Genomic DNA, 230,686 nt, shown 5'->3' with positions numbered 1-230,686 from the left:
AAATCGCTTCAAGTTGTTCATCGGAAATCTCTTTATTTGGATCGAGTTTAAAGACATGCTTCCACTCGGTAACATCATACATGAAAAACGTTCCTCCATTCGTTTCATTCCATTTAAATATTATAACAAAATCAGACACCGCAAAAAATGGGTAACCTCCTTCAGCTAAAAGTTTCATTCTTTTGAAAATAGTCGATTTTCACTTTAGGCGAGGTGAATGATTCAAGAGGCGAGGGAGATAAATAGATCGATGCTGAACTGAAATGAGAGCTACTTCATCTCATCACATGATATTATACATGAAAGGAACATTTTACTATCGACCAAGCAGGTGAATGATTTGAAAAGAACCATCACATATGATCAAACGATCAACATCGGATACATCTATCTCATCCCGCCTCGAATCGGGACAATTAAAGAAACCATTGAATTAGACGTGAATGAATGTGTGAACGTAGACATCGACAAAGAGGACCGAGTGGCTGGGCTGGAGTTATTTGCAGAAGAAGCCAAGGTGTTGAAACACACACCCGTTTATGAGGACGAGCTTTCGTTACGTTTTACGGATCAGGAAGTTCTCTCAACCTATCATTTATCGGGCATTGAATTTCAATTCTCAACGCCTGATCACAATGGACTGATTGGTTTTACCATTGTCGATCCTCTTAAATATCATGTCAAAAGAAAGACAAAAAAAACCGTTTTGATTGATTCAAAACGGTTTTTTAAAGCTATTGTCTCACTTCATTAAAATAATGAACAGATGTCATGGCCCCTTCATCGACCATCTTGTTGTCTTGAATATCTAATGGATCAGGGTGTCCAGCTTTTTCAGGAACCTTTTCATCTGATCGGAACATGCTTGCCCATTTTTTGAGATGCTGTTTATTTTTCACTGCTAATAACACTGCACCACCAACCCCTAATCCTGCAAGTACATACGCATTCGGACGCTTATTCATGTATGTTCCCTCCCCTTATGATCTTATTTGTAAGTTACCCCGCCTTTTCATTTCTAAACGTCACAATCTGTTGAAGTGGTTTCTCTTTCAATGAAAAGTGGAATAACAACAGTAATGATAGAGAAAAGAGGGGATTTTCGTGACAACAACTTTCATTGTCATTGGCGCATTATTAGTGATTTTTTTCATCATACCAATCATTTTATTCATCTGGATTTGGATGCGAGATGAAAAACAAGAAGAACACTCTGTCCTGCGGAATTATCCGGTCATTGGAAAATTGCGGTTCATTTTTGAAAAAATAGGACCTGAGCTTCGCCAATATCTCTTTCTCAATGATCGAGAGGAACTTCCTTTTTCAAGAAGAGAATACGAGCAGGCCGTCATGTCTGGAAAATACAACAGCCGGACAATGGGATTTGGTTCAAAACGTGATTTTGACAAGCCAGGTTATTACATTCGAAACGTCCTCTTTCCAAAGCAGCGAGATGAATTGCGCATCGACCAATCAGAAAACATTCAAACAAAAGTGTATCAAATTGATCAAGATAATTTACTTAGAAGAAGTGAACATACGAAAGAAGTTGAAGCAAAACCTTATTATCTCCATGAAGAAGATGTACAAATCATTGGTGAACATACATGCCAAAAACCCTTCCGCGTCAAGGGATTGATTGGTCAATCAGCCATGAGCTACGGCTCCTTAGGCGACCGGGCGATTACGGCTCTATCCTCCGGCTTAAAAATGGCTGGCGGCACATGGATGAACACAGGTGAAGGCGGGCTTTCGCCTTACCATCTCAAAGGGGGCGCCGATATCATTTGCCAGATTGGGCCTGGTTTATTTGGGGTTCGAACAGAGGATGGCGCATTTTCATTTGAAGAGTTTAAGAAAAAAAGTGAGCATGATGAAGTAAAAGCCTTTGAACTTAAGCTAGCACAAGGAGCGAAAACACGCGGGGGACACATTGACGGTGAAAAAGTCACAGAAGAAATTGCCCAAATCCGCAAACTGCCGCCGCACCAATCCATTGACAGTCCGAACCGGTTCGAGATGTTTCACTCCATTCCTGACATGCTTGATTTTATTGAACAACTGCGAAACATCGGTGGAAAACCAGTTGGAATCAAGCTAGTTGTTGGACATAAAGAAGATATCGAGGAGCTTGCTCTCTATATGAAAAAAAGCGGAAAACATCCTGATTTCATTACAGTGGATGGCGGAGAAGGTGGCACAGGTGCTTCCTTTCATGAACTGGCTGATTCCGCAGGCCTGCCCATTTTCACCGCACTGCCGATGGTCCATCAAATTTTGAAGAAATATGGGGTTCGAGATCACCTCAAGCTGTTTGCGTCTGGTAAACTTCTCTCCCCTGATAAAATCGCAATTGCCCTTTCCATGGGAGCGGATTTTGTGAATATCGCACGAGGATTGATGTTCTCGGTTGGCTGTATTCGGGCGCAAGTATGTCACACGAATAAATGCCCAGTTGGGGTTGCCACCACAGATCCAAAGCTGCAAAAGGGTTTATCCATTGAGGAAAAGAAATACCGTGTCTGCAATTATATCCTGTCCCTTAGAGAAGGTTTGTTTAATTTATGCGCAGCAGCTGGAATCGAATCACCTATTCATTTTAACGAAAAACATATTATTTTTAGACAAGAAAACGGTCAGACAAGTGAAGTCCCTATGTTCTCAGGCACAGAGCAGTCTGTCTAGCTTAAAAAGGTGCGTTTCCGCACCTTTTTTCGTTGACATTCTTGCGCAATCACGTATAAAAGACTTAATAGATCTATGATAAGGAGAAAGAGTATGCGTGAAAAAAAGATCCGCGGTATGAAACGAAAGACTCAACAGATCATAAAAGAAATGAACGCACATACGCAGTCGTTTCCGGCGAATGTTACTGACTACTGGCACCTGCCTTTACCAGCGGCTTATGATTTTATGACGTCCAACAGAACACCGAAAAAGATCAAACGTCTATGCATTCAAACTCTATTGAATAGAGCTGAGCATCTCATTGATTTGAAACCAAACGACGGAGACATATATCGTGTCGTGGTCGCAGTCGATCTGCCTGGATTATGGCATTCACAAATCATTGTGTTTAAAGGGGATTCTTATGTGAAAGATTTCTTCAACAGACAAGATGAGTATCAGACATGGCTTCCCCTTTCTGATCAGAGAAATATTCAAAAAGAATGGGATTTATCTGTTGCACAAAATATGCGAACCATCGGTTTTAAGGAAGTAATCACTGATGACGATGAAGTGTCCTATGAAGGTGAACGATGGTTTATGGGGGAACTTGATGATATCTAATAGAGCCATTTCAAATGAAATGGCTCTACTTGTTCAACTTCAAAACGACAAATCATAAAGAATGTTTGCAGTGAAAGCTGCTTTATTTTGTTTCGTCCGTTGCTTGTTGCTCTGCTACGCGGTCAAGTGCCATCGTATAGGCATCATTTCCGTAGTTCAAGCAGCGTTTGACACGTGAGATAGTGGCTGTACTTGCACCTGTTTCCGTTTCAATTTTGTGATACGTATTTCCCTCGCGAAGCATACGCGCTACTTCAAGACGCTGTGATAAAGATTGGATTTCATTGATGGTGCACAAATCATCAAAAAATCGATAACATTCTTCCAGGTCTTTAAGGGATAAGATGGAGTTGAATAGCTGATCTAAGCTTTTGCCCCTTAATTTATCAATTTGCATCTTTATACATCTTCTCCTTTACTATTGGCACACCGCTCCGCACTGACTTTTCTGAGAAAGCGGTATCTTTCCTGACTCATTTTTTTCAACCTCAGCAATGAGCTTTGAACGAATCATGACAGGTTTGGTTCTACGCTGAAAATACCATCAGGTTCTTTCGTAAGCCGAAGCTTCTTTATCGTAAACAAATTCGACAAGTTTTGTCATATTCCTTGTGCGACAATCTGACAAACTTGTTTGCCTCCGATATCTAGAACACTTCTGCTCTGTTAAGTCTTTCCCTAAAAAACAGTATGTGTAGAAAGCTTGGCGAGACGACAAAACTGCGCCCCGCCTTGCTTAATTATTCAAAATATGTTGGTCGGCCAGCGTAACCGACAGATTCATTTTACAATTGGGCACTTCATTCGTCATGTCAAAGCCCTATGCTTTGTCACCATATCTAGCAGCGAAGAGATCCATTGCTCACTCCTGCCCTATAACAGCGGTCAGAAATCTAGCAAATATGATACAGCTCCACTCTGTTATATTTTAACGCATTATAGACGGAAAGAGTACAGTTTTTTTCATGACATCAAATATTCCTCTTGGTGTCACTCGAATATACGGCAAGTGTGTGCTTTGGAAAAAGACAAGTGTATCAATTGGGCAGTCAAATGGATACCCGCGCTCAATGAGTAGCTCGCGTAATGTTTGCTCCTGCTGAAGAACCGTTTCAAACGATTCAGCTGATGCACAGCCTGATAATTGCAACGGGATTTCATGCAAAATCTTTCCGTTTTCTGCGAGCACAATTCCCCCGCCAATTTCTTTCATTCGCTTATGAGCAAGCATCATATCATCTTTATTTTTCCCAATCACTAAAATGTCACCCGTGGTTGAAAATGAGCTGACAAATCCTTGCACCTTGTTTGCAAATCCTTTTAACACTGTGTTCACGCGCCACTCGCCTTTTCGATCAATCAGACTGAAGAAGCTTTGATCATGGTCACAGGACAGCTGGTTGACAGAGTTATCAATCTCCACTGTATAAGGCTCCATAATAACAGCATTTCGCATTTTGACACCAAGCGGCATTGAGAATTGCAAGTCACTCATCGTCAGGTCATAGCTTAAATCTAATGGTTCGAGCCCGCCATTTTCCCATTTTGTCTCTTGGAATTGATGCCGGTTCTCCCCCTCTAATTTAAGGATCACCCCTTTAGAAATCACCGTTTCTGGATTTGGATTCATCGGATCATCTAAAATATTCAAAGAAGCCAATCGGCCAGGACCGACCACGCCTAATAAGTCATCAATTTGATAGTATTTCGCAATGTTAAAGGTCGCCATATTGTACGCATCAATAGTAGGCACGCCTTCTTCAAGGGCAATGGAAATGAGACGATTGATCATGCCTTCTTCATAAAAGTGAGGCGCTGATCCATCTGTTGTATAGAAAAAGTGATCGTAGTGCCTAAAGTCACGCTCATGCAATTCCCTTAAAATGTTCACTAAATCTGGGCGGATGGAAGAATGACGCAACGACACATGATAGCCAAGAGACAAGCGTTTGAGCACATCGTCTGCATTCATTGCTTCATGATCACTGTCCGCTCCAAACAGCTTCATTTTTGTTAGCGTTTTCTCAGAAGCCCCAGGGAAATGCCCTTCAATTCGTTTTCTCTGCTTCTTCGTTTCTTGCATGCAATATAAAATGAGATCATCACCGTCCATTAATCTTGGCCAGCTCGTTAATTCGCCGCCTTGTAGGACGTCGGGATGATCAATCCATTCTTTCCGATAGTTAATAGGGAGCATCTCATCTTCATACCTGACCTCGGTTTGAAGATCGTATCTGGACCACCAGAAATACTGAAATGGCTGCTTTTTTAATTCGCATAGAGCGGAAAGCGCTTTCTTTTCATTGCTTTGCAAAAGAAGAAATAAGTTATCGCTGACCATCGTTGTTGTGCCAAATTGAGACACATATTCTGCAAGTGATTGGGGATTATAAATATGGAACGGATGCGCGTGAGGTTCAATATACCCCGGCACAATGTATTTACCTTCACAATCAATCACACGTTTAGCTGATTTATTTTGAGGAAGCTCTGCTCCGACATAAACAATTCGATCATCATGTATCCAAATATTTGCCTTCACCCATTGCTTCAAAAACGGGTTTAGCACGAGTCCATTCGTTAAAAGGAGTGTTGGAACTATTTTTGAGTCGACTACATCGATTTGTGTGCGGATGTCATTGTTTCTCCAATTAAAAGTACGTTCGGACATTCACATACTCTCCTTCATTTGTATTAGCCCTATCGTAACATAACGAACCACGTTACGCATTAATGAAACGTTACAATTTCTTGAAATCACACTTAAAATAATTTAAAAAAGGAGAATCACTTGCAATGAAACCTAATCTTGGCTTAATGGAAGCGCTCATGAGAATTGCCTGCGGAATGACGATATGTACTGTAGCTGGATCCTTATATGCTCGAAAACCATGGAGTAAAATGCTGCTTTTTGGCATCATGCTCGGCGGATTAAAATTGGGTTCTGGTATTCTTCGTTTTTGTCCAGTGACCTATATGTGTGAACAGCAGAATACACATAAAGAGAAGGCTGAGTAGACAGCCTTTTTCAGATTGTTGACAAAGAGCTAAAATGAATTTTATTTTAGCCCTTTGCCTTCCTTTCAGCGTGACATGAAAACCTTTGAAGTCTAGGAAGGGCGAGCACCGGAGCGGAGCGAATGTTACATTCGTGAGCACCGGCGCACAGACCAGCGGGCGAATGCGAGGGTTTATCTGCACGCTGGAGAAGGCTGAGTAGACAGCCTTCTTTTTTTGTGTGTGAATCACTCCGCTGCTTCGCACCATTTGACCAACGTACCAGCAATGATTTCTGCTGCTTCAATGACATGTTTGATCTCAATAGATTCATTCGGGAAATGGGCAAGCTCTGTCGTTCCAGGTCCAAACACAATGATTGGGATATCCGCTGCTTGTGACAGTAATCCGCCGTCTGTCCCCCAAGGGGCGGCTTCTACCTTTGGCGGGTGCTGCATGACCTCTTCATATTGTTCCTTCAATAGACCTAAAAGCGGGTGATCAGAGTCGATTGACCCTGGAAGCCATCTAGCACCAAACCACTCCACCTCCACAGGATGTTCTTGAAACCAATCATCCTTTTCCGCGAGTCCAGTCATCCAATTTTCTAATTCCTTCTCTGCCTGCTCAACTGTCTCACCTGGCATCACACCTAGCCTGCCTTCCATTGTGACAAGATCTGCAACAGAGGACGGCCAATCACCGCCTTGAATTTTCCCAATGTTGATTGGAATTGGAATCGGGATATGCTGAAACAGCGGCTCCGTCACTCGCTGATTTCTTTCTTTTTCTAGTGCCGCTATATGAGAAAGGACCACCGTGCTCTTTTCAATAGCAGAAACACCGTGATACCTTGTTCCGCCATGAGCTGCCCTTCCTTTAATATGCAGCCTGAACCACTTTGATCCTTGCTGAATCGGAAAAATGTTCATATGACTTGGCTCTGGAATGATAGCAGCATCCGCTGTGTACCCTTTCATTATTGCTGCAAGTGTGCCTGCTCCGCCGCTTTCCTCTTCGACGACACTATGAAACACCACATCTCCTTTAAGGGGAATCTGAAGCGCATGCAGTGCCTCAAGCGCAAAGAGTAAAGAAACGTTTCCACCTTTCATATCTGTTGCCCCGCGTCCATAAAGTCTCCCGTTTATGATATGCCCGCTGTAAGGCGGATATGTCCATTGATTCTTATCTCCTGCCGGAACCACATCTACGTGCCCGTTTAATAAAATTGATTTGCCGCCACCTTTTCCTTTCAATCGCCCAGCAACGTTGGGACTCCCTTGAAAAGATCGGCGCGGGGAATAAAAATAAGGATGCTCTAGTAATTCATCGCCGCCAATTTCCCAAACGTCTACATCAAAGCCAATGGCGGACAGTTTATTGGCCACGATCTGCTGAACCTCTTCTTCATTTCCTTGGGTGCTGTCACATTGCACCATTTGCTGAAGAAGCGTAATGGCTTCATCCTGATGCTCTTTCATCCAGTTTCTGATACGTGTCTTTGGCTGCAAGTCGTTCATCCTTTCTACACAACAGATTTGACATCAGGCGCTAAAATTAATGGCGCTTCAGTCGCCCTTATGACATCTTCCGGCTGAAATGGCGGCATGACTTCACGTAAAATGAGCAGCTGAGACTTGACCTCAATGACCGCCATATCCGTAATAATCAAATCGACACACGCTTTAGCGGTTAATGGCAATGTACAAGCCGTTTTCACTTTAGATCGACCGTGTTTATCAAGATGGCTCATCACCACCACCACTTTTTTCGCTTTTTGCGCCAGCTCAATCGCTCCGCCCATACCCGGTACTCTTTTCCCCGGTACAATCCAATTGGCAAGATCCCCTTTACTGCTTACTTCAAGTGCACCCAAAATCGTCATATCCAGCATGCCTTTTCGGATGATGCCAAAAGCAGTCGTACTGTCCATGTACGAGCCGCCCTTTGTCAACGTAATGGGAAAACCACCGGCATTGCACAAATTCGGATCTTCTTCCCCTTGCAGCGGCGAGGCTCCTGCCCCCATAATGCCGTTTTCTGCATGCAGCCACACCTCGTAATGTGATGGAATGTAATCTGCCGAAAGGGTCGGAATGCCGATCCCAAGATTCACAATCATGCCGTCTTCAATTTCTTGTGCTGCTCTTTTGGCAATGCGGTGTCTTAAATCGATGTCTCCCATGCCCATGTCCAGTTCACTCCTTTTGATTGCACGATTTGATTCACAAATACGCCTGGCGTCACGATTTCTTCTGGATCGAGCTGCCCTGCTGCCACAATTTCTTCTGCCTCCGCTATGGTCCAGTCTCCTGCCATCGCCACAATCGGGTTTGTATTCCGTGCGCTTTTATCAAAAATCAAGTTTCCCACTTCATCTGCTTTGTAGGCATTGACGATGGCAATATCCGCTGTGAGCGCAGGCTCTAACATATAATTCTTCCCATTCAGCTCAACCAATTGTTTCTCATCGAGATTCAGGCTATCCATCCCAACATCTGTCACAATGCCCGCCAGCCCCATTCCGCCTGCTCTGATTTTTTCTGCAAGAATGCCCTGCGGATAAAAATGAACGTCTAATGTACCAGCCTGCATTTTCTGTCCGGCAATGGGATTTGAGCCGATATGAGAGGCGATGATTTTTTTCACTCTTCCTTCTGTGATGAGCCTGCCCACACCAATTTGCGGGAAACCTGCATCATTTCCGATCAATGTCAGATCTTGAATATTTGCTTCCAAAATGGCATCAATCAACGATGGTGGTGAACCCACGCCGCCAAATCCGCCAAACATGATGGTCATGCCATCTTTTAATTGCGTCATCACTTCATCCAAACCCACAGTTTTGTTCATGTTCGTTCCTCCTTACATAGCAGATGGGAAAAACCCTCGATTGATTACTTCTTGTTCGACTTGTGTGATGGTCTGCCCGAATAAATCAATGAGTTCATCCATTTCCTGCTGTGTGATGGAAAGCGGCGGTGCGATCATAACCGCTGCGCCTCCGACTCCATCCTCTCCAGCGCTTGCTGGATACACCAGCAGTCCATTTTGTTTTGCCGTTTCAACGACGAGATTGGTTATCTGAGCATGTGCAGGAAATGGCGTTTTGGATAAACGATCTGCGACAAACTCAATGCCAATCAGCAATCCCTTCCCTCTCACATCTCCTATGATGGAATGATTGACTTGCAGATCTTTTAAAGCATTCATTAGATATCGCCCAGAAAGGTCAGCCCGATCGGGAAGCTGATGCTTTTTCATATATCGAATGACCGCTAATGAAACAGCTGCTGAAAGCGGATTGGCACTATATGTGTGCCCTGCCATGACAGAGCCGGACCCACTGATAATCGGTGCCATCACACGATCCGTTGAGACAACTGCTGCGATTGGAGAATAACCTGCGCTCATGCCCTTTCCAAGAACCATGATATCTGGTACCGTGCCCCAGTGTTCCATCGCAAACATTTTCCCAGTTCGTCCAAAGCCCGTCATGACTTCATCTGCGATCATTAAAATGTCGTTTTCTTCACAGACACGCTTCATCGCTTCGTAATATCCGTCTGGCGGCAGGAGCGCCGCTCCCGCTGCGCCAACAATCGGTTCAGCAATCAATGCGGCGATCCTCTCTTTTCCTATACGCTGGATGACGGTTTTAAATTCCTGGACATACCACTCGACCTGCTTGCTGTCTTCCTTTGGCAGCCATGACCTGTAGCTATAGGGCGGTGACAGCACTGGATGCTTTTCAAGCAGTGGTTCAAAACGCTCTCTCCTTGCAATATGACCTGACATTGACAACGCCCCTAATGTAATACCGTGGTAACTCATCCATCTTGAGATGATATGATTTTTTTCCGTCTTCCCCTGCTCTTGCCAATGCTGAATCGCCATTTTCATAGCGGTCTCCGTTGCCTCTGAACCGCTCCCTACAAAAAAAGACCAGTTCAGATCACCTGGGCAAAGTGTACTCAATTCATACGCTAGTTCTTCCGCTGGTTCATTCGTAAATTGTGACCTGTACGTAAAGCTCACCTTTTTCGCTTGCTCCGTCATCGCATCAATAATCTCTTGTATGCCATGTCCAATACTTGCCGTGACTGCCCCTGATGAGCCATCTATATATTTTTTTCCGTCCCGATCATATAAATAAATCCCCTCTCCTCTCACAGCCACAGGATATTGCTGATTTAACATCGGTTTGATTAAGTAATCCCGGGTCTCCACTTTGTCATTCCTCCCTCTCTTGTCAGCAGCTGCACTTTTCTTTTTACATGAATCGCAAGAAAATTTTGTATACTTGGTATAAGATTAGCTTAATCAAGAGGGCAGTCATCCTCCATTCGCCATACGCCCGAATTTCACACGTGTTTTTTATACATGGTGTATAAGAGTGTTCAAAAGGAGGTCATGAGTCTATGGCGATTCTCGTCAAAGATGCACTCTCGCTCGATATGATGAAAGAAACCAAACTGCTTGCTGGAGAAAATGGACTGGATCGTCTTATCCAGTGGGTGACCATTGTGGAAATTATTGAGGACACGTCTAGACTTTCCGAAGGAGAATTACTTGTTACAACTGGATTTGGACTGACAGAAAATAAAGAAAGACGCATCCGGCTTGAAAAATTGATTCAATCTCATCGTCTTTCAGCCATTGCCATTTATAAAGGCGTGTACTTAACGGAAATTCCCGCATCACTCATTGAAGCCGCCGAAAATAGCGGTATTCCGCTCATCGAGATTCCGCCCCACGTCAATTTTTCAGACATCACAAAAGCCGTTCTAGAACAAATCGTCAGCAGTCAGCTCCATCAGCTCAAATATTCTTCCGCGATTCATCAAAGACTGACCCATTTAAATGTGAGCAATAAAAATGTCACGCAAATTACAGATGAACTGGCACATCTCACAGCGGCAAATATCGTCGTACTGGATGTGTTTTTGCACCAAACAGCAGCTCATCTCGAAACAGACGAAGTGACCTATTCTCATGCTTTTGGCTTTCTAACAGATGACGAACCGATTGAAACCTCTTCTCTGCTCAAGCAGGCAGAGGAAAAAGGCCGGCTCGTCTATGACACATATGGTGCGTTTGTTCTAGCCGCATGCCCTGTGATTGCAATGGGGGATATTTTCGGGTTCATTGTGGCGTTAAAGAAAAAAGAGACGTGGCACCATCTCGATGCCATCGCCATTGAGCATGCTGGTGCGGTGTATGCGATTGAATGGTTGAAACAAAAAGCCATTCAAGATACAGAAAACCAAATGCAGGGGCATTTATTGGATGATATGTTGCAGCAGCAATACACAGAAGAAAGCTATGTCATCGAACAAGCAAGAAAGCTGCAATATGATATGAGCGAAGAACAAGTCGTCATCTACTTTCAATTTCAGCATCAGCACACACAGCTCGATCATCAAATGGTGCAGCGCCTATCCCAATTACTCACATCCATTTTTGAACGCAGACAAATTCCTTTTTTATTAAAGGCAAGGCTTGATTCCATTTTCGTCCTGACACCAGCGGGGAAAAGCACTTTCCAAGAAACAAATTGGTATCGCGCATCAGAAGAATGCCGCAGTACTTGGTCTTATTTTTTCCCCGTCCATCCCATTGTGATTGGCATTGGAAGAGCCTACGACCAGATCAGTCTCTTTGCCAAAAGTGCAAAAGAAGCCCAGTATGCAGCAAGGCTTCTTCCTCTTTTGAAAACAGATGACAGCATCATTCATTATCAGAAGCTCGGTCTATATGGTATGCTGCTTGAAATGAACGAAGCCGGAATGAATTTGCATGACTTTTACGTGGAGCTGTTAAGCCCGCTGCTTTATACAAAAAAACAAGGAGCTGACCTCATTCATACACTCGAAGTGTATTTGGCACACAATGAAAATATTCAAAAGTCAGCGGGGGAATTGTTTATTCACCGGCATACGTTAAGCTACCGGTTGAAACAAATTGAAACGAGAACAGGCTGCAGCCTCAAATCCACTGATGATCGGATGAAGCTGCAGCTAAGTATCATGGCGTACCGCCTATCTGGTCTTCTTGATCAGATGAGAACCATTTCATGATTCATTTGGCGTTTTGACCCATAGATTCATATCTTCAATTTTGTCAAAAATATAGCAGTTGTTTTGAAAGCGCCCAGTGTATGTATACCCGAGCTGATAAAATACTTGATTCATTCCATAGGACAGTGCACGGGCAAGAGAATAAAAGACATAAATGTGCATGGATTGAAGCTCTTGTTCGAGGGCTAGAATCAAATGATGCATGAATCCTAGTTTTCTGTATGTGGGAAGGGTTGCACAATCTGTTAGTTCTGCATGACCATACGGTACATTGATTTCAGCGGATGCGGCACTTACAAGTTGACCGTCATGTTCAACGGCATAAAAAACCGTCCCTTCCTCCATTACCTTTCGGATGTAATCTGGCTCATTCATTGGCGTGGGGTACGTTTCAAAGACCGTATCATAGAGCGCTGCCAGCTTGTGCACATCCTCTGGACCGGCTTTCCTCATCACATACTCATCCTGCCACACGCCTTGGTCTTTTTTAATCGGCTTTCCTTGAATAGACGCAACGATTTCATCTTCCTTCAACCAAAATGGGCTGTTCATTCGATCTTCGGTCAGAAAGAGCGACATGCCGTATGCATCACTTCCGAGAAAATAATGAGAAAACACCCCTTCAAGCCGAAAGCCTTTTGCTAAAAAAAGAAGCATATGCTCGCGCCTTACTTTTACAATAACCTTAGACGCCTTGCAGTCCGCCGCTTCCTGAAGCACGGACTGAATCACATCCTGCACCCTGCCGCTATAGTCATCCAAACGAATTCGCTCATTAAATGGATCCATACAGATCAAAGCAGAAAAACGCTCGTTTGCAAGTTTCTTCAATTGCACCATACACTCATTCCCCTCTTAGCTAATGAAAAACTTCCAAATTAAAAATGAAGAAATAGCAATGCCAGAAAAAATGGATAGGATCATATAACTAATGGCTGAAGCTTTTTTCATTTTATTGTGTTTAATGGCAAATAACATAATGTTATTTATATTTATGAGAAATGAAATGATCATGAATATTGCAAAGAGAATAATTGCCTTAAATTCCATGTTGCCTCCTCGTGAATGGGTCATCCAATAACACTTCTCCATATTCGGGCTATATCCCTTCTAATCATCAAAAGAAGAAAAAACACCTTTCCATCTCGTCAGATAGAAAGGTGTTTTGATTAAACGTTTTTTCCCGCAGCCTTCAGCGCACGGGCGCCAATGTCACGGCGATAAAATAAACCTGGCTGAATGATTTCTTCAACCGCTTCATACACTCTTGATCTTGCTGCTTCAAATGTGTCGTCAAATGCGGTCACATTTGCTACACGGCCGCCATTTGTGACGAATTGATCGTTTTCCTTTTTCGTTCCTGCATGGAAGGTGACGACATCAGAGACCGTTGTTTGCAAAGCACCGATTGGTGTGCCTTTTGCGTAGTCTTCCGGGTATCCTTCTGATGCAAGAACGACACTGACAGCAGCTGTGTCTTTCCACTGCAAGTCCACATCTTTTCCATCTAGAATGTCGAGGAATACTTGGACTAGATCTGATTCAAGACGAGGGAGCACTACTTGCGTTTCAGGGTCGCCAAAGCGTGCATTGAACTCAATGACTTTTGAGCCTTCTGGTGTCAGCATTAAGCCTGCATATAAAATGCCTGTAAACGAACGCTCTTCCTGCACCATCGCACGAGCTGCTGGTTTGACGACGTCTTCCACCGCTTTTTGTACCACTTCATCAGAAATTTGTGGAACCGGTGAATAAGCGCCCATCCCGCCGGTGTTTGGTCCTTTGTCATCTTCAAATGCCCGTTTATGATCCTGTGCGATCACCATCGGATACACCTTTTCTCCATTGACAAAGGCCATCAGAGAAAACTCTTCACCTGTTAAAAATTCTTCAATGACAACCGATGCACTCGCATCGCCAAACTTTTCATCCTCTAAAAAGTCATGCAGGCAGTTGATCGCCTCTTCAAGCGTCATTGCCACTGTCACGCCTTTTCCTGCGGCAAGCCCATCTGCTTTAATGACAATTGGGGCACCCTTTTCTTCCACATATGCCTTCGCTTCTTCAAACGATGTAAAAGTGGCGTAAGCGGCTGTCGGGATATCATAATTTTTCATTAAGTCTTTTGCAAATTCTTTTGAGCCTTCAATGATTGCGGCTTTTGCATTCGGTCCAAATACCTTGAGACCTGCTTCTTCAAATGCATCGACGACACCTGCAATTAAAGGAACCTCTGGACCGACAATTGTTAAACCGATGTTATTGTCTTTTGCAAAACGAATTAACGCCTCATGATCTCCCTCGTCGATCGGTACAAGCTTTGCTGCGTCTGTCATTCCATCATTGCCGGGTGCGACAAATACTTGGCTGACAAGTTCGCTTTGATTCACTTTCCATGCGATGGTATGCTCTCTTCCGCCTCTGCCGATAATTAATACGTTCACACTGTCATCCCCTTAATGTTTGAAATGTCTAACGCCAGTGAAGACCATGGCGATGCCGTATTCATCTGCTTTTTGGATCGATTCTTCATCACGAATGGAACCACCTGGCTGGATGATCGCTGTGACGCCTGCCTTTGCAGCAGCTTCCACTGTATCGCCCATTGGGAAAAATGCATCAGAACCTAGTGCACTGCCTTTTGCCTTTTCACCTGCTTGCTCAATCGCAATGTTAGCCGAGCCAACACGGTTCATTTGACCAGCACCAATACCTGCTGTCATTTGATCCTTCGCTAGAACGATGGCATTTGATTTCACATGCTTGACGACTTTCCAAGCGAGCTTTAAGTCTTTCCATTCGTCTTCAGTCGGTTCTCTTTTCGTTGGGATAGAGATCGTTGCTTCCTCTAAACCGTATGTGTCGATATCCTGAACGAGCAATCCACCATGAACACTTGTGAGCTGCTTTTCTTTTTTCCCAAGATCTGCTTCTACATCTAATGTTAGTAGACGAAGGTTCTTTTTCGCTGTTAGCACATCAAGTGCTTCTTGGCTGAACGATGGTGCGATGACGATTTCTAAGAAAATCGTATGGAGCACCTCAGCCGTTTGCTTGTCTACTTCACGATTAAGCGCCACAATGCCGCCGAAAATAGACGTTTCATCTGCTTTAAATGCACGATCAAATGCTTCTGCAATCGTTTCTCCTGTCCCAACACCACATGGGTTCATATGCTTTACAGCCACAGCCGCGGGCTCCGTAAATTCACGTACAATTTGAAGTGCTGCATCTGCATCTTTGATGTTGTTGTAGGAAAGTTCTTTTCCATGTAATTGCGTTGCAGTAGCTAAAGAGCCTTTGCTTGGAAGCGCATTTTCATAGAACGTCGCCGCTTGGTGCGGGTTTTCTCCATAACGAAGAGATTGTTTTTTCTCAAATGTGACTGTGAACTGTTCTGGCTCTGTTTCGCCAACAAAGTTCGTTAAATAATCCGCAATCAGGGCATCGTAAGCAGCTGTATGACGGAATACTTTTGCTGCAAGCTCACGTTTTTTCTCTAGTGAGACGCCGCCTTCTTTGATTTGTTGAACGACAGAATCATAATCACGCGGGTCCACAATCACAGTGACGTCCTGATGGTTTTTAGAAGCAGCACGAAGCATACCCGGTCCGCCAATATCAATGTTTTCAATCGCTTCTTCATACGTGACATCGTCTTTGGAAATGGTCTCTTTAAATGGATATAGATTCACAACGACAAGATCAATCGGCTGAATGCCGTGCTTTTCAATCTGTGCCATATGCTCATCGTTTTCTCTCACTGCTAATAGTCCACCGTGAATGTTCGGATGAAGCGTTTTGAGTCGTCCGTCCATGATTTCTGGGAAGCCAGTCACTTCAGAAATACCAATGACATCAATGCCGTTCTCTTGAAGAAGTTTGTGTGTACCACCAGTTGAAATCACTTCAACGCCAAGTTCTGTTAGTTCTTTCACAAAAGGTACAAGATTTGTTTTATCGGAAACACTGATTAATGCGCGTTTGATCGTCATGCCTTTGTCACCTCATTAAGATAATTCTAAAAGTGATTTGATCACTTTTGGATATAGTGTATGTTCTAATTCATGCATTCTTTTTTCAATGGATTCAAGGTCTTCCCCTTGTTCAATATGAATGGCTGCTTGGTCAATAATCGGGCCGGTATCCATGCCTTCGTCGACATAATGTACCGTGATGCCTGCCACTTTGACTCCTGCTTGATAGGCTTGTCCAATCGCATCGAGTCCAGGAAATGCTGGCAGTAAAGAAGGGTGGATATTCACGATTTTCCCTCTAAATGCATCAAGCAATGTCGGACCGATCAGTCGCATATACCCAGCGAGGAAAATCCATTCCACTTCATGCAGCTTCAGCTGTTCAATGATGGTTTGCTCAAAAGCGGCTTTACTCGGGAAAGCCTTCGGCGTAAAAGAAAAGGACGGAATGCCCTCTTTCTCTGCCCGCTCCAGCACCTTCGCACCCGGTTTATCACAGATCACAATGGCGGCTTTTGCCGGCCACTGTTCTTCTTTTAACGTATCAATAATGGCTTGAAAATTTGTCCCGCTTCCAGAGGCGAAGATCGCAAACTTTTTCATGAGAGACTTCCACCACCGAAAGTGACGCCTTCTCCTTTTTGAACTCGTCCGATAAGGAAGGCTTTCTCTCCGTCTTGTTCAAGTCCGCTGATCACATCCACAAGATCATCCTCTTTGACGGCTAGGACAAAGCCGATACCCATATTAAATACATTGAACATCTCTTCTGCTTTCAATTGCCCTTTTTCTTGGATAAAGGAGAAAATAGGCGGAACTGGCCATGAGCCGTTATCAATCTCCACACCAAGTCCTTCAGGTAGCATACGTGGTAAATTCTCAATAAAGCCGCCGCCTGTCACATGTGCCATACCGTCAACCTTGCCAGCTTTCACTTGTTTAAGAACAGGCTTGACATAAATCTTCGTCGGTTCAAGCAGCTCTTCTCCAAGTGGTCTTGTAAAAGGTTCATACGTTTGGTGAAGATCTAGACCCGCATCTTCAAGCAATACTTTTCGTACAAGAGAATAGCCATTGCTATGAATTCCGCTAGAGCTGAGTCCAATCAGCAAATGCCCTTCCTTGATGTTCTCTCCTGTGACGATTTCATCTTTTTCAACGACACCTACAGAAAATCCAGCAATATCATATTCTTCTTCTGTGTAAAGACCCGGCATTTCTGCTGTCTCTCCGCCGACAAGCGCTGAGCCAGACTGCTCGCATCCGTCAGCTACACCTTTGACGATGGATTCAATTTTCAAAGGATCTGCTTTTCCAACTGCTAAGTAATCTAAGAAAAAGAGCGGCTCTGCCCCTTGTGCAAGTACATCGTTCACACACATAGCAACAGCATCTACACCGATCGTATCGTGTTGATCCATTAAAAAAGCGAGCTTTAATTTCGTACCAACACCATCTGTTCCTGAGACAAGTACGGGCTTTTTATATGGCAGTTCAGATAAATCAAACATCCCGCCAAATCCGCCTAGAGCCCCCATGACACCTGCTCTTTTTGTACGTTCTACGTGTGTTTTCATTCGTTTAACGGCTTCGTATCCTGCTTCGATGTCGACACCGGCGTTTTTATATGCTTCTGACATCCCATTCACTCCTTTTATCTGCTTGTCTTCCATGTATTTTCGGCAGAATGAAAGAGCAGCATATCAAATCACGTTGACTGCTGCTCCATTATTCGATTATTTCGTCAGGACTGTTTCCTTCACATGAGGAAGGACAGTATCTTCATAAATTTCGGTCGGGTATTTTCCAGTAAAGCATGCTAAACACTGACCGCGCTGCGGATCATCATACTTTCTGCCAATCCCGTCCATTAAACCGTCTACAGATAAAAATGCAATGGTGTCTGCACCGATCTCCTGTCTAATTTCTTCCACTGAATGAGATGACGCAATCAGCTCTTCGTGTGTAGACGTATCAATTCCATAAAAACACGGATGAGCGATTGGCGGTGAACTAATGCGTACATGCACTTCCGTCGCACCTGCTTCTCTTAGCATCGTCACAATTCGGCGGCTTGTTGTTCCGCGTACGATGGAATCATCCACCATGACGACACGTTTGCCTTCGACCACCCCGCGCACAGCAGACAGCTTCATTCGCACGCCCTGCTCACGCAATGCTTGAGACGGCTGAATAAATGTCCGGCCGACATATCGGTTTTTAATTAAACCTAGCTCATATGGAATACCTGTTGCTTCGGCATAACCAATCGCTGCAGAAATACTGGAGTCTGGCACACCTGTCACGACATCTGCTTCGACATGTGCTTCTTCTGCAAGCTTCTTGCCAAGATTCTTTCTCGCACTATGCACGTTGATGCCATTGATATTGCTGTCCGGTCTTGAGAAATAAATGTATTCCATGCTGCACATGCTGCGGTTAATGTTCATTGAGAAGCGCTCAGATTTTAAGCCTTCATCATTAATGATCAGCATTTCGCCAGGCTCTACATCTCGTAAATAGGTAGCACCGACGACATCAAAAGCACATGTTTCAGAAGCGACAACATAAGCATCCCCAAGCATACCAAGTGAAAGTGGGCGTAATCCGTTCGGATCAAGCGCTACGATCATTTCTGTTTCCGTCATAATTAAGAAAGCATAAGCTCCTTTTAACATGGACAGAGCATTTTTGATTTGATCCTTCAAATCCATATATCCGCTACGCTTAATTAAGTGAGCGAGCACTTCGGTATCAGAAGACGTTTGAAAAATACTTCCTTGATTCTCTAGCTGCTGTTTTAATTGCGTTGCATTGACCAAGTTTCCATTATGAGCAAGGGCAAGACTACCATTGTTTTGTGAGCGGAAGAAGAGGGGCTGCACATTCTCAAAGCCGCCTCCGCCTGCTGTCGCATACCGAACGTGTCCGATCGCACCTTTTCCCTTTAAATCCTTAAGCTCACCGTTTTGGAACACTTCCGTAATCAGTCCAAGGCCTTTGTGTGACGTCAGGTTTTCACCGTCTGTTGCAATAATTCCCGCACCTTCTTGTCCTCGGTGCTGAAGGCTATGCAATCCGTAATATGTGATTTGCGGGGCTTCTTCGTGTCCCCAAACCCCAAAGACGCCACATTCTTCGTTTAAGCCTCTGATTTCAGCAAGCATGGGATCGCTCCTTTCCATGCGCGTTCAAGCTCGTTGACTGCCGCATGAATCCATTGTTGTCCTTCTTGATTTTTGACAGTGAATACACCATCATTTGTGACCGTTCCAACTTCTTTTGCATCTTGCACAGCCGCAGCAAATGCTTCGCGGTTTTCTGGTTTCACTGTGACGACAAAACGTGACTGTGATTCACTAAATAGTGATGCAGCGCTGTTTAGATCGATCTGGATATCAGCGCCAAGACCATCTGTTCCAAATGTACTTTCAGCTAGAGCTACACCAAGACCGCCTTCAGACACATCATGTGCTGACTGAACAAGTCCGTTTTGAATTGCTGCTAATAGGGCTTCTTGACGCGCCAGCTCTACATCCAAATCAATTTCTGGTGCTTTTCCGTAGATACGGCCTTCTGTCATTTTTTGAAGCTCACTGCCTGCGAATTCTTCCTTCGTTTCACCAATGACGAAAATCACATCACCTGCCTGCTGGAACGATTGAGTCGTAATATGAGCTGTATCTTCAATCAAACCAACCATGCCAATGACTGGCGTTGGGTAAATGGCTGTTCCATTTGACTCGTTATATAAAGAGACGTTACCGCCGATGACCGGTGTACTTAAAGTACGGCAAGCTTCGCTAATGCCGTCAGCAGATTTTTCAATCTGCCAGAAGATTTCTGGTTTCTCCGGGTTACCGAAGTTCAAGTTATCTGTTACTGCAAGCGGACGAGCGCCTGAGCAGACAATGTTACGTGCGGCTTCTGCAACGGCGATTTTCCCGCCGACCTCTGGATCAAGGTAGAGATAACGTGCGTTACAATCTGTTGTCATCGCAAGAGCTTTTTTCGTCCCACGGATTCTGAGCACACCCGCATCAGAGCCAGGTGCAACGACTGTGTTTGTACGAACCATATAGTCGTATTGATCGTAAACCCATTCTTTACTCGCAATCGTTGGCTGCTTTAACAGCTGTTTCAATGTATCTGCTGCATCTGTGATCGCTGGAGCTTCCACTTTTGTTTCTAAAAACTCGCGATAGTATGCAGGCTCACTTGACGGCTTGTGATAAACCGGTGCTTCTTCTGCAAGTGCATCAACTGGAAGCTCACACACTACTTCTCCTTGATGGAGTAAACGAAGCATTTTATCGTCTGTCACATGACCGACTGAGACTGCTTCAAGATCGTATTTTTCAAAAATATCAATGATTTCTTGCTCACGGCCTTTTTCAATGACCAACAGCATTCTCTCTTGGGATTCAGACAGCATCATTTCATACGCTGACATGCCTGTTTCACGCTGCGGGATCAGGTCTAGGTTCATTTCGATACCTGAACCAGCTTTACTTGCCATCTCTGCACTTGAGCTAGTTAAGCCAGCCGCTCCCATATCTTGAATGCCCACAAGCGCATCATTTTTGATGACTTCAAGACATGCTTCAAGCAAAAGCTTTTCCATGAACGGATCGCCGACTTGAACCGCTGAACGTTTTTCTTCTGATTCATCAGAAAATTCTTCAGACGCAAATGTTGCACCGTGAATCCCGTCACGTCCCGTTTTAGCACCAACGTACATGACCGTATTGCCAACACCTTTTGCCTGCCCTTTCTTGATGTCTTCGTGGTTGATTAACCCTACACACATCGCGTTAACGAGCGGGTTCCCTTCATAGCTTTGATCAAAATGAACTTCTCCGCCGACTGTTGGAATACCGATACAGTTTCCATAGCCTGCAATCCCTGCCACTACTTCTTCAAACAAGTACTTCACGCGCGGTGAAGTCAGTTCACCAAAACGAAGAGAGTTTAATACCGCAATTGGACGAGCACCCATGGAGAATACATCACGGATGATTCCGCCAACACCTGTTGCCGCTCCTTGATACGGTTCAATTGCAGATGGATGGTTATGTGATTCGATTTTAAATACAACCGCTTGGTTGTCTCCAATATCAACGATTCCAGCGCCTTCCCCAGGACCTTGAAGAACATGCTCTCCTTTTGTCGGGAATTTGCTTAAAACAGGCTTTGAGTTTTTATAACTGCAATGCTCTGACCACATGACAGAAAAGATACCCGTTTCTGTGTAGTTTGGCAGCCTGCCAATAATGGATTCGATTAAAGCGAATTCTTCATCACTCAATCCCATTTGCTGATACAATTTCTCTTCTTTAATTTGCTTGTGACTTGGTTCAAGCAGTAGTGACATGAGTGTCCCTCCAATTTTTCACGATAGATTGAAACAATTTAAGTCCGTCTGCGCTGCCTAGTAATGAATCAACTGCGCGCTCAGGGTGCGGCATCATGCCGAGTACATTGCCCTGTTCATTCGTTACACCTGCAATTCGATTCACACTGCCATTAATATCGTCACCGTAAGTGAAAGCGATTTGGCCTCGTTCAATCAGCTTCGCTAACGTGTCTTCGTCACAGTAGAAGTTGCCTTCTCCGTGTGCTACAGGAATCGTAATCGATTCACCTTTTTGATAACCGCTTGTAAATTGCGTTTCGTTGTTCTCTACAATGAGTTCAACTGGACGACAGATAAATTTTAGATCTTTATTCCGTCTCATTGCACCTGGCAAAATGCCAAGCTCCTGAAGAATTTGGAACCCGTTACAAACACCAAGAACAGGTTTTCCTTCCGCAGCTGCTTTTTTCACAGCCGGCATGATGTTAGAAAAACGAGCAATCGCACCGCATCTTAAGTAATCCCCATAAGAGAAACCGCCTGGTACGAGTACACCGTCAAAACCATCAAGACTCGTTTCGTCGTGCCATACATATTCAACTTGTTCACCTAACTCATCTTGAATCGCATGGTACATATCGATATCACAGTTAGAGCCAGGCAAGACGATCACTGCAAACTTCACTGTGCGACAACCTCCTCCACCTCATAGCGGTAATCTTCAATCACCGTGTTGGCAAGCAATTTTTCACACATTTCTTTGACCACTGTATCTAAGTCACGATCTGATTTCTCAATGACTAGCTCCATATATTTCCCGATACGGACATCCTTTACTTCCTGATAAGACATGCTGTGCAAAGCGTGCTGCACGGCACTTCCTTGTGGATCAAGAACGCTCTCTTTTAAGCTGACAAAAATTTTCACTTTATACATGTTTATGGCCTCCAAGTCTTTTGAAAATTTCTTCGTATGCATTTGTTAAGCCGCCCAGGTTTCGTCTGAACACGTCTTTATCAAGCTTTTCGTTTGTGTCTTTGTCCCAAAGCCTGCACGTATCAGGTGAAATCTCATCAGCTAGCAAAATACGATTCTCGTGATCTATTCCGAATTCAAGCTTGAAATCAATTAAATTCACATGGCAATCTGAGAAGATTTGCTTCAATTCTTCATTCACTTGTCTTGTGATTTGTTTCATTTCCTCGACCTGTTCAGGTGTCGCTGCATGTAAAATGCGAATATGATCTTCTGTAATGAGCGGATCGCCGAGTGCATCATCTTTGTAGTAAAACTCGATCAAAGGTGTGTCCAGTTTCGTTCCCTCTGGAATCCCAAGACGTTTTGACATACTGCCTGCCACCACGTTTCGCACAACGACTTCAAGCGGTACGATGTCTACCTTTTGAATGAGCTGTTCTGTTTCAGATAGGCGTTTCACAAAGTGATTGTTGATTCCTTTCTCATGTAGCATTTGAAAAATCAAGCTGGAAATTTCGTTATTCAGTCTGCCTTTGCCTTCAATTTCCGCTTTCTTTTCACCGTTAAATGCTGTAGCTGAGTCTTTATATTCAACATATAAAATATGCTCGTCATCGGTCTGATAGATTCTTTTCGCTTTGCCTTCGTAGAGAAGTTCTTGTTTCACAGTCATTCAGATTGGCCTCCTAATTTGAATGTTGGCAATTTTCAGGATTAGGCGCCTGACTAGCAGGCGGCCCATTTCTTACGCAAGACCTAGACGTTCGAAAATCATATCGACATTTTTCAAGTGATAGTTGTAATCGAAGCAGTCAGCGATTTGTTCAGGTGTTAAGCGTGAAGTGATTTTCTCTTCTGCTTCTACTAATGTACGGAATGGTACTTGTTTCTCCCAAGCTTCCATCGCCTTTGGCTGAACCGTGTCATATGCTTCTTCACGTGCCATACCTGTATCAATGAGTGCAAGCAGAACACGCTGAGAGTAGATCAAGCCAAGTGTGCGGTCCATGTTGCGTTTCATATTCTCAGGGAAGACCGTCAAGTTCTTCACAATATTAGAGAAACGGTTCAGCATATAGTTCAGTGCAATCGTTGCATCTGGTAAAATGATGCGTTCAGCAGATGAATGAGAAATATCACGCTCATGCCAAAGTGGTACATTTTCATAAGCAGTCAGCATATAACCACGGATGACGCGAGCAATTCCCGTCATATTTTCAGAACCGATTGGGTTTCGTTTATGCGGCATCGCTGATGATCCCTTTTGTCCTTTTGCAAAGAATTCTTCTACTTCACGCGTTTCACTCTTTTGAAGACCACGAATTTCAACAGCAAATTTCTCAATGCTTGTTGCAACTAAAGCAAGGGTTGCCATGTAATCTGCATGACGGTCACGCTGCAAGGTTTGGGTTGAAATTGGTGCAGCTTTGATGCCAAGTTTCTCACATACATATTGCTCAACAAACGGGTCGATGTTCGCATATGTGCCAACAGCACCAGAGATTTTGCCGTATTCGATGCCGGCTTTTGCTTGTTTAAAACGTTCTAAGTTACGCTTCATTTCCTCGTACCAAAGACCAAGCTTTAGGCCAAATGTTGTCGGTTCAGCGTGTACACCGTGTGTACGGCCCATCATGACGGTATATTTGTGCTCTTTTGCTTTTTCTTTTAGTATGTCAACAAATCTCTCAATGTCCTTGAGCAAAATATCGTTCGCCTGTTTTAATAGATATGAAAGCGCCGTATCCACTACGTCTGTAGATGTTAACCCGTAATGAACCCACTTTCTTTCTTCTCCTAGAGATTCAGATACAGCACGCGTAAAGGCAACCACGTCGTGGCGCGTGTCTTGTTCAATCTCTAGAATACGATCAATATCAAAGCTTGCATTCTTACGCATAGTCACAACGTCTTCTTTCGGAATGACGCCAAGTTCTGCCCAAGCTTCACAAGCGAGAATTTCTACTTCAAGCCATGCATTAAATTTGTTTTCCTCTGTCCAGATTGCTGACATTTCTGGTCGTGCGTAACGTTCGATCATTTCCCGTTTCCTCCATCTCTTTCAGTCCATATCTTTGTGATGTTTGCCATCCATTCATCATCAAGCTGTTTCATAAATGTCATATGCCCCATTTTGCGGCCGGCTTTTACTTCATGTTTGCCATATAGATAAAGCTTCGCTTCCTTTAAAAGCTCAGGATGTTCTTTTGGGATGTCCACTTCATCGCCCAGCAAATTCACCATCATACCCTCTGATAAAAGAGCTGTTCCGCCAAGCGGCAAACCGCATATGGCGCGAATGTGCTGTTCAAACTGACTCGTCTCACATAAATCCAATGTGTAATGTCCAGAGTTATGCGGGCGCGGTGCCAGTTCATTGACGAGCAGCTTCCCTTCATTTGTCAGGAACAGTTCAACAGCAAGCGTACCGACCAGCCCTAGCTTTTCAGCAAGCGTTGTTGCCAGCTCTTTTGCTTTCTCCTGAATGCTGCCATCTACCCGTGCAGGCACGATGCTTTGGAATAAAATATTGTGCTTATGAATGTTCTCAGCGACTGGGAATGTCGCAATTTCCCCATGAACAGACCGCGTCACAATCACGGACAGTTCCATTTGGAAAGGAACCCAGCTTTCTAAAATGCACGTTCCATGCGTAAGAAGTGCAGCCGCTTCATGAAGCTGATCCTTCTCTTTGATGACGTACTGTCCTTTACCGTCGTAACCGCCTCTGCATGTTTTCAGCACAGCTGGCAAACCAAGCGCATTTACTGCATCTTTCAGCTCCTTCTCATCATGAACGATGCGATAAGGGGCGACTTCACAGCCTGCATCTACAATCCCTTTTTTCTCCGTTTCACGGTTTTGGGTTAAAAGAAGGAGTTCGCTTCCTTGCGGTAAATACGCCTCTTCCTTCAGCTGATTGAGTGCATCATAATCAATATTTTCAAATTCATATGTGACCACATCGCTGATGTCCGCCAGCTGCCTGATCGCTTCAAGGTCACTGTATGCGGCTGTGATTTCTGTATCAGCAACCTGTCCACAAGGAGAAAGTGTGACAGGGTCAAGGACTGCTGCCCGGTAGCCCATTTGCTTTGCACTGACGGCCATGTATCTGCCAAGCTGTCCGCCGCCGATGATACCAATGGTTGCGTTTGGAAAAATGGTCTGCTTAGCCAAGCTGATCACTGCTTTCTAATACAGTTTGTTTTGTTTGCTCTCTTCTTTCTTCAAGGCGTGCTGCAACGGCTTCATCGAATGCTGAAATCATTTGTGCAGCTAGAAGCCCTGCATTTGTTGCACCGGCTTTGCCGATTGCCACTGTGGCAACAGGTACACCGCCTGGCATTTGAACGATGGATAATAAGGAATCCAGCCCGTTTAATGCTTTTGATTGTACGGGCACACCAATGACCGGCAGTGTCGTTTTTGCTGCGACCATCCCCGGTAAATGTGCTGCGCCTCCAGCACCGGCAATAATGACCTTGAGTCCTTTACCTCTTGCTTCAGTCGCATATTCAAACATCAAATCAGGTGTCCGATGTGCGGATACAACCTGTTTTTCATACGGAATGTTTAATTCCTCTAAGATATCGCACGCATGTTTCATTGTTTCCCAATCAGATGTACTTCCCATGATGACACCTACAAGCGGCTTCATTTTGTCCCCACCTTTAAGCTATTATTCGATTTTGTACCGTTTGACACGCTTCCCAAACCTAAGTAGCTTGTCAAACGCCGAACAAAAAGGCCCGGTTTGTATTGCATTGTTAGGAAGCAACACAAACCGGGCCATGGTAAGCGCTGTTCGCTTTTAAAACGCCATGTCAGTTTTGTTCACTATCCTGCATAGTCCAGTCATTTACGGTAACTGGGTAGAAACTTATGGGCCATATTCCCAAGATTATATGAGGCTCGTGTTTTGATTTCATGTTTATCTTAACAACGGATGTTCATGATGTCAACGGATTTATCGAACAATCTATGAAGTCGTCGTTTTAATGTTCGGATTTAGAGTATTTTTCCCTCAAATACGATTTTTTTCCCAATCGGAATGATCTGAATCGACCCATTTTCCTTCTTTTCCTGAAAGATGGGCTCCTCCATTCGTCGGACAGGTGAGTAGCCTTCCTCTGCCATCTGGGACAACACTTGTTCAATCGTCATGTTGTCTTCCACGTAGAATTTCTTTTTCTTTGGTTTTGCGGTCATTCTTTAATTCTCCTTTTCTTCACAGCCTTCACCCAGAAGCCGCCATGAATCGTTTTGGGCTCATACGAAATGATAAACGCCTTTGAATCAAGCGTTTTAATCGTTTCATATAATTGCAGTTCATATTTTCTCGGTGTTAAAATTTGCATCGCTGACCGGTCTCCTTCAAGACCTCCTACTACCCAGTTGGTGACGCCATATCCTTTTTCTCTCAATTGTTTTGGGAGATCTAGATCGATTTCTTTTGTAATCACGTTCACAGTAATGTAGCCAAGTGCCAGCTTCTCTTCAATTTTCATCCCGACAATGATTCCAATTCCATAACCTAGCGCATACGCAATGACATTTTGTACTTGATCTAAGTTATCTAATACGATACTCAAACCAATGACATAAATCAGCATCTCGACAGTACCAGCAAAAGCGGCTGCATACCTTCTGCCTTTCATTGTTAAAATTAAACGCATAGTGGAAAAAGAGACATAGACAATGTTAATCACTAAAATAATCAAAACCATGGTGAACGCATTGGATAAAAGTTGTTGAAGCACGATTCGAACCCCCTGCACTAAAAATCAAATAAAGCACCCCATATTCTACTAGAGAACAAACCTTGATACAATCAAATTTGCGCGAGAAAAACACATATATCTTTCGACAACAAGGGGTGGTCTTTGTTACCAAGAGTTTACCCGTTTTTTCCTCTTCTCAACATGAAAAACCTCCTTTTTCAAAAGGAGGCTTTAGATGGTTGATAAAGGGCTAAAATATACTTTATTTTAACCCTTTGTCTTCTTTTCAGCGTGATAGAAAACCTTTGAATTTTAAAAATACCGAGTACACGCTGAAACGTGTTTTATCCAAACCGAACTGGAACAAGTGATGGGATCAAATACTCTCCGACAATGCCCCATAAAAGGGCAATGATGACGAGCTCAATCAACAAAAAGACCCAGCCGGCATACATCAAGTCTCCCCGCACAGCTTCTTGATCTGATTGAATGGAGCGGAAGAGCACAATGGCAATCAGCTGAAGACCGAAAAACATCATGACGGATAAAATCACCGTTACATATGGAATATTCAGCATGGCAAATACAAGCCAAAGGATAGATAAAACCAAAACCGGCACAAGCACGGCACCGAACTTCATGATCACTTCTTTCAGCGATATGTTTCCTTTCAGCATGTACTTACCGAGCACCCAAACCGTCAGCATCATCAGTGTCAACAGAATGAGTGAAAAGACCGCTACCTTTAAAAAGGCGTCACCAAAGGAATAATGAATACCAAAACCTAATAAACGGGTCTTTGACGCCTTTAATTGAACGTAGTTGCCTAAAGCAAAAAACACACTGAACAACACAATTGAAATCCAGGCGTACTTCATGCGTAAAGTGTCCGCTTGATGGATCGCACGACTCGGTGATTTTAACATCGCAAACCCATATGAGCCATAGCGCTTAAACGCACCTCCTACACCTCTTGCAATGCGCTGAATTGCTGAACGCTCTTCATCAGCTGGCTTAGCCGTTCTTCCTCGTTTTGCAGCACTGCGGCTGAGGCGGGACTGCCTCGTTTCTTGATCTATTGATGGCTCTTCGTTTTCGTTTTTCGTTTCAGATGTGACCTGCTCTTGATCTTTCTCTAACATCCCATATCAACTCCTATCTCAGACAATCCGCACAGGCTCAAGTGACCTGTCCGAATGACTCCTATTAAAGTAGCGGAGTCTCTCTATTCAGTCAAGATTCCTTGACGTTCATACGAATAGACGGATAAAAGAATGAAGAGGTTTTAAATGGAGAGAAAATAAGACAAAACAAAAAAGCTGATGACTGGATCAGCTTTTCATCATCTTTCATCACTTTTCATGAACGATAGCGCCCCTGCTTTGCTTTCTGAATCCGAAGATTCTCCTGGTGTGCCGGGAAACGAGTCTTTTCTGTCGTATCGACTTGTGTAATTTGTCCATTATGAATGGTGATCACCACCGACCCGTATTCAATCCCTTTTAAGGCAGATAAAATAAAATTCAGCTTTTGTTCATCCATCGCTCATCCCCCATCCCACTAATTTTGCTTGCGCTCTTTTAAATAGAGAACCTCATTTTCCAGCTCATGAATCGTATAGTGCATGAGCGCTTCATGTTTTTCTTCATGCCCCCATAAAAGGAGCTGCTCAATCAATACCTGCTTTTTCCGCTCAATCACCTGCCTAAGCCAGCGTGACAAGTCATCCCCTCCCGTTATGATGAATGCAAGAAAAAAGGCACTCTGAACCCTTCTATAGAAAAAAGGAAATCAAAGCGCCTTTGGTGATCCAATCAGCGAATTATGTCTTTTTATCATAAACACATAATTCCTATAAGTCAACTATGTTTTTAAAATTTCCCTACAAAAAACAGCAGCCTCCATGAGCTGCTGTTCCAGACAAACCATTAATGATTTAAGAAAGCAAAATATAGAATAAAGATGACAAACAGGCCGTACATAATTGGATGCACTTCTTTTGCTTTTCCTTTAAAGATCATGGTGATCGGGTAGAAAATGAAACCAATTGCAATCCCTGTTGCAATACTATATGTGAGTGGCATCATAATCATGGTTAAGAAGGCCGGTACCGCAATTTCAAAACGATCCCATGCGATCTTTGCAAGAGGTGCTACCATCAGTGCACCGACAATGATTAAAGCAGGTGCCGTTACATTCGGTGTCACGACAGATAAAAGCGGCGAGAAGAACATCGCAAGTAAGAAGAAAATACCTGTCACGACAGCTGCAAAACCAGAACGGGCACCCGCAGCAACACCTGAACTAGATTCAACATAAGACGTCGTCGTTGATGTACCAAGAACAGAACCGACGACGATAGAAGAAGAATCCGCCAGAAGCGCTTTTCCTGCACGCGGCAGCTCATTATTTTTCATTAAACCAGCCTGCGTTGCCACAGCCACAAGTGTACCAGCTGTATCAAAGAACCCAACGAATAGGAACGTTAAAATAACCACAAGCATTTGAATGGAGAAGATGTCTGGCAAGTGAATCAAGGCTTGACCAAAAGTTGGAGACAAGCTTGGAATGCTATCTACAATTTGAGATGGAACTGGCACAAGACCAAGGATCATCCCAGCAATAGCTGTCACAAGCATCCCAATGAAGACACCTGCATTCACTCGAAGAACCATTAAAATGACAGTCACAACGATTCCAAATACCGTCAACAATACAGGACCACTATGAATGTTTCCAATCGAAACGAGCGTATTATCGTTATTGGCTATAATACCGGAGCCTTGAAGACCCACAAATGTAATGAACAAACCAATCCCTGCACCAACCGCCAGCTTCAGCTCAGATGGAATGGCATTAATGATTTTTTCACGAAAACCTGTTAAAGAAAGAGCAACGAAAATCAATCCTGACACAAACACCCCGGAAAGTGCTGCCTGCCATGAGATCCCCATACCAAGAACAACTGAGAAAGCGAAGAACGCATTCAGTCCCATACCTGGTGCAATTGCAATCGGGTACCTGGCGATCAATCCCATCAGGAAACAACCTGCCGCAGAAGCTAACGCCGTTGCTGTAAAGACAGCCCCCTGATCAATTCGTAATTTATCTGGAAAATCCGGTACTGCTACTAAAGCAAGTGTGATCGGATTGACAAACAAGATGTAAGCCATCGACAAAAATGTCGTTAAACCGCCGATGATCTCTCTGCGATAATTCGTACCTAACTCATCAAACTGAAAAAACTGTTTCAAAGCCAACTGACTCCCTTCATGTCCTTTTGCTTTAGTCTGTCCCATTCACAAGTCAAATAAAAAACGCCCCAACAGTTTTTGGGACGCTTGACTACAATGTGAATTCAGACCGTGACATCAAACAAGAACAATGCATGATTTATATCAAACGAGTGTGAATTGACGTAGTCAAGCCATTTACGGTAGCTTGGTAGAAACTTGCGGGCCATATCCCCGCCATTATACGACTTCTATCTATTTGATTTCTGTGTCTATTGTACCAACTTCATTTTTAAAACACAATACAAAAAGCGAACATTTTTCAAAGAAATGTCCGCTTCATTCGTCTTATTACACGAATTTGGAAAATCACATCTAGTTCTTTATACACCCATCACTGAATTCAGGCAAAAACCGTTTCTGCTACATCGAAAAATGCCTTCACAGCAGGAGACGCTTGCGTGAGCGATGGACAGGCAAGCGCCACCTCACGATGATGCGATACATTCAGATGACTGATCTGCACAAGTTGCTGCGTTTTTAGGAATAACTCAGGACCTATCGTCACACCAAGTCCTTCCCCAACCATGCGGGCAATGGTCGTACAATCATGCACTTCAAATAAAATAGACGGCTTGATTTGTGCCTCCGAAAAAATATCCTCTACATGGGATTGATACATGCCAGTTGGCATAATAAATGGTTCATCTGCTAATTCTTCCATGTCTACAATTGGCTGCTGCTTAAAACGATGATTTTCGTGATAGGCGACCACCATTTTATCTTTCATAAGTGGCAATAGATCAAACGCTTCATCCGCTTTACCTTTTACAACAAACCCAACATCAATAATGCCAGAATCGAGCCACTCCAATATTTCTTCATATGTCCCCTCATAGAATTTAAATTCAATCTTTGGATGCTTTTTCTGATAGCTCACAAGTAGCTTTGGCAATAAACAAGCGGATGCACTGGCAAAAGTTCCAATCCGAATCAAGCCAGATTCAATATTTTTGGTGAGCGCAATTTCCTGCTGAATTTTCTCTACTCGATTTAGCACTTCTCTTATATGCGGAAGAAGGGTTTCACCGGTATCTGTCAGCGTGATGCCCTTTTTTCGGTCACGCACGAATAAAGACACGCCCCACTCCGTCTCTAAACTTGCCACCGCATGACTCACGGCAGACTGTGTCATATTTAATGCTTCAGCTGCAGCAGTAAAACTGCCTAGCTCGACCACCTTAGCCATCGTCTCGAATCGAACAAAGCTCATGAGTATTCACTCATCCCTTTCATGAAAAACATCAATTTTACTTATGTTAGCACGGAATTTAAAATAAATACAACGTTTCAACATAAAGGAAGGGTTCAAAATGAAAAGTACATCTTATCCATTGCTCATATTTCTTTTAGCCGTCGGTTCTTTCGTCACAGGCACTTCAGAATTCGTCGTATCAGGCATACTGGACATCATTTCTGACGATCTGCGCATCTCCATCCCGGTTGCGGGACAGCTCATCACCATCTATTCTCTTTTTTATGCGGTGGGTGCCCTCTTTTTAGTCATGGCCACATCGAAATTGAATCGAAAAAAGGTTCTTTTATCGGCAATTTCCATGTTTATAGCGGGGAATGTGCTCGCCTTTTTTAGCCATCACTTTATGCTACTCATGCTCTCACGGGTCATCATGGCCATGAGTGGCGGCTTATATATTGTACTCGCAACAAATTATGCAGCGCAGCTCGCCCCGCCAGAAAAAAAGGGGAGTGCGATGGCAACAGTAATCACTGGATTTACAGTTTCACTAGTACTCGGTGTACCGATTGGAACATTTTTAGCAGGATATGTAGATTGGCATGCCATTTTTCTCATCATTGCAATAGGGACCGCTTGTCTCTTGTTTCTTCTGTATCGATTATTACCGCCTATGGAGGGACATTCCCATGTGCCATTCAAACAGCAAATTCAAATTCTTCAAGACCGTAGGGTGTTAAGCGGCTTAGCCACGACAGCCTTTTGGATTTTAGGTTACACGATGGTATTTGCTTACATTTCGCCATTATTGCGACAGACATCCGGATTTACGCTTGAACTGACAAGCATTGCCTTGCTTGTCTTAGGCATCTCCGCTTTTATTGGCTCGCGCTTTGGTGGATACGCTGTCGATCAATGGGGACCAAACCGAACCATTTCAATCAGCATCACGGTTCAGATGCTCATGCTCTTTGCATTATCCTTTACACAATTTTCGGTAGTTGGCGTCTTCATCACGCTCGCCATTTGGGGCACCGCCACATGGACAACAACACCAGCGAAGCAATTTTATCTCATCTCCCTAAAACCCGAAACATCAGAAACCGTGCTGAGCTTTAATACAGCGATTATGAATATCGGCATGATGCTTGGCTCGTCAATGGGTGGTCTGATTATTCAGTATACAAATGTAACGAATTTAAGTTGGATTGGCGGGCTAGCCAGTTTTGTTGCGTTGATGTTGATTCGGTACTCGTTCAGTCGTCATCGACTGGTGGAACAACAGATAAAAAGCGAACATGTGTAATCATGTTCGCTTTCTTATTTATTGACTAGCTTTTGATGTTTCTTTTTTGACTGGAATGGTTACCGTTATCGCCTTCTGTGGTGCCAACATATTCAGCTCTGACAAATCAATATAAAGCCCATATTCTTTAAATGAAAAATGGTTTAATGATAAAGTATCTAACTCCTTATCATCAAATTCAAAGGTGGATTGCATGGAAGCTGTCTTTAAATTCGTCATCTTCGCATGGTTCCCTTTCAAGTAATATCCGCTTTCATAGTCTGCTTGTGGATCGGGCCATGATTTCATCTTTTCAACATCGCCTAATCCAATGAATTCACCTATATTCTCCATTACATCCTGATCTAATTCTTTTTGATCTATTCCAGTAAATTGATAATCAACAATCACAGAACGGTCTTTTTGCTCTATCTTATTGATTTTGATTCCGATGCCATGGTGTTTTGTTTTGAACTGAACAGGCAGCTTTGTCTGAAGAGGAATGATTTTGCTTTCTTCCCGTTCGATATTCACATATGTGTCAAATGTCAATTCAGTCGCCTTTGGATTGATCGGCTGATTCAAAATCGTTAAATGATCTTTTCTAGTTTTGTCAGAAGACATTTGTTTTTTTCTTAAAACGGTCCCAATCTCAAGCTGATACTCATTCCCTAAATTATCCTTCATTCCATCTATACTGACTTTATCATCTTTGGCAAAACCATTGTAATCAATGGCATATTGAATTGCAGAGCCATTCACTCCATTTTCTACCTTTACATTTCTTATTTGATAACGTCCATTTAAAATAGACACGTCTTTTTGTCCCGCTAATAAAGTGGTTTTTTGCTTGACCACAGGTAACTTGAAGCGCCAATTCCCTACAATATCCCCAATCTTCGAAATAACAAGCGGTACTTGCTGACCTTGTTTGATCGTTTGTCCATTTGTATAGACTTCCGTCTGCCCAACATAGCGGCCATCTTTCATTTTTTTCAATCCCTGATTGTCGTAACTCGGTTGGAAAGTGTCATTTATACGATCGAAGTTGTTGACTATGAATGGTACAGAATCTTCCTTTGTATTCAAATTCTCCACAGTAAACGTATAAACAAGCCGCCCTGCATCATAATACACACTGTTTACTTTCACAGTAACCCCTCTTGATTCAGCCCCCTCATTGACATGCTTCACCAACTCACTCTGAAAAAGAGACATTCCTACTTTATCGTGAAACATCATATATAACTGTCCAACAAACGGCACTCGAGCCATCGCTGTATTAAGAGAAGGAAAAATGAAGCCTGATGAAAAGTAAAGGACAACAAGGGCGATAACTGAATAGATTGGCGTTCTCCAATTCCATGTGAACCAACGTCTTTTCTTTTCCGCTTTCACATCTCCCATTGCTTGACGAATTGCAGAGGTCAATTCAACTTTTGGTACATCAATCTCATCATAGAGCTTTTTCATTTCTTTTCGTTCCATCGACACTCTCCTCCTTCTCCAATGTTTGCTTTAATAACTTTCTTGCTCGATACAAATGAGTTTTGACGGTTCCTTCAGGCACACCCATCTGTTCAGAAATCATTGAAATCGAATAATCTTGAAAATAAAACAGCTGAATCACGAGCTGATATTGCTCATCTAACACATCTAGTGCATTTTTTAAATCGAGCTTGTCTTCCAAAAAATCATGCCGCTCAACGCTTTCATGATGCTGTTCAAACGGAACAACATCTTGCTGCTTTTTCTTCATCGCAAAAATCGTATGAATCAAAATCCTAGTCAGCCATGTAGAAAAATAAGCCGGTTCTTTTAATCCAGATAAATGCTTAAATGCTTTCATGACCGTCTCCTGAACAGCATCTAACGAATCCTCTTTATTTCTTGTGTAGAGGAAAGCCGTTTTATATAAACGCTCTTGATACATCAGCATTAATGTCTCAAATGCCGGGACATTCCCTTTTTGTGCTTTTTTAATTAGACGCACTTGCTTCATCTCATTCACACCTCCTACACCTGTTAGAGCAAGGTTTCTCTCAAACGGTTTCAACAATCGGAAATTTCTTTTACTTAGCATATGTCGGACAAAAATAGAGAAAGTGAAGAATGGAGTCGAAAGAACAAGTTGGATATTTGATATAATTGAAGAAATATCTACAAAAAGGAGTATGTCGATTGTTTCGATTCGAAGAACCCACGTGTGCTAGCTGTCAGAAAAAAATAGAAGGAAACGAAGAAGTGTACGTCAAGCTGGTCTATCCAAAGAGAAAAGGAATGACAGAGGTAAAGGCTTGGCTGAGGAATGAAGGCGTTTTTTATTGTAAGGCATGTTATGAAAAAACAACATAAAGACGAGCACTTCAATAGAATGCTCGTTTTTACTTTCTACTATTTCACTCCCGCTTACTACGAAGTTCAATGAGTGCTAGTTTATTGTCATTGAAAAAGAACTCTAGAATGATACCGTTTGATTGATCTTGATATTGTATACCTTTGCTATACCCTTCGACAAACCAGAGCTTCTTGAATTGCTCTCCATATGTTTGTATCACAGATGAATAATCTTCTCCTATTTTAACTCCCTTAGATGTTTGAAGATTTTTCTGTTTTGACTGATTGTAAATAGATGTTACTCGATGATGCTGATCAACTGATACGACAAAATCTTCATTTTCTTTTTCCATGTAGACCGTCTGTTTTTGATGAGAGAATTGAGAATTCTCAACAAACTGATGATCTCCCTTAAATGTTTGACCGATCTTAAAATGACCTATCGATTCATCTGTTAAAGTGATAGAGTGAAAATTAAAAAACATTGCTATCCAGACAACTAGTATGGCTCCACCTAAAACAGAACCTATTATCACTAACACCTTAGAACGAATGGCACCTTTTTTAAATAAATAAATCATTAAAGATACGGTGATCATCATGATACAAATCATGATCAGAAAAATGCCCATTTTTTTTATCCTCTTTTTTGTAAAATTCGAATGTACATGATTACCCCAATGATAAATTCATATTATATCAGAGCAGTCCACAAATTGTGCCAATACAGGTATAATTTAAATAAAATAAACTATAGGAGATACATATGACTAGACATAAACTGATATTTCCACAATCATTTCCAACGATACAGACCGAAAGACTGATCTTAAAACAAGCAACGATCGCAGATGCCGAGGATATGCACTTCTACTTATCCAATGAAACCGTGTGCCGCTATATGGGCATTGATGCACATGAAACCATCGAAGACACAAAAGGAGAAATCAAGTGGTATGACAATATCTACAAAAAACAAACAGGCATCCGCTGGGGAATTTCTTTAAAAGATAACCCTACCATCATCGGCAGCTGCGGCTTTCTCAATCTAGAAAAACAGCACCGCCGTACGGAAATTGGCTATGAATTACACCATGATCATTGGAGAAAAGGCATCATGAATGAAGCGATTACTGCGGTGTTGCGGTATGGATTTCAGGAGATGAACTTGAATCGGATTGAAGCGATCATTGATCCAGCTAATACGTCCTCTGTTCAATTATTGGAGAAGATACATTTTGTACAAGAGGGTTTATTAAGAGAGTATGAATTAGGTCAGAAGGGATTCGATGATGTGTATATGTATTCGATTTTGAAGAGAGATTACGAAAAATCCTATTAAACAGAGGAGAAACAAATGAAAACGGATATTCATTTCATCCAAAAGCCGCAACCAGAGTATGTTTCTTTTCACATTTATGAACTCAATCCAGCGATTGAAAAACTTGTCCAGCAAGTGGAGCAGTCAACTCCCTATTTCTTAGCACAAGAACCCACGAAAGAAAGAGTGAAAAAGGTCTATTATCACGACATTTTATATATAGAAAGCGTTGATAAAAGATCGTTCTTGTATACGTCAGATGGAGTGTTTCTCTTAAAGGAAAAGTTATTTGAACTTGAAAAACAGCTTGAAGCGCACGATTATGTCAGGATTTCAAAATCGATGATTCTAAATATAGATTCTATTGCCGCTATTTCTCCTAAAACGAGTGGCCGTTTTGAAGCAAGCCTTACAAATAAAGAAAAAGTAATGATCTCACGTTTTTATATCCAAGCATTAAAAGAGAAGCTTGGATTACGGAGGAAGTGAACAGGATGAAACGTTATATCACAAATCTTTTGATCACATTTTGTATGGTCTTTACTGCACTCGTATTGATTTACTGTTTCACGTTTGGAACGATGCCTATCTATATTTTACAAGCCATCATGTTCAATTCCTTTTTTTCAAGCGCCCTGACCTTCTTGCTATACCCAAAACAAACGTACAGCCATAAACGGATTCTTTTTCAACAAATTCTATATATCGTCCTTGTGATGTGTATGATTATAACAACCATCATTATTGTGAGCGGTGAAATCAGCCCCCTTTCGTTTATCGTGAATTTCCTTGTGGTTATGGCTTTATTCTTTGTGATCAAGTACCTATTGTATAAAAAAGATCAAGCAACCGCTGAGGAAATCAACGATCTTTTACAGCAGCGAAAGAAACGAACAACATCTTAATATGCATCTTAGGGCTAAAAATTGACATGTTAGGAAGATTTCATTGTGACTTCTGCTTGATTCCATTACTCTGACGTTAGAGGAGGAATCAACAATGAAACCAATGACAATCATTCGAAAAGCTGTACTTTTACTGCTGTTTTCTTTAATTATTCCAACAAGTGCAGGTGTCTATATATCCATAAAACAAGTGACCGATCCAATGACCATCTATATCATCAATGGCAGTGCCATGCTAGCTGGGTGTCTTTTACTTCTATTCATTATTCAAAAAAGTCGTTTTCACTTGAAAGAAATAGGTTTTCGAAAAGGCTCTCTCGGTATGTGGATATTTCCGATCCTGATCATCGAGGCCATTCCGTTTATTGCTGGATTCAACAAGGATTTAACTGTTTCTTCCTTTCTAGCACTTTGTTTCTTCATGGTGTGTGTCGGTCTTTTTGAAGAAGGAATCTTTCGAGGCATTCTGTTTCAATATTTAAAACAAATTAACTTGAGCACTGCCATATGGGGCTCCGCCGTACTATTCGGTCTCGGTCATGCTGCGAATCTACTAAGCGGAAAAAGCCTCACCTTAACAGTCGCACAAATCCTATTCGCCTTTTTATTTGGATTCGTTGCAGCTGAAATCGTTGCACTCACGAACAGCCTGCAATGGGTGATCTTATGGCACGCGGTTCATAATATCGTGGATCAAACCACAAATGGGCAAACGTCTGTGGGGATGCAAATGCTTTTGCTTTCGATTCAATGTGTCATTTTGCTTGTTCTTGCGGTGGTGTTGTGGAGAAGATTAAGAATGAAAAAAGTGTTCAATAGATAATGAAAAGAGGAGGAAAGAGATGAAGGGGAACACATGGATAGAAGGCTGGTTTCAAAAGTGTGAAGAACTTGAAATCAAGCCTTGGGAATGGGATTTTAAACAAAGTTATATCAAAGAGCCGATACCGAAAGATAAATCATCAATTGAGTTAATATTAGATTATAAAAGTCGTAAACTGACCGAAATCGGAATTTGCAATGTCACTAAAAGAAGAGGTCGTGATGCTGACTGTGATAAAGAACCTTTTTATATTTATCAATTACTTTGGAGTACTGATTATAAGCCAGAGCCTAAATCACAGCTTAATTTAGACCGTTACAACTTGATCCGTGGAGAAACAATGAATTCGTTTATAACGACTTTCAATCATTCTAAAACACTAACTTATGTTTCTCATATCAAACATAAGTTTGAAAAATTCGCTACTGCCACCCACTGCATTGGGAACTTCATCGTATTACCACATTGGATGAATACGGGCCGTTATAAATTTTCTCAAGATTATTGGGATGTTACGATGTATTCACTATTTGAATTCTTTCAACCATTAGGCTGTTGGAAACAGTTCGTCGAACGATATTTCCTTCAACCTTATGTGAACGATGATGAGGAACGGACAGTGAGTGAATTTTGGGAAGGTCATTTTGCAGGTATAGGAAATTACAATCAATTAAAACCTCAAAATGAACAAGAATTAAGTGAGTACCTACATAAAGTCAATATTAGGATTGAAGAACGGGGCAAATGGATGATCAAAAAAGTCTGTGAAGAATTGAAGTTACAACACTTCACATTTTATGACGAACTAAAAGATAGACAGATTCGATTTTCCAACGAATTGAAATAAACCATAATGAGCGAGCTCAGTGTTCGCTTTTTTATTTTCTAAAAGGGTTCCGATAAAAGAAAAATGAGATCATAAAAAGCTGATATCTTAAACGCTATATCAGCATCATGTTATCAAGCTTATTCACTCATGTAATCCTCTTTCAGCATGCTGTATATTTCTACATCAACAACTCCTTTGCCAGACCATAAAACAGCTTGTCTAAGCAGCCCTTCTTTGATAAAACCATTTTTCAATAGGACTTTTTTTGATACCTCATTTGCTGGCATGACTTCCGCTTGAATTCTATTGATATCAATCTCTTCAAACAGAAATTTCACTAGTGTAGAGACAGCTTCTGTTGCGATGCCTTTTCCCCAATGTTCCTCTGCAAAGAAATAACCAATCGTCACCGCATTCACTTTTTGATTGATGTCCATTGTTTCGATGATACCAACTAGCGTATGAGGATTATCCTTTTGAAAGATTCCCCATTTCACTCTGCTTTTCTTCGTATAATCTCGTTCAAAATGTCCAATCATTTTTTTTACCGTTTGGAGATTATGTTTGGGAATGATCCCACAATACTGAAAGACTGTGTCATTGTCGTAAATTGAAAATAACTCTGGCAAATGACGCTCTTCCACCCTTTTTAACAATAGATTCTTTGACGCAACTACAGGAAAAGTACCAAAAAGACTTTCTATTTTCATCTCTTAATCCCCCTTATTCCTCGATAGGAATATAGATTTTCATTTTGATATCGTTCGGGCCATTCGAATGTAAGACATCTGTTATTTCAAAATCTGGTCCACTCGTTCTTTCATAATTAGAATTTGGGAGCCAGCTACCATAGATATATCTTCTAGTGTTTTGCACCATTTCATGAGAGCCACTCACTTTAAATTCTGCATATCTCCCCTCAGGAATCACTATATTTACAAACCCTTCATTTAAATCTATATCGGATTCCTCCACTTCTTCCCCTACCACAAACGAAAAACGGCCATCATCCTGAAAGGAAGTAGATACACCATAAGCCATATGAGGTGCTTTTCTCTTTGGAATCTGTTGATAATACTCCTTTTTTCCAAAATCCATATAAAACAAAGGAATGTCCGTGAAATATTCCTCACTTTGAAGATTCGTTTGATACTCGTAACCAATAATATAAAATTTGTTTAATTGAGTCATGACAGGTTTATTCATATTGAATTCACTGTCTAACTTAGATTGATACGCTAAAAAATCCATTTTGTTTTGTTTCTTTAACACCATTTCCTCTTTTCGAAACCTGCCTGGTGTCACCCCAAAGAATTGTAAAAAAGCACGGGCAAACGCTTCTTGAGAACCATACTGGAACGCAATCGCTATGTGTAAAATATTCTGATTTGTTTCTTTCAGTAACCTAGCAGCTTCAGAGAGCCTTCTATTTCTGATATACTCTTGCACAGAAAAACCTGTAATGGCTTGAAACAGTCGCTGAAAATGAAACGCTGAAAAGCAGGATTTCGAGGAAATATCCTTTATACTTATATTGTTTTGAAGATTCTCCTCAATAAACTCAATCGAAAGCTGTATTCTCTCATAGTAATCCATTGTTTCTCCCTCCTCTACTTTTATTTTATTACTTCCCTCCTCTTACTTTTTGATCATTTGTGCTATTTTTAAATAACCTTCCACAAAATAATCATTCAATTTCCATAGCACAAAAAGTCAAGTTTCTTAAAAATGATTTCCGTTATATTAAACTCGTAAGGTAAAGATGTGCTCGATTGTCCTATCAAGAATATGAGAAAACGATTCAAGGACCATTAACATCTGAAAGATAAATTACCGCTTCAAACTCTAGCAAAAAACGCTAGTTATTCTACCATTAAAACAGAAGTAAAATAAAATTAAAAATGAATACAAGACACCCATAGGACAAAAAAAATCAATTAAAAAAGATATCCCTACCACTATCTCTTTTTTGTCATCTTGGTATAATAGAAAAAATCAGAAAAATGAGAATGCGATGATAAGGAATAGTACTTGCCGAAATGTTTTCAGAAAGTTGCTGGCTGATGAGAAGCAATAACAAAAAGGCAGGGAACTCACCTTAGAGTAGCCTTAGTGAAATGAAAAGTATTGATGTAGTTAAGGTCGGCACCCCACCGTTATATGGGAAGGATATAAGATCAAACAATCTATATCCGAATAAGGGCATGATAATGTTTGTTTATCATGAAACAGGGGTGGTACCGCGTAAGAAGAAGTCTTTCGTCTCCAAGTTAAATCTTGGGGATGAAAGGCTTTTTTTATATTCTATTTTCTAGGAGGAATCGATGATGTTTAACCACAAAAAATACGAAAAGAAATACTTTTTGCCACCGAACCTTACGTATGATTGGGTGAAGAAAGAAACATTAGAAAGTGCTCCGATATGGTGCAGTGTGGACTTACGGGATGGAAATCAAGCATTACCTATTCCTATGAACTTAGAAGAAAAATTGGAAATGTTTCAGTTACTAATAGAGATAGGTTTTAAAGAAATTGAAATCGCATTTCCAGCTGCTTCTGATACGGAGTTTAGGTTTTTACGGACACTGATTGATCATCATATGATTCCAGACGATGTCACGATTATGGTGATCACACAAGCGAGAGAGCATATTATCCGCCGAACCTTCGAAGCCATTAAGGGGGTACCGAAAGCGATTGTTCATTTATATAATTCGACTTCAGAAGCTCAGCGCAGACAAGTATTTAAGAAAACAAAAGATGAAATTAAACAAATTGCAATGGATGGAGCTATTTTAGTAAAAGAACTTGCCGAAAAAACAAATAGCGATATTTATTTTCAATATAGTCCTGAAAGCTTTCCAGGAACAGAAGTTGATTATGCGTTAGATATTTGTAATAGTGTTTTAGATATTTGGAAACCGACACCAACTCATAAAGCAATCATCAATATTCCGACAACAGTTGAATATTCAATGCCTCATATCTTTGCAAGTCAGATTGAGTATATACACAAAAATCTGTCTTACCGAGACAGTGTGACATTATCTGTTCATCCTCATAATGACCGCGGCTCTGGGGTGAGTGATGCAGAATTTGGTGTGCTAGCTGGCGCAGAAAGAGTCGAAGGTACATTATTTGGTATCGGTGAACGTACAGGGAATGTAGACTTAATTACCTTGGCGATGAATATGTATTCACAAGGTTATGATCCAAAATTAAATTTCAATAACCTAGAAGCTATTCGTAAAAAATATGAAAAACTAACAAAAATCACTGTTCCTGAGAGGCAGCCTTATTCTGGGGAGATGGTTTTCACCGCATTCTCTGGGTCACATCAAGATGCGATATCTAAAGGTATGAAATATAGAAAAGAAAATAAAGTTGATAAATGGGACGTTCCGTATATCCCAGTAGATCCCGTTGACTTGGGGAGGAATTATCAAACGGATATGATTCGCATCAACAGCCAGTCTGGAAAAGGCGGCATAGGCTATATACTAGAAACAAACTATGGCATTCAACTTCCTTATCAAATGAATGAAGCCATGGGATATGAAGCGAAGAAAGTATCTGATCAGACAAGTAAGGAATTGTCTGTCGAAGAAATATATCATGTTTTTAAAGAACAGTATGTTGATTTTCACCCTCATTTCCAGCTGCTTGATTATCAATTTCATAAAGGAGAGAAGCAGGAAGTCACCTTAACTTTGCTGAGAGATCAACAAATTGACATACAAGGAACTGGCACTGGAAGCTTAGATGCCATCAGTAATGCGTTAAAAGCATATTTTCATCTCGAGTATGTTTTGGAAGTCTATGAACAGAATTCTTTGGGCAAGGATTCCCAAGCAAAAGCCTGTGCACAGATTGGTATTTCATATCAAGGAAAAATGCATTGGGGTGCTGGAATCGATAAAGATATTATAGAAGCAACAGTGAAGGCCCTGGTGGTTGCAGTAAATAAACTAGAGGTTTGGATGTAGATGGAAACAGATACACTTGAAAAACATGAAGCGATGCAATATTTAAGAGAGTACAACGAACAAGAAATCTTTTATCAACAATACCAACAGAAAAAGCATGACAATCAATCATTGCAATTACTTTTGAAGGATTATGATCATAACAATTTCATGCAAAAGCAAATATATATAGAAGAATTTTTGCTAAGAGGGCAGAACGAATTTGAAAAAGAGGATACCATGTGGTTAGGTCAGGAAAAAGATATAGAAGTGAGAAAGTATAGCCGTTTTATGCCTCAATTGTCGGCTATCCATGATTTCTTTGAGATGATCTATGTTCTGGAAAATGAGATGTATGTAGAAGTGGAAGATAAAAAAATCGCTTTAAAATCAGGAGATATTGCCTTTATTCCACCTGACACAATACACAAGCCACTTGTAATGGAGAATACAATCGCAATCCAAATCATGATCCGCAAAAGTACTTTTCAAAAAGTGTTTTTTAAAATGTTAAAAGGAAATCATGTCATTTCTGAGTTCTTTTTGAATGCATTGTATATAAAAGAAAATAAACATATTCTTATTTTCCATAGTCACATGGATAAAAATTTGCTAGACTGCTCTCTTCAACTATTTATAGAAAATCACAATCGATTTCCTAGTTACCAGTTGATTATGAATAATTTGTTTGAGATATTATTATGTCTCTTATTAAGATTCAAACCAAATCATATGAACGTCATTCAGGTCAAACCATATAGTGATATACGTATGATTCAAATGCTTCAATATATTCAGCAATGTTGTGAGCATATAACACTCCAAAAGATGGCAGAGAAATTCAACCTTTCACAATCTTATCTGTCTAGATATATAGCTCGTACACTCGGCAAATCATTTCGTGAAATTCGACAAGAAATAAGATTGGAAAAAGCCTGCGAAATGCTAACCGGTAGTAATTTACAAGTGGATCATATTTCGGGAGCCGTTGGTTATCAAAATGTAGAGCATTTCATTCGTTTATTTAAGAAAAAGTATCGCCTAACACCACATCAATATCGTTTAAATAATAGATCATGTCAAATCAATACGAATAAAAAGGAGAAATCATCATGTCAATCAAGCAAGTAAAAGATTATTTTAAACAATATGAAATGGATACTCGAATTAAGGAATTTTCAGTATCTAGTGCAACCGTAGACTTGGCTGCTTCTGCATTGGGCTGCGAACCTGAAAGAATCGCAAAAACACTCTCCTTTCTAGTAAATGGACAAGCTATTTTAGTTGTGACCTCTGGCGATGCAAAGGTTGATAACAAAAAATTCAAGGAATATTTTAAAACAAAAGCGAAAATGCTGCCTCCTCATGAGGTCGTTGACTTGATCGGTCATGAAATTGGCGGAGTATGTCCTTTTGCTATAAAGAATGGCGTTTCTGTTTATTTAGATATGTCACTCAAACGTTTTGAGACAGTCTATCCAGCCTGCGGGAGCAGTAACAGTGCTATTGAACTAACAATCAAACAATTAGAAAAACACTCTGGTTATACACAATGGATTGATGTGTGTAAGGGATGGAATGATGAATTCACACATTAAAACGAAAGGAAAGAATTAAAAATAAAAAAGAGCTAGAAACCCTTGATACACAAGGTTTCTAGCTCTATTATAACTATTCCCACTCAATGATTTAACAAATTCATTTAAAGCTAATTGTAAGTCTTACAAGCTTTTGAGTTATTTGACAACATTTTATAAAACAATAATTTATACCGATTGTTTGCAAAACAAAAATTTTTATGATAAATTGTCTACATGAGTACGACATTATTGCGAGGTGTATAGATGAGTAGGGAGTATTTGAATATTCGTTTATCTTATGAAGCAAAGTATTGGATTGAAAAATTACAAGAATATAAGCAACAGAAATTAGACAAATACATTAATGATGGTCTTATTGCAGATATAGAAAATGAAGTGATTGAAAACCACTCAGAAATACTTGATGGAGTCTCGCTTACAATTATTTTAAAGGTTTCTACATCTAGTATTGTGGAGGTTGCATTTAATAAGACTAAGCATTATACCCTGGAAAAATGGCGACAGATAATTGAAAAATTAGAAAAACCCAATAATGAAATTGATTATCAAAAAGAAATTGGAACACTGACTCCCCGTCTATATTTAGATACACACATTATTCAAGGACTAGGACAATATCGTATAGATTTCAAATCCCAGAAAAATATCAGGAGTCTTAAGATGAGCTTTATCATAAAATGTGTCGTTTATGCTTATTATCTAGAAGTTTTTAATAACCAAAATCCTTGAAGACTTATTTTGAAGTCTTCAATTTTTCGACCTAAATGTCTATGTGAGTACGACATTTTTAAAGGAGGTGGTATTTATAATAATTAAAAATTTTCTAAGAAACCTATGAACGTTTAATTATCTTTGTCTTTAAGCTTTAGAAAACTATAGGGAGTGTTTGTTATGAAAACAGAAGAAATGTTAGCCACAATTAAATATGTGGAAGCGAAATTTCATGGAATTACCGACATGAATAAATCAAGGATTAAATACTTTCAAAGGAAGAATTGGGAGATTATGAAAGGAGTTGAATATGATAGCTCGTTTTATGCTTTTGTTAGGGAGCTTAAACAAGTAATGGGTAGTAATATAGCTGAAATTACAGCCAAAAAAATTCTTAACAATTGGTATCTATGGGCAGAGGATAATATCAAGTCACTCGAACAGATTCAACCATTTGAGTTTAGTGCAGATGCTATCGACTTTTTAATAAATAACAACTTTCGTGTAGATCATAAAACTTTTTCCGAGTTAACAAAAGATCCGATTGCTATAACATCTGTGAAAGACAAAATGCCTAAAGATTCTATCTTATTTCTTAAGTTAAAAACAGTAGCAGATCATGCTTATCCTAGTCCTCGTGGCTTCACATATGAATATTTAGTGAAAGTAGTGGCTGGATTCTCAACAAGTTGGAATCAGAACGCAGTAACAGAAAATGGAAATCAGAAAAGAGGACATTAAAATATGGCAATCAGACCCGTAATTAATAATATGGACACGTTAGGAACGAAACTATTACTTGTAGATGTTAAGCCTGCTTATGAACGTCTAAAAAAAGACAATGGGCAATATGAGAGAACAGATAGGATTACACATTATAACTATACAATCGTTTGCCTAGAACGAAAATTCGAAAAGATTTCTATTAAAGTTGAGGAAGCCCGCCCTCTTTTTGACACTGAAAAAACAGAAGTTCCAGACAATACATTAGTGCAATTTGAAAATCTTGAAATAACACCTTATGTTTCTAATAATTGGATACAACTTTCGGCTAAAGCAGAAAAATGCACTATCGTAAAGGATGGATAAAAAGTGAGAGGAAACGATTTTGTTCAAGTAAGTTATTTCTCAAAAATTCCCTTTCGGTATAGATTATCAAGCCTACTATTCTCTATTTGTTTATTAGTGTTGATTACAATATTTCTTGATAGTCTATTAACTGGTGGTTTACAAACACTTCTTCTACTTCTCTTCTTCTTTGCTTTAGTTCAGATAATCAAAAAGTGGATTGTATCTAAAAGAGAATTTAATCTTTCTCCTTTTAATAAACTAAAGCGATTTATATCAGCGAATAAATTATATGAAGAAGAAACTCGTGAAGTCGGTGCTAACCAAAATGGCAATCCAAGAAGAAAAAAAATAGTGGTTAACTCTGCTTATTTCTTGTACATGGTGACTGATGATGAATTAATTATTAGAGCGTGGAAAAAAGCTGACAAATTCTCTGATAAGGCTAATTCATATGACACGCTGCTTAGCGCGTTATTTGGATTAGAATTATATAAAAAATACGACGATATTCAATATTGTGATTATGTATTTGAACTCGTGAATGATCAACGAATTGTTTTGGGAAATGAATCGTTAACTCTTCTAAATAGTGACGTTATACAACTAACATCAAAAATTAAATGGGAGCTTGGAAAGCCACCACATGCACTAATTGTTGGAGGTACTGGTTCAGGGAAAACTTACTTAGTAAATACACTGATTTTGGATTACCTTCGTAAAGGTGCAGAGTTATTTGTTGCTGATCCAAAGTCTGCTGATCTTGCTTTGATTGGTAGGTTAGTTAATAAAGAACATACAGCTACTACCGAAAATGAGATTGCGAAATTATTGCGTGAAGCAAGCGATGAAATGGAAAAACGTTATAGAAAATTGTTTACGGATGAAAATTCATTCGGTAAGACATGGAAAGACTTTTCAGGTATGAAACCTTTAGTTGTAGTGATAGATGAGTATGCCGCCCTATCATCTGTAAGTTCACCTAAAACATTGAAGGAAATTAATAGTTATTTAACTTCTCTCATATTGAAAGGACGTCAAAGTGGAATCGAGATCTGTATGATTATGCAAAGGCCAGATGCCAATATACTAGCTGGTAACCTTAGAGATCAGTTCGGGGTACGCATTGGATTAGGGAATATGACTGATGAAGGAAGAAAAATGTTATTTGGTTCAGTTGATATGAAGTATAAGAGTGTAAATGAGATCGGTGGTGGTTTCGTCATGATAGACGGTCAACATAATGCGCCTGTCTACTTTGAATCGCCACTTGTTCCTAAAGACTTTGATTTTATAGGGGAACTACAAAAAATTCGTGACAAGAACCCTGACTCAACCCCTTGAATTGAATGAAATAGGGAGGTAGGCGCCTAGACGCCTAAACGGAGTGCCCGATTCTTTTCATTCACTTTGAGGGGTGTAGACGAGCGCTCTTTGCTCGGCTTATTTAACTTGATATATAGAACAACATCTAGAGAAAATAGGATTCTGAAAAGGTATGGCAGGAATTTGGAATGAGTGGTTCCTATCAAAAAAGCGATCAAAAGTTATAAGTACAAAATAGTTGAAACACCTACTACTGTTGAAGTTTGGGAATATATTGATGACCCTGTCTTTTATCACGTAAAGGATGATGTAGAAATTGTACATACTGATAAGGATTGGATAAAAGAAGACTTCACCTGCAAGGATACTCTTCAACAATACGACAGTTTGAAGCGTAAACAAAAACATTATGAACAGATGCGTTGGGAAATTGCTCGTATTGTTGATTGTAATTTTGATAACGCAACAAAATTTATGACATTAACATTCAAAGCGAATGAAAAAGATATATCTTTCACAAATTCAGAGTTCAACAAATTTATAAAAAGACTTAATTATCGTTTGTACAAAATAAAAAAACAGCAGCTGAAATATTTGGCTGTGTGGGAAAAACAAAAACGTGGTGCAATTCATTATCATGTTATCTTTTTTAACTTCCCTTTCATCAGAATAAGTGATTTGGAAAAGTTATGGGGTCATGGTTTTGTTAAATTAAACAAGATTGATGTAGATAGTCAAGAAAATCGTGGTCGGTATGTGAGTAAATATTTTTCTAAAGATTTAGAAAGAAAAGAGCATAAAAAAAAGGCATTTTTCAAATCCCAAAATTTAAAAACACCTTTAGTGCGACGAACTAATTCGTTGAAATTGGCTGATTTGTCAGATGGGCAAATTCTATACAGTAAAGAGTATACACGAAACATTCCTGACTTTCACTCAACAATTAATTCGTATAAGGAATCATCTGTTCGCTATACCAAATTTAGAAAGGAGTGTACTAATTGATTACAATCACTAAACAAGAATTAATTAGCTTAGGTTTTGGACCTAGTCAATCAGCAGACATTATTCGTCAGGCTAAACGATTAATGTTGAACAAAGGTTTTTCATATTATTCAAGTAAACGACTAGGAAGAGTACCTGTCGCCGCAGTTGAGGAAATTTTAGGATTCTCAATGGAAACAACAGGAGATAAATCTCATGCCTAAGATTTCAAATGTATATCAAGATAAGAATAATGGCAAATGGTATTTTGTTGCTAGCTTAGGCTATGATGAAAAAGGAAAACGGGTACAGCACTGGGAACGTGGTTTCTCTACACAAAAAGAAGCTAAACGAGCTTATGATGAATACATGAATAATCATTCCTCTACTTCTTTACAGAAAAACAGTACAATGTCATTTCAGGAGTTTTACGAAACATACTTTAAACCTGATTATAAACGATCTGTTAGTGATAGGACTTATGAAAACAGAGCCTCATCTATGGATCTTCACTTTAAATTTTTCTTTAACAGAAAATTGAAAGATATTAGTCCGCCTTTAATTAAGCAGTGGCATAATAAACTGTCCGAGAGATATTCAAGTTCCTATATACGAAACCTACATGGAATGTTACAAAGAACATTAGATTTGGCTGTCACATTAGGATTGTTGCAAAAAAATGTGGCAAAAACTGTCGGTAACATTAAGAAAGTAAAAAAGAAAGTAGACTTTTGGACAAAAGAAGAATTTGAGAAAGTTATCGCGACTTTCAAAATGGATGATTACTATGAACATTTTTCTTTTATCACAATATGGCTACTATTTATGACTGGATTACGCTTTGGTGAAGCACAAGCATTAGAATGGGAAACTGATATTGATTTAAAAAAACAAACATTAACTATTAGTAAATCAATGTATTATAAAAATGCAAATGAATATACAATTACTGAACCAAAGACAAAAGCTGGTAATCGTATTATTGCTTTAGATGATGATACAGTTGAATTTCTAAAAGAGTGGAGAGAAAGACAATTCTATGTTTTTCCCTCCAAGTATGTCTTATCTTATAACGGTTTGCCAACTAATAAGAGTGCTACCTTTCATATGATTGAACAGCACTCAAAATTAGCAAAGGTTCATAAAATTAAAACTCATGCTTTACGTCACTCCCATGCTTCCCTGCTAATTTCGTTAGGTGAAAATGCCCTAGTAATCCGAGATCGGTTAGGTCATGAAGATATTCAAACAACTTTAGGAACTTACGGACATCTGTATCCTAATATGAATCGTGAAGTAGCTAACAAACTTAAAAACATTATTAATTTGCAATATAATCAATTTAATAATAGAAAATTGACTTCAAATCAGTATATAAAAAGACATTAATTAATAAAGTTAGGGTTTCAATTAGAAGCTCTATCTTTATTTATATCTTTTCCTAGACAAAGACTTTTAAAGAATTTCTCTAAATTATCATCATCATATTTCCCTTTTTCATTTTTTTGATAGAGAAAATAAATTTCTTTTTCCGTTAAAACCTTTACTATAGCTCTTCTTGTATAATTTTCTAATTTCTCTGTATATAAAATTAATTTTTTCGTTGTTCTCGCATTTTTTGGAACTGTGCTATTATGAACATGATGAGAACGAATTCCATAAATCACTCCCATATCATTAAATATTTCTTCTCGTTCTTCATAACTTTCTCCTATTAACCAAGCTATTCGTTCTCTTAGTTTATGTGTAACATCAGTATTACTAGTTGAAAATAATGTTTCTAATAAAGAAATAAATATTGAAACTCTCTCTGGTAAGTAACGTTGACTTCTAGCAGTTTGTAAAAGATAAAAAGCTCTTTCTATTCTTGAAGCTTCATAAACTTGAAATTCTAAAACTGAAGTGTCTATCAAAGCCTCATTAAAGTTTTTACCTAAAGTGTCTACAGCTTGATAAAAATATCTTTTATAAAATAACTCAGGCATCTTTAATTCTTGCTTATCAAAAATTAATGATTCTCTAAAACCTGTCATGTTATTAAACATCATGCTTCTTCCATTTGAATGAAACTTTGTATTTATTCCCTTTTCTAGTTGCATATAACCACTCTCAATATGTACACTATTATCTTTAACTAGCCATAAGAGGTTATTAACAAGTTGGGTTTTTTTCATAAATTCATCTAAAAATTCTAACCCTAATTCATCCTCAAAAATAGTGTCATCATTAATTTCACCTTCTGCATAATAATATGAACCCGAAAGTAAATAATCATATTCTAGACTTCCAATTGCACTTTTGAATTGCGGATGAAACATTTGAGTTACCTTATTGGGATTATTTGAAATTCTAATATTCTCAAAAACCTTAATACCCTTATTCAGTGTGTCTTTAATTTCAAGATCATATGCATATGCTATAAACTTATATTTAATCATTTCGCACTTCTTTCCTGTTTATAGTTTTCAATTTAATTAATATTATCATTTTGGTTTGCAAATTGTTAGCGCACAATGTTAAAAAAGCCTAGAACCCCTTATAATAAGGATTCTAGGCTTTCTTTTTTATTACTCCCACTCAATCGTAGCAGGCGGCTTACTCGTAATATCATACACCACACGGTTAATATGCTTCACTTCATTCACGATACGAGTTGAGATCTTTTCAAGCACATCCCAAGGGATTCTTGCCCAGTCACTCGTCATACCGTCAATAGACGTAACAGCACGGATACCGATTGTGTAGTCGTATGTTCTTGCGTCACCCATGACACCTACGCTGCGGATGTCTGGGAGAACCGTGAAGTATTGCCAGATGTCGCGCTCAAGGCCGAAGTTGGCAATTTCTTCGCGTAGAATCGCATCCGATTCACGGACGATTTCTAGTTTTTCTTCAGAAATTTCACCTAGTACACGGATTCCTAGTCCTGGACCTGGGAATGGCTGTCTCCATACGATGTCGTCTGGAATACCTAGCTCTGATCCTAGAGCACGAACTTCATCCTTGAATAGTGTATTGAGTGGCTCAATCAATTCAAACTGCATGTCTTCTGGAAGACCGCCAACGTTGTGGTGAGATTTGATTGTTTGTGCCGTTGCTGTTCCACTCTCAATGATGTCAGTGTAAAGCGTTCCTTGTGCTAAGTAGTCGATTCCTTTTAGCTTGTCCGCCTCGTCATCGAATACATAGATGAATTCGTTACCGATGATTTTACGTTTTTGCTCAGGATCAGACACACCTTTTAGCTTGTTTAAGAAGCGATCTTTCGCATCTACTTTAATCACGTTCATGTTGAAACCTTCGCTAAATGTTTTCATAACCCCTTCTGCTTCGCCTTTGCGAAGAAGGCCGTGGTCAACGAAAATACATGTCAGCTGATCGCCGATGGCTTTGTGAATCAATACCGCTACAACAGATGAATCCACACCGCCGCTTAGTGCGCACAATACTTGCTTGTCGCCTACTGTTTGACGGATTTTCTGCATTTCGATTTCAATGAAGTTCTCCATTGACCATTTGCCATCGCAGTCACATACGCCGAAGACAAAGTTCTTCAATAGATCATTTCCGTACTCAGAGTGACGTACCTCTGGGTGGAACTGAACGCCATAGAAATTCTTCTCAGCTAAGCTCATCGCTGAGTTTGGACAATGTGCACTTGTTGCATCGACTGTAAAGCCATCTGGTACTTCAACAACGAGGTCACCATGGCTCATCCAAACGACTTGATCCGTTGGAAGGTCTTTGAATAAAGCTGGTGTTCCGTTAATATGGATGTCTGCTTTTCCATATTCACGCTGGCTAGCCGCTTCTACTTTCCCACCTAAATAGTGAGTCATCAGCTGCATGCCGTAGCAAATGCCTAGAACCGGAATGCCTAGATCAAAAATCTTTTCATCACAGCGGAAAGATCCTTCATCATATACACTGTTTGGTCCACCAGAAAGGATGATTCCTTTCGGCGCCATTTCTTTAATTTCTTCAGCAGTTAAAGTGTGCGGATGAAGCTCACTGTACACACCAAATTCACGAATACGGCGAGTGATCAGCTGATTGTACTGACTACCGAAATCGAGAACCAAAATCATTTCATTTACTAAATTTGTCATGGTGTCACCTCTATGTCCAATATAGTTTTTATAAACGCACAGAAAAAATGAGAGGAGAAAACCTCTCTCAGTGTAAATCACGCTTTTGAAGCGCCCAGACTCACATCCGAACGCTTCAATTTCATGTATTTTAGAAGGTTTTAATATTCACCTATTCTAACAACAGGAAGGTACGTGGTCAAGACTATCTCCTGTTTATTAAATTTTCCCATAACTTCACCGACTGCTGCCAAAGCGCCGACGCATCTTCTCGCCTGTAGAGCGCCCGCTCATAGAACTGCGTTAGTTCAGACATGTGATGATTCCTTTCCTTGTCATCGATCAAAGAAGCAAATTCTCTTAGCGTCATGCCTGGCTTTTTCTCGATCCCTCTGCGCCTTAGCTGCTTTAATAGAGCAGCATATGCGTAGAAAAAAGCTTCCTCATCTGGCAGACGTTTTACCTTTCTCACAATAAAGATTGGCAGCCATCTTGCTCTGAACCGGTAAAGCACCCAGCCAATGAAGCCAAGAAGGACAATCGCACCTGCTGCGTAGCCCAAGATTGAACCAACATGAACCATACTTGGCTTTGCTTTGGCTGCTTGTTCCTCTTGTTTTGCCGCCTGTTCTGTTTCTTGTTGCTGCGGCTGTTGTGTCTGTTCGTTTTCTTGTTGATCAGATGCGGGCTGATCTTTTTCATCCTGTTGATCATCTGTTTGGTCGTTGTTAGCCGTGGTTTCATTCGTAAATGTCTCTGGGTTCGTGAACCCTTTTGTCGGTTCAAAAGTCACCCAACCACGGTTTGGAAAATACACCTCTACCCATGAATGGGCATTGTTATTGGTCACTTCATACACATTGTTTCCATCCATCTGTGTTTCATATAACTGACCAGACGTATATCCTTTCACCCATCTCGCCGGAATTCCAATCGAGCGAAGCATGACAATCATCGAGGTTGAAAAGTTATCACAATAGCCAATCATTGTGTCAAATAAGAACTGATCCACATAGTCTTCGTTACGCCCAGGCACAGCGACATTTTGGGTTTCATATGAAAACTTCGCAGATCCTAAATAATCCTCAATCGCTTTTGCTTTATTATACATATTATCCTTCGTTTCCGTTAAGCTGTTCGCCAATGTTTTCACACGCTCTGGCAGCGAGGATGGGAGCTGCAAGTATTCACGTCCGACCTGCTGATTCACTTGCTTCTTGGTTGGCACTTTGATTCGCTGTAAGTCCTCTAGGATAAATGTAGGTGATAAGAAGCTGACTCGATAGTTCCCTAAATTTTTAGGCGGGTTTTGAGTAGACGGGACAATTTTCTCCGTTTTGCCCATCATTTGCAGTGGAATGTTTTCCATTGGCGTCAGCATAACCGTACCAATCGGATAAACAGCATGATTAAATCGATAATTTGATTCCATATCGACTCTTGTTTCATGCTCCTCTGTTTTTACGCGATTGGTAAACCACCGGTTCGGCACATCACTCCCTTTTAACCGAGTAGGTTTCGTATCATTTGAAGCATCCTCCCAGCCTTTCCCCGTGTAAATACTTTTTGTTTCTACACGAAAATAAGACGGCTCTTTTCCGCTCCATTTAAATACCGGTGTACGGTCCTCACTAAACGGTCCCCCAAGCGACGAATCATCCGCACTATATCCCACCTTATTCTGCCCGGCAGAACCATCTTGATTCGTGACCGCTTTAAAAAACGGGACAGGGTCAGGCCATTTTGGATCAGATTTTGGCAAAGAAGCACCGAGTGATGCTGATACAAGAACAAGCGCCAGCATGGGTAAGAACCAATTGAGACGCGCTTTCTGTGACACCCGCACACCTTCAGCCGAACGAAGCCGGTCGAAATAGAGCAGGCCAAGCAAACAAAAGCCAAATACCATAATTCGAACGATCGCAAAAGTCGCATCATAAGGCGTAAATGTATCAAGAATCGTGACATATACAATCGTCATCAGTAAAAAGAAGAAGATACGCTGCTGATACACAACCCAATAATGAAGTAAATAAACAAGTAGCCAAAGCAAAATATAAAACAACAATGTGCGGAAAGACGGATACATGTCACTCCACATGCCCATGCTCATCAAAGAAATATTATCTTGAATATCAGCAAACAGCGCAGGCAGATAACTTGGCTCTGATTGATAAAAAATCAAATATAATGCGAGCAAGATCAATCCAGCACAAATAGGAAACGTCACATACCACTTCAATCGAAAGAACGTAAACAAACACGTAAGCCCTATAAAAATGATGAAATAAGACGTATGACTCGTCTCTGTAAAATCTTGAAGCGGACGAAGCCACTCCCAAAGCAGCAGAAATGCGACAGCATAATAGATGAACAACTCAAAACGACTTTGCCGCTGATGCATATGCAGCATAAATGTTTGTCACCTCACAGTTCTTTCGTGCAGCCGGTCCTCAAATAAAAGGGTCGTGTGTATCCCAGAAGCTTTAAGCCGGTCCACAAGCTGTTTTTCTTTTGCCGTCAATCGATCAACGGCTCTCTTCACTAAAAGAACGGTGATGTTCTTTCTGTTTCGATTCCCAAGTAAAATGGCAGCAAGCTCTTCTTGCAGATGACCTGTCACCACATACTTTCCTGTCTGCTGGTGCTCACTCGCTGTTAATGATTGATAATCAGGTGCACGAGAAGGCTGATACTGCACCTTCGTTAAATAGTAGAGCATGTCCTGTAAATGCCACTCTCCTTGATCCACTCGAAATAAGTGCTGATCCCCAAGCGGGACAAGGCCTACCGGCACCCCTTTTTTCACAGCCGTTTGCAAAACCGATGCGGCCATAGACACAATCGTTTCAAAAGCGGCTTCATCTGTAAAATCAGCAAACACCACCAGATCCTTTGTCTGATTCTGTTCAAACTCCTTCGTCATAAGCTGACCTCTTCTAGCTGTTGTCTTCCAGTCCACCCAAGCGAAACGGTCTCCTTGCTGGTATTCACGCACACCTGTTGTCACATTTGTCGGTTCATTTAACCAAGAGTGCAACGCTTTGCCTCCATTTTCATTCACCGATGCAGCAGATTCAACAGGAATATCCAACATTTTCGGATACACAAGCAGTGTTTTCTCTAATGGAAGGATCACTTCTTTTTCCACAAACCCAAACATATCACCCGTTTTGATTCTAACCGCCGTCAATTGATGCTCTCCCCGCATGATGTCATTAAATTGATATGAAAATCGCCACGTTTTCCGAAACCAAGGAAAGATCATTCGCTTCATTTCAATTTGTTCCTGTAAATGAAAGGTTTCCGGCGGTTCATCCTCAAGTATGACGTACACGTACGGAAATAGATTCGTCCGCTTGATTTCAAGGTCAACAGACAGCACATCCCCTGCCTTTAACCGGGTATGCTGTAATGTCCTTTTGGCTGTTGCACGAAGTGGAACAAGGGCAAACAGCAAAGCATACAAAGCATATGGTGAAAATGCATAGAAAAGGAACCAGCTCACAAAGCCGCCCTGAAACATGGCATAGCAAAAGGCTGTTGCCGTGAGAAGAAGGAGCATAAACACCCGTAACCATAGTGAAAAAGCGAAACGGTCACGTGACTTCATTGAGTCATCGACTTTTGAACTGGTACGCCAATATGCTCAATCATCTGTCGCAACAGTGTCTCCGCCTTCTTCCCTTCATATGTTGCTTCTGATGTCAAAATCATGCGATGCGGCAATGTGTAAGGCGCCAAATACTGTACATCATCAGGAATCACATAATCCCGCCTGTTCAACAGCGCATACGCCTGAGCCGCTTTCATCAATGCAATTGAACCCCTTGGGCTCACGCCTAAATAGACAGACGGATGATTTCGCGTCGCTTGGGCGATTTCGACAATATATTCTTTAATCGATGCATCCACATGTACGGTCTGAACCGCTTGCTGCAAAGCATGGATATGATCTTTTGTCATGACTGCCTGAAGCGTGTCAATTGGCGATTGTTTCTCCTGCAAATTCAGCACCTCAAGCTCCTCCAGCATGGTTGGATACCCCATCTGCAGCTTAAATAAGAAACGGTCCATTTGCGCTTCTGGAAGTGGATAGGTTCCCTCATACTCCACTGGATTTTGCGTAGCCATCACAAAGAAAGGATCTGCCAGCGGCATCGTTTCTCCGTCCACTGTGACACTGCCTTCTTCCATCGCTTCAAGAAGGGCTGATTGTGTTTTAGGAGAGGTTCGGTTGATTTCATCAGCCAAAATAATCTGCCCCATAATCGGTCCTTGTCTAAATTCAAACTCGTTTGTCTTTTTATTATAAATCGACACACCTGTTACATCTGAAGGCAAAAGGTCAGGCGTAAATTGGATTCGCTTAAACTCACACCCAATGGATTTTGCCAGAGCACGAACCATCATGGTCTTCCCAACGCCAGGCACATCCTCTAATAGCACATGCCCCTTCGCCAAAATCGCAACAAGGCTTAATATCGCAATATCTTTTTTCCCCACCATCACTTTATTGATGTTATCTACGATTTTTTGTAAATCTGAATGCATCGGTTCATCAAATGCCATCCTGATCCTCCTATCACGTTTCCGTCAATTTTCATATAGTCTAACTTTACCATACAACACGCATTTGCATGAAACATCAACACGTAGAAAAAAGAAGCCTTCTCACGACGGAAAAGACTTCTGCTCCTCTTTAGGCTCACTTGCTGGTTCCATATGAACATGAGAGTGTAGAATATCATGTTCCTGCTTCATTCTGCGTTCAATTTCATCTGCAATATCATGGCTTTCTGCGATGTTTAAATGCGGTTCTACTTCAACGACCACATCCACATGGACGGTGCTTCCAAGATAACGAGCTTTAATGTCTTTCAAATCGCCCACTCCTGGTGTCGCTTCAATCGTCTCTTTATATTTAGACATATCTTTTATATGAAAACCGTCCGTTAACGAATGAGACGCATCTCGGAAAATCTCCCACGCCGTTTTACAGATAATTAAGCCAATCACAAACGCAGCAAGCGTATCAACCCACGCCAGCTGAAATTGAGAGGCGATAATTCCGACAAACGTCCCGATACTCACATAAGCATCTGATTTATTATCAGCCGCTGCCGCATATAGCGCCTGGCTATTAATTCGTTTAGACAGTTTACGATTATACATATACACGCCATACATCACAACAGCACTTCCTGCTGCCGTCCAAGCCGCAATCATATCAGGCGTTTGATGCTCTGATGAGAAAAGCGACTGGCCTGCACTCAGCAAAACCTGAAGCCCGACAAGCATCATAATAAAGGAAGCCACAAGTGACGCAATATTTTCAGCTCTAAAATGACCGTATGGATGATCCTCATCAGGTGGCTTCTGAGAAATACGCAACCCAATTAATACGGCAAGCGAAGCAATGATATCTGTCGTATTATTCAAGCCATCTGCGGAAAGGGCTTCTGAATGAAACACATACCCAATGATCAGTTTGACAGCAGATAAGATCACATAGGCTATAATGCTGACCCAAGCACCTGTTTCACCTTGTCTTAATTCGTTGTAGCGCTCCATATCGAACAGCGCCTCCTCACAAATTACTTTTCTATATTTATCTTACAAAGCCAAGCCCGTGTGGGTCTACAGCAACATGATTCGCTTGAATCAGCAAAATAGGATACATAGAAATGTGTTGACCTAAGCAAACTTATTTTTATAAGGTCAATTGACCTCAAGACCTACTCCCATCAACGTTTTTCAAAACCCCCCCGAAAAATGAAAAAGAACAAAATCACTCTGTTGCTAAATTATCAGAATAGTTTTATTTTAAAACACAACTTTTCTTTCTTCCTTCTTATGCTATTTTTAAGAATGGGCAGAGGAAAATGAGGGAACATAATCTCTCAAATCCTTTATACTTTTTAACATCATGTTAAGAGGTTTGAAATGTCAGTTTGATAACCTGTCCAATGCTGAATGACAATTCAGTATGATAAAATTTAAAATATTCTAAAAACAAACTCTCGAATAAAAGAGAAATGTTTGGAGGTAAAGAAATGTCCAACATGACAAACGGTCTTCAAAAAAACCTTAAGACAAGACATATTTCAATGATCTCCATTGCCGGGGTCATTGGGGCAGGGCTATTTGTTGGTAGTGGTGCTGTCATTCATTCTGCAGGGCCTGGATCGATTCTTTCCTATTCATTTGCCGGACTTCTGGTCATCTTTATTATGAGAATGCTTGGAGAAATGGCCTGTGCCTATCCGACAAGCGGCTCTTTCTCACAATATGCGAGCGACGCCATCGGCCCGTGGGCCGGATTTACAATCGGCTGGCTTTACTGGTTCTTCTGGGTCATCGTCATCGCCATTGAAGCCATTGCCGGTGCTGCCATTATTCAATATTGGTATGGAGATGCACCAGTTTGGCTCACAAGTCTTATCCTCACAATCCTCTTAACCTTGACAAATATCTTTTCTGTTAAATCTTTTGGCGAATTTGAATATTGGTTTTCATTGATTAAAGTCGTCAGCATTATTCTCTTCCTACTCATTGGTTTTGCATTTATCTTTGGTTTTGGCGGTCATCATACTGCAGGTCTTGCCAATTTAACGGGGAATGGCGGTTTCCTTCCAAACGGATTCGGCTCTGTGCTCCTCGGGATTGTCGTAGTCATCTTTTCATTCATGGGAACCGAGATTGTGGCAATTGCCGCAGGTGAATCAGCAGACCCTGTCAAATCTGTGACAACAGCTACCCGTTCAGTTGTATGGCGTATTATTGTGTTCTACGTCGGGTCGATCGCTGTCGTTGTCACGTTACTCCCATGGAATTCAGCGAATATTTTAACAAGTCCGTTCGTTGCAGTATTAGAATACATCGGTGTCCCATCAGCCGCTCAAGTCATGAACGTCATTGTTTTAACAGCCGTTCTTTCTTGTTTAAACTCCGGCCTATACACAACGTCCAGAATGCTTTATTCATTAGCAGAAAGAGGCGAAGCACCAAAACGTTTTATGAAAATCAGCAAACGCGGTGTCCCTGTAGCAGCGACAGTCGCAGGTACCTTCTTTTCCTATATTGCCGTCATGATGAACTATTTTTACCCTGAAACCATCTTTCTATTTCTAGTCAATGCCTCTGGTGCCATTGCACTTCTTGTCTACTTGGTCATTGCCGTTTCACAATTAAGAATGCGTCGTAAAATCGAAAAAGAAAATCCAGAACAACTCAAAATCAAAATGTGGCTGTTCCCATACCTTACGTACTTTACCATTTTGGTCATCTGCGCCATCTTGGCCTCTATGCTGTTTATCGAATCAATGAGACCTCAGCTCATACTGACAAGCATCATTACCATCAGTGTACTAGCCGCCTACTTCATCTTTAAACCGAACAAAAAAGTGCCTGCAAGTGCAGCGCTTGAAAATAAACACCCTTAATTCTCCCGCTGAAAAGCGGGTTTTTTTATTTTATTCACCTATTTGGATGTCCGCACTTATAATGTATCAAATTGATTTTAAGTGAGGATTAGTCAACATGAACCTAGAAAAGTTTGTTGACGAGCTGCCAATTCCAGAAGTCGCAGAGCCCGTCAAAAAAAACCCAAGACAAACGTATTATGAAATCGCTATGGAGGAGGTGTTCCTAAAAGTTCATAGAGATCTGCCCCCAACCAAGTTATGGACCTATAATGGCAGTTTGCCTGGTCCAACCATTAAAGCGAATCGAAATGAAAAGGTCAAAGTGAAATGGATGAACAAATTGCCGCTGAAACACTTCCTGCCTGTCGATCATACCATTCACGCTGGACACCATGATGAACCCGAAGTCAAAACAGTCGTTCACCTGCATGGGGGCGTGACACCTGCAAGCAGCGATGGTTATCCAGAGGCTTGGTTTTCGCGAGACTTTGAAGCAACCGGCCCCTTCTTTGAACGTGAGGTTTACGAATACCCTAATCACCAGCAAGCATGCACATTGTGGTATCACGATCATGCCATGGCATTAACACGATTAAATGTATACGCCGGATTAGCTGGCTTTTATTTGATCTCAGATGCATTTGAAAAATCGCTCGAATTACCGAAAGATGAATATGATATCCCTTTAATGATCATGGACCGGACGTTTCAGGAGGATGGCGCACTGTTTTACCCAAGTAGACCAAATAACACACCAGAAGATAGTGACCTTCCAGATCCCTCTATCGTGCCATTTTTTTGCGGGGAAACGATTTTAGTCAATGGAAAAGTATGGCCGTATTTAGAAGTAGAGCCGCGAAAATATCGTTTTCGTATCTTAAACGCATCCAATACAAGAACTTACGAGCTTCATCTAGATAATGACGCCACAATCTTACAAATTGGATCTGATGGCGGCTTTTTGCCAAGACCTGTTCATCACCAATCTTTTAGCATTGCACCTGCTGAACGTTTTGATGTCATCATCGACTTCTCAGCTTACGAAAACCAAACGATTGTTTTAAAAAATACGGCAGGCTGCGGTCAGGAAGTCAATCCAGAAACAGATGCGAACATTATGCAATTTAAAGTCACTCGACCGCTCAAAGGAAGAGCAGCTAAAACATTACGTCCGATCTTCAAACCACTTCCACCACTCCGGCCGAGCCGAGCTGATAACGAGCGAACGCTGACCCTTACTGGCACACAAGATAAATATGGGCGCCCTATTTTATTACTAGATAACCAGTTTTGGAATGATCCTGTTACGGAAAATCCTCGACTTGGCAGTGTAGAGGTATGGAACATCGTTAACCCAACAAGGGGCACACACCCTATTCATTTACATCTTGTTCAATTTCGGGTGATTGATAGAAGACCATTCGATACAGACATCTATCAATCAACAGGTGAAATCGTGTACACGGGACCAAATGAAGCGCCTCCTTTGCATGAACAAGGATACAAGGATACAATTCAGGCGCATGCCGGTGAAGTCATTCGCATCATCGCTCGGTTTGTCCCATATAGCGGACGATATGTGTGGCATTGTCACATATTAGAACACGAGGATTATGATATGATGCGGCCGATGGATATCATTTAGTAAATATGAAACCTCCTCTCTCTTAATTGCGTAATATGAAAAGGGCTAACAGCTTCTATATATTAGCCCTCTATTTTCTTTTCAATCTCCATGAGAAAAAACGAACAATGTATCGCATGAATGGCATTTTTTTGAACATTACACACTTAAAAAGTTGACGAAGTAAACCGATAATACTACTATATACCCATTACCTCTATCAAAAGGCACTTAAGAAACCATGCACAAACAAATAGAAAATCGTCATAAAAAACGGAGGAGTTCAATTTGAATGAAGAAAAAGAGACTTGCCAGGTCAAGCAAGAAACAGTGGCAGGTAACAGGGAGAAGCTTTCAATTCATGAAAACGAGAGCATTCGATCAAACATTGAACAACTAACAATTGAACTCGGTGAACAAAAAGAATTCAATCACTTCATATTAGATGAAAAACAGAAGGCCATCAGCACATTATCGGCTCTCATTGCAAAAGGTGATTGTGATGAAGAGTTAAAAGCTCATTTTGTACAAGCATTACATATCGGGCTCTCTGTTATAGAGATTATGGAGATCATTAAGCACTGTACAAAGGTTGCGGGATTCCCTCATTCCATTAATGCCTTGTTTATTTTTCAAAACTTACTAGATGAAAACAATAAATAAGAGAAAACGAGAAGTCTTCTGTCCTCTCGTTTTTTTATTTCCACTTACTTTACTCTCTTACGCTGATTCTGTCACAGTAGCAAAATATCAAAATACCACTCATTTCCTTGCTTAAAAAGTGATGTTGATTTCACAAATCCGCATTTTTCACCAACACATCCCATGACAAAATAAAAAAACGTCCAGTTATATGAAATAACTGAACGCGCACCTTTTACCGATTGACAGTGAAATTGTTAACAATCCCGCCTTCTTTCTCCCAAGCGGTTTCTACTGTTTTCTTCTTAATATCATATTCAAAAATGGTTCTGACCTTCGCCTTTCGTCCTGTGTCATCCTTTAATTCCTTTGCGTTCTTTGCAACACCTAAGAAATAAACAGATGTACCATCCGCAGAAAATTGCGGCTGGGCAGCACTTAAAATACGTACATCCTGACTGTTTTTAACAAGTGTCTTCGTTTTTCCTGTATCTACATCCATCACCTTAATAGATGATACTTCTTTTTCATTTCGAACCTTCACTTCTGTATAAATGAGTTTTTTATGATCTGGTGAAAAAGAAATATCATTGATGGTTTGAGAAATACGTGCAATTCGCTTTCCCTTCTCACCTGTTTGTAGGGTAATCTTCATGGTCGTTGGTTCAGGATCCATTCCTTTTTCATTTGCCTCATCCGTCTTTTTATAATCCTCTTTTAACGAATAATGCTGAATGGCCAACAGATTTGATGCTGGATCATAAGCAAAAGAACTCACCGTATCATCATCACTTTTTTCTGGATATAACACTTTCACTTTCTGTGTTTTCAAATCAAAAGACGCTACATAAAATTGCTCACCTGAATCCTTGTTATACCTTAAATATAACTGTTTTCCGTCACCAGAAAGTCTCATACTGTCGATTGAATCGTCACTCGTAAAGAGCGTTTTTTCTTTATCCGTTTTCACATTCAATTCCCGTATACTTACTTTTTGTGTGTCTTCATCTGTATACGTGTAGTATAAAAGCTGTTTTGCCTGATCATAAGCAATTGAAGGATATGCTGTCAGTTTCTCTGTATGAAGCGCCTTGTCATGCAAGTAATAAGTATTGTTTAACTTTTGATCCGTAAATGAAACAAGCAATTCGTCTTTTGCATCTTGATTTGTTTTCACTTTTCCTGCATGTTTTGCCTCTTGCCCCGGCTTCATCATGAAGAAGATGACGGCCGCAATTGCTGCGACTCCAATCACTGTGACGATCCACCATGTTGATTTTTTCATTGATTTTCAGACCCTCTCCACAAGAAAAGAAGCCAGAAAATGAACTTTTCCCGCTTCTTTGCATGCCTATGTATTAATAAGTGTAATGCCCTTTGACGACACCTTTACTTGTTTTATACCCAAGTGCTTTGAATGCTTTCGGACTTACGTCTAATACTGCGTTTGGCATTCTACCTACATCATATTTATATACTGTAATCACTTTATGTGGTTTCGCTTTTGTTGTCACTCTTAGTTTTGTACCTTTTTTCGGTACGTCAAATCCCATTTTCGTTGCTGCATCCCAATGACCGAGTTTTTTTCCATCTGCGCCTTTTTTACCGACACCATTATACCATGTAATATTGCCGCTTACTTTTTTTGCACTTGCTCCATGTGAGAAACTAAACGCTAAAAATAAACTAGCTACTGTTACGATTGTCGCGATAAGCTTTTTATTCATTAAAAAATCCTCCGTATTTGGTTTCTGACCCTATTATACATGAAGATGCACCCAGTTATTTTACAGTCACATTACAATTCGAATACAAGTTGACCACTTAATGACCGATTTTGTTCATAAATTTCACCAAAAACAGCCAGAACATCGTAAGTAGACCTCCCCTTTCGTTTTATATAATAGAAATGAATCAAAGATAAGGAGGAATTTCCATGAAAAAGTGGTTCATCGTTTTGAGTGTAAGTTTGACCTTCGTTTTGATGCTTTCAAGTATTCCCGCCTCTGCGGCTGGTCCTCGTCACGGCGCCATCGTGACACAAACGGATGAAGCCAAATGGTCAGGTATCTCGGCTGATATTGTGCTGCCAAAAACAGCCACTATTAAAAATGGCTATGCTGACTGGTATCTTGGTCTCGGTTCTGCCGTTGTTGAAAGCGGGATTTCAAAAACAGCTTCTGGCTATAAGGTATTCCTGGGCACCGGCTCCCAAGGCGGCAGTCAATATTGGAACAGTGAATACGATTCAAGTATTAAAGATGGTGCACGTGTCAACTTAAAGCTCATCAACAATGGTGATGGCACAGTGTCACTATACGTCAACGGGAAACTGCGCTATAAGCAGCCTGTTTACAACCCTAGCCGTCTGAAAGACCTCGATGTCGTCAAAATGGTACACGGCGTACAGGATAATGGAACAAACAGCTACTCGCAAGCAAGTTTCTCTAATGTACAGCTCCGTGCAAATACATCTGGAAGTGTCTACAAAAAATGGGACGGCACCGTCAAATCATCTCTTTTACGCAAAAATCTAGAATCTGGTGCTCCGGCTCCAAAATTCACGGTCATTTCGTCTATCCCACTTAGTACAACCCTTTCAGCACAATAAAACACGAGCACCCAACTTTGGGTGCTTCAACATTGCTGACAAAGAGCTAAAATGATTTTATTTTAGCTCTTTGTCTTCTTTTCAGCGTGCAAGAAAACCTTTGCAGTCTAGGAAGGGCGAGCACCGGCGCGGAGCGAATTTGACATTCGTGAGCACCGGCGCGCAGGCCTGACACCGAATGCGAGGGTTTGTCTACACGCTGGAGCACCCAACTTTGGGTGCTTTTGATTGTTCACAGCTTATCAACACTTCTCTTTTAATCAAAACATCAATTCGTGGTAACATAAGCATACATACTTTGAAGAACAAAGGAGAAAGAACGTGAGAAAAAGTCTACTTGTTTTCATGAGTCTTGTTGCAACCTTCTCTATCCTAGCAGCATGCTCAAATACGGCAAAAGAAGAAAAAACAGAATCTACGGCACTTCCAACGATTAATGAACGCATTCAAAATGAAACGAAAGAGGTTATGGAGCAGTCTAAGCTCGTAAAAGACACAGCGATCACCGTTGATCAAAAGAAAAAAGTCATTTCCTTAAACGTGACGGCTTCATCTGAGACCAATAGTGATTACGCTGAAGTCATTGGTTTGAACTTTGCCAAAACACTAGCTATTGGTGCATCCACTGAAAAGGAAAACAACCTGCATAAACCGGAAAATGACAGCCTCGGCGCCCTCTACTCCTTTTATGACCTAAACATTACCGTGAAACAGGAAAACGGAAAAGTACTGGCAAAAGGAAAGAAAACAACAAATGAAACAAAGATTACCTGGGAGAGAGCCCAGTAATTGGACAAGAAAATCCTTTATGGATTTTCTTGTTTTTTTTAACAAAACTATTAACATTGTGAAAAGAATGCCGATGAGTAAGATTGTGTTGGTTCTTAAGTACCAATAATTCTTATTTACATATCGGAGGAAAGTATCATGAAAAGAACAACGGAATTTGTTTTAGGCTTAATTGGAGGAATTTTTGGGTTTTTTGGTGCAATGTTTGCCATTGCCTTTGGAGGACTCGATGCCGCATTTAGTGAATCAGGTACGAGTCAAATCACAGGATTAGGCTGGGCAGCAATGCTTTTCTCTATTCTTGCGATTGTGGCATCTGTTATCGTGAAGAAAAAAGCAAAGCTTGGCGGGATTTTATTATTAGTATCTGCTGTTGGTGGTATTATTTCTATTTCTATGTTCTTTATCCTTCCAGCTGTATTAATCCTCATCGCAGGATGCATGGGTGTGTTTAGAAAAGAGCCTGTCAAAACAGTTCCAGCTGAATAAAGTTGATATAAAAAAGCTTGTAGAGGGTCGCTCTACAAGCTTCTTTTATTGTATATTTTCATTTAAATCTTCTCTTATGATATCAATCAGTGTGTCAATATCCGAGTGAGCTCTAGATGCTAATCGTACCAGCAAATGATCGATATCCTCATACAAATGACGATCTTTCAACATATACTTCCCATAATACGGAATGACAAAGAAATAGAGCAAATCTGCTACTTCTAGTGCAACGTCATCACCAACTTCATTCTTTAGCGCCTCCCCAACACATTGGATCAGCCAATTCAAATCTTCTTTCTTTTCAATCGGAACGTACATCAGCTGATGAATACGGTCCGTTTCTCCCGTTTGTAAAATCTGCTCCGCTGCTCCCTTTGATAGAGCACCAATCTCTTTAGAAGATATATTAAGAATCGCGAATTCATTCTCTGATCTGTCTTGATCCATTTGCAGCACGTTTTGGTCCATCTCGACTCACTCCCCGTTCTCAGATACTTTTATTATAAGGAATTCAACTGATTTTTTATGGAAATAGTGGATTTTTTTATGTAATTTTAAACAAAAAAAGAACCTAATGATATGATTCAATCTCAATTGGCATAAAAAAACCATTGCACTTTATTTCAATCTATCTCAATATATGTATGTTAGTAGATTGAAAGGGATGAGAGAAATGAAGATGAAACACCCGTGGATCAAAGGAATTATTGTCAGTGTGGTTCTCGTACTTGGGCTTGGAATCTTTCCTATCCAGCTGCCCTTTTTACACATGACTTATGCGACACCAGTCGCAAAAGCAGCTACACCGAAATACGTGACAACAGCGAATGTTCATCTTCGCAAGGGACCTAGAACAAAATATTCAGTGATATTGACCATTCCAAAAGGGAAAAGGATTCCTTATCTTAAAAAGAATGGTTCATGGATTCAAACAAAGTATAAAGGAAAAACGGGTTACGTCAGCTCTCAATATATCAAAAAAGCAGGCAAAAGCTCACCAGCTTCATATGCTGCTCCTTCCACTAAAACGCCAGGTATGTATGTAAAAGGGATATTGGTTGTGAATAAGAAACATAGACTCCCGTCTTCATACAATCCCGGAGAAAACAAACAAGCGAGAAAAGCAGTAAACGCTATGATCGCGAAAGCCAAAAAAGCAAACATCCGACTCACCGCTTTTAGCACCTTCCGTTCATACGACCGCCAGCGTGTCTTGTACAATAATTACGTCGCCTCTCATGGCAAAAAACAAGCAGATCGATTTAGCGCAAGACCAGGCTATTCCGAACATCAAACCGGCCTTGCTTTTGATATCGGCGGTGCCAATTCAAAACATTGGGCTGAAGATTCTTTTGCCAATACGAAAGAAGCGAAATGGCTGGCCAAACACGCCCATGAATTTGGCTTTATCATCCGCTATCCGAAAGGTAAAGAAAAAGTGACAGGCTATCAATATGAACCATGGCACCTCAGATACCTCGGATCAAAAAATGCGAAAAAAGTGAAAAAGAGCGGCAAAACCATCGAAGAATATTTGAACATAAAAGGATAACAACAAAAGCACTCTTTTTCTTCAGAGTGCTTTTTTCATATATTCTCTTCTCTCTTTTTCATCGCAGCCGCCATTTCCACTTCACCCTCTGCTTCCAGCTGTTCAATAATGCGAGCATAATCTCTTTCATGGCGATTTTGACTTAACTTAAAAGCAGCTTGAACTTCATCAATGATGATTTTGAAGCCCACAATCCCTTTCATTTGTTTCTCTAGCAGTTCCTCAGACAATGTATCCCACAGCACTGGCTGATCTCTATGACTTTCATATGTCTCCAGCATCGCTGTTAATTCCTTGACCAGTTCTAATTTTTCAAGCAGTGAAGCCTTTCCATATACATGTACAGCTTGATAATTCCACGTCGGTACGGCTTCTTTCTCATACCATGAAGAGGATATGTAGGCATGCGGCCCTTGAAAAATGACGAGCACCTTCTCGTTCTCTTCAAACGTTTTCCACTGAGGATTTCCAATCGCCATATGCCCTGAGATCACATACGAATCGCCAATTTGATGAAAACTCACTGGAATATGTGTCGCAATGGGCTTTTCATTCGTTGTCGTCACAACTGTAGCAAATGAATGTGATTGAATAAATGATTTGATTTTCTCCATATCTTTCACTTGAAAAAATGATGGTATATGCATGGACCCTTCCCCCCTTATTTAATTAGTAGCTTCTCTTTTTGCCTTTTTTCACATCTTCCCAATCTTTTTCGATATTCTTTCGCACCCTTAGAAGATACTCATAAATCTGTTCCGCTTCCTCTTCAGAAAATCCATCCAGCGCTACCCGATTTGAATGATCATGTTCTCGTTTGATCATTGGATAGACGGCTTTTCCTTTCTCAGTTGGAAACAGCTTCTTGATTTTCCTATTCACTGTGTCATCTTTTTTCTCAATAAAACCATGCAGCTCTAATTTTTGAATAGCCCGGGCCGCCGTTGTTCGGTCTACCTTGATCATCTCCGCTAGTTTTTCCTGAATGATGCCAGGCTCCTCACAAATACGCACAAGATACAAATACTGCCCCTTCGTTAAATCATATTCTTTAAATTCAATATTACTAATGGAATCAAGCGCGCGAGCAATCACGCCAATCTCCCGCAAAATTTCTCTCATTTATCACGCCTCTTTTTTATTGTATTTACATAAATTTTAAAAATTAGTATAGCTCATGAATATTGTATATGCAATAAAAAGCCCACTTCCTCTCTGGAAGTGGGTTCAACCTCTTATTTATCACGCCTCTTCGATCCAAACAATCCAAACACGACAGCCAGTGCAACAATAATCGCCACCCAAGTCGTAAAGCCCATATGATCACCGCTTTTCTTTTAAAATCATCTCATCTCTTTATGTTAGATAAAACCAAAAAAATCACTGTCTCTTTAGTTAACGGATGTAAAGCGGTGAAAGTTTCAATTCATTTAACACTCTTAACCAAAAAATAGACAAAACAAAAACCCCTATATTTCAAGGGGTTTTCGGGGGTGTTACATCATGCCGCCCATTCCGCCCATTCCGCCCATATCCGGCATTCCGCCGCCTGAGCCGCCTTCTTCTGGTTTGTCAGCTACGACTGCTTCAGTTGTAAGAAGCATAGCTGCTACAGAAGCTGCGTTTTGAAGTGCAGAGCGAGTTACTTTTGTTGGGTCAACGATTCCTTTTTCGATCATGTTTACCCATTCGTTTGTTGCTGCGTTGAAGCCTACGCCAATTTCTTCGTTTTTCAAGCGCTCAACGATGACTGATCCTTCAAGACCTGCGTTGTGAGCGATTTGACGAATTGGCTCTTCAAGAGAACGTAGAACGATGTTCACACCTGTTTGAACGTCACCATCAGCTTCGATGGAAGCGACTTTGTTGTATACATTCACAAGTGCTGTACCACCACCGGATACGATACCTTCTTCAACTGCTGCACGAGTTGAGTTCAGTGCATCCTCGATGCGTAGTTTACGTTCTTTTAGTTCTGTTTCAGTTGCAGCACCAACTTTGATGACAGCAACGCCGCCAGCTAATTTTGCAAGACGTTCTTGTAATTTTTCTTTATCGAATTCAGAAGTTGTTTCTTCTACTTGCGCACGGATTTGGTTCACGCGTGCTGCGATTTGAGCAGAATCTCCTGAGCCTTCTACGATCGTTGTGTTTTCTTTTGTAACAACCACTTTAGACGCACGGCCAAGCTGACCAATTTCAGTTGATTTCAGGTCAAGTCCTAGGTCTTCTGTGATTAATTCTCCGCCAGTTAGAACAGAGATGTCTTCAAGCATTGCTTTACGACGGTCACCGAATCCAGGTGCTTTTACTGCCACTGCGTTGAATGTTCCACGAAGTTTGTTCACAACAAGTGTTGCAAGTGCTTCGCCTTCTACATCTTCAGCAATGATCAATAATGGTTTTCCTTGTTGTACGACTTGCTCAAGTACAGGAAGGATTTCTTGAATGTTTGTGATCTTTTTATCAGTGATTAAGATGTAAGGATTTTCAAGAACCGCTTCCATCTTATCAGAATCAGTTACCATGTATGGTGAAGCGTATCCACGGTCAAACTGCATTCCTTCAACCACTTCAAGCTCAGTTGTGAAACCTTTAGATTCTTCAATTGTGATGACGCCGTCGTTTCCTACACGCTCCATCGCTTCCGCAATGAGGCTGCCGACTTCTTCATCTGCTGCAGAAATAGACGCAACTTGAGCAATTGATTCTTTTCCTTCGATTGGTTTAGAAATCTCATGCAAGCCTTCAAGTGCTACTTTCACTGCTTCTTCGATTCCTTTACGAACACCAACAGGGTTTGCACCAGCTGTTACGTTTTTAAGACCTTCACGGATCATCGCTTGAGCTAGAACCGTTGCAGTCGTAGTACCGTCACCAGCTACATCGTTTGTTTTGCTTGCAACTTCTGCCACAAGTTTTGCACCCATGTTTTCAAATGCATCTTCTAATTCGATTTCTTTTGCAATCGTTACACCATCATTTGTGATAAGTGGAGAACCGAATTTTTTCTCAAGAACCACGTTACGTCCTTTAGGTCCTAAAGTTACTTTTACAGCATCTGCAAGTGCATCTACACCACGTAACATCGCACGACGTGCTTCTTCACTGAACTTAATATCTTTTGCCATAATAACGAAACCTCCTCAGTCTTTTTAGAAATATATCTCAATCTTTGTTTATGTGATTAACCAATAACAGCTAAAATGTCGGCTTCACGAAGGATTAAATATTCTTTTCCTTCATATTTCACTTCAGTGCCTGCATATTTTGAGAAGATAATGCGGTCGCCTGTGTTTACTTCTAACGCAACGCGCTCACCACTTTCAAGTACACGACCTGAACCTGCTGCAACAATTTTACCTTCTTGCGGTTTTTCTTTTGCAGAATCCGGTAAGACAATACCGCTAGCGGTTTTTTCCTCAGATTCAACGAGTTCAATGATTACGCGATCGCCTAATGGCTTTAACATAAGAAACAACCTCCTCAATTTTTATATGTAGTCTTTTTTAGCACTCATCATCAACGAGTGCTAACACATTTATTATAATAAAGAATGTCTTCTGTAATTTCAAGTAAAAACCTTTAAAAATTTTTACGCTTTCATGATCTTTTTTTATCACCGATTCTTTCCTTTTCAACGAAAAAGAAGACTTGTGTTACAATAAATCTAGTTCTTTTAGTAAAGGGGTTTTCGTTACTTGAAAAAACAATATTGGTACATCATCTTAACGTATATATTGGTGCAGGTTTCTGCGTTTCCGTATGTGTTCATCATGAAGTGGTTAGGTTACATTCAGACACCGATGACACAAGCAGAGCTCTCCAAATTGTCAGGAACATGGACAATCATCAGCTTCTGTATTGGACTAATCATTATTCTGCTCATCCTTCGGACTGTGCCAAAAACATCACTTCGAAATGAAGCACCGGCATCAGTCGGCGTGGCAATCGCTTGGATCATTGGCGGTTTCTTTCTTTCCCTCTTTGCACAATCCATTGCGGGGGCGATTGAACAATATGCATTTGGCATTAGCCGAGAATCCGAAAATACTCAAAACATTTTAGCCATTATGGATGCAGTTCCATGGCTTGTCATCGTCATCGCTCTGATTGGACCGATATTAGAAGAAATCATTTTTCGAAAAATCATTTTTGGTGTCGTTTATGAAAAAACGAATTTTTTCATTGGCGCACTTGTCAGTTCAGTGGTTTTTGCTGCTGTACACAATGATTTCCCACATATCTTGCTCTATACCGCAATGGGCTTTACATTTGCCTTTTTATATGCGAAAACAAAACGAATCATTGTGCCAATCGGTGCTCATATGCTGATGAATTCGCTCGTTATCCTTGTGCAGATTGAGCCAGTAAGAAAAATGATTGAAGAACAATCTCAAACAATGCAAATGATTATTGGAGGCTTTTTCTCATGAGAAACCCTGTCGTATGGGGCATTATTTATTTTGCCGTAGGTGTGGCGTTCACCTATATGGCCATTCAAAATCCAGGTGACATGTGGTCATTTTACAGCATTTTGCTGATGGTGTTTGCGGCCTATAATATTAATATCGCGTTAAAAATGTTTGCTTTTTCTGTCAAAATGAAAAAACAACAGCAAAAATAAAGCAGAAACCATTTTCCGCCGTTTGGAAAATGGTTTTTTTATGGAGGTCATGTTTTGATGGAACACGAAAAACTGAACATCATGAACAATCAGCATGAAACGATTGGTACAGCCGCTCGATCTGATATCCATGCTGAGGGCCTTTGGCATGAAACCTTTCATTTCTGGCTTTTAAAAAAGGAAGATGACACAGTGTTTCTCTATTTTCAGCTGAGGAGTCCCTCCAAAAAGGATTTCCCTTCTCTATTTGATATCACAGCAGCAGGCCACCTTCTCGCAGATGAACAGCCTTCTGATGGCATCAGAGAAGTCGAAGAAGAGCTTGGTCTCTCCATCTCGTTTGAGAACCTTACCTTTGCTGGTGTCATTAAAGATGAAATCCATCTGCCATCGTTTACCGATCGTGAGTTTTGCCATGTGTATCTTTATATGGATCAAAAAGAGCACATGGATGTCCATCTACAGAAAGAAGAAGTTGCTGGACTTTATAGAGCAAGGCTGATGGATGCACAGCAGCTTTTAAGTAGAGAATGCAAAAAAATGAAAATCGAGGGCTTTGAAGTGGATGCAGACGGCAAGCGACGTGAGGAAAAGAGAGAGGTCCGTGTACATGATTTTGTCCCGCATGAACCTGCCTATTATGAGCATCTCTTTCAAGCAATCAATCAATTTCTTTCGCAATAGAAAAAGCATCGTGATCCCTATTTGGATCACGATGCTTTTTTATGAGACAACATCATTTTCTTTCTCCTCTGTCTCTGTTTGCTGCATTTTGCGATAGGTCACTCTTGAAATGACAATACTCACTTCATACAAAACGAGCATTGGCAAGGTAACCATGAGGTGAGAAACGAGCTCTGGCGGTGTAATAAGTGCGGCAATGACAAGGAGGACAAAATAGGCATACTTCCGTATTTTCGATAAAAACATCGGTGTAATGATGCCAAGTCTAGTGAGAAACATCAAAACGACAGGCATCTGAAACAAAAAGCCAAATGGAAGTGTTAACTGCATCAGAAATGTAAAATACTCATGAATCCCAATCACTTGCTCCACATGTAAATCATTTGACATCCGCATCATAAAGTCGACGACAAACGGAAACAAAATAAAATAAGAGAAAGCCACACCGCTCAAAAATAAAAGCAGTGCAATCGGAATATAAGCAAGTGTCACCTTTCTTTCTTTTTCATATAAGCCAGGACTCACAAACGCCCAAAGCTGATATAAAATCACGGGACACGTCAAAACAAGAGCAATGACAAAAGCGAACTGCATAAACACGTACAGTGGATCTGTGAGCTTAAATGCGTTCAATGTCAGTGTGGCCGCTTCATCGGTATTTTGTAAATACACAATGACCGGCTTAGCGAGAAAAAAACCTGCCACCATAAAGGTGACAAAAAACATCGCAATGATCACTAAACGTTTTCGCAGTTCCACAATATGCTCCATAAGCGGCATATCTTTGACATTCATGAAGCTCATCCTATTCTACTGATCTTCTTTTTTCTTTTTTTCTTCCTGATCATCAGCTAAACCTTTTGTGGCATTTTTGAATTCACGTAATGTATCTCCTGCTGCTCTTCCTAATTCAGGAAGCTTTTTCGGCCCAAAAATAATGAGCGCAACAACCGCAATCAGAACCAAACTTCCAGGACCGATCGGACCCATTTGCTCCACCCCCTTTACCCCTTTTCGTCAGTCCTCCTGTGTAACAGAGTAATGCTTTAAGAAATACACAAGAGACTGAAGTTCAACCGCCAAATCTATATGATGAATTCGAATGTGTTCCGGCACATTCAATCGAGCCGGCGTAAAGTTAAGGATTCCTTTGATGCCAAGGGCAATCAAACGATCTGTAATGGATTGAGCTGCTACGGCAGGCACTGTCAAAATCGCAACAGGAATATCTCCTACCTCTTGCACATGCTCTTCAAGCTTATCCAAATCATAGACAGGCACGCCGCCTATCTCACTTCCTATTTTACTCTCATTGACGTCAAAAGCCATTGAAATTTTTGTATTATTATTTTTAATGAAATTATAATGTAAAAAAGCAGTCCCTAAGTTCCCGACACCGATGAGCATAACATTCGTCATTTCATCTTGGTCAAGGGTCTTTCTAAAGAAGGTCAAGAGGTAATCGACGTTATAGCCATACCCTTTCTTCCCAAGTGCACCAAAGTAAGAAAAATCTCGGCGAATGGTGGCAGAATCCACTTTGACTGCATCACTAAGCTCTGCCGATGACACCCTTTGTTTTCCTGATGCATGCAGATTTTTTAAAAAACGGTAGTAAAGCGGCAAACGTTTGGCTGTCGCTTGTGGAATTTTTGACTGGTCTATATTCATATAAGATCCTCCAACTTAAATATCAGATGCTCTGTGAAAATCACCGTTTTTCCCGCCTGTTTTTTCTACTAGATAGGTCGGGCCGATGATCATCCCTTTGTCTATTGCTTTGCACATGTCATAAACGGTCAGTGCACATACTGAGGCAGAAGTGAGCGCTTCCATCTCCACACCCGTACTTCCTTTTGTTTTCACCTGTACTTGTATGTTCAGAATGTACGCATTTCCGTCTTCCTCCCAATCAAAGGAGATATCGACACCTTTTAATGCAAGCGGATGACACATTGGAATGATGCTGGACGTTTGCTTTGCTGCCATAATGCCAGCTACCTGTGCGACAGATAGTACATCCCCTTTTCCAATGTCATGCTTTTGTATTTGATGAAATACTTCTTTTATCATACGAACGCTTGAAACAGCAACGGCAGTTCTCACTGTAGACGATTTGTCACTAATGTCGACCATCTTTGCTCTTCCTTGTTCGTTAAAGTGGCTAAATTGACTCATCTTTCAACGCTCCCTCACTCAAATCATACACTATTTTTTCCTATCTGTCTTTCATTTGACCATCGCAGCCGTATGTAAGATTTGCCGGTTTACTGCTGATAAGCTACACTTAACATATTATAGCAGAGGTGAAGTTACATGATGATTCTACAAGTGAATCAGCTGTCCAAATCGTTTGGCGCTGATACCGTTTTAACGAATATAAAATTGGAAGTCAAAGCGAGGGATCGTATTGCCATTGTCGGTCGTAACGGTGCAGGAAAATCCACGCTTTTAAAAATCATTGCCGGTCAAATGTCTTACGAACAAGGTGAGATCATCAAACCGAAAGACCTATCCATTGGATATCTAGCACAGCATACAGATGTGACGTCTACACGTACGCTAAAAGACGAACTACTATCGGTTTTCGATCATTTAAAAGAAATGGAACAAGAGATGAGAACCATAGAAGAGAAAATGGCTTCTTCCACAGGAACAGAATTAGATTCTCTAATGAAAACCTATGACAGACTGCAGCAAGCATTTAAAGATCAAGGCGGCTACCAATATGAAGCGGATGTCCGCTCCATTTTACACGGACTCGGCTTTAGTCATTTTGAAGACCATACAACCGTCCAATCCTTAAGCGGCGGTCAGAAAACACGTCTAGCGCTTGGAAAGCTATTATTAATGAAACCAGAACTCTTGATTTTGGATGAGCCAACCAACCATCTAGATATTGATACCTTATCATGGCTTGAGCAGTATTTGCAAAATTATACAGGAGCCATCCTCATCGTTTCCCATGACCGATACTTCTTAGACAAAGTCGTGAACCATGTATATGAAGTGTCAAGAACAGCGATGAAAAAGTTCGCAGGGAACTATAGTAAGTATCTTGACCAAAAAGCTGAGCAGCTAGAGCGTGATATGAAGCTGTATGAAAAACAACAAGAAGAAATTTCGAAGCTTCAAGATTTCGTGGATCGCAACTTAGCAAGAGCCTCCACCACAAAGCGTGCTCAAAGCAGGCGGAAACAGCTGGAACGAATGGATCGTTTAGATAAGCCGTTAGGAGATGAAAAATCCGCAAACTTCCATTTCGATATTATGAGGCAAAGCGGAAATGACGTGCTGAAGGTGCATGATCTCGATATTAGTTACGATGAAAAAACGCCGCTCCTCTCCTCCCTATCTTTTCATATTAAACGTGAAGATAGCGTGGCACTCATCGGCCCTAACGGTATCGGGAAATCAACTCTTTTAAAAACCTTAACGGATACGTTAAAACCAGTAAAAGGCGAGATCAGCTTTGGTTCTCATGTGACGATTGGCTACTATGATCAGGAACAAGCCAAGCTGACATCCTCCAAGAAAGTGTTAAATGAACTTTGGGATGATTATCCCCATATGACTGAAAAAGACATTCGGACTTGTTTAGGAAACTTCCTTTTTTCAGGTGATGACGTCTTAAAGCCTGTACATGCATTAAGCGGTGGAGAAAAAGCACGACTTGCGCTGGCAAAGCTGATGCTCCAAAAAGCCAATTTCCTGATTCTTGATGAACCGACGAACCATCTTGATTTAGACAGTAAGGAAATTTTAGAGAATGCTCTGATTGATTATCCAGGCACCATCTTGTTTGTTTCGCATGACCGTTACTTTATCAATCGCTTGGCAACAAAAGTACTTGAGCTTTCACCAAATGAAACAAAAGAATACCTCGGTGACTACGACTATTATCTTGAAAAGAAAAACGAACAATTAGAGCTTGAAGCACTTCAAACTCAGGAGACGCATAAAAAACAAGCAGAAAAACCAGTAGAAACAGCAAAACTTTCCTATGCAGAAGAGAAAGAACTTAAAAAGAAAGAAAGACAAAAGCAGCGCCGAATTGAAGAAATTGAAGAGCGTATTGCTGTCATAGAAGACAAGCTCGGTGAAAACGAAGAGCTTCTATGTGATCCTGCTATTTTCCAAGATCACGAGAAAGTACAAGCCATTCAAACAGAAAATGATGCGCTCAATCAAGAGATGGAATCACTTTTTGCGGAATGGGAAGATCTATCAGATGCATAAAGAGTGCCCTAACGGGTGCTCTTTTTTTAAGGCGAGAATCTTTATCCACAATGATACCCACAATAACATCTTGATTATTCTTAAATATTTTAAAGTTATCCACTTTATCCACAGTATTTTAATCACATATCCACATAAAAGATCACATTTATACACATTCTCTTCATTTTAAAACGAATTTTCTAACAATTGTGGATATATAACGTTTACATGTGAATAAATCGCTTTCATTTTAATAGAAAAAACTCCTGTATATCCACAGGAGTTCTTATTCATAGGAGACAAGCGGCAGTCCAGGTTGACCGTTCATTGCCATGTCGCCTCTTATTCCCTTTTCAAATGCAATGGTTCCCGCAGCAGCAATCATGGCTGCATTGTCTGTACAAAGAGACAATGGCGGAATCATGACATTCACTTCAGGCAACTTCGCAAATGCTGAAGTAAGGGCTTCTCTAAGACCTTTATTGGCAGCAACCCCGCCAGCTAGAACGACTTGTTTCACACCATACGCTTCAGCCGCTTTTAATGTCTTTCCGACTAACACCTCAATCACGCTTTCTTGGAAACTTGCAGCCAAATCCTCTGGCGCAATGGTTTCACCCTTTTGAGACGCATTGTGTAGTGTGTTGATGACCGCTGATTTTAAACCGCTGAAGCTAAAATGATAGGACCCTTCTTCAAGCCATGCTCGAGGAAGCTTAATCGTTGGCTCCCCTTCATGTGCCAATCGATCAATGTGAGGTCCCCCTGGATATGGCAGACCCATTGTCCGAGCTACTTTGTCATACGCTTCTCCAGCCGCATCATCCAACGTTTCACCAATGACCTCAAAAGACCCATGCTCTTTCATCAAAACAAGCTCAGTATGCCCACCAGAGACGACTAGAGCTAAACAAGGAAACACCAGTTCACCAACGAGCTGGTTCGCATAAATGTGTCCAGCAATATGATGAACACCTACAAGCGGAATTTGATGTGCGAAACTCAGTGCTTTGGCTGCATTAACACCTATTAAAAGTGCACCAACTAAGCCTGGACCTTCTGTCACAGCAATGGCGTCTAAATCCTGAAAGGTCATATTGGCCTGCGTCATGACTTCTTCTAATACGATCGTCATTTGTTCCACATGATGCCTTGAAGCGATTTCTGGTACCACGCCGCCAAATCGTTTATGGCTTTCTATTTGTGAGGCGACAACATTCGCTACGATCTCTTTCCCATTTTTCACAATGGACGCAGCTGTTTCGTCACAGCTTGTTTCTATACCTAATATGAATCGATCTTTTTTTTCACTCATTTATCTTCACCCACATGACTAATGCATCTTCCCCGTTATCCGTATAATAATTCTTTCGAATAGAAGCTGGTTTAAAACCTAGCTTTTCATAAAGGGATTGTGCTGGCGTATTTGATACCCGCACTTCTAGTGAAAGATGATCTGTCTTTTTTTCTTTGCAAAATTCCATGACATATCGAAGCAGCGCTTCCCCGTATCCTTTTCCCCGGTGCTCAGGGAGAATCGCAATATTCGTAATTTGTGCATCATCCATGACAATCCAAACGCCGCAATATCCAACAGGCTGACCATCTTCTTCAATGAGGAAATAATGGCTGTATTGGTTATGGAGAATTTCATAGACAAACGACTCTTTCTTCCAAGGCGCTGTAAACGAATGCACTTCAATCGTATATACCTCTGGGATGTCCTCTACTGTCATTCTTCTCATCTCTACTGTGTTGAGATTATTTTTGTCCTTCAAGCCATTTCACTTCCGCTTCTGCCAAACGAATATAATTAGGAACAAGCTGATGGACATCTTCAGCAGGGCGGTCTGCCCCTAAAAATGCGAGCACTGATGGTCTTGGGTTGTGAAATGCCTCGTCTGCGATCACAGCAGTTTCTCCAAGTATGGAGAGAACATTCTCTTGATGAAGATGCACATCATGTCCAAGAAATAAAACAGGGTTCCCTTCCTTTTTCAGCTCTTGAAGCCAATCAGTGAGCAGGATATTTTGATCAGGTTTCACTTCTTTTATCTTTCCACCTTCAAATGTATATAACCCTGTATAAACTTGTCCTCTTCTTGCATCAAATATAGGAGAAATCATTCCATCAAAATATCGAGCATTTGCCGCCAGCGTTTCTAAACTTGAAACAGCAGCTATCGGAATAGACAGCGTCCAAGCAAGTGTTTTTGCAATGGTCACACCGATTCTAACGCCAGTGTAAGAGCCGGGTCCTTTGGCTACAACAATTTTGCTTAATTCGTTCGGTGCTACGCCGCATTCTTTCATCAGTGCTTCAACTGTCGGCATTGCACGTACTGAATGATTCTTCTTTAAGTACGTAATACTTTCCCCAACCACAGTGTCATCACGGACAAGAGCTATTCCGAGTGTATGGTTTGACGTATCAATTGCCAGTATGGTCAATGTCTTTCATCTCCTTACAAAGGGCCTCATAGCGCTCCCCTTTTGCATAAAACGTAAGATGACGTTCTTCTTCACGTTCTGTTCTCAGCATTTCAATTTTTAAATACGATGAAGGCAATTGAGGTTCAATGAGATGTGCCCATTCAACCAAACATACACCTTCCCCCTCAAAATATTCGCCCAGTCCAATATCTTCTTCCGCATCTTCCATACGATACACATCCATATGATAAAGTGGCAGTCTGCCATCCGTATATTCTTTAATAATTGTAAAAGTAGGGCTGTTGACGATACGGGTAATACCTAAGCCTTCTGCAAAACCTTTTGAAAAAGTCGTTTTACCTGCGCCTAAGTCTCCTTCTAATGTTAAGACATCGCCGGGCATCACAAGTGTAGCCAAGGCAGCAGCAATTCGTTTCGTCTCATCCGCACCTTTTGTTGTCCACGTTAACTTCATGGTGGAGTCACCTCATTTCTTAAAATGATTATATCCTTTTTTCATTAAAATTGTTTGTTGATCATGGTCTTTTAAAATAACGCTGGACGCTCGATCATCTTTGACTTGTCCAATACGCGTGATCTGAATGTGTTCTTTTTTACATTTCATCTCAAATCGCTTCCAATCCGTTTCAGGGATCGTACCAGTTAAGACAAAATCCTCTCCACCGAACAAGACCCATTCAAGCCACTCTTTATGTAACAACGGTAGATGTGGATGTTTTGGGAGCTGATCAGCTTCAATTTCAATCGTCACACGACTCGCTTCCGCTATTTCGTTTAACTCACTCGCTAATCCGTCACTCACATCATTCAAGGTCACCCGGGGGAAGCTTGAACAAATAAGGCCAGCAGCAATATGCGGCTGCGGCATTTTGTGTCGCTCTAGAAAAAAAGCAGTGTCAATCGAATGTGCAGCATTTACTTCATTCATTAAAAGGGATAGCCCAGCAGCTGATGAACCTAGTTCACCTGTGACAAAGACAACGTCTCCTGTCTGAGCACTATGACGGTAACAGGCTGATCCCTTTGGAATCTCACCAATGACCGTTACTGTGATGACAAAGTCACTGCGGGTGGCTACTGTATCTCCACCGATTAAATCCATATGATATCTGTCAGCCAATGCTTTCATTCCCTCGTAAAAAGCTGCAACAATTGCTTCATCCCCATGAGGCGGGATCGCGATTGATACAAGATAATACTTAGGGGTTCCTCCCATGGCTGCAATATCACTGATATTCACTGCCAGCGCTTTAAATCCAACCTCAAAGGGTGTGGAAAAATCAAATCGAAAATGGACATGCTCTACCATTGTATCAACACAAACGACCTCTTCACAATGTGAATGAGGTTGATAAACACTAGCATCATCACCGATGCCCATGACCAAAGAACGCTGATGCGTTTCTTTTGGTGTAATTCGGCGAATAAGATCAAATTCATCCATAAAAGACAGCCCCTTCATACAATCAACTGATTGAGCAAACATGATGTCAGACACAGTTAGTATTAGTGTAGCGAATATGAGCCTCGGTTCCAACTAAAAACGATATAAAGAAAGCCTGGTATAAAAAAACCAGGCATTGTTTATTGAAGTCATGATCTTTTCTTATCACATTTAGTGTAGCCAAACACAAGGAGTTTCATTGCATCTAGGATACTTATTGAAAGAAAAAGACATAAAAAAAAAACGAAACTATACGTTTTCGTTTACAAGTCATAAAAATGGCGGTCCGGACGGGACTCGAACCCGCGACCTCCTGCGTGACAGGCAGGCATTCTAACCAACTGAACTACCGGACCATTTTGGCTGTACTCAATGAGCACTCGCTACTTAATAGGTAAAATAATTTGGTTGCGGGGGCAGGATTTGAACCTGCGACCTTCGGGTTATGAGCCCGACGAGCTACCGAACTGCTCCACCCCGCGACGATATAAAATGACAAGCTTGGCGGCGTCCTACTCTCACAGGGGGAAACCCCCAACTACCATCGGCGCTGAAGAGCTTAACTTCCGTGTTCGGTATGGGAACGGGTGTGACCTCTTCGCTATCGCCACCAAACCTGATGGAGAGAATGTTCTCTCAAAACTAGATAACAATGTTCATTTTTCACATTAGAATATAGGTTAAGTCCTCGATCTATTAGTATCTGTCAGCTCCACGTGTCACCACGCTTCCACCTCAGACCTATCAACCTGATCATCTTTCAGGGATCTTACTTCCTTGCGGAATGGGAAATCTCATCTTGAGGGGGGCTTCATGCTTAGATGCTTTCAGCACTTATCCCGTCCGCACATAGCTACCCAGCGATGCCCTTGGCAGAACAACTGGTACACCAGCGGTGCGTCCATCCCGGTCCTCTCGTACTAAGGACAGCTCCTCTCAAATTTCCTGCGCCCGCGACGGATAGGGACCGAACTGTCTCACGACGTTCTGAACCCAGCTCGCGTACCGCTTTAATGGGCGAACAGCCCAACCCTTGGGACCGACTACAGCCCCAGGATGCGATGAGCCGACATCGAGGTGCCAAACCTCCCCGTCGATGTGGACTCTTGGGGGAGATAAGCCTGTTATCCCCGGGGTAGCTTTTATCCGTTGAGCGATGGCCCTTCCATGCGGAACCACCGGATCACTAAGCCCGACTTTCGTCCCTGCTCGACTTGTAGGTCTCGCAGTCAAGCTCCCTTGTGCCTTTACACTCTGCGAATGATTTCCAACCATTCTGAGGGAACCTTTGGGCGCCTCCGTTACATTTTAGGAGGCGACCGCCCCAGTCAAACTGCCCACCTGACACTGTCTCCCTGCCCGATAAGGGCAGCGGGTTAGAAGGTCAATACAGCCAGGGTAGTATCCCACCGATGCCTCCACCGAAGCTAGCGCTCCGGTTTCCAAGGCTCCTACCTATCCTGTACAAGCTGTACCAACATTCAATATCAGGCTGCAGTAAAGCTCCACGGGGTCTTTCCGTCCTGTCGCGGGTAACCTGCATCTTCACAGGTACTATAATTTCACCGAGTCTCTCGTTGAGACAGTGCCCAGATCGTTGCGCCTTTCGTGCGGGTCGGAACTTACCCGACAAGGAATTTCGCTACCTTAGGACCGTTATAGTTACGGCCGCCGTTTACTGGGGCTTCAATTCGCACCTTCGCTTACGCTAAGCGCTCCTCTTAACCTTCCAGCACCGGGCAGGCGTCAGCCCCTATACTTCGCCTTACGGCTTCGCAGAGACCTGTGTTTTTGCTAAACAGTCGCCTGGGCCTATTCACTGCGGCTTCTCGGGGCTTTAACACCCTAAGAAGCACCCCTTCTCCCGAAGTTACGGGGTCATTTTGCCGAGTTCCTTAACGAGAGTTCTCTCGATCACCTTAGGATTCTCTCCTCGCCTACCTGTGTCGGTTTGCGGTACGGGCACCTCTCACCTCGCTAGAGGCTTTTCTTGGCAGTGTGGAATCAGGAACTTCGCTACTAAATTTCGCTCGCCATCACAGCTCAGCCTTCACGGGAAACGGATTTGCCTATTTCCCAGCCTAACTGCTTGGACGCGGATATCCAATACCGCGCTTACCCTATCCTCCTGCGTCCCCCCATTGCTCAAATGGTGAGGAGGTGGTACAGGAATATCAACCTGTTGTCCATCGCCTACGCCTTTCGGCCTCGGCTTAGGTCCCGACTAACCCTGAGCGGACGAGCCTTCCTCAGGAAACCTTAGGCATTCGGTGGACGGGATTCTCACCCGTCTTTCGCTACTCATACCGGCATTCTCACTTCTAAGCGCTCCACCAGTCCTTCCGGTCTGACTTCACTGCACTTAGAACGCTCTCCTACCACTGTTCGTAAGAACAGTCCGCAGCTTCGGTGATACGTTTAGCCCCGGTACATTTTCGGCGCAGAGTCACTCGACCAGTGAGCTATTACGCACTCTTTAAATGGTGGCTGCTTCTAAGCCAACATCCTGGTTGTCTAAGCAACTCCACATCCTTTTCCACTTAACGTATACTTTGGGACCTTAGCTGGCGGTCTGGGCTGTTTCCCTTTCGACTACGGATCTTATCACTCGCAGTCTGACTCCCAAGGATAAGTCATCGGCATTCGGAGTTTGACTGAATTCGGTAACCCGGTAGGGGCCCCTAGTCCAATCAGTGCTCTACCTCCGAGACTCTTACCTTGAGGCTAGCCCTAAAGCTATTTCGGAGAGAACCAGCTATCTCCAGGTTCGATTGGCATTTCACCCCTACCCACACCTCATCCCCGCACTTTTCAACGTGCGTGGGTTCGGGCCTCCATTCAGTGTTACCTGAACTTCACCCTGGACATGGGTAGATCACCTGGTTTCGGGTCTACGACCACGTACTCATGCGCCCTATTCAGACTCGCTTTCGCTGCGGCTCCGCATCTTCTGCTTAACCTTGCACGGGATCGTAACTCGCCGGTTCATTCTACAAAAGGCACGCCATCACCCGTTAACGGGCTCTGACTACTTGTAGGCACACGGTTTCAGGATCTATTTCACTCCCCTTCCGGGGTGCTTTTCACCTTTCCCTCACGGTACTGGTTCACTATCGGTCACTAGGGAGTATTTAGCCTTGGGAGATGGTCCTCCCGGATTCCGACGGAATTTCACGTGTTCCGCCGTACTCAGGATCCACTCTGGAGAGAACAACATTTCAGTTACAGGGCTGTTACCTTCTTTGGCGGGCCTTTCCAGACCTCTTCGCTTATATCGTTCCTTTGTAACTCCGTATAGAGTGTCCTACAACCCCAAGAGGCAAGCCTCTTGGTTTGGGCTGTTCCCGTTTCGCTCGCCGCTACTCAGGGAATCGCATTTGCTTTCTCTTCCTCCGGGTACTTAGATGTTTCAGTTCCCCGGGTATGCCTTCTCATACTCTATGTATTCAAGTATGGATACTACTCCATTACGAGCAGTGGGTTTCCCCATTCGGAAATCTCCGGATCAAAGCTTGCTTACAGCTCCCCGAAGCATATCGGTGTTCGTCCCGTCCTTCATCGGCTCCTAGTGCCAAGGCATCCACCGTGCGCCCTTTCTAACTTAACCATTTCTTACTTTAGAAAGAATCACTATGTGTGATGAACTTTGCATTGCATTCAATGTGAATGTATTACTTATTGTTATCTAGTTTTCAAAGAACAATCCTGTCTCGCTAGAGACATGTTTGAAGGAATGATCCTTCAAAACTAAACAAGACGAAAACGCACGCTGCTCCATATATCCTTAGAAAGGAGGTGATCCAGCCGCACCTTCCGATACGGCTACCTTGTTACGACTTCACCCCAATCATCTGCCCCACCTTCGGCGGCTGGCTCCATAAAGGTTACCTCACCGACTTCGGGTGTTGCAAACTCTCGTGGTGTGACGGGCGGTGTGTACAAGGCCCGGGAACGTATTCACCGCGGCATGCTGATCCGCGATTACTAGCGATTCCAGCTTCACGCAGTCGAGTTGCAGACTGCGATCCGAACTGAGAACAGATTTGTGGGATTGGCTAAACCTTGCGGTCTCGCAGCCCTTTGTTCTGTCCATTGTAGCACGTGTGTAGCCCAGGTCATAAGGGGCATGATGATTTGACGTCATCCCCACCTTCCTCCGGTTTGTCACCGGCAGTCACCTTAGAGTGCCCAACTGAATGCTGGCAACTAAGATCAAGGGTTGCGCTCGTTGCGGGACTTAACCCAACATCTCACGACACGAGCTGACGACAACCATGCACCACCTGTCACTCTGTCCCCGAAGGGAAAGCCCTATCTCTAGGGTTGTCAGAGGATGTCAAGACCTGGTAAGGTTCTTCGCGTTGCTTCGAATTAAACCACATGCTCCACCGCTTGTGCGGGCCCCCGTCAATTCCTTTGAGTTTCAGTCTTGCGACCGTACTCCCCAGGCGGAGTGCTTAATGCGTTAGCTGCAGCACTAAGGGGCGGAAACCCCCTAACACTTAGCACTCATCGTTTACGGCGTGGACTACCAGGGTATCTAATCCTGTTCGCTCCCCACGCTTTCGCTCCTCAGCGTCAGTTACAGACCAGAGAGTCGCCTTCGCCACTGGTGTTCCTCCACATCTCTACGCATTTCACCGCTACACGTGGAATTCCACTCTCCTCTTCTGCACTCAAGTTTCCCAGTTTCCAATGACCCTCCCCGGTTGAGCCGGGGGCTTTCACATCAGACTTAAGAAACCGCCTGCGAGCCCTTTACGCCCAATAATTCCGGACAACGCTTGCCACCTACGTATTACCGCGGCTGCTGGCACGTAGTTAGCCGTGGCTTTCTGGTTAGGTACCGTCAAGGTGCAAGCAGTTACTCTTGCACTTGTTCTTCCCTAACAACAGAGCTTTACGATCCGAAAACCTTCATCACTCACGCGGCGTTGCTCCGTCAGACTTTCGTCCATTGCGGAAGATTCCCTACTGCTGCCTCCCGTAGGAGTCTGGGCCGTGTCTCAGTCCCAGTGTGGCCGATCACCCTCTCAGGTCGGCTACGCATCGTCGCCTTGGTGAGCCGTTACCTCACCAACTAGCTAATGCGCCGCGGGTCCATCTGTAAGTGACAGCCGAAACCGTCTTTCATCCTTGAACCATGCGGTTCAAGGAACTATCCGGTATTAGCTCCGGTTTCCCGGAGTTATCCCAGTCTTACAGGCAGGTTACCCACGTGTTACTCACCCGTCCGCCGCTAACATCCGGGAGCAAGCTCCCTTCTGTCCGCTCGACTTGCATGTATTAGGCACGCCGCCAGCGTTCGTCCTGAGCCAGGATCAAACTCTCCGAAAAAGTTCAAAACCGAAGTTTTGTTTTTCGCCAGTTTGACTGACTACCTATGATGTATCATAGGATTTTTTTATAAAAACTCGAATTAACAGGTACGTTTTGTCTTGTTTAGTTTTCAAAGATCATTTTTAAAAATGGAGCGGGTGATGAGAATCGAACTCACGACATCAGCTTGGAAGGCTGAGGTTTTACCACTAAACTACACCCGCGTGGTTAAATGTTATTGGCGCGCCCGAGAGGAGTCGAACCCCTAACCTTTTGATCCGTAGTCAAACGCTCTATCCAATTGAGCTACGGGCGCTTAATCAGGCGACTTAATTATCTTAACATATCGTTTTTATTAAGTCAACATCTTTTTGAAGTTTGTTTGTCGTATCTGTCTGAGCATCAGCGTTTCAGATGCGTCATCAGCGACGAATAAAAATATACCATGGATCATACAAAAGGGTCAATACATTTTTCTAAAAAAGTTTCATGTTTTTTAAGAAGTGCTCTTTTGTTAGATAAATAGAGTTTCAATCGCCCTAATTTCATTTCTTTCTTCATAATTCTAATGATTCTTAAATAAAATCTTTCTAAATCCAAAGGAGGACAAAACATGGTCACCTAGAATTTTTATTTATTGGAAAATTCTTAATTTTTTCCATGCATTTAAAGGAGGTAGGAGATGATGAAAAAGTTTGTCGCTTTTCAAATCATGATCGCTTTGGTGATAGGAGCTCTTATCGGCCACTTCTTCCCTGATTTCGGAATGGCACTGCGGCCCATTGGGGATGGCTTTATCCGATTGATTAAAATGATTGTAGTCCCTATTGTTTTCTCTACGATTGTCATCGGCGCAGCTGGCAGCGGTGGAATGAAGAAAATGGGCAGTCTCGGATTAAAGACAATCATTTGGTTTGAGGTCATTACGACCATCGTTCTTGGAATCGGACTTTTATTGGCCAACGTGTTAAAGCCAGGCGTTGGACTCGATTTCTCTCAATTAGCTAAGAAAGATATTGGGGAACTCGATGGTTATACTCAAAAGGTCGTCGATTTTAAACAGATGGTTTTAGACATCATTCCAACCAATATCATCGATGTCATGGCTCAAAATGATTTACTAGCAGTGATTTTCTTCGCTATTTTATTCGGTGTAGCCGCAAGCGGCATTGGGAAAGCTTCCGCTCCTGTCCTTACCTTCTTTGAATCAGTAGCACAAATTATGTTTAAGCTCACACAAATGGTCATGGTGACAGCTCCTATTGGAGTTTTAGCATTAATGGCAGCTTCTGTCGGACAATACGGCATTGTTTTACTCATTCCTATGATGAAACTTGTTGGCACTGTTTTCTTAGGATTGTTTATTATTCTATTTGTTTTGTTCCCTCTTGTCGCACTGATCTTCCGTTTTAACTACTTCGAAGTGTTGAAAATGATTTGGGATTTGTTTTTAGTGGCCTTTTCTACTACAAGTACAGAAACTGTTCTTCCCCAGCTCATGTCACGGATGGAGAAATACGGCTGCCCAAAAAGAATCGTTTCCTTCGTCATCCCGTCAGGTCTTTCTCTTAATTGTGATGGTTCAAGTTTATATTTATCGGTTTCCTGTGTGTTTCTTGCACAAGCGTTTGGTGTCGATATGAGTTTATCACAGCAGCTCCTCATGATGCTTGTCCTTGTTTTAACAAGTAAAGGCATTGCAGCTGTCCCGTCTGGGTCACTTGTCGTTCTTTTGGCAACAGCTCATGCAGTAGGTCTGCCAGCAGAAGGTGTCGCTATTATCGCCGGTGTTGATCGGATTATGGATATGGCTCGAACAGGCGTGAATGTTCCTGGACATGCGGTTGCCTGTATTGTCGTTTCTAAATGGGAAAAAGTATTCCGAGAGTCTGCATGGGAAGTTCCAAAAGCAGGTGAAGAAACAAAAGGAATGTAATGTTTTTTATGAAGGAAAGGGGTCGCCCTTTCCTTTTTTTATGGCAAAAATGTCTGCTTCAGCACGGCTTTACCTTCTTGTTGCAACTGCACCTCCGCGTATGCTCCGTTAATGAGGGTCATTTGCGGTGGTACGTGTCCACAATCAATATCGTAAACAATCGGTATGTGTAATTCCTTATGCAATTCTTCATATAGATCCGTATATTCATATCCTTCCACAGGAGTGTCCACTGCACTCCTGCCAAACATGATGCCAGAGCAATGATCAAACCAGCCTGCTAGTTTTAATTGAACAAGAGACCTCTTCATGCTCGCAGCATTTAATTCACAGTTTTCAAAATACCATAGAATGGGTTCACCTTTCAGGTATGTTTCTTGAAAAGCTTTGACATCTCCAAAAGGCGTGCCAGCTAAGTGCCGGATCACATCAATACAGCCACCCATCAGTCTTCCCTTCATCGTCGTCTCTAAGTGATCAACAGTACGCCATGCGGTTGGCTCGGTTAAATGAAAGACATGTATGCTTGGATGGTCATACTGCCATTCCTTTTGATACATATCAGAAGAAAATTGAGTAACATCCTTTTTCTCTGGAGTGGAAAGTATTTGTTCCCACATAGCCGTCACCTGATCAAGCTCTTCCCCCTGAAGATCCACAAGGTTCGGTCCATGCGCTGTCGCAATGCCTGTGTTTAATGTCAAAGCTAATAGAAGGAGACTTGTATCTGAGTAACCAAGAATCCACTTTTTTTGCATCACTGAGAAATCAAGATGCTCTAACACTTCAATAAGCAGCTGTCCGCCCCATGGCGGGATGATGTGGTCAATCTCATGACAAGTCATCATCCGCTGTAACTCATTTGCTCGCTTGATTGCAGGGGCTGATTTCGCTTTTTCCTGCTGCCATACTGTCTCTCCACATATGACTTCATAGCCTCTTTTTTTCATCCGATCGCAAGACAGTTGAAACATCTCATGCAAAGAGGGTTGCACACCTGAGGACGGTGCTGTCACCCCAATCGTTTGTCCTTTTTGCAAAAATGGATACTGGATCATCCTGCTCACCTCCACCTTCTATGAATCTCTCATCTATTCATTGTAAAGAAAATTCCCCTTCTCCAAGGGGAATCTCGTCTTACTCTCTCTGACGCAGGACAGTATATACACCTGCGAAAATACACAAAATCCCAACAAAGGAACGTAAGCCCATCTCTTCACCTAGAAGCAGCCATCCAAGGACCGTACCAACGATTGGTTGAAAGAAGAAAAACAGACCACCGCTTGAAGCGTCCATCAGTTGAAGCCCTCTATTCCACAAAAAGAAAGCAAGGGCCGTTGAGATGATACCTAGATACAGAATGCCACCCCATATTTCCGGTCTTGCCATTTGATGCACATCAAGATGAGGCAAACGAAACAAGACAGGTGGTGTTAATACGATAAAAGCCACAATGATCGCATATGTTGTCGTCACTACTTGAGGATACTTTCCTGGAACTCGTTTCAAAAGAACAGACATGAGCGCCCATGTTAATGCAGCAATAACCAGTGAAAGACCGCCAACAAACTCATCCGTTTGAACAGCGACAGGCCCAATCATCGTCAGCACACCTACTGTAGCAAGCAGAATGGAGACACACTTTCTCATTGTGAAAGATTCTTTTAATAGAAAGAAAGCGAAAAGCACCATAAAAGCAGGTGTGGCCGATGTAATGACGGCACCCATTTGTGCAGACGTATACATTGTGCCAATTTCTTGGGTCACGATCGATAGAAAGTTGCCAATCAATCCAATCGACACAATCAGCGGGATATCCTTTTTGTCTAACCGAAAAGAGTAGCCCAAACGCCAAATCGTGAACACAAGAACGACTCCAGCTACTGCATATCTCATCCAGACGAGCTCAAGTGGCGGGACCACCGCAACTGTGACTTTGACCACTACATACATACCGCCCCAAATACTAGCAGCTAACGCTAAGTAAAGGGCTCCTATATATTTTTCATTCATTTTTTCCCCTCCGTTACTGGATATATTCACTGCGATATCCACAAACGGAGATCACTCTCCGTTATGGACGGAGGTGATTTGGTACATCATGTTCAAATAAAGGCTTCCATTGCATATCAGTCACCCCAATTGTTTTTATTTTCTGATTACTTTATAACAAAATCTGGTTCACTTCAATCCTTTTTTATCGCCATGTTTCTTCATATAATAGAAGTTCGATAGGATTGACATGATGAATTCGTTTTCTTATAGTAAGTAAAACAATTGATGTACACAGAAAAGGAGTAGAGGTCTTTGGATGTTGAAGCTAGGAAACACATTCCCACTGCCGGAAACGAACCGTTTCTTGAGGGAATAAAAGATTGTGTGCCAACCTTGCTTGGTTATATGAGCATTGGGTTTGCCTTTGGAATTGTTGGCATTAGTTCGCAGTTAAGTATATGGGAAATCGCGCTGTTATCTATCTTTATATATGCTGGCGCTTCACAGTTTATCATCTGTGCATTACTTGTGACAGGAAGCCCCCTTTCCGCTATTATTTTCACCACGTTCATTGTCAATTTACGGCATTTGTTACTCAGTCTTACGCTTGCCCCTCATTTTACACGCTACTCTGTAAAGCAGAACATCGGGTTTGGCCTTCTGCTTACTGATGAATCCTTTGGCGTAGCGATGAATAAATTAGCACAGCAAGGAAAATTGAATAACAGATGGATGCATGGACTGAATATTACAGCTTATTTATGCTGGATTGCTGCGTGTACACTTGGCGGAATATTCGGACACTGGATTTCAAATCCAGAGGCGCTTGGTCTTGATTTTGCCCTATCCGCGATGTTTGCTGCGCTGCTCATTCTTTCTTTACAGACGGTGCCAAAAAATAAGCTAACCCATCGCTTGTCACTTGTTTTATATATGTTTGTTGCGATGTTTGTGCTGCTTCATTTTGTTCCTTCACACGTGGCTGTTTTGTTGGCAACTGTGCTTGTTGCCACTATTGGGGTGGTGACAGATAAATGATTAGCAGTTTTATGTTATGGCTCATTCTTGGCTGTATGATTGTGACCATCATCCCAAGAGTCGTTCCATTTTTATTTGTAAGGAGTATCCAGATGCCAGAAGTGGTGCTCAAATGGTTATCATTTATCCCCATTTGTATATTTACTGCTTTGATTGCAGAGCATCTATTCATACATACTACAGCAGGCGTCACCATTCACTGGATGTACCTTGCTGTCTTGGTTCCAACTGTGTTAATCGCTGTTTGGACAAAAAGCTTGTCCCTCACCGTTCTAGTAGGCGTCATGCTGATGGGCACAGCTAGATGGTTTTTCTAATAGAAAAAGCTTAACCGGATGCGGTTAAGCTTTTTTCATTTTACGATACCGTATATAAAGCCGTCATAGCCTTTTTCGCCAACAGTTTGAATAGCGGTTGCTTCAATTCTCGACTCTTGTTTGAGTAAATCGAAAAATTCACGCGTTCCCTTCACTCGCTCATCTTGATCAGAGGCATGGAGAACTGCCCCATTTCTGACCACATTGTCTGCAATAATGACTGTTCCCTTTTTTGAGAAATATAACGCCCACTTCAAATATTGCGGGTTGTTTGGTTTGTCTGCATCAATGAAAATCAAATCGAACGGGAGCGTATCCTGCTCTTTTAACTGAGATAAAGTATCTAACGCTTTTCCTTGTAAAATGGTGACACGTTCTGCTAGGCCTGCTCTGTCTATGTTCTGCTGTGCTGTTTCTGCATGATGACTGACAGCCTCTAATGTCATGAGTTCTCCATCCGATTCAAGTGCACGGGCAAGCCAAATGGTACTATAACCGCCAAGTGTACCGATTTCTAAAATGCGCTTTGCACCCTTGGTTTTTGCTAACAAATAAAGCAGTTTCCCTTGGGCCGGCGACACATCTATTTCTGGTAACCCGGCTTGCTTATTCTTGATAAGAGTTTGCTCCAATACGTCATCTTTAGCCATCAATTTGTCTTTGATATACTCGTCAACTTTCCCCCATACTTGCTCCAAGTCATCCATCTCCCTTGTTCATGTCTTCTATTTAAATTCTACATGACGGAAGCGAGAATTTATAATCAATTCTTTTCACACACCTATTCATTTTATTGATGAAAGGAATGGGATGATGGATACATGGGGCAAGTACCTGTAAGTATGTGCAAACTACTGATTCAGCTTATTTTTCACGTCACCTTTTTTATCTTGAAGCTTTCCTTTTACTTGATCTTTCTTTCCTTCTGCTTTCAGGTTTTCATGATCTGTAGCTTCGCCAAGTTTTTCTTTCACTTGACCTTTGACTTGATTTGTTTTTCCTTTCGCTTTATCCATATGTCCATTTTGTTCACTCATTTGTTCCACCTCCACGTTTGATACTGTTTATTTAGCCTTTTTGCACATGACAAAACATCTGAGTGTGCTGTGTGGACGTTTCAGTGATTAGACGAAAGGGTGGTCGTCAGATCGATGTATTCGTGAATACATGTTTACTGTTCGTATTTGAACTACCACGAATATTAATAAGTTGCTATGGAAATCTTATTAATAGAAATATAAGAAAGGATGAAAAGAATAATGACTGATACAAATGACAATGAGCAGAATATCATTTGGAAAGAATATGAAAATGAAAACGGAGGAATATATCGAGTTGGCTATGTGGAAGATGAGCCTTTAGATGATGAAACGCAAAATCGGGTTTCAAATAAGAAACCTTTTAGTATTTCTGTAAATTGGCCTGTAAAAAACTCAGCGGTTCAAAAAACTAGTAATGAAGTAAAGCAAACAGCAGCCATTACAGAATATGCTTTATATGATCGAAATCCATATCATAGCCCTCGTAAAATATTCAAATACCGCCTGATCATCACTAATACTGAGCATTATGATTACTATTTTAAAGACGAATCGGGCGATAACTATGAATTGAACACTTTTTGGAATTGCACACATTACCTCGATTACAATTCAGAGGCACCAAATATAATCCGGATTGAAGGTACATGAGATTTGATTTCGGACAACAATCTAAAAGGATTGTTTATCTAGAAATCTAAAAATGTGAAACTTTTTATTATTTACATTGAGATTGTAGAGAAACTCATGTTTTTCTACAATCTTTTTTATTATTAAATCATCTGAGAAGGGTAAGATCTACGCCATGACACCAAAAAGAACCAAACATCTGAGTGTGCTGTGTGCGCGTTTCAGGTATGATAGACATAATGGAATGAAAGGTTGGTGGTCTGTTCAATGATCATTTCTGAAAGTATGTTCACTGTACGTGGTGTGACCTATCGTATTCGCTCTGCTGCATTAGCAGATGCCAAACAGTTATCAGCTCTCAGACTGAAAATCGATGGTGAAACCGAATATTTAGATCGTGAACCGGGTGAAGCTTTTATTGATGAGAAAGGGTTCGAGGCGTTGATTCAAGAGGATTCCAAGGAATGCCGTCATCTCTTTTTAGTTGCAGATATTGAAGGAGACATTGTCGGTTTTTCAAGATGCGAAGGGCATTCTCTTAAGCGCTCTGCTCACAAAGTAATGTTTGGCGTCGCTGTACAGAAGGCCGCTTGGGGCTATCACATCGGGAAAGAACTTTTAGCTGCATCGATCGACTGGGCAGATCAGCAAGGCATTCAAAAGATGTCACTTCAAGTAATGGAAACCAATCAAAAAGCCATTCGTTTATATGAACACTATGGCTTTGAGATTGAAGGCTTGTTAAAAAAAGATAAACGGCTGGCGGACGGCATGTATTATGATACGGTTGTGATGGGCAGGCAGCGGCCAGTCTCCTGACCGCTTACATGACATAACTCCAGATCATCGAAATCGCACTATACATAAGTAGAAGTCCCATGACGAACTGGAACGGCCGCTGATAAAGAGTCAAAAAACGCTTGAATACAGAGCCAAATAAACTCCAGCTAAATGTGCCTAAAAAACCGATGATGGCGAGAATCAACGTCAACAACATGTATTGCATATTGGACTGTCCATACGGCAGAACAAAAGTGGAAATGACGGTTAACCCATACAAGATGGCTTTCGGATTAATAAATTGCAGCAGCATCCCCGGGATAAAATGATTATAGCGGTCTAGTGTTTCGTCATCTCCGCCTTTACTTCTCATGATTTTGACAGCTAAATAGATCATGTAACCGGCTCCAATGAAAGCCATGACCCAGCCGATTTTCGGCATGACTTGATAAAGAATCATATTGAAAAAACCGCTCAAACATAAAATGACCAAAAATCCGATCCCAACCCCTAAACAAAATCGAAATGTTTGCTTGACCCCATATTTATTCGTAAAGACCATCGCCATGATATTATTCGGCCCAGGGGTGAAGCTGGTAACAAAAGCATAAATCAACATGGAAACAATCAAATCGTTACCTCCTTTTCATACGTTATTTAGACTTAAAAGTCTTTATTGCGTATATATTACGTTTTATTGTACTATTCAGTCGTTATAAAGTAAATGAAGAAAGGAGTTTTTTTGATGGAGGATGTACAATCGATTATTGCTAGAAATGTCAAACTGCTAAGAGAGCAAAAGAAATTAAGCCTAGAAAAGATGGCTGAGGTAACAAGTGTGAGTAAAACGATGATTGGGCAAATCGAAAGAGGAGAATCCACACCGACCATCACCACTCTGTGGAAAATCGCCAATGGGTTGAAGGTGTCTTTTAGTGAACTCATATACGCACCGCAGCCTGAGATTAAGTTTGTGCGAAAAGAAGACGGACAAGTTTTAACCGAGGACGAGGGAAGGTATCGGGTATATACGACGTTCCCATTTGATGACCTGAGAAAATTTGAAGTCTATCAGGTAGAAATTGATCCTCATGGGTCGTTAAGTGCGGAAGAACATATCGGCGGTACAGAGGAATTGATTACCGTATTTGAGGGAGCACTTGATTTATCAATCGGTGATGAGCAATACACATTACAAGCTGGCGACTCGATTCGGTTTAAAGCTGACCGTGCCCATGAGTATAAACAATCAGGAGAACAGATGGTACGGATGCAAATGATTCTTTATTATCCCCATTAAAAAAAGCTGACAGGCTTGTCCACCTGTCAGCTTTATTTTATTTAATTAAATCCTGGATCGCGTACAACCGTTCCAGTAAAGGTAACTCTATATTTTCCTAAACCTAACTCTTCAATTGACGATTGATAGAGAATACCGACCCATCCATCCTTTGCATATGTAATACTTGATGGGATGTTTGACGTCGTATATGTTCTCGTTTCCGAGACGGTTCGACTTGCTTGTACCGTAACTTCACTGTTTACTTTCCCCTTCGCTTCTACCGGGACAGCAGTGACACCCGCACCCGTTAAAACAATTGCTCCAACCAAAACAGAAGTTATGACCTTTTTCATACAAAAATCCCTCCCTTTTTTTGTTGAACATATTAACCATACCATAATTTAGAACTTTCGTAAGTTATTTTTTCATTTTTTTGAAAATTATGATATGATTGTCTTATGCTGGATAGAGGGTGTTACATACTTCTATGCTTTTATCCTCACCTCGTTCTAGTGAAGCAATTGATAACGGAGGTGATTTCATGAAAAAATGGCTTATCTGTTTTCAACTTGTTTTCCTCTTCACCTTGACGGCCACACCATTTGCTTCTGCTGCTTCATGCCCTACAGTGAAACCATGTGTTATTGATCCTTAAGCATAAGAAAAAGTCGATCAAGCCTATTCACTTGATCGACTTTTTTGTTATGCTTGTTCAGCTTCCCAGCGGGCAACCTCTTCTCTTACTTTAGGAGCCACTTCTTTTCCAAATAACTCAATAGCTTTCAGCACTTGATCATGCGGCATCGAACCGACCGGTACGTGCAGCATGAAGCGCGTAATGCCTACATTTTTTCGCAGATGTATCACTTTCTCTGCCACGGCATCTGGATCTCCTACATACAATGCACCTTCTAATGTTCTTGCTGCATCGAATGTAGAACGGGTATAAGGTCCCCAGCCTCGTTCTCTTGCTAATGTATTCATGACATGCTGTGTAGAAGGGAAGAATTGATCTGCTGCCAATTCTGTTTCCTCCGCAACAAATCCATGTGAATGGGATGCCACCGTTAATTTCTCAGGGTCATGTCCAGCGTGAATCGCAGCTTGCTTGTAGAGCTGCACGAGCGGTGCGAACTGTCTAGGGCTGCCGCCAATAATGGCAAGGACAAGTGGTAATCCTAATAATCCAGCACGTACGACAGATTCTCTGTTTCCTCCACTGCCAATCCAGATCGGAAGCGGATCTTGAACAGGTCTTGGGTATACGCCGACATCCTGAATGGAAGGACGATGCTTACCGCTCCATGTCACACGCTCTGACTGCTGTAATTTCAATAGTAAATCTAGTTTTTCTTCAAATAATTCTTCATAATCATCTAAGTCATAGCCAAAAAGCGGGAACGATTCAATAAATGATCCACGGCCAGCCATGATCTCTGCACGCCCGTTAGAAAGGCCATCTAATGTCGCAAAATCTTGAAACACACGAACAGGATCTGCCGATGAAAGAACAGTTACGGCACTTGTCAGACGAATATTCTTTGTTTGCGTTGCCGCAGCTGCTAATACGACTGCTGGATTTGATGCGGCGAAATCTTCACGATGATGCTCTCCTACACCAAAAACGTCGAGACCCACTTGATCTGCTAAAATAATTTCTTCTACTACTTCACGAATGCGCTGTGCGTGGCTGACTGTTTTTCCTGTTTGAAAATCAGGTGTTGTTTCTACAAATGTACTAATTCCTAGTTCCATGAATGGAACCCCCTATCTTATAAATATGTCACAAATTCAGAGACCGGCTTGCGGTAGCCTCTCGCTTGTCTGCTCTCTACTTTTTCTTTTCCAAGTGTAATCATTAATACAGGAACCAAATCTGATTCGATGTTTAACACCTTTTTCATTGCTTCGGGGTCAAAGCCGATCATTGGGCAAGTATCCCATCCCTTGTTTTTGGCGGCAAGCATAAATAGCATGGCAGATAATGAAGCGTTTCGAATCGCCTCTTCTTTCTGAAAGTCTGATCCTCTCTGCACATAAAAACTCATCGTCTCTCTGACCATTTCCTCATATTGTTGCGCATTTAAGATGCCGAGCATTTTTAGGCCTTCATAAATGTTTCCTGCTTGCTCATAAGCTTTCGGATCGCCGAGCACAATGATCGCTGCTGAAGCGGAATGCACCTTATATTGTCCAAATGCAGCATCTCTTACTTGCTCTTTAAGCGCTTCTGATTGGACGACGACATATTGCGTATGCTGTAAATTAAAGGCTGAAGGTGCCAGCTTCACTTCTTCAAAGATACTATTAAGCTCTTCTCTCGAAATCGAGATATTTGGCAAAAAATTTGATGCTGATCGTCTTTCACGTACCAATGTATCAAAGCTGCGTGTCATCTTGTTTCCCCTTTTCGTGAAGTTGTTTTGCACCTAAACCGATTTTTTTCAACCATTCGATGAGCTGCTCTTTTTCCTCTGTTTCGATAAAGGACAGATTTTGTGAAATGACATCTGTATGTTTTGGGAAAATATCGTCAAATAGCTGCTTCCCTTTATCTGTCAGTAATACATGGAATACACGTTTATCAGAAGGTGCACATTGTCTTTTGACTAATTCTTGTTTTTCTAATTTGTTGACCACATAGGTGATGCTCCCACTTGGAATGGATAAGATCTCACTAATTTTTTGAACGGGATGTGGTCCCTTACTATACAGTAATTCAAGAATTTGAAAGTTTTCAAATCCGATATCATAACGTTCAATGTCTTTTTGGATATTTGCAAAAAGGGCATGATAGGCTTTCATCCACACTCGGAAAAGCCTTAAGTCTAATTCCTGTTCTTGCTGCACCATGGCAACTACTCCTTTTTCAATAAATCCTAAAACTAGGATAAATTTATCCTAACACTAGGATATTTTCTTGTCAACGTGTTTGTTTGATTAAAAAAAAGACCCCTGTGAATTAGTGGTCTTCTTTTAACACAAAATGCATTTCAGCAATTTGTTTGTATTGATTCACTTGTTGTAATGAAAATCTAGATTCCTGTTCAGTTGGAGGGAAAAGAGGGATTCCTTTTCCAATCATGACAGGTGCGATTTGGAGATACAGCTCATCGACTAATTTTTCTTTTAATAATGCTTGAAGCAGTTCCCCGCCTCCTACTATCCAGATATGCTGGCCTTTTTCATTTTTTAAATTTTTGATAAACGAGAGAACATCTTCACGAACGATGTGGGTTCCTGTATGACTGTCTTGTAAAGTGCGAGAAACGATATAACACGTCTTGTCTTCATAAGGAAACTCATCAGGTGAAAGTTTGAGAACCTGTTCGTATGTGTTCCGTCCCATGATCAGCGTATCGACTGTTGCATAAAATTCCTCATATCTCGTATCCTCTTCGCCCTCTGTGCCTATGAGCCAATCTAAACGGTGATCATCCCTTGCTAAATATCCATCAATGCTCATTGCCCCATAAAATAGTAATTTCCTTTTCAATCTCACCACTCCCCGCCTCAAATAAGAACGTATATTCCCATTTTAACAGAATGAATAGAAAAATGATATATGATCAATTCGTTTCTTACGATTCCTGTTCTACCTTCATAAGAAGCTTGTACAAGATGTGCGCAAGCTGCCCCGCTTCGACTGTCATCCCTTCATGAATCCATTCCTCCAGTACACCAACAACACCAGACACAACAAATGAAGCCTCAATCTGTTCACGTTCCGTAATCTGACGCTGATCAAGTTGCCACTCTTTCATGATTTTTTCTTTAAAAAACGCTTTAAATTGATTCGTCGTTGGGCTATTCGGTTTGACAAATAACGTCATCATGAATTGTTTTTCTTTTAAATACTCAGTTGTTTTGTTTAAAAAGGACAGCATATCAAGCGGGTCCTGGCTTGGAAACGATTCATCGTATAGTCCGCCAAGCTGATTAAATAGTTCCTTCTCAAGCTGTTCATGCAAATCAAATACATCTTGGTAGTGCAAATAAAAGGTCCCTCTTCCTAAATCCGCTCTTCTAGATAGCTCTGATACTGTAATTTGTTGAACATCTTTTTCCTTTAAAAGCTCAAGAAAGCTTTCCCGTATCGCCTTTTTGGTTTTGATTGTTCGTCTGTCCTTCATCAAACACCCTCCATTTTTGAACAATCTGGCTATACCTGTCTATTTATGAACAAGAGATCATTCATTGCCGATGTTCGGTTTATTTTCCTCTTATTATAATGGACACATGTTCAATAATCTATATCTGTTCAAAAAAAGGAGGACCATCATATGTTTCAATTCAGACTTGCTAGAGAGGATGAACTGCCTCAAGTGGCAGCGTTGTTAGATGATTCATTTCAGAACTATTCATTTTTTGATTTATTATGCGAAAAGGTGGCCAATCGTTCTGCTTTCGCCCGTCAGTTGCATTTGATCAATACAAAGGTATATTTTCAGCATCAAATCTGTTTGGTCGGGGTTGAGAACGAGAAAATTGTGTCTGCCGCCCTGTTAAAACATCCCCGTCTTCCTGAACCAGGACTCATGGATTATGTGTTATCTGGTGGGTTAAAGCTACTCTTTACTGGTGGCATATCGGCGATTCAGCATGTGTTCCGTATGTTAAAGGAGGCAAAAAAAGCGTGTTCTTCCTTAAAGAAACCTTACTGGTATTTAGAAGCTCTTGTCGTTGCAAAAGACCAACAAGGAAAAAAACTTGGAAGCCGTATGCTAAAGCAATGTCTTTTCCCCTTTATCGCCCGGCAAGGCGGCGGACTGTTCACACTGATTACACACAACGAGGCCAATCGTCATTTCTATCGAAAAAATGGGTGGACGGAGTTTGATGAGAGAGTACTGCACGGAGAAAACATGTCCCTAGAAAGCTGGAGTTATAAAACCGTGATCAAATAAGGTATCTTCTTCAAGGGATGATATAATAGAAGCAGTTCAAACAATGATCATACTTGGAGGAGAGACTGATGATACGACGACTTGATCATATCGTGTTGACTGTACAACATATGGAGGAAACCATTCGCTTTTATACAAACGTATTAGGAATGAAGGAAGAAACTTTTGGAGAAGGCCGTAAAGCCCTTCGTTTTGGCTTACAAAAGATCAACCTTCATGAAGCGGGTCATGAATTTGAACCAAAAGCTGCTCATCCCCAGCCTGGATCTGCTGACTTGTGTTTTATCACCGATTTAGATATAGACAGTTTATTGCTTCATCTTCGAAAGCAGGTTGTTCCAATTGAAGAAGGTCCGGTCAGACGTTCTGGTGCATTAGGTCCGATTGAATCCATTTATATCCGTGATCCTGATATGAACTTAATTGAAATCTCCCGATATATAGAGGAGGCTGATCCATCATGACTCGATTATTTTTGAGACCGATTGAAGAAAAAGATTATCCTGGTATTCATAGAGGATGCCAGCATGCAGAAACACTTTATATGACTGGCACACGCAAAACGTTCACACTAGAAGAAATTCGTTCAGCCTATACCCGTTTTCTGCAGGATGACAGTAGACGAGACTTTGCTATTTGTCTGCTAGACACGAAAGAAATGATCGGGGATGCGGCGATTGTGGATATTGATCCGATAAACCATACGGCAAGTTTCCGCATTGCGCTACATGGTCCAGAGCATTTTCACAAAGGATATGGCACTGAGGCTGTTCGGATGGTTCAAACATTTGCCTTTGAGACGTTAGAACTCAACCGGCTTGAGCTTGAAGTTTTTTCCCATAACCCACGAGCCTTTCGAAGCTATGAGAAAGCCGGATTTCAATATGAAGGAAAAAGACGTCAAGCGCTCTATTTCAACGGTGCTTATTCGGATGTCATCATGATGGGCATCCTTCGTGAGGAATACGATAGAATCAAATCATAAAGATGTCCCAGCCTACGAAGGGTCATCTTTTTTTAACAAATGAAGCCCTGTAACGATGATCAAACAAATGATAGAAGAGAGAACGATAGAGACGCTTGATATGCTGAGCGCCATCCCTTCCCATCTGCCAATGAAGAAACTGCCGATCAATAAGAGCAATCCAAACATAGTGATACATATCGGGACAATCAGCCTGGCATGGCGATGCCTACGTCTTTTTCCTGCCCACCACGAGAGACAGAGCACAATGACAGTAAAAATAGCGGTTTGCAGCCAGAACATATCGCATCCACTCCTTTTCTTTTTTATCCTATGACAACGGAGGTTTTTACAATGAATATTAGACCGATTCAAAAGCAGGACAATCCTTTTATCGCGGCCATTATCCGCCAGTCATTAGAATCAGCGAATCTTGCGATTGAAGGTACAGCCTACACAGACCCACACCTTGATCAGCTTTTCGAATACTATCAATCATTGACTCATGCAGCCTATTGGATTGCCGAAGAACATGGTGAAATTGTTGGTGGCGTTGGCATTGCCCCTTTCACAGATGGCATTTGTGAGCTACAAAAGCTTTATTTAAGCCCAAAAGCACAAGGCAAAGGTGCGGGCAAGAAACTGATGGATACGGCCCTCCAATATGCTGCTACATACTACGATGCTTGTTATTTAGAAACCCGCAGTGAATTAACAGCTGCTACTGGCCTTTATCAACGGTATGACTTTTCTCTTCTTCCTGCACCGATTGAAGGCTCAGAGCATTCTGCCATGGATGCTTGGTATCTCAAAACCTTTTCAGCGTGAGGCATAAAATAAGCGATACGTCTTTGTCCACTGAAAACCTAGCTTCTCTGCCAATTTGGCCGAGGTTGCATGATGGACATCGCAATCCCAATGCGGTGTCTTCCCTTTTTCAACACAGATGCTGATCATTTGCTGAGCTGCTAACAAAGCCAACCCTTTTCCACGGCAGGCTTCATCTGTCCAAATATCGATCTCCACACGTTTTTCACTTGAAAAAATAGAGATACATTCACTGACCACGTCTTCACCGTTTAAGATGGCAACTCCGACGCCATTAGATAAAAAGTGATCTACTCCTCCCCAATATGCTTCATAATAGCTGGATGGGAATACTTTGCTTGCGGCAATGACTTGTTCATTCGTGCGTTTAATCATTTCGTCTTGATCAGGCACAATCAGATCAGGAGAGGTCAAATCATAAGAATACGCATGTCTTTGCATTTCATTCAGTTGGGAAACGAAGCATTTTTTCATCATCTCATCTGATGCAGGATTTGCTGAAAACAAAGTGAACCGTCTGTTCTCTCTTTTCTGCTTTTTATAAACATCCACAATGAACGTTGAACATAATGAGAGTGCTGCTTCTGTCTTGCCTGCGACATAATAAATGCCGGTTGTTGTCCCTGCAAAATAGACACACGGGTGATCTCGGTGATCCACATATAAATCTCCTTGTATCACCCCATCGAGTATCGCATCTACGAACACTGGATAGGCAGGATCAATCCGCCGAATTTCCTCTTTTACCGCTCCTGTCCTTTGTTGATCTACAAGATACAACATCATTCCTCCATTCACGAACGAGTATCTTTTCATTATAAAGGAAAGCCGCAGACACGCGGTGAATCTTTGCAACAAAAAGAATTCTTCTGCATCAAAGTAACATTCCATCGCATTCGCTTTCATCTATTGCTATGCTCATTGTAAGAGGAGGTTTATGAATGAAATTTCGTTTTTTCTGGAATCAAGAAAAGGATGTGACGGAAGTAGACGTCATCAGCCATCCACATAATCAAGAACGTTTACAAAAAATTGTATCAATGCTGGAGACTAGTACATCTCTAACGGTCAAAGATCCAAAAAATGATCGGCAGTCTCTTTTACCATTAGAACAAATTGAAGCGATCTCTGCGCTTGGACATCTGTCAAAGGTGATCACGACTCAGGGAACGACGTATTTTCTCAGTAAACGGCTGAAGGATCTGAAGTCGTTAGAGCGTGAACATTTCTATCGTATCAACAATGCAGTCATTCTCAATTTAGCGCAAGTCGACAGCTTTGTCGCTGGTACGTACGCTCGCTTAGAGGTCGAAACCATCTCGAAAAACAGCTACACCGTCAGTCGTCATTACGCCAAATATATAAAGGAGCGATTCAAATGATCAAGGAACTAAAACATCAATTTATGCAAACAGCTTTTGTCTCTATCGTATGGCTGACACTCATCCTGTCCATCACTCAATGGTCATCCTCTATCCCTTTTCATTACGTGTGGCACATCATTGCCATCGGTACTTTGGCAGGCATCGTCTTTGGGGTCATGTATCCTTTACTATGGAACTACTTTACCTTTCCAGCACCCATCAACATTCTCATCTCCACTGTCGTCAATTTAGGGTTTCAAGTAGGAGCCGTCGCTTTATATTCGACTACACTGCTCGAATGGATCATGCCTTATTTTATCGGTATAGCCTTTCTCACATTAGTAGGCCATATCATCGCCTTTCTATTTTACAAAAAACAACAAAATCAAAAACTGGCGCAGGCACTGAATCACCTGAAGCCGCAGCCTTAAAAAAAGAGACCTTATTTGAAAGGTCTCTTCAGATTGTTGACAAAGGGCTAAAATGAACTTTATTTTAGCCCTTTGTCTTCTTTTCAGCGTGATAGAAAACCTTTGCAGTCTAGGAAGGACGAGCATCGGCGCGGAGCGAATTTGACATTCGTGAGCACCGAAGCGCAGGACTGACACCGAATGCGAGGGTTTGTCTACACGCTGAAGAGACCTTATTTGAAAGGTCTCTTTTCTATTATTCTGCTGCTAACTCATTCTCTCTAAAAATGAATCACCCCTAATTCCACTGCTACTTTAATTGCTTCCGCTCTTGAAGTGACCTCCAGCTTTTGATAAATATTTGTTAAATGAGCTTTGACAGTTCTCTCGGAAATCCCCATATCAAATGCAATTTCCTTACTTCGATATCCCCTAGCCACTGCTTGTAAGACTAGCATCTCTTTTTCAGTCAGCATGTTTATTTCTTTTTTCAAATGGGTCGGAGTCACTTGATGCTCTGTTGATTCAAATACTTTAGCAGCGACGTTTGCTTGAAGAAGAATATCCCCTCTGATAGCTGCTTCAATTGTATAAAATAAATTTTCTCTGCTGGCATCCTTTAAAAGATAGCCCTTTGCTCCAAGTTGCAGCCCTTCAATCATTAATTTCTCTTCGTTATAGGTAGTGAGAATCAGAACCGGTACTTTTAATTGAAGAGACTGCATCTCTTTTAACATCTCAAGCCCACTCATGTTAGGCATGTTGAGGTCAAGTAATACAAGGTCTGGAGCCTTCTCTTTCAAGATATCTAAACCCTTTGCTCCATCTTCTGCTTCACCAACAACATCAAATCGTTGATCTGTCTCAAGAATTAATTTTAATCCTTCTCTAACAACAAAATGATCATCGACAATCACAATTTGATAAGACATTGTTTTTACTCCTTTTTCAAAGGTATGGTTACCGTCACTTGTGTACCTTCATTTTTTTCACTTTTCAAGTGTAGCTGTGCATCAAGCAGTCGGGCACGTTCTGACATACCAATTAGACCGTAATGCCCGGAAGTGGATTCTTGTTTTTTCTCATCAAAACCCACTCCATTGTCTGTGATTTGCAAGGAGATGTGATCATCTTGTTGCTTCATCATCAATTCGACCTTACTTGCTTTGGCATGCTTGGCAATATTCGTCAAACATTCACTGACAATGTATACAGTATGTTCGATGAGGAAAGGGGACACTTGATAAGAGACAGCCACTTTTGTATGAACTGGAATATTCGTCGCCGTCATAAACCGATTCACTTCATCTTTCACAGAATCAGCTAAGTCATATTGATCCTGGCTGTATGTTCGAAGGTCGTCAATGACCAATCTCGCCTCACCTAACGTCGTCCGCGCATGGCTCATTGAACCTTTAATAATGCTTTGAGCACGCTCAACATTCTCATTCTCTAAATGGGCATGGACCGCTTCTAATTGCATAATAATACCTGCCAGCCCTTGTGCAAGGGTATCATGTAAATCTCTCGCCATTCTTTGACGCTCATTTGCAAGTGTCAGCTCTTCCACTTGTTGATGTGCCAATTCAAGTTCCTTTAAAAATGTTTGTGTACGAATTCTAGCTTTGACTTGTCTAAAAAATAAAATGGAGTATGCGATGACTACAATCAGAATCAAAAACAAAATTGGAATGTATACGGTCAAATCATCTGTATCATTGACCAAAATAAGGGCAAGAAAAAAAAGAACATAAAAACTAAGCCCTGTCAAAATCACCTTCAATGTATGATAATATACCCCAATACTTTGCGCTATTAGTACCGGTAACAGACCAATTAAGATCACAGGGGAAGCCGCCTGCATGACTGAAACACAAAGTAGAATCACTATTCCTTGAATCAGAAAATATACCCATGGATTCTGCTGAAACCAGTAAAATGACCACCAATGCAGAATCAGATGTATAGCAATAAGTGCAGAAAAAAACAGGCCAGAAAGTGCTAATGGGGTGGTTATAAACTGAAATATCATTGCTGCAATATAAACAAGAATGACCCATAATAAGGTTGGAATTCGCGAATAGATCATTTCATTAAAAGGGTCTACCCGTCGTTTCGCCATAAATATCACCATCCGAGCCTCATATTCACTCAAAAAATACCGCCCACCCTTTATCGAGGTAATGGCGGTATCATCAATCATACCATGTAAGACTATCAGTGACTAAATCACCTTCTCTTCTTTCTCATCCTTCTGAGAAATAGACTCACCTTCAATGTCTATACGTGGAAGCCAGCTTTCGAACCATTTAGGTAAGTACCAAGCAGCTCGTCCGATTAGCATCATACATGCTGGGATAAAAGTCATTCTTATGACAAATGCATCAAACAGAACGCCGAATGCCAACGTTAACCCCATTGTTTTGATAATCAAGTCATCTGCAAAGATAAAACTAGCAAAGACGAGGATCATGATTAAGCCTGCGGCAGTCACTACTCTTCCACTATGCTTCAAACCTGATACAACGGACTTTTTCGCATCACCTGATAGAAGGAAATCTTCTCTCATTCGACTGACTAAAAAGACCTCATAATCCATTGCAAGACCAAATAATATTCCTGTCACTAGTACAGGCATAAAGTTTAACAATGGGCCATTTGCTGGTATTCCAAACAATGGCGCAAGGTGTCCATCCTGTAAAACAAAGACTGAAAAACCTAGTGTGGCGGTCAATGTCATAAGGAATCCTAAAACCGCTTTTAATGGAACAAGGAATGACCTAAAAACAAGAATCATTAAAATCAAAGCAAATCCAATAATGACTCCTGCAAATTTCGGTAACGCTTCACTGAGTCTATCTGAAATATCTATATTAACTGCCGTAGACCCAGTAACAAGTAATTTCGTATCATACTTTGCAGCAGTCTGACTAGATTCATTTCGTATATCTTTGACTAATTGCTTTGTCGCCTTATCTTCTGGACCACTTTTCGGTAAAATGGTCAGCATGGCGTACTTACCCGATGGATTAGGAACAGGCGGTGCCATTTGTTTGATGCCATCCATCTTCTCTAGTACTGTTGTTGTTTTCTCAATAGATTTCATTGCGTTATTTGCATGGGAGGCATCAATGATAACAACCAGTGGCCCATTAAACCCTTTACCAAACCCTTCTGCTAACAGGTCATAGCCCTTACGTTCAGTTGTTTCCTTCCCCTTCATGCCGTTATCAGGAAGACCCAACTCCATATGAAGTGCTGGCCAACTGAGTAGACCAGTCAATACAATGACACCTAGGATGATCTTACCTGGATACTTCTTGATAAACCTTCCCCAAGCTGTGGCTTCTTCTTTTTGTTGAGATTGTAATTTAGAGAACCATTTATTCTTTCTTGAAGGGCTGACTTTATCACCAAGAATCCCTAGTATGGCAGGAACAATTGTGAGAGACACAAGCATAACTGATAGTACCATGAATGCAGCTACAAGACCCATAACGCCTAAAAATGGTATACCGACTAAAACAAGTCCGCATAGTGCAATTACGACGGTAACACCTGCAAACAATACAGCGCTGCCTGCTGTAGCAACAGCTCTAGCAGCTGCTTCTTTCAATTCGTAACCCTCTGCTAATAACTGTCGATAACGAGAAATGATAAATAATGCATAATCAATTCCTACTGCAAGTCCAATCATCACAGCTAATGTAAGACTAAATGCAGACATCTCAACAAAATTTGAGGTAATTAATATGACCATCACGCCGATTATTAACCCAATGACAGCCGTCAAGATCGGTAGTCCTGCAATCAATAGTGAAGCGAAGGTAAAGGCTAAAATAAAGAAGGCCATGACAATACCTATGACTTCCGAAATCCCGCCTACCTCAATTTCTGAGAATGTGACGGAGCCGCCTAATTCTGTTTGGATGCCAGCTTTTCTTGAAATCTTAATACTATCTAATACTTTCTCTTTTGAGGATGTTTTTACCTCATCCGCCTTTACCCGGTATGTAATATCCGCATACCCTATTTTCTTATCCTTACTAATAGCAAATGTCTGATATAAATCCGTCACTTGCTTGACTGCTTTATCCTTTTTGACTTCTTTGATCGTTTCGTTCAATTTGTTTCTTACTTTTTTTGTTTCTAATGTTTCACCCTTAGGTGCTTTAAAGATCAGACGAATCGTCCCGCCATCATCACCTGCTGGGAACTTTCTCTGCAAGAGATCCATTGCCTTTTCTGATTTTGTTCCTGGAATCGACATATCGCCATTAAATGAAACACCTGTCCCTATTGTTGCCGCCACAACAGCAACTAAAACAAGTAACCAACCGATAATCATCCGTTTCGGCTTAGAAAATGCACTTTTTCCTAAATGATATAAAAATTTTGCCATTCACTTACTCCTTTTTCTTCAACTTCGTGAACTTGATCTCTTTATTCTAAGCAATGAGATGGTCGATTGAAATTGTACTTTCGGGCAAGAAGTATTGTACTTTTAGGCAACAAAAAAAGGGCATCTTCTTAAGATCCCCTTTAAAACGTTTATGAAGCGACTGTTTTTCGCCTCGTTCTGTTGATTTTACCGACAAACATATAGCCATATTTATAATGATTTGCTATCCGTGACAATAGGATAGGTCCTGCAATTGCAAGTGCTGATATGATGATTGTCCCTACAAAGAATGGATAATCTTTTAATTGTCCCCATAGTAACACAGAAATACCTAGAAAATACCCGTGAAGCAAATAGATGGTGAATGAATATTGACTAATGACAGCTACGAAAGGTGGAACGCTTTTCACTTTAGAAAACAAGAGAAAACATAAGAAGACAATACTGACTGTATAAAGAACAATGTCTGGTCTCTTAGAAGAAGACTCGAAAAAACCTACATATGAATTGCTTAGAAGGGTCGCTGCTGAAATCAAAACAAGTCCATACACGGCATACTTAAAACGATGAAGTCTTGTGATAAACTGCTGATAATTCGCTCCACAATAATAGGCTAAACAAAAATAGAACAACCACCCTGGAAATGGAATCCATTCTAAGCCGAACATTGGATTAGGTAATTGAGGTTGTGGGATTTTGACGAGGTTCATGACACTTAAATAACCAACTGTGATGATAAAGGAGATCGGCAATACCCATTTGGCTGAGGTACGCTTAGCCATTTTGTGAAAAAACATGTGCAAAAAGTAAAATTGAAAAATAATCAGAACAAAATAACCAATATAATTTCCCAATAAGACATTTGCTGAAGCTCTTTTAAAAAAGTCAACTGCCCCTCCATTTAACGATGCCGAATGCAAAAAACCATCGACAATCCCAATAAAAGCAAATGGGAAAAAGATGGCTTTCACCCTCTTCCACATAAATCCTTTAGGGGTACCATTCGGATAAGCATGAGCCAATAAAAACTCAGAAATGAAAATAAAACTCGGGGTACTGAACATGAGTAGTGCTACAAGAATAGATGATGAATGGGGGCTAGATAAAATGGCTATTGCATGAATGAACACAACACTCAAACACGAGATACACCGAATATAAAAAATCTCTTTAATTTGCATTGAACATCCTCCTCCTGCATTTTGGTAAAACATGTATTAGATTAACATGTATAACACCTTATCAACAGGGACCTTGTGATTATTTTTCAATCATCTATCCAAAAGGAACAAAAAAAAGAGCCCTAGAGCCCTTTATCTAATCAGATTCAACCGTCGCCTTCCCCTTCCAAATAAGGGTTAAGCCCAATCCAAGAAATAAGACAACACCTGCAAACAGGAATGGGAAATGAATATTTTGATCGAATAAAATGCCGCCAAGTGCCGGGCCAAAAATCGTACCAAGGCTTGTGTAGGTAGAGTTCATCCCTGCGACAAATCCTTGCTGATTGCCAGCGATTTTTGATAAGAAGGTCGTGAGGGCAGGGCGCAATAAATCGAACGCAAGGAAAATCACACACGTCACGATCAGCACAACCATAAAGCCTGACACGACTGTGGAAACAAAAGCGAGAACTGCTCCAACAATCAAGCATAGTTGAATAACTCGTTTCTCCCCAAGCGCATTCACCATTTTACCAAACACGAGGACTTGGATGATGACGGCTACAATTGAACTGACGGTAATGATAATCGCAATATCCTTCGGACCAAATCCAAACTTGTGATTTGTAAACAAGCTAAAGACCGTTTCATATGCAGATAGTCCAAACGCCAGCACAAAGACAATGATGAAGGCGATGAGATAGCTTGGATGAATCGATTTTTTCAAGTCTTTAAAGAAGGTCGATTCCTTCACTTGATCCATTTGTTTCTCTCTCTCTTCTTTTGTTAATGGTTCCTTCAGCATAAACATAGACGAAATCACAGCAATAAATGCAATCCCTGCTGCAAAGAAAAACGGCAGGCGAACGCCATATTCTGCAATAAATCCGCCAATTCCCGGGCCGATGATAAATCCGGTACTAATAGCAGCGGATACATACCCCATTGCCTTGGATCTTTCTTGAACAGTCGTGATATCGGCGACATAAGCGGTGACAGCCGGCATGATAAATGCTGCACTAATACCGCCAAGAACCCTTGCAAAATACAGAACATATACGTGTGTTCCTAGGCCAAATACGAGTTCTGATAACGCAAATAGAAAAAGGCCTGACACGATCATGATCTTTCTTCCATAGCGGTCTACCCATCTCCCTGCAACAGGTGATGCGATGAGCTGCGCAACAGCAAACGCCGCCACAAGATATCCCATCGTACTGCCCGTTAAATGCATGACATTCATAAAGAGCGGCATGACAGGTATAATCAGACCGATACCTAAAAACGCAATAAATATATTACTTAATAAAATAACAAGTACGGCTTTTTGCTCACGAATCGGTTTTTGCATGATGTTTGTTTCCCCTTTACTGACTCACTTGTTACTCATGATGGTTGATTCCGTGAATAAACAATGAGATCGCCTCTTTTTGTAATTCCTTTTTCTGCTGCATCGTGTCATTTTTATATAACACGTCTAATCCATAGAATACAGAAAGTAATATTTTCACTTTTGATTCAACATGCTGAATCGACCAGCTGCCATCTTCGTTTCCTTCAAGCAGGATGTCTCTCATCACATCATCAAAGTCTACATCAATCTTGTTCAGCCGCTCCATGACTTCATCTGATGTAAATGCACTGGCACAAAATTCTTCACTTGCTCTCATTAAAGGATAGTTAATCCCCATTTGACTAAGCAGCTCTGCAAACCCTGCGAGCTTATCAATGGCCCGGTGCAGCGCTTGTTTCTCTTCATGCCACGTCTCCATCATGAATCGATGATCCTCTTCCATAATATGAAGGAACAAAAACTCTTTTCCTTTAAAATGATGATAAAGGTTGCCTTTACTTATCTCAGCCGCCTCTAGAATATCTCGCACGGATGTTTCGGAATATCCTTTTTTCGCAAATAAATCACGTGAAGCGGTGACAATTTTCTGCTTCGTCTTTTCACTTTTTCCAGCCCCGCTCTGTGCACTTGTCATCTATGAACAATCCCTTCTACCTTGCTTTTCTTCACACGGACAAATAAAACCGACCAGTTGGTTTATTTTTTTATTATAAATGGAGATTGCCCATAATACAATGAAAAAGTCATCGACTTCTTAAGGAGTGAATCTAAGTGAAAACAAACAAAACGATCATTTTTGCCCATCACCAAACAGGAAGTATTCTTTGTCCATTGTTGATGAAAAAAGTGGAGGTAGAGGTCATTTTCTCAGTAGTCTATCCTCCTTTTATTTAATTTTTCTTAACATTTAACTTCACTTAAATATTAAGATCGCATATAATATAGGAGAAAAGAGGTGATGTCATTGGATGAGGATATCATTCATTACAGCAAAAAAATCATTGAGTACTCAAATGCACTAGGTTCTATCTATGTAGAAGAGTATCAACGATTCTTAAAAAATGAGTATGCAGATTTAACAAGCAAACAAGAACTGACCCTTGAATTGCTGCGGTCGAAGACGAGAACAATCAATGAACTGGCTGATTATTTCTCCATTTCATCTAGTGCCGCTAGCCAGCTCATATCAAAGCTTGAGCAGCTTGGATATGTGAAAAGAGAGATTAATCCACATAACCGTAGAGAAATCATTGTTGATTTTGCTCAAAAGGGCCATGACTATCATAAAGATATTGAAAAAATTCAGCTGCATCTTATTCAAAAATACTATGCCCAGCTTTCAAAAGAAGATCTAAAAACATTATTATCGCTTTACGAAAAAATCTATCAAATTGCGAAAGAAACGCCTTAACCTGGCGTTTCATGCATGAATATGTAAGTTAGATAAACGATGAAAGGGATGATCAAATGGACAGGATTCATTTGCAAGATGGACGTCATATTGGTTTGTCTCAATACGGTGATCTTGAAGGATTCCCAGTATTCTTTTTTCATGGGACACCTGGATCGAGAGTGATGTTTTTAGATGATGATCCAATCTCAAAAGAGCTTGGCATTCGTCTTATTTCTTTAGACAGACCTGGTTTTGGTTTATCTGATCCGCAACCGAACCGCACTATTTTAGACTGGGCAAAAGACGTACAGGAAGTGGCCGATCATCTTGACATCTCCCATTTTTCAGTGATTGGTGTCTCTGGAGGCGGGGCATTCGCTGCTGGTTGTGCCTATCAATTGCCAGACCGCATTCTTTCAGCTGCTCTCGTCTCAAGTACCACCCCATTTCAGGATGGTAAACCGCCTAAAAGTATGCTAAAGGAGAACAAGATTGCCTTTTTCCTCAGTAAAAGAATGCCTTGGCTCTTAAAGGCAAGCTATCGCGCTCAGAAAAAACTAATTGAAAAGAAACCAGAGAAATTCAAGAAACTAACGAAAAAAGGGAACAAACATTTACATCCTTCGGATCGGCAATTTCTTCAAACCGATGAGCAACTGGAGCTGATGATGCGGCATTTATACGAAGCTACTCGTCAATCGGTTGATGAATGTATTCATGAACCAGATTTACTCTCACGGTCATGGGCATTCGATATGAAAGATATACAAATCCCTGTGGATGTCTGGCATGGAAAAGAGGATCAGATGGCCCCTTTTGCAGAGATAGAAAGCATTGCTCCCAACATTCCAAACGCCAAAACGCACTATATCGAGCAAGCAGGACATTTTCTGACTGATATAGATGATGTTTGGAGAGACATTTTACTCTCTTTAAAAAAACGGGCTGAACATCAGGTACACATATAAAAAAGACCCAATGATTCGTCGGGTCTTCTTTTTAATACTGCTCGTAATAGGATTGAATTTTATCTGGATCTTTTGTTTTCGTCAGAGCCAGCATGAGTAGAATGCGTGCTTTTTGTGGATTTAATGAATCCGATGAGACAAAATGATGTTCATCATCCATTTTTTCATGTGTGACAATGCCATTTCCTGCACGGCTTGACCTCACAATCACCACGTCTTTTTTCACAGCATCTGTTGCCCCATTGATCGCTTCTGTTGACATCGTTCCATTTCCTGCGGCGGCAACGACAATGCCCTTCGCTCCTTCTTTAACCGCAGCATCATACACATACTTTTGATCATTTTGATAGCCGTATAAGATATCCACTTGCGGCAGCTCTTTTAGCTTGGAAATATCGAATTCACTGTCAGCTGTATGTTTTCTTGTCGGTTCGTTATAGAAAGAGACAACTTCACCCGCCACTTCTCCAATGTACCCTTGCTCAAGAGACTTGAACGAATCGGTTGTGGTGGTATTTGTCTTCGTAATAAAACGAGCAGAGGCAATTCGGTCATTTAATGTCACCATTACACCTTTGCCTTTGGCTTCTTTTGTCGAAGCAATTTTCACTGCATGATACAGGTTAAGCGGGCCATCCGCACTAATGGCAGATGCTGGCCTCATGGAACCCACGACCACCACAGGCTTATCACTTTTTACAACCAAATGTAAAAAATAGGCCGTTTCTTCTAATGTATCTGTACCATGTGTCACCACAATGCCATCCACTTGATCATCATTTAAAAGCTGATTGACTCGTTTCGCTAATTTTAAAAGCAGAGCGTTATCCACATTTTCACTGCCGACGTTGGCTACTTGCTCACCCGTGACATTTGCAATATCCTTCAGCTGTGGTACAGAAGCAATGACTTTATCGATTCCAAGTGCACCAGATTTATAGCCAGTCGTATCTGTATTACTGTCTGAACTACCGGCAATCGTTCCGCCTGTTGCCAGCACCTTAATATTGGATAAAGATTTGTTCCCTGTCTCAACAGCCGTGTTTTTTTCTTTTGTTTCACTGGTAGTGCTTTCTTGATTACTTTGCTTATTCTCTTGAGTGCTATCGTTCGCACAAGCTGCGGTCACCAATAGTGAAACAGAAAGAAGGGCAGCACCAAACCATTTTGTTACGTTCATAAGATCATCTCTTTTCTTAAATGTGATGAATAATTATCTGTCTATAGGGTTTACTTTATACCATTCCTTCATTCATCAGCATGAGGTGAAAGTCACAGAACCAAATAAAGGAAAAAGGGTACTATTATCAAAATTTATTTATACCATAATACCTAAATTGACTTCAGAAATTGTTCTCAACCCATTTATGATAAAATATAGGAAATCTTACAAAAAAGGAGTACATACAGTGCGTTCCGTTCAACCATTTTACAAAATCCTACTCACACTATTCTTCAGTTCCATTTTACTCAGCTTGTTCGTATGTTTATATCCACCGATTCAGGGCGAGCCTGCGTTTATGATGCTTTACACTCCCATCTTTTTTGTTTATTATTTCATTTTTGCGGTACCTTTACAGTTGTTGTTTTCTTTAAAGCCTAAGGCTTTTCATCCTCTTTATTTAGCGGCTTACTTACTGATAGCAATGATTGTCATGCTTTTTGTTATGGATGGAATTGAGAGCTCCACATCCCTCCCGATCATAATTGTCAGCAGTCTCATCTACTGGACCTGCGATTCTTTCATTCATCAAAGAATGCATAAAAAAAACACCTAATGTGTAGGTGTTTTTATCTATTCTAGTATGTGTTGACAGCGCTCCACATTATCCAAGACATCTTTCGGCTCGGTGACCTGCTGATCACTAAGAGAATCTATCCTCAGTGATTGGAACTTTTTATTTCATGCTTGTGCCAGCGTGTGAAAAAATGGGGTCCTTCAATTCAAAATCAAATGTCTTCCCATCAACGATACCAACTGTTTTTGAACTGTCGTAAAGTTCAAGCAAGCACGCTGCCATTTCTTTTGATGTGTGATATTTCTTGATAGTGCCTTCATATTCGAATTGATCGACATCTAATGAACGCTTTGCAAATTCTGATTCTGTCGCAGCAGGCGCTAATACTTTTGCCTGTAATTTGGCTCCTTTTTCTTTCAATTCTAGGGCCAGACCTTCTGTAAAGGCGCTCACATAAAATTTCGTTGCTGAATAAGTGACAGCATTTCCGACGACGGTATAACCCGCTCTTGAAGAGATATTGATTAGCTGCGTCCCCTCTTTTTGCTCATAATCACGGACAAACAGAGTGGATAAAATTGTTAACGCTTCAATATTGAGATGAAGCATGTCCCCGATTTTTTTCACATCCTGCTCTCCTATTGAACCAAAATGGCCAAACCCAGCATTATTAATGAACGTATCCAGCTCATCACCAGCTAATGACTCATAGAAAGAATACACTTGCTCTCTGTCTGTTAAATCAACAGACTGGATTTTCACTTGAATATCGGGATATGTTTCTAGAATCTTTTCTTTCAGTTCTTGGAGTTTATCAAGCCGGCGTGCAGCTAAGATCAGATTTTTTCCTCTTGCTGCAAAGGCCAAAGCCGTTTCATATCCAATACCTGAACTTGCTCCTGTAATGACTGTATAGCCCATTGTATATCCCCCTATTCGTATCTTCTAGCTGTTTAAAGTATAGCGAGAGCATGTGACTCTAGTCAATTTTGAAGAGATTCAAAGAGACATGAACAACTGAACGTTCAGCATTTAATCGGTTTCTTTTGAATTATGTTGGAGGATAGCCTGCTGAGCTTTTTTTGTTAATTTGTGAAAAACCAGTTGATAGGAATGTTCAATTAGCTCTTCGACAAATGAAGATGGAATATCTGCATCAAGATAAATAGAATTCCAATGCGTCTTATTCATGTAATAGCCGGGAATAATTCCTTCATGCATTTCTCTTAATTCTTCAGCACGTTGCGGATCACATTTTAAAGTGATGACTGGCTTGCGATCGACGTCTCCCCCCATCATGGCAAACATCTTTCCACCTATATGATAACGATCTGCCTGCCACTCAGGTTGATAGTCGTGGGTTGCTCCTTGTAAAGAAAGACAAAATGCCTGTAGTGTCTCTTTTTTCATTCTATTAGCTCCTTTTTAGATGTCTTCTATCTTACTATTATATCGACTACTGCGATTGTTGTATCTACACTTCTTTTCAAGACGTCAGCAAGAACACAAAAAAAGCACAGAAAAAAAGTCTGTGCTTTTTACTGATATCCGAATATTTCTTATTCAAACGCCTTCTTAAGCTGATCGCTCATCAGATGCCAAGCCTCTTCAGCTATCTTTAAATCTCCGGCATGAGTGAACGCATGAGGGACTCCTTTAAATTGTTTGTATGTGACATCTACCCCTGCTTCTTTTAACTTGTCCGCATAATGCTCAGCTTCTTCAGCTAGTGAATCCTTCTCAGCTGTGATAACAAGAGCTGGGGGCATTTGTGCTAACACTTCTCTCTCTGCAAAGACTGGAGAAACGAGCGGATTGTGCGGATCTTGACCTTGCAAATAGAAGGCATTAAACAGTCTCGCCATTTCCACTGGAATTGCTTCTTCAAACGCTGGCTTTTGTGCTGGATCAGTAGCTAAATCAAGTGGCGGATAGTCAAGCACTTGATAGACAATCGGAAGTTCGTTCCCTTTTTGGATATCAAGCAAACAAACCGCTGTTGCCAAATTCCCACCTGCACTATGTCCGCCAATGGCTAATCGATTTGGGTCTATTTGTAGTTCATCAGGATGTTCATATAACCATTTCATCACATCGTAGCATTCATGAAGAGCGGCCGGAAAAGGGTGTTCCGGTGCCAGCTGATATTCCACATTGACGACGATACACTCCGCACGATCTGCTATGACCGGACACCAATGATTATCCATTTCAGCACTTCCAAGGATAAAACCGCCCCCATGCAAATTCACGAAAACAGGTAGGGGTTGTTTCAATGTTTTCACAGGTTTAAATACCCACACCTTTGTTTCACCAGCACCCGTTGGGATATCATATTCCATTTTGTTCACTTCAGGAGGGTGGACTGGCTTTAGTTCTGATTGACCAGCTAATGAATCTTCAGCTGGTTGACGTAATGACTCAGCCATTTTGATTTGTTCGTCTAAGTTCATGATCTCAGCTCCTATCTTATTCTTCTATCTCTATCCATTCGTTACGAATTTCGCCTTTTCCTTCAATGTCGTCAGAGAATCGTTGCTTTTTATCTATCTCCCCATTTTCAGCTCCTTTGAAACAAACATTCACTCCTATGAATAATTAAAAAAAGCACTGTGGCGCTAAGTCCTCAGTGCTTTTCATATATTATGATACTTGTTGTTCGACTTTCACTCGTTTAATAAAGAAAGCAATCACCAAGCCAATCACTGTCATAATGACAGCAAAGATAAAGGCATGCTGGACGCCATTTGTAAAGGCGAGCAGCTGATTGACTGGATTTGCGGGATCAGCCACATTTTCCATAAAGCTGCGAGCTCCTGATGAAAGGATCGAGATACCAACTGCAGTCCCAATCGCTCCTGATACTTGCTGCAATGTATTCATAATCGCTGTACCGTGCGGATATAGCTCTGGCGGCAGCTGATTCAATCCATTTGTTTGGGCAGGCATCATGATCATCGCAATTCCTATCATTAACGTAATATGAAGCGTCACGATATAACCGATGGACGTATTCACACTTAAGTTCGTGAAGCCAAACATGGTCGCTGCAACGATGACAAGGCCTGGGATGACAAGCCACTTCGGCCCAAATTTATCAAAAAGCCCACCCATGATTGGCGATAGCAGTCCATTGATAATTCCACCTGGTAATAGCATTAAACCTGCTGTAAATGTAGAAAGTGCCAAGGACGTTTGCAGATATAATGGCAAAATCATCATAGCAGACAGCATCACCATCATACACACTAAGATCAGAAGTAACCCGATCACAAACATTGGATATTTAAATGGGCTTAAATTCAACATCGGTTCTTTCATGTTTAACTGTCTTAGGGAGAACACAAGAATGCCAATGACACCTACAACAATCGCCACAATCACATGCATACTGCTCCAGCCGCCGCCTTCACCAGCACTGCTAAAGCCATACACAATTCCACCGAAACCGATGGTTGATAGCACAATCGATAAAATGTCGATTTTCGGTCTAGTGGGTTCCGTAATATTTTGCATAAAAATATACCCAAATACGAGTGCAGCAACTAATAACGGAAGCGAAATCCAAAAAATCCAATGCCATGTTAACGATTTAAGAATAAGACCAGAGACCGTTGGACCAACTGCTGGGGCAAACATAATGACAAGACCGATAATCCCCATTGATCTACCTCTTTTATGAGGCGGAATGATGACCAAAATCGTATTAAACATCAATGGAAGGAGCAAGGCTGTTCCTACTGCCTGCACCACACGTGCCACCATTAAAATACTGAAGACTGGTGCAACGGCCGCAATAAATGTACCGATGATCGAAAAGACCAGTGAGGTGATGAAAAGCTGTCTTGTTGTAAACCATTGAAGAATGAGGCCTGAAATTGGAACAAGAATCCCTAGTGTTAATAAATAGCCGGTTGTAAGCCACTGAGCAGTCGTTGCTTCAATACCAAAGTCTAATGTTAAACTTCTCAGCGCCATGTTGAGTGCCGTTTCACTAAACAGTCCAATAAATCCAGCTGTGATAAATGAAATAATAATGGGCAGCGTTCGAATGTCGGAAGCTGCTGTTTGCTGTTTGTTCATATTAAGTTGGCTCCTTTTCTTTTTCAATATTAAGCAATCTTAGGAAGTCAGGCTAGTCAGAAATGAGCCACTTCATTGTCGTTGAAAAACAGATAAAATTTGTTTTTCCGCAGCGAATTGTGCAATTTTTTCGATTGAGTAGCCGGATTCATGAATATAAAACATGAGTTCAGGCGTCATTGGAGAAGACATACATAATGTCGTCAACTCAATGTCTTGTATGTTCGCTTCTCCTTTTTCTTTCGCTTCCACGAGCAAATCACGAATGATTTGTTTGAGTGATTGACTGTAATGAGAATCATACACCTTACTTGTCTGCTCTAAATTTCCAGAGATCGTCAGCATCCGAATCCAGTCTAAGTGATGACCAACGATGAGATGGATCTCCTCGAGAACATATTGCAAACGATCTTGAACCGGCTGATCACTTATTTTATTTAAGTAAAGATGCAAAGCAGGGATCAGCTGTTCAAATCTCTCACCAAGAATAGAGAGACACAAATCACTTTTATTTGCATAGCGGCGGTAAAGGGTTCCTTGACCAACACCAGCTGTTTTTGCGATTTTATGCATACTGACATTCTCTACACCAAACTCTTGAAACAAAGAGAAAGCGACCTCTTCAATTTTCTTTCCAATATCCTTTTCCATGATGCTTCACCTTCATCCACCTTGCATATATCTCTATGTGTAAATCAAATTTCTTTCATTTTCATTAGGACAATTGTACCGGTATTATCTTACGGACAACTGTCCGCTTTGTCAATCATTATTTTTTACCTATCAATTTTCTTTTCATTCTATTAAAAAAACACACTGTTTATCATTATTTAGACCGATTTTCCATTTTGAGAGAATCATGTATGATCAAAAAGAAAACGCTTTCAAAAAAGAGAGGGGAATGCCTACATGTCTTACCGTGTAAAACGAATGTTGATGCTGCTTGTCACTGGATTATTCTTAAGTTTGTCCACATTTGCTGCAAGTGCCTCGGCACAAACGGGCGGGTCGTTTTATGAGCCGTTCAACAACTATAATACGGGGTTATGGCAAAAAGCCGATGGGTACTCGAACGGAAATATGTTTAACTGTACGTGGCGCGCAAACAATGTCTCCATGACGTCGTTAGGGGAAATGCGATTATCGCTCACTAGTCCTTCGTATAATAAGTTTGACTGTGGAGAAAACCGCTCCGTTCAAACATATGGCTATGGACTTTATGAAGTCAGCATGAAACCAGCCAAAAATGTTGGGATCGTATCTTCGTTCTTTACTTATACGGGACCGACTGATGGTACGCCTTGGGATGAAATTGACATCGAATTTCTAGGAAAAGATACGACAAAGGTTCAGTTTAACTATTATACCAATGGTGTCGGAAATCATGAAAAAATCGTCAACCTTGGTTTTGATGCAGCAAACTCTTATCACACATATGCGTTCGACTGGCAGCCTAACTCGATTAAATGGTATGTGGACGGTCAATTAAAACATACGGCTACTACTCAAATCCCTCAAACACCTGGAAAGATTATGATGAACTTATGGAATGGTGCAGGTGTCGATGAATGGCTCGGCTCCTACAACGGTGTTACTCCACTTTACGCTCATTACAATTGGGTGCGTTACACAAAAAGATAACCACATCACAAAACCTGTGACAAGTCACAGGTTTTTCTTCATTTAAATAGAGTTCGTTTTTAATTGATGAACTAGTTTTTGTTCATAACTGTGGATAATATCTTCATAACTTTCAATCTTGTAATCTAACCGTTTAATCGTTTCTTCGATTTCCTTTTGTTTGTCTACAAGTCTTTCTCTCTCATTGACCAAAATACGCTTCCTTGAGGACAATGTACGATCCTCTCCCTCGATAAATAAAGCCGTATATTCTCTAAGAGCATCAATTGACAGACCCGCATTTCTCATACATTTAATAAATTCTATCCACTGAATATCTTCTTCTGTATAATCACGAACACCATTTTCATCACGCCTGATCGGTCTAATTAAACCTATATTCTCATAATACCTGAGCGTAGCAGTAGATAAATCGAGCTGCTTGGCGGCTTGTGCTATTTTCATTGTTTTCACCCTTCTCTTCTTTCTCTTACTTGACGATCTCCCTTTTCCCATCATCTCCATTTTTATCGAGAAGACAAGATACTTTTGGCTCAAATCTTGATTCAAGGTTGATGCTAAAGCCTGAATTGAGGCGATCAGATGGTTCTATGTTGACTTAAAGTTCACTTTAAGACGTACAGTATAGAGGAAGGACCGAATCTTACTTTTGAAAGGATGATCCAGAATGTGTCAGACGCACCAATCAAACGTTTTAAGTGTTTCCCATGCAAAAGCAAACTTTGAACGGACAACCATTGAACGAAGAGCCCTTCGTCCACATGATATTTTAATTGATATTCAGTTTAGCGGGATCTGTCATTCAGATATCCACAGTGCCTTTGATGAATGGGGCGGCGGTATTTTCCCAATGGTTCCGGGTCATGAGATTACTGGAGTTGTTTCAGCTGTTGGGGATGCTGTCACGAAATTCAACATTGGTGATCGTGTAGGCGTCGGTTGTTTTGTCGATTCTTGCGGTACATGTGAATATTGCCAAAATGGAGATGAACAATATTGCAAGAAAGGAGTCGTTCAAACTTATAATAACCTGGATTATGATGGAGAACCAACTTACGGCGGCTACAGTCAGAAAATTGTTGTGACAGAACGATTTGTTGTCAATATTCCTGACCAGCTCTCCCTCGATGTCGCCAGCCCTCTTCTCTGTGCAGGCATCACAACGTATTCTCCATTAAAACACTGGAAGGCTGGGCCTGGCAAAAAAGTGGCGATTGTCGGAATGGGCGGTCTAGGTCATGTCGCCATTCAATTTGCACGCGCACTTGGCGCAGAGGTGACTGTATTAAGCCGCTCTATGAATAAAAAAGAAGAGGCGCTGTCATTTGGTGCAAAAGACTATTTTGCTACAAGTGACTCTGATACGTTTAAGACACTAGCCGGTCAATATGATCTCATTCTCAATACCGTCTCTGCCAATATCAACGTGGATGCCTATTTGTCCTTACTTCGTGTTGATGGAACATTAGTAAACGTCGGTGCACCACCAAAGCCAGACAACTTCCATGTGTTTTCATTAATTACTGGACGTCGCAGCATCGCCGGCTCACTCGTTGGCGGCATCCAAGAAACACAAGAAATGCTCGATTTCGCAGCTGCTCACAAGATCGCACCACAAATTGAAGTGATCAACGCAAACCAAGTCGATGAAGCATATGAACGTGTGCTCAATAGTGATGTGCGTTATCGATTTGTGATTGATATTTCAACATTATGATCGGATTCTATTTGGAAAGACCAGCTCAATGTCTGGTCTTTTTTTAATGATGGATATTCTGTTTTTCTTGTAGCAAGGATTCTTGAGGATATGATCAAAAACCACCCGAAATTTTCATGAAAAAATCTCACTTTTTTAGAACCAAATTTATTGACAGAAAATAAATAAACATGTTATTATTAAAAATTTGATTATTTTACCTCTAAATGTGGTACCCTTAAAGTAGATACATGATATGGAGGCGGATGATATGTTTCAAATTGGTGATAATATTGTTTATCCAATGCACGGAGCAGGTATAATTGAAGCCATAGAAGAAAAAGAATTCTCTGATGAAAAACAACAGTATTATGTGATTAAAATGTCAATCAGTCATATGAAAGTGATGATTCCAACACGAAAAATGTCAAGTTCACGTATTAGACCTGTTACAGATATACTGGCATTAAACAATGTGATGCACATTTTCCAGCATGGCGAATCAGCTCAATTACTGACATGGAAAGAACGCCATACAATTAATACAAACAAAATAAAAACGGGTGACATCCAAGATGGTGCTGAAGTTGTGCGTGATCTGATGCGGATGAAGAAAGAGAAAGCACTAAATGCAAGTGAAAAGAAAATGCTAGATGAGGCTCATGAATTTTTGTTAAGTGAATTAGAAGTTATCGAAGGGATTACAGAAAAACAAATTAAAAGTTTCTGTTAAGAACTATGCCGCTCTTTACGGTATCCCTCACCATTTTTGAATACATGTTCTCTAGAACGATCCATCCTTCAATTTTATTAAAGAAAAAAAGAATTTATTTAGGCAAATTCCGCATATTGTAAATCCAATATGCTATACTGTTGATAAACCTTTGAAGCATGAATTTTTTTACGATTACCTTGTAACATCTCCCTACTTGTACGTTGAGTAGGGTTTTTTATTGCAGAAATAAATGAAAGCACAAAAAAACAGGCTCTCTACAGAGAACCCGTTTTGATAGAATGAAGATTAAGCAATTTTTTGAACGTTAGCAGCTTGAGCTCCACGAGAACCTTGCTCTACGTCAAATGATACTTTTTGACCTTCGTCTAAAGATTTGAATCCGTCACCTTGGATAGCTGAGAAATGTACGAATACATCGTCGCCTTCTTCACGTTCGATAAATCCAAAACCTTTTTCTGCGTTAAACCATTTTACTGTACCTTGTTCCATGTTTGTTGCCTCCTCGTGCGTTTACCACACAATGTATTATACTATCCTTGCCCAAAGTATCCTCAAGACGAAAAGTCTTTCTTCATGCTATCCTTTACGCCGAACAAAAATAATTATTCTTATTGTAACATGAAGCGGAAATTATTGCAATTTCATCTTATAGATGAATTCTAAAATTTTTACTTCAAAGAATAAATTCAACTACAATCTCACTAGGACTCATATAGAACTAATGACTCAATACTCATATTCAAATTTATGATTTAATTGGAAAGTAATGATAATTCAAAGGAGATATAAAAATGAAAAGGTTTATTCTATTCACCCTTATTTTATCACTAATAATTTCTATTACTCCTAATTCGGTAGCTAGCGCTACGAATTATAATTATGCTCCAAAGGAGAAAAAAGAAGTTAATACTAGGGTAGATACCAATTCAAATAATAAAATTTTTGATGCTGAAGATGTGATGGCTTTAGAAAAATATATCAAAGTATTCAATGGGAAATTTTCCTTTAACAAAGAAGAAGCTTATTCTGATGGAGTTGACTTAACTCTGATTGAAGGCCAAATAACATTTTTAAATCAACTAAACTCAGAAATAGAGGCAGGTATATTAAAAGTTGAAGATGATTTGAGTATCATTCGTTTAAAGGATAAAGAACAAGTGTCACCTGATATGCAGACACTTGCTTGTAAAGGAAAAACAACTAAATCTAAAGATTATTGGTGGGGCTTTACACAGAAGTTGAATAGCTGTGATACGAATAAATTTGCAGCTGATTTGGGTAGTGCGGGTACTATTGCTGGTGGTGGCGCACTCCTTCTTACATGGTTTGGTTTTTGGCCAGCCTTACCTGCAGGTTTAGGTAGCGCTTATTTTCATTTAATGGGCTCTCGCGCTAGTGCTAACAATAACGGAAAAGGAATAAATATGAAAATATGGTGGACTTTAGCTTATAAATTTTCACCACAGTAATTTTAACTATACAATTGGAGTGATATTATGTGGAAAAATATAACTACATTTTCATTTCCCCTAGTTGTTCTCATTATTTTAGGAGTTACTTTTTTTCGAACTTATAAAGATAAAAGACCCGCAAACAAATTAAAGTTTATAAAACAAATATCTATTACTCTCGTTTGCACCTATGTATTAATAGTCGTCTTCACTTATTTAATAACCCACAACTATGGATAATGATTAATTATGTAACTCGTCCCTCTCAAAAAAAAGTCCACTTACTTAAAAGGTGAGTGGATTTTTTAGAAACTATAAAAAATAAAAATACCAAAGGTCTATAAATATTAATTTCATGGATACAGGCAACACAACTTGAATCTCCACAGGTTATTCACCTACTAGGACCTCAACATAGTGAATTAATATCATTAGTTATGAATTCTTCTTTTCTTTACCCTCATGCTTCATAATTACTGTTACAGGACTCCAACTTGCTCAAATTTGCACAGCATCTTATCTGTTTTCCAATAGCACGCATCTCTAATTCAGCGGAAATCACAAAAATCGCAACAGTTAACCCTATTTATAAACAGTTATACCACCGACTCCAGTCTATTTAACCAGTTATGTACTAATGAATGAAACACATCGGGTTGTTCAATCTTCAGGTTGTGACCAGCCATATCAAGCACTGCAAAAGTGGCCCTTGGATTTGGATAGTCTTCGATCAGCCGCCACGCATCGTGATATCCGACGACATGGTCTTGACGTCCTGTGATAATGAGCGTAGGATACTGAAATTCAGAAGAAATATCGAAGGTAAAGCCATATCCATTTTGAAGAATGTTATTGATGAATTCATGATTTGTTTGTTTAGAAGGAAGGTAAATTTCATCGCGGAATCTTTCCCATTCCATCTTTCCTTGCACAACGGCCATGGAGCAAAATTCATCCGCCTCTTCTGAAGACAGTTGTGAAATTAAGTGACTGTCACTTTTTAGAACGGTCTTCTCTGGCACGACTCTTTTATCGAATACAGGTATAGTCATTGGGGCCACAAGCAGTAATCCACGAACGGTTTCCCGGCGTGAATGAACAATACCTCTAGCTATGTACCCTCCATACGAATAACCGCAAACAATAAACTGTTCATCAGGGATCAGCTCATCCAAAAGACGCAATACCGCTTCTAACATATCATCAGAGTTCTGAATAGATGGATGCGCCTCGGAACGTCCCATCCCCGGTAAGTCTATGTATATTCTCTTCCAACCGCTGTGTTTTTCAAATACCGGTTCCAATGCATGGAACATCACTTGATGGTCAAGTGTCCAACCATGCAATATCACGATCGGAAATCCTTCTCCAATGACTTTATGGTAAATTGACATGTATTTGCATCCCCTTTTTTAGCGCTTCCCTAGTAATCTCAAGATTTTTTGTTGTTTTTCTTCATCATAGCTTAAAGTGAATAAAATCTTTGTTAGGAAGCTATGCTATGATTCCCCAACGAACTTCTCACGTAGATGGATTTTATTATGACTTTGATTTTTCTAATTGGGTTTCGCCCCATAAAAGAAGTTGTTCAAATATAGGGATCAGCTCTAGTCCTGCCCCAGTCAATGAATATTCTACTCTTGATGGAACTTCATTATACTGAACTCGTTGAACAATTCCGTTTTCAATCAGGTCCTTTAATGATTGATTGAGCATTGTTCCTGTAATTCCATACACTTTACGCTTTAACTCATTATATCGAATCTCCTTGTAACTACATAGTACAGCTAAGATTTTTAAATTCCATTTTCCCGCTAATATATTTAATGCATAACTCGCTGGAGCTATCGCTTTATTCAGCTCACTTTCAGTCATATTTTATCCACCCCTTAGTCAGTTTTTCCTTCCTTAAGCAGTTTATATTGCGTACTTGTTAAATCAATTCCATTTATTATAATCAAATATGTAAACCGTGTCATCCATGTATTAGAGAGCCAAATTGATTATATAAACCCTTCAAGTCATTACTTTTTAAGGAGATGGAGTGAGTAAATGAAAAATGAAAAGATGCGAGCTGCACAATACACTAGTTATGGATCACCGAATGTTCTTTTTGAAGATTTTATATCAAGACCAGTTATAGAATCTGGAGAAGTACTCATTCGTGTACATGGGTCGAGTGTAAACTCTATGGATACACTGTTTCGATCAGGTAAGTTAAAACGATTAACGGGTAATCAATTCCCTAAAGGGACAGGTGCAGATTTTTCTGGAGAGGTTGTTGAAGTAGGGTCGAACGTAAAAAGTTATCAATTAGGTGATAATGTGTGGGGGGTTCTCCCTATTAATTTAAGGAACCAAATTGGTAGTGCTGCTGAATATGTAGCTATATCACCTGAGAAAATATCTAAAGCTCCTATAAAGATTGATCTCATACAAGCAGCGGCATTGCCTGGCGTAGGTGCTACTGCAATTATTGCCTTAAAATACAAAGCGAACCTTAGAAAAGGAGAAAAGTTACTTGTACGTGGTGCAAGTGGTGGAGTCGGAAGCATTGCGATTCAAATTGGAAAAATGTTAGGTGCTCATGTAACTGCTCTTGCAAACGAAAAACATCTTACTTTTCTTCAAGAGCTAGGTGCAGACGAAGTATTTGATTATAAAGAAACATCTCCTACTGATCTTAAAAAGTTTGATGTAGTTATGGACACAGTAGGAACTGACCTTAAACATTATAGGCGCTTGCTTGCAAAGAACGGTAGAATGGTTACTATTGGATTTCCTAGTTTTTCGTCCTTCATATATATATTAACTTCAACTATTTTCGGTTCTCGTAGAGTTCGCACATTCAGCGCAAACCCCAAAAATGAAATTTTAAAAGAATTAGCATCTTATGTAGATTCCAACAAGGTCAGACCAGTTGTTGATAGCATTTATCTTTTATCTGATGTTGCCAAAGCTCATCATTCCTTAGAAACTGGAGGTGGACGAGGAAAACGTATCATAAATTTACTTGATAACAAATAAACCACCAAATGACATGACATTATTTAATTTTTCTGTTGCAAAAGGTGCATGCTTGGTAGCCATTTCAAATCTTCCAGCTCTTCTAAAGTATTCAGCTGCTTCTAATGCAAAGTCTTTAATATCACTATACATTTTCCTACTTTTTAAGAACCCAAAACATCGGTCTAACAAATGCTTATCTTCTTTTAAATACAGACCTTGAAGAATATGAAATTTCGAATATACTCGACACCCACACAATTCAAATATTTTACATTTTATGATGAATTTGTAACAAAACCAAACTTAGGGGAAGTATAATATTTTAACACAGATCTTATCATACTCTTACTCGAGAAATATAATATTATACAAATTTTTCTCTCCAAAATAAGTACATTGAAAATAAAACAAAAAAACCAAAGGTCTATAAACCTTTGGTTTCTTAGATGCGGCCGAGAGGACTTGAACCTCCACGGGTTATTCACCCACTAGGCCCTCAACCTAGCGCGTCTGCCATTCCGCCACGACCGCGTGTTTGATGTGCTCATATATTCATAAGTGCACTGTTTGAAAAAACAATGCGGGTGAAGGGACTTGAACCCCCACGTCATAAAGACACTAGATCCTAAGTCTAGCGCGTCTGCCAATTCCGCCACACCCGCGTGACAATGGTGAGCCATGAAGGACTCGAACCTTCGACCCTCTGATTAAAAGTCAGATGCTCTACCAACTGAGCTAATGGCTCATCTGCTATGCAGAAAAACATATAAAAAAATGGCTGGGCTAGCTGGATTCGAACCAACGCATGACGGAGTCAAAGTCCGTTGCCTTACCGCTTGGCTATAGCCCAACGAATCAAAATAACAAAACATGACCCGTACGGGATTCGAACCCGTGTTACCGCCGTGAAAGGGCGGTGTCTTAACCGCTTGACCAACGGGCCATATCATAATGGCGGAGAAGGAGGGATTTGAACCCTCGCGCCGCTTGCGCGACCTACACCCTTAGCAGGGGCGCCTCTTCAGCCACTTGAGTACTTCTCCATTATGGCTCCGCAGGTAGGACTCGAACCTACGACCGATCGGTTAACAGCCGATAGCTCTACCACTGAGCTACTGCGGAATAATAAGACATGTTTCATTATATCTATGCCAGAAAAATGTGTCAAGAATTTTTAAACGTTTCGTTCCTGCTCCATTTACGACGGCTTTTATAATTTAACATATACTAATATAACAGTCAAGCCTTTTCCCCTTCCTTTTTTAACTTACCATGACAAATCCCGCAGACATATCGCGTGGTGTCAAATCGGCGCTTCCTCGTATAATGTCTTCCACAACCTGTGCACACATAGTAATGAAGCGTCACCGCTCTTTTTTTCTTTTGAACGGTCTTCAGCGGGGTACAAAAGCGCGGGGCTCCTACTTGCTGCAAGAGTTCACGAAAATCCCTGTCCCGATGCTGATAGCCCTTCCCTTCAAGGTGCAGGTGATAATGACATAGTTCATGCTTAATGATACCGATCAATTCGTCTCTGCCATGCTCCTCAAGATATCGGCGATTTAGCTCAATATGGTGTGTTCCAAGTAAATATCGCCCGCCTGTCGTTTTAAGACGGTCATTAAAAACAGCCTGATGGCGAAACGCCTTACCAAAGAACTGCTCTGAAATGTCTTCTGTTAACTGCTGTAACTCTCTCTCGTTCAATCAAGATCGTTCCTTTCTATAAAAACCTCGAACGGGACAATTTCCCCTTTGCATACATTGAAGGTACACCCACTGTTTTGATCAAAGGAGGAATGGGCGATGCCCAACTGGCTGAAAAATCAGATGCAGAAAGCATTTTATGAGAAAAATCATTATCAAATCAAATTGCTCAATCAATGCTGGTACTTCTATAGAAAAAAGCACTCAGTCACATCAAGGCACACCCCGTCCTAAGGTGCGCCTCGTTTTTTATTTAATCTGGTTTTAGCATCGATAGAGCGACCCGACCTTTTGCCTGGTCAACGGAGTCTACCCAAACAGTCACAATATCACCGACTGACACGACGTCAAGTGGGTGCTTCACAAAGCGGTTGCTCAGCTTCGAAATGTGGACAAGTCCATCCTGTTTTACACCAATATCAACAAATGCGCCGAAGTCTACGACGTTTCTCACCGTTCCTTGCAGCTCCATTCCTTGCTTTAAATCCTCTAATTTCAACACATCCGTTTTCAAAAGAGGTTTTGGTACTTCATCGCGCGGATCACGCTCAGGTCTTGTGAGCTGATCAATGATATCTTGAAGGGTGATTGAACCAATTTCAAGCTGTTCTGCTGCTTCGTCCAGCTTCACCTCTGCAATTTTCTCTTTTAACTGTTCTGTTCCAAGATCGTCTGGCGTCATGTTGATCATGCGTAAGAACTGTTTTGTTTCTTTATAGCTTTCAGGGTGAATACCCGTGCGGTCAAGTGGATCTTGTCCATCTGTGATGCGCAGGAAGCCGATACACTGCTCATAAGTCTTTGCACCAAGCCTTGGGATATCCTTCAGCTCTTTTCTGCTTGTGAATCTCCCAATCTCTTCACGGCGCTTGACGATGTTTCCTGCGACGGCTTTTGAAAGACCTGACACATATTGCAGCAGCGCCTGTGAGGCTGTATTAACGTTCACACCGACTTGGTTAACAACCGTTTCTACCACAAAGGTTAACGAGCTGTTTAATTGCTTTTGACTCACATCGTGCTGGTATTGTCCTACACCGACAGATTTTGGATCTATTTTTACGAGCTCTGCTAATGGGTCCTGCAACCTTCTGGCGATGGAAATGGCACTTCTTTCTTCCACTTGCAAGTCTGGAAACTCTTCTCTTGCCAGCGCAGATGCAGAGTATACACTTGCCCCTGCTTCATTCACGATCAAATATGAAACTGGCTGGTCCAGCTCTTGGATCAAGTCTGCGATGAATTGTTCGGTCTCTCTTGAGGCTGTTCCGTTTCCGATCGCAATGACTTCAATGTTGGATGATTGAATGATTTCTTTCACTTTTTGTTTGGCTTCCGCTTTTTTCTGCACAGGCGGGTGCGGATAAATGACGCCAATATGATGGACTTTTCCTGTATCATCCACGACGGCTAATTTACAGCCTGTACGAAACGCAGGGTCTACCCCAAGTACACGTTTTCCTTTCATCGGCGGTTGAAGAAGGAGCTTTCTTAAGTTTTCAGCGAAAATATGAATGGCTTGTTCCTCTGCTTTTTCTGTCAGCTCTTTTCGTATTTCTCGTTCAATTGATGGCTGAATCAGGCGTTTATATGCATCATCAATGGCCGCTTCAATGTAAGGTCTCGCCGTCGTTTGCTTGCCTTTTAAAACTTGTTTATCGAGGTAGAAACGAATATTTTCAGCAGGTGGTTCGATGGCTGCTTTCAAAATCCCTTCTTTCTCGCCTCGGTTGACCGCGAGTACACGATGAGGCACAATTTTTTTAATCGGCTCTTGATAGTCGTAATACATTTCATAGACGTTTTTCTCGTCGTTTTCAACGTCTTTTCCTGATGTGACAAGACTTCCCTTTTGGTACGTCTCACTGCGAATCCATTTCCGCATATCTGGATCATCAGCCAGCTGTTCCGCAATGATGTGCTGGGCGCCCTCCAGTGCTTCTTCTGCAGTTGTGACTTCTTTTTCTTCATTGATAAAAGCCGATGCTTTCTTTTCAATATCATCGTTTGGCAACTGCAGTAAATACTCCGCCAGCGGCTCAAGTCCTTTTGCTTTGGCTACATTTGCCTTCGTTTTTCGTTTTTGTTTAAATGGTCGATATAAATCTTCGACCTCTTGCAGCTTATGCGCCTGTTCGATCTTCTGTTTTAATTCATCTGTTAATTTGTCTTGTTCAGCGATTAAGCGAATCACTTCTTCTTTTCGATTCGTCACATTTTGGATATATGTATAGCGTTCAGAAATGGTTTGAATTTGCACCTCGTCTAGTGAGCCTGTCTGCTCTTTCCGGTAACGTGCAATAAACGGTACGGTGTTGCCATCCTCTAATAGCTGGATCACACTTCCAATTTGTTTTGTTGAAAGCTTTAATTCTGTCGCAATTTGTTTCAATAAAAAGTCAGATGTCTTCATACTTTGCATCCCCTCACTGTGTCTTCTCTTTTAGTGTATCAAAAAAACCGGCAAAACAGAAAAAAGGTCAGCTATTTCATGTAAGCTGACCAAGTACATAGGTGAGATCGTCCTTCTTGTCTTGTGTGTATGTTTCAAGTTGTTTGGCGATGTCTGCAACTGAATGGCTATGCTTTAAACACATTCGCATGTTTGGCACATTCAGTCCGTCGGAATACATAATGAATGTCGATCCTTTTTCGTAGGAATAGGTGTATGTTTTGTATTTTCTAGGTTTACCTGATAGATATCCTGATGTCGGAAGTGGATAAATATAGTCGCCAGAAGGTGCATTCAAGATAAATCGAATATTGCCAACCGAACAATAGGTAAACTGCTGCTGGGAAAAATTCACCTTTAATATGGCTACAGTGGCCCCACGTTTATTTTTCATGGCCTGATTGCATCTATCAATGAGGGTTGTTACATCCTCATGTCCATATTCTTCGACAATTTCGCTGACTAAAGAAGATGATTCATTGGCGAACTGGCCGCTGCCTAATCCGTCTGCTACAGCACAAATTAGTTCTTCATCATCTGCTTTAATAAAAAAACTGTCCCCGCAGCATGATTTTCCTTCTTTGTTCGATTGATAGATAATGGCGTTTACATGCTCATGCTGTTCGATCTGCTTCATTACCCTAGCTCCATAGACGCATCTTCTGACAATGCATCTCGTAGCTTTTTAACTGCCTTCCGCTGCAGCCTTGATACATGCATTTGAGATATGCCGAGTAAATCGCCTGTTTCTTTCTGGCTTTTATTTTGCAAATACGTGAGATTGATAATTTCTTTTTCTCTATCTGTCAGAACGTGAAGCACACTTTCAAGCATCATTTTTTGGTTTACACGTTCGTACCCTTCTTCTTGTGAGCCGACGACGTCTAAAATCGTCACAGTGCTTCCTTCAGAATCAGCCTCTACGCCTTGGTCAACAGACAGCGCTTGATAGCTTTTGCCCATCTCCATTGTTTCAAGAACTTCTTCTTCTGTTACATCTAGATATTCTGCGATTTCTTGTACTTTAGGTGACTTTTGCGTTTCCGTTGTCAGGTGATCAACTGCCATCTTGATTCTTGGTCCAAGCTCTTTAATTCGTCTTGGTACATGGACACTCCATGTTTTATCACGTAAAAAGCGTTTGATTTCCCCGATAATGGTTGGAATGGCAAATGCCTCAAATGATTTACCGACAAGTGGATCATAACGCTTAATTGCGCCGAGTAGACCAATCATTCCAACTTGTCTTAAATCCTCATGAAAGCTTTTTCCTTTGGAGTATTTCTTCGCGAGCATATCCACAAGATTTGTATAACACTCAACTAGTGTTAGCTGCGCCTGCTCGTCATGGTTGGATTGATAGCTTTGAATGAGGCGATCCACTTCATCTTTAGTTAGTTTCATAGTTTTGGATGGTTGTGTCATGGTCAACTCGCTCCCTGTTTAAAAACTTTGTCATCGCCACGGTAACTCCGGAGTTTGCTTGCACCTCGACTTCATCCATCAATGTTTGCATTAAGTATAAACCAAGACCTCCTTCTGCCAATTGATCCACCGTATGAGCAGATGTGTACGGCCCTAGGTCTTCCTGCTTTTGCTTAAAGTCAAAGCTACCGCCTTTATCAGCGACAATGATTTCTAGACGATCTTCATAGACAAGAAAGCGAACCGCTACCTCTCCATCTTCGCCATCTGCACCTTTATAGGCATGCTGAACTGCATTAGTACATGCCTCACTGACGGCAATTTTCAAGTCCTCAATCTCTTCGTAGGCATAGCCCATTCGGCTTGCAACGCCTGAAAGAGTCAGACGAATGATGCCTACGTATTCTGGTTTCGCCGGTATTTTCATCTCGATTAGATCTACTGATTCGTTCATTGTACCCCACCCTCTGACTTTGCAGAAATGTCAATGATGTCCTTTAGTCCAGTGATTTCAAACAATCTGACAAGCCGATCCGACAAGTTCTCAAGCTTTAATGATCCTCCTGCTTTTTGAGCCGCTTTGAACAGCCCAACAAACACACCTAAACCTGTACTATCCATGTAAGTAACATCTTTCAGACAAATGTCAAGATGCTCTCCTTTCTCTGCTTTGGGCATAAGGGTTTCTCTCAGCTCAGGAGCAGAGTACACATCGATTTCTCCGCTGACACTAATTTTCGTCTTATGATCTATTTGATGCTCTTTTACAGACATATTCATTATGCATTCACCTCGAAATTCTTGTTTCCTAAAGTTTTATATACCCGCATATTCACTTTCTAAACCTTTCTTTTAAGGACAAGTAAAGTAAAGTCATCGTGAAGCTGAAAATCTTGTAATTTGAGTAAGCTTGCATAGATAGCGTCGACCATTTCCTGTGCTGAATAGGAAAGATGCTCTGCTATGAGCGCTTTGATATCTTCGCGCTCTAAGAAGCCGTCCTCTGACTTGGATTCGGTGACCCCATCTGAAAATAAGATCACCATATCTCCTACGTCCAAATGCTGCTCATACTCCCTGTAATCAAAGTCTGGTGCGATTCCAAGGACAAGACCTTTTGCATCTAAATCGTAAAATTGATTCTCTTTTTTGCAATAGAAAAAGCCCGGCTCATGTCCAGCCGATGCGTACTTAAATTCATGTGTTTCTTTATTATAGCTGCCATAAAACATGGTGATAAACATGCTTGGGTCTACGTTTTGCTCGACCACACGATTAAGGGTTTTGAGCACTTTCGTTGGACCGCTGCCTGACTCTGGCAAGGAATCCATCGCATACTTAATCATCGACATACAGAGCGCAGCTGGAATGCCTTTCCCAATGACGTCTGCAATCGCGATATTGATTGTATCGTGATCTGTTACGAAATGGTAATAATCCCCACTCATCTGTTTTGCCGGCACACTGATGGCTCCGATATCAAATGTGTCTCCTTCTGGAATTTTCGTTTCCAGAAGGGTTTGCTGAACATTTGCAGCAATTTCAATTTCCGACTTAATTTCTTGCTGGATGCCTCTTAGTGTTAAATGCTCCTGGTAGGCAAGTCCGTATCCAATCATGACTTCAATTAAGAAGTCTAGTGAATGAAAGACATCTTCCGGCAAATCAGGGTAAAGCTCCTGAATCACTTTTCGGTGAACACTCACTATTTCTTCAGGAGGTATTTGATGCTCAATGGTTTTACGGCTAAATTTTTGAGCTTGATAAAGCGATGTTTCAGTTAAATCACTGATATAACGACTGAGCAGCTGATGATACCGCTGCTCCATTACCTCCTTAAAATCCATGGTTTCCCTCCTAGCGAAGCCACTTGACAGCTTGTATCTCAGTTCCTTGTTCTGGTGCGGAATCTAATTTAAATTCATCCATCAGTCTTCTGACGCCCGGCAAGCCTGCTCCGAGTCCGCCTGATGTAGAAAATCCGTCTTCCATTACTTTACGTATATCCATGATGCCAGGCCCCTCATCGGCTGCGATGACTTTGAGTCCACGCTTTCCGCGCTCCATCACTTCTTCTATACAAATCTGACCTTTACCAGCGTATAAATAGATGTTACGAGCTAATTCTGAAATGGCCGTCGTAATTCTTGCTTGGTCAACTGTTCCAAAACCAAGTTCTTTTGCAACATTGCGCCCCAATTGTCTTGCTGCGACTATGTCCCATTCCGTCAATATTTTTACACAGGATTGGTCTTTCATATCTATTCCCCCAATTCCCGCTTCAGTGTCTCAAGCCCTTGTTCAAGATCTAGTGCTGTCTGAATTTCTTCCAGTGAAATGCCAAGTTCAATAAGCGTCACAGCGACTGCCGGCTGTATTCCTGTTAATACAACTTTTGCCCCCATGAGCTTGGACATGGTGATCACATCGCCTAATACCTTTGCGATAAATGAATCAATCATATCGACGGATGTTAAGTCAATGACCACACCGTTTGCTCCTGTTTCATGAATTTTATTCAGTAAGTCTTCTTGAAAGTGAAGAGCTGTTTGATCATCAAGCTCCCACTGTATTGAAATCAGAAGACAATTATATAATTTTAAGATTGGAATCTTCGGGTGATTTCTCAATTGGTTATCCCTCCAATGAAACAATTTTTCGATTTGTCATTTCCAAAGCAGTTTGAATTCCTTTTTGAAGGGTATTCTTTGTTGTAACCTGAGATAAATCAATTCCAAGGTTAACGATTGTTTGGGCTATTTCTGGGCGAATACCGACAAGTAAACACTTCGCTCCTACTAATCTCACAGCCTCTGACGCTTGAATGATATGGTGGGCCACCATTGTGTCCACGACAGGTACACCCGTGATATCAATTAAGACGACCTGTGAGCGATGTTTGACGACACCATTGAGCAGGTTCTCCATAATTTTTTTCGCACGATCTGTATCAATTGTTCCAACAAGTGGCATGACGGTGATGTGCTCAAATACTGGGATTAGCGGGGCAGATAGTTCCTGCAGCGCAATTTTTTGAAGGCTGACGGTTTTTTCCCATGAGATGGAATACTGGTTTAAGATCTCATTATGGATGGGTGTGATGAATCGATCGATTTGCCAGATGAGGTCATGACTTTCTTGTGTTGTATCTTTGTCATCGTTCATTTTTTCATATAAATGTGTACGGATTTCTGTTAGACCGTTTGCCAGTAACTTAAGTGATATACCCATTTGAACAATTTTTAAAGCAAAATTTTGCACTTTTTCTTCAAAATCCTCATGATCCCCCTCTGAAAGAGATGTAATGATGAGTTGAACATATTCCGAACAGATGGTTTCATACATTTTGTCGTTCAGCATCATGTCCGTTTCTTTTTCTCCGAGTCGTTTTAAAATGTCCGTCCACTCTTTTTCTAATTCCTTTTGGTGCTTTCTTGCAAAAGCTAACACGATATGATTCGACATGTTTTACCCCCTACTTACATTTAAAGCTCTTCTTTAGTCTTTCTTCATTATAACGTTAAAAAAAATTGAACACAAAAAAAGTTGCTCCCAATAGAGCAACCAAGTATCACCATATTAAAAATCAATAAGAGCCAAACTAACTTGTAAGGCTTCATCAACCTTCTCCATCATCTCATCATCAAGATGTGTGATTTTATCTGTCAATCTTTGTTTATCGATTGTACGAATTTGTTCCAAAAGAATGACAGAATCTCGTTCAAAGCCGTAGCGCTTTGCATTAATTTCGACGTGAGTCGGTAATTTCGCTTTTTGTATTTGGGCTGTTATGGCTGCAACGATAGCAGTCGGGCTGAAGCGATTTCCAATGTCATTTTGAATCACCAATACCGGGCGAACCCCGCCCTGCTCGGAGCCAACAACAGGAGATAAATCAGCAAAGTAAACATCACCGCGTTTAACAATCAAATGTTTAACCCCCGCTGACTAATCGCTCAACTGTATTCTCAGCCTCAAATTCTGCGTATTGTGCCTCTGAAGAGATATTCAGATTAATTTTCGCCATCTCCATGTAGCCGCGTCTCATCGATTCACGATTTTGTCGAATATTACGTTCACGAATATACGTTTTTGTCGCTCGGTAGATCAATTCATTTCTTGTTACCTTATCCTGCTCTGCTACTCGTTCGATCTCAGACATTAAAGCCTCCGGCAGTCGAATCTTCATTTCGTTTGTTGCGCTGGATTCAGACAAAAAACATACACCTCCACAAAACTTACGGATACCGTTTCGATCCATTCCAAGACTAATCATACCATTATTCAATGCACAAGCAAAGCTGTTTTTTCATGATTTCTTATTAGAACATGAAGCGGCTCGCCACCCGTAAATCAAGATGATAATGGAGTTCCTCTTTCCCATTATACGCTTTTTTCCGAAAATCATACGGTATTTCCAAAATCTCTAAAAAAGGGAGAATGTTTATGATGCCTTTGTAGAATAAAAGAGAACGATGTCAGTTTGAACATCGTTCCCGTGGATGCTGTTTATAAAAAGCTTGGCCCGCCTTGAAGCAGCGGATTACGTACATGAACCCTTTTGCCGTCCTCTATATAGACTCTTGGGACGCGGTAGCCAACAGAACATGTGACTTCGTAGTTAATGGTTTCAAGCCGCTTGGCTATTTCATCGACGGATATCTTGTCTTCGCCTTGTGTCCCGATGAGCACGACTGGCTCCCCTGCCGGAATGTCCTTTTTCAAATCAACCATGAATTGATCCATACACACCCTTCCAGCAATCTTTCGGCGTTTTCCGCCAACGAGCACTTCTGTTCCGGCAAGCTTCCTAATCCAGCCGTCTGCATACCCGATTGGAATCGTACCAATCCATGTATCTTGATTCGCTGTATAAGTTGCACCATAGCTCACGCTCTCACCCTTTTGAATGGGCTTTACATGTGCAAGTTTTGTATGAAGAGATAATGCTTCTTCCAGTTCAAACGGCAATTCATCCTTGATTTCTTCCGACGGCGACAGCCCGTACATACTGATGCCAAAACGAACCATATTAAATAAAGTGTCTTTAAACCTTAGACCTGCTGCACTGTTGGCGCAATGAATGAGCAGTTTGTCCGTATGAAGCGGTTGAAGCAATGTTTTAAACGTATCAACCTGCATACCGAAGTAGTTTTCATCTTTTTCATCCGCTGTGGCAAAGTGAGTAAATACGCCTTCCAGCTGTAAAAAAGAATGATCGTGGACAAGCTCTTTTACTTCGCTCACCTGCTCGATTGTTTTCACACCTAACCGATTCATGCCGCTGTCGATTTTCAAGTGGAAACGAATGGGTTGTCCCATCTGCCCTTTCATCACTTTGACGACTTCTCTCAGCCAATCGATCGAGTAAGCGGTCATGATAACGTTGTATCTAACGGCGACTTTGACATACTCTGACGGTACTGCGCCGAGCACAAGAATCGGGGCTTTGATGCCTTTATTTCTTAAAGAAATGGCTTCATCTAAAAAAGCGACGGCTAACAGGTCTGCTCCTGCTTCGAGGGCAGCTCTTGCCACTTCTATATCTCCATGTCCATATGCATTGGCTTTCACAACAGCCATTAGTTGGACGCTTTGACCAATATGGTCTTTCATATGTGAAACATTATGCTTGATTGCTGTTAAATCAATTTCTGCCCATGTGTCTCTATAAAAGGCATTTGTGTCCATTCATCACACTTCCCTATTGAATGATTCAATACTTCATTATGATACTAAAAATCCAGAATAATGTGAAACAACTCAAAGAAAATCAGCCCCTGCACAGGGCTGATTTGTTGTTATGTTAAGAATCTCGCCTATTTCGCTGACTGTCCTTCTACACTTTTGGCGACCATTAAGAGTTCTTCTTTCGATAAATCACTTGAAGAAATTAAGTAGTCAACTCCATCAGATGTCCAAGAAAGAGATTTGTCTGTCAGAACACCCACTGTCATGCCAAGATCGACTGGCTCGCCATTCATCGTCACAGGCGTAGACGCTTCTGCTACCCGCGCTTTTTCCTGAATGAGCGTGAAGGATTTCTTTCCGCCATACGTCATTACATACCGCTTCCCAGCATCTGTTGTCATTTCTTTCTCTTCCATTTTCTTCACGCCCTCTGGCATATCCACAGGCGTTTTCACAGCAAAGCTGTCAGATGGATCTGCACTTGTGGCAACATCCATTTGAGAAAGTGTCATATTTTTCTTCTCATCAAAGGCGTCTTTGTCAAAGGATTTGTTGAATTCAAAGTGAGAGAATTCTACTTTCACCATTGGCTTTTTGTCGCTGTCCAGTACTTTCACACTGGCAGGCGCCATTGTTTTTTTATGAAAGGTAATCTCTTGGGTCGGCAGCATTTGGTTGTGCTGATAGTTGGTTTTTGTTTCAAAAACGTACTTCGACTCTTTTGCTTTGAACTGAGCTGCACTGTCATTTTTAATGTCTTTCACAAGTGATTCAAATAAATACACCTGACTGCTGTTGTTCGGCCAATCACTATGGAAGCGGAAGCTTTTGTTTAATGAAGGTGTCAGCACAAATACACCATTGCCATTTCTTAAAATGACTTGACTCTGATCCTTCTTCGGATTTTCTAAATAGACACGGTAAAGCTCCGGCTTCTTGTACCAAATTTCCACGTGGTATTCCTGCGGATCATTTCCTGTCTCAATGGTCATTTTTGCTTTGGCTTTGTATGATGTCATTTCCTCTGCCTTTTTGTTTAAATCTCCAACGATATCTTGTTGAGATTTTTGACCGCATGCGGAGAGAATCAGTACAAAAAGGATCCCCGTTACAAGCAAAACAAAGCTTTTTCTCACCCTTTTCAACCCCTTCGTTAATTGTGTTAAAAGGAAGAAACCGCTTGTTTGACTTTAACAGTACGCCTCAAGAGTTAACTGCGTACCGCGAACCATCAAAGCCTGTTAGCAACTCGCCCTTCCTTATCGCACTACCCAATATATGAAGGGGGGACAAACAATATGCAGACTAGCTTGACAACCTTTCAATTAAAACTTGTGCTGCAGCATATTCTTTTGTGTGTGTAATGGATACATGAACGTAGTCTTCTTTTGTTTTCTCACTTTTGATGAGAGGTTTTCCGTTCGCATCTTTTTGTATCTCGATGTCGTGAAAGCTTACATACTGACCAATTCCCGTACCGTATGCTTTTGCGAATGCTTCCTTCGCCGCAAAACGCCCTGCCAGAAACTCCAGCTGTCTCTTTTCACTTAGTGTGTGAAAGACTTCCTGTTCACGTAAAGTCAAAATTCGTTCTGGTAAACGGGGCTGCCTGCTAAGAACTCGTGACAGCCGGCCGATCTCTACAATATCCATACCGATTCCTTTAATCATGAGGTACCTCCTATGATACTCGTACTAATTTGGATGTTCGCTTCATAAACGTGTTACTATAAACTTACCATTATCTAGTCAAAAGGGGTTTGTTATGTTTATTCGAACGGAGAGCTTTCAACAATTTATTAGATCGTATCCAATCGTAACAGCGATCCTTGCTTTGCAAATCGGCCTATGGCTTTTATTTGCGATCCCTATTCCAATGATCCAGCTTGGGCAGGACCATCTCGTTGGTTTTAATTATGGTGTTGCAGCAGGAGAATGGTGGCGGCTTTTAACGCCTATTTTTCTTCACGGAAGTCTGACACATATTCTGTTCAATTCCATGTCGCTCTTCCTATTCGCTCCAGCACTTGAGTATTTGCTTGGAAAGGTTCGATTTCTTGTGATTTATCTGGGTGCTGGATTCATTGGCAATCTCGGAACCTATTGGGTGGAGCCTTTAGAGTACGTACATGTCGGGGCTTCTGGTGCGATATTTGGTTTATTTGGCGTCTATCTTTATCTTGTCCTATTTAAACCGCATATGATGGACCGTGGTAATTCTCAGGTGATCTTAACGATTCTCGGCGTCTCTGTTATTATGACGTTCGTCAACTCGAACATCAACATCATGGCCCACTTATTTGGATTGATAGGCGGCATGATCCTAGCACCGATCACTCTATTCTTCCATTCAAAAAAACGACGCTATTAAGCTCATAAAAAATGTCGATCACTCCGTTTAACGGGAGCTGATCGACATTTTTTGTTTAAGTTGATTGATTCGTTTCATAGGAATACCAATCGCATACACGTTCAGCATCTTCCTCTTCAAGGTGATGCACACCAAAGGAATCAAGCAAGGCAGAGGACTTCACAAAGGTGTGAATACTTGCCACCCGCCCTTTCTTTTGAAAATAGGATTGGGTCATCGTATAGTTTTGCATTCGTTTTCTTAAAACAATTCCGGTGGTCTTGCCGATACCTCTTGTCGTTAATTGAATCAGTTGATCTTTGATCACATATCCTGATTGTTTATAGGCTAAATACCCAAAAAACAAGGCAAATGGTAATGGAATCAGCGCCAAATACCCCCATGGTGGAAAACGTACAGAAAGGATTATACCTACAAGTAATGGAACAAATCCGTAAGATATCAGATAACGTTTTAGTGAACGCTTCGGCACTTTTTTCAATTCACTTTCTGGTGCCAGCTGATATTGATCTGTAAATTGCGTTAACAATTCATTGATCTTTTTCTTCCGTATGAGTGGAAATAAGACAGAAGAGGTCTCTTTTTCTGTAATGGAACCTCCTGCGCTGACAAGCATGACCGTCGCAAAACCAAATGGTTCACGCAGAATATTTTCTTTGATTTTCACTGCTTGAATTCTCGCAAGCGGAATGGTCATTTGATGCCTTTCGATGAGTCCTCTTGTGATGATGATGTCTTTCCCTTTTCGTTTTGCGGTAAAATTCGCATATTGAAGGGCTGTTACCCCAACACTAAGAATCCACGCAATCAATACGGCAATAAATATGAGAATCGCATAAATCTCAACACTCGCATGACTTAAAAAAGAAAACCGTTTAAGGAATCCGTCCAAAGGTAGAATTTCATCTATTTGTGTGTAAATGGCGAGACACCCAGAAATAATGACGCCGATTCCGCTTGAAGTGGTCGCAGCCAAAAGCAGCTCTGGTATACCCATTCGGTAGGAAACACTGATTTCTTTTTCTACAGGCTGTTGCGCTGTCAGAGAATCAGGGAAATCTAAATTTTCATCAATCATTTCTTCTTGTTGCAAGCTTTTCTTCCGGTTGAAAATCGATTGCTTTAGTTGCTCAGCTTCTGCTTTTGTAATGGCCGTCAGGCTCACTTCAGGTCCATCCGTCCCGCCTGCCGTTTCGATTTGCACCCGAACCAAACCAAAGATCCGCTGGAAGATACCTTCACTTGTATTCACCGTTTGAATTCTTTCTAACGAGATATACTTTTTCTTTTTGGTGATGACACCTGATTCCACTCGAAATTCATCGTCTTCCATTCGGTAGGTGAATCGTCTCCATGCTAAAACGGTTGAAACAGCTTTCCATAAAAGAAGCACCCCAAGAATAATGAACGCATAAAAACGAATACTTGAATTCGAGTTCACAAAAATAAGCACGAAAAAAGGGATAATGAAGTTTTTGATCATGGATACGGCATCTGATATAAAATCAATGAACATCGAGATTGGATGTACACGTTTTGGTTCAGACATCATCTTCCGTCACCCTTGCTAATCGAGATATGTAATCGCGAAGCTCATCTGCCTCTTCTAATTCCAGTGCCGGAATATCATGCACTGTCGCAGCCGTAGAAATTTGAACAGATGCCAACCGGTAGCGCCTTAAAAGCGGCCCTTGAGATGTATCCACATGCTGAACACGTACCATTGGCACAATGACACGTGTGACACGAATCAATCCGTGCTGTATTTCAATTTCGTTCTCAAATACTTCATAGCGCCAGATGTGATGGCGGATTTTCGGGATGAGCCAGATTCCGAAGATGACCTGTAAAATCCACAAACCGATGAGGATGGCTCCAATCCAATATGGCCATTGAAAATAATAACTAGCTACAAATACCCCAATGATGATGAATAAGAAAATCAATGAGATAATTCCATTTTGAAGACGCCATACTTTTAATCCATTTAAGCTGATTTGACGTTGCGGCTGTTTTCTCACATTCTTCCCCCATTCTCTTACTTTTCTATCAATATATTACGAAAGAAAGCCTAAAAAGTTTCATTAGGCCTGTTAAAAAAAGCGAACCCTGCAAAGGATTCGCTTTTGAATTAGTTGTTATAAGATTTCTTTTGACGACGATCGTTAGAAGAACGATTGCGGTCATTTGAAGAACGCTTTTTATCACCGTAAGATGAACGGCTTTTTCCGCGATAGCCGCCACCACCGCCGCCGTCTCTGCGTTTAGAAGAGCTGCGGTTGTTACGATTGCGTTTTGAAATCATTGGTGCTTCATCTGTCAAACGAACAGGCGTTGCATCCGGCTCTTTTGTCATCATTTTGATGGCAGCCGCAACCACTGTAACAGAATCATGATCTTCTAATAATTCAGCAGCTGCTGTCATGTAGAAGTTTAAGTTGTTTTCACTGATGATTGTGCGCAGACGATCAATGGTTACTTGTTGTTGTCCTTCGATTGCCTCATCTAGTGTTGGTTCTTTCATACGATCCATTTTACGTTTAGTTGTTTGTTCGATCGCACGAAGCATATCTTTTTCACGTGGTGTGATGAATGTCATCGCCATACCTGTACGTCCAGCACGTCCAGTACGTCCAATACGGTGTACATAGCTTTCTGGATCTTGTGGTACGTCGAAGTTATACACATGTGTAACACCTGAGATATCAAGTCCACGTGCTGCAACGTCTGTTGCTACAAGCACATCGATTGAACCTTCTTTAAATTTACGAAGCGCAACCATACGTTTCGCTTGAGTCAAGTCACCATGAATTCCTTCAGCTGTATAACCTCTAAGGTTCAGTGCTTCAGTCAATTCGTCAACGCGGCGCTTTGTACGGCCGAAGACAATTGAAAGCTCAGGTGATTGAATGTCAAGAAGACGAGTCAATGTATCAAACTTTTTACGTTCATGGATATCCAAGTAGAACTGCTGGATGTTAGATACAGTCATTTCTTTCGCTTTTACTTTTACGTGTTCTGGGTTTGTCATGAAACGTTCTGCAATACGCTTAATTGGTGCAGGCATTGTCGCAGAGAATAAAAGTGTTTGGTGTTCACTTGGTACATTTGAAAGGATCGATTCAATGTCTTCGATGAAACCCATGTTGAGCATTTCGTCTGCTTCATCAAGCACGACTGTTTCAACATTTTGAAGACGCATTGTACGACGGTTAATGTGATCGAGTAAACGTCCTGGAGTCCCTACGATGATATGAGGATTTTTCTTGAGCGAACGGATTTGGCGACCGATATCTTGTCCACCGTAAATCGGAAGTACGCGCGCACGCTTGTCTTGGCCAATTTTGTATAGCTCTTCAGATACTTGAATCGCTAATTCTCTTGTTGGCGCAATGATAATCGCTTGGATATTTGGAGACGCTGGGTCGATTTTTTCTACAAGAGGAATACCAAACGCTGCAGTTTTTCCTGTTCCTGTTTGTGCTTGTCCAATGACATCTTTATTCTGAAGACCGAGAGGAATTGTTTCCGCTTGAATCGGTGTTGCTTCTTCAAATCCCATGCGGTTAATAGCTTTCATGAGACTTTCGCTTAATTGAAAATCTTGAAACGTTATAGTCAAATTATTCAAACTCCTTCTAATTGCTGTTTCAGTAATCTCGTGAATGATCATTAAAAACTGCCCTTTGTATGAAAGGACAGGTCCATTATATACAAAGCCCGAATTACCCTACCTTATATCTTACCATTACACTATTTGTTTTTCAACAAGACAGAAATGGATATATCTACTGCTCCACAATGACAGATTCACCTTCACTTTGATCTCCGTCCATCCATTTCCACTTTTCAAACAGTTGAATTTTTCCGTTATCCAGCTGCTTAGGAGTGGAATGACATGAACCGCTTCTCATGCTGCCATCCTTGCTTACATGGTGATATCTAAAATGAAGTGCTCCGTCTTTATACACAGTTCCTACAAGTACGCCAGATTGAATACTGCCGCCTTGATATGTGCCCGTTAAAATATTCCCGTCCTGACGATATTGAAATATGGTTCCTTCCGATACTTCCCCATTGCTCGAATTAGACTGCGGGACAAAGGTTTTTCCGTCATATTGAAACAACCGAATCGACCACCTTTTCTTACCTATTGTAACATAGGCCTGTCACTCATTCGACAAAAATGATGCAAATTTTAACAAGTGGGATTCAATTTATATTAGTTTAGCCACATTTTAGCTTTTCTATAGATTAAATTGTTTTTTTTAGAAATTGTTCGACTTTCTCAAACAATTGCTGTGCACAAGGCTCATGACAAACGTGATGTTTACAATCCGGTAAATAGAACATTTCTTTCTGACGGGATGGGATTTTATGATAAATGAATTCTGCACTAGAAGCGGGGACGATCCCATCACTTTCACCTTGAACGATCAAGACAGGTAGATGAAGCTTTTCAAGAGAACCTTTCGTTTGCTTCACCAATTTCATAAACTCTACAGCAGCTGATAGCGGTGTACTCTTCAGCTTATGACGATATCGATCATACAATGGGTTCGTATCAATCAAACCAGACAAGGATTCCTTCACCATCTGCCTTGTGTCTTGAATCATTTGTTTTGGGTTAACATATTTAGCAGCAGCACTTAACAGAACAAGACGAGCCACTGGATACTTCGCTGCTAAATATGAGGCAATCATCCCGCCCATAGAAAAGCCGACCAAATAAATGGTGTCACATGTTCGGTAAAGGGATAAGAGTTCTAATTCAGCGGTGGCAATCCACTCCTGATAGAGAATGCCTTTGAGCTGAAGTTCCTCCCCATGCCCCGGAAGCGTGACAGATTGTACCGTCCAATCTGTCGTCTGCTTTAAATATTCCGCAAGCGGCTCTACTTCATACGGGGCACCAGTAAAACCGTGTATACATAGACAGCCAATCACCCTGTCACCTTCTTTGCCGATCTGATTTATAGTGCAGTAATCACGTCTTCCAATCTCATGCCACGGGAAGCTTTGACAAGAACGACATCGTCAGGTCCTGCCACATCCGCTAGTTTTTTCTTCAGTTCTTCTTTGTCCATATAAGAAGACACGCGGTCGTCTCCAAATGCTTTCTTCGCTCCTTCAGCAATGAATGCACCAAGACGGCCAAACGTTAAAACATGATCAATAAACTCAGGCTTGATGTACTCCCCTACTTCAAAATGATAGGTCTCTTCTTCACTGCCCATCTCCAGCATATCTCCGAGTACGAGAATGCGGTTAGCAAAGCCGTCCATATCACCTACAAGATCAATCGCTGCTTTCATTGACGTAGGACTCGCATTATACGCATCGTTGATAACCGTGATGCCCTTATCTGTTTTAAACAGTTCTAGACGCATGCCTGTCAATTTCGTTTGCATCAGCCCTTGGGCAATTTGTCTTTCATTCAGACCGAAATGCTGGCCGATTGCAATAGCTGCAAGAGCATTCTTTACATTGTGTTTCCCTAATACAGGAATGAGAAACCCTTGAGCATATCCCTCCACTTGAAATTCAGTGCCTTCAGCGAGTTGGTGGATGTGAATCACCTTGATATCACAGTCCTCTGATTCTCCAAACGTTTTTACGCTGCGTGCAAGGGCATTTGCTCTTTGGCGGAGTAAAGGCTCGTCTCCTAAATAATAAAAAGTCCCATCCTCTTTTAACCCTTTTGTGATCTCACATTTTGCATCTGCAATGGCTTCTCTTGATCCTAGATCCTGCATATGAGATTCTCCAATATTGGTGATGACAGCTACATCAGGTTCAGCGAGATTAGATAAAAATTCGATTTCTCCTTTTGCACTCATGCCCATCTCTAATACAGCAATCTCGGTTCCTTCTGGCATCGCAAGGATGGTCAGCGGAAGTCCAATGTGATTATTAAAGTTGCCATCTGTTTTGTGGACTCTGTATGTCGTTTGTAGGACAGAATGGATCATATCTTTCGTCGTTGTTTTGCCATTACTTCCAGTAATACCAACAACTCGAGGATTTTCCTCTTTTAAGTATGATTTCGAAAGCTGTTGGAGTGCTGTCAAAGTATCCTCTACAAGAATGACAGGTACACCGAACGGTGGATTCGCTTCTGTTTCATTCCAAAGAACCGCTGCCGCTCCAAGCTCCACTGCTTTTGAAGCAAAAGTGTGACCGTTAAAATGTTCCCCGATAAGCGGGATAAATAGTGCGCCTTTTGATACTTTTCGTGTATCTGTTGTCACTCCGTGTATCTGTTCTTCGCCAAAAGCTTCATTCGATAATGTGCCACCAGCCATTTGGGCGACTTGTTTCACTGTACGTTTGATCATGTTTTTTCGCCTCTCTTTCTCATTTCACGTTTGAAGGAAAAGAGACACTACCTGTAGGATAGTGTCTGCTTGCTTCTTACATTAAAAAGTGGTTTTAATGGTTTGTTTTTCTTGATGGCGTTCAATTGCAAGTGACACCAGCTTCTCAATCAGCTCAGGATACTCTACACCAGTATGTTTCCAAAGCAGCGGGAACATACTAAAAGGTGTGAACCCTGGCATTGTATTCACTTCATTGATCAGCACTTCGCCTTCTTCTGTTAGGAAGAAATCTGCACGTACGAGGCCAGATCCATCAATGGCTTTAAATGCCTTAATCGCCATATCGTGAATCGTCTTGTACTCTTCCTCTGACACATTCGCAGGAATGATCAAATCTGTATCGCCATCTTCATATTTTGCTTTGTAGTCATAAAAATCTGTTTTAGGTGCAATTTCACCAACAACTGAGCATTTCGGCTCGTCATTTCCTAATACACCAATTTCAATTTCTCGTCCTACAACGCCTTCTTCCACAACAACACGACGATCATATTGGAAAGCCAAATCAAATGCTGTTTGCAGCTCTTCTTTGCTGCGGCATTTACTAATTCCGACACTTGATCCCATGTTGGCAGGTTTCACAAAACAAGGATACCCGAGAACTGCTTCTACCTGTTCTAGGCTGTCTGATATGGCTTTCTCATAATCCTTTTTATTGAAGGAAAGATGCTTTGCCTGCGCAAGCCCAGCTTGAGCAAACACATCTTTCATCATGACTTTATCCATACCCGCAGCAGACGCGAGAACGCCGTTACCGACATATGGGATATTCAATAGTTCAAGTAACCCTTGCATGGTCCCATCTTCACCATTTGGCCCATGCAGCAATGGAAAGACAACATCAATCTTTTCATCAGCTGATGCAGGCTGTGGAAACATGCTTTCATTTAAAGAAGTTGGTAAAAACGTCTTTGCATTTTGTTCAAATTGAAGCATTTTGACGTTTGATACTGGTTCAGTGAGTTTTTCTCCTCTTAGCCATTCGCCCTCTTCTGTAATATAAATTGGATGTATATCGAACTTCTCAGTGTTAAGTGCTTTTGTAACTGCAAGGGCTGTTTGCAGTGATACATTATGTTCGGCTGACTTTCCGCCGTAAACCAATCCTAAACTTATTTTCAATGGATACTCCCCCCACTAAAATTCATCTTTACTATCTTATCACTTTCAAGCAAAAATGCTCTAATTAATTTTTGTTGTTACGGAATTGAAATGATTTGTAAAGGTTGTAAGCGCCCCCCCGAGCATTTGTATGTCATTCGCCTTTATTTTATATTAAAATGACATTGAAAAGGAGTTGTGACAAATTGAAAAAAATTACAAGCACTGAACAATTCAACGAAATCATTCAATCAGACAAAGAGGTCATCGTTAAATTCTTTGCGACATGGTGCCCTGATTGCACTAGAATGGACATGTTCATTCCAGACATTTTAGAGACTTATGCTCAGAATGAATGGTTTGAAATAAACAAAGACGACTTTCCTGAATTAGCGGAAACGTATCAGGTCATGGGAATTCCTAGCCTGTTAATTTTCAAAAATGGCGAAAAAACAGGTCATTTACACAGTGCCAACGCTAAATCACCTGAAGAAGTAACGGAGTTTCTTCAAGAACACGTTTCATAACTCATTTGAATGGAGACATCAGCCAACTCATGCTGGTGTCTTTTTTTATATCCTTTTAAATCAAATCTCTTCATAAGACGAGATGTACGGCTAAAACGTTTCAACATCGGCAGGAATGTTTGATCTGATTTCATGACAAGGTTTGACAGCGGATTATTTCCTGGGAAAGAATTCATCGTCGATATGGATGGGAATATGTCGGTTACGTGAATTTTCTGAATTGAATCTTTACTTATGACATTCTGCTTTGTATAATGGAGTTGCTAATTGAAAATGATTATCAATTTCATCTATGTGAAATCCTATAGAGTCCATTCTACCAAAGGAGCGTTGAGTTACATGTCTAAGAAGAAAATCAAAACGTATCAGCAATTGATTGAAGAAAACAAGGAAGCGATCATGCAAGACCCTAAAATGATGGAAAGTATATACGAAACCATCGATAAAAAGCACCAAAAGCAGCTTGCCGCTGCTGGACGTGAATCATAAACACAAGAAGAGCAGTCAAACAGATGGCTGCTTTTTTATTTGCCTAAAGAAAAGAAAAAAGCCGATAAAATCTATTCTTCGATTTTATCGGCTTTTGTTTTAATGTGATTTCGCTACACGGTCTTGCTTCATTCCTAAATAGATGAGCATATATGTCAGATAACCCATTGTCATCGTTAAACCACCGAAGAAGAATTGTGAAAACACGGGTTCTTCAAATGTCGTAACGGCAGCAAGAACGATCCAGCTCGCATATAAATAGACCATGAACCATTTCATGTTTCTTTTAAATGTATACAGAAAGAAAAGACCCGCTAATGAAAAGATCCCTAGCGCTAGTCTGAAATAAACAAGATGATCAAACTGGAAGGCAAAAGACACAAACGAAAACGACAACAGCAACAAAATAGGTAAAGCCGTAATAAAATTTTTCACGATAGTGCCACCTCCATGACTCTGTCTTATTATAAGACAAAATCAGCCGGTTATCGTGAAATACAGACTCGTTTTCACAAAGATGTCACGAATTTTTCTTGTTATTTGACACAATTTTTACACATTTACATCACGCTTCCAAAAAAGGAGCCAAGCAGCACCAACAAAGAAAACGAAATGCGCCCCTACAATGAATAGCGAAAAAAGAGGGCTCATGCCCTGAAAGAGCGGCGGACCTTGAAAACTGTATTGTGTGAAGTCCGTATTAGCGAAAAGTAGAATCTTCCCCCACTGGTTTTCTAACAGAGACATGATCGACACTAATGATTTCGCCGCGTATAAGACGAAAAATGAAGTCACAAGTGCAATCAGACTGTTTCTAAACAAACTTGAGCACAGAAAAGCAAAGCTTGCCATCATGACCACTTCCACCCACTGTGATCCAATCACAGCAAATGTGTGCAGAAATAATCGCCCAGTGCTTTCATCAAAATCAGTACCAAAGAAAATAAGGCCAAAAAGAAAAGCGAACACATAATAAAAAACAAACAGGTAAAGGACCATCAGCACAAGAGTGATGTATTTTGACAAGAAAATATGAAGCCTTGTCTTCGGCCGAATCAACAAGAACTTGATGGTTCTTTTTTGAAACTCTGTTGAGATCAATGTGGCGCCAATCACGACAGCGAACACTTGTAAAATAAACACAACATTCGTAGAATAAGCAAAATAGTTCGCGACTGTATCTTGCCCGCCAAGCCCGGAAATGACTCGTTTCAATGCTAGAGCCATCGTCAATTGAAAGACAACAATCAGTCCAAGTGCAATGAATGTGATCTTTTGTCTCGTGATTTTTTTATGTTCATTCTTGATGAGTTGAAGCATCTGCCGTCCCGCCTTCCGTCCATTTCATAAAGGCCTCTTCAATTGATTGTTTTTGAGGCGTCATTTCAAGTACATCAAATTCTGCTAAGACAAGCTGTTTATTCAGCTCCGGCACACGGTCTTTATTCAGTTGAACCAGCACATGTTGATCCCTTTGTTCATATGTATATCCTTGCGTATCTAGCCATGAAACTGCCTTTTCTACTGGCTGAATATTCATCAGCACCTGCTCTTTTCCTTCCATGTCGCGAAGGTTTGTATTGGCTTTGATCTGTCCTTTTTGGATGATGATCATGCGGTCACAAAGCTCTTCTACTTCATGCAAAAGATGTGTAGCAAATAACACAGAGACACCTTCTTCTTGTACAAGCATTTGCAAGTGCTCTCGAAACTCCTTCATTCCTGCGGGATCAAGCCCATTTGTTGGTTCATCTAAAATGAGCAGATTGGGCTTATGCAAAATGGCTTGTGCAATTCCGAGCCTTTGTTTCATCCCTAGTGAATACGTTTTGACCTTCTGGTGAATGGCGTGCTCCAGACGAACTCTTTTTACCACTTCAAAAATGCGCTCTTCTGAAACTCCATCATGCATAGATGCATACAGCTCAAGGTTTTCAAAACCTGTTAAATATGAATAAAATTCCGGATTTTCTATGATCGCTCCAACAGATGACATCGCCTTTAGATGATCATCATCTTGAGAATATCCATTAATGATGATCCGGCCGTTGTTTTTTTTCAACAAGCCAACAATCAATCGAATCAAGGTCGTTTTTCCAGACCCATTCGGTCCAAGTAAACCAACAATTTCTCCTTGCCTAATGTCCATCGAAATATGTTGCAAAATTTGATGCCGGCCAATTTGTTTATCGACGTTCTCTATGTGTAGAACAGCAGACTGCAAAGTGTTTCCTCCTTCTGATGTAAAACCTATGGCGGCAGTTACGGCCGCTCATCCTGTAAAAAGTATATCACGCTAGACAAGCCGTTCCACGAAAAAAAGGGCTGATCCAGTCAGCCCTTTTTGTTGTTACAGTGATAAATTAGGTGTTGGTGCTTCCTTCTCATGTTTCTTCTCGGTTTCAGAAACAATCACCGCACATGCTGCGTCACCTGTAATATTGACCACGGTTCTTGCCATGTCTAATAAGCGGTCTATGCCAAGGATCAGCGCAATGCCCTCAACAGGAAGATTCACGGAATTTAAAACCATGGCTAGCATGATGAGCCCTACCCCTGGGACACCTGCTGTGCCAATACTTGCTAGTACTGCCGTTAAGACAACTGTCAGCATTTGAACAAGGGTCAATTCAACTCCATACACTTGTGCGATAAAAATAGTCGCAACCCCTTGCATGATCGCTGTACCATCCATATTAATGGTCGCACCTAGCGGCTGCACAAAGCTTGAAATAGGTTCTGGCACCTTCAAACGCTTTTGAGCTGTTTCCATTGATACTGGCAGTACTGCGTTACTGCTTGATGTACTAAATGCCACAACCATCGCTGGAGAAAATCCTTTGAAGAATGCCATTGGATTTCGTTTAGCTAATAGGGCAACGGTTGACCCATAGGTCAGGAAGAAATGCAAGATCAGCGCAATTAAGACGACTGAGAAGTAAAGTCCCATCGCTTTCATGGCATCGAGCCCCTGACTGCCAATTGCCGTTGCGATCAAACCGAATGTCCCGTACGGTGCGAATTTCATCACAACACCGACAAGATACATCATTAATTCATTTCCTTGTTCAAACAGCTTCAGCATACCTTCTGTTTTTTTACCGAGCAAGGCAATGCCAAGACCTAAAAATACACAGAAGACGATAATTTGAAGCATATTTCCTTCAACTAGAGATTGGACTGGATTGGTTGGAATAATATTGAGTAGTGTATCTGCCATTGATGGGGCTTCCTCAGCGGAATATTCTGCCGCTTTCGTATCAAAATTGCCAAATGCGCCTGGCTTAATAAGTAAGGCCAATGAAATGCCAATAATGATGGCAAAAGTTGTAGTGAGTAGAAAGTAAGTAATGGTTTTTACGCCGATTCTGCCAAGTTTTTTCGGATCGCCAAGGCCTGCCACACCAAGTGTGATCGAAAAGAAGACAATCGGCACAACTAACATTTTAATCAGGTTTAAGAAGATTTGACCTAGAGGTGTAAATAAATAAGGGTCTAACACTTTGAAAACATTTGGAGCAAAAATGTTGAGTAGTAGTCCTGTGATTGCACCTACAATTAAAGCAATAATAATTTTCGTCGCGAGCTTCAATAAAATCTCCCCTTCCTCGTCAAAAAGGCCCACGAGAGAGTCTTCTCGTGGGCCTGCGTGTCCATACGTGTACCACTGTCTACTCTCTTCACGCTGATGAGGTTAGCTGACGGGTTAGGACGAAGAGATGTCCTTTTTTCTTAAAATAAGAAAAATTCACCCCAAAAACTTGGGTCCCCCATTCCTTTAGAAGGATTAAGCGTGTGGTAATATGATATTTTCATACTATTTATACCTTATTTTTAGAAAATTGTAAACAGGGTCATATGAACTTTTTAATTACTTTCTTCCTTATTCGTGACCTCTAAGATATCTAAGATAAACACAAAGATTGGGATGCCGATAATCAGTCCCCAAATGCCAATATAGTGTTCAGAAAAGATCAGGACAATAAACGTGAAGAAAATAGGGAGCTCTGTTTTAGCTGACATGAGCTTCGGATTTAAGAAGTAGGCTTCAATGGCATGGATGATCACGATCACCAGCACAATATATAGGACGTACATTCCGCCTCCAAGTGTATACGCAATGATGCTAAGTGGAACGAGGGAGATGACCACACCCGCTACCGGAATTAAACCTAACAAGAAGACCATGACCGCTAATCCAAATAATTGCGGAAAGCCCATAATGCCAAGCGCAATTGTCGTTAAGACACAGTTAACTGTTGCAATGATGAACTGTGCTTCAAGTACCTTACCAAATGTTCTGGAAAACTTACGTCCAAAGAAGGCAATTTCATGATAGAACACGGAGATTTTACTCGTTTTGAACTTATTCATGAATTGAATGAGGCGTTCCTTTTCGAACAGGAAGAACATGCTTAATATTAAGGACATAATGACCTGGATACTGAACGTGCTGAAATCTGTTAAGTATGTATAGAGGAAATTAAACCCTTTCTCGAAGAAAGAAGATATTTTGAAATCTCCCAACACATTGGTGACGACGTCAAAGAAGGGTAAATCTTGTGGATGATCTGCAATCTTTTTCCCTAAATGAAATAACTGTTCCACCTGTTTCGCGATGATGGGCACAAACACAAAGCCGCCAAACGTCAATCCACCAGCTAGAAGGATGTACAAAATGGTGATGACTGATTTCTGTCCTATTTTCAGGAAGCGATTTAAAAAGCCTCTTATGACCTCTTCTAACCGGTTCATTAAAAAGGTGAAAATGAAGGTCAGGAGGATTAAATTCATCATTCCTCTTAATAGATATAATGCTGTGGCTAATACTACAAATACTGAAAACCTCTTGACACCAGGTTTTTCGAACAATTTAAAAAATGCCGCCATACGTTACACACCTGCCAGGACTAAAGTCTATTTTTCGTTGGATCTCATATTCATTATATCGGATCTTTCTGTAAATTATATAACAAAAGGTCAATGAGGTCTTACGATTCGTCCTAAATTAATCAAGCTTTTATGTTTTTTCTTTTTTTACACAAGAAAAAACCGAACCCCATGTAGAACATAAGGTTTCGGTTTTTGGTTGTTTTTATACTAAACAGCCTGCTTGATATTTCGCATTTCCTGTAGCGCTGTTTTACTCTTCGCTTCGTCAAATTCCCCTTCACTTTTCGCTACAACAATTGTAGCAATTCCATTTCCAATCAGGTTCGTAATCGCTCTTCCTTCACTCATGAAACGGTCGACCCCTAATAGCAGTGCAAGACCTTCTAGCGGGATAACCTGAAGTGCAGCAAGTGTAGAAGCTAGCACGATAAATCCGCTTCCTGTGACTCCAGCTGCTCCTTTTGATGTGAGCATCAGAACAAGGATAATCGTGATTTGCTGTCCGATGGATAGGTCCACCCCAAACACTTGCGCTAAGAAGACCACGGCCATGGACAAGTAGATTGAGGTTCCATCTAAGTTAAAGGAATAGCCTGTCGGGATGACAAGTCCAACAACCGACTTAGAGCACCCGTATCGTTCCATTTTATCCATCATTCTTGGCAGGACAGATTCTGAAGAACTTGTGCCAAGAACAATTAAAATTTCATCTTTGATAAAACGGAGGTAACCGAACAGGCTGAAGCCATACATTTTACAAATGATGTTCAGCACGACGAAAATAAACAGGAACATCGTCATATAAACGGAAAGCATCAGACTAGCTAGTGGTTTAATTGAAGCTAAACCGAAGTGTCCGATTGTATAAGCCATTGCTCCAAATGCCCCTAATGGCGCGGCACGCATGATGTAACCAATGATTTTAAAGAAGACAAGCGACAGCTTATCAAGCCATTCGATGATGCCTTTCCCCTTCTCGCCAAGTGCAGCGAGCGCAACACCGAATAAAATAGAGAAGAATAAGACCTGTAAAATATCTCCCTTTGCAAAGGCATCTACCATGTTAGATGGCACAATGTGTGTGACAAACTCCATCCAGTCGATACCCTGTCCCCCATTTTGGGTATATTGCGAGACATCCCCTTTTTCAAGCTTACTATAGTCAAGACCTGCTCCCGGCTTCATGATATTGACTACAAACAGTCCGATGACAAGCGCAAGCGTCGTCACAACTTCAAAATAGATAAAAGCTTTTCCCCCAACTTTTCCAACCTTTTTCATATCCCCCATCTTGGCAATTCCAAGAACAATGGTTAAGAAAATAATGGGTGCAATGACCATTTTCACTGCATTAATAAATGTGTCACCAAGCGGCTTCATTTCTTTCCCGACGTTTGGCCAAACCATCCCAACAATGATCCCGATTATGACAGCTGCAATGACCTGAAATGTCAGGTTCTTCAATAGCCTCTTCATAAAAAATCAACTCCCTCACCCTTTGATGTAAACGCTTAACTGTTATCTGTAGATAAATGATAGCGATTTCATCAAAGGCTGTGAAGCTTATGGACATATCGTACATTTTGGTCTTTTTGGTCTCTTAGTCAGAATGTACGATATATTTATTCACAGGGCGTCCGACCCCGCCATATTGCATATCTAATTTCAGCTCGCCTTCTTTTACAAGGAAGTCTAAATAACGGCGTGCCGTGACACGTGCAATCCCAAGTGCATTGGCGACTTCCTCTGCAGACTGTGCTCCTTCTTGCAGACGCATATAGGCTTTAATTTCATTCATCGTATGCACATTCAGCCCCTTAGGAAGCCATGTCTCTTCCTGCTTAACTGCAGGCTTTCGTATGATATCATCGAGCATCTCTTGAGAAAATTCTGCTGCGGTACGAATTTTTGATTTGAACGCTTTATAGCTTTCAAGAGATTCTTTCATCCGTTCAAACTTAAATGGCTTAATGATATAATCTCGGGCACCATTTTGAAGCATGGTGCCGATCGTCTCTTTGTCCTTTGCTGCCGAAATCACAATCACATCCACCTGCATCTTTTGCTTTCTGATGTCTTGCAGTGTTTTGACGCCATCTTTTTTAGGCATATACACATCGAGCACCACAAGATCTGGGCGAATGTCTTTGATCAGCTGGATGCCCTGCTCGCCATTTCCTGCTACAGCCGCAACTTGAAAGCCAGGGACACTCTTAATGAACTCTTTATTGACTTCTTGCACCATCGGATCATCTTCAATTAATAGCACCTTAATCTGAGTCATCTGTCTCTCTCCTCTATTGTCATTGGGAATTCGATTGAGAAGGTGGTACCAATGCCGATGCTTGATGTGACTTCTACATTTCCCATTCCTTTGTCGATAATCGTTTTTACAATATACAGCCCGTAGCCTGTTCCGCCTTCTTTACCGTGAGTAAAGCCTTTGTCGAAAATATGAGGAATCATGTCCTCTTCTATTCCAGATCCATAATCTTCAATTAAGATCGCGAGGACATCCTCTGTTTGATCAATACTAATAGAAATGAGTTTTGTGTCTCTTTCTACAGTATCATACGCGGCAAAGGCATTCTCGATCAGGTTGCCAAGTAGCTTCGTCATATCATGCTGATCCAGCCGCTCTGGGAAATCGCGCAGACTGCTATTTTCATCTACTTCAACCTTTATGCCTAGCTCCTTGCCCCTTCTTATCTTGCTCATCAATAAACCTGCAACTGCATCATGCTGTATTACACGGTGGAGAAAGTCCGTCACATGCTCCTGTTCTTCGGTCGTTTGAAACGCTAAATCGAGCGCTTGATCGGCTTTCCCCAGCTGAATTAATCCCGCAATTGTATGAAGCTTATTCATATGTTCATGATTTTGCACCCGCAGGCCATCAACGAAGTTCTTCACCCCGGTTAATTCCTCCGCCAATTTGGCCGCCTCTGTCCGGTCCTGAAAAATCGCAACCGCTCCGATGATTTTCTTTTTCATCACAATCGGAATTCGGCTGCTCATGATCCGCTTTCCGCTCATATGAATTTCTTCATTGTAGACAGGTTCTGCGCGGTCAATGATTTCTGGAAGCCTTGTATCTGACAGCACATCCCAAATATTTCGGCCCACTACATCACCAGTCACGCTGAAAATTTGCTTTGCTTTTTCATTAAAAATGGTGATCATGTGCTGGTTATCAATGGCAATGACCCCTTCATTAATGGAATGAAAGGTAGCGGTGCGCTCCTCTAGCATTCTGACAATCTCATGCGGCTCCAGCTTAAACATTTGCTGTTTAATATGACGGGCGAGCAAAAATGAACCGACAAGCCCGAAGCTGAGCGTCAGCAAAAGGATCATGAGGATATCTCGCTTCATTTCTCCTAATATATCTGCCATACTCGGCAGTGTTCTTCCGACTAGTACAACCCCTGTTTGGTTAAATTTTTCATCCTTTACTGGATAAAAAGCTCTAATGGCTGTGCCAAGCTCTCCCTGTGCTTCTGAGAAATAGATATGCTCTGCAAAGGCAGGTTCTTCATCTGTCCCCTCTGAGCGCTGGCCAATTCTTGTTTTCACTGGATGTGTCAGTCGCACGTGATCCATATCCATGACAACAATGTAGTCAGCATCTTGGATAATCCGAATCTCTTCAATGGCATGCTGCAAACGCGCACGCTCCTTTGTCTGATCATCCAATGCCTGCTTTACCTCATTCATCTCAGCTACTGTTCTTGCCGTGTTCATGAGCCTTTTTCGAAGTTCTCGTTCCTCTGTTTGCTGAATTCCCCCGACCAGAACAATTCCTCCGATTAAAAGGGCAAAAATGACAACGAAATATGTGAGGATGGTGAGCTTCCATCTAATAGATAATTGTTGTAATTTCAGTCGATTTCTCATCATTTTTTCACCTGTATCTTTACGAATTCTTCCTCTGTCAAGTATCCTTGACATAAGGGGGATCTGACGCATGAAGAATTTACTCGCCTATACGCTATTGCTCATCATCGGTTTTGTAACCGCTTTATACTTTGGTTTTTATCATATGATGCCTAAATCAGCGACGACCTTCGACGATGAACAGACTGGGCTGAAGGATCAGCTTGTGTTCAAATTCAGCCATGTTGTCGCAGATAATACCCCAAAAGGGCTGGCTGCAAAGAAATTTGCTGAGCTTGTTCACGAAAAATCCGATGGCAGGATCAGCATTCAAATCTTTTCAAACGGGAGTCTTTATTCTGATATCGAAGAAATTAATGCACTAAAAGAGAATCAAGTTCAATTTATTGCTCCGTCTACGTCAAAGCTCGGCATGCTGTCCCCTGAATGGCTGGCACTTGATCTGCCCTTTGCCTTTTCTAACTACGATGCTGTCCAAGAAGGGTTACATGGTGCGATTGGACAGAGACTGTTCGGCACACTGCAAAAAGACGGACTAAAGGGAATGGCCTACTGGACAAATGGCTTTAAGCAAATCACTTCGAATAAAGGCCCTATCAAGCAGCCTAGTGATTTAAAAAAGCAATCTCTCCGTATTATGCAAAGTGACATGATTGAAAAACAATTCAAGCTTCTTGGCGCAAAACCCTATCAGGAATCGTTTAATTCAACATTTCAGCTGCTAGAAACAAAAAAAGTAGACGGTGAAGAAAATACAATTTCAAATATTTATTCAAAAAAATTCTATCATATACAAGACTATATGACGATCAGTAATCACGGGTATTTAGGGTATGTCGTCTTAACGGATCAATCTTTTTTTGATCGTCAAACACCTGAGACGAAACGAATTTTACTCGAAGCGATGGAAGAAACAACGGCATGGAACGAAAAACATGCCGAACAGATGAACAAGGATCAGCTGGAGGATATTAAACGCGAATCTCCAATTGCGATACACGAATTAACACCAGCAGAGCGGCAAAAATGGATGAAGGCGCTCGATCCTTTGTATGATGAAGCAGAAAGGATCATCGGTTCCACCTTGATCAAACAAATCCGCGAGCTCCGGGCACGCTATGAATATTCTCCGATTCAAGCGTTTGAAGAAGATGCTGAGACCAAATAAAAAATCCCTTGAGAGAGGGATTTTTTTATGCGCCGGAGTCACGCTGTTCTTGCTGAGCGAGCTCCTCTAATCTTGATAATATTCTGCGCTTTCGATATTGCATGATGCCTGTTTCGGCAATTCCTTTTAACTGTGAGCGGTTGGACGCTGCACCAAACAAAATCCCCGCAATTGGGACAAGTTGAAACAGCTTCTTCCAGCCAAACGAATCACGGTAGTTATATACGACCTCACGCCATCCTTGAATTTGAGAGATCATGTTTTCGTGCTTCCCTTCTGATGCATGATAGCTCTTCAGCTCTTTTAATATTGATTTTTTCCCAACAACGTCAGCAGAATTCAGCTGTAAACATTTAATGATAAAGACTCGTTCTTCTTTATTTTTCGGATCATAGCCATAGGTGACGGCGATATCCTGTAATGTTTTTAAAGAGAGACCGAGGACAGCCGGAATATCTGCCGCTAATGTAAACATACCTCCGACACCTGTTGTCGCACCTTGCACAGTGGCGAGGTTTGTTCGGTTTTTCCCCATCTGATCACTAATGGCATCCATGACCTCGATTGGAGCCGCCTCAATATCTTCAATACGCTGAATCGATTCATCGGCACATTTCTTTTGAAATTGATGAATAATGCCTTTCTCTGACGTCAAATAGACACCGCCTGATTGAATATAGTGCCCCATCTCATCTAATAACACACCGATTTTTTTTTGAATAAAGGCAGGGGTCAGCTTGTCCAGCATTTGAAATGGAAGCCGGCTAAGTTTCTCCCAAAACCATACCTTTTGCTGGTCTTTCTCCCACTTTTCAATCTCTTTTAATTGTGCTTTTAACCACTCTCTTTCCTCCATGCGATTTGCCTCCTTAGATGCCGTTCAAGTATATGTCTGTTATTATACACAATCCTTGTCCATCATACGTATCGAACATTGAAGTGGTTCCGAAAGGTTTTAATCTCTTTTAAAACGGTTATTGCTTAGTAAACAATAAACAAACAAAAGAGGAGTGATCAACATGTTAGGATTTCTGATTTCATTAGTTGTGGCGATTGTCATTGGTCTCATTGGGAGTGCACTCGCTGGAGGCAGTGTACCAGGAGGCTGGATCGGTTCAATGATTGCCGGGCTTGCAGGTGCTTGGATTGGTCATGGATTACTTGGAACGTGGGGTCCTAGTCTGGCAGGATTTGCGATCATTCCAGCGATCTTAGGAGCAGCCATTTTTGTCATTATTTTAAGCCTGATCTTCCGCAGCGTTGGATCAAGGGTTTCTTAAAAAACGATAGAAAAGAAGAGGAAGCAGAGGATGCACCGCCTAAGATAAGAGGCGGTGTTTTTTATGTGTTGATTGACAAGGTATCTATTTTTTTCACTTACATATGATAAACAAACCTATTAGTTCAGATAGTTGACTTTTCATGAAGATGGGCATATGATGATTAAAAATTGCATCGAGGAAACTTTTTGTGCCAAAGCAAAACTTTGTAGAATCTAGGTGATGACATATGACAAACAAATACATCGAGGCACAAGCCCACATGTCAGTGGCAGCGGAGCGTGCACTTGAAGGAAAGGTGAAGGGATTTAGAAGGCTCCTTCCTTTTCTCGGACCTGCTTTTATCGCCGCCATTGCCTATATTGATCCAGGAAACTTTGCGACCAACATTGCGGCTGGCTCGAAATATGGCTACCTTCTGTTATGGGTCATTCTCATATCCAATCTCATGGCCTTACTCATCCAGTCTTTGTCTGCAAAGCTTGGAATCGCAACAGGGAAAAATTTACCTGAAATTGCGCGAGAAGAGTTTCCAAAACCAGTCTCGATTGGTTTATGGATTCAGGGCGAGCTCGTCATTATCGCCACAGATTTAGCCGAATTTATCGGGGCTGCCCTTGGTTTATACTTACTCTTTCGTATCCCGCTGCTTGAAGCATCGATTATTGCAGCGATCGGTTCTTTTGCCATTTTAGAGCTCCAAAGACGAGGTTATCGAGCGTTAGAAGCAGGAATTACCGGCATGCTGTTTGTTGTCGTGATTGCTTTCGCTGTACAAACCTTTGTCGCCAAACCTGATCTTGCAAGTGTCGCCGGTGGACTGTTCATTCCAAGGTTTGAAGGGACAGACAGCGTACTGCTTGCCGCTGGTATTTTAGGCGCTACGGTGATGCCGCATGCGATCTATCTCCATTCAGCCTTAACGCAAAGAAGAGTCGTCGGCAGAACGGAAAAAGAGAAAAAGCTGATTTTTCGTTTTGAGTTTTTAGACATCCTCATTGCGATGGTAGTTGCTGGCGCCATCAATGCCAGCATGTTGATTGTAGCAGCTGCTTTATTTTTTAAAAATGGTCTTTTTGTTGAGGATTTAGATGTAGCATTTCAGCATTTTGGCACTCTCGCAGGTCCTGTATCAGCGATCTTATTTGGTGTAGGTCTGCTTGTAGCCGGACTTTCCAGTTCTTCTGTCGGTACACTGTCAGGCGATATTATTATGCAGGGTTTTATTCAGTACCGAATTCCGCTATATGTCCGCCGGCTGATTACCATCATTCCCCCTATTGCGATCATTGCATCTGGGGTCAATCCGACATCTGCACTTGTGATGAGTCAAGTGGTCTTATCCTTTGGCATTGCGTTTGCTTTAATTCCGCTCATTTTGTTTACAAGTAAAAAACGAATTATGGGCGATTTGACGAATGCTCGCTGGGTGACCGGAATATCTTGGGTGATAGCAGCTCTTGTTGTCGCACTTAATCTGTTTTTAATTGTGGATACGTTTATGTAAAAGACAGTGATCAGGCTGTCTTTTATATCGGGTTGTGGTAGAATTTCCCTTGAAAGGATGTGATCACATGTTTTTTTATCAGGATCAAGATCTATCCATGCGGCTACTTGAACCAAGAGACGCGAGAAGTCTGTATCTGCTCATCCAACGCTCAAGAGAACACTTACGTGAATGGATGCTATGGGTCGATTCGACGCAGACAGAAGAAGATAGCATGGCGTTTATTCAAGGTGCCATGCAACAAGCTTTGCAAAACAATGGTTTTCAGGCTGGAATCTGGTCACATGGAGAACTCGTTGGTATCATTGGCACCCACCAAATTCATTGGATTAATCGGACGGTTTCCATTGGCTATTGGCTCGGGGAAGGCTATCAAGGAAAAGGCATCATGACAAAAGCATGCAAAGCGGTCATTCACTATTTATTTGAAGAGTGCGGTCTGCACCGCATTGAAATAAGGGCCGCTGTTGATAATCAAAAAAGCAGACGCATCGCAGAGCGTTTATCTTTTTCACTTGAAGGCATATTAAGACAATGTGAATGGCTGGGCGACCACTTTGCCGATCACTGTGTGTACGCACTTTTACAGCCTGAATATATGAAACAAAAAACGAATTCGATCAATCAGCCTACTTAATTGTGTCGATTGGATGAACTATTTTACAAAGTGAAGCTTTGTAGTATCCGTTGTGATTGGCATCTGATAAAATAGAAGGAAAAAATCGAGGTATGATGTATGTCTCTTATTATTTTATTTTACTTATGGATTGTCCCTTTATTATTTGGCATTTTCTTCTCATTCCTAACAAAGAAAGCCACATACAAACGCCGCTTTGTCCCATCATATAGCATGGCAGGACTCAGCATCGTATTTCTCATTCTGGCACTCGTCTTTTCAGCCAGTCATTTTCTATTCATTTGCGGTATGTTCCTATTTGCCACAACACTTGTCGGCACAGGCATTCCGTTATTTTTAGCCTTTACCAAAACACCTTCATAAACAAAACCACCTTTTCGCTATGGAAAGGTGGTTTCTTTTTTACTGCTGAGGCATTCGATAGGTCATCGTACCATTTGGGTTTTTTTCAATTACTTTCACAATGTCTTGAAGGATCTCTGACGCTCGATCATTTGAGTCATACTTGCCGAGCGTCTTGACCCAAGAATCGCCGCCTGCGATAGACCCTTCAATCTTTTTACCGGTTACTGTGACTTCGTGAACATTAACGAAACTTTGTTCGTTTTGTGTGAAAATCCATAGCATTGGTTGATTCCCCTTTTTTGTTAATAGCTCATTTCGAATAATGCGTGTCTCGATATCTGCATATCTTACAGGGAACAGTAGTCAAGATTAATAAATTTTATCACATTTTATATATAAGCCTTCTCTGTATTTTGAGACAGATTAATATTACTCCAATTATTTCAATCATTATTCGAATTTATTTTTCCTTATTAACCATTGAATTTTTCGACGTATTTTAAATCAGATTCATCAGGCTCTGTTTTTTGCTCTACAATACTTCCGTTTTCATCGTACTTTATATAAGTCATTTTCCGACCAGCTATATATTCAGATTCATACTTTTTATTTCCATTTTCAAAAAACTCGACTTGATATCCGTCTGCAGCACTTTTATTCATATTACCTATTTTTTTCACATTTCCATTTGAGTAAAATTCAACATACTTTCCCTGCTTAACAGCTTGCTCTACATAGAAATAACTTTCAATATTTCCATTTTCATATAAATCATAGGCTAGTCCTGTAAAAAGTTTTTCTTCTCCTTCTTTAGTAAATTCTACAATTGCTAGCTCGTAGGGTCCTCCATATTCTAGAGATTTTTCAAACTCCGTACCACTTTCTATAGTTATTTTTTTGTCAGAATATCATCCATCATGTAAACTCCTTTCATTTTATAACTTTCATATTTATTATTTTAGAGCGTTCAGATAAAATATTCTGTTCGCTTTAAGCACAGAGACCCTTCATTATGCCTATTTTAATTAGGAATTTCTTAAAATCTTCAGTTTTCCAATATATCGTTGGCTTTTTTGATATATTCCAATTACCGAACTCTATATTAATCGGTGTATAAAGATCATTTTCAATATTTATAGGCTGACTGTCTTTATATTCTGTTACTCTTAACATCATCATGTCTCCTTTCAAGGCATATACACAGCTTTCTTTATTAATGGTAGTAAGCTGTCTCCACGGAGTCATCTAAAATTATTTCCCATATATCGAGTGCTTTTTCATACCAAAAACGGTAGACTGAGCTTCTTGTTATTCTTTTTGGGATCATTTTTGGCAACTTCTTTTTTAGACAATTATCTAAAGTTTTATTTCATAACAAAAAGCACTTTTTGCCTTGAATAACAATAAAGTGCTTTTTATTTTTCAGTCTCGACAATGATGTTTAATCTTCGAATATTTCCGGTATTTTCTCTCTCCAAATTAACAACAATTCTATGAATTCCTTCGTTTCAATTTTATTTTCAAGAGGTTCTTCAATCCTATAATGATGTTCAACTACTGTCTCATCTTTTTTAATATTTACACTGGTAGCATTCAATGTAATTTCAAATTTCTCATATACTCCATCTATAACATTTTGAATATATCCTATATATTCATCCACTTCTTCTATCGATGAAATATCTTGTATAAAATCTGAGAAAATACTTATTTCTTCGGGTAGTATGATTGCTAAATCACCAAATTGGTCTTCCTTAAATTCATATGGATATCTCATATAAGTTAATCACCTTCATATTATTTTTTATATAATGGATATGCTGTAGCTATTGATCCATCTTTTTTCAAATACATTTCTATTTTAATTCCTGATGATGTTATACCTTTAAATTTATTAGGACCTATCTGTTGTTTATTTTGGTAAGCTTCATCGATAGCTTTTAACACATCAATGCGGTTCCATTCCTTAGGAAAGAAACTTGATTTAGCTACTTTTTCAACTCCTTCAATTTCAACTTTAGCTCTATAAATACCGTTTTTATCAGGTAAACTTTCACTTCCTGGAATAATCTTACCACCTTGCATACTTTCATGATGATAACCAACTGCTTTTCCTCTTTTATTAATTTCACCATGATAAATGTGTTTCATCGTATGGGTATTATATTTTTCAGCACCCTTAATCCCCATTTTACCATGAAACCCCTTCGCCCCAAACGGCAAAAGCATCCCCAGCGCTGCATTCATACTCGCTTCCTGCTGTTCTTTCGAGACTTTATTTCCAAACATATCTCGACCCGTAATCGCTTCGCTGAAGCCGTTTGTTGCGGTGAGGCCATATAAGCCTTTTTGAGACGTTTTCAGGGCGTCAAAAGATTTCTGTGATGTCTTGTAAATGTCGACTGCTCTGACTGCGGCGGACGTGGCTTGAGTCGTTTTATAGACGGCTTTTCCGCCTTTGAAAATACGGCCCGCCCATCCGACAATCGGGATGTATCCTGCTGCAGCCATGCCTCCTGCGGCGACTCGCTGGCCTGCGGTGAGTTCTTCACCTGTGATCGGATCGACACCTGTTGCGGCACGTTTTGCATCGTTCACGCCTGTCAGTTCATTGACGATATTTCCTCCGTAATCAAGAGCTTTTTCATACCACGGACGGTTGGCGAGTGCTTCTTGTTCCTTTGCGATCTTGCGAGCTTCTTCTTGATCTTTTTTGATTTTCAGATATTCAGACGTTTGCTTCTCAATATCGCTTTTTGCCTTGTAGATTTCGCTATTTTGATACGCTTTCTTGTCAAAATTCATAGGTGAAATGGATTTTTCGTCATTTGTCGCATTCATCATTTCTGCGTACAATGCCATTGTAGCCTTCTCCTCAGTCTCTGACAAAGCATATTCATCTTTTAGATTTTGATCAAGTTCTATTAAATCTTTAACCGTTTTCTTCCGTTCACCTTCCGCATCTGCAATCTTTTCGTCAAAGGTTTTACTATCAAATACCTCCAGAGAAATGAGGTCGTCAATATCTTGAAAAATCATTTTGAGTGCCTTTTTTTGATCCTTCACGATGCTTTTGGCATTCTTGATTCCCATATGTACAGCGTTGTCTAAAAAGTGTTCTTCTACAAAGGTGTTGCCGCCAAAGTTTGTATCATCAAGTGTCCCAGAAACACCTTCATGAAAGGCTTTTTGTTTATCAATGAAGCTAATAAACATGTCCACATTTCCGGCGAGTTCTTTGTAGAAGCTTTTAATGTTATCGGCACCTTTTCCAGTGAAGTCGTCACCGAGATTGGCAACACCTTGAAGTGCCTTTTTTAAATCTATCATTTGTTCACGGAGTTCCTGATAGTGTTTTGCCCTTGTATCCATGGCATTGGTTAGTGCTTTTGCATCAAGTATCTTGCCCAGATTAAGCCACTCCCTCCATTATTGATCATAAAGTCTATTTTACCTTTCTCACCGAATTGGAAAAATAGGCTTTAAGTTGCAAAAAATGCAGTCTTTATATTTTTATACAGCAGAAAACAAGTGACAATTGAAATGATTTTACCCATTCAACAAAAAAAGTCAGTCTCCCTAATTGGAAGACCGACTACCTGCTGTTTAGAAAAAGCGTTTAAGGCTTTTCTTGAGTGGAGGGATATCCAGCTCACCTTTTTCAAAGAATTTTTTCAATAAATATTTACTAAAGCCTGCTGCTTGTGTGTACGTGATTTTACCAGGTAACGGTGGTTCATTGGTCACCGCAACATCAATGATCACAGGTTTATCAGATTGAAGTGCTTGATCAAAGGCTGGTGCTAGTTCTTCATGTGATGACACCGAGATTCCTTTACCACCGCATGCTTCTGCAAATTTTGCAAAATCAATATTTTCCAGCTCTATACCATAGTTGATGTTGCCTTTTACCTGTTGTTCATATTCAATCATACCAAGGTTGTTGTTGTTTAAGATCACAACGACAATTGGCAGTTTATATTTTACCGCCGTTACAAAATCTTGCATCACCATTGTGAAGCCTCCGTCACCACAGACAGCAATAGCTTGGCGGTTTGGTTCGTTTAATTTAGCTGATATTGCGCCAGGTAAACCACAGCCCATTGTGGCAAGCCAGCTGGAAATAATGAAATCCTGCTGTTTCATTTCGAAATGACGTGCCATCCATACCGTCACATTACCAACATCAACTGAAAGTATGGCATCATCATCGACCGCTTCTTCTAATCTAGCGATGACTTGCTGCGGTTTAAGCGGTGATGTGGCAATAGATTTTTCCTTATCCATTTCTTCTCGCCACTTCATCATATGCTCTGTGCAAGCTTCAAGGAAACCGCGCTGCTCTTTATATTCAATATAAGAGGTTAGTTCATGAAGACCAGTCTTACTGTCACTTACAATCCCCACTTCTACCGGATATCTTTTACCGATCTGATCCGGTTTGATATCCAATTGAATGGCAGGTGTGTCTTCCGGTAAGTAATCCCTATATGGGAAGGAGGTTCCAAGCATGATTAATAAATCGCACTCTTCCATCGCTTCATACGCAGGCTTCGTCCCGATCTGACCTAGGTTCCCTAAAAAGTATGGATGCCTGTCTGGAACAACACCTTTTGCAGGAAGTGTAATGACGATCGGTGCAGCTGCCTTTTCTGCAAACGAAAGAAGTTCTTCTTTAGCATTTCTTAATCCTTTTCCTGCTAAGATGACTGGCTTCTTCGCATTGTTAATGAGTTGAGCAGCCTTTAGCAGTTGATCTTTCTTCGGCCGCACATCTCCCTCTACATAAAGAGGTGATGTATAAACGGGACTCCGCTTAATTTTCTGAGAAAATAAATCATCTGAGACAGTGAGAACCGCCACCCCTTTATGGGTATAAGCAGCTTTGATGGCTTGATTCAATAAGTCAGGCAGAGCTTCTGCTGTCTGTACTTGCTGATTAAAGACAGCAACATCGTCAAACATCCGCTCTAATTTGATTTCTTGAAATGCATCTCTACCTACTTCAGTTGAGGCAACCTGCCCTGCTATCGCTAATACAGGTGCACCGTCCGCTTTTGCATCGTATAGTCCATTTAATAAGTGGACAGCACCTGGCCCAGCAATTGATAAACAAACTCCAAGTTTGCCTGTTAGTTTCGCATCAGCTGCTGCTGAAAGTGCTGCCACTTCTTCATGTCTTGTTTGTATAAATTGAATTTTGCTTGATTCATGCCTTAGTTCTTCGATTAATTCGTTAATACTGTCGCCGGGCATTCCATAAATATGTTTCACGCCCCACTCTTCCAGTAGCGCTGTTACTTCTTTTCCTGCGGTTCTTTGCGGCATGTGAGAAAACTCCTTTTTTCTTACTCCATACCACCGCACCCTTTTGATCAAACGTTTCAACTTGCTCTTGTTACTTTTTAAAGTGATATGGAAGAGTGGCGACAACAATATCCCGTTTCCATAATAAACGGAATCTTAATAAGAAAGCAGATTGATTATGCAAAATGGTGTGCCATCTTTTTTTCGGAATAAATTGAGGAACGAGCACCATCACTCTATATTGATGTGCATTTGCTTTCGCTTCAATCGTTTCAAGAAATTTATCAAGCGGGTGAATGAGACTTCGATAAGACGAATGTAAAATCACCAGACGCACATCACTATTCAGCTTTTCCCAATCAGCTTCAATTTTCTTGTCTTTCTCTTTATCAAACGATACATGAACCGCTATGACCTGATCTGATAAGGATTTTGCATATTGCACAGATTGTTCGACGACACGTGTGACACCTGCTATTGGGACGATGACCACATTTCCTTTGATTTCGACAAGCTCGGTTTCATTCAATAAACGTAATTGTTCTCCAACAGACAGATAATGTTTCTTAATAGAATGAAAAATAAATAGAACAATTGGCATGAAAACAAATACTGGCCATACAAGATGGAACTTGGTCAAAATGAGAATCATGAAAACCGTAAATGAAATAAGTGCTCCCACGATATTGATAGGCATTTTCACTTTCCATCCCTGTGGTTTTTCACGAATCCACTTTACACACATACCTGTCTGAGACAAGGTAAATGGAATAAACACACCGACAGCATAAAGTGGAATGAGGTGTTCCGTTTTCCCATCAAATAACCAAATAAGCAGCATAGAAGCTACACCTAAAAAGATAATACCATTAGAATAACCGAGCCGATCTCCTCTCACTGTAAACATGCGCGGCATATATTTATCTTTTGCTAAGTTGACAGCCAATAATGGAAAAGCTGAAAAGCCTGTGTTTGCCGCTAATATTAAAATTAATGCTGTGACAGCTTGAATGACATAGTAGAAAAATGTCCGTCCAAATGTGTCTGATGCAATCTGTGACACAACCGTTTCTTCTGGCTTTGGCGAGATGCCAAAACCAAACGCAAGCAATGTCACTCCTACAAATAGAACGGCCAGTAATCCCCCCATCATCAATAAAGTTCTCGCTGCATTTTGTGCAGCTGGTTTTTTAAAGGATGGAATTGTATTAGAAATCGCTTCAACACCAGTTAAAGCAGAACAGCCAGACGAAAATGCCTTTAATAAAAGAAATAACGTGATGCCTGATACATGTGTGCCAAATGCTGTATGTTCAGGTGCTGGCGGCACTTGCCCAGTTAATAGTTTAAAACCGCCCACCCCAATTAAAATGAGCAATGAAAAGACAAATAGGTACACAGGATAAGCCAAAATAGATGCCGACTCTGTCAGTCCACGAAGGTTTAACACCATAATCACTAGGACTAATACGATTGAAATCATGACATGATATGGATATAGAGCTGGAAAAGCCGATGTGATCGCATCGGTCCCAGCAGAAATGCTCACTGCTACGGTTAAAATGTAATCGACGAGTAATGATCCACCCGCAACCAGCCCTGGTTTTTCACCTAAGTTTCTGCTGGAGACGACATACGCCCCGCCGCCTTCTGGATAAGCATAAATAATCTGGCGGTAAGATAGAATTAACGCCATTAAAAGAATTAATACACAACCTGCAATCGGGAGTGAGTACCAAAACGCTGCCGCACTAACAACTGATAGAACAATCAAGATTTGTTCTGTACCGTATGCGACTGACGACAATGCGTCTGATGACAATAATGCCAAAGCTTTGATTTTTGATAGTTTTTGTTCTCCTGCTGCCTGTGATTTTAATGGTTTACCAATTAAAATACGCTTCATCAAACTGTACATGTGATGCCCGCTCCTTTAGTGTCAAACGATTTGAGTTACAAAATTTTGGATCGCCAAAAAGACACAGAGGCAATAGAATGCCCCTGTGCCTATTGTTTAGATCACAGGTTGGTCTTTGCTCTCTTTAACGCTTACGAGGTTAGCTGACGGATTCGGGCGCATGAGATTTTGCCCTACCTTAAAAGGATTCACCCCACGTGGTGTTTTATACCACCACAATTGGTTCCCCCGCTCATCGAAATGATTCAGCGATTGGTCTTTTATAAAAGAGATCATACTCCCGTTTGACACCAAAGTAAAGAGATTTTTTCAAGGTCTTTTGATCGTTTAGAACTCAGTCTTTTTACGGTTTTTTCGTACGAAATAGACAATCATCACAAGCACAAAAAGGATGAGTGCAGCGATACACGCAAAGTAAATCCAAGACTCGCTGCTGCTTTGTTTTTCACTTGTTTTCAGACTGCTCGATGTGCTACTGACGGATTGATGATTAGTAAATACGCCTTTGTTTTTACTCTCTATTGCAACTGTTGCTTTTTCTGTATTTGTTTGAAGAAATTGCATGACTTCATTTGACACGTTAGCTTCAGCTGCAGTCATTCCTGAAAAGACTGTCATTGTCTGTTCTTTATTCCAAACAGATGGCTGCGTCCATACAATTCGAGCCGTTGTTTCGTTGATCATGCCGAAAGAAGATACATCATACTGATCCTTTTTCACCGGAACAACTAGATCGGCTGCTTTTTCTTTCAGAAGAGAGAATGTTTGAATGCCTCCGATGAAAATGAGAGGGTGATTTTTCAATTGTTCATTTGTCACTTGAGAAGCTTTTATTAAATGATATTGAGCTACTTCTGGCTGACTAAAAGATTCCGTCAGCATGGCCATTTGATTGATTGTTTCACGCTTGATTTGATCTGGTATGATGATCAATGTATTTTTTGAAGTGAACGGGAGCGGCCATGCGGCTAAATCTGGCTTTTCACTCGTTGTTCCTTCTGGTATTTGTAAAGTGCTATTTTTGTCAATGAATATCCAGCCTTCTTCATCTGTATGTCTGCAGGATTCCATGTTTTTAAAACCACTTGTGACAAATTGCAAATCAATATATTCATTTTTTTGAAGTATCTTTGAATCTACTGGAATCGAGACATGATAGAATCCATTCGCATCTTTGTTGCCTAGTTTTGTTAATGGTACGTCGTGCGGTTCGTCATTGATCATAACAGTTAACCGTTCTGTTTTGCTTGCCGCTGTATCAGATTTTTTGAATGAAAGATTGAGCTTTGCACCTGATTTTTGGTGAGCCAGTAGCGCTTTCGGATAATAGTAGTGGTCGGATGCCGTCTTGTTGGTCCCAACCGTGACATCATCTCCGCCAAAATCTTTCAAACGAATCTTGTGAGATGGTTTAGACGTTTGAGCTGCAGCCTTTTGAAGCACTAGGTCTGTTCCAGTCAGTTGATCCGTTAATTCTGACTGAGTTAGAACATTGATTTTTCCAGCGATTGTCACAGGCTTTTCCGCTGTCACAAATAGAATGGGCTGTTCTGTTTTCTTTGCTGTCAAAGTTCTCATCGCTAACGTAAGATGACTGCTTTTCGTTTTAATTCCTGCAGCTTGTTCAATCGTTTTCATCCGTCCATCCCAGCTTCCTATAGCTCCCACAGCAATCGTTGGGTGAGCCACTTGCTTGATGTCCTTTTCTTGGATAAGTTTGATCTCCTTTTGGAGATCTTTGTTTTTCAACGTACGGTATACTTTGATGGCTGCTTCTAATTCAGCTGCATCCGGTGAATTAGGAATGACAATGTCTGTCTGTTCTTTCTGATCACCTGTTTGAATAAAAGGTGATGGAAAGCTATCTAATGTGAAATCTTTCGTCTTGATTCCTTTGAATGTAAGTTCACTTTCAGGATACACTTTTAGCCAATTGGCAGGTGTCTCTTGGTTGATACACACGCCTTCTTTTAAAACACCATAAAATGTGACCTGAATGCGGTGAGTACCTTTTTTCAATTGTGATTTGTTCAACTTGATTTGAATCGACTTCTTCTGGTTTTTCCCTGATACAGGGATGGTCTTTTCGATCTCTCCATCAATCATAACAGTGAATGAGGAAGGTGAAATCAATAATGGTGAAGCCTCTATATTTAACGTCAATGTGCTTGACTCTGTTTTTTCCTGATCCACTTGATAGGTAAATTCAGTGCGGTCTTCTTGTCCATATAAGGTCACTACGTCTTCTGATAGATGCTGCGTTTTTGTTTTGCTTTCTTTTGAAGAATGAATCCACTCATCTTTGACTTGAACTCGGTTGGATTGCGCCATTGCTTGACCTGCCAAGAAAAAAGGCTGGATCGCTAAGGATAATCCTAATATATAAATCAACCATTTTAACGATTTCAATATGTCACCCGCTTTTCTTTTGTTGTTGATTGTAACGCTCGGTTTTGTACCATTTCACTTCTTGTTTCAATAATCGGCTTTTCGCCTCTACACATAAGGAGTACACAACAAGCGCAATCCATACTTGGGAATAGGTAAAGTACATGAGAACGACAATGAGAATGTTTTGTTTGGTCAGCTCTGTTTTCTCTATGCTTAACGTAATCATCACTTCTGTTAAAAAGAGGAAGAAGGCTAACCCCCATAGGATGAGTGCCACAGCTCCCACAGATAAGTGAAGATCAACGAATAAGTTTACGATAAAAATGCCATTGGAGAGCAGTACACCAAAGAAAAATAGGAAATACGTAAAGAAAAAATAAAATAAATCGAAAATCATTCGTTTTCGTTTTAATTTCATAAACTGTCTTAAAAATTTGAGCACAACATATTGGTTGCCTCTAGCCCAGCGTGTTCTCTGCCGCCACCAGACTTTCCATGTTTCAGGCTCTTGTTCCCATGTAATCGCAGCAGGAAAGAACCGAATCACATAGCCCAGATTATACACACGAATCGTTAATTCAGTGTCTTCAGCTAGTGCATGGACATCCCAGCCGCCAAGCTCTTCTAAAATGTGCCGGCGGATCGCAAAGTTGGTGCCTGGTATCGTCGCAATGCCAAACCATTTCCATCTCCCGCCTTGCGCCATCCACTGGAAGCAGATCGTTTCTATGTTAATGAATTTTGTCAGGAGGTTTTTGGCTGCATTGATGACCCTGAATTTCCCGACAACAGCACCTGCTTTAGGATCATTCAATAATCCAAGAACCAAATGGTAGACGGCTTTCTTTTCAGGCATATTATCTGCATCGTATACACAAATAACGTCTCCTGTCGAAGCCTTCAAGCCTTCATTCAGTGCAGTAGATTTCCCCTTCCCTGCAAATGGTGGTTTTGTTTCAATCATATGAACATGATCGTATTGCTCACTAAATGATTGCACAATCTCCCCTGTACGATCAGAGGAATTGTCATTAATCACAATGATTTCAAGGAGGTGTTTGGGATAGGATAACTGGACCATGGCTTTTAGCGTCTGCCGAATGACTACTTCTTCATTATGTGCTGGAATGAGAATGCTGACGGTCGGCAGATCTTTCCCTTGTTTCGTCCATTTAGGCAGCACTTTTTCGTAAGTTAAATAGTGCTGAAAGCCTCCCTGCATCAGAAACATATGATATAGGAGCATGATCCAAATCAGTATTAATGATAGGTAAAATAAGATATCAGCCACCTGATTTTCTCTCCTTAAAGATCCGTTTTTTCATGGTCAGCCTTAAATACAATGTGTAAAAAGCAAATGCCACAATAAAGAGCAGCACCACCACTGTGAGTATTCGAAGCATATTTTCCATCCCGCTTCGTTTGTTTGTTTTTGGTTCAGCTATATTGGATTGCTCTATTTGAATATGTCCATTTCCTGCTGTTTTGATCTGGACATTCCGAGTTTGAACAGTCTGTTTTGTTTTCTTTAAATCTAGCCATTCACTAGAAGGGATCGCATCCATTTGTGTGATTACATCTTGCAGCCCATCTATCCCCGCTTCCACATCATAGGACAAACCAATGGCGGCGGATTGGATATGCTGCATGGATTGAATTGTCTGCTCAGTCAGTATGTTTACACCTTCTTGGTCAGACGCTGTATCTATAGACTGTTCAGGATATAAAGTCATGCCATGAAGCATGGCGGGTGTCGACAAAAACGGTGATGCACTTCTTGTTTTCCATGTACGGTCTGAGAGCTGCACCTGTCCAAATAGACTGGACACATGGCGGGAAATCACTTCATAGCCTTGCAGGGATATGGCGTCATTCGGCACTTCAAATGCAAGTGGATATAACCCCTGCTGCGTGAGCAGTTCAATGCCTTTTGTCAGCTTTTCTTCTGTATAGATGGCTTCTTGATGTTGATTGGATTTGATATACGCATTAAAATCTTTTTCATTTGGAAAAAAGCTTTTGTTCAGCTGCTGATCAGCTTTCTCTGGTTCATTTGACGTAACGGGCTGATCGTACTTTACATCCCAGAATTCAAAACCTTTACCCGACTCCTCCGTTCGATACGTACGGCTAAACCCATGAAGAACGACACTAGCTCCATTGCTTTGCAATTGTGTTAACACGTGGACAAGTTTAGGCCGGTCACTCAGCGTCACTTCATCCCCTGTTGCTGGATCAATCCATATAGGGGTCACCGCCAGCAGAAAAGGGATATGGCGAGCTGTTACGTATCGTCCAAGTTCAAGTAACTTCTTCTCATCCGTGACGGGGTTAATCTTCCCAATCTGTAAGTACTTTGTCGTCGTTTGATTAGAAGCCGGCAGGAGACTTTCCAGCACCTCTGCAAGCAGCTTGTCGTGCTGAAGGATATTTAGCATTCCGACATATGCCGCACCTTCTTTTGTTTGAATCACAAATGGCTGTTCAGCTTGATTTTTCTTCAATAAGAATTTACGTTGCAGATCTGTCCCTTGAACTGTCTGAGCTGTGATTCCTCTCTCTAGCTGACGGTATTCTTGATCATCAGTATCTTTGATTTGACTGATGTGATCTTGTTTGTGAAAAGTAAGCTTGGAGAATGGGCGAAGCTGTTCCGCATTGTATCCAATTGCAATTAAGCGTTTTGATTCGTTTATGAGACGAATGGTTTGTGCTTTCAACGTTCTCTTTTCTTCACCTATATAGATAACTTGCTGAAAGTTATTGAGGTTCTTTTCAGTTATTTGTTCATCAGATAAAATGGTCGTTCGTGTGGAAAAATGCCCCACAAGTACATCAAGCATATGAACAGATGGAGTTGCCTCACCTGATTGTGTGGAATAGACGATGAGGGTCCTGGACTCTTTCTCAAGTGCACCGGCTGATGTACTGTCTTTGATCAAAAGCATAGAGAAAAGAACGATTAACAAACAACATTTCGTCAAAACATTAAAGTTCATTCATCATCATCTCGTTTTCTAGTTCTTCTAAAAATTGCTCTGGTGTCCGATAGTCCGAGCTGCTTGTTAAATGACAGACATGAAAAGTTAAGGTCACTTCACGACCATTTAGCAGGACATGCGTTTGCAGTTTGTCCTTTAGCTTTTCAAGAACGATCGAGACGTTTTCTGCAGGTGTGTGAGTGAGCAGCAGCCCGATTCGTTCTTCGGATAATCGAAATTTCTTATCCGTTTCTCTCACACTTTCGCGTATCTTCATACTGAGTTGCTGGAAAAGATGCTGCATTTCTTTTTCTCCATATAATGTTTTGAATTCAGCTGAGTAGTGCATATGAAGAAGGATAAAGACGAATGGCTGTTTGTATCGTTCTGCTCGTTTCATTTCCTCAGATAACTCGAGCCTCATCCGCTCTGCATTGTCAAATCCTGTGGTTGAGTCAATCGCTACAAATTGTTTGATGGCCCTCTTTTGTTGGTCAATGGTGTAACGCATCGTTTTTATTCGCTCATGCACGTTTCCAGCAGAAATAGCAAAAAAGAGAAGCGCCACGCCCCATATCACGACATCTTGCAACGTTTGATTAGAAAAGAGTGAATTTGTGTGACCGAGCTCTGTAAAGAACATCCCGCTTCCTATAAAGAACAAAATCAACAAAGTAAAAACCAATGCTGGCAAAATACCAAATAAAATACCGCATCCTATCACGACAAATGTGAGTGTGATGATCATGACACTCTCCGCATCACGTCCATTCAAGTAGCCCATAAATAAAATGAGTCCCGCAAACGTGAGGAGCAGCGTATAATACGTGCGATAGGTGTTACTGAATAACCTTTTCATTTAGAAGCTCCCTTTCTGCAATTAGAGGCAATAAATTATCAAATGAGTGTGTATCTTTTTCGTTCATATAGCCTCCGTAATAAGGCTTGAGAGGATCTTGGATTTGCAGCTCTTTCATTCGGTGATAGACGTCTTTTGCAAAATCATCTTCTCCTTGTTTGAGTGCATATAAGATCACCAGTGCATAGACTGAAGGCGATTCATACGTCACTGCTGGCTGTAATGTGCTCAGTTTATATCGTCCATACAGTTTTCCTTCCTTTTGGAAGTTGGTTTTCAGCCATTTCATGATGACTGTTGTATCAACCTGTGCACGTTCGGCATAAAGAGCCGTATAAAGCTGGTCGATCAAGTTGATTTCCTGATCAAATGAGTAGACTTTCTTCGCTATGTCATAGGATTTTGGAAAAAATCCTTTTTGTCTCGGTGCATTTTGTAGAATGGCCAATTGGTTGTTCATCATTTGTTCTGTGAATAGGTGGAGGGATACTAGTTCTTTGATTGCTTTTGGGTCAAGATATGAAAGTGTGATTGTGTGTGAAGTTTGCTTTGTCGATGCATCATAATAGTCGGTCAACATACCCTTGAACATGTTTTTGTCTTTTAACGCTTTTGCGATTTTTTTAGCTGTGGTTTGATACACTGACTTCTGCCACAATTGATCTGCTTTTTGAAGCGCTGTTACTACACGTAAGTCATCAACTAAAGCATTGACTTGGCTTTTTTGATGAGATTCGATTTGCCAGCTAAGAAGATCATGTTCCAGTAAGAATTGAGTGCGCAGGACGTCTACCTGTTGATCAAAAGATGTTTGATCTTTTTTTCTAACAAGATAATCCATCCAAAGTCCGAGCGATTCTGATAAGTAAGTAGGCTGTTCCGCAAGCGAGGTTCGAATCATGCCTTGGTCTGTCATTAAGTGGTGAGTCATAAAGTACTCTCCTGACAATACTGGCTTTGCAGTTTCTGGTTGAGCTGAATGTTGCTGCTGTTTCCAGGTACATCCGCCTAGTAGAATGACAATGAGTATAGCGATAGCTGTACGATATATGGGTGTATCCATTCGTGTCCCCTTTCAATCCTTATTCTCTCTAAGCATCTAACGATTTATTATAGAGCGTTTCTGTTTAAATGAAAATAAATATTTTATACCAAATTACGAGTCTTTTCGCTTACATATTCCCATTTACAGAAAAACAACATGTCAAAATACTCGAACAAACAAAAAACCCATGCGAATTCACATGGGTTTTTACACAACTATTGATCTAATTTTAGTTTCTTCAATTGTTCTGCAAGTGCGTTATTGATTGGTTCTTCCACTTTCTTTTGTTTTTTCATATATTTAGACACATCGTGCTTACTGGCTCGTTTTTGATTGGATTGTGATTTGCGTTTTTCGAAAACAGACAGTTTCTCTCTATGACCACAAACACAGGCAAATATTTTGCCATCACCTTCTCCTCGTAGCTCAAGCTTTTTATGACAGTTCGGGCAGCGTGCATTTGTTTTCTTTGCCACATTTTTTCGATGTCCACATTCTCTATCCTGACAAACAAGCATGGTACCGTTTTTCCCGTTCACTTTTAACATGAGTTTTCCGCAGTCAGGGCAATGTGTGCCTGTCATGTTGTCATGCTTAAAGGTTTGGTTCGTTTGTTTGATTTCAGATACGGCTTGTTTTGCATATGACTTCATTTCACTCATGAATTGAGAAGCTTTCAATTGGCCTTTCGCAATTTTAGAAAGCTTTTGTTCCCATTCCGCTGTTAACGCAGGTGACTTTAAATCTTCAGGTACTAAAGAAAGCAGCTGCTTCCCTTTCGATGTGATGAAGATGTCTTTGCCTTTTTTCTCAATTAAGAAGCTGTTAAACAGTTTCTCAATGATATCAGCTCGAGTTGCCACTGTCCCCAATCCACCCGTTTCGCCAAGGGTTTTCACTAAGTCTTTTTCCTTGTTCTCCATAAATGCAGACGGGTTCTCCATGGCAGATAAAAGGGTCGCTTCGTTAAAACGAGCAGGAGGTTTCGTTTCGCCTTTTGTCTCTTTTAATTGGCGTACGTCAAGTGACTGCCCCTCTGTTAATGCCGGCAAGTGCTGATCTGCTTCAGCTGATTCCTCGTCTTCATAGGAATCATCGTACACGGCTTTCCAGCCGGCTGATTGCACAATTTTTCCTTTCGCTGTGAATGTCTCACTGCCGATCTTGGCGATCACTGTGGTTTCCTCATATTCAAAAGGGGTCATCAGTACAGCGAGGAATCGCTTGGCAATCAGGTCATATAATTTACGCTCTTTATCACTTAATGCACCCGGATACAGCTCTTCCTCGGTTGGAATGATCGCATGGTGATCTGACACTTTGGCATCGTTGACAAAACCTTTATGTGCTTTAATGCCTGATTGTAGAATGCGATTCACATGCTGCGCGTAAGGTCTAACGTTCATTCCTTTGAGTCGATCTTTTAATGTGGGAACGATATCTGCCGAAATAAAACGTGAATCTGTACGCGGGTACGTCACAAGCTTATGCTGTTCATACAGACGCTGAAGTGTAGACAGTGTTTCTTTTGCTGAAAAACCGTAGCGTTTATGGGCATCACGCTGCAATTCTGTCAGGTCATACAATCCTGGAGCAAAGGCTTTTTTCGCTGTTTTTTTCAGTGCATCAATCACTGCAGGTTTTCCTTTACAGGCTGCCAAGCGCTCCGTCACTACATCCTCTTGGAATGTACGGTTTTGTTTGGTCTTTGCATCCTGCCAAGTCAGCGTCAGTCCGTCTACTTGTGCCGTCAGCCCAAAGAACGACTTCGGCTGGAATTGCTGAATGTCTTCCTCTCGCTTGGCGATCATAGCAATCGTTGGCGTTTGCACACGTCCACAGGATAACTGCGCATTGAACTTCGTTGTCAGCGCTCTTGTTGCGTTGATTCCTACAATCCAGTCTGCCTCTGCACGCGCAACCGCCGAGCGATACAGGTTATCATACTCTCTGCCGTCTTTTAATCGTTTGAACCCTTCTTGAATGGCTTTGTCTGTAACAGACGAAATCCATAAACGTTTTAGAGGCTTTTTCACATGGGCTTTTTCAAGAATCCACCTTGCCACAAGCTCCCCTTCACGTCCAGCATCTGTTGCGATGACAATGTCTTTTACATCTTTTCTCGCCAGCTGCGCTTTGACCGCTTGAAACTGTTTCCCTGTCTTTTTCATCACGACAAGCTTGAGTGGTTCTGGAATAATTGGTAAATCCTCTAGACGCCAGGATTGAAATTCTTTCCCGTAGCCTTCTGGATCAGCCAGTGTCACCAAGTGGCCAAGCGCCCACGTGACAATGTATTGATCTCCTTCTAAGAAACCATTTCCTTTTTTATGACACTTCAGCACACGTGCAAGGTCACGTCCTACCGAAGGTTTCTCTGCTAATACAACTGTTTTTGACACTAGATTTCACATCTCTTTCTTCTATCCATCCTTTTATTATAGCAGACGTGGAGATGCGGTTCTAATGACAGAACATAAAGCTGAAATACTAGTGTAAAGACAACACACTTGAAATAGAGACATATCTACACTGAAACGTATTCAGAAAGTACCACGAAATAAGAACTTATAGTGCCGCATATGCACCACCCCGTCAAATTTTCGTTCCATCATATGTTTTCCAGTCATACAAAAAACCCCTCTGTATTCAAAAGGCGTTAGAAAAAAGAATTTAGCATTTATGCCCTAGCTCGTTTCATTGATATCGATTAATCTTTAAAATCCATCAAAGCTGCAATTCTCCCATTTTTTAAAAATAACATGAACATATTTTGAATTTTTCGTAGATTTCCGCATGTCCAGGCGATCTTTCGTTTATATTAGAAGATGAGAAACTAGCTTTTATACAGGAGGATTTGTATATGCATACAAGTATCAGCCGTCTGAGACAGGCGGGTTTTATTGAGGGTATGTCTCTTTTAACCCTTCTTTTAATTGCCATGCCTCTAAAATATTTTGCGGATATTCCGATGGCGGTCACCATTGTGGGCTCTCTTCATGGCGCATTGTTTGTGATCTATATGCTCATTTTGGCATATGTGACATTTAAAGTTCGCTGGCACTTGAAATGGTCCATCGCCGGATTCTTTGCGGCATTCATTCCTTTCGGCAACTTCGCCTATGATAAGGTGCTTCGCCAGTATGATACAAAAGCTTAATCAAAAGGGCTAAAACGACATTCGTTTTAGCCCTTTTTCTACACGCTGACGTATTTTTTAAATCGATGCATATTTCACAATGGCTGCTTGACGTGTCATTTCGTGATATGCCACCCATAATTCATCACCTGGCAGTACGCTAGTGATCGGATCGATTGGCTGTTTCACTTCATACATCACGCCATCTCTCTCAATCTGAATGATCGCTAACGGCTGGTTGCCGATGACACCGGAAAATGTGACATGGGTCACTTTTGCACTTCCTTGTTTCTCTTGCATAAGACTGATTTCTTTATCCAGCTCTTCTTGTTTTGTCTGCATCGTGATTTGAGTTCCTGGCGCGACCTCCATATGGTCAGGTATGAATTGACTGACCGTTTTTGTGATGGATTGATCTCCGCTAGAAACCGTCACATCCAGCATAATAGGCTTCTGATCATGAATTGTGACTGGATATTGCTTCACCCGTTGGATCGTTCCTGTTAACGTCACATCTTTCCCCGATCGATTCCGCACTTCATGCCCATAGGCTGCCATTTTGAGCTGGCCGTTGATGTCAACGAGATCGGCTTTTTCTCCTGTTCTAAACTCAAAACCAGCGGCTTGAATCATCGGAATGGTATACCTTTTCTGATCTGCTTCAAATGTAAGTGATAAGACGGTGCCTCGTCCTACGGTTCCATATGATTCTATGTTTCTTAAAATAGCGCCTTTGATGAATTTTGGCTCGCTTGGCTGCGAGAAGTCACCTTCTTTTAAGAGCATCGCTTTTTTCTTTTTCGGATTGTAGAGAATGGCAATACGCTGACCCGGTTGCGGTATCTGAGTATAGGATACAACCGTTTTAACCGCCTTTTCGATATTTTTCCCATCATATTGAAATTGAAGTTGCATGTTGACCAGCGGCTGTTCGTTGATGTAGGTACCCGTTTCTTTGACAGATACAATATTGGCTTCTAATGTGACACTGTCCTTTATCTTGTTCTTTCTCACCAGTCTCAAAATCGGTGGCAGGAAGATCGCTAGCACAAATAACAGCAGTGGGATAAAGAGCCATATCGCCCAGTTGAGAATGAGTGGTCCGCCCTTCATGACATATTGCATAAAGGTGTCAACAGACGTTTGGTGGGCTGGACTGGCATTTTCGATTGAGATGACCTTTTGCAAAGGAAATTCCTTTAGCTGTTTGCTTTTCGCCTCAAATGCCCCCGTTAATTGGTTGCCAAGTGAATAATAGAGCCAATCGCTCTTCACATTTTTATGAAAAGAGAGATCTTCTTTTTGTAAAGATTCATATGACAACGACTGAGACAGCTTGCTGGCAGACGTCGCCTTATTCGTGCGATGATTATAAATATAACCAGTCAGCTTGCCTTTTGCTTCATCCTTTGCTGTCGAGCCTAAAAGAAGAACTTCTTCTTCATTCAGCTGGTAGATAAAGGTTTGGTAAATTGGTTTTGGTGTTGGGACGACTTCCCCAAGCCTTCCCTCTGCATTCACTTTCCTTGGTCTTTTTGGATAGTTGGATTCGACAGCGACAGCCACGTTTTGTGATGATCCGATCGTTTTTTGCAGCTGCTGCACGACTTTATCTTCAATGAGGCTAAACGGTTCTGCACTTTTGGAGACATAGACCCCAAGCTGATGCTTCTCGTTTGAGATTCCGCTGACATATGCCTTCTGGTCATTTTTCAAAGTCAATTCAAACATAGGGAATGGGGTCTGCCCTCTAAAAGAATTCATGACGACATCGATGGAAACAGGTCTTGCTGGCAGCTTCAGCTCGTTGAGATTGTGGACATGAAACTGACCATTCTTTAGCTCACCGAGGACCGCAGCAGCGCCTTCCATTTCTCCTGTAAACACGAGACGTCCATTCCATTGATATGTATTCGTTTTTAAAAATGAAGGAATCTGTAAGTTTTGCTTGACGAGTTCTTTCTTTGCTCCGCTTGGAGACAGTTTTTCGATCAACAGCTGCTCGTCTTTATTTTTTAAAGCAACTAAGAGATGGTTCCCTTGAATGGATGGCAGCATTTCATTAAACGAATCGCTTGCTGTGGTCCATTCACTGATTCTTTTTCCTGATTGAGGATCATACATTGCAAAATGGAGCTGCTGGTTTTTTGATACAGCACTCACCACTCGTTTTCCTTCATCGAATGTAAACATTCGTTTGATGTCATACTCTGTTACTTTCCCTGCGGACAAATCATCTTGGTAATGGTTCCACACCAAGACACTAAGAATGATCGCTGGAATAAAGAAGACTATATACCTGAGGAAAATCACTGGTATTCTTTTCACTTGATCGCTTCCTTTCATGGAGTTCCTTTTTCTTATACGTCAGTGCAGCGAGAATGTTTCATGCTAGAAGAATACCATTCCAACTTTCTAAATCCATATTTTACATATTTGATTGTTTACGATAAAATCCAATCAGATTCAAAAAAAGGATGTTATCTCAATGGATAAGCTATCATCGATCATTCTAGCGGCTTGGCTGCGTGTTCCCCGTTGGTTCAAGCAAGGGGTGCTCGTATCTATGACCATTTTCTTTTTTTATATGTGCTTTGTAAAGGGGCTGACTGGCTGGTACACCTTGCCGCCTGTCACTTTGCTCGCATGCGCCATTTGTTCCTTTCTCATCTGGATGGTGTGGCTAAACAATCAAAAAAACAAGTAAAAAGGAGAATTTCATGAAAGAATCCATCTTTTATTTTGCTATCTCTTTTGTTCTTCAATGGGTTTGGTTTGGGGTTGTGCATCCAGATAGAGGCGTGACACTGCTGGACATGTTGATCTTTTCTATTTTGTTTACGGTGATGTTCTTTTTTATTGGCCGGATTTGGAGGTATCAGAAGAAAGGGCGAAGTGAGTGATGATGAAGCATTTCCTCTTTCTGTCAGTGAGCAGTTCTATTGTGAGCGGAGAATCCTGTTAAAGGGGATGTCATGCGGACGGTATCCGCTTTTTTTCTTCCTTTTTCCTATTTTATTGTTTAAAACGTAAAAAGGCTGCCAAATAGATGGCAGCCCGTTTCTTACTCTTTTCATGCAAATAAATAATCAATGTTTAATCTCCGTCACGGAGTGTATGAATTAAGATTCGATCATATCAGTGTGTCATATGTGTTCCGAGTGAACCTACGTTTGAAAGTAAACGCCATGGAAGTTCTGGATAACAAGACAACGAAAGCCCTACCTCTCATTCGTCCTTACGGCTCCGAAGCCGTGCCAGTGTGAATTGTAAATCAAAACGTCTTTTTTCCATTCTTCCGCTTTTATAGGGGGCGGTTGCAGAAGGAAAAGAATAAGTTTGTTCGCTTTGACAGCGTCTCGTTCTTATCAAGTAGAAGCTCTATTGCTTCTCATTATGTCATAGAAAAAAGAAAGTTTACTTTCTTTATTTATTTGCTATTTCAACACTTAATATAAAACTATAACACGTTCCCCCAACTTACGCAAGTGTTAAAGTGATAATTCTGCTGGTGTCCGGTTTCCTTCGTTCATATAACGAATGGAGGTTGGGTCAATCTTAAGGATCACTAGGTTTGGATCATCTTTTCCTTTAAACCATTTCTCCATCTCATCAGACCAAAGGCGGTCGATCAGTTCTGGATCATCAGTTAATGTGGCTTTACCTGCAATTTCTGCATATGTGTCCCCAAATCCTTCACCTGAATAACCAATGAGAATATGAACATTCGGATTTTTTTCAATCTCATCAGCTTTATGTGTTTCTTTGCTTGTTGGTGTATATAATGTCAGCCCTTCATGAAAAAAAGTCATATAGCGGGTATGCGGCTTATCTTGTTCAACAGTCGCCAATGTTCCGACTTTTTGTTCGTCTAATAAATTCATTACCTTTTGTTTTAACTCTTCTTGTGACATGTATCTTCACTCCTTCAAAATGTCATCCGTACTCTTAGGTTTCCACGACAATCCATTCATTAAACAAAGAAATGTGTTTTTCATAAAAAGACATCTTCTAGCTGATGCTATAAAAAACGGATACATTGAAAGGGGAAGTTGAACATGCATCATGAAACGATGTTCCATTTGAGTTCACTTGTTATTGCAGCGGTTGTTGTGGGCATTATCATATGGTCTGTCTCATCTGTACAGAAGAATCGGAAGAAATACTAAATACACCGCCCAATCAAAGCTGGGCGGCGTGTTTATTGATCATGTATTCATAAAGGAACCGCCGTTGACGTGAAGTGTCTGTCCCGTCATATAAGACGATTCGTCTGAAGCAAGCAGTACATAGCAGCCTACATGCTCCACAGGCTGTCCTGGTCTTCCCATTGGGGTCTCGGCCCCGAAGTTTTCGACACTGCCTTCATCAAATGTAGATGGAATGAGCGGCGTCCAAATTGGGCCGGGCGCTACACCGTTTACCCGAATTCCATCTTTCACAAGCGACTGTGCCATAGAACGAGTAAAGCCGTTGATGGCCCCTTTTGTCGCCGTATAATCAATGAGCACTTTGTTGCCTCGATACGGGTTAATAGATGTTGTATTAATAATGGAACTTCCCGGTTTTAAGTAATCGAGTGCCTTCTTCGTAAAATAAAAATAAGAATAGAAATTGGTTCTAAAGGTTTGGTGAAGCTGTTCACTAGAAATATCTTGAATACGTTCTTTCGGATGCTGTTCGGCCGCATTATTGACTAATATGTCCAGCTTCCCAAAGGCTTCAACTGTCTTTTCTACCGCTTTCTCACAAAAGGCTTCGTCCCCGACATCCCCTGCAATCGTTAAACATTTGACGCCTTCCTGTTCTACACGTTTTTGCGTATCCTCTGCATCCTCATGTTCATTTAAGTATACGATCGCGACATGAGCTCCTTCTTTGGCATACGCGACAGAAACGGCACGTCCAATTCCGCTGTCTCCACCTGTAATCAGCGCTACTTTTCCTTTTAGCTTACCAGACCCTTTATACGATTCATCCTCATAGATCGGCGCAGGATTCATTTCTCTTTCACTGCCTGGCTGCTGATCCTGCGTTTGGCGCGGAATGCCATTTGTTAAGTATTCACGTAAATCCATGTGTAAGCTCCTCCTTGATTTGTTGATGTATCCTTTCATTACCACTTCATTTTTTTACTCAAACATCCCCATGCGCCATCAATGCGTTTTGAAAACTGACAGGTTTCAGGGTGGGAAAAATCGGTTACATAAACATGAAAAAGGAGCGTTCTCACATGCTATCAACCATTTCTAAAACCTTTAGCAGACCAAAAGGCTGGCTCGGAAGCATCGCAGGTTTTATTATGGCAAATGAAAACAAGGCACTGAATCAATGGGCGATCCAGCATTTAGATTTATCAGATGGTGAAAACATTTTGGAAATAGGCTACGGCCCCGGCTATAGCATCAAACATATGCTCAAGCATTATGACGATCTTCACATTGATGGACTAGATGCTTCTTCAACTATGAAGGAACAGGCGCATTCGCGTATAAAGAAACGATCCAAAGAGAAGCAGGTCCGGCTTTATGTCGGGAAAATTGAAAAAACGCGCCTCCCGGCAGATCAGTATGACAAAGTACTTTCTGTTAACAATTATACGATTTGGGATGACCCAAAGGCTGGCGCACTCAACCTTTATCACACCTTGAAACCTGGCGGAAAACTCGTCATTGTGATGCAGCCAAGAGAAAAAGGAGCGGACGCCAATCGAACAAAAGAAATGGGCGAAAGCATCCTCAATGACTTAGAATTTGCTGGATTTGATCAGTTTTCTGTTGAATATGAGGAGATTCGTCCCACCCTCGCTGTCTGTGTCACAGCAAAAAAGCCGAGAAGCGAATAAGCTCTCGGCTTTTTCTTACCATTTTGCCTCTTTGACAAATTGATAAAAAAGTTGATGTAATTTCTGTTCAATCTCTTCCTTTGTTCCTTGTCCATAAAGCGCCATGCTTTCTTCACTTTCAATGATGGATGAACTGATCAGGCTAAACATTTCAGACCCTTCTTTGCCAAGCTCTAGCGGCGCCAGCATGAGGAGCATTCTGGACATGAGCTGCTGCCCGCCATCCATGCTTTTGATCTCGTATGCCTCATCAAGATCATAGATATGAAAGACCGGTTTCTTAATGAGATCATGCTTTAAGTGAAAAAGAGCAAACTCGGTTCCTGGAATGCCTAAACCACCTTGCTGCTCACGCTCAAGTAAACCGGCTGTCACTTCGTCTGCACGTTCTAAATAGCCTTGACTTTCAACCTGACGCATCAGCGCTCTCATTGTTGACTCATGCTGCTCCGTCGTCTTCTTTTTTTCGATTGTAAAATGGGACAAGATGCTGCGAATCACTGACATATAATTCGTGATTTGCTCTGCCATCCCTATCATATCAACCGTTTCCTCCACCGATTCTTTTGCAGATTCCTGTGCTCTTTTTTTCTCAATCAGATAAGGAATTTTTCGTTTAATATGTGACTTGACCCGCACTGCGTCATCCTCGTTTAAGAGCGGGCTGACCATAATGTAATCAATATGCTCATAGGGGATCGGCACGGTTGATACGATCATGTCATAGCTCGCAGCGTCGATTTCCTTTAGCTCCATTAAGGAAGATAGATCGAATTTGGCGATCTCAGGCAATTCTTTTTTTAATCGTGATGCGAGCATTTTTGACGAACCGATACCGCTTGAGCAAACGACCAATGCATGAATCTTGGTTTCTTCTTTTTTAATTTCAAGCACCGAACCAAAATGAAGCACGATAAAGGCAATTTCATCCTCTGGAAATTCGATCTCAGGAAAGAAGCGCTCCACACCTTCTTCAATCGCCATGAACAGCAAGAAGTAGTCTTTTTTTATTTGTTGTGTGAGCGGATTATAAATCCGCATCTTTTCTTTCAAACGGTTCATAGCTGGTTCAAGATGAGACACGAGTCCCTCATACAATGAATCGTTTTCATTTAAATGGTAACCTGTTTTATGAGAAATAAAGTCAATGAGTTTCTTCGTTCTCAGCGCGATATCTAACTCAATCTCATCAATGCGGTATTCTGCCGTAAAGCTTCGATTTGCACTGCGCAAATGGATGGTCATGTATCCAACTTCAGCTTCAGGAATCTCTACATTAAACATGCGTTCTAATGCTCGTGCGATTCTGAGTGAAGATTCAAATTCCTTCGTCCGCTTTAATTCAAGCAATTCTTCCTCTTCCATCCGAATGGTTTCACCGATTTGAATGCGTTCAATGGCATAGGTTAAGTGAACGACAAGTGCAATATAGGCACTATCTGACAACGAGAGAGAGAGTCTGTTTTTCAAATGAAAGAGCAGCCTTTCTACCTTGAGCAGCTGTCCTCGACTGACTACCCCAAACACCTTTTCAGTCGCTTTCGTTCGATGTTTAATATTCATCTCAATCGTTTCGAGAAATAATTGAATGTCGAGACGGTCAACGATCAGGTTGCCGACAATTTTTCGTTTGGCTTCCTCCGGTCCTTTTAATTCAATGCCGTACCCACGCTTGCGGATAAGCAGTAAACCGTAAGGAGCGATCCAGTCCGTCAGTTCATCTAAGTCGTAGCTGATGGTCGCATTTGTAACCTGCAAGTCGGCTGCAAGTGTATATAATTTCACCGGTTCTTTTGCTTCAAGCAGGGCACACAGGATTAAGAGCTTCCGTTCATCAGAACTATATTCAATTTGATCTTCATTTGAAATATGAGACAGAAGCCGCTGTTTATCTTCCTGTTCACCGACCGCCTTCAAGCCCTTCCCCGGCTGTTTATCAAGTGATAGGTTGTAATTCTTCAAAATAGGTTTAATGGATTTAAGTTCTCTATGAATGGTTCTTGTACTTACCTGAACAGAATCGGCGATCTCACGAATGGTGACATAACGATTTTGCTGAATCATATATTTGATCACTTTCTGTTCTCGTGCCGTTATGTACATGAAATGCCTCCTTCTGCTTAAATAGGTCTATTGTCACACTTTAATATAAAACGCTTTCACTGATCGATGCAACCTGAAGTTGATCTAAATTTGGCACACAGGCTGTGACAAAATGAAAGACTCAAACGTTTCTCCAAAATGAAGGTCCATAATCCTTTTGATGAAATTGAATCGTTTGTTCATGAAATGGCAGTGCGCCCCCGACCTTTAATGAATAGGTAGGATTATAGACGGGAGAGCCAAAGCAATACTCCATCGTCCCTTCCTCCGGCCGAAACATGACGGTTCGCATCGTCCCAAACAGCTCTTCATAATTGTGCACAGTCAGACCAGCAGGGTATTCTGCCTGAAATAGTTCCGTAAGAGACTCGCTTGACGGCTGTTCTTCTAAAGCTTGAATTAACATGTCGTACCTGACAACAGAATGATGTTTCGTCAACCCTTTTGCCGTGTGATCAGCAAGCGGATGGTTCGTAGCCGCAATAAATCCACGCTCCGGCCTTCTCACCTTTTTTTGCCCATCAATCATTTCAATCACAGCCGCCTCTCCCTGCCGGTCGGCAAGCATTAGGTGAACATTTGACGCGACGGGCATTTCCTGTACCAAACGGACGGCATCCTCCACCATTTTACAGGACTCTAGCACAGCACGAATGACATGATATACTTGCAAGCCAGCAACAGCCGGCGGCTTTAAGCCTGGTTCGTTGCCAATAGGCGGACCGCATGCAGAAAATGTGACCGATAGACCATGCTCATTCATCCCATCAGATCTGCCAAATAAGATTAATGATGAGCCTGTATGGACTGCTGAGCCCTTCACATGTGTAGATACAAGACGCATATCATCAAACAGCGGAGAAAAATCATAGTTGCGCAGCATCACCGTTTGTTGATTGGCAGCCTCATTTCCCTGCATCACACAATGGGAACAGCCTGGCTGCAGATGCGAAGAATAGAAAAAGGTCAAATTGCTTTCATCTATTTGCATTTCATCACAAAATCCCGTGAGTTCTTCCTCTAACTGAGGAAGAAACGGTCGAATCAGCTGCTTTGTTTCCTTCACAGCCTCTTTTGATAACGGTTCTGTTTGAATGTATTGTTTCTTAAGCAAAGGGCGCTCCTTCAGCCAAATAGCCTGCTGCTTTCCTACCTCATAAGCTGTTCCTTTCAATTCATGAAAATACGCACTCATCTCCTGCATGCATCCACCTCTTTTGTCTTGTTTCTTTTATCATATCGAAACAGCCCTTCATTTAAAAGAATGAAAAAACTGCAATCCCGAGGGATCACAGTTGCTTAGCGGATTGTTGAAACAGCGCTTCTGCCATTGCTTCATATCCTTTGTGGTTCGGATGAAATTGATCAATCGATAAGTATGCGCTTTGATGACCTTCAAATACACCGTAAATATCCACCACTTCTACATGTGGATTCGCAGCAAGCTGGCGAAGGTGATGGTTGTATTGCTTCAGCCATCTCTCGGCGATCGGAATCTCAGGAAAAGGATTATATAAATTCAATAAATATACGCAGTATGGATGATGCTGCCCTCTTTTTATCAGAGCGATTTCTTGAACCATTTTGCTAAAATTCGCCTGACAATGCATAGACGCTTGCAGCAGTGTCTTTTCATCTTCCCCTTTTTCATACTGCAGAACAGCTTGAACAAGATCATTCCCGCAGCCTGTGATGGTGATGATGTCAGCATGAGCAATCGCCCGTCTTACATCAGACCGCTGAAAAAGCTGCAAGATCTCTTCCGTTGTTAACCCTGATTTCGCAAATACGGACAGTTTCACCGGTATATGCAGCTTCTTTTCAAGCTTCGCCGCATATCGCTCCGTAAAACCGCCGCCAAATAAACGTGCCCCCACCCCAACCGTTAAGGAATCTCCAATCGCAACATAGGATCGTCCCACTCTTATCCCTCACTCTCTCCTGCCTTCTCTTATATATACGAAAAAGAAGAGCAAATGCTTATAGCAGATGGCTTAAAGGCATCCACCTTTTTTTCAAAAGCGCAGGATGGGCGCATTTACAAACACTTTACTTGCGATATCGATCCATTTTTTGTTCAATGGGAGTAGGGTTTTTTTGCTTAAATCGCAGCTTTGAAGCGTTTCAGAAAAATTTACAAACTTTTTATCTTGATTTCAAGACTTTATACCTTGACTTCAAACTATATAGTGATTACAATGAAAATATCAGTTTTTATGTAACTGTGCTTGTTACATCTTTTTCATAGCATTCCAATATGATTAAAGATGCCACATATTCAGTGTATCTTTGGGGTACGCTAAAAAAATCATTGAAACAGGAAGGATTGAATAAACATGGCAAAAGTTTTATACATCACTGCACATCCGCATGATGAAACAGTTTCTTACAGTATGGCTACTGCTAAAGCATTTATCGAATCTTATAAGGAAGCAAATCCAAGTGACGAGGTTGTACATATCGATTTGTACAAAGAAAACATTCCTCACATTGATGCAGATGTATTCGCTGGATGGGGCAAGCTTCAATCTGGTGCTGGCTTCGATACACTTTCAGCTGAAGAGCAAGCGAAAGTTGCTCGCCTAAACGAATTAAGCGATCAATTCGTTTCTGCTGACAAATACGTATTTGTTTCACCACTTTGGAACTTCTCATTCCCACCAGTTCTTAAAGCATACATCGACTCTGTTGCTGTAGCTGGTAAGACATTCAAATACACTGAGCAAGGTCCTGTTGGATTACTAACAGACAAAAAAGCGCTACACATTCAAGCACGTGGCGGATATTACACTGAAGGTCCTGCTGCTGAACTAGAAGCAGGTCACCGTTACCTTGGAACAATTGCAAACTTCTTCGGTATTCCTTCTTTCGAAGGTCTTATTGTTGAAGGTCACAATGCTGAGCCTGCAAAAGCAGAACAAATTAAAGCAGATGCGATCGAACGTGCAAAAGCTTTAGGTAAAACTTTCTAATCATGAACACGCAAAAAGCCAATGATCTTAACGGTCATTGGCTTTTTATTTGTTCAGATGCAAAACCTAATTCTTTTGAAATGCCGCTGGCCGCTTTTTTGACCTGCTCAATTAAATAAGGAAGCCGTTCCTTTTGATAGCCTGCCTCAAACCCCGCAATACTAATGCCTGCTGCCACTTCTCCGTGATGATTGAAAATGGGCGCTCCAATAGCCGCAGTATAGTTTTCAAGCTCTGAATAGCTTAACGTATATCCGCGCCTGTTTGATTCTTCGATCATGTTTCGCAGGACATCTTTATCAGTAATGGTTCCGATCCCGATTTTCCCGAGCTCTACCGAATCAATATAGGCAAGTCTCTCTTCCTCTGGCAAAAAGGAAAGAATACTTCTCGCACAAGCTCCCGCATATAATGGGGATCTTCTTCCGACAGCGGTATAGAGCCGGACAGGCTGCGTTCCTTCCATTTTCTCCACATAAATGGCTTCATCTCCTTCACGAATAATGAGCTGAACAGCCTCACCTACCTCATCACGCAAGTTTTCCATAAAGGGCCTTGCAATTCTACGGATATCGAGGCGGTCGGCGACAAGCTGACCGTATTCAAGGAACATCAATCCTAATCGGTAAACACCTGAAGGATGCTTTTCTAATAACCCCATATCGGCTAACGAGTTGGCCATTCGGTGTACAGATGTTTTGGGCATGCTCGAGAGCTCAATCATGTCATTTAACGTTAATTGTTCGTGAGTGATAAAAAGCCGTAATATCTCCATTGATTTCACAACGGTTTTATTTGTGTTCTGCATGTTTCTCACCTTTTCTAAAACGAAAATGCTTCGAGTTTTAATCTTGCCGTCAGGTCCTTCATTTCTGCTTCTTGTGTGAATAAGGCTTGCTCTGCTTCTTGGCGGTCAATTTGTTGAAACGTGAGATTCGCTCCAGGCATCGCCTGCGCAATGAACGGCAAATCGACTGTTGCCACCTCACCAATACGGGGATATCCACCTGTCGTTTGGCGATCTGCGAGCAGAATAATCGGCTGGCCGTCAGGAGGAATTTGAATAGAGCCAAAAGCAACCGCTTCTGAAATCAATTCAAGCTTTTGCTTTAAACGTATCGGTTCCCCTTTCAATCTGCATCCCATACGATCAGATTGGGGAGTGACCTGATAAGACCGTTCGAAAAAAGCTTGCTGCGATTCTTCCTGAAAATGAGACAGATGTCTCCCTGCCAGCACCCGAATGACTGGTGATTTCCCGAGAGGCAAAAAATGAGCATGATTGACTGTCCATTCTGGCGCACGTTCCCCTTTGCTTTTTAACATGTGAACGAGGCTCACCGCCAGTGGTGACGGTTCTCCAATCGGCAGGACGTCTCCTTTTTCTAGCGGACGCCCTTCTATCCCGCCTATCTTCGCTCTGACGTACGTACTTTTACTTTTCATCACCGGCTCAACATCAAATCCACCGGCTACAGCGAGGTAGGAGCGGCATCCCCTCTTACAAGGGCCAAAGGTGATCGTGCTTCCTGCTCGAATGAAGAGCGGTTTCCATAGAGGCACTTGTTCCCCGTCAATCTCAAGATCCACATCAGCACCGGTCACGGCGATCAGCTGATCCTTCTGACATGTCAACACTGGGCCGGGTCCCATTAATGTGATTTCCAGCACCGCTTCGTTTTCTTGATTCCCAGTGAGGATGTTGGCGATTCGGAGCGAGAGCGGGTCCATGCCGCCGCTCGTTAAAACACCGTACTTCTGATAGCCTATTCTCCCTTTATCTTGAATGGTGGTGAACATTCCTGGCTTGATGACATGCATACTCAACGATCTTCCTCCTTCATGCTGAAAAATTCCTTTTCAGACAGTTGAACAAATCGAACCTCGTCCCCTGCCTTTAGTAGACTAGGTCTCTCAGCATTCGGCCGAAATAAGGACAAAGGGGTTTGTCCAATGAGCTGCCAGCCTCCGGGTGTAGATATCGGATAAACCCCTGTCTGCTTCCCCGCAATACCCACAGACCCTTTTGGAATCGACATTCTTGGTGTTTCTCTACGCGGAGCTGCAATTTTTTCAGAAAGTCCGCCTAAAAACGGGAACCCAGGAGCAAACCCAATCATATAGACAAGATACCTCCCGGATGTGTGAATGCGTACAACTTCTTCAGGCGTCAAACCATTGATACGGGCGACTTCTTCTAAGTCAGGACCGAGCTCTCCTCCATAACATACAGGAATGTCGACGATTCGGCGCTTTGCCTGATTCCCCTCCTGCCAGTTGTCTTCAAGGAGGTTTTCAATATAGTCTTTGACCCATTCATACGGAGAGATCGCACGTTGCTTAAGCTGAGCAGATTGATACACCTTATAGGGCTCATAAAAGACGGTCACGTTTGTAAAAGCTTGAACAGCTTCCACATATCCGTCAAATGGATGCTGTTCAATACATAAAAACAGCTGCTTCACACGCTCATGAATGTCTTCACTTATGTCAGTCCCGGCTTGGATGACAATGGCTGCGTCTCCTAGCGGGTGGAACGTGATCGTATCTTTTATCGTTGAAAATGCCACTCTTATGACACCTCTCTTTCTACAGGACACCGAGCTTTTGATCTCTTACATCTGTGATAAACATATGACCGGGTGCATGGGTGATCGCAATATCCGGCTTAGTGTGCATGACGATGGCTTGCGGCGTCACACCACATGCCCAAAACACCGGGACTTCCCCTTCTTTGATCACAGATGGTTCTCCAAAGTCTGGTTGATCTACATGTTCAATGCCAATCACAGCTGGATCACCTATATGGATAGGACCGCCATGTACAGATGGGAATCTAGACGTCACCTGAACACTTCTTGTGACTTGATGCGCTGGGATTGGCCTCATACTGACAACCATCGGACCATGGAATACACCTGCCCTTTCACATGAAATGGTCGTTTGATACATTGGGACATTATGACCGTCTTCAATATGGCGGACAGGAATGTCATTCAGCATCAGTGCATGCTCAAACGTAAAGCTGCATCCGATGAGAAAGCCCACCATATCATCCTCCCAATAGGAAGAAATATCTGTTACCTCTTCTTGAAGAACCCCTTTTTTGTAAACACGATATTTAGGGAAATCCGTTCGAATATCCGCATCAGGTGCTGAACGCCTTGGCACTGGATCACCTGGGTCGAGCACATCAAGCAAAGGGCACGAAGCCGGATTCCGCTGACAAAATAAAAGAAAATCGAAGGCTAGCTCTTTTTTGACGATCATTAAGTTGGCTTGCGCAAATCCCTCAGCAAAGCCAGCCGTTGGTCCTGTGATCTTCTGCTTACGAATCAATTCCCTGATTTGTGACGGCTCATAGGTTTGATATGCTTTCATATGATCAGCTCCATAGTTTTGGAATTTCATTCATGATGGTATATCCGCCCATGATTGCCATGATGACAACAACAAACGCGCCTGTTGCTGTCAAAAAGAATGGATGGCGATAATCACCGACAATTTCTTTTTTATAGGCAGCAATCAGCAATGTTCCGAGTGCAAGCGGCAAGATCAATGCATTGATGGCCCCAACCAAAATCAATATGTTCACAGGTCTTCCAATCGTGATAAAACAAATGGTCGAGAGCGCAATGAATCCAACGATAATGCCTCGTTGATTTTTCTCGATTTTTGGTGAGAAGGTTTTAAAGAAGGAAACGGAGGTGTATGCCGCTCCAATGACTGAGGTAATGGCGGCAGCCCACATAATGATGCCAAACATTTTATATCCCACATTTCCAGATGCTAATTGAAAAACAGACGCAGGCGGGTTCGATGGATCAATCTGTAAGCCTTTTGAGACAACTCCTAGAACGGCTAAAAATAAAGCCACACGCATCACGGATGTGATCAAAATACCGAAAATGGAACTTTTCGTCACTTGAGGCAATGCATCCTTCCCCTTAATGCCAGCATCCAGCAGACGATGACCACCAGCAAAAACGATATAGCCACCAACTGTCCCGCCGACAAGTGTGACAATTGATAACATGTCAATTTTCTCTGGCACGAAAGTTCTCATGACCGCTTCTCCAACTGGCGGTGCTGTAGAAATAGCCACATACAGCATCAGACCAATCATGACAAAACCAGCAATTTGTGTGAATCGGTCCATCGCTTTTCCTGCCTCTTTGATGACAAAAATGAGAATGGCAATGACTGCACTGACCCCAGCCCCTATGCGGGGATCGACGCCGAATATGACCTGAAAACCGAGACCCGCACCAGCGATATTTCCAATATTAAAGGCAAGACCCCCAATGACAATCAAACAGGCTAACACATATCCGAGCCCCGGCAGAACCATATTGGCAATGTCCTGTCCTCTTTTTTCCGAGACGGCAATGATACGCCATACATTTGTTTGCGCAAAAATGTCTAGCAAAATAGAAATCAAGATGACAAACCCAAAGCTAGCTGCGAGCTGCTGTGTGAACACCGTTGTTTGTGTTAAAAATCCCGGTCCAATGGCGGACGTTGCCATTAAAAAGGCTGCGCCCATCAGCATAGAACGGTTCCCTTTTGGAGCTTTCATCTGTTTGGCTTTCTCTCTTTTCATGCTGTTTCCCCCTTTGATGACGATTTATCGAAAGGCCTTGAGTTGAATAGTGGCTTCTTTTAGCTTCGCTGTAATGGTTTTTGCAAATTGAAGCGCGTGACTGCCATCCCCGTGGATACACACCGTATCTGCTTTGAGCTGAACATCTTCCCCTTGCACTGTCCGCACTTTCCCCTCTCTTACCATACGGATGACCTGCTGAACCGCCCTTTCATCCTCTTCAATGAGTGCATGAGGTTCACGGCGGGATGTCAGTGTCCCGTCTGGTTGATACGTCCGATCAGAAAAAACTTCATGTGCCACTTGAAGACCGATTCTTTCCCCTGCTGACGCAAGTTCACTGCCTGACAGCGCAAATAACACAAGGTTAGGATCAATATCATACACAGCCTTCGCAATTGATTCAGATAATTCAGTATTTTTAGCCGCCATGTTGTAAAGGGCGCCGTGTGGTTTGACGTGCTGCATTGTACCGCCTTCTGCTTTCAGAAAGGCTGATAGTGCACCAATTTGATAGATCACAAGATCATAGGCTTCCTCTGCTGAGATAGCGATTGGACGTCTGCCAAAACCGACTAAATCTTGCAGACCTGGATGTGCACCAATTTGGACCCCTTTATCCAGTGCCATTTTAACCGTCTTTCTCATCACAGTTGGATCTCCCGCATGAAAACCGCATGCAATATTGGCTGAGGTAACATATTCAAGAATTTGTTCATCTGAACCGATGGTGTATTGACCAAAACTTTCTCCCAAATCACAGTTAATATCCACTTGATACATAGGACCCCTCCTTGTCGTTCCGAATTACGGAATAGAAAGTCCGAATATTCGAATTTATATTGATTATACCAACTTTGGATAGACTGCACATGAAATTGTCAGAAAATATAACAATAGAACTAGTAGAAAACAAAAAAAGTGAGAGGTCATATCCTCTCACTTTTTCTACTCATTTATTTAGACAGCACCCAATGCTGGATGGCTTTTGCTACCCCATGCTCTGTATTAGGAGCCGTAATCCAATCAGCCGCTTCTTTCACAACTTCTTGTGCATTGCCCATTGCGATGCCTAATCCGGCTTCTTGAATCATCGCCATATCATTCAGGCTGTCGCCAAGTGACATGACGTTGTCCATTGTACAGCCAATGCGTTCTGCAACTTTTGCGAGAGCTGCCGCTTTGTTAATGCCTGCTGCATTGACTTCGATATTGGTTGGACTGGAATTCGTGATTTCTAGCTGTCCATTTGTTTTTAATGTATGGAGGACTTCCTCACGAACAGCATCGTCATGAATATCAAAGCCAAATTTCAGCCATTCGTGGTCATGAATGCGTTCTGGGAATTCTCCTCTCCACACTTTATCCACAGTAGATGCCCAGTAATCGGTTTCGTATCTGTTTTTTAGATCCCACATCATCTGAACGTGATCGGGATGCAGTAGTTCTCGTTCGATCAACTGGAAGTTTGAATCCCAAATTTCACTTCCGTTCGCTGTGACAAGATAGGAAGAGAGTTTCAGTGGCTCGACCAGCTCTCGGCATGTCATCAGCGTACGTCCTGTGCTAATCACCACATGGACCCCTTTGGCTTCTGCTTCTTTAATGGCTTGTTTATTTTCCTCAGGAATGACGTGCTCACTGTTTAACAGCGTGCCATCCATATCAATGGCAATCAATCGGATGTCTTTCTTATCAGCTTGTGTTGACAAATTGAGTACCCCACTTTGTATCATTTTTTGAATCTATCTTTATTTTAATATAAAGATGAAGATGGCACAAAGGGACGAGTTTGATCCCATAGAAAAAAGACCTTGTGACAGGTCTTTTTAACGTTCACACGCAATGCCGTCTTTATCACGGTCAAGGTGTTTATTTTTTAAGTAAAGTGCTTTTGATGCATAAGGCTTGTACTTCGTTTTTCCACCTTTGTTTTTCGTATTTTTGCTTTTTGCCACGCCGCCTTTATATACTTTGTTGAGTGCTTTGCAGTTTTTGTACTTGACTGTCTTTGCATCCGCTGTGTGAGTGTCAACTTGTGTAAAGCTAAGTAAAAGACCGAAAGACAAGACAGTGACCATGATTTTTTTCAACATGTAAGTTCCCCCCTATTTTTTCTCATTTTACATTTTTATCATATGTCACCACATTTTGTTTTTCAAGACGATTGAGGTGAAAATATTGGTTTTTTTGGAATTAAATGAATCTTATGACCTATGTGGTAAAATGAGTGGGAAACCTTTCCGGTTTTGACACGTATATGAAGAGAGGAGCTTTCCACATGAAAATGAAATATACCATTCTATATGTAAACGATGTTGAGGCAAGTATTCAGTTCTACCATCATATCCTCGGTTTGCCGATTAAATTGAGGGTTGAATCCTATGTTGAGTTTGATACAGGAGAAGTCACCCTATCGATTAATTCACGCCAAGATGTGAAAGAGGCACTTGGGCTGCCTGTTCCAGAGGCAGTCAGCTCATCACAAACGTTTGAGATTGGCTTTGTTGTGGATGATGTGAATGAAACCATTGCGTCCTTGAAGGAAAAAGGAGTACCTGTCATCAAGGAACCTGCCAAGAAGCCGTGGGGACAAACGGTCAGTTATGTGTCTGATCCTGATGGACATTTCATTGAAATATGTGATGCGGTCTCCTAATAGCTGTCCGAAGGAGTGAAGCGTAATGAGAAAGAAACATGCTGTTTTTGCTGGTGTTTGCTCCATGCTGGTGATTTGCAGTGCGGCGCTCATATTACAGCACCATGAATGGATTGGATTCGTCAGTGGTGGAATCTCTATTATTGCGTTCGTTGCATCTGGATTTCTTATGGGTGCATGGACCAACGGGGAAGAGGCACGAGCGGCCTATCACTCTGAAACAAAAGAACACCGGATGTTTCGTCTTGATACGGCGTTTCTTTTCATCATCTTTGCTCTTCCGCATATGGGTGCAGCACTGTTATATGTTTTTATGTAAATAGTTGATTTGGTTCAAAGGAGTAATTAGCATGGCTGTTTTTGTCTTATTCGTTGTAGTTGGTTTACCTATGATCTCTGTGCTGATTGGTATTTTCGGCACATTGTTTTTAAAGAACATTTGGTTTCCCACCTTGATTGTGCTGGTAGCGAGTGTGATTCTGATGTTCACCTTTATTGGTGGAAATGAATCTTTTCTCATTTGGGTCATCGTCTACACAGTCTGTGCATTTCTCGGTGCGTTCATTACAAAGCGATTCCAAGTTGTTTCATAAATACTCATCAAAAAAGAACAGTTTGCACTGTTCTTTCAGATTGTTGACAAAGGGCTAAAATGATTCTTTATTTTAGCCCTTTGTCTTCTTTTCAGCGTGATAGAAAACCTTTGCATTCTAGGAAGGACGAGTACTGGAGCGGAGCGAATTTGACATTCGTGAGCACCAGCACGCAGGACTGACAAAGAATGCGAGGGTTTGGCTACACGCTGAAAGAACAGTTTGCACTGTTCTTTTTTTGATTAAATATCGGCACACCATAGCTCTATTTCGATTTTCAGCTCTGGCCACCCTAATGCAGTCACATAGGCAACGGTCATTGATGGATATGCCGTTTTGAAGATTGCATCCCACTGTGGATATAGATGATCCCAATCAATTTCTTCTGTTGCCCAAATATTGACTTTAATGACGTGTTCTTCATTCAATCCTTCTGATGCAAGGATTCTCTTTATATTTTCAAACGTATTGGTGACTTGGTCGTTTAAGCTTGATGGGATCTGTCCATCCGCTCCTGTCCCTACTTGACCTGATGTCACAAATAACCCCGCACCCTTTGGCACCCTTGTGATATGACTGTAGTTGCCAACGGGTTTCGGCATACTTTCTGGGTTTTTTCTCGTGATTTTTTCCATGTAAATCCCTCACTCACTATGATTTTTCTGCGTGTTTTTCCTCCTGTAGACAGACTTCACCAATTTTTGTCTATCCTAAAAGAAAACAGCAGTGGAGTATCCGTAGCCACAAGATAAGAACATCAATATTTTCTTTTTCATGGACGAAACACCCCTTTTTGATTGCGTGAGCAAGGTTTAGATTTATTTCATCCTACCTGATAAATGAACCACAGTCAAAAATAAATGATAACGTGTAACATCTTGATTCTTATTGCCCATTATCTAAAATCGTTCTTTTCTTGTTCATGGTTTGTTCAAATTTCTTCTATATAGTAGATCGTAATAGGAGGTAGGATACATCATGGCAAAAATAAATAAGAAAATGATTAGTCTTTGCACCGCAGCCATCAGCAGCTTATACATCACTGGTTATGCAACTACCCATCACGCTCAAGCCGTTCAAACAGCACAATCAAATACACAAGCAGACGCTTCTTCAAACGATACATCTCTCACATCAGATACTACCGCCACTCAAACAGAAGATACCACTTCAGAAACTGAACTCAAGGATGGTACTTTCTCTGGTACTGGATCAAATGAAATTGGCTCTATCAGTGTATCTGTTACCATCAAACAAGGAAATATCACTTCTGTCGAGATTACGAGTGATAACACTAGATACGGGCAAAGCTCCATTTCATCATTACCTAATGAAGTGGTTATCAGACAAAGTGCTGATGTAGATACGGTGAGCGGTGCAACATTAAGTACTCAGGATTTTGAAACAGCCGTTGCTCAGGCTTTAGAGCAGGCAAAGGCATAGAGAGGAGACACTATGATGAAATGGTTAGGACAACAAAAACTGATAACTTATCAAAAATCCATGCTGGCTATGGGAACTGTTATCAATATTCAAGTGGTTGCCTATGAAGAAGATCGACGAGCTGTTTTAGAAGACATCAATCGCGCTTTTTCCATTTTTTACGATATCGAACATCGGTTTAGCCGTTTCCGCTCTGATTCGGAAGTCATGAAGTTAGCCAATCGCTCCAAGCAAGAGGTATTAGTCAGTGAAATGCTTTTCGATTTAACAGCCTATGCGTTAGAGTTAGCTGAATTAACAAATGGAAAGTATGATCCAACCATCGGGAAAGTCATGGAACAAAAAGGATTCGATCGTTTATATACGACAGGACAAACTTTTTCATCAGATGACGTACCACATACAGCTGTTCATTACCGTGACGTCCAGTTAAACGAGACGAATCGGACGATTTATTTGAACAAACCGCTGATTTTGGATTTTGGTTCTATTGCAAAGGGATTTGCGTGCGATCTTGCCGCAAAAGAGCTTGAAGCATGGGAAGGCTTTATGATGAATGCTGGTGGGGATGTGTTGGTATCTGGATTTAACGAACAACAAGAAGAGTGGACAATTGGGATTCGGCATCCCATTCACAAACAGACCAACATCTCGGTCATTCAAACGACTAATTGTGCGATTTGTACATCTGGAAGCTATGAACGGATCAGCCGTAATGATCCTCATACGCACCATTTGATTCTCCCTCAAACGAAACAGTCTGAACAAAGTTTGTTAAGCTGTACCGTCATTGCACCACTCGGTATGCTCGCAGATAGTCTCTCTACAGCTGCTTTTTTATTAGGTAGAGAAGGAGGTTATTCTTTTTTAGCCGAACATGAAATACCTGCCGTGATGGTGGATCAAGATGCTGATATGACCCTAACACCGGAGATGAAGGAGGTTCCATCATGGAATTACAGCCAGCACCAACAAGAGACCAAACATTTTTGAAATCATCGCCTTCACTAAAAACCTACATTCGGACGCCGAAACGGTATGTCATCGCCATTCTTTTGGTCTTTTTAGCCGCCGGGAGTCTGCACGCTGGTTTTCTTAGTGGTCTCGCTACAGTTGCTACCAGCATCGGGACAGCACTAATTATTGACTCTTTCATCTCAAGAGTGATTTGGAAAAACAATAAACACACATTCCCTGATGGAGCTCTGCTCACAGGGCTGATTATTGGCATTGTTCTCAGTCCAGCCACTTCTTTTGCTGTATCTGCTTTCACAGCCGCAGTAGCCATATTATCTAAGCATGTCATCACTTATCAAAAGAAACCAATTTTGAATCCAGCCGCATTTGGTTTATGGCTCTCAGTCATTTTATTTTCTTCCAATCAAAGCTGGTGGGGCGGTATGTCTCTTCTACCTTGGTGGACTATAATCCTAGTGGTGGTCGGCGGTTATTTGGTGACAAGCCGCGTACAAAAGTTCCCGCAAGTTTTCGCCTTTCTAGCAGCATACGGCCTGATCCACCTCATATTGGGATTCATCGGCCTAACGGATGCTTCATCTGCTTTTATGACGCCCTACTTAAATGCCGTCTTGTTCCTTGCATTCTTTATGTTGACTGATCCACCTACTTCACCAGCAAAGAATCGTGATCAAATCATCTTTGGTATCCTCTGTGCTGTCGTTTCGTGTGTGGACTTCTATTTATTTAATAGCTTATCTTACTTACTCACAGGGCTTTTATGTGCCAATGCTTGGAAAGCCTATCGAACGTACCAAACAAATCAAAAGCGACGGGCAAAAAGGACGAAAGTCGTCTAAATAAAAAAACGGACATCGACTTTTCGACGTCCGTTTGACCATACCTTATAAACGATAACGTGCAATATCTTGATTCAATCGCATGCTTAGCTCATTGAGCCTTTCTGCTGCCTTCGCCACATTGGAGATGGCGGTGACTTGTTCGTCAGTAGATGCAGTGATTTCTTCAATCGCAGCGGCATTTTCTTGAGAAATATGCGCTGCACCATGCATCGCTTTTGTGATGAGGTCGTTTTGTTCCAGTAATGTGTTCAGCTCTTTTGCCATCGCATTCGTTTCAACGATGGTTTGTGAAATCGATGTAGAGATGGAATTGAATTCTTGTTCTGTTGCATGAACCGCTTCATCAAGCTCGGCAAAACGATCCATTGTTTTGGACATCATGCCAGCTGTAGCCGTCGTTTCTTCTTTAATGCCTTGAATCATCTGCTGTATTTGAACAGCTGATTGCTTTGTCTGTTCAGCTAAATTCCGCACTTCACTCGCCACAACCGAGAATCCTTTGCCATGCTCTCCTGCACGAGCTGCTTCAATGCTCGCATTCAGTGCCAGTAAGTTTGTTTCGTTTGAAATGCTTTCAATGGTATCTGTGATTTGAGAAATATCTTGTACTTTTGTACTTAACTGCTCAATCCCTGATCGAATGCCTTGAGATGCCTGAATGGATTGCTCATTTGATTGTTTTAATTGCTGGACAATTTGCTGACCCTGCTCGGAAGATTGGTTCGACTGGTCTGAAATTCGTTTGATCTGGTCGCTTTGTTCTTTGACGTTTTCAATGGATTGATTGAACTGAGTCATTTGTTGATTGGCTATCTCAAGGTCTGATGCTTGATGAAGGGTCCCTGTTGAGATATCTCCAATCGCTCGGCCAATTTCTTCACTGCTGGCGGATGTTTCTTCAGAGATGGCGGATAGATCTGTCGCAGATTCGACGAGCTGGCTGCTCGTTTCCTGCAAACCGCTCACAAGTGTTCTAAGCTCTCCTGACATATGATTAAAGCCTTTTGCCAACTGCCCAATTTCATCCGAGGTTTCTTTTAAGCTGGTGCGTTCAAGATTGCCCGCCGCAATTTCTTTTGAAGCAGCCGTGACTTGCTTGAGCAGTCTCACTTTTCCTCGGGCTGCCAAATAAAAGACACCCATACTTAAAAGAGCGACACCTGCTGTAATGAGAATAATATAGAGCTTCATCTGCTCTAGTTCTTTATAAAATTCATCCTGAAATACAGCGATTCCTATACTCCAATTCCACGGTGTAAACTGGTTCATATAAGCGAGTTTTTGTTTTTCTTCCCCCGTGGCATCGTCTTTATCCATATAGGTGATATAGTGTGCATCCTCGCCTTTTGCTGTGGCGCCAGCGACCATTTTTTGACGATTTGTCGTGTTATCTGGGATGACGCCGATGTCGTTAACCGGATGAACCTGTGATGAATAATCGGCTCCATATGCGACAAGGTAGCCTTTATTTTTATAGATGAAATCTGATTTTTGAAATTGATACCCTTTGCCGTTGTCATTCTTCGGCCCGCTCAAGTATATACGGGCTTGTTCCTGCGCCTGTTCAAGCGTCAGTTCTTTGTTCTCCACACGGTCGTTCAATTGTTCAAGAGTAGCCATCGCCCCATTTACGATGTGTTTTAAATCTTCTTTCCCCGCATCAATTAAGACATTTTTCGCTAAAAAATACCCCGTTGTTCCTACAAGTCCGCCTGTTAGAATTGTAATAACGATAATGGCTGACATCAATTGAAAAAAGACACTCCTTGAAGCAAACGCTTTCTTTTTCATGTTCTAATTCCCCCTTACTACATATATCGTCATGCAGGGGAAAGTATTAAAAAAGTCATAGAAAAAATCCCTTTCACGTTAGAGAAAGGGATCTCAGATTGTTGACAAAGGGCTAAAATTGATTTTAGCCCTTTGTCTTCATTTCAGCGTGATAGAAAACCTTTGCAGTCTAGGAAGGACGAGTATCGGAGCGGAGCGAATGAGAGATTCGTGAGCACCGACACACAGGACTGACACCGAATGCGGGGGTTTGTCTATACGCTGAAAATCCCTTTCACGTTAGAAAGGGATTTTTTGATTATCGCTCGGTTTCTTTGAGGATAGCTTGATAGAGATCGTCTTCAGGTTTGAGTCCACATACCTCTTGAAGCACACCTTCAATGCCTTTTTCTTTCCTTAATGCCTGCAAGCGGACCGCTTCTTCGTCTTCTGCAAAGTCGTAAGCCAAGGCAGCAGCGATCCCTTTGATTAAGTACACTGGCTGCTTGATCTTTTTCGCTGGACCGATTAAACGGTCATCTGCTCCCAGCTTTCTAAGAGGAGAGCGTGCGACACGAGTCACTTCATCGGAGATAAAAGCATTCTCAAATCGCTTGATAATTTTTTGAATGTACGCATCATGTTCTTCTTTTCGGAAGCCATATGCGTCAATTAAATAACTGCCCGTTTCATGAAGGGCACCTTCGACAACTTGACGAATGTCTGGTGTATCAACAGCTTCTTTAATGGTTTTTACGCCTTGCTGATACCCGACATAAGCCGCTAGTGCATGTCCTGTATTGACGGTGAAAAGCTTCCGTTCAATATACGGCGTCAAATCTCGGACAAAGGTCGCTCCGTCAATTTGCGGAACATCTCCAATAAAGCCCGTCTCATCAATGACCCACTCGAAAAATGGTTCAACCGACACTTTGAGAATGTCCTCATGGTGCTGAATCGGAACAATGCGGTCAACCGCAGCGTTTGGAAAGCCAACGGTTTGTGATATCACTGCTTGCTCATCTGCTGTTAAATGAGAGAACACCGCTTCTTTTAAATGAGCACTTCCCCCAATCATATTTTCACATGCCACGATGTTGATGATATGGTCTGGCTTTTTTCGTTTTAATCCTTCAGCAATCGATGAGGCAATGATCTTCAATACGGCTGGTCCAACAGCTGTTGTAATCAAATTGGCTGTGGCAATCGCCTCTGTTAATGCTGCTGGATTTTGCGAAGAATTGATCGCTGATACGGGCCCGACTACTTCTTGCTTCTGCCCTGGTGCTGCGAGTTCAACCGTGTATTCTCCTCTTTCATTCAGCTCATTGATGACCGCTTCATTCACATCGGTAAAGACAAGTTCAAAGCCTGATGCCTTTAACAAAGATCCGATAAACCCTCTGCCAATATTCCCTGCTCCAAAATGAAGTGCCTTCATGTTAGTTCACCTCGTTAAAGATGGCGATCAGTTCATCCTGATCCTTTGCATGAATGATACGTTCTACATTTTCTTCTTCTGAACAGACAATCGCAATTTGAGACAGAATGTCAAGATGCTCGTTGTTTTTCCCAGCGATCCCAAAGACGACTTTCGCCACATTTCCTTCACCATATTCAACACCATCTGGAATTTGGATAATCGAAATCCCTGAATGAAGGACAGCCGCTTTCGCATCCTCTGTTCCATGAGGGATTGCAATGCCGTTCCCCATAAATGTAGAAGAGATCTCTTCTCTTTCAAACATTTTGTCGACATAATCACTTGTGACGTAGCCGTTTGCTACGAGGACTTCGCCTGCTTTTTTGATGGCTTCTTCTTTAGAACCTGCTTGTTCGTTTAGAAAAATATTGTCTTTAGAAAGTACTTGTTTCATACATGATCACACACCTTTTTTAGAATAAAAATCAGGAAAACAACCAAAACGGGGAGTTCAATTAGGAAAAATTGGACTCAACCCGTTTCGTCATGTTATTTTTTCAATTTCTCAATTAGCTCATCATATTTCGGGCTGTTTAAGAAATTATCCACTGAGATATGCACAGCGCCTGGCAGCTTTGCCTTGGCTCTGTCTGTTAAATCTTTATGAGTAAAGACCACATCCGCATCATCTGGGATGTTGCTGATCGATGTGTTTGTCACATCGATATCAAGCTCTGCCTTTTTCACTTTGTTTTTCAGAATGGACGCACCCATTGCACTTGAACCCATTCCTGCATCGCAGGCAAAGATGATTTTATTCACGTCATCTGGATTGACGTCACTTGGAGATGCTGCTTGCTCGTTTGCTTGAGCGTCTTCTTTTTGTGCTGTAAGAGCAGCGGCGGCTGCACTTTTCTTGCCTTTCATGTCCTGCATCTTTTCTGTTGCTGCTGTTAAATCTTCGTCAACTTCTTTAGATGCTTTCAAAATGACCGATGCGACAAGGAACGATACGATAGCTGCTACGACAACCCCTGCTAAAACGGCAAGGTGACCGCCTTTTGGAGACATCAGCATAAGCGCAATAATACTTCCTGGTGACGGCACAGCTTTTAATCCTGCATTTAATAATGTGAACGTCAGGACACCACTTGCTCCCCCTGCAATGACAGCCAAAATAAGTTTTGGTTTCATTAAGATGTACGGGAAGTAAATTTCATGGATTCCTCCTAAGAACTGAATGACAATGGCACCTGGTGCAGACTGTTTCGCATTTCCTCTTCCAAAGAACATATACGCAAGAAGAACACCTAAGCCTGGCCCTGGGTTTGTTTCAAGCAAGAACAGAACAGATTGCCCTGTCTTCGCTGCTTGCTCGACCCCTAACGGACCTAAAATACCTTGGTTAATCGCGTTGTTTAAGAATAATACTTTTGCAGGTTCAATGAAGATACTTGCCAGCGGTAGTAAATGAGCATTGACAATGATATCTACACCTGCCGCAAGGGCTTTATTCAGACCTAGTACCACTGGGCCGATAGCATAGAATGCAATGGCAACAAGAATGGCACCGAGGATACCTGCCGTAAAGTTATTCACAAGCATTTCAAAGCCAGATTTGATTCGGTCTTTGAACAGCTGGTCGATTTTCTTAATAAGATAACCGCCAAGCGGTCCCATGATCATGGCACCTAAAAACATTGGAATGTCTGAGCCAACAATGACGCCAATCGTAGCCGTAGCACCGAGCACTCCGCCTCGATGGTCATAGACGAGTTTACCGCCTGTGTAACCAATTAAGAGCGGTAGTAAGTAGTTAATCATCGGTCCAACGAGTGTAGCTAATTGTTCATTCGGAAGATAACCACTTGGAATGAACAAAGCTGTAATGAGTCCCCATGCAATAAATGCACCAATATTCGGCATAATCATGCCGCTTAAATAGCTTCCAAAGCGCTGTACTTTCACGCGGAATCCGCTTTTTTCCTTCATCTGTGAAAACCCCTTTCTTCTCTCCCTTTATTTCGGGCTTTATAGGTCAAAAGATATAAGAACGAGAGTCAGTGAAGCCCTTATACCTATCGTAAAACGCTTTCACTTTCCCTTCAATTGAAACTAAATGTCACTTTGTCACTTAGTGTGTGACAAAATTGAAAAATAATGTGACACCTCTCGGCATACCATAGATGATAGCGGGGTAAAAGTTGAATCTACTGTTGTTTTGGCGCAAAATTCATTGGAATTTCACAACTTTCAAATGGTCACTTCTTGTTTCCTCTACTTAAATCGAATAGGCTTATATTGATCAAACATTCAAGAAACGTCTGCGCAGACAAGACATGACACAGAAAAAGTGAACCATCTTGCTATTTGTTTCGTTTACCTTTTAGAGTGGGCGGTACAATAGAAAGAGCGGTTTTTTCTGTGACTCACAGTTTACTGCCGCTTTCTTTCTGATACATGAGACATTTTCATAGGTAGAAAGGCGGTTATTCACATTGTTGAAATATAGTAAGTGGCTTCTGCTGCTTCTCTTCATGTTCTCATTTTTCATTCCAAAAGAAGCATTTGCTCATGCATATGTGGTGAGCTCAAATCCAGTAGCAAATGAAGAGCTGGATCAGCAGCCTCCTGCAGTCTCAATCACCTTTAGTGAAGGAATCGAAAGCGGATTTCATGCCATTAAGGTGTTTAATGCAAAAGGGGATCGTGTGGATCAAGGAGATACGGTCATCAAAGAGCAAAAGATCATGGAAGCAGCTTTAAAAAAAAATTTACCAAAAGGCATTTACACCATTCAGTGGAATGCGGTATCAGCCGATGGGCACTCTGTGTCTGGCATGATTCCGTTTAGTATCGGAAAAGCGGATGGAGGATTTGATCAATTAGATCAAGGACAATCAAGTGAATCCATCGATATGGCTTCAACCATTGACAAAGCCTTTCTGTATACGTCATTCAGCTTATTTCTTGGAACCATTTTATTTGGGCTTCTATGGTTTAAAGCGCCCATAACCGACGTTTTAGCCCGGCGAATGAAGCGACTTTTGACTGTTTCACTGATCATGATGGGCGGAGCACTCTTGTTCCAGCTGCCGATTCAAACTAAATCAGCGGCAGACGTGTCCTTTTTAGGGGCATTTCAACCATCGCTTTTACAAGAAACCATTGTGTCGACTTCGGGTGGGAGTCTGTGGATGCTGCTAATGGCGTCATTTGTTCTACTGACGATCTGGACGATTGTGGCGATGAAAAAAGGAAACTTCACTTCCTTCCGGGTATGGCTGTTTCCACTGCTCATTTTCATCGTACTCCTTTGGCTGAAAGCACAAATCGGTCATCCAGCCGCTACAGATAATAAAATACTGACAACGTCACTCGATTTCATTCATCTCGTTTCTGCATCTATTTGGGTCGGCGGCTTAACAGCCATTGTCCTTCTTTTGATGAAGAAACTGCCGAATGAAGATCAGCCGCTCATACGCAGCACCCTGACAGCCTTTCATCCGTGGGCACTGCTCTCAGTTGGACTAATTGTGTTCTCTGGGTTTGTGAATGCGATTTTTATTCTGCAATCATTTGATGCCCTTTTCCAATCAGCTTATGGACGCACCTTCTTAATCAAACTTGGTTTATTTATCATCATGGGTCTACTTGGGCTTATCCATTATTTGATGCTGAGATGGGAAAAGAAGCAGAAACGAAACGTATCTTTACGAGCAGAGTGGATCATTGGGATCGCTATTTTACTATTAACAGCCGTATTTACCAATATCCCAAGTCCTCCGCCGCCTGCACCAGAGCCATTCTTTGGAGCCAATCAGGTGGAGCATCGTGACCTTGTGTCTTTGAGCATTACCCCGAATGCTCCTGGTAAAAACACGTTCGAGGTGGCATTTACGAAGAAGGATGGACAAACGATCACAGACATTCAATCAGTGACAGCTAAGATCCACAAAGTCTCCTTGTTCGGTGATGAAACGCCAAACGAATTTCAGCTGAAACGATTAAAGAATGGTCACTTCTCGGCTGAAAACCTCTTACTAAATGAAAAAGGCACTTGGAAAATTGAGATTCATGTATTAACTGGTTCTTTTGACAACATCGATACGACATTCATTAGAAGAAACTAAAAGGAGTTTATATCATATGAAAAAATACGTTAAAGCTTTATTACCAATGCTTCTCGCTTCATTTTTACTGGCGATTCCTGTAAGTGCACACGTGACAGTCAAACCTGATACATCCGCAACGAATGCTTGGGAAACCTATACGTTAAAAGTACCTTCTGAAAGCGACAGTCCGACAACAAAGGTTGTCATCACGATGCCTAAAGGCGTAGAATTCCAGCAATACGAGCCAGTGCCTGGCTGGAAAACAACAACTGAAGAGAAAAACGGAAAAGTCACAAGAGTCACTTGGGAAGCAACTGGCGATGGTGTCCTTGCTGGCCAGTTCCAGCAATTCGTGTTTGTCGCAAAAAACCCTGAAAAAGCCGGCGAAGCGGCATGGGATGCGTATCAATATTACAAGGATGGAACAGTAGTTGAATGGACTGGCGACAAGGACGCTGATAAGCCTCATTCGATCACAAATATTGTTGCGTCTAATACCGTAACGGATTCACATGGTCAAGAAAAACCAAAAGAAGAAAAGGCATCTGAAACAGCCTCTGCTTCTTCTTCACCACTTGTTCTTGGTCTGTCCATTGCAGCCTTAGTTGTGGCATTAATTGCACTTGGACTTGCTTTTAGAAAGAAATAAGCCTTACATGAGCGATCGTTTTTTCAAGCGGTCGCTTTTTATTTTCCCAACCTATCATTTCCAATATAGGATTGAATAGGATACTCGTGCATGCCATAATGAGACACATGACCACCTAGGAGGCTATGAGATGAACCATCTAATCATATTTGCTCATCCCCAGCAAAGCTTAAATCAAACCCTATTAGATCTTGTTGTAAGCACTCTTTTGAACAATGGTCATGATGTGACGGTTCGTGATGTGTATAGCATTGGCTTTCCGCCAGAGCTGACAACAGCAGAAAAGGTTGCCATGAGAAACGGACATGTGCCGGTACCGGTTCAAAGAGAGCAGAAGCTGATTCAACAAGCTGATGTCCTCACGTTTATCTTTCCAATATGGTGGACAGGCTTGCCGGCGATGCTAAAGGGTTATGTGGAGCGCGTTTTTTCAGAGGGGTTTGCGTATGAGATCAATGAAAACGGAGTGGTGAAAAATCTGCTTCGAGACAAAAAAGGGGTCATTATTAATACGCATGATGCACCGAGGACCTTTCTTGATTCAAATATGATCATCACCCCCAGCCATCACATGACGACAGATACAGCCGCCTTCGATCTGATCGGCGTTCAGCCAGTCGAACGGCTCTTATTCAGCAGCATGGAACAAGCATCTGCAGACGACATCCACGAGATTCTCAAAGAAACAAAAGAAACGGTGGATCAACTTTTCCCACCGGCTGTTTAACATAAAAAAACTGCCGAGGCTTCTCGGACAGTCACAGATTGTTGACAAAGGGCTAAAATGAACTTGATTTTAGCCCTTTGTCTTCCTTTTCAGCGTGATAGAAAACCTTTGCAGCCCTAGGAAGGACGAGTACTGGAGCGGAGCGAATTTGACATTCGTGAGCACCAGCACGCAGGACTGACAAAGAATGCGAGGGTTTGCCTACACGCTGAGACTGCCGAGACTTCTCGGACAGTCTTTTTCACATGTTATTCGTCTAAACCAATTGACACATACTTCGTTTCTAAATAAGGCTCGATGCCTTCGATGCCGCCTTCACGACCAATACCGCTCTCTTTCATACCGCCGAAAGGTGCCTGCACAGCGGATGGTCCCCCGTCATTCCAGCCAATAATCCCGTAATCTAGATTCTCAGATATATAGAGACCATTGCGGTAATTCTCTGTAAAGAAATAAGCCGCAAGTCCAAAAGGTGTATCATTTGCTAATTCAATGGCTTCATCTAATGTGCTAAATGTCGTAATGGGTGCAACTGGACCAAACGTCTCTTCATGCATAATGTTCATTGAAGGGTCGACATGAGTTAGCACCGTCGGCTGAACAAAATAATACGACTTCTCATCGTCAAAATGTGTATCGCCGCCGACAAGAACTTTCGCCCCTTTATCCACGGCATCTTGAATTTGGTCGACAATTTTATCGAAGCCTCGCTTATTGATAATCGGTCCGATGGACGTGCCTTCCTCAAACCCATTTCCTACTTTCAGCTTTTCCACTTCTTTGCTGAAGCTTTGCGCAAATGCTTCATGAATTTCTTCATGGACGATTAAGCGATTGGCACAAACACACGTCTGGCCTGCATTACGGAATTTAGATGCCACTGCTTGTTTCACAGCCAATTCAAGGTTGGCGTCCTTATCTACGATCAGCGGGGCATGACCGCCAAGTTCCATAGAAACGTGTTTCACTGTGCTCGCACTGTTTTTGATGAGATGTTTTCCAACTGGTGTAGAGCCAGTAAATGTGATCTTGCGGATCAATGGACTATCTGTGAAGATTTCCCCCACTTCTTTTCCATCTCCAATCACCCATTGCAAGGCATCCTCTGGAATTCCGGCTTCATGGCCTAATTTCACAAGCTCAATGGCCGTAAGCGGCGTGTCTTCAGCAGGTTTCACGATAAACGTACAGCCCGCCGCAAGCGCTGGTGCAGCCTTCCTTGTAATCATCGCCGCAGGGAAATTCCATGGTGTAATCGCCGCAACAGGACCGACTGGCTGTTTTGTGACAAATAGGCGTTTGTTTGTCGTATGAGATGGGATCGTTCTACCGTAAATCCGCTTTGCTTCCTCTGCGTACCACTCAATATATCCAGCGGCATAGACGATTTCCCCTAATGCTTCTTGATACGGCTTCCCGTTTTCTTCTGTGATGATTTTTGCAAGTCTTTCTTTATGCTCGATCATGAGATCAAACCATTTGCGAATGATATTTGCACGTTCATGGGCCGACGTTTTTGCCCATGTTTTGAATGCTTTGTGTGAGCGAGTGATCGCATCTTCAATCTGTTCTTTTGTATGCTGAGCAACTGAGGCAATTTCTTCTCCGGTTGCAGGATTATACACTTTGAGTTCGTTTGTCATGCTCTACCTTCTCCTTCGTTCTTGGATTCATTACATATAGTATATACCCAATGAGTGCCCAACCTAAAAGCAAAATCCATTCAGCTGGCCATGATAAGGAAGCCGGCATCCCAGGAAAATAAAATGATAGAAAAAGGAGACTGAGTCCAATGGCAAAAACGCCGGTCGTCCGCCAATATTTAATGCGGTATGGACGCTCAAGCTCAGGTTCTGTCTTGCGAAGTTTCATAAAGGCAATGGACACAATCAAATACCCAACGATGATGCCCACACCGCCTGCATTGACAATCCACACGAGGGCAGGTCGGCCTAGTAATGGTGCAAAAAAGGCCAATGCACCTAAGAACAAAATGGCATTTGTCGGTGTTTTATACTTCGGATGAATATACGCAAACCATTTGGAAATCATGCCTCTTTCCGCCATTGCGTAGAGGATACGGCTTGCACCAATGATAAAAGCATTCCAGCTCGTCACAATGCCTGCTACACCACCAATGACAAGCACAGTTCCAAACGCCTGATGACCAAGAAGCTGTACCATAGCATCTGCTGTTGCCAGTGATGAAGCCTCAAGCTGACCTTTGGACAATCCTGCCGCTACTCCAAAGACAATGAGCAGATAAAATACAACCGCACTCACAATGGAGATAATCAAAATTCTCCCGATGATCTTCTTCGGTGCGTTAATCTCCGCCGCTACCTGCGGGATGACATCAAACCCAACGAATAAAAAGGGAATCATCACTAACACAGCCATCAGACCGCCAACCCCGCCTTGAAACATCGGCTCAAGGTTTGCAAAATCTCCATTAAATGTAGCTCCGCCTAATAGAAGAAAACCTGTCAGGATAATGGCCACTGTGAACACCGATTGAAAAATAGCAGCAGGCTTTGCGCCAATGTAGTTCAGAGCTGTTAAAAACAACGCACCGCCAGATCCAATCAATACCCATGTAAAGTAAACATCCCATCCTCCTATATTCCATAGGAAACCAACATGCTGTGTTGGAATGACATAGTCAATGACTGTCGGAAGTGCGACAGCTTCAAACGTAATCACGGACACATAACCGAACAATACGCCCCATGCGGAGACAAACGCTGATTTGATCCCAAATGCCCGCTGGACAAAGACGAGTCCTCCGCCTGTTTCTGGAATCGCAGAGGAAAGCTCTGCATACGTTAGTCCAATAAAGATGACGAGAACGCCCCCTATGACAAAGGCAATCACACTTCCTAAAAATCCAGCTGTTAAAATCCAATCTCCCGAAAGTACAACCCAGCCCCAGCCAAGCATTGCACCAATGGATAAAAACAGTACGTCTGACTGCGACATGGTTTTAGCCATTTGTTGTTTTTGCATACAACCATCCCCCTTTGTTGTTTAGCGTGCTGTGAAGGCGTCTTCGATAATCCCTAGTCCTTCTTGCAGCAGCTCATCTGTGATGACAAGTGGTGTTAAAAAGCGAATAATATTCCCATTGATCCCTGCCGTTAATAAGAGTAGTCCGTGCTTGTTTGCATAGGCTGCAATCGCTGCGGCTGTCTTCTTATCTGGTGTACGCGTTTTTTGATCTTCCACAATTTCAATGGCCGCCATTGCCCCTAATCGCCGGACTTCCCCGATGAATGAGTACTTACTTCTCCACTCATTCGCTTTGTCCTCAATGACTTGTCCAATGTGTTCAGATCGTTCATTCAGTTGTTCTGTTTCAATAATATCAAGTACAGCCAAAGCTGCCACACAGCCTAATGGACTGCCAGCATACGTTCCTCCTAGCTCCCCTGGGTCCGCTGCATCAAGTAATTCTTTTCTGCCAACAACACCGCTCAGCGGCAGGCCAGCTGCAAGTGATTTTGACACAGTGATTAAGTCTGGTACCACATCGTAGTGTTCAATCGCAAAGTATTTCCCTGTTCTTGCGAATCCTGTTTGGATCTCATCTGCCACGAATACGATTCCATGTTGCTGACAGAATGAAGCGACATGCTGGACAAAACGCTTCGATGGTACAATGAATCCGCCCTCCCCTTGAACTGGCTCCATCACCACACAAGCGACCGTTTCTGGTGCAACGGTTGCGACAAAGAATTGATTGAACTGATCAATGATGTATTCGTCGTAGGCTGCATCGCTTAATCCTTCAGGTTTTTGATAGTAATAAGGATACGGCGCTTGATACACTTCTGACGCAAATGGTCCGAATCCAAATTTATAAGGCTTGACCTTGCTTGTCATGCTCATCGTCATATTCGTTCTTCCGTGGAAGCCTCTTGTAAATGAGACAACCGCTTGTCTTTTCGTATATTTACGGGCAATTTTCACTGCGTTTTCAACTGCTTCTGCACCTGAATTTAAGAAAATGGCTTTTTTGTCGTGGTCGCCTGGTGTGAGGTGGCATAACTTTTCTGCCAATTCGATATAGGATTCGTACATCATGACATTAAATCCTGGGTGAATCAGGCTTTCTGCCTGTGCTTTGACTGCTTCCACAACCTTTGGATGGGAGTGTCCTACATTTAATGTACCGATGGCGCCTGCAAAATCGATAAAACGATTGCCATCAATATCGAAAAGCTCGGCTCCCTTCCCTTTCGCTGCAAGATGACGGTTGCCATTACTTACGCCTCTTGCGACGTATTGATCTCTTTTCCCCTGCCATTCCTCTGTTGAAAAACGGTTTGTTGTCGTTTGACTCATTGTCATCCATCCCCTTTATGTCTTTTTTATTATTCTGAATATTTTTTGGTATGATAGAAAGTACCAATATCATTTTTTTCATGGTACCAGAGAGGATGGAATGACGAGATGCTGACAATTCAACTAGATCAAACAGGGGAAAACGGATTTATTTATCATCAAATTTATACAAAAATTAAAGAGGAAATTTTAAACCGTAACCTGCAGCCGCACGATCAATTACCGTCTAAACGAGAGTTAGCAGATACTTTAAACGTCAGCGTCAATTCAGTGAATGGCGCCTATCAGCAGCTGCTTGCCGAGGGATATTTATATTCAGTTGAACGGAAAGGCTTTTTTGTGGAATCACTGGAAACATTTCATGAATCAGGTCAACTGAAACCCTCTTCCCTTCCAGCTGATTTAAAGGAAAATCCGATTGAGCGAGATGACTGGTATTCCTTTTCTCATATTTCTGTTGATACAGCCAATTTTCCTTTTAAAAGCTGGCTGAAAAGTGAGCAAAAAGCGATTCATCTCCACCAAGAAGCCTTTGGTGAGCTGCCGCACCCACAAGGCGTCTATGAGCTACGGGAAACAATTGCCCGGCTGATTGGACTTGCACGAGGGGTCAAATGCTACCCTGAACAGCTCATTTTAAGTGCAGGTACACAGTCGCTCATTCATTCGTTATCTAGCATCCTTCCAGCTGATCAAATATATGGATTAGAAAACCCCGGCTATCGCAGACTGTATCAAATGCTGAAAAACAATCATCACCGGATTGAAACGATTGGCATTGATCAAAAAGGGGTGCGGATGAGCGATATCCAGAAGAAAGAGCCAAATGTGTTGATCATTACGCCTTCTCATCAGTTCCCAACAGGGGTGATCATGCCGATTTCTAGGCGGATACAGCTATTAAACTGGGCAGCTGATCAGCCAGACCGCTATATCATTGAGGACGATTATGACAGTGAATTTAAGTACGGCACAGACAGCATACCGGCGCTACAAAGCCTTGATCGCTATGACAAAGTCATTTATATGGGGACCTTTTCGAAATCTTTGCTGCCCGGCTTGAGGATCAGCTACATGGTGCTGCCGCAGCATTTATTAAGACGCTATAAAGAAGAACAGCACTTTTTTATTCAAACGGCCAATCTTTTTACACAATACACCCTTCTTTATTTTATAAAAGATGGCGCCTATCAGCGGCATATTAAAAGAATGAATGGGCTATATGAGGAAAAACGAAAACAGCTCATTGGGGAGCTTGACACTGTCTTTCGTGACAACGTACGAATTATCGGGGAAAATGCAGGGCTGCATTTTATCGCAGAATTCCGCTCAGATCGGACGCAGCATGAGATTTTACAACGTGCCAAAGACCGAAAGCTGAAAATGTACGGGATGGACCGTTTTACCCTTGATGAGCATGTGCCTGGTCACAAAGAAGGCTTTGTCCCACTCGTCCTCGGTTTCTCTCATATGCGGCCAGAGGATATTAAGCCAGCGGTGAGACGCCTGTATGACTCGATTTATGGGAAATGAAACAGCTCATGTAGATGAATCGTGGCGCTCCTTTGACGGGACTAAACCGACAGAGGAGTGTTACGATCACATTCTTTCATAAACGTAATAGTTGATGTGAATATTTTTTTCTAGCAATTTCACGAGTGTTTGAAGGCTTTTTAAGTTTGTTGGCAGTAACGCAATACCATCTCCCTGTTCAACGATTTTGATCATTCCTTCAAACGAATCTAACTCAAATAGGGTTCGATCACCCAGCATACGTCTGGCCTCATGTCTTAATGGGCAAAGCTGATCACGATTCACGACCAATGAAACATCATCATCGTATATCTCTTTGGATTTTCCATATACGTTCAATGCCAAGCTCTTTACCTCTTTTAATTGATATTCCGCTTTTTCCATTTGATTAAAAGAAATAATTTGATCATACACATCCTCTGTTAACTTTTTGTTGATCGTACTTGATGAAGCAATGATAAAATCAGTGGCTTGAATATCCTCTAAAACATGCTGCTCATATAAAACGTTAAATAGAAGTTCAGAGCATAAAACGTTCTTTTTCTGTGAAGTCAATTTTTGTTGAATGGACTTCGTTTCTTTTACGATTTTTTGAGCGTATTGATAAAATAAATCCCCCTGTCCTGTTGAACTGATTCCATGATGATGCCGGATAAAAAATGTTGCATCATATAAAGTTTCAAGCGCTTTGATTCTTTGAGAAATATTGGATTGCGCATACCCTAAAGCTTTAGCCGCTTGATTAATCGATTCTTTTTGATACACCTCTATAAAAATAATCAAATCATTTATATTCATCATGATCACCTATCACTTTTTGTGATAACAATAACACAAATATGTATTATTCAACTGGTTTGAAGTCGATTATGATGGCTATTGAAAGGGAGTGTTTCTATGCATGCCATGCAATATCATGTGGATCTGCCTGCGGATTATGATATGAATATCATTAGAAAAAGAGTACGAAACAATGGATGGAAAACAGATGGATATCAGGATTTATTATTTAAAGCTTATTTGATCACTGAAAAAGACAAACATAGGAGTTTACACAATGGCTATTGCCCATTGTATATTTGGAAACAATCTGAGGGCATGACGGATTTTGTGTTTAAGGGGTCATTTGATCATATTTTACGTTCTTTTGGCTGGAAACAAATCAATATTGGCATCACATATTCCGTTCATTTAACAGATGATTTTCATCGTAGCACATTCGTTCTTGAAGAGTATGTGACGATTCATCCTACTGATTGCCTTGAAAATCTAGATATCGCCCATCTCTTTTCCCATTTTAACGACAATAAGGGTGAAGTCATCGTATATAACCCCGATAAATGGAAATGCGTCAAATATTCTTTTCTGGACTCATTACCAGAGAATATAGAGCAGCAGATTCACATTTATGACATTGTCCATCTGTCTATGGATCATTCAATGGCCTAATTCCGTTTTACACGAGACGCATCACAAATCCCCAAGGTTACAATGCCTTGGGGATTTGTCATTTGTTGATGCAAGATTCTCTTACCACCGCTCCTTGTCTACAGCTAAAACGGATGACAAGAGGCCTGGAAAAGCGGTATCAATGTCGTCCTTTCTGAGAGAGTAGTAACGGTGCTTCCCGTCAATTCTCACTTTCACGATGCCTGCCTCTCTTAGTACTTTAAAGTGATGCGACAGCGTGGACTTGGCAATGTTCATATGATACGTACCGCATGTTCTCTCACCCGCTTCTGCTAAGCAGCGGACAATCTCCAGCCGAACAGGGTCAGCCAATGCTTGCAGCACAGAAATGAGTCTCATGTTTTCTTGGGTTGGATGATTTGGATTATTCATACGATAAATGTATCGTATTTTGTTCTAACATACAATCTCGTTACTCGCCTATGACATTGTAACGCGACAACCTATGGAAACGACTATGACTCATAGACACTATTTTGAAGGGAAGAACCTTATTTGACACGGACAATATGGACTTGCTTATTCATGCTCTTATTGGCAACGAGCTTATGCGCCTGCCAATCTGTTCAGCAATTTGAGTCAAAACCACCTAGTGCAGAAGAGTTATTAGCTCTCGATCCACAGGCAGATTTATTTCAATGGGAAGAAACGATCTATGAAACAAACATAGATTGGACAAAATCATTAAATGTAACAAAACATCAGCAAGTAGGTGTCATTCAGAAAACAGCTGCCACACATTTTGAACATGGAACAGCTTCTCGGTTGAAAAAAGGAACCGCTATCTACTCTGTCAAGGAGCGGGAAGATCTTTTAATCGTCGAACGTAACGGACAGATCCACATATATGCCGCACATGCGGAAGGATAAATACCTGTCATTGGGGCAGGTATTTTTTTAAGTTCATTTTCTTGTCATGTGCCATTGGTTTTGTTATCATAGCAAAAGTGACCACTCGGTTTCCATTGTGACCATATGGTTTTGCCGATTCGGAAAGGACTTATGAAGATGAACGAAAAGCAAGAAGAGATTTTGCGGGTGTCGAAGAAATTATTTTCTCAAAAAGGCTATATGAGTGTCTCCATGCAGTCAATTGCTGATGCCTGTAAAATATCAAAAGCGTCTATTTATAAACTGTTTGATTCAAAGGAAGCTCTTCTATTGGAACTGATTAAATACAATCAGCGCAAAATGAGAGAGATTTCTCAGATCATTCATTCCGAAACGACGCTGTCCAAAAAGGAAAAATTCACAAAAAAAATTAAGCTTGAGCTTGAAGAGTTTAAAGAGAATCATAAATTTTTGAATATGCTGTCCTTTGAAGCTTTTTCACAGCATTCGCCCATCGTCATTAAGCATTTACGTGAGACACGCTCCATTATCATGCAGCGGCACAGAGACATCATTTTAAGCACATATGGTGAATCTGTTGCGCCTTATGTGTGGGATCTTGTGATTGTCCTCAACGGATTAATGAGAGAATTCATCTTGATGTTGGCGATTGAGCACAAGAACATCCAATTAGAAAATGCCGCCGAAATGATCATCGGTGTGATGGACCGTGTATCAATAAAGCCTTGCTCCATTGAGCCTGTGCTAACAGATCAGCTGATGGACTCTTATTTGCTTTCCACACAGGAAGAATATGATGAAGAAAAGCTTGTCATCTCGTACTTAACAAAGATGAAACAAGAGCTTCACACACTAGCAAACGGAGAAGAAAAGGACGATCTCCTCTCTGCGTTTGAACTGCTGAGTCAAGAACTGTCAAAGGACCAACCGAGAACCTTTTTAATCAGCTCATTGCTTGATTATTTAGGCAAACACAGCGTTTTATCTCAAAACGTGTCACAGCTGAAAAGCATTATTTTATAGATAAAGAAGGGATAATATGAACCAATCAACAACATCGTATAACCGGTCTGTGATTGTTGGGATTTTCCTCGTTGGGGCGTTCGTTGCGATCTTAAACCAAACGCTTCTCATTCCAGCGATCCCGCATATCATGGAAGAGTTCAATATTGATGTCAGTAAAGGCCAATGGCTGACCACAGCCTTTATGCTGACAAACGGGATTCTCATCCCAATTACGGCCTTTTTAATTGAGAAATTTTCAAGCCGTTCCTTAGTCTTAACGGCTCTTAGCATTTTTACAGCAGGTACCATTCTTGCTTCGTTCGCCACGAATTTCCCGGTGCTTCTTGCAGCACGTATCGTCCAGGCAGCTGGCGCAGGGATTTTAATGCCGCTCATGCAAACGATCTTTTTAACCATTTTCCCAAAAGAAAAACGCGGGCAAGCCATGGGTATGGTCGGACTAGTGATTTCATTCGCACCGGCTCTTGGACCAACACTTGGCGGCTGGATTGTCGATTCCTTTAGCTGGAAGTTCTTATTCTATATTGTTCTTCCAATCGGTATTATTGATCTCATTCTTGCTTTCTTCTTAATGAAAAATGTCACACAGCAAAGAGACACTCGTATCGATGTCTTATCGGTGATCCTGTCTTCCTTCGGATTTGGCGGACTGCTGTACGGATTTTCAAGTGTCGGAACGTATGGCTGGACGAGTGCGACCGTTCTGATTTCACTCATTGTCGGCGCTGTGAGCTTGTTCTTCTTTATCCTGCGTCAGTCGAATTTGAAAAGACCCATGCTTGAGTTTGGCGTCTTTAAGTTTGCGATCTTTAGCTTAACGACCTTCCTCGGTATGCTCGTCTTTGCCTTACTGATTGGAACAGAGACGATTTTGCCGCTCTATACGCAGAATGTCAGAGGGTTATCTGCCCTTGATACAGGGCTGATCTTATTGCCAGGGGCTCTCTTTATGGGATTCCTATCGCCGATTATCGGACGAATTTTTGACAAAGTAGGCGGTAAAGGGCTGGCTCTAGGCGGATTTACGATATTAGCTGTCACTTCCCTGCCATTTATGATGCTCAGCCTTGATTCATCGATTACCCTCATTACAGTGGCCTACACACTTCGCTTAATCGGGGTTGGAATGATCATGATGCCGCTGACAACAGCCGGTATTAACTCGTTACCACCGCATTTGATTCCGCACGGGACAGCAATGAATAATACGATGAGACAAATGGGCGGCTCTATCGGGACGGCTGTGCTTGTCTCCATTATGAGCAGCTCTGCTGCCAATGCAGCATTATCCGATCCAATGAAGTCAGCCGTTCATGGCATGAATACGTCATTTATCGTGTCTGGTGCTATTGCGGTCATTGGACTCGTCCTTTCATTCTTCTTAAAAGAAAAACGTAAAAACAAAGTGATGAAGCAGGAGTTATCTTCTTCGTCCTCTTCTTCATAAAGACAAAGAGCTCGGCATATCGCCGGCTCTTTTTTCATCTATGCACACATAACGTCTTCCCCAAAAATACATTTGTTCATTCAGAGAAGAAAAACCTTGATAATTTGAAGAAAAGAGTTGATAATAGAAACTATTCAATTTGTGAGAAAATTTTTACTATAGGAGATGTATGCATTGAAGGTCGTTAAATTTGGTGGCAGTTCTCTTGCTTCTGGCAAGCAACTGCAAAAGGTATTTGACATTGTCACAGCAGATCCAGCTCGAAAAGCAGTCGTTGTTTCCGCACCAGGAAAACGGCATTCAACGGATACGAAGGTCACCGATCTATTAATTAGCTGCGGTGAACAATATTTACGTTTAGGTGAAGCACACGATTTACAAGAAGCTGTCATCGAGCGATATGCCTCGATTGCGGATGAGCTGGGGTTAGGTCATGACATTATTGACACCATCCGGCAAGATGTAAACACGTTATTACAGGCTGATTCTTCTCATCCTGAGCGTTATCTTGATGCGATTAAAGCAAGCGGTGAAGATAATAACGCAAAGCTGATTGCAGCCTACTTTCAGCATCAAGGCGTCGAAGCGCACTATGTGAATCCAAAAGAAGCCGGTCTATTTGTCAGCGACGAGCCTGGTCAAGCGCAAGTCCTTCCAGAATCGTATGATCATTTGTACAAATTAAGAGAACGCTCTGGCATCATTGTGTTCCCTGGCTTTTTCGGTTTTAGTCTAGCGGGTGATATCGTCACTTTTTCCCGCAGTGGATCAGACATTACCGGTTCCATTTTGGCAAATGGACTGAAGGCAGATGTGTATGAAAACTTTACGGATGTGGATGCAGTCTACGCCGTCAATCCAACGATCGTTCATGAACCAAAGGAAATCACAGAGCTGACATATCGTGAAATGCGTGAATTGTCCTATGCGGGTTTTTCTGTATTTCATGATGAGGCACTTATTCCAGCCTTTCGGGCAGGCATTCCTGTTCAGATTAAGAACACCAATAATCCAACGGCCAAAGGTACGAAAATTGTAAATCAACGGGATCATACGAATGGCCCTGTTGTGGGAATCGCATCAGACAATGGATTTTGCAGTATTTATATCTCCAAGTATTTGATGAACCGAGAAGTGGGCTTTGGACGTAAAGTGTTGCAAACGTTAGAGGAATATGGACTTACGTATGAACACGTGCCTTCTGGCATTGATGATATGACCATTATTTTAAGACAGGATCAGCTGGAGGAGCAGCAGATTGAACAAGAGCTTTTAGACCGATTAAAGCTTGTACTTGATGCAGATGAAGTGGTTCTAGAGCGGAACCTCTCGCTTATTATGGTCGTAGGAGAAGCGATGCGTCATAATGTTGGTACAACAGCAAGAGCGGCAAAAGCGCTGTCAAAAGCCAAAGTGAATATTGAAATGATCAACCAAGGCTCTTCAGAGGTGAGCATGATGTTTGGCGTCAAAGCGGCTCAAGAAAAAGAAGCCGTTCAAGCCTTATATGAGGAATTTTTCTCTATGTCCACGGTGCCTGTCTCCATTTAATCAGCAGACTGTCAGATCTCCGGATCGGCAGTCTTTTTGATCTCGCACGATTTGCGCATTAAAGTATATCTATTTCTCGTTTGATTTTGTATGATAGAGACAAATCAACTATTGTTCCGGCCATTGATCGGAGCTACAAGGAGTCCTAATCCATGCCTCGTCAACAACTATTAAAACAGTTTCGCAATTTTCATGATGCTTCTACAAGTATTTTAAACATGATGAGTCAATTCATTCATGTGAATACACTGTTTATTGCTAAAAATGATCAAAACACCAATCAGATTGTGAAAGTGCTAAATCAAGACGAGCAGCTTCTTGAAGAAGGGGAAGAAAATCCTTACGAGAAGACATTTTGCAAGCTGGCGGTCGATCATCGCGATACGCTGTTGATCCCTGATATCCGCTTGGACGAGCGTTCAAAAAACTTAGACGTCACGAAACAGCTGCAAGGCGGATCATTTATTGGGGTTCCCATCGATTTTACTGATGGTACGAACTATGGAACCATTTGTGGACTTGATCTAAGGCCGCAGCAATTTACAGAAGAGCATGTTCATATGTTTGAAACGATGGCATCTTTGTTGAGTTACGTCTTAGAACTCGACCAGGCCAATCGGCAGATTCAGCAATTATCTGTACCGATCGTACCTGTTGTTGACGGTGTCGCCGTGCTCCCTCTTCTTGGTGATATCGAAGAGACACGTGCGCAGCATATTTTAGAAACCATTTTACAGGAAAGCTACAGGCTGTCGCTCTCTCATTTGGTCATTGATGTTTCAGGGACAAAACGACTCAATGAACAAAGCATTCAATACTTGGTCAGCTATGCGCAAACGTTAAGACTTTTAGGCATTTCAGCTGTTTTAACAGGAATTAAGCAAGACCTTGCGCTAAATGCGATTCAATCGAATATTTCATTTAAAGACATCACCATTCGTAAGGATTTACCGCAGGCACTTGCTCATATCGGCCTAACGTTCTCCAAAACAGAATAAGTGATGATACACCAAAAAGGGCTAAACCGAGTTTAGCCCTTTTCTTGTGGTAGCGGTAAACGAATGATAAATGTTGTTCCCTTATGTTTTTCGCTTTTTAAATCAATCTGTCCGTCATGCAAGTCCACAAGCTGCTTGACAATCGACAGGCCAAGTCCGTATTCTCCATATGGTGTATTCGTTCTCGAAATATCCGCTTTATAAAAACGTTCCCAAATGTGTTTGACTTCTTCAGGTGCAATGCCGATCCCCGTGTCTTCTACTTCAATGATCGTTTCCCCATTCTCTTCTTTCCCTCTCAAAGAAATACGGCCGCCTTCTGTAAATTGAATGGCGTTCTTTGTGATGTTGACGAGAATTTGAATGAGCCGGTCATAATCTGCGTATACCTTTTGTTGAGGGTGAACCTCTACCATGAGCTGATTGTTTTTCTCTTCAGCCATTCGGCTCAGCTGCTCCTTAATCACTTCAAACGTATCAATGAGTGGATAGTGAAATTTTTGAAGGGTGATTTGATTCGACCTGATTTTCTCATAATCCATATTTTCATTGACGAGACGCAGCATTCGTTTTGTCTCATCAGTGATGAGCGCATAGCATTTCTCTTTCTCTTCTGCCGGCACATCCGCAGTATTCAGCCATTCGACCAATCCTCGAATGGTCGTCAGCGGTGTTTTCAATTCGTGAGACACATCTGCGATGAATTGTCGCCTACGCTTTTCGAGCCGGTCAATTTCCTCTCTTGACCGTTGAAGACGATTGGCCATCATATTAAAATCCTCACCTAGTGTGCCAATTTCATCAAGGTGTTTGTTTTCAAGATGAATGTTGTAGTCACCATGCGCAATTTTCTCAGTTGCCTCTCTCAGTTTTTTGATACGATTCACATGGAACTTCGACAGAAACAGACTGAGAATAAAGGTAATCGTCAATGCCACAAACACGATGATATATAAATACCGATTCATTTGAGCAATCAGCTCTTCTGCTCCTTGAATAGGAGCTATGAGCACCACCCCGCCCTTCAGCTTTCCGTCTTCCATGACAGGAAGTGCCACAAGTGATGCTTCTTGATCAAGCCGGCGTGAATCACTTCGCTTGACAATAATTTCTTCTCCTTTTGCGAGCTTGGCCCACAAATCTTTTGTGAGTAACGCTTCATGCGGCGGCATCTCTTGCTGCTGAGATAGCACAGTCCCTTTTTCATCAAAGACGAAAAAACGGATTTGTCTCGTCGAAAGAATGTCTTCAAATGGACGCAAACGGAAGTTCATCTCGGCTTTCGACAATTGTTTAAAATTCTCCAAAATTTCATTCCCATACGAACTCATTTCGTCTACCCTATTTTGATAAGCAATATCTTTCACAAAATGAGACATCAAGGTGCTGATAATAATGATGGCAATGAGCAATAACCCAAGGTGACTAATCAGCAACTGGTAAAAATATTTAATCTTCATCGAACTTATACCCTACGCCCCATACCGTATACAGAAAGGGCTTAGGTCCGTCTCCGATTTTTTGACGCAATCGTTTAATATGAACATCAACTGTTCGTTCATCACCATAAAATTGGTATCCCCAAATTTGCTCAAGCAATTGTTCTCGTGAAAATACTTGCCGAGGATGCTGTATAAAAAAGCACAGCAAATCGTATTCCTTTGGTGTTAAATTTTCGATCCGTTTCCCCTCTAGAAACACTTCTCTCGTTTTTTTATCTAACTGAAAATGTTCGGTCTCTAGCCGTTCACCCTCTTTCGCTCCTTCTTGAGTAGATGTTGTTTGAGCAAAACGTCGTTTCACTGCTTTGATTCTTGCCATTAAGGTGAGCGGACTAAAGGGTTTTGTCACATAATCATCAGCCCCAAGATCGAAGCCCAGCACCTGATCAGATTCCGTTTCCTTTGCTGTCAGCATAATAATCGGAACATCACTAATCTGGCGGACTTTTTGACAAATGGTCAGACCATCCATTGAAGGAAGCATGACATCTAAAATGAGCAGATCCCAATCCTCCTCTTGCTTAAATCGATTCAATCCTTCTAATCCATCATGGACGAATTCCGCTTGAAATCCTTCTCGTTGAAAAAACATATCCGTCATTGTACAAACACTCTGGTTATCTTCAATCATTAATATTTTCATCATCAGCCTCCGCTGTTGCCTTTGTTTTTCTTTATGTAGCTTTATTTTACATGTTCCTTCTCAAATCTCAATTGGATTGATACGATTTCATGAACTTATCATGCTTTGGTCATCTTTTATTCATACTTTTTGATGGAGCTAGGTGTCGAGGTGAGCCGCATTGATTTTTGTTATGAAAAAAAGCTCATCTGATTGATGAGCCCTTTTCCTTGTCATGCCAGCAGTTGCAAGTAAGCAGTGTCATTCCCCTCTTCAACCGCCTGTAAAAGCTGCTTTGCCTGTGATGTGCTGGTGACGCTGCTTAACTTTTGTATGATGTCTTCTGTCGATAACGCACAGCCTGGTGCTCCCCGAGGGATATCGACCCGTTTGCTGATGGTGGTGCCGTCAGATAAGTTGAGCTTTACAATCGTAAAACGTCCTTTTGGTACTGCGTCTGGATGGGGATTTATCGTTTGATCATATACTCTATTTACCCGCTTCATCCATGTCCGCAGCTCTGGTGAAATGGCTTTTTTCGTAAAAGCATCCAGTGATAAAGGTTGTCCAAACACCGCTAATGCGATGACATACTCGACACTAAATCGTCCCTCTTCTCCCGTCAAAGGTGCCCGCTCCGTGAGTGCTGCATCACCGCCAGGCGGAAACATGACGTCGACCTGTACGATCTTCTCCTGTAAGGAAGAGTGTTCTTGTACTAATGACTCGATCGCATCGGCTGCATGATGCGCCGCTGAACAGAACGGATAGACTTTGAACCATAGACCTGGCGACACGATACGCCACGCAGTGCCATAGTCCTCTAGCAGACGTCTTTCCGCTAGTTTCTGATCCCCATAGAGAGAAAAGAAGCCCAGCTCTCCATCCAGAAGCGATTCACTCCCGCCAAAACCTGAGCAAGCTAAATCCATGGACCATACGGCGGTTTGAGCGGCGAGGCCAGCTTGTAATGGTTTCATATCAGCCCCAAACTGCTTTCGCATTCCAGCTGATTGCGCACCTGCAAAGCCGATCGCTTTCGCCAGCTCTTTCTGTGAAACTTGTTTCAAATAACCAATCGCACAGACCGCTGCAATGGCTCCGAGAGTTCCGGTATTATGCCAGCCCCTCTCATAATGCGACTTGCCGATGGATTCACCTAGCCTTGCCATCACTTCGACGCCAGTAATGTAGGCTGCTAGAAATCGATCACCGTACGACTCCCCGTTGGTCAGCTGGGAAAGCAAGGCCGGAATGATCACCGCACTTGGGTGTCCTCTCACATCAGAATGCACATCATCATAATCAAGGGCGTGAATCAAGTAGCCATTTAGCATGGCTGCGGATTGGCGGCTGACCTTCTTCCCTTGTCCAATGACGGGAATTTGAGCTGCTCCGCCTTCTTGTTCCACAAGTGCTATGAGCTTTTGAATTCCTTCATCCTCTTTCGCGGCAAGCGCTGCCGCCGCAGCATCTAATAGACCGTTTCGAGCCATTTGAACGGCTCGTTGATCTTGCAGCGGATCAGCAGAGAGCACTGCCTCTGCGAGCTGTTTCGTTAGTTCCATGATCGTGACTCCAATGCCCGAACCGCAAGCTCTGCAAAGAAGGCAGCAGCGACTGGAAGTGCCTCTTCATTTAACGTAAAGGCAGGGTGATGCCATTCCTCGGTACCGCTTGTCCCCATCCAGACGAAAAAGCCTGGAATGCGTTCTTGGTAAAGGGCAAAGTCTTCTCCGCCTGGTGACTGCTCTGCCTCTACTACTGCGAGATCAAGCGCTCCTGCCGTTTCTTCCACAACCTTTGTCAAACGCTCGTCATTCATCACAGAAGGCAAATACGGATGCCATTTCACATCTGCCTTTGCGCCAAACCCTTCTGCGATACCGCTCACGATTTGTTTCATGAGATCTGGAATCATCGCTCTCACTTCAGGTTCAAACGTCCGAACGGTCCCTTCCATCTCGACGCGATCAGGTATCACATTCCATGATGTGCCGCCTTGAATACGTGTGATGCTGACAACCGCATGATGCAAAGAACTAATGCGACGGCTGACAATTTGCTGTAGGGCGCTTGTGATCTGACCGCTGATGGCAATCGGATCAATTGTGTGATTTGGAATTCCAGCATGACCACCCGTTCCTTGAATGTCAATTTCAAAGCGATCGACGCTCGCCATTAATGCTTTTTCTCTTATCCCGATGGTGCCAACTGGCAGGTTAGGTTTATTGTGCATACCAAATATCGCATCCACTCCATTTAAGACGCCTGCCTCTATGACGTGTTTCGCTCCTTGCGCCACTTCCTCAGCCGGCTGGAACAAAATGCGCACTGTTCCCTTGAGCCCATGTTTCCGTTCGTTTAATAGGACGGCCGCACCAAAAATCGAAGCGGTATGGAAATCATGGCCGCATGCGTGCATTTTCCCTTGTATCTTTGAAGAAAATGGTTCGCCAGATGCTTCTTCAATTGGAAGTGCGTCAATATCGGCTCTCAGAGCAATCGTTGGTCCCTCTTGTTCTCCTTTGATTTCACAAACGACCCCTGTTTGAAGATCTGGGAAATTGAGTACTGTGATCCCTTCCTCTTGTAACCAGCCTCGTAGTTTTTTGGTCGTTTCATACTCTTCAAATGCCAGCTCTGGATGCTCATGAAGCGCTCGGCGTATGTTAATTAAACGTTTGTTTAAAGCTTCATTTCCTAATGATTTCACTGATACTCACCCCTCTAAAGAGTAAAAAGCAGCTTATGCTTCTTCAGCCGCTGCTTCTTTTTGGATAAATCGTTTTGTTCGTTCATTCTTCGTTTCGTCAAATAGTTCGGTTGGCGTTCCCTGCTCAATGATATGACCATCTGCCATAAAAATGACATGATCTGCTACTTCTCTTGCAAACGCCATTTCATGTGTCACGATGATCATCGTTGTTTCTTGAATGGCAATGGATTTAATCACTTGA

The 230,686-nt window shown here is 41.6% G+C and carries 241 protein-coding genes, 11 tRNA genes, 3 rRNA genes, 1 pseudogene, 4 riboswitches and 1 other annotated feature (2 of these 261 running past the window's edge); of the genes and pseudogenes, 84 read left to right on the top strand and 172 right to left on the bottom strand.

Translation table 11 applies throughout. The features are described from left to right. Positions 1–82, bottom strand: the beginning of a protein-coding gene (locus NST09_RS03465; protein WP_008344257.1) for a heptaprenylglyceryl phosphate synthase. Its footprint begins 611 nt before the window's first position; the window shows 82 of its 693 coding nt (coding positions 1–82); it begins with the start codon at positions 80–82; its stop codon lies beyond the left edge, outside the window. A gap of 258 nt (positions 83–340) precedes the next feature. On the opposite strand from NST09_RS03465, the gene NST09_RS03460 reads away from it, so the two are divergent. Continuing rightward, complete coding sequence (locus NST09_RS03460; protein WP_046342872.1) at positions 341–754, top strand: DUF2283 domain-containing protein; 414 nt, start codon at positions 341–343, stop codon at positions 752–754. Here NST09_RS03460 and NST09_RS03455 read toward each other — a convergent pair. Continuing rightward, positions 735–965, bottom strand: a complete 231-nt coding sequence (locus NST09_RS03455; protein WP_017366762.1) for a hypothetical protein — start codon at positions 963–965, stop codon at positions 735–737. The two genes, NST09_RS03460 and NST09_RS03455, sit on opposite strands and share 20 nt — an antisense overlap. A gap of 139 nt (positions 966–1,104) precedes the next feature. Here NST09_RS03455 and NST09_RS03450 point away from each other — a divergent pair, with 139 nt between their 5' ends. Together NST09_RS03450 and NST09_RS03445 are read left to right on the top strand one after the other, a co-directional pair. Next, positions 1,105–2,685, top strand: coding sequence for an FMN-binding glutamate synthase family protein (locus NST09_RS03450; protein ID WP_342493353.1), 1,581 nt, complete (start codon positions 1,105–1,107; stop codon positions 2,683–2,685). Between the two features lie 93 nt (positions 2,686–2,778). Further along, positions 2,779–3,291: a DUF3916 domain-containing protein gene (locus NST09_RS03445; protein WP_213406477.1), complete on the top strand. Its 513-nt coding sequence runs from the start codon at positions 2,779–2,781 to the stop codon at positions 3,289–3,291. Between the two features lie 82 nt (positions 3,292–3,373). On the opposite strand, the gene NST09_RS03440 is transcribed toward NST09_RS03445, so the two are convergent. Together NST09_RS03440 and NST09_RS03435 are read right to left on the bottom strand one after the other, a co-directional pair. Next, positions 3,374–3,688, bottom strand: a complete 315-nt coding sequence (locus NST09_RS03440) for a YerC/YecD family TrpR-related protein (protein WP_007496879.1) — start codon at positions 3,686–3,688, stop codon at positions 3,374–3,376. 531 nt (positions 3,689–4,219) lie between these two features. Further along, on the bottom strand, positions 4,220–5,962 hold the full coding sequence (locus tag NST09_RS03435) for an adenine deaminase C-terminal domain-containing protein (protein WP_342493352.1): 1,743 nt from the start codon (positions 5,960–5,962) through the stop codon (positions 4,220–4,222). Positions 5,963–6,087: 125 nt separating this feature from the next. Between NST09_RS03435 and NST09_RS03430 the strand changes: the two genes are divergently transcribed. Further along, complete coding sequence (locus NST09_RS03430; RefSeq protein ID WP_008344274.1) at positions 6,088–6,309, top strand: DUF2892 domain-containing protein; 222 nt, start codon at positions 6,088–6,090, stop codon at positions 6,307–6,309. A 227-nt stretch (positions 6,310–6,536) separates the two neighbouring features. On the opposite strand, the gene NST09_RS03425 is transcribed toward NST09_RS03430, so the two are convergent. Genes NST09_RS03425 through NST09_RS03410 form a run of 4 tightly spaced genes read right to left on the bottom strand, consistent with a single transcriptional unit; the run spans position 6,537 to position 10,521 of the window. Next, on the bottom strand, positions 6,537–7,802 hold the full coding sequence (locus tag NST09_RS03425; RefSeq protein ID WP_144610677.1) for a peptidase: 1,266 nt from the start codon (positions 7,800–7,802) through the stop codon (positions 6,537–6,539). A gap of 14 nt (positions 7,803–7,816) precedes the next feature. Next, a complete protein-coding gene (locus tag NST09_RS03420; RefSeq protein WP_342493351.1) occupies positions 7,817–8,482 on the bottom strand; it encodes a 3-oxoacid CoA-transferase subunit B in 666 nt (221 codons plus the stop codon). Further along, positions 8,458–9,144, bottom strand: a complete 687-nt coding sequence (locus NST09_RS03415; RefSeq protein WP_129548141.1) for a CoA transferase subunit A — start codon at positions 9,142–9,144, stop codon at positions 8,458–8,460. Before NST09_RS03415 ends, NST09_RS03420 begins: the two co-directional genes overlap by 25 nt. Positions 9,145–9,156: 12 nt before the next feature. After that, entirely contained in the window at positions 9,157–10,521 is a 1,365-nt protein-coding gene (locus tag NST09_RS03410; protein WP_052320331.1) for an aspartate aminotransferase family protein, read from the bottom strand. Between the two features lie 191 nt (positions 10,522–10,712). On the opposite strand from NST09_RS03410, the gene NST09_RS03405 reads away from it, so the two are divergent. Next, entirely contained in the window at positions 10,713–12,371 is a 1,659-nt protein-coding gene (locus tag NST09_RS03405; RefSeq protein WP_046342866.1) for a PucR family transcriptional regulator, read from the top strand. Here the strand turns inward: NST09_RS03405 and ablB are convergent. The 20 genes from ablB to NST09_RS03305 form a co-directional block, all read right to left on the bottom strand. Next, positions 12,366–13,211, bottom strand: coding sequence for a putative beta-lysine N-acetyltransferase (ablB, locus tag NST09_RS03400; RefSeq protein WP_342493350.1), 846 nt, complete (start codon positions 13,209–13,211; stop codon positions 12,366–12,368). The genes NST09_RS03405 and ablB overlap by 6 nt on opposite strands. 329 nt (positions 13,212–13,540) lie before the next feature. After that, positions 13,541–14,815: a phosphoribosylamine--glycine ligase gene (gene purD / locus NST09_RS03395; protein ID WP_113747738.1), complete on the bottom strand. Its 1,275-nt coding sequence runs from the start codon at positions 14,813–14,815 to the stop codon at positions 13,541–13,543. A 12-nt stretch (positions 14,816–14,827) separates the two neighbouring features. After that, entirely contained in the window at positions 14,828–16,366 is a 1,539-nt protein-coding gene (purH, locus tag NST09_RS03390; protein WP_008344287.1) for a bifunctional phosphoribosylaminoimidazolecarboxamide formyltransferase/IMP cyclohydrolase, read from the bottom strand. A gap of 15 nt (positions 16,367–16,381) precedes the next feature. Next, positions 16,382–16,951, bottom strand: coding sequence for a phosphoribosylglycinamide formyltransferase (gene purN / locus NST09_RS03385; RefSeq protein WP_008344288.1), 570 nt, complete (start codon positions 16,949–16,951; stop codon positions 16,382–16,384). After that, the gene (gene purM, locus NST09_RS03380) at positions 16,948–17,988 is read right to left on the bottom strand and encodes a phosphoribosylformylglycinamidine cyclo-ligase (protein ID WP_017366751.1); all 1,041 of its coding nucleotides are present in this window, start codon (positions 17,986–17,988) and stop codon (positions 16,948–16,950) included. Before purM ends, purN begins: the two co-directional genes overlap by 4 nt. A 96-nt stretch (positions 17,989–18,084) precedes the next feature. Beyond that, entirely contained in the window at positions 18,085–19,515 is a 1,431-nt protein-coding gene (purF, locus tag NST09_RS03375; RefSeq protein ID WP_017359819.1) for an amidophosphoribosyltransferase, read from the bottom strand. Continuing rightward, positions 19,491–21,722 (bottom strand): phosphoribosylformylglycinamidine synthase subunit PurL, encoded by a 2,232-nt coding sequence (gene purL / locus NST09_RS03370; RefSeq protein ID WP_008344291.1) that lies wholly within the window; start codon positions 21,720–21,722, stop codon positions 19,491–19,493. The genes purF and purL overlap by 25 nt, the downstream gene beginning before the upstream one ends. Further along, positions 21,706–22,389, bottom strand: coding sequence for a phosphoribosylformylglycinamidine synthase subunit PurQ (gene purQ, locus NST09_RS03365; protein WP_008344292.1), 684 nt, complete (start codon positions 22,387–22,389; stop codon positions 21,706–21,708). Before purQ ends, purL begins: the two co-directional genes overlap by 17 nt. Continuing rightward, positions 22,386–22,640 (bottom strand): phosphoribosylformylglycinamidine synthase subunit PurS, encoded by a 255-nt coding sequence (gene purS, locus NST09_RS03360; protein ID WP_003214349.1) that lies wholly within the window; start codon positions 22,638–22,640, stop codon positions 22,386–22,388. Before purS ends, purQ begins: the two co-directional genes overlap by 4 nt. Continuing rightward, entirely contained in the window at positions 22,633–23,355 is a 723-nt protein-coding gene (purC, locus tag NST09_RS03355) for a phosphoribosylaminoimidazolesuccinocarboxamide synthase (RefSeq protein WP_007496901.1), read from the bottom strand. Before purC ends, purS begins: the two co-directional genes overlap by 8 nt. Before the next feature lie 72 nt (positions 23,356–23,427). Then, positions 23,428–24,723 (bottom strand): adenylosuccinate lyase, encoded by a 1,296-nt coding sequence (gene purB, locus NST09_RS03350; RefSeq protein ID WP_148780533.1) that lies wholly within the window; start codon positions 24,721–24,723, stop codon positions 23,428–23,430. Next, positions 24,720–25,862 (bottom strand): 5-(carboxyamino)imidazole ribonucleotide synthase, encoded by a 1,143-nt coding sequence (gene purK / locus NST09_RS03345; RefSeq protein ID WP_025206860.1) that lies wholly within the window; start codon positions 25,860–25,862, stop codon positions 24,720–24,722. The genes purB and purK overlap by 4 nt, the downstream gene beginning before the upstream one ends. Continuing rightward, complete coding sequence (gene purE, locus NST09_RS03340) at positions 25,855–26,343, bottom strand: 5-(carboxyamino)imidazole ribonucleotide mutase (protein ID WP_017359824.1); 489 nt, start codon at positions 26,341–26,343, stop codon at positions 25,855–25,857. Before purE ends, purK begins: the two co-directional genes overlap by 8 nt. Positions 26,344–26,512: 169 nt before the next feature. Then, positions 26,513–26,614: riboswitch (purine riboswitch) on the bottom strand. A gap of 79 nt (positions 26,615–26,693) precedes the next feature. After that, on the bottom strand, positions 26,694–26,894 hold the full coding sequence (locus NST09_RS03335) for an NETI motif-containing protein (RefSeq protein ID WP_017359825.1): 201 nt from the start codon (positions 26,892–26,894) through the stop codon (positions 26,694–26,696). After that, the gene (locus NST09_RS03330) at positions 26,891–27,445 is read right to left on the bottom strand and encodes a DUF5698 domain-containing protein (protein WP_008344300.1); all 555 of its coding nucleotides are present in this window, start codon (positions 27,443–27,445) and stop codon (positions 26,891–26,893) included. Before NST09_RS03330 ends, NST09_RS03335 begins: the two co-directional genes overlap by 4 nt. A gap of 305 nt (positions 27,446–27,750) precedes the next feature. After that, entirely contained in the window at positions 27,751–28,548 is a 798-nt protein-coding gene (locus NST09_RS03325; RefSeq protein WP_065459938.1) for a hypothetical protein, read from the bottom strand. Between the two features lie 217 nt (positions 28,549–28,765). Beyond that, complete coding sequence (locus NST09_RS03320; protein WP_008344304.1) at positions 28,766–28,948, bottom strand: YezD family protein; 183 nt, start codon at positions 28,946–28,948, stop codon at positions 28,766–28,768. 18 nt (positions 28,949–28,966) lie between these two features. Further along, positions 28,967–29,128, bottom strand: a complete 162-nt coding sequence (locus NST09_RS03315) for a hypothetical protein (protein WP_008344307.1) — start codon at positions 29,126–29,128, stop codon at positions 28,967–28,969. 206 nt (positions 29,129–29,334) lie between these two features. Then, positions 29,335–30,660, bottom strand: a complete 1,326-nt coding sequence (locus tag NST09_RS03310) for an NCS2 family permease (RefSeq protein ID WP_035703624.1) — start codon at positions 30,658–30,660, stop codon at positions 29,335–29,337. A 145-nt stretch (positions 30,661–30,805) separates the two neighbouring features. Then, positions 30,806–30,907, bottom strand: a riboswitch (purine riboswitch). Between the two features lie 135 nt (positions 30,908–31,042). Continuing rightward, a complete protein-coding gene (locus tag NST09_RS03305; RefSeq protein WP_076822775.1) occupies positions 31,043–31,912 on the bottom strand; it encodes a LysR family transcriptional regulator in 870 nt (289 codons plus the stop codon). Positions 31,913–32,012: 100 nt separating this feature from the next. On the opposite strand from NST09_RS03305, the gene NST09_RS03300 reads away from it, so the two are divergent. Next, complete coding sequence (locus tag NST09_RS03300; protein ID WP_342493349.1) at positions 32,013–33,200, top strand: MFS transporter; 1,188 nt, start codon at positions 32,013–32,015, stop codon at positions 33,198–33,200. Positions 33,201–33,218: 18 nt separating this feature from the next. Here the strand turns inward: NST09_RS03300 and NST09_RS03295 are convergent, their stop codons facing one another. Together NST09_RS03295 and NST09_RS03290 are read right to left on the bottom strand one after the other, a co-directional pair. After that, positions 33,219–34,667, bottom strand: a complete 1,449-nt coding sequence (locus NST09_RS03295) for a DUF4179 domain-containing protein (RefSeq protein WP_342493348.1) — start codon at positions 34,665–34,667, stop codon at positions 33,219–33,221. Continuing rightward, entirely contained in the window at positions 34,636–35,181 is a 546-nt protein-coding gene (locus NST09_RS03290) for a sigma-70 family RNA polymerase sigma factor (RefSeq protein ID WP_035391460.1), read from the bottom strand. Before NST09_RS03290 ends, NST09_RS03295 begins: the two co-directional genes overlap by 32 nt. Positions 35,182–35,360: 179 nt before the next feature. Here NST09_RS03290 and NST09_RS03285 point away from each other — a divergent pair, with 179 nt between their 5' ends. Then, positions 35,361–35,534: a hypothetical protein gene (locus tag NST09_RS03285; RefSeq protein ID WP_017359831.1), complete on the top strand. Its 174-nt coding sequence runs from the start codon at positions 35,361–35,363 to the stop codon at positions 35,532–35,534. Between the two features lie 44 nt (positions 35,535–35,578). On the opposite strand, the gene NST09_RS03280 is transcribed toward NST09_RS03285, so the two are convergent. Then, on the bottom strand, positions 35,579–36,148 hold the full coding sequence (locus NST09_RS03280; RefSeq protein ID WP_035391464.1) for a hypothetical protein: 570 nt from the start codon (positions 36,146–36,148) through the stop codon (positions 35,579–35,581). A gap of 134 nt (positions 36,149–36,282) precedes the next feature. Between NST09_RS03280 and NST09_RS03275 the strand changes: the two genes are divergently transcribed. The 5 genes from NST09_RS03275 to NST09_RS03255 all read left to right on the top strand — a co-directional run bounded on the left by NST09_RS03275 (position 36,283) and on the right by NST09_RS03255 (position 39,412). Continuing rightward, entirely contained in the window at positions 36,283–36,858 is a 576-nt protein-coding gene (locus NST09_RS03275; RefSeq protein WP_079919688.1) for a GNAT family protein, read from the top strand. Positions 36,859–36,873: 15 nt separating this feature from the next. Next, complete coding sequence (locus NST09_RS03270) at positions 36,874–37,326, top strand: LytTR family DNA-binding domain-containing protein (RefSeq protein ID WP_342493347.1); 453 nt, start codon at positions 36,874–36,876, stop codon at positions 37,324–37,326. A gap of 5 nt (positions 37,327–37,331) precedes the next feature. Beyond that, on the top strand, positions 37,332–37,742 hold the full coding sequence (locus tag NST09_RS03265; protein WP_342493346.1) for a hypothetical protein: 411 nt from the start codon (positions 37,332–37,334) through the stop codon (positions 37,740–37,742). Between the two features lie 94 nt (positions 37,743–37,836). Then, the gene (locus tag NST09_RS03260; protein ID WP_079919686.1) at positions 37,837–38,565 is read left to right on the top strand and encodes a CPBP family intramembrane glutamic endopeptidase; all 729 of its coding nucleotides are present in this window, start codon (positions 37,837–37,839) and stop codon (positions 38,563–38,565) included. 19 nt (positions 38,566–38,584) lie between these two features. Then, positions 38,585–39,412, top strand: coding sequence for a hypothetical protein (locus NST09_RS03255; protein ID WP_116307556.1), 828 nt, complete (start codon positions 38,585–38,587; stop codon positions 39,410–39,412). Positions 39,413–39,531: 119 nt separating this feature from the next. Here the strand turns inward: NST09_RS03255 and NST09_RS03250 are convergent, their stop codons facing one another. Next, positions 39,532–40,104, bottom strand: a complete 573-nt coding sequence (locus NST09_RS03250) for a GNAT family protein (protein WP_008344332.1) — start codon at positions 40,102–40,104, stop codon at positions 39,532–39,534. A 13-nt stretch (positions 40,105–40,117) separates the two neighbouring features. After that, positions 40,118–40,990: an AraC family transcriptional regulator gene (locus tag NST09_RS03245; protein ID WP_342493345.1), complete on the bottom strand. Its 873-nt coding sequence runs from the start codon at positions 40,988–40,990 to the stop codon at positions 40,118–40,120. Positions 40,991–41,399: 409 nt separating this feature from the next. Next, positions 41,400–41,664, top strand: a binding site (T-box leader). A 57-nt stretch (positions 41,665–41,721) separates the two neighbouring features. Between NST09_RS03245 and NST09_RS03240 the strand changes: the two genes are divergently transcribed. The 10 genes from NST09_RS03240 to NST09_RS03195 all read left to right on the top strand — a co-directional run bounded on the left by NST09_RS03240 (position 41,722) and on the right by NST09_RS03195 (position 50,438). After that, a complete protein-coding gene (locus NST09_RS03240) occupies positions 41,722–43,380 on the top strand; it encodes a 2-isopropylmalate synthase (RefSeq protein WP_342493344.1) in 1,659 nt (552 codons plus the stop codon). Next, positions 43,381–44,490 (top strand): AraC family transcriptional regulator, encoded by a 1,110-nt coding sequence (locus NST09_RS03235; RefSeq protein WP_007496932.1) that lies wholly within the window; start codon positions 43,381–43,383, stop codon positions 44,488–44,490. Next, a complete protein-coding gene (locus tag NST09_RS03230) occupies positions 44,472–44,957 on the top strand; it encodes a YbaK/EbsC family protein (RefSeq protein ID WP_217816602.1) in 486 nt (161 codons plus the stop codon). The genes NST09_RS03235 and NST09_RS03230 overlap by 19 nt, the downstream gene beginning before the upstream one ends. A 261-nt stretch (positions 44,958–45,218) precedes the next feature. Then, complete coding sequence (locus NST09_RS03225; RefSeq protein ID WP_342493343.1) at positions 45,219–45,689, top strand: hypothetical protein; 471 nt, start codon at positions 45,219–45,221, stop codon at positions 45,687–45,689. A gap of 162 nt (positions 45,690–45,851) precedes the next feature. Beyond that, positions 45,852–46,412, top strand: a complete 561-nt coding sequence (locus tag NST09_RS03220) for a hypothetical protein (RefSeq protein ID WP_342493342.1) — start codon at positions 45,852–45,854, stop codon at positions 46,410–46,412. Between the two features lie 3 nt (positions 46,413–46,415). Continuing rightward, a complete protein-coding gene (locus NST09_RS03215) occupies positions 46,416–46,760 on the top strand; it encodes a hypothetical protein (RefSeq protein WP_342493341.1) in 345 nt (114 codons plus the stop codon). 3 nt (positions 46,761–46,763) lie between these two features. Next, positions 46,764–48,083, top strand: coding sequence for an FtsK/SpoIIIE domain-containing protein (locus NST09_RS03210; protein WP_342493340.1), 1,320 nt, complete (start codon positions 46,764–46,766; stop codon positions 48,081–48,083). Between the two features lie 174 nt (positions 48,084–48,257). Further along, positions 48,258–49,070, top strand: coding sequence for a Rep protein (locus tag NST09_RS03205; RefSeq protein WP_289406261.1), 813 nt, complete (start codon positions 48,258–48,260; stop codon positions 49,068–49,070). Continuing rightward, positions 49,067–49,273, top strand: coding sequence for a DUF3173 domain-containing protein (locus tag NST09_RS03200; RefSeq protein ID WP_039962703.1), 207 nt, complete (start codon positions 49,067–49,069; stop codon positions 49,271–49,273). Before NST09_RS03205 ends, NST09_RS03200 begins: the two co-directional genes overlap by 4 nt. Next, positions 49,266–50,438, top strand: a complete 1,173-nt coding sequence (locus NST09_RS03195; RefSeq protein ID WP_342493339.1) for a tyrosine-type recombinase/integrase — start codon at positions 49,266–49,268, stop codon at positions 50,436–50,438. Before NST09_RS03200 ends, NST09_RS03195 begins: the two co-directional genes overlap by 8 nt. 17 nt (positions 50,439–50,455) lie before the next feature. On the opposite strand, the gene NST09_RS03190 is transcribed toward NST09_RS03195, so the two are convergent. The 6 genes from NST09_RS03190 to NST09_RS03165 form a co-directional block, all read right to left on the bottom strand. Then, the gene (locus tag NST09_RS03190) at positions 50,456–51,487 is read right to left on the bottom strand and encodes a hypothetical protein (protein ID WP_342493338.1); all 1,032 of its coding nucleotides are present in this window, start codon (positions 51,485–51,487) and stop codon (positions 50,456–50,458) included. A 129-nt stretch (positions 51,488–51,616) separates the two neighbouring features. After that, a complete protein-coding gene (gene guaA / locus NST09_RS03185; protein ID WP_046526940.1) occupies positions 51,617–53,158 on the bottom strand; it encodes a glutamine-hydrolyzing GMP synthase in 1,542 nt (513 codons plus the stop codon). Between the two features lie 184 nt (positions 53,159–53,342). Then, positions 53,343–55,550, bottom strand: a complete 2,208-nt coding sequence (locus NST09_RS03180; RefSeq protein WP_342493337.1) for a transglutaminaseTgpA domain-containing protein — start codon at positions 55,548–55,550, stop codon at positions 53,343–53,345. 9 nt (positions 55,551–55,559) lie between these two features. Next, positions 55,560–56,750 carry a DUF58 domain-containing protein gene (locus NST09_RS03175; protein ID WP_342493336.1) on the bottom strand — a complete coding sequence of 397 codons (1,191 nt, stop codon included), beginning with the start codon at positions 56,748–56,750 and terminating at the stop codon, positions 55,560–55,562. After that, on the bottom strand, positions 56,747–57,709 hold the full coding sequence (locus tag NST09_RS03170) for a MoxR family ATPase (protein WP_017366721.1): 963 nt from the start codon (positions 57,707–57,709) through the stop codon (positions 56,747–56,749). Before NST09_RS03170 ends, NST09_RS03175 begins: the two co-directional genes overlap by 4 nt. Before the next feature lie 102 nt (positions 57,710–57,811). Then, positions 57,812–58,711 (bottom strand): cation diffusion facilitator family transporter, encoded by a 900-nt coding sequence (locus tag NST09_RS03165; RefSeq protein WP_008344349.1) that lies wholly within the window; start codon positions 58,709–58,711, stop codon positions 57,812–57,814. Between the two features lie 482 nt (positions 58,712–59,193). On the opposite strand from NST09_RS03165, the gene gabP reads away from it, so the two are divergent. The 3 genes from gabP (at position 59,194) to NST09_RS03150 (ending at position 62,851) form a co-directional block, all read left to right on the top strand. Continuing rightward, positions 59,194–60,582 carry a GABA permease gene (gene gabP / locus NST09_RS03160; protein WP_017359846.1) on the top strand — a complete coding sequence of 463 codons (1,389 nt, stop codon included), beginning with the start codon at positions 59,194–59,196 and terminating at the stop codon, positions 60,580–60,582. Positions 60,583–60,679: 97 nt separating this feature from the next. After that, positions 60,680–62,209 (top strand): multicopper oxidase, encoded by a 1,530-nt coding sequence (locus tag NST09_RS03155; protein WP_025206837.1) that lies wholly within the window; start codon positions 60,680–60,682, stop codon positions 62,207–62,209. Positions 62,210–62,476: 267 nt separating this feature from the next. Beyond that, on the top strand, positions 62,477–62,851 hold the full coding sequence (locus NST09_RS03150; protein ID WP_007496965.1) for a carboxymuconolactone decarboxylase family protein: 375 nt from the start codon (positions 62,477–62,479) through the stop codon (positions 62,849–62,851). Between the two features lie 214 nt (positions 62,852–63,065). Here the strand turns inward: NST09_RS03150 and NST09_RS03145 are convergent, their stop codons facing one another. Together NST09_RS03145 and NST09_RS03140 are read right to left on the bottom strand one after the other, a co-directional pair. Beyond that, a complete protein-coding gene (locus NST09_RS03145) occupies positions 63,066–64,115 on the bottom strand; it encodes a hypothetical protein (protein ID WP_046342824.1) in 1,050 nt (349 codons plus the stop codon). 73 nt (positions 64,116–64,188) lie between these two features. Then, positions 64,189–64,557 (bottom strand): RlpA-like double-psi beta-barrel domain-containing protein, encoded by a 369-nt coding sequence (locus NST09_RS03140; protein WP_003213878.1) that lies wholly within the window; start codon positions 64,555–64,557, stop codon positions 64,189–64,191. Positions 64,558–64,766: 209 nt separating this feature from the next. Here NST09_RS03140 and NST09_RS03135 point away from each other — a divergent pair, with 209 nt between their 5' ends. The 3 genes from NST09_RS03135 (at position 64,767) to NST09_RS03125 (ending at position 66,719) form a co-directional block, all read left to right on the top strand. Further along, complete coding sequence (locus NST09_RS03135) at positions 64,767–65,441, top strand: hypothetical protein (RefSeq protein ID WP_342493335.1); 675 nt, start codon at positions 64,767–64,769, stop codon at positions 65,439–65,441. 321 nt (positions 65,442–65,762) lie between these two features. Continuing rightward, entirely contained in the window at positions 65,763–66,230 is a 468-nt protein-coding gene (locus tag NST09_RS03130) for a hypothetical protein (protein ID WP_017366718.1), read from the top strand. Between the two features lie 138 nt (positions 66,231–66,368). Next, complete coding sequence (locus NST09_RS03125) at positions 66,369–66,719, top strand: DUF4064 domain-containing protein (RefSeq protein WP_008344359.1); 351 nt, start codon at positions 66,369–66,371, stop codon at positions 66,717–66,719. A 45-nt stretch (positions 66,720–66,764) separates the two neighbouring features. Here the strand turns inward: NST09_RS03125 and NST09_RS03120 are convergent, their stop codons facing one another. Next, positions 66,765–67,190, bottom strand: coding sequence for a hypothetical protein (locus NST09_RS03120; protein ID WP_342493334.1), 426 nt, complete (start codon positions 67,188–67,190; stop codon positions 66,765–66,767). 205 nt (positions 67,191–67,395) lie between these two features. On the opposite strand from NST09_RS03120, the gene NST09_RS03115 reads away from it, so the two are divergent. Beyond that, entirely contained in the window at positions 67,396–68,274 is an 879-nt protein-coding gene (locus NST09_RS03115) for a D-alanyl-D-alanine carboxypeptidase family protein (RefSeq protein ID WP_017359853.1), read from the top strand. A 35-nt stretch (positions 68,275–68,309) separates the two neighbouring features. Here NST09_RS03115 and NST09_RS03110 read toward each other — a convergent pair whose 3' ends face one another. The 4 genes from NST09_RS03110 to groES form a co-directional block, all read right to left on the bottom strand. Beyond that, on the bottom strand, positions 68,310–68,921 hold the full coding sequence (locus NST09_RS03110) for an FMN-binding negative transcriptional regulator (RefSeq protein ID WP_156061100.1): 612 nt from the start codon (positions 68,919–68,921) through the stop codon (positions 68,310–68,312). 22 nt (positions 68,922–68,943) lie between these two features. Continuing rightward, positions 68,944–69,396, bottom strand: coding sequence for a MarR family transcriptional regulator (locus NST09_RS03105; protein ID WP_008344363.1), 453 nt, complete (start codon positions 69,394–69,396; stop codon positions 68,944–68,946). A 374-nt stretch (positions 69,397–69,770) separates the two neighbouring features. Next, the gene (gene groL / locus NST09_RS03100) at positions 69,771–71,405 is read right to left on the bottom strand and encodes a chaperonin GroEL (protein ID WP_007496015.1); all 1,635 of its coding nucleotides are present in this window, start codon (positions 71,403–71,405) and stop codon (positions 69,771–69,773) included. Positions 71,406–71,461: 56 nt separating this feature from the next. Next, a complete protein-coding gene (groES, locus tag NST09_RS03095; RefSeq protein ID WP_046342814.1) occupies positions 71,462–71,746 on the bottom strand; it encodes a co-chaperone GroES in 285 nt (94 codons plus the stop codon). 229 nt (positions 71,747–71,975) lie between these two features. Between groES and NST09_RS03090 the strand changes: the two genes are divergently transcribed. From NST09_RS03090 to NST09_RS03080, 3 genes are read left to right on the top strand one after another with little or no spacing between them, the layout of a single operon-like run. Beyond that, positions 71,976–72,710 (top strand): CPBP family intramembrane glutamic endopeptidase, encoded by a 735-nt coding sequence (locus NST09_RS03090; RefSeq protein WP_144667728.1) that lies wholly within the window; start codon positions 71,976–71,978, stop codon positions 72,708–72,710. Further along, complete coding sequence (locus NST09_RS03085) at positions 72,707–72,901, top strand: YdiK family protein (RefSeq protein WP_017366710.1); 195 nt, start codon at positions 72,707–72,709, stop codon at positions 72,899–72,901. The genes NST09_RS03090 and NST09_RS03085 overlap by 4 nt, the downstream gene beginning before the upstream one ends. Before the next feature lie 57 nt (positions 72,902–72,958). After that, the gene (locus NST09_RS03080; RefSeq protein WP_341041459.1) at positions 72,959–73,585 is read left to right on the top strand and encodes an NUDIX domain-containing protein; all 627 of its coding nucleotides are present in this window, start codon (positions 72,959–72,961) and stop codon (positions 73,583–73,585) included. 39 nt (positions 73,586–73,624) lie between these two features. Here the strand turns inward: NST09_RS03080 and tatC are convergent, their stop codons facing one another. The 4 genes from tatC to moaC are packed head-to-tail and all read right to left on the bottom strand — an operon-like array spanning position 73,625 to position 75,763. After that, positions 73,625–74,389: a twin-arginine translocase subunit TatC gene (gene tatC, locus NST09_RS03075; RefSeq protein WP_090756407.1), complete on the bottom strand. Its 765-nt coding sequence runs from the start codon at positions 74,387–74,389 to the stop codon at positions 73,625–73,627. A gap of 6 nt (positions 74,390–74,395) precedes the next feature. Next, positions 74,396–74,575, bottom strand: coding sequence for a twin-arginine translocase TatA/TatE family subunit (locus tag NST09_RS03070; protein WP_008344374.1), 180 nt, complete (start codon positions 74,573–74,575; stop codon positions 74,396–74,398). Positions 74,576–74,602: 27 nt separating this feature from the next. Continuing rightward, the gene (locus NST09_RS03065) at positions 74,603–75,256 is read right to left on the bottom strand and encodes a redox-sensing transcriptional repressor Rex (RefSeq protein WP_008355687.1); all 654 of its coding nucleotides are present in this window, start codon (positions 75,254–75,256) and stop codon (positions 74,603–74,605) included. 15 nt (positions 75,257–75,271) lie between these two features. Next, on the bottom strand, positions 75,272–75,763 hold the full coding sequence (moaC, locus tag NST09_RS03060) for a cyclic pyranopterin monophosphate synthase MoaC (RefSeq protein WP_026050052.1): 492 nt from the start codon (positions 75,761–75,763) through the stop codon (positions 75,272–75,274). A gap of 138 nt (positions 75,764–75,901) precedes the next feature. Between moaC and NST09_RS03055 the strand changes: the two genes are divergently transcribed. Continuing rightward, positions 75,902–77,824 (top strand): ABC-F family ATP-binding cassette domain-containing protein, encoded by a 1,923-nt coding sequence (locus tag NST09_RS03055; protein ID WP_057078387.1) that lies wholly within the window; start codon positions 75,902–75,904, stop codon positions 77,822–77,824. Between the two features lie 268 nt (positions 77,825–78,092). Here NST09_RS03055 and tsaD read toward each other — a convergent pair whose 3' ends face one another. From tsaD to NST09_RS02995, 12 genes are all read right to left on the bottom strand, one after another. Next, positions 78,093–79,121, bottom strand: coding sequence for a tRNA (adenosine(37)-N6)-threonylcarbamoyltransferase complex transferase subunit TsaD (tsaD, locus tag NST09_RS03050; protein ID WP_017359857.1), 1,029 nt, complete (start codon positions 79,119–79,121; stop codon positions 78,093–78,095). Next, positions 79,114–79,542, bottom strand: a complete 429-nt coding sequence (gene rimI / locus NST09_RS03045) for a ribosomal protein S18-alanine N-acetyltransferase (RefSeq protein WP_008344382.1) — start codon at positions 79,540–79,542, stop codon at positions 79,114–79,116. The genes tsaD and rimI overlap by 8 nt, the downstream gene beginning before the upstream one ends. Before the next feature lie 25 nt (positions 79,543–79,567). After that, entirely contained in the window at positions 79,568–80,257 is a 690-nt protein-coding gene (gene tsaB, locus NST09_RS03040) for a tRNA (adenosine(37)-N6)-threonylcarbamoyltransferase complex dimerization subunit type 1 TsaB (RefSeq protein WP_007496036.1), read from the bottom strand. Next, entirely contained in the window at positions 80,238–80,714 is a 477-nt protein-coding gene (gene tsaE, locus NST09_RS03035; protein WP_007496038.1) for a tRNA (adenosine(37)-N6)-threonylcarbamoyltransferase complex ATPase subunit type 1 TsaE, read from the bottom strand. Before tsaE ends, tsaB begins: the two co-directional genes overlap by 20 nt. A 12-nt stretch (positions 80,715–80,726) precedes the next feature. Next, positions 80,727–81,704 carry a thiamine-phosphate kinase gene (gene thiL / locus NST09_RS03030; protein ID WP_148780503.1) on the bottom strand — a complete coding sequence of 326 codons (978 nt, stop codon included), beginning with the start codon at positions 81,702–81,704 and terminating at the stop codon, positions 80,727–80,729. Between the two features lie 279 nt (positions 81,705–81,983). Beyond that, a tRNA-Asp gene (locus tag NST09_RS03025) sits at positions 81,984–82,060 on the bottom strand. Positions 82,061–82,109: 49 nt separating this feature from the next. After that, positions 82,110–82,186: transfer RNA gene (locus NST09_RS03020), tRNA-Met, on the bottom strand. Positions 82,187–82,203: 17 nt separating this feature from the next. After that, positions 82,204–82,319, bottom strand: a 5S ribosomal RNA gene (gene rrf, locus NST09_RS03015). Positions 82,320–82,380: 61 nt separating this feature from the next. Next, positions 82,381–85,311 (bottom strand): 23S ribosomal RNA (locus NST09_RS03010). Between the two features lie 181 nt (positions 85,312–85,492). Continuing rightward, positions 85,493–87,041, bottom strand: a 16S ribosomal RNA gene (locus tag NST09_RS03005). Together the 16S, 23S and 5S rRNA genes with 4 tRNA genes alongside form the textbook arrangement of a ribosomal RNA operon. Positions 87,042–87,173: 132 nt before the next feature. Then, a tRNA-Gly gene (locus NST09_RS03000) sits at positions 87,174–87,247 on the bottom strand. 15 nt (positions 87,248–87,262) lie between these two features. Next, positions 87,263–87,339 (bottom strand) — tRNA-Arg (locus tag NST09_RS02995). A gap of 369 nt (positions 87,340–87,708) precedes the next feature. Between NST09_RS02995 and gltP the strand changes: the two genes are divergently transcribed. Beyond that, on the top strand, positions 87,709–88,959 hold the full coding sequence (gltP, locus tag NST09_RS02990; RefSeq protein ID WP_024719154.1) for a glutamate-aspartate/proton symporter GltP: 1,251 nt from the start codon (positions 87,709–87,711) through the stop codon (positions 88,957–88,959). A 38-nt stretch (positions 88,960–88,997) separates the two neighbouring features. Here gltP and NST09_RS02985 read toward each other — a convergent pair whose 3' ends face one another. Then, positions 88,998–90,017 (bottom strand): S66 peptidase family protein, encoded by a 1,020-nt coding sequence (locus tag NST09_RS02985; RefSeq protein ID WP_160758207.1) that lies wholly within the window; start codon positions 90,015–90,017, stop codon positions 88,998–89,000. 79 nt (positions 90,018–90,096) lie between these two features. Continuing rightward, positions 90,097–90,972 carry a DMT family transporter gene (locus NST09_RS02980; protein ID WP_342493333.1) on the bottom strand — a complete coding sequence of 292 codons (876 nt, stop codon included), beginning with the start codon at positions 90,970–90,972 and terminating at the stop codon, positions 90,097–90,099. 294 nt (positions 90,973–91,266) lie between these two features. Here NST09_RS02980 and NST09_RS02975 point away from each other — a divergent pair, with 294 nt between their 5' ends. Together NST09_RS02975 and NST09_RS02970 are read left to right on the top strand one after the other, a co-directional pair. Further along, entirely contained in the window at positions 91,267–91,992 is a 726-nt protein-coding gene (locus NST09_RS02975) for an AzlC family ABC transporter permease (protein WP_007496390.1), read from the top strand. Continuing rightward, positions 91,989–92,309 (top strand): AzlD domain-containing protein, encoded by a 321-nt coding sequence (locus NST09_RS02970; protein WP_008346681.1) that lies wholly within the window; start codon positions 91,989–91,991, stop codon positions 92,307–92,309. The genes NST09_RS02975 and NST09_RS02970 overlap by 4 nt, the downstream gene beginning before the upstream one ends. A 35-nt stretch (positions 92,310–92,344) precedes the next feature. On the opposite strand, the gene NST09_RS02965 is transcribed toward NST09_RS02970, so the two are convergent. Both NST09_RS02965 and NST09_RS02960 read right to left on the bottom strand, forming a co-directional pair. Next, entirely contained in the window at positions 92,345–93,007 is a 663-nt protein-coding gene (locus NST09_RS02965) for an O-methyltransferase (protein ID WP_079919076.1), read from the bottom strand. A 153-nt stretch (positions 93,008–93,160) separates the two neighbouring features. Next, positions 93,161–93,346 carry a CsbD family protein gene (locus NST09_RS02960; RefSeq protein ID WP_008346686.1) on the bottom strand — a complete coding sequence of 62 codons (186 nt, stop codon included), beginning with the start codon at positions 93,344–93,346 and terminating at the stop codon, positions 93,161–93,163. Between the two features lie 222 nt (positions 93,347–93,568). Between NST09_RS02960 and NST09_RS02955 the strand changes: the two genes are divergently transcribed. Both NST09_RS02955 and NST09_RS02950 read left to right on the top strand, forming a co-directional pair. After that, complete coding sequence (locus tag NST09_RS02955; RefSeq protein WP_017366694.1) at positions 93,569–94,000, top strand: hypothetical protein; 432 nt, start codon at positions 93,569–93,571, stop codon at positions 93,998–94,000. 246 nt (positions 94,001–94,246) lie between these two features. After that, positions 94,247–94,798 carry a GNAT family N-acetyltransferase gene (locus NST09_RS02950; RefSeq protein ID WP_008346688.1) on the top strand — a complete coding sequence of 184 codons (552 nt, stop codon included), beginning with the start codon at positions 94,247–94,249 and terminating at the stop codon, positions 94,796–94,798. Positions 94,799–94,802: 4 nt separating this feature from the next. Here the strand turns inward: NST09_RS02950 and NST09_RS02945 are convergent, their stop codons facing one another. Then, the gene (locus NST09_RS02945) at positions 94,803–95,390 is read right to left on the bottom strand and encodes a LysE family transporter (protein WP_007496397.1); all 588 of its coding nucleotides are present in this window, start codon (positions 95,388–95,390) and stop codon (positions 94,803–94,805) included. A gap of 114 nt (positions 95,391–95,504) precedes the next feature. On the opposite strand from NST09_RS02945, the gene NST09_RS02940 reads away from it, so the two are divergent. Next, complete coding sequence (locus NST09_RS02940) at positions 95,505–96,059, top strand: XRE family transcriptional regulator (RefSeq protein WP_008346691.1); 555 nt, start codon at positions 95,505–95,507, stop codon at positions 96,057–96,059. Positions 96,060–96,100: 41 nt separating this feature from the next. On the opposite strand, the gene NST09_RS02935 is transcribed toward NST09_RS02940, so the two are convergent. From NST09_RS02935 to NST09_RS02910, 6 genes are all read right to left on the bottom strand, one after another. Then, a complete protein-coding gene (locus NST09_RS02935; protein WP_008346693.1) occupies positions 96,101–96,394 on the bottom strand; it encodes a hypothetical protein in 294 nt (97 codons plus the stop codon). Between the two features lie 349 nt (positions 96,395–96,743). Beyond that, positions 96,744–97,796, bottom strand: a complete 1,053-nt coding sequence (locus NST09_RS02930) for an LLM class flavin-dependent oxidoreductase (RefSeq protein WP_024719164.1) — start codon at positions 97,794–97,796, stop codon at positions 96,744–96,746. A 17-nt stretch (positions 97,797–97,813) separates the two neighbouring features. After that, positions 97,814–98,437 (bottom strand): nitroreductase family protein, encoded by a 624-nt coding sequence (locus tag NST09_RS02925; RefSeq protein ID WP_008346699.1) that lies wholly within the window; start codon positions 98,435–98,437, stop codon positions 97,814–97,816. Beyond that, on the bottom strand, positions 98,421–98,894 hold the full coding sequence (locus tag NST09_RS02920; RefSeq protein WP_017358433.1) for a MarR family transcriptional regulator: 474 nt from the start codon (positions 98,892–98,894) through the stop codon (positions 98,421–98,423). Before NST09_RS02920 ends, NST09_RS02925 begins: the two co-directional genes overlap by 17 nt. A 109-nt stretch (positions 98,895–99,003) precedes the next feature. Beyond that, complete coding sequence (locus tag NST09_RS02915; protein ID WP_080934014.1) at positions 99,004–99,543, bottom strand: dihydrofolate reductase family protein; 540 nt, start codon at positions 99,541–99,543, stop codon at positions 99,004–99,006. 79 nt (positions 99,544–99,622) lie between these two features. Continuing rightward, positions 99,623–100,174: a TetR/AcrR family transcriptional regulator gene (locus NST09_RS02910; RefSeq protein WP_035704289.1), complete on the bottom strand. Its 552-nt coding sequence runs from the start codon at positions 100,172–100,174 to the stop codon at positions 99,623–99,625. A gap of 150 nt (positions 100,175–100,324) precedes the next feature. Between NST09_RS02910 and NST09_RS02905 the strand changes: the two genes are divergently transcribed. From NST09_RS02905 to NST09_RS02895, 3 genes are all read left to right on the top strand, one after another. Further along, entirely contained in the window at positions 100,325–100,948 is a 624-nt protein-coding gene (locus NST09_RS02905; RefSeq protein WP_342493332.1) for a GNAT family N-acetyltransferase, read from the top strand. A 68-nt stretch (positions 100,949–101,016) separates the two neighbouring features. Then, positions 101,017–101,412 carry a VOC family protein gene (locus tag NST09_RS02900; RefSeq protein WP_008346708.1) on the top strand — a complete coding sequence of 132 codons (396 nt, stop codon included), beginning with the start codon at positions 101,017–101,019 and terminating at the stop codon, positions 101,410–101,412. Then, positions 101,409–101,933 carry a GNAT family protein gene (locus tag NST09_RS02895; protein ID WP_008346711.1) on the top strand — a complete coding sequence of 175 codons (525 nt, stop codon included), beginning with the start codon at positions 101,409–101,411 and terminating at the stop codon, positions 101,931–101,933. Before NST09_RS02900 ends, NST09_RS02895 begins: the two co-directional genes overlap by 4 nt. A 12-nt stretch (positions 101,934–101,945) precedes the next feature. On the opposite strand, the gene NST09_RS02890 is transcribed toward NST09_RS02895, so the two are convergent. Beyond that, the gene (locus NST09_RS02890) at positions 101,946–102,215 is read right to left on the bottom strand and encodes a YesK-like family protein (protein WP_017366688.1); all 270 of its coding nucleotides are present in this window, start codon (positions 102,213–102,215) and stop codon (positions 101,946–101,948) included. Positions 102,216–102,266: 51 nt separating this feature from the next. Between NST09_RS02890 and NST09_RS02885 the strand changes: the two genes are divergently transcribed. Beyond that, positions 102,267–102,740, top strand: a complete 474-nt coding sequence (locus NST09_RS02885; RefSeq protein WP_008346715.1) for a GNAT family N-acetyltransferase — start codon at positions 102,267–102,269, stop codon at positions 102,738–102,740. On the opposite strand, the gene NST09_RS02880 is transcribed toward NST09_RS02885, so the two are convergent. Beyond that, positions 102,732–103,520, bottom strand: a complete 789-nt coding sequence (locus tag NST09_RS02880) for a GNAT family N-acetyltransferase (protein ID WP_326115501.1) — start codon at positions 103,518–103,520, stop codon at positions 102,732–102,734. The two genes, NST09_RS02885 and NST09_RS02880, sit on opposite strands and share 9 nt — an antisense overlap. 161 nt (positions 103,521–103,681) lie before the next feature. Between NST09_RS02880 and NST09_RS02875 the strand changes: the two genes are divergently transcribed. Both NST09_RS02875 and NST09_RS02870 read left to right on the top strand, forming a co-directional pair. Next, complete coding sequence (locus NST09_RS02875; protein WP_326115399.1) at positions 103,682–104,122, top strand: LytTR family DNA-binding domain-containing protein; 441 nt, start codon at positions 103,682–103,684, stop codon at positions 104,120–104,122. Beyond that, positions 104,119–104,535, top strand: coding sequence for a hypothetical protein (locus tag NST09_RS02870; protein ID WP_035390341.1), 417 nt, complete (start codon positions 104,119–104,121; stop codon positions 104,533–104,535). The genes NST09_RS02875 and NST09_RS02870 overlap by 4 nt, the downstream gene beginning before the upstream one ends. 260 nt (positions 104,536–104,795) lie before the next feature. Here the strand turns inward: NST09_RS02870 and NST09_RS02865 are convergent, their stop codons facing one another. The 6 genes from NST09_RS02865 to NST09_RS02840 all read right to left on the bottom strand — a co-directional run bounded on the left by NST09_RS02865 (position 104,796) and on the right by NST09_RS02840 (position 112,067). After that, positions 104,796–105,446: a response regulator transcription factor gene (locus NST09_RS02865; protein ID WP_046527104.1), complete on the bottom strand. Its 651-nt coding sequence runs from the start codon at positions 105,444–105,446 to the stop codon at positions 104,796–104,798. A 5-nt stretch (positions 105,447–105,451) separates the two neighbouring features. Then, positions 105,452–106,636, bottom strand: a complete 1,185-nt coding sequence (locus NST09_RS02860; protein WP_342493331.1) for a sensor histidine kinase — start codon at positions 106,634–106,636, stop codon at positions 105,452–105,454. A 102-nt stretch (positions 106,637–106,738) separates the two neighbouring features. After that, positions 106,739–108,916 (bottom strand): MMPL family transporter, encoded by a 2,178-nt coding sequence (locus NST09_RS02855; RefSeq protein WP_342493330.1) that lies wholly within the window; start codon positions 108,914–108,916, stop codon positions 106,739–106,741. Between the two features lie 149 nt (positions 108,917–109,065). Continuing rightward, positions 109,066–110,097: an acyltransferase family protein gene (locus tag NST09_RS02850; RefSeq protein ID WP_046527102.1), complete on the bottom strand. Its 1,032-nt coding sequence runs from the start codon at positions 110,095–110,097 to the stop codon at positions 109,066–109,068. A 136-nt stretch (positions 110,098–110,233) separates the two neighbouring features. Further along, the gene (locus NST09_RS02845; RefSeq protein WP_046527101.1) at positions 110,234–111,430 is read right to left on the bottom strand and encodes an MFS transporter; all 1,197 of its coding nucleotides are present in this window, start codon (positions 111,428–111,430) and stop codon (positions 110,234–110,236) included. A gap of 31 nt (positions 111,431–111,461) precedes the next feature. Further along, complete coding sequence (locus NST09_RS02840; protein WP_052320378.1) at positions 111,462–112,067, bottom strand: TetR/AcrR family transcriptional regulator; 606 nt, start codon at positions 112,065–112,067, stop codon at positions 111,462–111,464. Between the two features lie 137 nt (positions 112,068–112,204). Between NST09_RS02840 and NST09_RS02835 the strand changes: the two genes are divergently transcribed. The 3 genes from NST09_RS02835 (at position 112,205) to NST09_RS02825 (ending at position 113,794) form a co-directional block, all read left to right on the top strand. Continuing rightward, positions 112,205–112,327, top strand: a complete 123-nt coding sequence (locus NST09_RS02835; protein ID WP_017366680.1) for a hypothetical protein — start codon at positions 112,205–112,207, stop codon at positions 112,325–112,327. 64 nt (positions 112,328–112,391) lie between these two features. Then, positions 112,392–112,844, top strand: a complete 453-nt coding sequence (locus NST09_RS02830) for a MarR family transcriptional regulator (RefSeq protein ID WP_007496431.1) — start codon at positions 112,392–112,394, stop codon at positions 112,842–112,844. 56 nt (positions 112,845–112,900) lie between these two features. Beyond that, a complete protein-coding gene (locus NST09_RS02825) occupies positions 112,901–113,794 on the top strand; it encodes an alpha/beta hydrolase (RefSeq protein ID WP_017366679.1) in 894 nt (297 codons plus the stop codon). 31 nt (positions 113,795–113,825) lie between these two features. On the opposite strand, the gene NST09_RS02820 is transcribed toward NST09_RS02825, so the two are convergent. Next, on the bottom strand, positions 113,826–114,974 hold the full coding sequence (locus tag NST09_RS02820; protein ID WP_342493329.1) for a type II asparaginase: 1,149 nt from the start codon (positions 114,972–114,974) through the stop codon (positions 113,826–113,828). A gap of 25 nt (positions 114,975–114,999) precedes the next feature. On the opposite strand from NST09_RS02820, the gene NST09_RS02815 reads away from it, so the two are divergent. Next, positions 115,000–115,572 carry a UPF0715 family protein gene (locus tag NST09_RS02815; protein WP_342493328.1) on the top strand — a complete coding sequence of 191 codons (573 nt, stop codon included), beginning with the start codon at positions 115,000–115,002 and terminating at the stop codon, positions 115,570–115,572. Positions 115,573–115,692: 120 nt separating this feature from the next. Here the strand turns inward: NST09_RS02815 and NST09_RS02810 are convergent, their stop codons facing one another. The 5 genes from NST09_RS02810 to NST09_RS02790 all read right to left on the bottom strand — a co-directional run bounded on the left by NST09_RS02810 (position 115,693) and on the right by NST09_RS02790 (position 120,267). After that, entirely contained in the window at positions 115,693–116,454 is a 762-nt protein-coding gene (locus NST09_RS02810) for an SDR family NAD(P)-dependent oxidoreductase (protein ID WP_017366677.1), read from the bottom strand. Positions 116,455–116,565: 111 nt separating this feature from the next. After that, a complete protein-coding gene (locus NST09_RS02805; protein WP_048001239.1) occupies positions 116,566–116,943 on the bottom strand; it encodes an MmcQ/YjbR family DNA-binding protein in 378 nt (125 codons plus the stop codon). Between the two features lie 149 nt (positions 116,944–117,092). Next, the gene (locus tag NST09_RS02800) at positions 117,093–117,986 is read right to left on the bottom strand and encodes an alpha/beta hydrolase (RefSeq protein WP_342493327.1); all 894 of its coding nucleotides are present in this window, start codon (positions 117,984–117,986) and stop codon (positions 117,093–117,095) included. 190 nt (positions 117,987–118,176) lie between these two features. Then, on the bottom strand, positions 118,177–119,616 hold the full coding sequence (locus NST09_RS02795) for a DHA2 family efflux MFS transporter permease subunit (RefSeq protein WP_008346741.1): 1,440 nt from the start codon (positions 119,614–119,616) through the stop codon (positions 118,177–118,179). 72 nt (positions 119,617–119,688) lie between these two features. Continuing rightward, the gene (locus NST09_RS02790; RefSeq protein WP_342493326.1) at positions 119,689–120,267 is read right to left on the bottom strand and encodes a TetR/AcrR family transcriptional regulator; all 579 of its coding nucleotides are present in this window, start codon (positions 120,265–120,267) and stop codon (positions 119,689–119,691) included. Between the two features lie 258 nt (positions 120,268–120,525). Between NST09_RS02790 and NST09_RS02785 the strand changes: the two genes are divergently transcribed. Continuing rightward, entirely contained in the window at positions 120,526–121,257 is a 732-nt protein-coding gene (locus tag NST09_RS02785) for a glycoside hydrolase family 16 protein (RefSeq protein ID WP_039169887.1), read from the top strand. A gap of 42 nt (positions 121,258–121,299) precedes the next feature. Here NST09_RS02785 and NST09_RS02780 read toward each other — a convergent pair whose 3' ends face one another. Then, entirely contained in the window at positions 121,300–121,701 is a 402-nt protein-coding gene (locus NST09_RS02780; RefSeq protein ID WP_046342750.1) for a MerR family transcriptional regulator, read from the bottom strand. A 223-nt stretch (positions 121,702–121,924) separates the two neighbouring features. On the opposite strand from NST09_RS02780, the gene NST09_RS02775 reads away from it, so the two are divergent. Both NST09_RS02775 and NST09_RS02770 read left to right on the top strand, forming a co-directional pair. Further along, positions 121,925–122,974 carry an NAD(P)-dependent alcohol dehydrogenase gene (locus NST09_RS02775; RefSeq protein ID WP_342493325.1) on the top strand — a complete coding sequence of 350 codons (1,050 nt, stop codon included), beginning with the start codon at positions 121,925–121,927 and terminating at the stop codon, positions 122,972–122,974. Positions 122,975–123,224: 250 nt separating this feature from the next. Next, entirely contained in the window at positions 123,225–123,686 is a 462-nt protein-coding gene (locus NST09_RS02770) for a CarD family transcriptional regulator (RefSeq protein WP_113747458.1), read from the top strand. A gap of 288 nt (positions 123,687–123,974) precedes the next feature. On the opposite strand, the gene cspC is transcribed toward NST09_RS02770, so the two are convergent. Further along, entirely contained in the window at positions 123,975–124,178 is a 204-nt protein-coding gene (cspC, locus tag NST09_RS02765) for a cold shock protein CspC (RefSeq protein WP_008346765.1), read from the bottom strand. A 302-nt stretch (positions 124,179–124,480) separates the two neighbouring features. Between cspC and NST09_RS02760 the strand changes: the two genes are divergently transcribed. Further along, a complete protein-coding gene (locus tag NST09_RS02760; RefSeq protein ID WP_217816142.1) occupies positions 124,481–125,158 on the top strand; it encodes a hypothetical protein in 678 nt (225 codons plus the stop codon). A gap of 578 nt (positions 125,159–125,736) precedes the next feature. Here NST09_RS02760 and NST09_RS02755 read toward each other — a convergent pair. Both NST09_RS02755 and NST09_RS02750 read right to left on the bottom strand, forming a co-directional pair. Then, positions 125,737–126,534 carry an alpha/beta hydrolase gene (locus tag NST09_RS02755; protein WP_342493324.1) on the bottom strand — a complete coding sequence of 266 codons (798 nt, stop codon included), beginning with the start codon at positions 126,532–126,534 and terminating at the stop codon, positions 125,737–125,739. A 145-nt stretch (positions 126,535–126,679) separates the two neighbouring features. After that, a complete protein-coding gene (locus tag NST09_RS02750) occupies positions 126,680–127,015 on the bottom strand; it encodes a helix-turn-helix domain-containing protein (RefSeq protein WP_144610502.1) in 336 nt (111 codons plus the stop codon). 177 nt (positions 127,016–127,192) lie between these two features. On the opposite strand from NST09_RS02750, the gene NST09_RS02745 reads away from it, so the two are divergent. Then, the gene (locus NST09_RS02745; protein ID WP_342493323.1) at positions 127,193–128,167 is read left to right on the top strand and encodes an NAD(P)-dependent alcohol dehydrogenase; all 975 of its coding nucleotides are present in this window, start codon (positions 127,193–127,195) and stop codon (positions 128,165–128,167) included. Here NST09_RS02745 and NST09_RS02740 read toward each other — a convergent pair. The 9 genes from NST09_RS02740 to NST09_RS02700 all read right to left on the bottom strand — a co-directional run bounded on the left by NST09_RS02740 (position 128,150) and on the right by NST09_RS02700 (position 129,856). Continuing rightward, complete coding sequence (locus NST09_RS02740; protein ID WP_268438774.1) at positions 128,150–128,299, bottom strand: hypothetical protein; 150 nt, start codon at positions 128,297–128,299, stop codon at positions 128,150–128,152. The genes NST09_RS02745 and NST09_RS02740 overlap by 18 nt on opposite strands. Positions 128,300–128,596: 297 nt before the next feature. Further along, positions 128,597–128,680 (bottom strand) — tRNA-Leu (locus NST09_RS02735). 48 nt (positions 128,681–128,728) lie between these two features. After that, positions 128,729–128,811: transfer RNA gene (locus NST09_RS02730), tRNA-Leu, on the bottom strand. Between the two features lie 7 nt (positions 128,812–128,818). After that, a tRNA-Lys gene (locus tag NST09_RS02725) sits at positions 128,819–128,894 on the bottom strand. 30 nt (positions 128,895–128,924) lie between these two features. Beyond that, positions 128,925–128,999: transfer RNA gene (locus NST09_RS02720), tRNA-Gln, on the bottom strand. Positions 129,000–129,020: 21 nt separating this feature from the next. After that, positions 129,021–129,092 (bottom strand) — tRNA-Glu (locus tag NST09_RS02715). Between the two features lie 9 nt (positions 129,093–129,101). After that, a tRNA-Ser gene (locus NST09_RS02710) sits at positions 129,102–129,192 on the bottom strand. 4 nt (positions 129,193–129,196) lie between these two features. Next, positions 129,197–129,271 (bottom strand) — tRNA-Asn (locus tag NST09_RS02705). Between the two features lie 117 nt (positions 129,272–129,388). Further along, a complete protein-coding gene (locus NST09_RS02700) occupies positions 129,389–129,856 on the bottom strand; it encodes a SprT family protein (protein ID WP_007496463.1) in 468 nt (155 codons plus the stop codon). Between the two features lie 99 nt (positions 129,857–129,955). On the opposite strand from NST09_RS02700, the gene cmpA reads away from it, so the two are divergent. After that, the gene (gene cmpA, locus NST09_RS02695) at positions 129,956–130,090 is read left to right on the top strand and encodes a cortex morphogenetic protein CmpA (protein WP_008346893.1); all 135 of its coding nucleotides are present in this window, start codon (positions 129,956–129,958) and stop codon (positions 130,088–130,090) included. A 19-nt stretch (positions 130,091–130,109) separates the two neighbouring features. On the opposite strand, the gene NST09_RS02690 is transcribed toward cmpA, so the two are convergent. The 14 genes from NST09_RS02690 to acpS all read right to left on the bottom strand — a co-directional run bounded on the left by NST09_RS02690 (position 130,110) and on the right by acpS (position 141,095). Next, positions 130,110–132,269, bottom strand: a complete 2,160-nt coding sequence (locus NST09_RS02690; RefSeq protein WP_341041432.1) for a Tex family protein — start codon at positions 132,267–132,269, stop codon at positions 130,110–130,112. Between the two features lie 76 nt (positions 132,270–132,345). After that, positions 132,346–132,945, bottom strand: coding sequence for a PP2C family serine/threonine-protein phosphatase (locus tag NST09_RS02685; protein WP_008346897.1), 600 nt, complete (start codon positions 132,943–132,945; stop codon positions 132,346–132,348). Next, positions 132,945–133,733: an RNA polymerase sigma factor SigB gene (gene sigB, locus NST09_RS02680; RefSeq protein WP_025206796.1), complete on the bottom strand. Its 789-nt coding sequence runs from the start codon at positions 133,731–133,733 to the stop codon at positions 132,945–132,947. Before sigB ends, NST09_RS02685 begins: the two co-directional genes overlap by 1 nt. Beyond that, positions 133,699–134,187 carry an anti-sigma B factor RsbW gene (rsbW, locus tag NST09_RS02675; protein ID WP_007496471.1) on the bottom strand — a complete coding sequence of 163 codons (489 nt, stop codon included), beginning with the start codon at positions 134,185–134,187 and terminating at the stop codon, positions 133,699–133,701. Before rsbW ends, sigB begins: the two co-directional genes overlap by 35 nt. Then, entirely contained in the window at positions 134,184–134,513 is a 330-nt protein-coding gene (locus tag NST09_RS02670; protein ID WP_008346902.1) for an anti-sigma factor antagonist, read from the bottom strand. Before NST09_RS02670 ends, rsbW begins: the two co-directional genes overlap by 4 nt. A gap of 59 nt (positions 134,514–134,572) precedes the next feature. Then, a complete protein-coding gene (locus NST09_RS02665; protein ID WP_008346904.1) occupies positions 134,573–135,580 on the bottom strand; it encodes a PP2C family protein-serine/threonine phosphatase in 1,008 nt (335 codons plus the stop codon). Positions 135,581–135,590: 10 nt separating this feature from the next. Next, positions 135,591–135,992, bottom strand: a complete 402-nt coding sequence (locus NST09_RS02660) for an anti-sigma regulatory factor (RefSeq protein ID WP_003214085.1) — start codon at positions 135,990–135,992, stop codon at positions 135,591–135,593. A gap of 2 nt (positions 135,993–135,994) precedes the next feature. After that, positions 135,995–136,363: an RsbT antagonist protein RsbS gene (gene rsbS / locus NST09_RS02655; RefSeq protein ID WP_003214235.1), complete on the bottom strand. Its 369-nt coding sequence runs from the start codon at positions 136,361–136,363 to the stop codon at positions 135,995–135,997. A gap of 4 nt (positions 136,364–136,367) precedes the next feature. Continuing rightward, on the bottom strand, positions 136,368–137,198 hold the full coding sequence (locus tag NST09_RS02650) for an RsbT co-antagonist protein RsbRA (RefSeq protein WP_007496484.1): 831 nt from the start codon (positions 137,196–137,198) through the stop codon (positions 136,368–136,370). A 114-nt stretch (positions 137,199–137,312) separates the two neighbouring features. Continuing rightward, positions 137,313–137,663: a type II toxin-antitoxin system endoribonuclease NdoA gene (gene ndoA, locus NST09_RS02645; RefSeq protein WP_003214169.1), complete on the bottom strand. Its 351-nt coding sequence runs from the start codon at positions 137,661–137,663 to the stop codon at positions 137,313–137,315. Between the two features lie 4 nt (positions 137,664–137,667). After that, positions 137,668–137,949, bottom strand: a complete 282-nt coding sequence (locus NST09_RS02640) for a hypothetical protein (RefSeq protein WP_003214273.1) — start codon at positions 137,947–137,949, stop codon at positions 137,668–137,670. Positions 137,950–138,242: 293 nt separating this feature from the next. Beyond that, on the bottom strand, positions 138,243–139,424 hold the full coding sequence (alr, locus tag NST09_RS02635) for an alanine racemase (protein ID WP_342493322.1): 1,182 nt from the start codon (positions 139,422–139,424) through the stop codon (positions 138,243–138,245). A gap of 128 nt (positions 139,425–139,552) precedes the next feature. Beyond that, positions 139,553–140,569, bottom strand: a complete 1,017-nt coding sequence (locus tag NST09_RS02630; RefSeq protein WP_007496489.1) for an outer membrane lipoprotein-sorting protein — start codon at positions 140,567–140,569, stop codon at positions 139,553–139,555. A gap of 160 nt (positions 140,570–140,729) precedes the next feature. After that, positions 140,730–141,095: a holo-ACP synthase gene (gene acpS, locus NST09_RS02625; protein WP_007496490.1), complete on the bottom strand. Its 366-nt coding sequence runs from the start codon at positions 141,093–141,095 to the stop codon at positions 140,730–140,732. Between the two features lie 94 nt (positions 141,096–141,189). Between acpS and NST09_RS02620 the strand changes: the two genes are divergently transcribed. Next, positions 141,190–141,795, top strand: a complete 606-nt coding sequence (locus tag NST09_RS02620) for a rhomboid family intramembrane serine protease (protein ID WP_007496491.1) — start codon at positions 141,190–141,192, stop codon at positions 141,793–141,795. A 55-nt stretch (positions 141,796–141,850) separates the two neighbouring features. Here NST09_RS02620 and NST09_RS02615 read toward each other — a convergent pair whose 3' ends face one another. From NST09_RS02615 to NST09_RS02585, 7 genes are all read right to left on the bottom strand, one after another. Further along, entirely contained in the window at positions 141,851–143,347 is a 1,497-nt protein-coding gene (locus NST09_RS02615; protein ID WP_017366662.1) for a PH domain-containing protein, read from the bottom strand. Further along, on the bottom strand, positions 143,337–143,816 hold the full coding sequence (locus NST09_RS02610) for a PH domain-containing protein (RefSeq protein WP_008346922.1): 480 nt from the start codon (positions 143,814–143,816) through the stop codon (positions 143,337–143,339). Before NST09_RS02610 ends, NST09_RS02615 begins: the two co-directional genes overlap by 11 nt. Before the next feature lie 110 nt (positions 143,817–143,926). Continuing rightward, positions 143,927–145,417, bottom strand: coding sequence for a DEAD/DEAH box helicase (locus NST09_RS02605; RefSeq protein WP_058214406.1), 1,491 nt, complete (start codon positions 145,415–145,417; stop codon positions 143,927–143,929). A 166-nt stretch (positions 145,418–145,583) separates the two neighbouring features. After that, complete coding sequence (locus NST09_RS02600) at positions 145,584–145,922, bottom strand: hypothetical protein (RefSeq protein ID WP_008346926.1); 339 nt, start codon at positions 145,920–145,922, stop codon at positions 145,584–145,586. A 127-nt stretch (positions 145,923–146,049) separates the two neighbouring features. After that, on the bottom strand, positions 146,050–146,742 hold the full coding sequence (locus NST09_RS02595) for an alpha/beta fold hydrolase (protein ID WP_041092984.1): 693 nt from the start codon (positions 146,740–146,742) through the stop codon (positions 146,050–146,052). Between the two features lie 26 nt (positions 146,743–146,768). Next, complete coding sequence (murF, locus tag NST09_RS02590) at positions 146,769–148,133, bottom strand: UDP-N-acetylmuramoyl-tripeptide--D-alanyl-D-alanine ligase (protein ID WP_212047564.1); 1,365 nt, start codon at positions 148,131–148,133, stop codon at positions 146,769–146,771. An 81-nt stretch (positions 148,134–148,214) separates the two neighbouring features. Then, a complete protein-coding gene (locus NST09_RS02585) occupies positions 148,215–149,297 on the bottom strand; it encodes a D-alanine--D-alanine ligase (RefSeq protein WP_342493321.1) in 1,083 nt (360 codons plus the stop codon). 185 nt (positions 149,298–149,482) lie between these two features. Here NST09_RS02585 and NST09_RS02580 point away from each other — a divergent pair, with 185 nt between their 5' ends. Beyond that, a complete protein-coding gene (locus NST09_RS02580; protein WP_342493320.1) occupies positions 149,483–149,803 on the top strand; it encodes a thioredoxin family protein in 321 nt (106 codons plus the stop codon). A gap of 339 nt (positions 149,804–150,142) precedes the next feature. Beyond that, positions 150,143–150,292 carry a Fur-regulated basic protein FbpB gene (fbpB, locus tag NST09_RS02575; RefSeq protein ID WP_065461547.1) on the top strand — a complete coding sequence of 50 codons (150 nt, stop codon included), beginning with the start codon at positions 150,143–150,145 and terminating at the stop codon, positions 150,290–150,292. Positions 150,293–150,391: 99 nt separating this feature from the next. Here fbpB and NST09_RS02570 read toward each other — a convergent pair whose 3' ends face one another. The 8 genes from NST09_RS02570 to NST09_RS02535 all read right to left on the bottom strand — a co-directional run bounded on the left by NST09_RS02570 (position 150,392) and on the right by NST09_RS02535 (position 159,070). Further along, a complete protein-coding gene (locus tag NST09_RS02570) occupies positions 150,392–150,727 on the bottom strand; it encodes a hypothetical protein (RefSeq protein WP_008346939.1) in 336 nt (111 codons plus the stop codon). A 117-nt stretch (positions 150,728–150,844) separates the two neighbouring features. Continuing rightward, a complete protein-coding gene (locus NST09_RS02565) occupies positions 150,845–151,612 on the bottom strand; it encodes an ABC transporter permease (protein WP_024720482.1) in 768 nt (255 codons plus the stop codon). Beyond that, positions 151,590–152,516, bottom strand: a complete 927-nt coding sequence (locus NST09_RS02560; protein WP_129548104.1) for an ABC transporter ATP-binding protein — start codon at positions 152,514–152,516, stop codon at positions 151,590–151,592. Before NST09_RS02560 ends, NST09_RS02565 begins: the two co-directional genes overlap by 23 nt. 126 nt (positions 152,517–152,642) lie before the next feature. Further along, positions 152,643–153,884, bottom strand: a complete 1,242-nt coding sequence (locus NST09_RS02555) for a dicarboxylate/amino acid:cation symporter (RefSeq protein ID WP_342493319.1) — start codon at positions 153,882–153,884, stop codon at positions 152,643–152,645. Positions 153,885–153,961: 77 nt separating this feature from the next. Beyond that, a riboswitch (cyclic di-AMP (ydaO/yuaA leader) is annotated at positions 153,962–154,096 on the bottom strand. A 63-nt stretch (positions 154,097–154,159) separates the two neighbouring features. Next, a complete protein-coding gene (locus NST09_RS02550; protein WP_342493318.1) occupies positions 154,160–155,182 on the bottom strand; it encodes an AI-2E family transporter in 1,023 nt (340 codons plus the stop codon). Positions 155,183–155,392: 210 nt separating this feature from the next. Then, the gene (dctP, locus tag NST09_RS02545; protein ID WP_007496516.1) at positions 155,393–156,661 is read right to left on the bottom strand and encodes a C4-dicarboxylate transporter DctP; all 1,269 of its coding nucleotides are present in this window, start codon (positions 156,659–156,661) and stop codon (positions 155,393–155,395) included. Between the two features lie 124 nt (positions 156,662–156,785). Continuing rightward, complete coding sequence (locus NST09_RS02540) at positions 156,786–157,469, bottom strand: response regulator (RefSeq protein ID WP_039166112.1); 684 nt, start codon at positions 157,467–157,469, stop codon at positions 156,786–156,788. Next, positions 157,466–159,070, bottom strand: a complete 1,605-nt coding sequence (locus NST09_RS02535) for a sensor histidine kinase (protein ID WP_187442263.1) — start codon at positions 159,068–159,070, stop codon at positions 157,466–157,468. The genes NST09_RS02540 and NST09_RS02535 overlap by 4 nt, the downstream gene beginning before the upstream one ends. 82 nt (positions 159,071–159,152) lie before the next feature. Here NST09_RS02535 and NST09_RS02530 point away from each other — a divergent pair, with 82 nt between their 5' ends. Next, positions 159,153–160,250 (top strand): TRAP transporter substrate-binding protein, encoded by a 1,098-nt coding sequence (locus NST09_RS02530; RefSeq protein ID WP_025206786.1) that lies wholly within the window; start codon positions 159,153–159,155, stop codon positions 160,248–160,250. 25 nt (positions 160,251–160,275) lie between these two features. Here NST09_RS02530 and NST09_RS02525 read toward each other — a convergent pair whose 3' ends face one another. Then, positions 160,276–161,106, bottom strand: coding sequence for an EcsC family protein (locus NST09_RS02525; protein ID WP_007496524.1), 831 nt, complete (start codon positions 161,104–161,106; stop codon positions 160,276–160,278). A 163-nt stretch (positions 161,107–161,269) separates the two neighbouring features. Here NST09_RS02525 and NST09_RS02520 point away from each other — a divergent pair, with 163 nt between their 5' ends. From NST09_RS02520 to NST09_RS02505, 4 genes are all read left to right on the top strand, one after another. Continuing rightward, positions 161,270–161,530, top strand: coding sequence for a GlsB/YeaQ/YmgE family stress response membrane protein (locus tag NST09_RS02520; RefSeq protein WP_003214275.1), 261 nt, complete (start codon positions 161,270–161,272; stop codon positions 161,528–161,530). 229 nt (positions 161,531–161,759) lie between these two features. Beyond that, positions 161,760–163,037, top strand: coding sequence for an Nramp family divalent metal transporter (locus NST09_RS02515; RefSeq protein ID WP_008346963.1), 1,278 nt, complete (start codon positions 161,760–161,762; stop codon positions 163,035–163,037). A 67-nt stretch (positions 163,038–163,104) separates the two neighbouring features. After that, complete coding sequence (locus NST09_RS02510) at positions 163,105–163,674, top strand: GNAT family protein (RefSeq protein WP_008346964.1); 570 nt, start codon at positions 163,105–163,107, stop codon at positions 163,672–163,674. Between the two features lie 99 nt (positions 163,675–163,773). Next, positions 163,774–164,037: a hypothetical protein gene (locus NST09_RS02505; protein ID WP_008346966.1), complete on the top strand. Its 264-nt coding sequence runs from the start codon at positions 163,774–163,776 to the stop codon at positions 164,035–164,037. A 39-nt stretch (positions 164,038–164,076) separates the two neighbouring features. Here the strand turns inward: NST09_RS02505 and NST09_RS02500 are convergent, their stop codons facing one another. The 13 genes and pseudogenes from NST09_RS02500 to NST09_RS02440 all read right to left on the bottom strand — a co-directional run bounded on the left by NST09_RS02500 (position 164,077) and on the right by NST09_RS02440 (position 180,922). Next, a complete protein-coding gene (locus NST09_RS02500) occupies positions 164,077–164,301 on the bottom strand; it encodes a hypothetical protein (protein WP_035704197.1) in 225 nt (74 codons plus the stop codon). Positions 164,302–164,492: 191 nt separating this feature from the next. Next, positions 164,493–164,938, bottom strand: a pseudogene (locus NST09_RS02495) (hypothetical protein). Positions 164,939–165,009: 71 nt separating this feature from the next. Next, on the bottom strand, positions 165,010–165,192 hold the full coding sequence (locus NST09_RS02490; RefSeq protein ID WP_342493317.1) for a hypothetical protein: 183 nt from the start codon (positions 165,190–165,192) through the stop codon (positions 165,010–165,012). A 268-nt stretch (positions 165,193–165,460) separates the two neighbouring features. Then, positions 165,461–165,796, bottom strand: a complete 336-nt coding sequence (locus NST09_RS02485; RefSeq protein ID WP_017366649.1) for a hypothetical protein — start codon at positions 165,794–165,796, stop codon at positions 165,461–165,463. A 20-nt stretch (positions 165,797–165,816) separates the two neighbouring features. Then, complete coding sequence (locus NST09_RS02480) at positions 165,817–167,430, bottom strand: T7SS effector LXG polymorphic toxin (RefSeq protein ID WP_342493545.1); 1,614 nt, start codon at positions 167,428–167,430, stop codon at positions 165,817–165,819. Positions 167,431–167,625: 195 nt separating this feature from the next. Then, a complete protein-coding gene (locus tag NST09_RS02475) occupies positions 167,626–169,347 on the bottom strand; it encodes a pyruvate oxidase (protein WP_216943195.1) in 1,722 nt (573 codons plus the stop codon). 70 nt (positions 169,348–169,417) lie between these two features. Then, positions 169,418–171,244: an APC family permease gene (locus NST09_RS02470; RefSeq protein WP_342493316.1), complete on the bottom strand. Its 1,827-nt coding sequence runs from the start codon at positions 171,242–171,244 to the stop codon at positions 169,418–169,420. Between the two features lie 113 nt (positions 171,245–171,357). After that, positions 171,358–171,505, bottom strand: a riboswitch (cyclic di-AMP (ydaO/yuaA leader). A 66-nt stretch (positions 171,506–171,571) separates the two neighbouring features. Next, a complete protein-coding gene (locus NST09_RS02465) occupies positions 171,572–173,653 on the bottom strand; it encodes a cellulose biosynthesis cyclic di-GMP-binding regulatory protein BcsB (RefSeq protein ID WP_342493315.1) in 2,082 nt (693 codons plus the stop codon). A 4-nt stretch (positions 173,654–173,657) separates the two neighbouring features. After that, entirely contained in the window at positions 173,658–174,926 is a 1,269-nt protein-coding gene (locus tag NST09_RS02460) for a glycosyltransferase (protein WP_035390400.1), read from the bottom strand. After that, a complete protein-coding gene (locus tag NST09_RS02455; protein WP_342493314.1) occupies positions 174,919–176,634 on the bottom strand; it encodes a DUF2334 domain-containing protein in 1,716 nt (571 codons plus the stop codon). Before NST09_RS02455 ends, NST09_RS02460 begins: the two co-directional genes overlap by 8 nt. Further along, on the bottom strand, positions 176,624–177,475 hold the full coding sequence (locus NST09_RS02450) for a GGDEF domain-containing protein (protein WP_035703799.1): 852 nt from the start codon (positions 177,473–177,475) through the stop codon (positions 176,624–176,626). Before NST09_RS02450 ends, NST09_RS02455 begins: the two co-directional genes overlap by 11 nt. Further along, complete coding sequence (locus tag NST09_RS02445) at positions 177,456–178,538, bottom strand: glycosyl hydrolase family 8 (protein WP_342493313.1); 1,083 nt, start codon at positions 178,536–178,538, stop codon at positions 177,456–177,458. Before NST09_RS02445 ends, NST09_RS02450 begins: the two co-directional genes overlap by 20 nt. A gap of 197 nt (positions 178,539–178,735) precedes the next feature. Continuing rightward, complete coding sequence (locus NST09_RS02440) at positions 178,736–180,922, bottom strand: DNA topoisomerase III (protein ID WP_116307442.1); 2,187 nt, start codon at positions 180,920–180,922, stop codon at positions 178,736–178,738. Between the two features lie 461 nt (positions 180,923–181,383). Between NST09_RS02440 and NST09_RS02435 the strand changes: the two genes are divergently transcribed. Continuing rightward, entirely contained in the window at positions 181,384–181,680 is a 297-nt protein-coding gene (locus tag NST09_RS02435) for a DUF3817 domain-containing protein (RefSeq protein WP_008347156.1), read from the top strand. 57 nt (positions 181,681–181,737) lie between these two features. Here the strand turns inward: NST09_RS02435 and NST09_RS02430 are convergent, their stop codons facing one another. Next, complete coding sequence (locus tag NST09_RS02430) at positions 181,738–183,987, bottom strand: hypothetical protein (RefSeq protein ID WP_342493312.1); 2,250 nt, start codon at positions 183,985–183,987, stop codon at positions 181,738–181,740. A gap of 160 nt (positions 183,988–184,147) precedes the next feature. On the opposite strand from NST09_RS02430, the gene NST09_RS02425 reads away from it, so the two are divergent. Together NST09_RS02425 and NST09_RS02420 are read left to right on the top strand one after the other, a co-directional pair. Continuing rightward, a complete protein-coding gene (locus NST09_RS02425) occupies positions 184,148–184,366 on the top strand; it encodes a hypothetical protein (RefSeq protein WP_342493311.1) in 219 nt (72 codons plus the stop codon). A gap of 13 nt (positions 184,367–184,379) precedes the next feature. Beyond that, a complete protein-coding gene (locus NST09_RS02420) occupies positions 184,380–184,562 on the top strand; it encodes a hypothetical protein (protein ID WP_008347162.1) in 183 nt (60 codons plus the stop codon). Positions 184,563–185,150: 588 nt separating this feature from the next. Here the strand turns inward: NST09_RS02420 and NST09_RS02415 are convergent. Continuing rightward, positions 185,151–185,573, bottom strand: a complete 423-nt coding sequence (locus NST09_RS02415; protein WP_008347166.1) for a pyridoxamine 5'-phosphate oxidase family protein — start codon at positions 185,571–185,573, stop codon at positions 185,151–185,153. 294 nt (positions 185,574–185,867) lie between these two features. Continuing rightward, entirely contained in the window at positions 185,868–186,737 is an 870-nt protein-coding gene (locus NST09_RS02410) for an SDR family oxidoreductase (protein ID WP_050826968.1), read from the bottom strand. A 155-nt stretch (positions 186,738–186,892) separates the two neighbouring features. Between NST09_RS02410 and NST09_RS02405 the strand changes: the two genes are divergently transcribed. Continuing rightward, positions 186,893–187,504: a class I SAM-dependent methyltransferase gene (locus NST09_RS02405; RefSeq protein ID WP_017358489.1), complete on the top strand. Its 612-nt coding sequence runs from the start codon at positions 186,893–186,895 to the stop codon at positions 187,502–187,504. Between the two features lie 15 nt (positions 187,505–187,519). Here the strand turns inward: NST09_RS02405 and NST09_RS02400 are convergent, their stop codons facing one another. From NST09_RS02400 to NST09_RS02390, 3 genes are all read right to left on the bottom strand, one after another. Then, positions 187,520–189,607 carry a BglG family transcription antiterminator gene (locus tag NST09_RS02400; RefSeq protein WP_046342687.1) on the bottom strand — a complete coding sequence of 696 codons (2,088 nt, stop codon included), beginning with the start codon at positions 189,605–189,607 and terminating at the stop codon, positions 187,520–187,522. Positions 189,608–189,728: 121 nt separating this feature from the next. Next, complete coding sequence (locus tag NST09_RS02395) at positions 189,729–190,811, bottom strand: C45 family peptidase (RefSeq protein WP_216099592.1); 1,083 nt, start codon at positions 190,809–190,811, stop codon at positions 189,729–189,731. An 85-nt stretch (positions 190,812–190,896) separates the two neighbouring features. Next, entirely contained in the window at positions 190,897–191,529 is a 633-nt protein-coding gene (locus tag NST09_RS02390; RefSeq protein WP_017358492.1) for a GDSL-type esterase/lipase family protein, read from the bottom strand. A 414-nt stretch (positions 191,530–191,943) separates the two neighbouring features. Between NST09_RS02390 and NST09_RS02385 the strand changes: the two genes are divergently transcribed. Beyond that, positions 191,944–192,579, top strand: coding sequence for an FMN-dependent NADH-azoreductase (locus tag NST09_RS02385; protein ID WP_024720223.1), 636 nt, complete (start codon positions 191,944–191,946; stop codon positions 192,577–192,579). Positions 192,580–192,613: 34 nt separating this feature from the next. On the opposite strand, the gene NST09_RS02380 is transcribed toward NST09_RS02385, so the two are convergent. The 8 genes from NST09_RS02380 to NST09_RS02345 all read right to left on the bottom strand — a co-directional run bounded on the left by NST09_RS02380 (position 192,614) and on the right by NST09_RS02345 (position 199,278). Beyond that, complete coding sequence (locus tag NST09_RS02380) at positions 192,614–193,387, bottom strand: IclR family transcriptional regulator (RefSeq protein ID WP_007498093.1); 774 nt, start codon at positions 193,385–193,387, stop codon at positions 192,614–192,616. A 14-nt stretch (positions 193,388–193,401) separates the two neighbouring features. Further along, positions 193,402–194,406: a biotin-dependent carboxyltransferase family protein gene (locus tag NST09_RS02375; RefSeq protein WP_342493310.1), complete on the bottom strand. Its 1,005-nt coding sequence runs from the start codon at positions 194,404–194,406 to the stop codon at positions 193,402–193,404. Further along, positions 194,403–195,149: a 5-oxoprolinase subunit PxpB gene (pxpB, locus tag NST09_RS02370; RefSeq protein ID WP_098680865.1), complete on the bottom strand. Its 747-nt coding sequence runs from the start codon at positions 195,147–195,149 to the stop codon at positions 194,403–194,405. Before pxpB ends, NST09_RS02375 begins: the two co-directional genes overlap by 4 nt. A 19-nt stretch (positions 195,150–195,168) precedes the next feature. After that, complete coding sequence (locus tag NST09_RS02365) at positions 195,169–195,960, bottom strand: putative hydro-lyase (protein ID WP_270109475.1); 792 nt, start codon at positions 195,958–195,960, stop codon at positions 195,169–195,171. 4 nt (positions 195,961–195,964) lie between these two features. After that, positions 195,965–197,182, bottom strand: a complete 1,218-nt coding sequence (locus NST09_RS02360) for an NRAMP family divalent metal transporter (RefSeq protein ID WP_008347191.1) — start codon at positions 197,180–197,182, stop codon at positions 195,965–195,967. 24 nt (positions 197,183–197,206) lie between these two features. Beyond that, positions 197,207–197,965, bottom strand: a complete 759-nt coding sequence (locus NST09_RS02355; RefSeq protein ID WP_008347192.1) for a 5-oxoprolinase subunit PxpA — start codon at positions 197,963–197,965, stop codon at positions 197,207–197,209. Positions 197,966–198,138: 173 nt separating this feature from the next. After that, the gene (locus tag NST09_RS02350) at positions 198,139–198,894 is read right to left on the bottom strand and encodes a Cof-type HAD-IIB family hydrolase (protein WP_008347194.1); all 756 of its coding nucleotides are present in this window, start codon (positions 198,892–198,894) and stop codon (positions 198,139–198,141) included. Positions 198,895–199,011: 117 nt separating this feature from the next. Beyond that, a complete protein-coding gene (locus tag NST09_RS02345) occupies positions 199,012–199,278 on the bottom strand; it encodes an excalibur calcium-binding domain-containing protein (protein WP_019743140.1) in 267 nt (88 codons plus the stop codon). Between the two features lie 185 nt (positions 199,279–199,463). Here NST09_RS02345 and NST09_RS02340 point away from each other — a divergent pair, with 185 nt between their 5' ends. From NST09_RS02340 to NST09_RS02330, 3 genes are read left to right on the top strand one after another with little or no spacing between them, the layout of a single operon-like run. Then, positions 199,464–199,841: a VOC family protein gene (locus NST09_RS02340; protein WP_113747478.1), complete on the top strand. Its 378-nt coding sequence runs from the start codon at positions 199,464–199,466 to the stop codon at positions 199,839–199,841. Positions 199,842–199,866: 25 nt separating this feature from the next. Continuing rightward, complete coding sequence (locus tag NST09_RS02335; protein ID WP_241511740.1) at positions 199,867–200,160, top strand: DUF5316 family protein; 294 nt, start codon at positions 199,867–199,869, stop codon at positions 200,158–200,160. A gap of 31 nt (positions 200,161–200,191) precedes the next feature. Beyond that, positions 200,192–200,434 (top strand): DUF2651 family protein, encoded by a 243-nt coding sequence (locus NST09_RS02330; RefSeq protein ID WP_125590173.1) that lies wholly within the window; start codon positions 200,192–200,194, stop codon positions 200,432–200,434. Positions 200,435–200,676: 242 nt separating this feature from the next. Here the strand turns inward: NST09_RS02330 and NST09_RS02325 are convergent, their stop codons facing one another. After that, positions 200,677–201,069, bottom strand: coding sequence for a RidA family protein (locus tag NST09_RS02325; protein WP_007498112.1), 393 nt, complete (start codon positions 201,067–201,069; stop codon positions 200,677–200,679). A 343-nt stretch (positions 201,070–201,412) separates the two neighbouring features. Between NST09_RS02325 and NST09_RS02320 the strand changes: the two genes are divergently transcribed. The 3 genes from NST09_RS02320 to NST09_RS02310 are packed head-to-tail and all read left to right on the top strand — an operon-like array spanning position 201,413 to position 203,694. Further along, positions 201,413–201,877 (top strand): FMN-binding protein, encoded by a 465-nt coding sequence (locus tag NST09_RS02320; RefSeq protein WP_007498114.1) that lies wholly within the window; start codon positions 201,413–201,415, stop codon positions 201,875–201,877. Between the two features lie 15 nt (positions 201,878–201,892). After that, positions 201,893–202,870 carry an FAD:protein FMN transferase gene (locus NST09_RS02315; RefSeq protein ID WP_146271712.1) on the top strand — a complete coding sequence of 326 codons (978 nt, stop codon included), beginning with the start codon at positions 201,893–201,895 and terminating at the stop codon, positions 202,868–202,870. After that, positions 202,828–203,694, top strand: coding sequence for an RnfABCDGE type electron transport complex subunit D (locus tag NST09_RS02310; RefSeq protein WP_342493309.1), 867 nt, complete (start codon positions 202,828–202,830; stop codon positions 203,692–203,694). Before NST09_RS02315 ends, NST09_RS02310 begins: the two co-directional genes overlap by 43 nt. A gap of 45 nt (positions 203,695–203,739) precedes the next feature. Here the strand turns inward: NST09_RS02310 and NST09_RS02305 are convergent, their stop codons facing one another. From NST09_RS02305 to NST09_RS02290, 4 genes are all read right to left on the bottom strand, one after another. Next, positions 203,740–205,488 carry a methyl-accepting chemotaxis protein gene (locus NST09_RS02305; RefSeq protein WP_342493308.1) on the bottom strand — a complete coding sequence of 583 codons (1,749 nt, stop codon included), beginning with the start codon at positions 205,486–205,488 and terminating at the stop codon, positions 203,740–203,742. A gap of 298 nt (positions 205,489–205,786) precedes the next feature. Next, positions 205,787–206,908, bottom strand: a complete 1,122-nt coding sequence (locus tag NST09_RS02300) for a mannitol-1-phosphate 5-dehydrogenase (protein ID WP_342493307.1) — start codon at positions 206,906–206,908, stop codon at positions 205,787–205,789. Position 206,909: 1 nt separating this feature from the next. Further along, positions 206,910–207,344: a PTS sugar transporter subunit IIA gene (locus tag NST09_RS02295; protein WP_019743148.1), complete on the bottom strand. Its 435-nt coding sequence runs from the start codon at positions 207,342–207,344 to the stop codon at positions 206,910–206,912. A gap of 95 nt (positions 207,345–207,439) precedes the next feature. Beyond that, positions 207,440–208,882 (bottom strand): PTS mannitol transporter subunit IICB, encoded by a 1,443-nt coding sequence (locus NST09_RS02290; protein WP_326115456.1) that lies wholly within the window; start codon positions 208,880–208,882, stop codon positions 207,440–207,442. A 506-nt stretch (positions 208,883–209,388) separates the two neighbouring features. Here NST09_RS02290 and NST09_RS02285 point away from each other — a divergent pair. From NST09_RS02285 to NST09_RS02275, 3 genes are all read left to right on the top strand, one after another. Then, positions 209,389–211,023 carry a copper resistance protein CopC gene (locus tag NST09_RS02285; RefSeq protein ID WP_342493306.1) on the top strand — a complete coding sequence of 545 codons (1,635 nt, stop codon included), beginning with the start codon at positions 209,389–209,391 and terminating at the stop codon, positions 211,021–211,023. A 16-nt stretch (positions 211,024–211,039) separates the two neighbouring features. Then, positions 211,040–211,654 carry a DUF1775 domain-containing protein gene (locus tag NST09_RS02280; RefSeq protein WP_039166206.1) on the top strand — a complete coding sequence of 205 codons (615 nt, stop codon included), beginning with the start codon at positions 211,040–211,042 and terminating at the stop codon, positions 211,652–211,654. Positions 211,655–211,784: 130 nt separating this feature from the next. After that, positions 211,785–212,381 (top strand): NAD(P)H-dependent oxidoreductase, encoded by a 597-nt coding sequence (locus tag NST09_RS02275; protein WP_007498130.1) that lies wholly within the window; start codon positions 211,785–211,787, stop codon positions 212,379–212,381. A 248-nt stretch (positions 212,382–212,629) separates the two neighbouring features. Here NST09_RS02275 and NST09_RS02270 read toward each other — a convergent pair whose 3' ends face one another. Genes NST09_RS02270 through gabT form a run of 3 tightly spaced genes read right to left on the bottom strand, consistent with a single transcriptional unit; the run spans position 212,630 to position 216,725 of the window. Then, positions 212,630–214,024: an NAD-dependent succinate-semialdehyde dehydrogenase gene (locus tag NST09_RS02270; RefSeq protein ID WP_007498133.1), complete on the bottom strand. Its 1,395-nt coding sequence runs from the start codon at positions 214,022–214,024 to the stop codon at positions 212,630–212,632. After that, entirely contained in the window at positions 213,999–215,387 is a 1,389-nt protein-coding gene (locus NST09_RS02265; RefSeq protein WP_048002392.1) for an APC family permease, read from the bottom strand. Before NST09_RS02265 ends, NST09_RS02270 begins: the two co-directional genes overlap by 26 nt. Positions 215,388–215,408: 21 nt before the next feature. Next, positions 215,409–216,725 carry a 4-aminobutyrate--2-oxoglutarate transaminase gene (gabT, locus tag NST09_RS02260; RefSeq protein WP_046342660.1) on the bottom strand — a complete coding sequence of 439 codons (1,317 nt, stop codon included), beginning with the start codon at positions 216,723–216,725 and terminating at the stop codon, positions 215,409–215,411. A gap of 108 nt (positions 216,726–216,833) precedes the next feature. On the opposite strand from gabT, the gene NST09_RS02255 reads away from it, so the two are divergent. Beyond that, the gene (locus NST09_RS02255) at positions 216,834–218,258 is read left to right on the top strand and encodes a PLP-dependent aminotransferase family protein (protein WP_182489490.1); all 1,425 of its coding nucleotides are present in this window, start codon (positions 216,834–216,836) and stop codon (positions 218,256–218,258) included. A 66-nt stretch (positions 218,259–218,324) separates the two neighbouring features. On the opposite strand, the gene NST09_RS02250 is transcribed toward NST09_RS02255, so the two are convergent. Continuing rightward, positions 218,325–219,056, bottom strand: coding sequence for a LysR family transcriptional regulator (locus NST09_RS02250; protein WP_342493305.1), 732 nt, complete (start codon positions 219,054–219,056; stop codon positions 218,325–218,327). Positions 219,057–219,155: 99 nt separating this feature from the next. Between NST09_RS02250 and NST09_RS02245 the strand changes: the two genes are divergently transcribed. Continuing rightward, positions 219,156–219,707 carry a DUF4865 family protein gene (locus NST09_RS02245; RefSeq protein WP_342493304.1) on the top strand — a complete coding sequence of 184 codons (552 nt, stop codon included), beginning with the start codon at positions 219,156–219,158 and terminating at the stop codon, positions 219,705–219,707. Positions 219,708–219,788: 81 nt separating this feature from the next. Here the strand turns inward: NST09_RS02245 and NST09_RS02240 are convergent, their stop codons facing one another. Then, positions 219,789–220,100: a metalloregulator ArsR/SmtB family transcription factor gene (locus tag NST09_RS02240; RefSeq protein ID WP_007498144.1), complete on the bottom strand. Its 312-nt coding sequence runs from the start codon at positions 220,098–220,100 to the stop codon at positions 219,789–219,791. A gap of 123 nt (positions 220,101–220,223) precedes the next feature. Here NST09_RS02240 and NST09_RS02235 point away from each other — a divergent pair, with 123 nt between their 5' ends. The 5 genes from NST09_RS02235 to NST09_RS02215 all read left to right on the top strand — a co-directional run bounded on the left by NST09_RS02235 (position 220,224) and on the right by NST09_RS02215 (position 225,602). Then, on the top strand, positions 220,224–220,598 hold the full coding sequence (locus NST09_RS02235; protein WP_060832085.1) for a hypothetical protein: 375 nt from the start codon (positions 220,224–220,226) through the stop codon (positions 220,596–220,598). Between the two features lie 138 nt (positions 220,599–220,736). After that, entirely contained in the window at positions 220,737–221,603 is an 867-nt protein-coding gene (locus NST09_RS02230; protein WP_231131664.1) for a TetR/AcrR family transcriptional regulator, read from the top strand. Between the two features lie 16 nt (positions 221,604–221,619). Next, complete coding sequence (locus NST09_RS02225; protein ID WP_007498149.1) at positions 221,620–223,053, top strand: MDR family MFS transporter; 1,434 nt, start codon at positions 221,620–221,622, stop codon at positions 223,051–223,053. Between the two features lie 174 nt (positions 223,054–223,227). Beyond that, complete coding sequence (locus NST09_RS02220; RefSeq protein WP_008347247.1) at positions 223,228–224,604, top strand: aspartate kinase; 1,377 nt, start codon at positions 223,228–223,230, stop codon at positions 224,602–224,604. 152 nt (positions 224,605–224,756) lie between these two features. Beyond that, a complete protein-coding gene (locus NST09_RS02215) occupies positions 224,757–225,602 on the top strand; it encodes a GAF domain-containing protein (RefSeq protein ID WP_025206746.1) in 846 nt (281 codons plus the stop codon). A gap of 32 nt (positions 225,603–225,634) precedes the next feature. Here NST09_RS02215 and NST09_RS02210 read toward each other — a convergent pair whose 3' ends face one another. The 5 genes from NST09_RS02210 to NST09_RS02190 form a co-directional block, all read right to left on the bottom strand. Next, a complete protein-coding gene (locus tag NST09_RS02210; protein WP_108611489.1) occupies positions 225,635–227,062 on the bottom strand; it encodes a HAMP domain-containing sensor histidine kinase in 1,428 nt (475 codons plus the stop codon). Next, positions 227,052–227,747, bottom strand: a complete 696-nt coding sequence (locus tag NST09_RS02205) for a response regulator transcription factor (protein WP_017358523.1) — start codon at positions 227,745–227,747, stop codon at positions 227,052–227,054. Before NST09_RS02205 ends, NST09_RS02210 begins: the two co-directional genes overlap by 11 nt. 212 nt (positions 227,748–227,959) lie before the next feature. Then, on the bottom strand, positions 227,960–229,294 hold the full coding sequence (locus NST09_RS02200; RefSeq protein ID WP_342493303.1) for an MmgE/PrpD family protein: 1,335 nt from the start codon (positions 229,292–229,294) through the stop codon (positions 227,960–227,962). Beyond that, entirely contained in the window at positions 229,285–230,442 is a 1,158-nt protein-coding gene (locus NST09_RS02195) for an amidohydrolase (RefSeq protein WP_342493302.1), read from the bottom strand. The genes NST09_RS02200 and NST09_RS02195 overlap by 10 nt, the downstream gene beginning before the upstream one ends. Positions 230,443–230,475: 33 nt before the next feature. Continuing rightward, positions 230,476–230,686: the end of an amino acid ABC transporter ATP-binding protein gene (locus tag NST09_RS02190; RefSeq protein WP_007498162.1), read on the bottom strand. It continues 536 nt past the right edge of the window; only the last 211 of its 747 coding nucleotides appear in the window; the start codon falls outside the window, past its right edge; it ends in the stop codon at positions 230,476–230,478.

Source organism: Bacillus sp. FSL W7-1346 (assembly GCF_038593335.1).
GTDB lineage: Bacteria > Bacillota > Bacilli > Bacillales > Bacillaceae > Bacillus > Bacillus altitudinis.
Note: the sequence above shows the minus strand (reverse complement) of the source record. Positions and strands in the feature narration are given on the sequence as shown.

Excerpts from the sequence above, each read along its gene's own strand:
- NST09_RS02420 (WP_008347162.1), top strand. The coding sequence starts at position 184,380 with ATGAAAGAATCCATCTTTTATTTTGCTATCTCTTTTGTTCTTCAATGG.
- purS (WP_003214349.1), bottom strand. The coding sequence starts at position 22,640 with ATGTATAAAGTGAAAATTTTTGTCAGCTTAAAAGAGAGCGTTCTTGAT.
- NST09_RS03140 (WP_003213878.1), bottom strand. The coding sequence starts at position 64,557 with ATGAATAAAAAGCTTATCGCGACAATCGTAACAGTAGCTAGTTTATTT.
- NST09_RS02775 (WP_342493325.1), top strand. The coding sequence starts at position 121,925 with ATGTGTCAGACGCACCAATCAAACGTTTTAAGTGTTTCCCATGCAAAA.
- NST09_RS02255 (WP_182489490.1), top strand. The coding sequence starts at position 216,834 with ATGCTGACAATTCAACTAGATCAAACAGGGGAAAACGGATTTATTTAT.
- NST09_RS03265 (WP_342493346.1), top strand. The coding sequence starts at position 37,332 with ATGAAACGTTATATCACAAATCTTTTGATCACATTTTGTATGGTCTTT.
- NST09_RS02845 (WP_046527101.1), bottom strand. The coding sequence starts at position 111,430 with ATGCAAAAACCGATTCGTGAGCAAAAAGCCGTACTTGTTATTTTATTA.
- NST09_RS03295 (WP_342493348.1), bottom strand. The coding sequence starts at position 34,667 with ATGGAACGAAAAGAAATGAAAAAGCTCTATGATGAGATTGATGTACCA.
- NST09_RS02660 (WP_003214085.1), bottom strand. The coding sequence starts at position 135,992 with ATGAAAGACCAATCCTGTGTAAAAATATTGACGGAATGGGACATAGTC.
- NST09_RS03170 (WP_017366721.1), bottom strand. The coding sequence starts at position 57,709 with ATGGCATTTGATGAACCGATGCATTCAGATTTACAAAAAATCGTAGAT.
- NST09_RS03455 (WP_017366762.1), bottom strand. The coding sequence starts at position 965 with ATGAATAAGCGTCCGAATGCGTATGTACTTGCAGGATTAGGGGTTGGT.
- NST09_RS03260 (WP_079919686.1), top strand. The coding sequence starts at position 37,837 with ATGAAACCAATGACAATCATTCGAAAAGCTGTACTTTTACTGCTGTTT.
- purE (WP_017359824.1), bottom strand. The coding sequence starts at position 26,343 with ATGAAGCCGCTTGTAGGTGTCATCATGGGAAGTACATCTGATTGGGAA.
- NST09_RS03230 (WP_217816602.1), top strand. The coding sequence starts at position 44,472 with ATGTCAATCAAGCAAGTAAAAGATTATTTTAAACAATATGAAATGGAT.
- NST09_RS02550 (WP_342493318.1), bottom strand. The coding sequence starts at position 155,182 with ATGGCGGCATTTTTTAAATTGTTCGAAAAACCTGGTGTCAAGAGGTTT.
- NST09_RS02490 (WP_342493317.1), bottom strand. The coding sequence starts at position 165,192 with ATGTTAAGAGTAACAGAATATAAAGACAGTCAGCCTATAAATATTGAA.
- rimI (WP_008344382.1), bottom strand. The coding sequence starts at position 79,542 with ATGACAGTAGAGGACATCCCAGAGGTATATACGATTGAAGTGCATTCG.
- NST09_RS02395 (WP_216099592.1), bottom strand. The coding sequence starts at position 190,811 with ATGCAGGAGATGAGTGCGTATTTTCATGAATTGAAAGGAACAGCTTAT.
- fbpB (WP_065461547.1), top strand. The coding sequence starts at position 150,143 with ATGTCTAAGAAGAAAATCAAAACGTATCAGCAATTGATTGAAGAAAAC.
- NST09_RS02265 (WP_048002392.1), bottom strand. The coding sequence starts at position 215,387 with ATGCAAAAACAACAAATGGCTAAAACCATGTCGCAGTCAGACGTACTG.
- NST09_RS02740 (WP_268438774.1), bottom strand. The coding sequence starts at position 128,299 with ATGTATAGTGATATTAAAGACTTTGCATTAGAAGCAGCTGAATACTTT.
- NST09_RS02380 (WP_007498093.1), bottom strand. The coding sequence starts at position 193,387 with ATGCAGAACACAAATAAAACCGTTGTGAAATCAATGGAGATATTACGG.
- NST09_RS02525 (WP_007496524.1), bottom strand. The coding sequence starts at position 161,106 with ATGGAGGAAAGAGAGTGGTTAAAAGCACAATTAAAAGAGATTGAAAAG.
- NST09_RS03120 (WP_342493334.1), bottom strand. The coding sequence starts at position 67,190 with ATGGACCAAAACGTGCTGCAAATGGATCAAGACAGATCAGAGAATGAA.
- NST09_RS02425 (WP_342493311.1), top strand. The coding sequence starts at position 184,148 with ATGGATAAGCTATCATCGATCATTCTAGCGGCTTGGCTGCGTGTTCCC.
- NST09_RS02450 (WP_035703799.1), bottom strand. The coding sequence starts at position 177,475 with ATGAAAAGGTTATTCAGTAACACCTATCGCACGTATTATACGCTGCTC.
- NST09_RS02360 (WP_008347191.1), bottom strand. The coding sequence starts at position 197,182 with ATGAAAAGAGAGAAAGCCAAACAGATGAAAGCTCCAAAAGGGAACCGT.
- NST09_RS02310 (WP_342493309.1), top strand. The coding sequence starts at position 202,828 with ATGGAATTACAGCCAGCACCAACAAGAGACCAAACATTTTTGAAATCA.
- NST09_RS02300 (WP_342493307.1), bottom strand. The coding sequence starts at position 206,908 with ATGAAGGCACTTCATTTTGGAGCAGGGAATATTGGCAGAGGGTTTATC.
- NST09_RS02620 (WP_007496491.1), top strand. The coding sequence starts at position 141,190 with ATGTTTATTCGAACGGAGAGCTTTCAACAATTTATTAGATCGTATCCA.
- NST09_RS02510 (WP_008346964.1), top strand. The coding sequence starts at position 163,105 with ATGTTTTTTTATCAGGATCAAGATCTATCCATGCGGCTACTTGAACCA.
- NST09_RS02800 (WP_342493327.1), bottom strand. The coding sequence starts at position 117,986 with ATGAACTTAGACGAACAAATCAAAATGGCTGAGTCATTACGTCAACCA.
- NST09_RS02505 (WP_008346966.1), top strand. The coding sequence starts at position 163,774 with ATGTCTCTTATTATTTTATTTTACTTATGGATTGTCCCTTTATTATTT.
- NST09_RS02475 (WP_216943195.1), bottom strand. The coding sequence starts at position 169,347 with ATGCCGCAAAGAACCGCAGGAAAAGAAGTAACAGCGCTACTGGAAGAG.
- NST09_RS03085 (WP_017366710.1), top strand. The coding sequence starts at position 72,707 with ATGAGAAACCCTGTCGTATGGGGCATTATTTATTTTGCCGTAGGTGTG.
- NST09_RS02825 (WP_017366679.1), top strand. The coding sequence starts at position 112,901 with ATGGACAGGATTCATTTGCAAGATGGACGTCATATTGGTTTGTCTCAA.
- NST09_RS02500 (WP_035704197.1), bottom strand. The coding sequence starts at position 164,301 with ATGCTATGGATTTTCACACAAAACGAACAAAGTTTCGTTAATGTTCAC.
- NST09_RS02820 (WP_342493329.1), bottom strand. The coding sequence starts at position 114,974 with ATGAACGTAACAAAATGGTTTGGTGCTGCCCTTCTTTCTGTTTCACTA.
- NST09_RS02955 (WP_017366694.1), top strand. The coding sequence starts at position 93,569 with ATGACTGATACAAATGACAATGAGCAGAATATCATTTGGAAAGAATAT.
- purH (WP_008344287.1), bottom strand. The coding sequence starts at position 16,366 with ATGACGATCAAACGCGCATTAATCAGTGTTTCCGATAAAACAAATCTT.
- NST09_RS03245 (WP_342493345.1), bottom strand. The coding sequence starts at position 40,990 with ATGGATTACTATGAGAGAATACAGCTTTCGATTGAGTTTATTGAGGAG.
- NST09_RS02540 (WP_039166112.1), bottom strand. The coding sequence starts at position 157,469 with ATGACTCAGATTAAGGTGCTATTAATTGAAGATGATCCGATGGTGCAA.
- moaC (WP_026050052.1), bottom strand. The coding sequence starts at position 75,763 with ATGAGTCAATTTAGCCACTTTAACGAACAAGGAAGAGCAAAGATGGTC.
- NST09_RS02810 (WP_017366677.1), bottom strand. The coding sequence starts at position 116,454 with ATGGGCTATACAGTCATTACAGGAGCAAGTTCAGGTATTGGATATGAA.
- gabT (WP_046342660.1), bottom strand. The coding sequence starts at position 216,725 with ATGAGTCAAACGACAACAAACCGTTTTTCAACAGAGGAATGGCAGGGG.
- NST09_RS03300 (WP_342493349.1), top strand. The coding sequence starts at position 32,013 with ATGAAAAGTACATCTTATCCATTGCTCATATTTCTTTTAGCCGTCGGT.
- NST09_RS02690 (WP_341041432.1), bottom strand. The coding sequence starts at position 132,269 with ATGAAGACATCTGACTTTTTATTGAAACAAATTGCGACAGAATTAAAG.
- ablB (WP_342493350.1), bottom strand. The coding sequence starts at position 13,211 with ATGGTGCAATTGAAGAAACTTGCAAACGAGCGTTTTTCTGCTTTGATC.
- NST09_RS02200 (WP_342493303.1), bottom strand. The coding sequence starts at position 229,294 with ATGGAACTAACGAAACAGCTCGCAGAGGCAGTGCTCTCTGCTGATCCG.
- NST09_RS02275 (WP_007498130.1), top strand. The coding sequence starts at position 211,785 with ATGAACCATCTAATCATATTTGCTCATCCCCAGCAAAGCTTAAATCAA.
- NST09_RS02785 (WP_039169887.1), top strand. The coding sequence starts at position 120,526 with ATGTCTTACCGTGTAAAACGAATGTTGATGCTGCTTGTCACTGGATTA.
- NST09_RS02745 (WP_342493323.1), top strand. The coding sequence starts at position 127,193 with ATGAAAAATGAAAAGATGCGAGCTGCACAATACACTAGTTATGGATCA.
- NST09_RS02400 (WP_046342687.1), bottom strand. The coding sequence starts at position 189,607 with ATGTACATAACGGCACGAGAACAGAAAGTGATCAAATATATGATTCAG.
- purF (WP_017359819.1), bottom strand. The coding sequence starts at position 19,515 with ATGCTTGCTGAAATCAGAGGCTTAAACGAAGAATGTGGCGTCTTTGGG.
- NST09_RS03180 (WP_342493337.1), bottom strand. The coding sequence starts at position 55,550 with ATGCTGCATATGCATCAGCGGCAAAGTCGTTTTGAGTTGTTCATCTAT.
- NST09_RS02225 (WP_007498149.1), top strand. The coding sequence starts at position 221,620 with ATGAACCAATCAACAACATCGTATAACCGGTCTGTGATTGTTGGGATT.
- NST09_RS02210 (WP_108611489.1), bottom strand. The coding sequence starts at position 227,062 with ATGAAGATTAAATATTTTTACCAGTTGCTGATTAGTCACCTTGGGTTA.
- cspC (WP_008346765.1), bottom strand. The coding sequence starts at position 124,178 with ATGGAACAAGGTACAGTAAAATGGTTTAACGCAGAAAAAGGTTTTGGA.
- NST09_RS02355 (WP_008347192.1), bottom strand. The coding sequence starts at position 197,965 with ATGTATCAAGTGGATATTAACTGTGATTTGGGAGAAAGTTTTGGTCAA.
- rsbW (WP_007496471.1), bottom strand. The coding sequence starts at position 134,187 with ATGAACGAATCAGTAGATCTAATCGAGATGAAAATACCGGCGAAACCA.
- NST09_RS03320 (WP_008344304.1), bottom strand. The coding sequence starts at position 28,948 with ATGGATGAACAAAAGCTGAATTTTATTTTATCTGCCTTAAAAGGGATT.
- NST09_RS02980 (WP_342493333.1), bottom strand. The coding sequence starts at position 90,972 with ATGAATGAAAAATATATAGGAGCCCTTTACTTAGCGTTAGCTGCTAGT.
- cmpA (WP_008346893.1), top strand. The coding sequence starts at position 129,956 with ATGCCCAACTGGCTGAAAAATCAGATGCAGAAAGCATTTTATGAGAAA.
- NST09_RS03435 (WP_342493352.1), bottom strand. The coding sequence starts at position 5,962 with ATGTCCGAACGTACTTTTAATTGGAGAAACAATGACATCCGCACACAA.
- tsaD (WP_017359857.1), bottom strand. The coding sequence starts at position 79,121 with ATGAGTGAAAAAAAAGATCGATTCATATTAGGTATAGAAACAAGCTGT.
- NST09_RS02885 (WP_008346715.1), top strand. The coding sequence starts at position 102,267 with ATGAATATTAGACCGATTCAAAAGCAGGACAATCCTTTTATCGCGGCC.
- purM (WP_017366751.1), bottom strand. The coding sequence starts at position 17,988 with ATGTCAGAAGCATATAAAAACGCCGGTGTCGACATCGAAGCAGGATAC.
- NST09_RS02830 (WP_007496431.1), top strand. The coding sequence starts at position 112,392 with ATGTCATTGGATGAGGATATCATTCATTACAGCAAAAAAATCATTGAG.
- NST09_RS02215 (WP_025206746.1), top strand. The coding sequence starts at position 224,757 with ATGCCTCGTCAACAACTATTAAAACAGTTTCGCAATTTTCATGATGCT.
- NST09_RS02960 (WP_008346686.1), bottom strand. The coding sequence starts at position 93,346 with ATGAGTGAACAAAATGGACATATGGATAAAGCGAAAGGAAAAACAAAT.
- NST09_RS03190 (WP_342493338.1), bottom strand. The coding sequence starts at position 51,487 with ATGATTAAATATAAGTTTATAGCATATGCATATGATCTTGAAATTAAA.
- NST09_RS02435 (WP_008347156.1), top strand. The coding sequence starts at position 181,384 with ATGCATACAAGTATCAGCCGTCTGAGACAGGCGGGTTTTATTGAGGGT.
- NST09_RS03070 (WP_008344374.1), bottom strand. The coding sequence starts at position 74,575 with ATGGGTCCGATCGGTCCTGGAAGTTTGGTTCTGATTGCGGTTGTTGCG.
- NST09_RS03055 (WP_057078387.1), top strand. The coding sequence starts at position 75,902 with ATGATGATTCTACAAGTGAATCAGCTGTCCAAATCGTTTGGCGCTGAT.
- dctP (WP_007496516.1), bottom strand. The coding sequence starts at position 156,661 with ATGAAGAGGCTATTGAAGAACCTGACATTTCAGGTCATTGCAGCTGTC.
- purC (WP_007496901.1), bottom strand. The coding sequence starts at position 23,355 with ATGACTGTGAAACAAGAACTTCTCTACGAAGGCAAAGCGAAAAGAATC.
- NST09_RS02900 (WP_008346708.1), top strand. The coding sequence starts at position 101,017 with ATGATACGACGACTTGATCATATCGTGTTGACTGTACAACATATGGAG.
- NST09_RS02920 (WP_017358433.1), bottom strand. The coding sequence starts at position 98,894 with ATGGTGCAGCAAGAACAGGAATTAGACTTAAGGCTTTTCCGAGTGTGG.
- NST09_RS02330 (WP_125590173.1), top strand. The coding sequence starts at position 200,192 with ATGGCTGTTTTTGTCTTATTCGTTGTAGTTGGTTTACCTATGATCTCT.
- NST09_RS02270 (WP_007498133.1), bottom strand. The coding sequence starts at position 214,024 with ATGACAAACGAACTCAAAGTGTATAATCCTGCAACCGGAGAAGAAATT.
- NST09_RS02860 (WP_342493331.1), bottom strand. The coding sequence starts at position 106,636 with ATGGCGAAACGACGGGTAGACCCTTTTAATGAAATGATCTATTCGCGA.
- NST09_RS02530 (WP_025206786.1), top strand. The coding sequence starts at position 159,153 with ATGAAGAATTTACTCGCCTATACGCTATTGCTCATCATCGGTTTTGTA.
- NST09_RS02280 (WP_039166206.1), top strand. The coding sequence starts at position 211,040 with ATGAAAAAATACGTTAAAGCTTTATTACCAATGCTTCTCGCTTCATTT.
- NST09_RS03305 (WP_076822775.1), bottom strand. The coding sequence starts at position 31,912 with ATGAGCTTTGTTCGATTCGAGACGATGGCTAAGGTGGTCGAGCTAGGC.
- NST09_RS03155 (WP_025206837.1), top strand. The coding sequence starts at position 60,680 with ATGAACCTAGAAAAGTTTGTTGACGAGCTGCCAATTCCAGAAGTCGCA.
- NST09_RS03165 (WP_008344349.1), bottom strand. The coding sequence starts at position 58,711 with ATGGAGCGCTACAACGAATTAAGACAAGGTGAAACAGGTGCTTGGGTC.
- NST09_RS02795 (WP_008346741.1), bottom strand. The coding sequence starts at position 119,616 with ATGAACAAACAGCAAACAGCAGCTTCCGACATTCGAACGCTGCCCATT.
- NST09_RS02755 (WP_342493324.1), bottom strand. The coding sequence starts at position 126,534 with ATGTCAATTTACCATAAAGTCATTGGAGAAGGATTTCCGATCGTGATA.
- NST09_RS02750 (WP_144610502.1), bottom strand. The coding sequence starts at position 127,015 with ATGACTGAAAGTGAGCTGAATAAAGCGATAGCTCCAGCGAGTTATGCA.
- NST09_RS03115 (WP_017359853.1), top strand. The coding sequence starts at position 67,396 with ATGAAGATGAAACACCCGTGGATCAAAGGAATTATTGTCAGTGTGGTT.
- NST09_RS02325 (WP_007498112.1), bottom strand. The coding sequence starts at position 201,069 with ATGGAAAAAATCACGAGAAAAAACCCAGAAAGTATGCCGAAACCCGTT.
- NST09_RS02340 (WP_113747478.1), top strand. The coding sequence starts at position 199,464 with ATGAAAATGAAATATACCATTCTATATGTAAACGATGTTGAGGCAAGT.
- NST09_RS02870 (WP_035390341.1), top strand. The coding sequence starts at position 104,119 with ATGATCAAGGAACTAAAACATCAATTTATGCAAACAGCTTTTGTCTCT.
- NST09_RS02335 (WP_241511740.1), top strand. The coding sequence starts at position 199,867 with ATGAGAAAGAAACATGCTGTTTTTGCTGGTGTTTGCTCCATGCTGGTG.
- NST09_RS02240 (WP_007498144.1), bottom strand. The coding sequence starts at position 220,100 with ATGAATAATCCAAATCATCCAACCCAAGAAAACATGAGACTCATTTCT.
- NST09_RS02365 (WP_270109475.1), bottom strand. The coding sequence starts at position 195,960 with ATGAAAGCATATCAAACCTATGAGCCGTCACAAATCAGGGAATTGATT.
- NST09_RS02345 (WP_019743140.1), bottom strand. The coding sequence starts at position 199,278 with ATGTTGAAAAAAATCATGGTCACTGTCTTGTCTTTCGGTCTTTTACTT.
- NST09_RS02790 (WP_342493326.1), bottom strand. The coding sequence starts at position 120,267 with ATGGAAAAGGATATTGGAAAGAAAATTGAAGAGGTCGCTTTCTCTTTG.
- NST09_RS03270 (WP_342493347.1), top strand. The coding sequence starts at position 36,874 with ATGAAAACGGATATTCATTTCATCCAAAAGCCGCAACCAGAGTATGTT.
- groL (WP_007496015.1), bottom strand. The coding sequence starts at position 71,405 with ATGGCAAAAGATATTAAGTTCAGTGAAGAAGCACGTCGTGCGATGTTA.
- NST09_RS02445 (WP_342493313.1), bottom strand. The coding sequence starts at position 178,538 with ATGGATACACCCATATATCGTACAGCTATCGCTATACTCATTGTCATT.
- NST09_RS03430 (WP_008344274.1), top strand. The coding sequence starts at position 6,088 with ATGAAACCTAATCTTGGCTTAATGGAAGCGCTCATGAGAATTGCCTGC.
- NST09_RS03175 (WP_342493336.1), bottom strand. The coding sequence starts at position 56,750 with ATGAAGTCACGTGACCGTTTCGCTTTTTCACTATGGTTACGGGTGTTT.
- NST09_RS02905 (WP_342493332.1), top strand. The coding sequence starts at position 100,325 with ATGTTTCAATTCAGACTTGCTAGAGAGGATGAACTGCCTCAAGTGGCA.
- NST09_RS02485 (WP_017366649.1), bottom strand. The coding sequence starts at position 165,796 with ATGAGATATCCATATGAATTTAAGGAAGACCAATTTGGTGATTTAGCA.
- NST09_RS03065 (WP_008355687.1), bottom strand. The coding sequence starts at position 75,256 with ATGAATATAGACCAGTCAAAAATTCCACAAGCGACAGCCAAACGTTTG.
- NST09_RS02840 (WP_052320378.1), bottom strand. The coding sequence starts at position 112,067 with ATGACAAGTGCACAGAGCGGGGCTGGAAAAAGTGAAAAGACGAAGCAG.
- groES (WP_046342814.1), bottom strand. The coding sequence starts at position 71,746 with ATGTTAAAGCCATTAGGCGATCGCGTAATCATTGAACTCGTTGAATCT.
- NST09_RS02405 (WP_017358489.1), top strand. The coding sequence starts at position 186,893 with ATGCTATCAACCATTTCTAAAACCTTTAGCAGACCAAAAGGCTGGCTC.
- NST09_RS03145 (WP_046342824.1), bottom strand. The coding sequence starts at position 64,115 with ATGAAAAAATCAACATGGTGGATCGTCACAGTGATTGGAGTCGCAGCA.
- NST09_RS02290 (WP_326115456.1), bottom strand. The coding sequence starts at position 208,882 with ATGAAGGAAAAAAGCGGATTCCGCGTGAAAGTACAGCGCTTTGGAAGC.
- NST09_RS02805 (WP_048001239.1), bottom strand. The coding sequence starts at position 116,943 with ATGAAAAAAGAGACACTACAGGCATTTTGTCTTTCTTTACAAGGAGCA.
- NST09_RS03105 (WP_008344363.1), bottom strand. The coding sequence starts at position 69,396 with ATGAGAGAAATTTTGCGGGAGATTGGCGTGATTGCTCGCGCGCTTGAT.
- NST09_RS03290 (WP_035391460.1), bottom strand. The coding sequence starts at position 35,181 with ATGAAGCAAGTGCGTCTAATTAAAAAAGCACAAAAAGGGAATGTCCCG.
- NST09_RS03240 (WP_342493344.1), top strand. The coding sequence starts at position 41,722 with ATGTTTAACCACAAAAAATACGAAAAGAAATACTTTTTGCCACCGAAC.
- purN (WP_008344288.1), bottom strand. The coding sequence starts at position 16,951 with ATGAAAAAGTTTGCGATCTTCGCCTCTGGAAGCGGGACAAATTTTCAA.
- NST09_RS02770 (WP_113747458.1), top strand. The coding sequence starts at position 123,225 with ATGTTTCAAATTGGTGATAATATTGTTTATCCAATGCACGGAGCAGGT.
- NST09_RS02295 (WP_019743148.1), bottom strand. The coding sequence starts at position 207,344 with ATGAAACAAGTACTTTCTAAAGACAATATTTTTCTAAACGAACAAGCA.
- NST09_RS03135 (WP_342493335.1), top strand. The coding sequence starts at position 64,767 with ATGAAAAAGTGGTTCATCGTTTTGAGTGTAAGTTTGACCTTCGTTTTG.
- NST09_RS03255 (WP_116307556.1), top strand. The coding sequence starts at position 38,585 with ATGAAGGGGAACACATGGATAGAAGGCTGGTTTCAAAAGTGTGAAGAA.
- NST09_RS03445 (WP_213406477.1), top strand. The coding sequence starts at position 2,779 with ATGCGTGAAAAAAAGATCCGCGGTATGAAACGAAAGACTCAACAGATC.
- NST09_RS02940 (WP_008346691.1), top strand. The coding sequence starts at position 95,505 with ATGGAGGATGTACAATCGATTATTGCTAGAAATGTCAAACTGCTAAGA.
- NST09_RS02815 (WP_342493328.1), top strand. The coding sequence starts at position 115,000 with ATGAATAATTATCTGTCTATAGGGTTTACTTTATACCATTCCTTCATT.
- murF (WP_212047564.1), bottom strand. The coding sequence starts at position 148,133 with ATGATCAAACGTACAGTGAAACAAGTCGCCCAAATGGCTGGTGGCACA.
- NST09_RS03275 (WP_079919688.1), top strand. The coding sequence starts at position 36,283 with ATGACTAGACATAAACTGATATTTCCACAATCATTTCCAACGATACAG.
- NST09_RS02470 (WP_342493316.1), bottom strand. The coding sequence starts at position 171,244 with ATGTACAGTTTGATGAAGCGTATTTTAATTGGTAAACCATTAAAATCA.
- NST09_RS02875 (WP_326115399.1), top strand. The coding sequence starts at position 103,682 with ATGAAATTTCGTTTTTTCTGGAATCAAGAAAAGGATGTGACGGAAGTA.
- tsaE (WP_007496038.1), bottom strand. The coding sequence starts at position 80,714 with ATGAAGTTAACGTGGACAACAAAAGGTGCGGATGAGACGAAACGAATT.
- alr (WP_342493322.1), bottom strand. The coding sequence starts at position 139,424 with ATGGACACAAATGCCTTTTATAGAGACACATGGGCAGAAATTGATTTA.
- NST09_RS03125 (WP_008344359.1), top strand. The coding sequence starts at position 66,369 with ATGAAAAGAACAACGGAATTTGTTTTAGGCTTAATTGGAGGAATTTTT.
- NST09_RS02925 (WP_008346699.1), bottom strand. The coding sequence starts at position 98,437 with ATGACACGCAGCTTTGATACATTGGTACGTGAAAGACGATCAGCATCA.
- NST09_RS03405 (WP_046342866.1), top strand. The coding sequence starts at position 10,713 with ATGGCGATTCTCGTCAAAGATGCACTCTCGCTCGATATGATGAAAGAA.
- NST09_RS02895 (WP_008346711.1), top strand. The coding sequence starts at position 101,409 with ATGACTCGATTATTTTTGAGACCGATTGAAGAAAAAGATTATCCTGGT.
- thiL (WP_148780503.1), bottom strand. The coding sequence starts at position 81,704 with ATGGATGAATTTGATCTTATTCGCCGAATTACACCAAAAGAAACGCAT.
- guaA (WP_046526940.1), bottom strand. The coding sequence starts at position 53,158 with ATGACAAATTTAGTAAATGAAATGATTTTGGTTCTCGATTTCGGTAGT.
- NST09_RS02515 (WP_008346963.1), top strand. The coding sequence starts at position 161,760 with ATGACAAACAAATACATCGAGGCACAAGCCCACATGTCAGTGGCAGCG.
- NST09_RS03215 (WP_342493341.1), top strand. The coding sequence starts at position 46,416 with ATGGCAATCAGACCCGTAATTAATAATATGGACACGTTAGGAACGAAA.
- NST09_RS03110 (WP_156061100.1), bottom strand. The coding sequence starts at position 68,921 with ATGCATATACCATCATTTTTTCAAGTGAAAGATATGGAGAAAATCAAA.
- NST09_RS02850 (WP_046527102.1), bottom strand. The coding sequence starts at position 110,097 with ATGCAAATTAAAGAGATTTTTTATATTCGGTGTATCTCGTGTTTGAGT.
- NST09_RS02565 (WP_024720482.1), bottom strand. The coding sequence starts at position 151,612 with ATGCTTCAACTCATCAAGAATGAACATAAAAAAATCACGAGACAAAAG.
- NST09_RS02970 (WP_008346681.1), top strand. The coding sequence starts at position 91,989 with ATGATTAGCAGTTTTATGTTATGGCTCATTCTTGGCTGTATGATTGTG.
- NST09_RS02410 (WP_050826968.1), bottom strand. The coding sequence starts at position 186,737 with ATGGATTTACGTGAATACTTAACAAATGGCATTCCGCGCCAAACGCAG.
- NST09_RS02910 (WP_035704289.1), bottom strand. The coding sequence starts at position 100,174 with ATGAAGGACAGACGAACAATCAAAACCAAAAAGGCGATACGGGAAAGC.
- NST09_RS03195 (WP_342493339.1), top strand. The coding sequence starts at position 49,266 with ATGCCTAAGATTTCAAATGTATATCAAGATAAGAATAATGGCAAATGG.
- NST09_RS02520 (WP_003214275.1), top strand. The coding sequence starts at position 161,270 with ATGTTAGGATTTCTGATTTCATTAGTTGTGGCGATTGTCATTGGTCTC.
- NST09_RS02855 (WP_342493330.1), bottom strand. The coding sequence starts at position 108,916 with ATGGCAAAATTTTTATATCATTTAGGAAAAAGTGCATTTTCTAAGCCG.
- gabP (WP_017359846.1), top strand. The coding sequence starts at position 59,194 with ATGTCCAACATGACAAACGGTCTTCAAAAAAACCTTAAGACAAGACAT.
- NST09_RS03415 (WP_129548141.1), bottom strand. The coding sequence starts at position 9,144 with ATGAACAAAACTGTGGGTTTGGATGAAGTGATGACGCAATTAAAAGAT.
- NST09_RS02385 (WP_024720223.1), top strand. The coding sequence starts at position 191,944 with ATGGCAAAAGTTTTATACATCACTGCACATCCGCATGATGAAACAGTT.
- NST09_RS03280 (WP_035391464.1), bottom strand. The coding sequence starts at position 36,148 with ATGGGCATTTTTCTGATCATGATTTGTATCATGATGATCACCGTATCT.
- NST09_RS02665 (WP_008346904.1), bottom strand. The coding sequence starts at position 135,580 with ATGGATTTTAAGGAGGTAATGGAGCAGCGGTATCATCAGCTGCTCAGT.
- NST09_RS02305 (WP_342493308.1), bottom strand. The coding sequence starts at position 205,488 with ATGAAAAAGAAAGCGTTTGCTTCAAGGAGTGTCTTTTTTCAATTGATG.
- NST09_RS03235 (WP_007496932.1), top strand. The coding sequence starts at position 43,381 with ATGGAAACAGATACACTTGAAAAACATGAAGCGATGCAATATTTAAGA.
- NST09_RS02950 (WP_008346688.1), top strand. The coding sequence starts at position 94,247 with ATGATCATTTCTGAAAGTATGTTCACTGTACGTGGTGTGACCTATCGT.
- NST09_RS03080 (WP_341041459.1), top strand. The coding sequence starts at position 72,959 with ATGGAACACGAAAAACTGAACATCATGAACAATCAGCATGAAACGATT.
- NST09_RS02230 (WP_231131664.1), top strand. The coding sequence starts at position 220,737 with ATGAACGAAAAGCAAGAAGAGATTTTGCGGGTGTCGAAGAAATTATTT.
- NST09_RS02615 (WP_017366662.1), bottom strand. The coding sequence starts at position 143,347 with ATGATGTCTGAACCAAAACGTGTACATCCAATCTCGATGTTCATTGAT.
- NST09_RS03250 (WP_008344332.1), bottom strand. The coding sequence starts at position 40,104 with ATGAAAATAGAAAGTCTTTTTGGTACTTTTCCTGTAGTTGCGTCAAAG.
- NST09_RS03325 (WP_065459938.1), bottom strand. The coding sequence starts at position 28,548 with ATGTTAGAGAAAGATCAAGAGCAGGTCACATCTGAAACGAAAAACGAA.
- NST09_RS02320 (WP_007498114.1), top strand. The coding sequence starts at position 201,413 with ATGGCAAAAATAAATAAGAAAATGATTAGTCTTTGCACCGCAGCCATC.
- purB (WP_148780533.1), bottom strand. The coding sequence starts at position 24,723 with ATGATCGAACGTTACGCACGACCAGAAATGTCAGCAATCTGGACAGAG.
- gltP (WP_024719154.1), top strand. The coding sequence starts at position 87,709 with ATGAAAAAGTTTGTCGCTTTTCAAATCATGATCGCTTTGGTGATAGGA.
- NST09_RS02245 (WP_342493304.1), top strand. The coding sequence starts at position 219,156 with ATGCATGCCATGCAATATCATGTGGATCTGCCTGCGGATTATGATATG.
- NST09_RS02205 (WP_017358523.1), bottom strand. The coding sequence starts at position 227,747 with ATGAAAATATTAATGATTGAAGATAACCAGAGTGTTTGTACAATGACG.
- NST09_RS02650 (WP_007496484.1), bottom strand. The coding sequence starts at position 137,198 with ATGTCGAATCATATCGTGTTAGCTTTTGCAAGAAAGCACCAAAAGGAA.
- NST09_RS02455 (WP_342493314.1), bottom strand. The coding sequence starts at position 176,634 with ATGAACTTTAATGTTTTGACGAAATGTTGTTTGTTAATCGTTCTTTTC.
- NST09_RS03420 (WP_342493351.1), bottom strand. The coding sequence starts at position 8,482 with ATGGGCATGGGAGACATCGATTTAAGACACCGCATTGCCAAAAGAGCA.
- NST09_RS02760 (WP_217816142.1), top strand. The coding sequence starts at position 124,481 with ATGAAAAGGTTTATTCTATTCACCCTTATTTTATCACTAATAATTTCT.
- NST09_RS02250 (WP_342493305.1), bottom strand. The coding sequence starts at position 219,056 with ATGAATATAAATGATTTGATTATTTTTATAGAGGTGTATCAAAAAGAA.
- NST09_RS02780 (WP_046342750.1), bottom strand. The coding sequence starts at position 121,701 with ATGAAAATAGCACAAGCCGCCAAGCAGCTCGATTTATCTACTGCTACG.
- sigB (WP_025206796.1), bottom strand. The coding sequence starts at position 133,733 with ATGACACAACCATCCAAAACTATGAAACTAACTAAAGATGAAGTGGAT.
- NST09_RS02670 (WP_008346902.1), bottom strand. The coding sequence starts at position 134,513 with ATGAATATGTCTGTAAAAGAGCATCAAATAGATCATAAGACGAAAATT.
- NST09_RS03335 (WP_017359825.1), bottom strand. The coding sequence starts at position 26,894 with ATGACCGCAAAACCAAAGAAAAAGAAATTCTACGTGGAAGACAACATG.
- NST09_RS02415 (WP_008347166.1), bottom strand. The coding sequence starts at position 185,573 with ATGTCACAAGAAGAGTTAAAACAAAAGGTAATGAATTTATTAGACGAA.
- acpS (WP_007496490.1), bottom strand. The coding sequence starts at position 141,095 with ATGATTAAAGGAATCGGTATGGATATTGTAGAGATCGGCCGGCTGTCA.
- NST09_RS02985 (WP_160758207.1), bottom strand. The coding sequence starts at position 90,017 with ATGATCCAGTATCCATTTTTGCAAAAAGGACAAACGATTGGGGTGACA.
- NST09_RS02315 (WP_146271712.1), top strand. The coding sequence starts at position 201,893 with ATGAAATGGTTAGGACAACAAAAACTGATAACTTATCAAAAATCCATG.
- NST09_RS03440 (WP_007496879.1), bottom strand. The coding sequence starts at position 3,688 with ATGCAAATTGATAAATTAAGGGGCAAAAGCTTAGATCAGCTATTCAAC.
- NST09_RS02890 (WP_017366688.1), bottom strand. The coding sequence starts at position 102,215 with ATGTTCTGGCTGCAAACCGCTATTTTTACTGTCATTGTGCTCTGTCTC.
- purL (WP_008344291.1), bottom strand. The coding sequence starts at position 21,722 with ATGTCACTACTGCTTGAACCAAGTCACAAGCAAATTAAAGAAGAGAAA.
- NST09_RS02685 (WP_008346897.1), bottom strand. The coding sequence starts at position 132,945 with ATGAAGCAGATCGAACAGCATGAGCATGTAAACGCCATTATCTATCAA.
- tatC (WP_090756407.1), bottom strand. The coding sequence starts at position 74,389 with ATGAGCTTCATGAATGTCAAAGATATGCCGCTTATGGAGCATATTGTG.
- NST09_RS02935 (WP_008346693.1), bottom strand. The coding sequence starts at position 96,394 with ATGAAAAAGGTCATAACTTCTGTTTTGGTTGGAGCAATTGTTTTAACG.
- NST09_RS03220 (WP_342493342.1), top strand. The coding sequence starts at position 45,852 with ATGAAAACAGAAGAAATGTTAGCCACAATTAAATATGTGGAAGCGAAA.
- NST09_RS02930 (WP_024719164.1), bottom strand. The coding sequence starts at position 97,796 with ATGGAACTAGGAATTAGTACATTTGTAGAAACAACACCTGATTTTCAA.
- NST09_RS02865 (WP_046527104.1), bottom strand. The coding sequence starts at position 105,446 with ATGTCTTATCAAATTGTGATTGTCGATGATCATTTTGTTGTTAGAGAA.